This is a genomic window from Priestia sp. TRM10, from assembly GCF_057808375.1.
This window is the reverse complement of sequence record NZ_JBJZOT010000016.1, coordinates 57,672-250,594: the sequence shown is the minus strand read 5'-3', so window position 1 is coordinate 250,594 and position 192,923 is coordinate 57,672. Positions and strand designations below refer to the sequence as shown.

Annotated in this window: 179 protein-coding genes, 2 pseudogenes and 1 riboswitch; of the genes and pseudogenes, 56 read left to right on the top strand and 125 right to left on the bottom strand. The window is 35.6% G+C overall.

The window, feature by feature from the left end:
- Positions 1 to 331: 331 nt before the first annotated feature.
- Positions 332 to 1,198, bottom strand: coding sequence for a nucleotidyltransferase-like protein (locus ACK3CR_RS25410; protein ID WP_243514899.1), 867 nt, complete (start codon positions 1,196 to 1,198; stop codon positions 332 to 334).
- A 161-nt stretch (positions 1,199 to 1,359) separates the two neighbouring features.
- Between ACK3CR_RS25410 and ACK3CR_RS25405 the strand changes: the two genes are divergently transcribed.
- Positions 1,360 to 1,716: a YgzB family protein gene (locus ACK3CR_RS25405; protein WP_243514901.1), complete on the top strand. Its 357-nt coding sequence runs from the start codon at positions 1,360 to 1,362 to the stop codon at positions 1,714 to 1,716.
- Positions 1,717 to 1,729: 13 nt separating this feature from the next.
- Here ACK3CR_RS25405 and perR read toward each other — a convergent pair whose 3' ends face one another.
- From perR to ACK3CR_RS25365, 8 genes are all read right to left on the bottom strand, one after another.
- Positions 1,730 to 2,185: a peroxide-responsive transcriptional repressor PerR gene (perR, locus tag ACK3CR_RS25400; RefSeq protein WP_019390631.1), complete on the bottom strand. Its 456-nt coding sequence runs from the start codon at positions 2,183 to 2,185 to the stop codon at positions 1,730 to 1,732.
- Between the two features lie 262 nt (positions 2,186 to 2,447).
- Positions 2,448 to 3,557 (bottom strand): aminopeptidase, encoded by a 1,110-nt coding sequence (locus ACK3CR_RS25395; protein WP_488976289.1) that lies wholly within the window; start codon positions 3,555 to 3,557, stop codon positions 2,448 to 2,450.
- A gap of 91 nt (positions 3,558 to 3,648) precedes the next feature.
- Positions 3,649 to 5,418: a solute:sodium symporter family transporter gene (locus ACK3CR_RS25390; RefSeq protein ID WP_243514907.1), complete on the bottom strand. Its 1,770-nt coding sequence runs from the start codon at positions 5,416 to 5,418 to the stop codon at positions 3,649 to 3,651.
- A gap of 21 nt (positions 5,419 to 5,439) precedes the next feature.
- The gene (gene ssuD / locus ACK3CR_RS25385) at positions 5,440 to 6,570 is read right to left on the bottom strand and encodes an FMNH2-dependent alkanesulfonate monooxygenase (protein ID WP_488976288.1); all 1,131 of its coding nucleotides are present in this window, start codon (positions 6,568 to 6,570) and stop codon (positions 5,440 to 5,442) included.
- Positions 6,571 to 6,772: 202 nt separating this feature from the next.
- A complete protein-coding gene (bcp, locus tag ACK3CR_RS25380; RefSeq protein WP_488976287.1) occupies positions 6,773 to 7,237 on the bottom strand; it encodes a thioredoxin-dependent thiol peroxidase in 465 nt (154 codons plus the stop codon).
- 48 nt (positions 7,238 to 7,285) lie between these two features.
- Positions 7,286 to 8,071 (bottom strand): ABC transporter permease, encoded by a 786-nt coding sequence (locus ACK3CR_RS25375; protein WP_243514919.1) that lies wholly within the window; start codon positions 8,069 to 8,071, stop codon positions 7,286 to 7,288.
- A gap of 6 nt (positions 8,072 to 8,077) precedes the next feature.
- The gene (locus ACK3CR_RS25370; RefSeq protein WP_243514921.1) at positions 8,078 to 8,869 is read right to left on the bottom strand and encodes an ABC transporter permease; all 792 of its coding nucleotides are present in this window, start codon (positions 8,867 to 8,869) and stop codon (positions 8,078 to 8,080) included.
- On the bottom strand, positions 8,862 to 9,875 hold the full coding sequence (locus ACK3CR_RS25365; RefSeq protein ID WP_061802478.1) for an ABC transporter ATP-binding protein: 1,014 nt from the start codon (positions 9,873 to 9,875) through the stop codon (positions 8,862 to 8,864). Before ACK3CR_RS25365 ends, ACK3CR_RS25370 begins: the two co-directional genes overlap by 8 nt.
- A 154-nt stretch (positions 9,876 to 10,029) precedes the next feature.
- On the opposite strand from ACK3CR_RS25365, the gene ACK3CR_RS25360 reads away from it, so the two are divergent.
- Both ACK3CR_RS25360 and ACK3CR_RS25355 read left to right on the top strand, forming a co-directional pair.
- Positions 10,030 to 11,316 carry a glutamate-1-semialdehyde 2,1-aminomutase gene (locus ACK3CR_RS25360; RefSeq protein ID WP_488976286.1) on the top strand — a complete coding sequence of 429 codons (1,287 nt, stop codon included), beginning with the start codon at positions 10,030 to 10,032 and terminating at the stop codon, positions 11,314 to 11,316.
- 316 nt (positions 11,317 to 11,632) lie between these two features.
- Positions 11,633 to 12,718 carry an FUSC family protein gene (locus ACK3CR_RS25355; RefSeq protein WP_019390622.1) on the top strand — a complete coding sequence of 362 codons (1,086 nt, stop codon included), beginning with the start codon at positions 11,633 to 11,635 and terminating at the stop codon, positions 12,716 to 12,718.
- Between the two features lie 29 nt (positions 12,719 to 12,747).
- Here ACK3CR_RS25355 and nikC read toward each other — a convergent pair whose 3' ends face one another.
- From nikC to fabL, 10 genes are all read right to left on the bottom strand, one after another.
- Positions 12,748 to 13,647, bottom strand: a complete 900-nt coding sequence (gene nikC, locus ACK3CR_RS25350; protein WP_243514937.1) for a nickel transporter permease — start codon at positions 13,645 to 13,647, stop codon at positions 12,748 to 12,750.
- A gap of 14 nt (positions 13,648 to 13,661) precedes the next feature.
- Positions 13,662 to 14,669, bottom strand: coding sequence for an ABC transporter permease (locus ACK3CR_RS25345; RefSeq protein ID WP_243514939.1), 1,008 nt, complete (start codon positions 14,667 to 14,669; stop codon positions 13,662 to 13,664).
- A 68-nt stretch (positions 14,670 to 14,737) separates the two neighbouring features.
- Complete coding sequence (locus ACK3CR_RS25340) at positions 14,738 to 16,315, bottom strand: ABC transporter substrate-binding protein (protein ID WP_488976284.1); 1,578 nt, start codon at positions 16,313 to 16,315, stop codon at positions 14,738 to 14,740.
- Positions 16,316 to 16,355: 40 nt separating this feature from the next.
- On the bottom strand, positions 16,356 to 17,324 hold the full coding sequence (locus ACK3CR_RS25335; protein WP_243514945.1) for an ABC transporter ATP-binding protein: 969 nt from the start codon (positions 17,322 to 17,324) through the stop codon (positions 16,356 to 16,358).
- Complete coding sequence (locus ACK3CR_RS25330) at positions 17,299 to 18,309, bottom strand: ABC transporter ATP-binding protein (RefSeq protein ID WP_019390617.1); 1,011 nt, start codon at positions 18,307 to 18,309, stop codon at positions 17,299 to 17,301. Before ACK3CR_RS25330 ends, ACK3CR_RS25335 begins: the two co-directional genes overlap by 26 nt.
- 148 nt (positions 18,310 to 18,457) lie before the next feature.
- A complete protein-coding gene (locus ACK3CR_RS25325; RefSeq protein ID WP_328123879.1) occupies positions 18,458 to 20,200 on the bottom strand; it encodes an ABC transporter ATP-binding protein in 1,743 nt (580 codons plus the stop codon).
- 48 nt (positions 20,201 to 20,248) lie between these two features.
- Positions 20,249 to 20,788, bottom strand: coding sequence for a nucleoside tri-diphosphate phosphatase (ntdP, locus tag ACK3CR_RS25320; protein WP_243514955.1), 540 nt, complete (start codon positions 20,786 to 20,788; stop codon positions 20,249 to 20,251).
- 225 nt (positions 20,789 to 21,013) lie between these two features.
- On the bottom strand, positions 21,014 to 21,277 hold the full coding sequence (locus ACK3CR_RS25315) for a YgaB family protein (protein WP_040060651.1): 264 nt from the start codon (positions 21,275 to 21,277) through the stop codon (positions 21,014 to 21,016).
- Positions 21,278 to 21,460: 183 nt separating this feature from the next.
- Complete coding sequence (locus tag ACK3CR_RS25310; protein WP_488976283.1) at positions 21,461 to 21,637, bottom strand: gamma-type small acid-soluble spore protein; 177 nt, start codon at positions 21,635 to 21,637, stop codon at positions 21,461 to 21,463.
- Between the two features lie 69 nt (positions 21,638 to 21,706).
- A complete protein-coding gene (gene fabL, locus ACK3CR_RS25305; protein WP_019390612.1) occupies positions 21,707 to 22,456 on the bottom strand; it encodes an enoyl-[acyl-carrier-protein] reductase FabL in 750 nt (249 codons plus the stop codon).
- A gap of 152 nt (positions 22,457 to 22,608) precedes the next feature.
- Here fabL and ACK3CR_RS25300 point away from each other — a divergent pair, with 152 nt between their 5' ends.
- The gene (locus ACK3CR_RS25300; RefSeq protein ID WP_124051563.1) at positions 22,609 to 22,833 is read left to right on the top strand and encodes a hypothetical protein; all 225 of its coding nucleotides are present in this window, start codon (positions 22,609 to 22,611) and stop codon (positions 22,831 to 22,833) included.
- Between the two features lie 32 nt (positions 22,834 to 22,865).
- Here the strand turns inward: ACK3CR_RS25300 and mutY are convergent, their stop codons facing one another.
- The gene (mutY, locus tag ACK3CR_RS25295) at positions 22,866 to 23,963 is read right to left on the bottom strand and encodes an A/G-specific adenine glycosylase (RefSeq protein WP_488976282.1); all 1,098 of its coding nucleotides are present in this window, start codon (positions 23,961 to 23,963) and stop codon (positions 22,866 to 22,868) included.
- Between the two features lie 352 nt (positions 23,964 to 24,315).
- On the opposite strand from mutY, the gene ACK3CR_RS25290 reads away from it, so the two are divergent.
- Positions 24,316 to 25,296: a metal-dependent hydrolase gene (locus tag ACK3CR_RS25290; RefSeq protein ID WP_243514966.1), complete on the top strand. Its 981-nt coding sequence runs from the start codon at positions 24,316 to 24,318 to the stop codon at positions 25,294 to 25,296.
- 24 nt (positions 25,297 to 25,320) lie between these two features.
- Here the strand turns inward: ACK3CR_RS25290 and ACK3CR_RS25285 are convergent, their stop codons facing one another.
- The gene (locus ACK3CR_RS25285) at positions 25,321 to 25,590 is read right to left on the bottom strand and encodes a YfhJ family protein (protein WP_061802465.1); all 270 of its coding nucleotides are present in this window, start codon (positions 25,588 to 25,590) and stop codon (positions 25,321 to 25,323) included.
- 126 nt (positions 25,591 to 25,716) lie between these two features.
- On the opposite strand from ACK3CR_RS25285, the gene ACK3CR_RS25280 reads away from it, so the two are divergent.
- Positions 25,717 to 25,875, top strand: coding sequence for a small, acid-soluble spore protein K (locus ACK3CR_RS25280; RefSeq protein ID WP_019390607.1), 159 nt, complete (start codon positions 25,717 to 25,719; stop codon positions 25,873 to 25,875).
- A gap of 33 nt (positions 25,876 to 25,908) precedes the next feature.
- Positions 25,909 to 26,073, top strand: coding sequence for a YpzG family protein (locus ACK3CR_RS25275; protein WP_243514969.1), 165 nt, complete (start codon positions 25,909 to 25,911; stop codon positions 26,071 to 26,073).
- Positions 26,074 to 26,119: 46 nt separating this feature from the next.
- Here the strand turns inward: ACK3CR_RS25275 and ACK3CR_RS25270 are convergent, their stop codons facing one another.
- Positions 26,120 to 26,443 carry a YfhH family protein gene (locus tag ACK3CR_RS25270; RefSeq protein ID WP_019390605.1) on the bottom strand — a complete coding sequence of 108 codons (324 nt, stop codon included), beginning with the start codon at positions 26,441 to 26,443 and terminating at the stop codon, positions 26,120 to 26,122.
- Between the two features lie 152 nt (positions 26,444 to 26,595).
- Positions 26,596 to 27,411 (bottom strand): recombination regulator RecX, encoded by an 816-nt coding sequence (recX, locus tag ACK3CR_RS25265; RefSeq protein WP_488976281.1) that lies wholly within the window; start codon positions 27,409 to 27,411, stop codon positions 26,596 to 26,598.
- 54 nt (positions 27,412 to 27,465) lie between these two features.
- Here recX and ACK3CR_RS25260 point away from each other — a divergent pair, with 54 nt between their 5' ends.
- The 5 genes from ACK3CR_RS25260 (at position 27,466) to ACK3CR_RS25240 (ending at position 30,982) form a co-directional block, all read left to right on the top strand.
- Complete coding sequence (locus tag ACK3CR_RS25260; RefSeq protein ID WP_243514975.1) at positions 27,466 to 28,368, top strand: TIGR01777 family oxidoreductase; 903 nt, start codon at positions 27,466 to 27,468, stop codon at positions 28,366 to 28,368.
- A 72-nt stretch (positions 28,369 to 28,440) separates the two neighbouring features.
- Positions 28,441 to 29,568, top strand: a complete 1,128-nt coding sequence (locus tag ACK3CR_RS25255) for an amidohydrolase (RefSeq protein WP_243514977.1) — start codon at positions 28,441 to 28,443, stop codon at positions 29,566 to 29,568.
- Between the two features lie 308 nt (positions 29,569 to 29,876).
- The gene (locus ACK3CR_RS25250; protein ID WP_243514979.1) at positions 29,877 to 30,428 is read left to right on the top strand and encodes a GNAT family N-acetyltransferase; all 552 of its coding nucleotides are present in this window, start codon (positions 29,877 to 29,879) and stop codon (positions 30,426 to 30,428) included.
- Positions 30,429 to 30,596: 168 nt separating this feature from the next.
- On the top strand, positions 30,597 to 30,725 hold the full coding sequence (locus ACK3CR_RS25245; protein WP_019390600.1) for a YfhE family protein: 129 nt from the start codon (positions 30,597 to 30,599) through the stop codon (positions 30,723 to 30,725).
- 89 nt (positions 30,726 to 30,814) lie between these two features.
- Positions 30,815 to 30,982, top strand: a complete 168-nt coding sequence (locus ACK3CR_RS25240) for a YfhD family protein (protein ID WP_019390599.1) — start codon at positions 30,815 to 30,817, stop codon at positions 30,980 to 30,982.
- A gap of 232 nt (positions 30,983 to 31,214) precedes the next feature.
- On the opposite strand, the gene ACK3CR_RS25235 is transcribed toward ACK3CR_RS25240, so the two are convergent.
- The 6 genes from ACK3CR_RS25235 to ACK3CR_RS25210 all read right to left on the bottom strand — a co-directional run bounded on the left by ACK3CR_RS25235 (position 31,215) and on the right by ACK3CR_RS25210 (position 36,841).
- The gene (locus tag ACK3CR_RS25235) at positions 31,215 to 32,354 is read right to left on the bottom strand and encodes a DEAD/DEAH box helicase (RefSeq protein WP_243514982.1); all 1,140 of its coding nucleotides are present in this window, start codon (positions 32,352 to 32,354) and stop codon (positions 31,215 to 31,217) included.
- Between the two features lie 284 nt (positions 32,355 to 32,638).
- Positions 32,639 to 33,343, bottom strand: coding sequence for a VCBS repeat-containing protein (locus ACK3CR_RS25230; protein WP_243514985.1), 705 nt, complete (start codon positions 33,341 to 33,343; stop codon positions 32,639 to 32,641).
- 95 nt (positions 33,344 to 33,438) lie between these two features.
- The gene (gene rlmD, locus ACK3CR_RS25225; RefSeq protein WP_328123887.1) at positions 33,439 to 34,800 is read right to left on the bottom strand and encodes a 23S rRNA (uracil(1939)-C(5))-methyltransferase RlmD; all 1,362 of its coding nucleotides are present in this window, start codon (positions 34,798 to 34,800) and stop codon (positions 33,439 to 33,441) included.
- A gap of 54 nt (positions 34,801 to 34,854) precedes the next feature.
- Positions 34,855 to 35,718: a DNA-3-methyladenine glycosylase family protein gene (locus tag ACK3CR_RS25220; RefSeq protein ID WP_243514988.1), complete on the bottom strand. Its 864-nt coding sequence runs from the start codon at positions 35,716 to 35,718 to the stop codon at positions 34,855 to 34,857.
- Between the two features lie 77 nt (positions 35,719 to 35,795).
- Complete coding sequence (pdaA, locus tag ACK3CR_RS25215) at positions 35,796 to 36,575, bottom strand: delta-lactam-biosynthetic de-N-acetylase (protein ID WP_243515001.1); 780 nt, start codon at positions 36,573 to 36,575, stop codon at positions 35,796 to 35,798.
- 80 nt (positions 36,576 to 36,655) lie between these two features.
- Positions 36,656 to 36,841: an SE1561 family protein gene (locus ACK3CR_RS25210; protein ID WP_019390593.1), complete on the bottom strand. Its 186-nt coding sequence runs from the start codon at positions 36,839 to 36,841 to the stop codon at positions 36,656 to 36,658.
- Between the two features lie 149 nt (positions 36,842 to 36,990).
- Between ACK3CR_RS25210 and yfkAB the strand changes: the two genes are divergently transcribed.
- A complete protein-coding gene (yfkAB, locus tag ACK3CR_RS25205; RefSeq protein WP_243515005.1) occupies positions 36,991 to 38,112 on the top strand; it encodes a radical SAM/CxCxxxxC motif protein YfkAB in 1,122 nt (373 codons plus the stop codon).
- Between the two features lie 26 nt (positions 38,113 to 38,138).
- Here yfkAB and ACK3CR_RS25200 read toward each other — a convergent pair whose 3' ends face one another.
- Positions 38,139 to 38,933, bottom strand: coding sequence for a YfkD family protein (locus tag ACK3CR_RS25200; protein ID WP_328123876.1), 795 nt, complete (start codon positions 38,931 to 38,933; stop codon positions 38,139 to 38,141).
- An 82-nt stretch (positions 38,934 to 39,015) separates the two neighbouring features.
- Positions 39,016 to 40,074, bottom strand: coding sequence for a calcium/proton exchanger (gene cax, locus ACK3CR_RS25195; RefSeq protein WP_243515011.1), 1,059 nt, complete (start codon positions 40,072 to 40,074; stop codon positions 39,016 to 39,018).
- Positions 40,075 to 40,221: 147 nt separating this feature from the next.
- On the opposite strand from cax, the gene ACK3CR_RS25190 reads away from it, so the two are divergent.
- Positions 40,222 to 40,632, top strand: a complete 411-nt coding sequence (locus ACK3CR_RS25190) for a pyridoxamine 5'-phosphate oxidase family protein (protein ID WP_243515015.1) — start codon at positions 40,222 to 40,224, stop codon at positions 40,630 to 40,632.
- Between the two features lie 29 nt (positions 40,633 to 40,661).
- Here ACK3CR_RS25190 and ACK3CR_RS25185 read toward each other — a convergent pair whose 3' ends face one another.
- Positions 40,662 to 41,045 carry an OsmC family protein gene (locus ACK3CR_RS25185; protein WP_243515018.1) on the bottom strand — a complete coding sequence of 128 codons (384 nt, stop codon included), beginning with the start codon at positions 41,043 to 41,045 and terminating at the stop codon, positions 40,662 to 40,664.
- A 160-nt stretch (positions 41,046 to 41,205) separates the two neighbouring features.
- On the opposite strand from ACK3CR_RS25185, the gene ACK3CR_RS25180 reads away from it, so the two are divergent.
- Both ACK3CR_RS25180 and ACK3CR_RS25175 read left to right on the top strand, forming a co-directional pair.
- Positions 41,206 to 41,352 (top strand): BH0509 family protein, encoded by a 147-nt coding sequence (locus tag ACK3CR_RS25180; protein ID WP_019390587.1) that lies wholly within the window; start codon positions 41,206 to 41,208, stop codon positions 41,350 to 41,352.
- Positions 41,353 to 41,594: 242 nt separating this feature from the next.
- Positions 41,595 to 43,469, top strand: coding sequence for a heavy metal translocating P-type ATPase (locus ACK3CR_RS25175; protein ID WP_276517270.1), 1,875 nt, complete (start codon positions 41,595 to 41,597; stop codon positions 43,467 to 43,469).
- A 214-nt stretch (positions 43,470 to 43,683) separates the two neighbouring features.
- On the opposite strand, the gene ACK3CR_RS25170 is transcribed toward ACK3CR_RS25175, so the two are convergent.
- The 3 genes from ACK3CR_RS25170 to ACK3CR_RS25160 are packed head-to-tail and all read right to left on the bottom strand — an operon-like array spanning position 43,684 to position 45,364.
- Complete coding sequence (locus ACK3CR_RS25170) at positions 43,684 to 44,517, bottom strand: YihY/virulence factor BrkB family protein (RefSeq protein WP_243515023.1); 834 nt, start codon at positions 44,515 to 44,517, stop codon at positions 43,684 to 43,686.
- A gap of 23 nt (positions 44,518 to 44,540) precedes the next feature.
- The gene (locus tag ACK3CR_RS25165) at positions 44,541 to 44,882 is read right to left on the bottom strand and encodes a hypothetical protein (RefSeq protein WP_243515025.1); all 342 of its coding nucleotides are present in this window, start codon (positions 44,880 to 44,882) and stop codon (positions 44,541 to 44,543) included.
- The gene (locus tag ACK3CR_RS25160; protein WP_243515035.1) at positions 44,879 to 45,364 is read right to left on the bottom strand and encodes a low molecular weight protein-tyrosine-phosphatase; all 486 of its coding nucleotides are present in this window, start codon (positions 45,362 to 45,364) and stop codon (positions 44,879 to 44,881) included. Before ACK3CR_RS25160 ends, ACK3CR_RS25165 begins: the two co-directional genes overlap by 4 nt.
- A gap of 167 nt (positions 45,365 to 45,531) precedes the next feature.
- Here ACK3CR_RS25160 and ACK3CR_RS25155 point away from each other — a divergent pair, with 167 nt between their 5' ends.
- Positions 45,532 to 45,753 carry a DUF1128 domain-containing protein gene (locus ACK3CR_RS25155; RefSeq protein ID WP_019390581.1) on the top strand — a complete coding sequence of 74 codons (222 nt, stop codon included), beginning with the start codon at positions 45,532 to 45,534 and terminating at the stop codon, positions 45,751 to 45,753.
- A gap of 56 nt (positions 45,754 to 45,809) precedes the next feature.
- Here the strand turns inward: ACK3CR_RS25155 and ACK3CR_RS25150 are convergent, their stop codons facing one another.
- The 3 genes from ACK3CR_RS25150 to hmpA all read right to left on the bottom strand — a co-directional run bounded on the left by ACK3CR_RS25150 (position 45,810) and on the right by hmpA (position 48,554).
- Positions 45,810 to 46,457 carry a CAP domain-containing protein gene (locus ACK3CR_RS25150; RefSeq protein WP_410914172.1) on the bottom strand — a complete coding sequence of 216 codons (648 nt, stop codon included), beginning with the start codon at positions 46,455 to 46,457 and terminating at the stop codon, positions 45,810 to 45,812.
- A gap of 239 nt (positions 46,458 to 46,696) precedes the next feature.
- Positions 46,697 to 47,212 carry a type 1 glutamine amidotransferase domain-containing protein gene (locus ACK3CR_RS25145; RefSeq protein ID WP_243515041.1) on the bottom strand — a complete coding sequence of 172 codons (516 nt, stop codon included), beginning with the start codon at positions 47,210 to 47,212 and terminating at the stop codon, positions 46,697 to 46,699.
- 139 nt (positions 47,213 to 47,351) lie between these two features.
- On the bottom strand, positions 47,352 to 48,554 hold the full coding sequence (gene hmpA / locus ACK3CR_RS25140; RefSeq protein ID WP_430240059.1) for an NO-inducible flavohemoprotein: 1,203 nt from the start codon (positions 48,552 to 48,554) through the stop codon (positions 47,352 to 47,354).
- A gap of 166 nt (positions 48,555 to 48,720) precedes the next feature.
- Here hmpA and ACK3CR_RS25135 point away from each other — a divergent pair, with 166 nt between their 5' ends.
- The 5 genes from ACK3CR_RS25135 (at position 48,721) to ACK3CR_RS25115 (ending at position 53,018) form a co-directional block, all read left to right on the top strand.
- The gene (locus ACK3CR_RS25135; protein ID WP_124051587.1) at positions 48,721 to 49,170 is read left to right on the top strand and encodes an Rrf2 family transcriptional regulator; all 450 of its coding nucleotides are present in this window, start codon (positions 48,721 to 48,723) and stop codon (positions 49,168 to 49,170) included.
- A 152-nt stretch (positions 49,171 to 49,322) separates the two neighbouring features.
- Complete coding sequence (locus tag ACK3CR_RS25130) at positions 49,323 to 49,634, top strand: DUF3870 domain-containing protein (RefSeq protein WP_243515050.1); 312 nt, start codon at positions 49,323 to 49,325, stop codon at positions 49,632 to 49,634.
- A gap of 102 nt (positions 49,635 to 49,736) precedes the next feature.
- Positions 49,737 to 50,903 carry a DUF819 family protein gene (locus ACK3CR_RS25125; protein WP_243515052.1) on the top strand — a complete coding sequence of 389 codons (1,167 nt, stop codon included), beginning with the start codon at positions 49,737 to 49,739 and terminating at the stop codon, positions 50,901 to 50,903.
- A 15-nt stretch (positions 50,904 to 50,918) separates the two neighbouring features.
- Positions 50,919 to 52,001 carry a dipeptide epimerase gene (locus ACK3CR_RS25120; RefSeq protein ID WP_243515062.1) on the top strand — a complete coding sequence of 361 codons (1,083 nt, stop codon included), beginning with the start codon at positions 50,919 to 50,921 and terminating at the stop codon, positions 51,999 to 52,001.
- Between the two features lie 18 nt (positions 52,002 to 52,019).
- Positions 52,020 to 53,018 carry a C40 family peptidase gene (locus ACK3CR_RS25115; protein ID WP_243515067.1) on the top strand — a complete coding sequence of 333 codons (999 nt, stop codon included), beginning with the start codon at positions 52,020 to 52,022 and terminating at the stop codon, positions 53,016 to 53,018.
- A gap of 148 nt (positions 53,019 to 53,166) precedes the next feature.
- Here ACK3CR_RS25115 and ACK3CR_RS25110 read toward each other — a convergent pair whose 3' ends face one another.
- The 4 genes from ACK3CR_RS25110 to ACK3CR_RS25095 all read right to left on the bottom strand — a co-directional run bounded on the left by ACK3CR_RS25110 (position 53,167) and on the right by ACK3CR_RS25095 (position 56,937).
- Positions 53,167 to 53,913 carry a PepSY domain-containing protein gene (locus tag ACK3CR_RS25110; protein ID WP_243515081.1) on the bottom strand — a complete coding sequence of 249 codons (747 nt, stop codon included), beginning with the start codon at positions 53,911 to 53,913 and terminating at the stop codon, positions 53,167 to 53,169.
- A gap of 143 nt (positions 53,914 to 54,056) precedes the next feature.
- A complete protein-coding gene (locus ACK3CR_RS25105; protein ID WP_243515091.1) occupies positions 54,057 to 54,773 on the bottom strand; it encodes a PepSY domain-containing protein in 717 nt (238 codons plus the stop codon).
- A gap of 92 nt (positions 54,774 to 54,865) precedes the next feature.
- Positions 54,866 to 56,245: a HAMP domain-containing sensor histidine kinase gene (locus ACK3CR_RS25100; protein WP_430240064.1), complete on the bottom strand. Its 1,380-nt coding sequence runs from the start codon at positions 56,243 to 56,245 to the stop codon at positions 54,866 to 54,868.
- Positions 56,245 to 56,937, bottom strand: a complete 693-nt coding sequence (locus tag ACK3CR_RS25095; protein WP_040060679.1) for a response regulator transcription factor — start codon at positions 56,935 to 56,937, stop codon at positions 56,245 to 56,247. Before ACK3CR_RS25095 ends, ACK3CR_RS25100 begins: the two co-directional genes overlap by 1 nt.
- A 165-nt stretch (positions 56,938 to 57,102) precedes the next feature.
- Here ACK3CR_RS25095 and ACK3CR_RS25090 point away from each other — a divergent pair, with 165 nt between their 5' ends.
- Positions 57,103 to 57,375 carry an acylphosphatase gene (locus ACK3CR_RS25090; protein ID WP_488976280.1) on the top strand — a complete coding sequence of 91 codons (273 nt, stop codon included), beginning with the start codon at positions 57,103 to 57,105 and terminating at the stop codon, positions 57,373 to 57,375.
- 6 nt (positions 57,376 to 57,381) lie between these two features.
- Here the strand turns inward: ACK3CR_RS25090 and ACK3CR_RS25085 are convergent, their stop codons facing one another.
- Positions 57,382 to 58,470 carry a nitric oxide synthase oxygenase gene (locus ACK3CR_RS25085; protein WP_243515097.1) on the bottom strand — a complete coding sequence of 363 codons (1,089 nt, stop codon included), beginning with the start codon at positions 58,468 to 58,470 and terminating at the stop codon, positions 57,382 to 57,384.
- A gap of 215 nt (positions 58,471 to 58,685) precedes the next feature.
- On the opposite strand from ACK3CR_RS25085, the gene ACK3CR_RS25080 reads away from it, so the two are divergent.
- Complete coding sequence (locus ACK3CR_RS25080; protein WP_243515099.1) at positions 58,686 to 58,841, top strand: hypothetical protein; 156 nt, start codon at positions 58,686 to 58,688, stop codon at positions 58,839 to 58,841.
- A 40-nt stretch (positions 58,842 to 58,881) separates the two neighbouring features.
- Here ACK3CR_RS25080 and ACK3CR_RS25075 read toward each other — a convergent pair whose 3' ends face one another.
- From ACK3CR_RS25075 to ACK3CR_RS25040, 8 genes are all read right to left on the bottom strand, one after another.
- A complete protein-coding gene (locus ACK3CR_RS25075) occupies positions 58,882 to 59,967 on the bottom strand; it encodes a toxic anion resistance protein (protein ID WP_243515101.1) in 1,086 nt (361 codons plus the stop codon).
- Positions 59,968 to 59,981: 14 nt separating this feature from the next.
- Complete coding sequence (locus ACK3CR_RS25070) at positions 59,982 to 61,586, bottom strand: YceG family protein (RefSeq protein ID WP_488976279.1); 1,605 nt, start codon at positions 61,584 to 61,586, stop codon at positions 59,982 to 59,984.
- 21 nt (positions 61,587 to 61,607) lie between these two features.
- Positions 61,608 to 61,820, bottom strand: a complete 213-nt coding sequence (locus ACK3CR_RS25065) for a helix-turn-helix domain-containing protein (RefSeq protein WP_243515107.1) — start codon at positions 61,818 to 61,820, stop codon at positions 61,608 to 61,610.
- 185 nt (positions 61,821 to 62,005) lie between these two features.
- Positions 62,006 to 62,776 carry a TerC family protein gene (locus ACK3CR_RS25060; RefSeq protein ID WP_243515110.1) on the bottom strand — a complete coding sequence of 257 codons (771 nt, stop codon included), beginning with the start codon at positions 62,774 to 62,776 and terminating at the stop codon, positions 62,006 to 62,008.
- 32 nt (positions 62,777 to 62,808) lie between these two features.
- Positions 62,809 to 63,387 (bottom strand): TerD family protein, encoded by a 579-nt coding sequence (locus tag ACK3CR_RS25055; RefSeq protein ID WP_019390561.1) that lies wholly within the window; start codon positions 63,385 to 63,387, stop codon positions 62,809 to 62,811.
- Positions 63,388 to 63,451: 64 nt separating this feature from the next.
- The gene (locus ACK3CR_RS25050) at positions 63,452 to 64,030 is read right to left on the bottom strand and encodes a TerD family protein (protein ID WP_243515112.1); all 579 of its coding nucleotides are present in this window, start codon (positions 64,028 to 64,030) and stop codon (positions 63,452 to 63,454) included.
- 55 nt (positions 64,031 to 64,085) lie between these two features.
- On the bottom strand, positions 64,086 to 64,697 hold the full coding sequence (locus ACK3CR_RS25045) for a TerD family protein (protein ID WP_243515120.1): 612 nt from the start codon (positions 64,695 to 64,697) through the stop codon (positions 64,086 to 64,088).
- A gap of 265 nt (positions 64,698 to 64,962) precedes the next feature.
- Positions 64,963 to 66,147, bottom strand: a complete 1,185-nt coding sequence (locus ACK3CR_RS25040) for an aminotransferase class I/II-fold pyridoxal phosphate-dependent enzyme (protein ID WP_243515130.1) — start codon at positions 66,145 to 66,147, stop codon at positions 64,963 to 64,965.
- A 409-nt stretch (positions 66,148 to 66,556) separates the two neighbouring features.
- On the opposite strand from ACK3CR_RS25040, the gene ACK3CR_RS25035 reads away from it, so the two are divergent.
- From ACK3CR_RS25035 to ACK3CR_RS25010, 6 genes are all read left to right on the top strand, one after another.
- Positions 66,557 to 67,942, top strand: coding sequence for a 2-hydroxycarboxylate transporter family protein (locus ACK3CR_RS25035; RefSeq protein ID WP_243520982.1), 1,386 nt, complete (start codon positions 66,557 to 66,559; stop codon positions 67,940 to 67,942).
- 156 nt (positions 67,943 to 68,098) lie between these two features.
- The gene (gene motA / locus ACK3CR_RS25030) at positions 68,099 to 68,902 is read left to right on the top strand and encodes a flagellar motor stator protein MotA (protein ID WP_243515132.1); all 804 of its coding nucleotides are present in this window, start codon (positions 68,099 to 68,101) and stop codon (positions 68,900 to 68,902) included.
- Positions 68,895 to 69,641 carry a flagellar motor protein MotB gene (gene motB / locus ACK3CR_RS25025; protein WP_243515146.1) on the top strand — a complete coding sequence of 249 codons (747 nt, stop codon included), beginning with the start codon at positions 68,895 to 68,897 and terminating at the stop codon, positions 69,639 to 69,641. Before motA ends, motB begins: the two co-directional genes overlap by 8 nt.
- Positions 69,642 to 69,735: 94 nt before the next feature.
- Positions 69,736 to 70,554: an alpha/beta fold hydrolase gene (locus ACK3CR_RS25020; protein ID WP_243515149.1), complete on the top strand. Its 819-nt coding sequence runs from the start codon at positions 69,736 to 69,738 to the stop codon at positions 70,552 to 70,554.
- Between the two features lie 161 nt (positions 70,555 to 70,715).
- Entirely contained in the window at positions 70,716 to 72,272 is a 1,557-nt protein-coding gene (locus tag ACK3CR_RS25015) for an ABC-F family ATP-binding cassette domain-containing protein (protein WP_061802420.1), read from the top strand.
- A gap of 140 nt (positions 72,273 to 72,412) precedes the next feature.
- Entirely contained in the window at positions 72,413 to 73,201 is a 789-nt protein-coding gene (locus ACK3CR_RS25010; RefSeq protein ID WP_243515150.1) for a zinc-dependent metalloprotease, read from the top strand.
- Between the two features lie 41 nt (positions 73,202 to 73,242).
- Here ACK3CR_RS25010 and ACK3CR_RS25005 read toward each other — a convergent pair whose 3' ends face one another.
- The 3 genes from ACK3CR_RS25005 to nirB all read right to left on the bottom strand — a co-directional run bounded on the left by ACK3CR_RS25005 (position 73,243) and on the right by nirB (position 78,656).
- Positions 73,243 to 73,980 (bottom strand): polysaccharide deacetylase family protein, encoded by a 738-nt coding sequence (locus ACK3CR_RS25005; protein WP_243515152.1) that lies wholly within the window; start codon positions 73,978 to 73,980, stop codon positions 73,243 to 73,245.
- A 184-nt stretch (positions 73,981 to 74,164) separates the two neighbouring features.
- A complete protein-coding gene (nasC, locus tag ACK3CR_RS25000; RefSeq protein WP_243515154.1) occupies positions 74,165 to 76,312 on the bottom strand; it encodes an assimilatory nitrate reductase catalytic subunit NasC in 2,148 nt (715 codons plus the stop codon).
- A gap of 25 nt (positions 76,313 to 76,337) precedes the next feature.
- Complete coding sequence (gene nirB / locus ACK3CR_RS24995; RefSeq protein WP_243515156.1) at positions 76,338 to 78,656, bottom strand: nitrite reductase large subunit NirB; 2,319 nt, start codon at positions 78,654 to 78,656, stop codon at positions 76,338 to 76,340.
- A 208-nt stretch (positions 78,657 to 78,864) separates the two neighbouring features.
- Here nirB and ACK3CR_RS24990 point away from each other — a divergent pair, with 208 nt between their 5' ends.
- Positions 78,865 to 82,233, top strand: a complete 3,369-nt coding sequence (locus ACK3CR_RS24990; protein ID WP_488976278.1) for a hypothetical protein — start codon at positions 78,865 to 78,867, stop codon at positions 82,231 to 82,233.
- Between the two features lie 163 nt (positions 82,234 to 82,396).
- On the opposite strand, the gene ACK3CR_RS24985 is transcribed toward ACK3CR_RS24990, so the two are convergent.
- The 6 genes from ACK3CR_RS24985 to ACK3CR_RS24960 form a co-directional block, all read right to left on the bottom strand.
- Positions 82,397 to 82,684, bottom strand: a complete 288-nt coding sequence (locus tag ACK3CR_RS24985; protein WP_019390547.1) for an AbrB/MazE/SpoVT family DNA-binding domain-containing protein — start codon at positions 82,682 to 82,684, stop codon at positions 82,397 to 82,399.
- Between the two features lie 91 nt (positions 82,685 to 82,775).
- Positions 82,776 to 84,224 carry a glycosyltransferase gene (locus ACK3CR_RS24980; protein ID WP_488976277.1) on the bottom strand — a complete coding sequence of 483 codons (1,449 nt, stop codon included), beginning with the start codon at positions 84,222 to 84,224 and terminating at the stop codon, positions 82,776 to 82,778.
- 51 nt (positions 84,225 to 84,275) lie between these two features.
- Positions 84,276 to 85,799: a glycosyltransferase family 2 protein gene (locus tag ACK3CR_RS24975; protein WP_488976276.1), complete on the bottom strand. Its 1,524-nt coding sequence runs from the start codon at positions 85,797 to 85,799 to the stop codon at positions 84,276 to 84,278.
- Entirely contained in the window at positions 85,796 to 86,014 is a 219-nt protein-coding gene (locus tag ACK3CR_RS24970; protein WP_243515174.1) for a hypothetical protein, read from the bottom strand. The genes ACK3CR_RS24975 and ACK3CR_RS24970 overlap by 4 nt, the downstream gene beginning before the upstream one ends.
- 19 nt (positions 86,015 to 86,033) lie before the next feature.
- On the bottom strand, positions 86,034 to 86,381 hold the full coding sequence (locus tag ACK3CR_RS24965; RefSeq protein ID WP_019390543.1) for a DUF2642 domain-containing protein: 348 nt from the start codon (positions 86,379 to 86,381) through the stop codon (positions 86,034 to 86,036).
- Between the two features lie 192 nt (positions 86,382 to 86,573).
- The gene (locus ACK3CR_RS24960; protein WP_243515176.1) at positions 86,574 to 87,155 is read right to left on the bottom strand and encodes a DNA-3-methyladenine glycosylase; all 582 of its coding nucleotides are present in this window, start codon (positions 87,153 to 87,155) and stop codon (positions 86,574 to 86,576) included.
- A gap of 275 nt (positions 87,156 to 87,430) precedes the next feature.
- Here ACK3CR_RS24960 and ACK3CR_RS24955 point away from each other — a divergent pair, with 275 nt between their 5' ends.
- Positions 87,431 to 88,258, top strand: coding sequence for an undecaprenyl-diphosphate phosphatase (locus ACK3CR_RS24955; RefSeq protein ID WP_410914170.1), 828 nt, complete (start codon positions 87,431 to 87,433; stop codon positions 88,256 to 88,258).
- Positions 88,259 to 88,314: 56 nt separating this feature from the next.
- Here the strand turns inward: ACK3CR_RS24955 and gltT are convergent, their stop codons facing one another.
- Positions 88,315 to 89,598 (bottom strand): glutamate/proton symporter GltT, encoded by a 1,284-nt coding sequence (gene gltT, locus ACK3CR_RS24950; RefSeq protein WP_019390540.1) that lies wholly within the window; start codon positions 89,596 to 89,598, stop codon positions 88,315 to 88,317.
- 222 nt (positions 89,599 to 89,820) lie between these two features.
- Here gltT and ACK3CR_RS24945 point away from each other — a divergent pair, with 222 nt between their 5' ends.
- From ACK3CR_RS24945 to ACK3CR_RS24935, 3 genes are read left to right on the top strand one after another with little or no spacing between them, the layout of a single operon-like run.
- Positions 89,821 to 90,396 carry a tyrosine-type recombinase/integrase gene (locus ACK3CR_RS24945; RefSeq protein ID WP_328123867.1) on the top strand — a complete coding sequence of 192 codons (576 nt, stop codon included), beginning with the start codon at positions 89,821 to 89,823 and terminating at the stop codon, positions 90,394 to 90,396.
- A gap of 59 nt (positions 90,397 to 90,455) precedes the next feature.
- Positions 90,456 to 90,953 carry a cation:proton antiporter regulatory subunit gene (locus ACK3CR_RS24940; RefSeq protein ID WP_111922301.1) on the top strand — a complete coding sequence of 166 codons (498 nt, stop codon included), beginning with the start codon at positions 90,456 to 90,458 and terminating at the stop codon, positions 90,951 to 90,953.
- A gap of 3 nt (positions 90,954 to 90,956) precedes the next feature.
- On the top strand, positions 90,957 to 92,183 hold the full coding sequence (locus tag ACK3CR_RS24935) for a cation:proton antiporter (RefSeq protein ID WP_243515181.1): 1,227 nt from the start codon (positions 90,957 to 90,959) through the stop codon (positions 92,181 to 92,183).
- A gap of 65 nt (positions 92,184 to 92,248) precedes the next feature.
- On the opposite strand, the gene ACK3CR_RS24930 is transcribed toward ACK3CR_RS24935, so the two are convergent.
- The 10 genes and pseudogenes from ACK3CR_RS24930 to ACK3CR_RS24885 form a co-directional block, all read right to left on the bottom strand.
- On the bottom strand, positions 92,249 to 93,262 hold the full coding sequence (locus ACK3CR_RS24930) for a zinc-binding alcohol dehydrogenase family protein (protein ID WP_243515183.1): 1,014 nt from the start codon (positions 93,260 to 93,262) through the stop codon (positions 92,249 to 92,251).
- Between the two features lie 58 nt (positions 93,263 to 93,320).
- Complete coding sequence (locus tag ACK3CR_RS24925) at positions 93,321 to 94,583, bottom strand: MFS transporter (protein ID WP_243515184.1); 1,263 nt, start codon at positions 94,581 to 94,583, stop codon at positions 93,321 to 93,323.
- 116 nt (positions 94,584 to 94,699) lie between these two features.
- Complete coding sequence (locus ACK3CR_RS24920) at positions 94,700 to 95,698, bottom strand: LacI family DNA-binding transcriptional regulator (RefSeq protein WP_488976275.1); 999 nt, start codon at positions 95,696 to 95,698, stop codon at positions 94,700 to 94,702.
- 57 nt (positions 95,699 to 95,755) lie between these two features.
- Positions 95,756 to 95,887 (bottom strand): annotated as a pseudogene (locus ACK3CR_RS24915) (D-mannonate oxidoreductase); the annotation flags it as partial.
- A 92-nt stretch (positions 95,888 to 95,979) separates the two neighbouring features.
- Positions 95,980 to 97,050 carry a mannonate dehydratase gene (gene uxuA / locus ACK3CR_RS24910; protein WP_488976274.1) on the bottom strand — a complete coding sequence of 357 codons (1,071 nt, stop codon included), beginning with the start codon at positions 97,048 to 97,050 and terminating at the stop codon, positions 95,980 to 95,982.
- 101 nt (positions 97,051 to 97,151) lie between these two features.
- Positions 97,152 to 98,174 carry a zinc-binding alcohol dehydrogenase family protein gene (locus ACK3CR_RS24905; protein ID WP_488976273.1) on the bottom strand — a complete coding sequence of 341 codons (1,023 nt, stop codon included), beginning with the start codon at positions 98,172 to 98,174 and terminating at the stop codon, positions 97,152 to 97,154.
- Between the two features lie 382 nt (positions 98,175 to 98,556).
- Positions 98,557 to 100,026, bottom strand: coding sequence for an alanine/glycine:cation symporter family protein (locus ACK3CR_RS24900; RefSeq protein WP_488976272.1), 1,470 nt, complete (start codon positions 100,024 to 100,026; stop codon positions 98,557 to 98,559).
- 260 nt (positions 100,027 to 100,286) lie between these two features.
- Positions 100,287 to 101,540, bottom strand: a complete 1,254-nt coding sequence (locus ACK3CR_RS24895; RefSeq protein WP_328123863.1) for a 3D domain-containing protein — start codon at positions 101,538 to 101,540, stop codon at positions 100,287 to 100,289.
- Positions 101,541 to 102,069: 529 nt separating this feature from the next.
- On the bottom strand, positions 102,070 to 103,560 hold the full coding sequence (locus tag ACK3CR_RS24890) for an aldehyde dehydrogenase family protein (RefSeq protein ID WP_276517210.1): 1,491 nt from the start codon (positions 103,558 to 103,560) through the stop codon (positions 102,070 to 102,072).
- 314 nt (positions 103,561 to 103,874) lie between these two features.
- Entirely contained in the window at positions 103,875 to 105,317 is a 1,443-nt protein-coding gene (locus ACK3CR_RS24885; RefSeq protein WP_488976271.1) for a xylulokinase, read from the bottom strand.
- 487 nt (positions 105,318 to 105,804) lie between these two features.
- Between ACK3CR_RS24885 and ACK3CR_RS24880 the strand changes: the two genes are divergently transcribed.
- On the top strand, positions 105,805 to 107,595 hold the full coding sequence (locus tag ACK3CR_RS24880; protein ID WP_488976270.1) for an ABC transporter ATP-binding protein: 1,791 nt from the start codon (positions 105,805 to 105,807) through the stop codon (positions 107,593 to 107,595).
- A 13-nt stretch (positions 107,596 to 107,608) separates the two neighbouring features.
- Here the strand turns inward: ACK3CR_RS24880 and ACK3CR_RS24875 are convergent, their stop codons facing one another.
- The 4 genes from ACK3CR_RS24875 to ACK3CR_RS24860 all read right to left on the bottom strand — a co-directional run bounded on the left by ACK3CR_RS24875 (position 107,609) and on the right by ACK3CR_RS24860 (position 110,441).
- Positions 107,609 to 108,778: an MFS transporter gene (locus ACK3CR_RS24875; RefSeq protein WP_243515214.1), complete on the bottom strand. Its 1,170-nt coding sequence runs from the start codon at positions 108,776 to 108,778 to the stop codon at positions 107,609 to 107,611.
- A gap of 121 nt (positions 108,779 to 108,899) precedes the next feature.
- Positions 108,900 to 108,998, bottom strand: a riboswitch (purine riboswitch).
- 128 nt (positions 108,999 to 109,126) lie between these two features.
- Positions 109,127 to 109,579 carry a DUF5381 family protein gene (locus tag ACK3CR_RS24870; RefSeq protein ID WP_488976269.1) on the bottom strand — a complete coding sequence of 151 codons (453 nt, stop codon included), beginning with the start codon at positions 109,577 to 109,579 and terminating at the stop codon, positions 109,127 to 109,129.
- Between the two features lie 80 nt (positions 109,580 to 109,659).
- Positions 109,660 to 109,956, bottom strand: coding sequence for a hypothetical protein (locus tag ACK3CR_RS24865; RefSeq protein WP_243515220.1), 297 nt, complete (start codon positions 109,954 to 109,956; stop codon positions 109,660 to 109,662).
- Between the two features lie 32 nt (positions 109,957 to 109,988).
- Positions 109,989 to 110,441, bottom strand: a complete 453-nt coding sequence (locus tag ACK3CR_RS24860; protein ID WP_243515223.1) for a hypothetical protein — start codon at positions 110,439 to 110,441, stop codon at positions 109,989 to 109,991.
- Between the two features lie 161 nt (positions 110,442 to 110,602).
- On the opposite strand from ACK3CR_RS24860, the gene ACK3CR_RS24855 reads away from it, so the two are divergent.
- The 5 genes from ACK3CR_RS24855 to ACK3CR_RS24835 all read left to right on the top strand — a co-directional run bounded on the left by ACK3CR_RS24855 (position 110,603) and on the right by ACK3CR_RS24835 (position 114,639).
- Positions 110,603 to 110,893, top strand: a complete 291-nt coding sequence (locus ACK3CR_RS24855) for a hypothetical protein (RefSeq protein ID WP_488976268.1) — start codon at positions 110,603 to 110,605, stop codon at positions 110,891 to 110,893.
- 25 nt (positions 110,894 to 110,918) lie between these two features.
- On the top strand, positions 110,919 to 111,980 hold the full coding sequence (locus tag ACK3CR_RS24850; RefSeq protein WP_243515229.1) for a YtxH domain-containing protein: 1,062 nt from the start codon (positions 110,919 to 110,921) through the stop codon (positions 111,978 to 111,980).
- A 24-nt stretch (positions 111,981 to 112,004) separates the two neighbouring features.
- On the top strand, positions 112,005 to 112,832 hold the full coding sequence (locus tag ACK3CR_RS24845; RefSeq protein WP_328123861.1) for a hypothetical protein: 828 nt from the start codon (positions 112,005 to 112,007) through the stop codon (positions 112,830 to 112,832).
- A gap of 114 nt (positions 112,833 to 112,946) precedes the next feature.
- On the top strand, positions 112,947 to 113,144 hold the full coding sequence (locus tag ACK3CR_RS24840; protein WP_243515235.1) for a YwbE family protein: 198 nt from the start codon (positions 112,947 to 112,949) through the stop codon (positions 113,142 to 113,144).
- Positions 113,145 to 113,349: 205 nt separating this feature from the next.
- Positions 113,350 to 114,639 (top strand): MFS transporter, encoded by a 1,290-nt coding sequence (locus tag ACK3CR_RS24835; protein ID WP_243515238.1) that lies wholly within the window; start codon positions 113,350 to 113,352, stop codon positions 114,637 to 114,639.
- 25 nt (positions 114,640 to 114,664) lie between these two features.
- Here ACK3CR_RS24835 and ACK3CR_RS24830 read toward each other — a convergent pair whose 3' ends face one another.
- The 4 genes from ACK3CR_RS24830 to ACK3CR_RS24815 all read right to left on the bottom strand — a co-directional run bounded on the left by ACK3CR_RS24830 (position 114,665) and on the right by ACK3CR_RS24815 (position 120,795).
- On the bottom strand, positions 114,665 to 116,047 hold the full coding sequence (locus ACK3CR_RS24830; RefSeq protein WP_488976267.1) for a PTS sugar transporter subunit IIBC family protein: 1,383 nt from the start codon (positions 116,045 to 116,047) through the stop codon (positions 114,665 to 114,667).
- Between the two features lie 11 nt (positions 116,048 to 116,058).
- Positions 116,059 to 118,158 carry a BglG family transcription antiterminator gene (locus ACK3CR_RS24825; RefSeq protein WP_488976266.1) on the bottom strand — a complete coding sequence of 700 codons (2,100 nt, stop codon included), beginning with the start codon at positions 118,156 to 118,158 and terminating at the stop codon, positions 116,059 to 116,061.
- Positions 118,159 to 118,179: 21 nt separating this feature from the next.
- Positions 118,180 to 119,661: a xylulokinase gene (gene xylB, locus ACK3CR_RS24820; RefSeq protein WP_488976265.1), complete on the bottom strand. Its 1,482-nt coding sequence runs from the start codon at positions 119,659 to 119,661 to the stop codon at positions 118,180 to 118,182.
- Positions 119,662 to 119,787: 126 nt separating this feature from the next.
- Positions 119,788 to 120,795 carry a zinc-dependent alcohol dehydrogenase family protein gene (locus ACK3CR_RS24815; RefSeq protein WP_488976264.1) on the bottom strand — a complete coding sequence of 336 codons (1,008 nt, stop codon included), beginning with the start codon at positions 120,793 to 120,795 and terminating at the stop codon, positions 119,788 to 119,790.
- 388 nt (positions 120,796 to 121,183) lie between these two features.
- Between ACK3CR_RS24815 and ACK3CR_RS24810 the strand changes: the two genes are divergently transcribed.
- The gene (locus tag ACK3CR_RS24810; RefSeq protein ID WP_019390520.1) at positions 121,184 to 122,038 is read left to right on the top strand and encodes a GRP family sugar transporter; all 855 of its coding nucleotides are present in this window, start codon (positions 121,184 to 121,186) and stop codon (positions 122,036 to 122,038) included.
- Positions 122,039 to 122,114: 76 nt separating this feature from the next.
- Here the strand turns inward: ACK3CR_RS24810 and ACK3CR_RS24805 are convergent, their stop codons facing one another.
- Positions 122,115 to 123,089: a ring-cleaving dioxygenase gene (locus tag ACK3CR_RS24805; protein WP_430240112.1), complete on the bottom strand. Its 975-nt coding sequence runs from the start codon at positions 123,087 to 123,089 to the stop codon at positions 122,115 to 122,117.
- Between the two features lie 238 nt (positions 123,090 to 123,327).
- Positions 123,328 to 125,223: an N-acetylglucosamine-specific PTS transporter subunit IIBC gene (gene nagE / locus ACK3CR_RS24800; RefSeq protein WP_243515283.1), complete on the bottom strand. Its 1,896-nt coding sequence runs from the start codon at positions 125,221 to 125,223 to the stop codon at positions 123,328 to 123,330.
- Between the two features lie 259 nt (positions 125,224 to 125,482).
- Here nagE and nagA point away from each other — a divergent pair, with 259 nt between their 5' ends.
- The 4 genes from nagA to ACK3CR_RS24780 all read left to right on the top strand — a co-directional run bounded on the left by nagA (position 125,483) and on the right by ACK3CR_RS24780 (position 128,948).
- Positions 125,483 to 126,676, top strand: coding sequence for an N-acetylglucosamine-6-phosphate deacetylase (gene nagA, locus ACK3CR_RS24795; protein WP_243515286.1), 1,194 nt, complete (start codon positions 125,483 to 125,485; stop codon positions 126,674 to 126,676).
- Positions 126,673 to 127,416, top strand: a complete 744-nt coding sequence (gene nagB / locus ACK3CR_RS24790; protein ID WP_328123853.1) for a glucosamine-6-phosphate deaminase — start codon at positions 126,673 to 126,675, stop codon at positions 127,414 to 127,416. The genes nagA and nagB overlap by 4 nt, the downstream gene beginning before the upstream one ends.
- A 64-nt stretch (positions 127,417 to 127,480) precedes the next feature.
- Positions 127,481 to 128,203, top strand: coding sequence for a GntR family transcriptional regulator (locus tag ACK3CR_RS24785; protein ID WP_019390515.1), 723 nt, complete (start codon positions 127,481 to 127,483; stop codon positions 128,201 to 128,203).
- Positions 128,204 to 128,222: 19 nt separating this feature from the next.
- Positions 128,223 to 128,948: an SIS domain-containing protein gene (locus ACK3CR_RS24780; RefSeq protein ID WP_328123852.1), complete on the top strand. Its 726-nt coding sequence runs from the start codon at positions 128,223 to 128,225 to the stop codon at positions 128,946 to 128,948.
- A gap of 131 nt (positions 128,949 to 129,079) precedes the next feature.
- Here the strand turns inward: ACK3CR_RS24780 and ACK3CR_RS24775 are convergent, their stop codons facing one another.
- The 8 genes and pseudogenes from ACK3CR_RS24775 to gltC form a co-directional block, all read right to left on the bottom strand.
- Positions 129,080 to 131,599 carry a tetratricopeptide repeat protein gene (locus tag ACK3CR_RS24775; protein WP_488976263.1) on the bottom strand — a complete coding sequence of 840 codons (2,520 nt, stop codon included), beginning with the start codon at positions 131,597 to 131,599 and terminating at the stop codon, positions 129,080 to 129,082.
- Positions 131,600 to 131,860: 261 nt separating this feature from the next.
- Entirely contained in the window at positions 131,861 to 132,091 is a 231-nt protein-coding gene (locus tag ACK3CR_RS24770; protein ID WP_488976262.1) for an excisionase family DNA-binding protein, read from the bottom strand.
- An 83-nt stretch (positions 132,092 to 132,174) separates the two neighbouring features.
- Positions 132,175 to 133,279: pseudogene (locus tag ACK3CR_RS24765) on the bottom strand (5-methyltetrahydropteroyltriglutamate--homocysteine S-methyltransferase).
- Between the two features lie 161 nt (positions 133,280 to 133,440).
- Complete coding sequence (locus ACK3CR_RS24760; RefSeq protein ID WP_040060743.1) at positions 133,441 to 134,076, bottom strand: FMN-dependent NADH-azoreductase; 636 nt, start codon at positions 134,074 to 134,076, stop codon at positions 133,441 to 133,443.
- A gap of 484 nt (positions 134,077 to 134,560) precedes the next feature.
- Positions 134,561 to 135,856 carry a hemolysin family protein gene (locus tag ACK3CR_RS24755; RefSeq protein ID WP_430240122.1) on the bottom strand — a complete coding sequence of 432 codons (1,296 nt, stop codon included), beginning with the start codon at positions 135,854 to 135,856 and terminating at the stop codon, positions 134,561 to 134,563.
- Positions 135,857 to 135,900: 44 nt separating this feature from the next.
- On the bottom strand, positions 135,901 to 136,587 hold the full coding sequence (locus ACK3CR_RS24750) for a zinc metallopeptidase (RefSeq protein WP_243515302.1): 687 nt from the start codon (positions 136,585 to 136,587) through the stop codon (positions 135,901 to 135,903).
- A 22-nt stretch (positions 136,588 to 136,609) separates the two neighbouring features.
- Positions 136,610 to 137,074: a MerR family transcriptional regulator gene (locus ACK3CR_RS24745; protein WP_488976261.1), complete on the bottom strand. Its 465-nt coding sequence runs from the start codon at positions 137,072 to 137,074 to the stop codon at positions 136,610 to 136,612.
- A gap of 186 nt (positions 137,075 to 137,260) precedes the next feature.
- A complete protein-coding gene (gene gltC, locus ACK3CR_RS24740) occupies positions 137,261 to 138,172 on the bottom strand; it encodes a glutamate biosynthesis transcriptional regulator GltC (protein ID WP_040060746.1) in 912 nt (303 codons plus the stop codon).
- Between the two features lie 145 nt (positions 138,173 to 138,317).
- Between gltC and gdhA the strand changes: the two genes are divergently transcribed.
- Both gdhA and ACK3CR_RS24730 read left to right on the top strand, forming a co-directional pair.
- The gene (gdhA, locus tag ACK3CR_RS24735; RefSeq protein WP_488976260.1) at positions 138,318 to 139,700 is read left to right on the top strand and encodes an NADP-specific glutamate dehydrogenase; all 1,383 of its coding nucleotides are present in this window, start codon (positions 138,318 to 138,320) and stop codon (positions 139,698 to 139,700) included.
- Positions 139,701 to 140,162: 462 nt separating this feature from the next.
- Complete coding sequence (locus ACK3CR_RS24730) at positions 140,163 to 140,960, top strand: DUF2935 domain-containing protein (RefSeq protein ID WP_243515310.1); 798 nt, start codon at positions 140,163 to 140,165, stop codon at positions 140,958 to 140,960.
- 223 nt (positions 140,961 to 141,183) lie between these two features.
- Here ACK3CR_RS24730 and ACK3CR_RS24725 read toward each other — a convergent pair whose 3' ends face one another.
- From ACK3CR_RS24725 to ACK3CR_RS24710, 4 genes are all read right to left on the bottom strand, one after another.
- Positions 141,184 to 142,047 carry a sugar phosphate isomerase/epimerase family protein gene (locus ACK3CR_RS24725; protein WP_430240134.1) on the bottom strand — a complete coding sequence of 288 codons (864 nt, stop codon included), beginning with the start codon at positions 142,045 to 142,047 and terminating at the stop codon, positions 141,184 to 141,186.
- Positions 142,048 to 142,184: 137 nt separating this feature from the next.
- Positions 142,185 to 143,222 carry a bifunctional inositol 2-dehydrogenase/D-chiro-inositol 1-dehydrogenase gene (gene iolG / locus ACK3CR_RS24720; RefSeq protein WP_243515313.1) on the bottom strand — a complete coding sequence of 346 codons (1,038 nt, stop codon included), beginning with the start codon at positions 143,220 to 143,222 and terminating at the stop codon, positions 142,185 to 142,187.
- A 127-nt stretch (positions 143,223 to 143,349) separates the two neighbouring features.
- Positions 143,350 to 144,210, bottom strand: coding sequence for a 2-keto-myo-inositol isomerase (gene iolI, locus ACK3CR_RS24715; RefSeq protein WP_243515316.1), 861 nt, complete (start codon positions 144,208 to 144,210; stop codon positions 143,350 to 143,352).
- Positions 144,211 to 144,228: 18 nt separating this feature from the next.
- Positions 144,229 to 145,650 (bottom strand): sugar porter family MFS transporter, encoded by a 1,422-nt coding sequence (locus tag ACK3CR_RS24710; RefSeq protein WP_243515318.1) that lies wholly within the window; start codon positions 145,648 to 145,650, stop codon positions 144,229 to 144,231.
- 432 nt (positions 145,651 to 146,082) lie between these two features.
- On the opposite strand from ACK3CR_RS24710, the gene ACK3CR_RS24705 reads away from it, so the two are divergent.
- On the top strand, positions 146,083 to 146,913 hold the full coding sequence (locus ACK3CR_RS24705) for an AraC family transcriptional regulator (protein ID WP_048896684.1): 831 nt from the start codon (positions 146,083 to 146,085) through the stop codon (positions 146,911 to 146,913).
- 572 nt (positions 146,914 to 147,485) lie between these two features.
- Here the strand turns inward: ACK3CR_RS24705 and ACK3CR_RS24700 are convergent.
- The 3 genes from ACK3CR_RS24700 to ACK3CR_RS24690 form a co-directional block, all read right to left on the bottom strand.
- Positions 147,486 to 147,710: a non-oxidative hydroxyarylic acid decarboxylases subunit D gene (locus ACK3CR_RS24700; protein ID WP_243515322.1), complete on the bottom strand. Its 225-nt coding sequence runs from the start codon at positions 147,708 to 147,710 to the stop codon at positions 147,486 to 147,488.
- Entirely contained in the window at positions 147,710 to 149,137 is a 1,428-nt protein-coding gene (locus ACK3CR_RS24695) for a non-oxidative hydroxyarylic acid decarboxylases subunit C (protein ID WP_328123847.1), read from the bottom strand. The genes ACK3CR_RS24700 and ACK3CR_RS24695 overlap by 1 nt, the downstream gene beginning before the upstream one ends.
- Before the next feature lie 455 nt (positions 149,138 to 149,592).
- Positions 149,593 to 150,171 carry a non-oxidative hydroxyarylic acid decarboxylases subunit B gene (locus ACK3CR_RS24690; RefSeq protein WP_243515328.1) on the bottom strand — a complete coding sequence of 193 codons (579 nt, stop codon included), beginning with the start codon at positions 150,169 to 150,171 and terminating at the stop codon, positions 149,593 to 149,595.
- A gap of 140 nt (positions 150,172 to 150,311) precedes the next feature.
- On the opposite strand from ACK3CR_RS24690, the gene ACK3CR_RS24685 reads away from it, so the two are divergent.
- Positions 150,312 to 151,181 carry a LysR family transcriptional regulator gene (locus tag ACK3CR_RS24685; protein ID WP_243515331.1) on the top strand — a complete coding sequence of 290 codons (870 nt, stop codon included), beginning with the start codon at positions 150,312 to 150,314 and terminating at the stop codon, positions 151,179 to 151,181.
- A gap of 443 nt (positions 151,182 to 151,624) precedes the next feature.
- Positions 151,625 to 152,545, top strand: a complete 921-nt coding sequence (locus tag ACK3CR_RS24680) for an arginase family protein (protein WP_488976259.1) — start codon at positions 151,625 to 151,627, stop codon at positions 152,543 to 152,545.
- 220 nt (positions 152,546 to 152,765) lie between these two features.
- Here ACK3CR_RS24680 and ACK3CR_RS24675 read toward each other — a convergent pair whose 3' ends face one another.
- Positions 152,766 to 153,629 carry a MurR/RpiR family transcriptional regulator gene (locus ACK3CR_RS24675; RefSeq protein WP_243515339.1) on the bottom strand — a complete coding sequence of 288 codons (864 nt, stop codon included), beginning with the start codon at positions 153,627 to 153,629 and terminating at the stop codon, positions 152,766 to 152,768.
- 180 nt (positions 153,630 to 153,809) lie between these two features.
- Here ACK3CR_RS24675 and ACK3CR_RS24670 point away from each other — a divergent pair, with 180 nt between their 5' ends.
- On the top strand, positions 153,810 to 154,829 hold the full coding sequence (locus tag ACK3CR_RS24670; RefSeq protein WP_243515342.1) for a Gfo/Idh/MocA family oxidoreductase: 1,020 nt from the start codon (positions 153,810 to 153,812) through the stop codon (positions 154,827 to 154,829).
- Between the two features lies 1 nt (position 154,830).
- Entirely contained in the window at positions 154,831 to 155,820 is a 990-nt protein-coding gene (locus ACK3CR_RS24665; protein ID WP_328123843.1) for a Gfo/Idh/MocA family protein, read from the top strand.
- Positions 155,821 to 156,060: 240 nt separating this feature from the next.
- On the opposite strand, the gene ACK3CR_RS24660 is transcribed toward ACK3CR_RS24665, so the two are convergent.
- Positions 156,061 to 157,065, bottom strand: a complete 1,005-nt coding sequence (locus ACK3CR_RS24660; RefSeq protein WP_430240148.1) for a DUF3231 family protein — start codon at positions 157,063 to 157,065, stop codon at positions 156,061 to 156,063.
- Between the two features lie 625 nt (positions 157,066 to 157,690).
- On the bottom strand, positions 157,691 to 158,575 hold the full coding sequence (locus ACK3CR_RS24655; RefSeq protein WP_243515355.1) for a LysR family transcriptional regulator: 885 nt from the start codon (positions 158,573 to 158,575) through the stop codon (positions 157,691 to 157,693).
- 91 nt (positions 158,576 to 158,666) lie between these two features.
- On the opposite strand from ACK3CR_RS24655, the gene ACK3CR_RS24650 reads away from it, so the two are divergent.
- The gene (locus tag ACK3CR_RS24650) at positions 158,667 to 159,578 is read left to right on the top strand and encodes a DMT family transporter (RefSeq protein ID WP_328123841.1); all 912 of its coding nucleotides are present in this window, start codon (positions 158,667 to 158,669) and stop codon (positions 159,576 to 159,578) included.
- A gap of 489 nt (positions 159,579 to 160,067) precedes the next feature.
- On the opposite strand, the gene ACK3CR_RS24645 is transcribed toward ACK3CR_RS24650, so the two are convergent.
- From ACK3CR_RS24645 to ACK3CR_RS24635, 3 genes are all read right to left on the bottom strand, one after another.
- Positions 160,068 to 160,808 carry a gamma-glutamyl-gamma-aminobutyrate hydrolase family protein gene (locus ACK3CR_RS24645; protein WP_430240152.1) on the bottom strand — a complete coding sequence of 247 codons (741 nt, stop codon included), beginning with the start codon at positions 160,806 to 160,808 and terminating at the stop codon, positions 160,068 to 160,070.
- Between the two features lie 670 nt (positions 160,809 to 161,478).
- The gene (locus tag ACK3CR_RS24640) at positions 161,479 to 162,549 is read right to left on the bottom strand and encodes a sensor histidine kinase (protein WP_243515361.1); all 1,071 of its coding nucleotides are present in this window, start codon (positions 162,547 to 162,549) and stop codon (positions 161,479 to 161,481) included.
- Positions 162,536 to 163,222: a response regulator transcription factor gene (locus ACK3CR_RS24635; RefSeq protein WP_243515362.1), complete on the bottom strand. Its 687-nt coding sequence runs from the start codon at positions 163,220 to 163,222 to the stop codon at positions 162,536 to 162,538. The genes ACK3CR_RS24640 and ACK3CR_RS24635 overlap by 14 nt, the downstream gene beginning before the upstream one ends.
- Before the next feature lie 352 nt (positions 163,223 to 163,574).
- On the opposite strand from ACK3CR_RS24635, the gene ACK3CR_RS24630 reads away from it, so the two are divergent.
- Positions 163,575 to 164,429, top strand: coding sequence for a C40 family peptidase (locus ACK3CR_RS24630; RefSeq protein WP_488976258.1), 855 nt, complete (start codon positions 163,575 to 163,577; stop codon positions 164,427 to 164,429).
- 185 nt (positions 164,430 to 164,614) lie between these two features.
- Here the strand turns inward: ACK3CR_RS24630 and ACK3CR_RS24625 are convergent, their stop codons facing one another.
- The 6 genes from ACK3CR_RS24625 to ACK3CR_RS24600 all read right to left on the bottom strand — a co-directional run bounded on the left by ACK3CR_RS24625 (position 164,615) and on the right by ACK3CR_RS24600 (position 170,618).
- Positions 164,615 to 165,484: a YitT family protein gene (locus ACK3CR_RS24625; RefSeq protein WP_328123838.1), complete on the bottom strand. Its 870-nt coding sequence runs from the start codon at positions 165,482 to 165,484 to the stop codon at positions 164,615 to 164,617.
- A 732-nt stretch (positions 165,485 to 166,216) separates the two neighbouring features.
- On the bottom strand, positions 166,217 to 167,233 hold the full coding sequence (galE, locus tag ACK3CR_RS24620) for a UDP-glucose 4-epimerase GalE (protein WP_410914862.1): 1,017 nt from the start codon (positions 167,231 to 167,233) through the stop codon (positions 166,217 to 166,219).
- 596 nt (positions 167,234 to 167,829) lie between these two features.
- The gene (nei, locus tag ACK3CR_RS24615; protein WP_243515374.1) at positions 167,830 to 168,654 is read right to left on the bottom strand and encodes an endonuclease VIII; all 825 of its coding nucleotides are present in this window, start codon (positions 168,652 to 168,654) and stop codon (positions 167,830 to 167,832) included.
- A 101-nt stretch (positions 168,655 to 168,755) separates the two neighbouring features.
- Complete coding sequence (locus ACK3CR_RS24610; protein ID WP_410914864.1) at positions 168,756 to 169,247, bottom strand: hypothetical protein; 492 nt, start codon at positions 169,245 to 169,247, stop codon at positions 168,756 to 168,758.
- Positions 169,244 to 169,723: a hypothetical protein gene (locus tag ACK3CR_RS24605; protein ID WP_410914865.1), complete on the bottom strand. Its 480-nt coding sequence runs from the start codon at positions 169,721 to 169,723 to the stop codon at positions 169,244 to 169,246. The genes ACK3CR_RS24610 and ACK3CR_RS24605 overlap by 4 nt, the downstream gene beginning before the upstream one ends.
- Positions 169,724 to 169,814: 91 nt before the next feature.
- A complete protein-coding gene (locus tag ACK3CR_RS24600) occupies positions 169,815 to 170,618 on the bottom strand; it encodes a YwqG family protein (protein WP_410914866.1) in 804 nt (267 codons plus the stop codon).
- A gap of 329 nt (positions 170,619 to 170,947) precedes the next feature.
- On the opposite strand from ACK3CR_RS24600, the gene ACK3CR_RS24595 reads away from it, so the two are divergent.
- The gene (locus ACK3CR_RS24595; protein ID WP_488976257.1) at positions 170,948 to 173,044 is read left to right on the top strand and encodes a sensor domain-containing protein; all 2,097 of its coding nucleotides are present in this window, start codon (positions 170,948 to 170,950) and stop codon (positions 173,042 to 173,044) included.
- A gap of 26 nt (positions 173,045 to 173,070) precedes the next feature.
- On the opposite strand, the gene ACK3CR_RS24590 is transcribed toward ACK3CR_RS24595, so the two are convergent.
- The 17 genes from ACK3CR_RS24590 to ACK3CR_RS24510 form a co-directional block, all read right to left on the bottom strand.
- Positions 173,071 to 173,427 carry a hypothetical protein gene (locus ACK3CR_RS24590; RefSeq protein ID WP_243515391.1) on the bottom strand — a complete coding sequence of 119 codons (357 nt, stop codon included), beginning with the start codon at positions 173,425 to 173,427 and terminating at the stop codon, positions 173,071 to 173,073.
- 145 nt (positions 173,428 to 173,572) lie between these two features.
- Entirely contained in the window at positions 173,573 to 174,454 is an 882-nt protein-coding gene (locus ACK3CR_RS24585) for a helix-turn-helix transcriptional regulator (RefSeq protein WP_488976256.1), read from the bottom strand.
- Positions 174,455 to 174,649: 195 nt separating this feature from the next.
- On the bottom strand, positions 174,650 to 175,390 hold the full coding sequence (locus tag ACK3CR_RS24580) for a LytR/AlgR family response regulator transcription factor (RefSeq protein WP_488976255.1): 741 nt from the start codon (positions 175,388 to 175,390) through the stop codon (positions 174,650 to 174,652).
- On the bottom strand, positions 175,371 to 176,129 hold the full coding sequence (locus tag ACK3CR_RS24575; RefSeq protein ID WP_488976254.1) for a sensor histidine kinase: 759 nt from the start codon (positions 176,127 to 176,129) through the stop codon (positions 175,371 to 175,373). The genes ACK3CR_RS24580 and ACK3CR_RS24575 overlap by 20 nt, the downstream gene beginning before the upstream one ends.
- A gap of 637 nt (positions 176,130 to 176,766) precedes the next feature.
- A complete protein-coding gene (locus ACK3CR_RS24570; RefSeq protein ID WP_488976253.1) occupies positions 176,767 to 176,913 on the bottom strand; it encodes a cyclic lactone autoinducer peptide in 147 nt (48 codons plus the stop codon).
- The gene (locus ACK3CR_RS24565) at positions 176,910 to 177,482 is read right to left on the bottom strand and encodes an accessory gene regulator ArgB-like protein (protein WP_488976252.1); all 573 of its coding nucleotides are present in this window, start codon (positions 177,480 to 177,482) and stop codon (positions 176,910 to 176,912) included. Before ACK3CR_RS24565 ends, ACK3CR_RS24570 begins: the two co-directional genes overlap by 4 nt.
- Before the next feature lie 223 nt (positions 177,483 to 177,705).
- A complete protein-coding gene (locus ACK3CR_RS24560; protein WP_488976251.1) occupies positions 177,706 to 178,311 on the bottom strand; it encodes a helix-turn-helix domain-containing protein in 606 nt (201 codons plus the stop codon).
- 38 nt (positions 178,312 to 178,349) lie between these two features.
- Entirely contained in the window at positions 178,350 to 179,384 is a 1,035-nt protein-coding gene (locus tag ACK3CR_RS24555) for a site-2 protease family protein (RefSeq protein WP_488976250.1), read from the bottom strand.
- A 10-nt stretch (positions 179,385 to 179,394) separates the two neighbouring features.
- The gene (locus ACK3CR_RS24550) at positions 179,395 to 180,714 is read right to left on the bottom strand and encodes a S8 family peptidase (protein ID WP_488976249.1); all 1,320 of its coding nucleotides are present in this window, start codon (positions 180,712 to 180,714) and stop codon (positions 179,395 to 179,397) included.
- Complete coding sequence (locus ACK3CR_RS24545) at positions 180,711 to 182,864, bottom strand: peptidase domain-containing ABC transporter (protein ID WP_488976248.1); 2,154 nt, start codon at positions 182,862 to 182,864, stop codon at positions 180,711 to 180,713. Before ACK3CR_RS24545 ends, ACK3CR_RS24550 begins: the two co-directional genes overlap by 4 nt.
- Positions 182,861 to 185,926, bottom strand: coding sequence for a type 2 lanthipeptide synthetase LanM family protein (locus tag ACK3CR_RS24540; protein ID WP_488976247.1), 3,066 nt, complete (start codon positions 185,924 to 185,926; stop codon positions 182,861 to 182,863). Before ACK3CR_RS24540 ends, ACK3CR_RS24545 begins: the two co-directional genes overlap by 4 nt.
- Before the next feature lie 85 nt (positions 185,927 to 186,011).
- Entirely contained in the window at positions 186,012 to 186,212 is a 201-nt protein-coding gene (locus tag ACK3CR_RS24535) for a lichenicidin A2 family type 2 lantibiotic (protein ID WP_094041300.1), read from the bottom strand.
- 42 nt (positions 186,213 to 186,254) lie between these two features.
- On the bottom strand, positions 186,255 to 186,455 hold the full coding sequence (locus ACK3CR_RS24530; protein WP_094041302.1) for a lichenicidin A2 family type 2 lantibiotic: 201 nt from the start codon (positions 186,453 to 186,455) through the stop codon (positions 186,255 to 186,257).
- A 63-nt stretch (positions 186,456 to 186,518) separates the two neighbouring features.
- Complete coding sequence (locus ACK3CR_RS24525; RefSeq protein WP_040060799.1) at positions 186,519 to 186,680, bottom strand: mersacidin family lantibiotic; 162 nt, start codon at positions 186,678 to 186,680, stop codon at positions 186,519 to 186,521.
- A gap of 291 nt (positions 186,681 to 186,971) precedes the next feature.
- Positions 186,972 to 188,258 (bottom strand): aspartate aminotransferase type Ic, encoded by a 1,287-nt coding sequence (locus tag ACK3CR_RS24520; RefSeq protein ID WP_488976246.1) that lies wholly within the window; start codon positions 188,256 to 188,258, stop codon positions 186,972 to 186,974.
- 170 nt (positions 188,259 to 188,428) lie between these two features.
- Positions 188,429 to 191,119, bottom strand: a complete 2,691-nt coding sequence (locus tag ACK3CR_RS24515; RefSeq protein ID WP_488976245.1) for a right-handed parallel beta-helix repeat-containing protein — start codon at positions 191,117 to 191,119, stop codon at positions 188,429 to 188,431.
- 420 nt (positions 191,120 to 191,539) lie between these two features.
- Positions 191,540 to 192,910 carry an allantoinase gene (locus ACK3CR_RS24510; RefSeq protein ID WP_243515416.1) on the bottom strand — a complete coding sequence of 457 codons (1,371 nt, stop codon included), beginning with the start codon at positions 192,908 to 192,910 and terminating at the stop codon, positions 191,540 to 191,542.
- Positions 192,911 to 192,923 lie beyond the last annotated feature (13 nt).

The window sequence follows — 192,923 nt, the reverse complement described above, 5'->3', positions numbered from 1 at the left end:
TCGATGTCCATAGCTTTTTGTTTCTTATAAGAAACGTTGTTTTAAAAATAAAATAGAATTAACGTTGACGTATTTTGTTCAGTTTTCAAAGGTCAATCATTTCGTTTGTCGTTAACAGCGACTTTTACATCTTATCACTTCTTCCGAAGTGTGTCAACAACTTTTTTTAAAATAATTTTTAACTCAATTTCCGTTTTGTGCTACCGTAGCAGCGACAAGTAATACTATACCAAGATAAAAAAGAATCGTCAACAGTTATTTTCATTTTTTTTATATCTTTTTAGAAATAAGGGAGGGTCTTCTTGCTGAATGCTAGAAGACCCTATCTATATTATCTTGTTGTATAGTATCTGTGATATATATTTTTCCCTTTTGTTTCTTCTTCATAAATAAAGACAAGCTCTTTCTCAACAAGAAAATCTAACACAATTCCTAAGTCAATACTATAAGGAGCTATCTCTGCCTCTGTCATAAGCTGCTGAAATGTCCATGGTTCCTGTTTTTGCTTCATTACGGATAAAAGATGTTTTGAACCTAAATCAATACGCTGATTTAATAAAAACTCACTCGCTAAGAAAAGCAGTTCAAGACGTTTTTCAATTCCCTCTTTGCTTTCTACAAGCTCCTCGTACAATTTATAAACCTCAGGCTCAAGTTTCTTCACTTGACTCCATACCGTTACTTCTGGGTGAAATCCATGCTCTAGAACAGAAAGGCGAGCTAAATGATGCAAAGCGTGAACCATATGATTAAAGGAATCTAAATGATTACCGCTTGTAAAAAACGCTTTTCCTTCTATAAACCGACGAAGAAGCTTCGCGAACTCAATTCCTATTTTTTTATAACGGTCATGGTAAGGAAATTCATCAAGCTGCTTTTTTAAAGTTTCTAAGTACTCATTTCGATCAAAAAGGATTTGCCCATTAAAAATCCAGTCTACAACTCGACGATTGCTACCGTTTGTTAACCAATCATAAAGCTGTTCCTCTGTTACAGTATAAAGGGCAGCAGTTGTATTGTGACGATGATAGTGTTTAATAAAAAGCGGAACTTCAGCTTTTTTAACAATTACAACGAGCAATGCGTCTTGATTATCTGTCACAGGTAGACTTGACTTACTCTTTTCAATAAGCAAAACCCCTAATGTATCACGATTACTTGCTCTTTCCTGATAAATTGGGCGCAGTATATCTTCCATATCATAATTCCTCCAACATTTAAATTCCGTTTCACTTTGAAGGGAACTTCGGTATTCTTCTTCTTTCGACAGCCATTGTCGAAATCCTCTTCTATTAGGCGATAATTCATGAGAAAAATGTGCCGTTTCCTATGGTATGATAAGGAAAAGGGAGGGCTTTCATGGCTACTAAATATTCGAGTAAAATTAATAAAATTCGCACTTTCGCTTTAAGTCTTGTGTTTATTGGTTTTATCGTTATGTATGTGGGGATTTTCTTTAGAGAATCAATGCTACTAATGACCCTTTTTATGCTTCTTGGTCTTTTATGTATTGTTGGCAGCACTGTTGTTTATTTTTGGATTGGGATGCTTTCTACTAAAGCCGTCCAAGTTGTATGCCCTGAATGCAAAAGGTATACAAAAGTATTAGGACGTGTAGACATGTGTATGTATTGTAGAGAGCCGCTTACACTTGATCCTGCCCTAGAAGGAAAAGAATTCAATGAGAAATATAATAGAAAGAAAAAAGAAAGCTGATCATTTCGTACGATCAGCTTTCGACTGTTTTTTTATCTTTTGCACATTCTGGACATGTTCCATATATCTCTAAACGATGATGACTAACTTCAAAATTTGTAATATGCGCAGCAAGCGCTTCTACTTCATTCAAAGCTGGGTAATGAAAATCAACAATTTTCCCACAATCATTACAAATAACATGATAATGCTGAGTTGTTACGTAATCAAATCGACTTGAAGAGTCGCCGTATGTTAATTCTTTAACGATTCCTGCTTCACGAAAAACGCGGAGATTGTTATAAACCGTTGCAACACTCATATTAGGAAACTTACCTTCTAATGCTTTGTAAATTTCATCTGCAGTAGGGTGAGACATAGAATTAATTAGGTACTCTAAAATCGCATGACGTTGCGGTGTAATCCGAACCCCAGTACCCTTAAGTACATCCAAAGCCTCTTTTAAATCGTCTGTTGTTGCCACCGCCATGCACCTCTCTTCTAAAAAAGTTCTTACTTTATAATGTTTATAATTAGTGTACATCCGCTAAGCTTGTTTTGTCAACTTCTGGCCTTTTGAAATCCATTGTTTCTCTTTCTATTTTATCCTACTTTTTCTTATTATACGACAAAAAAAGAGGCACAGAGCATTTCATGCTTTGTGCCTTCTACTATTATTTACCTGAGGAGGTATTCTTCATGTTTTTATTATATGAAGGAATCTCTCATTTGTTCATAGACAAATGCCGATTTTATAGAAGGTTTTCTCTATTTAAGCCTTTTAATTCTTCTAATACAAATTCGCCATCTTTACGAATTAAAACATCATCAAAGTAAATCTCGCCTCCACCGTACTCAGGTCGCTGGATAAGAACCATATCCCAGTGAATTGCTGAACGGTTTCCGTTGTCCGCTTCTTCATAGGCTTCTCCTGGAGTAAAATGAAGACTTCCACCAATTTTCTCATCGAATAAAATATCTCCCATTGGCTCTTGAATAAGAGGGTGAACTCCAATGGCAAATTCTCCAACATAGCGAGATCCTTCGTCTGTATCTAAAATGTCATTCAGTTTCTCTGTTTTATCCGCTTCTGCTTTTACAATTTTTCCGTTTTCAAATGTAAGTGAGACATCTGTAAACGTTGTTCCACGGTATGGACAAGGTGTATTGAATGTAATCGTTCCATTAACAGAGTCTCTGATAGGAGCTGTAAAGACTTCCCCATCTGGCACATTTGCTTCTCCAGCACACATAATTGCTTCTATTCCTTTAATTGAAAAAGATAAATCAGTCCCTTTACCAACTAATCGTACTCTATCCGTTCTTTCCATTAACTCTTTTAAAGGTTTCATTGCTTCATACATTTTACTGTAGTCAATTGTACAAACATCAAGTAGATAATCTTCAAAGCATGATGTGCTCATACCTGCTTTTTGAGCGAGCGCTTTTGTTGGATAATTTAAAAGCGTCCATCTTCTATTGTTTATGTAAAATTGTTGAACAGGCTTCATTACCTCTCCACGAATTCGATGTTTCTCAGAAGGTACTTCCGCTAATTCTGCATCGTTCTCTTCTCCAATAACAGCAATGACACAGTCTACATCTTTATATTTTTGCATTTCCCAAGCAGCACTTGTTTCAAGCTGCGTTTTTTCATATCCCATTGCAATATGCTTTGAAATCTCATCATCTAAAATATCCACATAAGGGTAAGCACCAGCTTTATAAATCTCATCAATTAATTCCAGGACAAGTGGGCGTGCAATAAGATGTGCTTTAATTAATACCCTCTCTCCTTCTTTCACCTTAATAGAATGATGTGTGAGCAAATTTGCTAATGTGCTAATGCGTGAATCTCTCATCTTAAATTCCCCCTTTACGTTTCCATATTAATGTAACATACTTAGAATCGCTTGAAAAAGAAAAGCCCCCTAATGAGCAAGAGGGCGTTACTCATGAAGATATTGTTTTAGCAGAACTCGTCGTCTTCTCTATATAGGAACCATATTTCTTATTCCACTTTTTCACTGACAAAATCGCAATACTTATCGTTACAATTGATAACAAACCTAGACTCGGCCAAAAGTAAGGAGAAACATACCCCTGTTTATATGCTAGTCCAATTGGTGAGAACACAAGATAAAAAGCAAATACAAATCCGATTAAAACAACAGAAGTAAATAAGGAGTATTTCCATGGTTTCATATCCACTTTAGGTTTTGGTGTGAACTTCCATGCTTCTTTCCTCGGTGATATGCGGCTTATAGCAAGCATTATCACCATCTCTGTAAAGAACAAGATTCCATAAACATGAATGTAATTAATATTAATAGGAATACCAAACAATTGATTCATTCCCCAAATCAACATGTAGTATGTGATAACATGAAAAATAATAACCACTTTCGCAGCTACCGCAGGAACTTTTCGCGCAAAAATTCCCACGAGAACAATAGCAATGATAGGAATATTAAAGAAACCTGTAAAACGACGGATTAACTCCCAAAGACCATCTGGAGCATACATTAACAAGGGAGCAATACAAAAGCTTACAATTGCTAAAACACCGCTAAACCATTTACTTAAATCTAAAAGTTTTCGATCAGACAAAGTTGGCTTTAATGGCTGAATAACATCTAGCGCAAACATTGTTGCTGCTGAGTTAATTAAGGCATTAAAGGTACTAAATACGGCACCTAGAAGCACAACAAGAAAGAATCCTTGTAAATACCAAGGTAGCGTATTAGCTACAAGCGTTGGAAAAGCAAGGTCAACGGATTGCAATCCACCTCCATACATATGAAAGGCAATAACTCCTGGGACCATCATGAATATAGGAACAAGCAGTTTAAAAAAACCTGTATATAATACGCCTTTTTGTCCTTCTGCTAAATTGGCTGCACCAAGCGTACGCTGAATGGCATATTGATTTGTTCCCCAATAAAAAAGATTTGCCCAGATCATCCCGGTGAAAATCGTTAGAAACGGAACAGAGTCTGTACTTGATCCAACTGCATTAAGTTTTTCTGTATGATTTGTTGAAACTATATGAGCTCCCTCACCTATACTTCCATCTCCAAGCTGATAGAGACCAATAATCGGTATGAGTGTACATACAATAATAAGACCCATTCCAATAAATGTATCTGATACCGCAATAGCTTTCATTCCGCCAAATATCGCAAAAACAGCGCCAAGCAGGCCAATAATCCATACCATAACCCAGATAGATTGCGAATATGAGATATCAAGTAGAGCGGGAACATCAAACATTTTCAATACAGCAAGAGCCCCGGAGTATAGAGTAGAAGGAATTGTGACAAGCACATACCCAAGCATAAATAAAAGAACAACAAGGCGCCTTACTCCTTCATCATAGCGATCTCTTAGAAATTGAGGTAGCGTTGTAAAAGCTCCTCCAAGATAACGAGGAAGAAGAAGCAAAGCCATAATAACAATCGGAAAAACGGCTGTGACTTCCCACGCCATGTTCGTCATGTTTGTTCCATATGATTGACCGTTTAATCCAACCATTTGCTCTGCTGACAAGTTCGTTAGAATAAGAGCTCCAGCAATAAATCCTCCTGACATTCCTCTGCCAGCTAGAAAGTAACCTTCTGTAGTTGAATTTGATCCTTTTGTTTTCTTATACGTCCATATTCCTAAAAGGAGGACAAAAAATAGGCAAGACAATAAAGTAAATAACATATTTTGATTCTCCATATCTCCCCTGCTCCCTGTCGCTTAATTTTTAGTAGGTTTTACATCGTCAGCAATCATAACTCCAGGAGAAGCTATAGCTTTTGTAGCTTGCTCTTCATGTTTTTCTAATTGTAGGTGCGGGAAAAGAAGTTCAGCTACACGGTACGATTCCTCTAAGTGCGGATATCCCGACAAAATAAATGTATCAATCCCTGCTTCTTCGTATTCCTTCATACTCTCTGCCACTGTTTTAGCATCTCCAACAAGCGCTGTACCAGCACCAGCCCGGACAAGACCTATTCCACTCCAAAGGTTAGGGCGAATTTCAAGGCCATTTCGATCTCCACTATAAAGAGCAAGCATACGACGTTGCCCCTCTGAATCATGACGCCCCATTTCTTGGCGGGCTTTTTCAATAAGCTCCTCATCAACATATTGAATAAGTTCATTTGCTGATTTCCATGCTTCATCCGCTGTCTCACGCACAATCATATGAAGTCGAATCCCAAACTTAACGGTTCTTCCTTGTTCCGCTGCTAGAGCTTTCACTTTTTCTACTTTTTCTCTCACATGTTCAACAGGCTCTCCCCAAGTTAAATAAACATCTGCAAACTTTGCAGCAATAGGAAGTGCTTGGCTTGATGATCCTCCAAAGTAAATCGGAGGATAAGGAGATTGAATAGGTGGATAAACAAGTCTACCTCCGTTAATTGTAATATGCTCTCCTGAAAAGTCTGATTTCCCATCTCTCATTAAAGATGTCCAAATATGTAGAAACTCTCGTGTTAGTTCATATCGCTCTTCATGCTTCACTTGAAGCGCATCTCCAATTTGTTCAGAAGGATTTCCGCCTGACACAATGTTAATTAAAAGACGACCGTTCGAAAATCGATCAAATGTCGCAGCCATCCGGGCTGCAACAGCTGGCGACATAAGGCCTGGTCTCAAAGCAACTAAAAATTTCATCCTCGATGTTTCACTGAGCAAAGAAGAGGCTGTTACCCATGCATCTTCACAAGACCTCCCCGTTGGCAGCAATGCTCCATGATAGCCAAGTGTATCAATAGCTCGTGCAAGCTGTTTTAAATAATCAAAGCTCGTCTCGCGGCCACCTTTTGATGTCCCTAAATAGCGACCGTCTCCTGATGTTGGAATGAACCAAAACACTTTCATCTCCCTATTTCCTCCCTACCTCTTTGTTTATAGAAAACAAGAAAGCTCATTCTTAATATGCAAAATGGATGCAGATGAAGAAGTGAGCTTTAGCATTGATGAAGATATATTAACGAAATATTATCACTATTCAAACTATATTTCAATTTCAAACGTGTTTAAAGAAAAATAAAAACCGCTGATTCACAGCGGTTTTTATTTTTTATTGCTCTTTAATAAATTGAAGGGCTTCTTCAACATGACCTGCAACACGAACTTTGCGCCATTCTTTCAAAAGTTCACCCTCTTTATTAATAACAAACGTAGATCGTTCAATTCCCATATATTCTTTACCAAAGTTTTTCTTTAACTTCCATACGTTATAAAGTTCAGCAACTTTATGTTCCTCATCTGCTAGAAGTAAAAATGGAAGATCATACTTATCAATAAATTTCTGATGACGTGCAACTGGATCAGGACTAATACCTAAAATTACAGCATCAAGCTCTTTAAAACTTTCATGCTGATCGCGGAAATCACAAGCTTCTGTTGTACATCCTGGAGTCATATCTTTTGGATAAAAATAAAGCACAACGAATTTCCCTTCAAAATCAGAAAGCTTAACTTCTTCTCCAGTATTTGAAGGTAGTGAAAACTCAGGTGCTTTTTCTCCTAAATTTAATGTCATAAAAAAAGACCTCCTAAACTTATTTTTTTATACTATAGCATACTTCAGTTAGTTTCCTGCTCCTCTATATCTTTTTACGCCTGTATTCCATAAAGCAATAGACAAAATAAAGAAAGCTAAGCCAACAACAGGCGTTAAAAACGAATACCAATACCATTCTTCTCGTTTTAAGAAGTATGCAGCAGGATAAACACCAACAAATGCAAACGGCAAAATCCATGTAAGTATGTAACGGATAACGTTGTTATAAATATCTACAGGATAACGTCCATAGTTTCCGATATTATACATTGTTGGCATAATCGAGGTTCTAGCATCAGACCAGAAGCCAATTGTAGCTAGTGAAATAAAGATACCTCCATAAACAAGAGCTCCCCCAATGACAAATAGCAGAAATATAAATGGATCATACCAATGAAACGGAAGATCAAGAAGCGATCCTGCATAAATCATAACCGCTAAACCTGTTACGGCTCCAAAGAGAGATTCAAGTTCAATGCGTTCTAATATAACTTGAAAAAGGCTATGGATAGGTCTCGTTAAAATCCGATCCATTTCTCCTTTTACAATGTATCGTTCATTAAAGTCCCAAATGTTAAAAAAGGTAGAGAAAATAGCAAATGGGACAAGGAAAAATCCGTATATAAAAATAATTTCATCTCGTGACCAGCCATGTAAAAGCTGTGTATGACCAAACACAACGAGAATAAATACTAAGTTAACGGCTTGAAACAACAAATCAGATAAAATTCCAACGAACAAATCCGAGCGATATTGAAGCTTTGTTTTCATATATTGACCGATATATTGAAAAAATATTGAGAAGTAAAACATTTTTCTCTACCCTCCTTGAATGACGAGACGCTTACGAGCGGCCCACCATATTAAAGAAATTGGAATTAATAAAACAACAGACCAAAGCGCCTGAAATAGCAATCCTTGATAAACGTCTGCTCCTTTGAATCCATTTGTGAAAATCATGCTCGGAATATAGCTAATCCCTTGAAAAGGCAAGTACCCCATAATATTTTGTGCCCAAATAGGATAAAAGCTGATTGGTAAAAGCAATCCTGAAAATAAGTCGATAACAACTCGTTTTGCTCGAATTAATCCATCGTTGTTAAATAAAAAGAACGTGGTAATTCCAGTAAGCAAGTTAATTTGCATATTAATAAAGAAGCTAAATACGAGTGAAAGCAAGAAAAGTCCCCATGTTAGTGGACTCGCTGAAAATTCAATCGGAAAGATAAAATAAACGATAATAAGACCTGGAATCGAAAAGAAGAAAAAGCGAAAAAGACCTTCACCAAGCCCTTGCATTGTTTTCATACCAAGATAACTATATGGACGAATGAGTTCTACTGCTACTTTTCCTTCCTTAATCTCTGTTGCCATCTCACGATCAATATTATTAAAATAGAAAGCTCTTGCCATCCATGAAACAGCTACATATGTTACCATCTGCGTAATCGATAACCCTTCAATATTTCCTTTTCCACCATAAATCGCAGACCAAAGAAAATAATAGGCACCAATATTGATTCCATAAATTAAAATTCCGCTATAGTAGTTTGTTCTGTAAGCAAGCATCATCAAAAAACGGATGCGAATCATTTCAATATACTTATCCACTCACAACACCTTCTTCATAAATGTTGCGAATAATTTCTTCTGTAGAGATTTTTTCAATGCTCATATCTTGAATTCGGTATGCCCCAACTGTTCTACCAATGAGCTCGGACATAATATCTTGATCTGTACCAACATGAGCAACATATACGTCTGGGTGATCACCACTAAACCAAGATACATCAAGGTCTTTCGTTAGTTTGATTAAGTCAGCGTGAAGCGGTGGGATTGTAAATTGGAACGAAATTTGCTTTTGCTCGCCCCAGTTTGTACGCAGCTTGTCTAGAAGACCATCATAAATGACTTTTCCTTCATCAAGCATAATAACGCGCTCACAAAGGGCTTCAATGTCAGCTAAATCATGGGTGGTAAGCAAAATCGTTGTTTTATGTTTTTCGTTAATTTCTTTAAGAAACTTACGAATCTTTAGTTTTACAAGTACGTCCAATCCAATTGTTGGTTCATCCAAAAAGAGCAATGGTGGATTGTGAATAAGTGCAGCTGCAAGCTCACATCGCATACGTTGACCAAGGGAAAGCTTTCGGACTGGCTTGTCTAAAAGTGGTCCAATATCAAGTGTTTCAATAACATGGTTCATATGCTCGTTATAATCTTCGTCAGATACTTTGTATACTTTTTTCAAGAGACGAAAAGATTCCTGAACCGCAATGTCCCACCAAAGCTGCGAACGCTGCCCAAATACAACTCCAATCGTTTGAGCAAATTTCTCTCTTTCTTTATGTGGATTCATTCCATTTACACGCACATGGCCGCTTGTTGGGGTTAAGATGCCTGTTAGCATCTTTATTGTTGTTGACTTCCCTGCGCCGTTTTCTCCAATATAACCAACCATCTCTCCTTGCTTGATTGACATTGATACATTATCAACAGCAGGAACAATCTTATATTGACGAGTAAAAAGATCGCGAAAAGCTCCTTTTAAGCCTGAACGATTTGCATACGCTTTAAATTCTTTACGTAAGCCTTTTACTTCAATAATTTCCTTCATCTTCACTCCTCCATCTCTTTTTACTATTTACCATACGTTAGTGTAACCAATAAGACGCATCTACACAAATGGTAAGATTGCTCCCTCTAGTACATAAAGGCAAAAGTTTGCTAGAATAGAAGAAGAAACTTTAATGCTCTAGGAGGCATCATTTATGAGATTTACAAATTCTGAAAAATTACATAGCGAAGCACTTGAACATATTGTTGGGGGCGTAAATAGTCCTTCTCGCTCGTATAAAGGAGTTGGCGGCGGTATCCCCGTTGCTATGAAGCTCGGACAAGGCGCTTACTTTTGGGATGTTGATGACAACCAATACATTGACTACCTTGCAGCGTACGGACCGATTATAACAGGTCATGCACATCCGCATATTACGAAAGCCATTACAGAAGCTGCTGAAAATGGGGTTTTATATGGAACACCAACAGCACATGAAGTCAAATTTGCGAAAATGTTAAAAGATGCGATGCCGAATTTAGATAAAGTACGCTTCGTGAACTCTGGAACAGAAGCCGTAATGACGACGATTCGCGTTGCTCGTGCTTATACTGGACGTGACAAAATCATTAAATTTGCTGGCTGCTATCACGGTCACTCTGACCTTGTTCTTGTTGCAGCGGGTTCTGGTCCTTCAACACTTGGAACACCTGATTCTGCCGGAGTTCCAAAAAGTATTGCAAAAGAAGTTATTACCGTTCCATTTAACGATATTGAACCGTTTAAAGAAGCTCTTGCAAAATGGGGAGACGAAATTGCGGGTGTTCTGGTAGAACCGATTGTTGGGAACTTCGGAATTGTAGAACCAAAAGAAGGCTTCCTACAAGCTGTAAATGACCTTGCTCATGAAGCTGGAGCGCTTGTTATTTATGATGAAGTTATCACAGCATTCCGCTTTATGTATGGAGGAGCTCAAGATTTACTTGGAGTCAAACCAGACTTAACTGCTCTAGGAAAAATTATTGGAGGCGGACTTCCAATCGGAGCTTATGGCGGTCGTCAAGATATTATGGAAAAAGTAGCACCGCTTGGACCTGCTTATCAAGCAGGCACAATGGCAGGTAATCCAGCTTCTATTCTTTCTGGAATTGCTTGTCTAGAAGTACTGCAAGAAGAAGGCGTCTACGAACGTCTTGATCAATTGGGTGAAATGCTTGAAGAAGGAATTGCCGCCCATGCCAAAACATACAATGTTCCTATTACGATCAACCGTTTAAAAGGTGCTCTTACAGTGTACTTCACAAATGAAACTGTAGTGAACTATGAACAAGCTGAAAATACAGACGGAGAGATGTTTGCAAAATTCTTTAAGCTTATGCTAAACGAAGGCATTAATCTTGCTCCTTCTAAATATGAAGCTTGGTTTTTAACAATAGCTCATACAGAAGAAGATATTACAAAAACGTTAATAGCGGTTGAAAAAGCTTTCAGTCAACTGTAAGTAACTAACCAAAAACACCTCTAGAAACCTTTCTAGAGGTGTTTTTTTATCATCGTCTAAAAATGGTGTTTTTTGTTGAAGATTTTCTCTTGATATCCTCTCCTAAACCTTGTATAGTAGGTTATTGTTTAGCAATTACTAAAAGAAAAAATTATTTTCTAAAAGCTATAGAGCGCTCCTTCTTCTCTATTTAGCAGAGAAACGCTGGCTGTTTTTTAAAGATAATAAAAGTCAGACTTTCTTTTTTTACCAAATGATTTATAATGTGGTTTCAGAGAAAAACTTTATTACGAAGGGAATGTCATTAACTCTCACCATGAAACTTGGTGCTCGTATTTTCAAAACAGGAATTGCAATTACACTTGCCTTATTTTTAGCAGAGCTGCTTGGACTATCAGCGCCTGCATTTGCAGGGATTGCAGCTATATTTGCGATTCAGCCATCTATTTATCGCTCTTATTTAACGGTTTTAGATCAGCTTCAAGGAAACATTATTGGAGCTTTAGTAGCGGTTATCTTTTCTCTTACACTAGGGAATCATCCCGTTGTAATTGGATTGACGGCTATTCTAGTTATTACAATCAACTTGCGTCTAAAATCCCAAAATATTATTCCGCTTTCTCTAGTAACAGTTATTGCGATTATGGAAAGCACAACGATTGAATCAACAGATTATGCTTTGCTTAGATTTAGTACTGTTATGCTTGGAGTATTATCAGCCTTTATCGTAAATTTTATTTTTCTACCACCTAAATATGAGACAAAACTTTATTATAAGTTGACACACATAACAGAAGACATTATTAAATGGATTCGAATGACCTTAAGAGAAGCTTCCGCATATACACTGTTGAAAGAAGATATTGAAAAAATTGATGATCGCCTTAAACAAACTGAACAAACGTTTGATTTTTATAAAGAAGAACGAAAATACTCTAAGAAAAATGCTCATGTAAAATCTCGTAAACTTGTTTTATTTCGCCAAATGTTGCTTACAACAAAAAGAGCATTAACAACACTACGTTTGCTGCATAGACTTGGCAATGATATTCATCACATGCCAGAGAAGTTTCAAACAGTGTTAAAAGAGCAAATAGAGTACATTTTAAGCTACCATGAACAAACTCTGCTAAAATTTATTGGAAAAGTTCGTGCTCAGCAACCGCATAAAGCGATTGACCCTTCTTGTACAGGGAAACGTGGGCTTATTGATACATTTATGAAATATAAGCTTCTTGAAGATGAAGATGAAAATAAAATGCTGTATAATCTTTTTCCGCTCATTGCTTCTATCATCGAATATGGAGAAGAACTTGAACATCTTGATTTGCTTATCGATAGCTTTCAAAGCTATCATACAACGGAAAACTCTTTTGAGATTAGTGGTGAAGAAGAAAATTAAAAAGCACGTGTCAGCTGACACGTGCTTTTTTAGTTTTTCATTCTTGGGTCAAGTGCATCTCGTAATCCATCTCCAAGTAAATTGAACCCTAAAACAACCAGCATGATAGCTACCCCTGGAAAAATCATTGTCCAAGGAGCTTGAATTAAGTATTGCTTAGAATCCGCTAGCATCCTTCCCCATTCCGCATTCGGTGGCTGTGCCCCAAGCCCTAAAAAGCCAAGCGCAGCTGCCTCAATAATAGCTGTTGCAACTGCAAGTGTTCCTTGTACAATAATAGGCGTAATGCTATTTGGCAGCACATGATGAAATAAAATGCGGTGATCTGACATACCAATTGCTTTCGCTGCTAAAATATATTCTTCTTCTTTAACACTTAACACTCTTGAACGAATTAACCTACCAAAGTTCGGTATATTAATGACAGCAATGGCAATTAACGCATTTTGTAAAGATGGACCAAGGACTGCTACAATTCCAATGGCTAATAAAATACTTGGAAAAGCAAGTAAAATATCAAATATCCGTGAGATGATAGCGTCTGCAATTCTTCCATAATAACCTGCTATAATCCCAAGAAAACTCCCGATAATAATAGAGCCCATTACAGAAAAAAAGCCAACCCAAAGTGATGTTTTTGCTCCGTGCAGTACGCGTGAAAATACATCTCGCCCAAAATCATCTGTTCCAAACCAATGCTCACTTGAAGGGGCCTGGAGTCGTTCTTGCAATTTTTGCTCATTTACCCCTTCAGGAGCAATAACAGGAGCAAATATCGCTAAGAGAATAAAAAACAGAACAATTGTACCTCCTACTAAAGCAAGTTTATTTTTCTTGAAACTGCGCCACCCTTCTCGAAAAGAAGAAGATGTTTCTTTTACAATAGGAGGTTCAGGTGGTAAAAGGTTATTTTTCATTAATTCTGCCATTTGTTGATCCTCCTTTATTTGTTATATTTAATCCTTGGATCAATAACTGTATACAGCAAATCAACGATTAAATTTATACATACAAAGAGGAGAGCAATAATAAGAATTCCAGATTGAATCACAGGATAATCACGATATCCAATTGCTTCATAAATATAACGTCCAATCCCAGGCCAGCTAAAAATTGTTTCTGTTAAAATAGCTCCTCCAAGCAACACTCCAAACTGTAAACCAATTACCGTAAGAATCGGAATCACGGCATTTTTTAAAGAGTGTCGATAAACAACCCAAAACATGCGGAGTCCCTTTGCTCTTGCAGTTCGAATAAAATCAGAGCGCATAACTTCAAGCATACTTGAACGTGTAATACGAGCAATAATAGCCATCGGAATTGTTGCAAGCGCAACGCTTGGTAACGCTAAGTGTTTTATAACAACAGCAAATTGATCCCATTTTCCTTGAACAAGAGTATCAATTATGTATAACCCTGTTATGGAGTCAATTGGGTTTCGAATATCTTCACGGCCTGCAGTAGGCAATAGATCCCACTGAATTGCAAACAACCATTGTTCCATTAAACCAAGCCAAAAGATTGGCATTGATACGCCGATAAGAGCAAGAAGCATTGCACTATAATCAAACCAAGAATTTTGAAACCAAGCACTAATAATTCCTGCATTTACCCCAACAACAATAGCAATAATAATGGCCACAAGAGATAGCTCTAGTGTTGCTGTTAGATATGGCCAAAGCTCTTCACTAATCGGGTTTTTAGTCCGTAATGACTCTCCTAAATCACCTGTTAAAAGATTTCCGATATAGTGAAAGTACTGAGTATACCATGGCTCATTTAAACCAAGCTCCTTCGTTAAGGAATCGATAGCTTCTTTTGTAGCAAGCTGTCCTAAAATAACTTGAGCAGGATTTCCTGGAATAGCTCGGATCATAAAAAAGACAATAAGAGATAGTCCAACTAGGACTGGAACAAGCATTAATAAACGTCGAATAATATACGTAATCACTTTACTTCTTCTCCTCCCTCTTAAATTTCAAAAAGGGAGTAAATAAATTTACTCCCTTTTTAAATTGTCTATTCTTTAATTTCAACTGTATCTAAACGATCTGACCCTGTTGGATGTGGAGCAAATCCTTCAATCGTCTTGTTTCCTGCAAGAGCTGGTTTAGAATGTACAAGTGGAATCCACGGAGCATCATCTTTGATAATTTCTTGCGCTTTATTGTAGAGTTCATTGCGCTTTTCTTTATCAATTGTTGATTGTGCTTCAATGAGCAGTTCGTGGACCTCTGGATTCTTATAATACGTGTAATTGTTGCTTCCGATTGCATCTTCATCAAGTAAAACGTAGAGGAAGTTATCTGCATCACCATTATCTCCTGTCCAGCCTAGTAGAAAACTATCTGCTTCACCTAAGCGGGCTTTTTCTAAATACGTAGCCCATTCATACGTTTTAATATTGGCTTTTACCCCGATATCTGCAAAGTTAGATTGAACAGCTTCTGCAATTTTTTGACCATCTGGCATATATGGGCGTGGAACAGGCATTGCCCATAGTTCAATCTCAAATCCATCTTCATATCCTGCTTCTTTTAATATTTCTTTTGCTTTTTTAGGATCATATGGATATGGCTCTAAATCTTTATTGTATCCTTCAACAACTGGAGGCATTGGGTTAGCCGCTACCTGTCCTTCTCCTGCATAAAATGTTTTCAGCAATGCTTCTTTATCAACTGCGTAGTTCAAAGCTTGACGAACTTTTTTATCTTTTAACGGGCCACGATTTGTAGTTAATCCAACATACGCTACGTTTAGAGACGGACGGAAAAATGTTTTTAAGTTAGGGTCATTTTCGATAGATTCTACTTCACTGAAGTTTACTCCATCAATTAAATCTGCTTCCCCCGTTTTTAGCGCATTAAGACGAGCTGAGTTTTCTGGAATAACCGTAAAAATGACCTCGTTTAATTTCGGACGTCCTTCGTTCCAGTAATCTTCGTTTTTTGTAACTGTAATGCGGTCATTACGTTTCCACTCACTGAACTTAAATGCTCCTGTTCCAACAGGATGATCTCCAAACTTATCTCCTTGCTCTTTTAAAGCTTTTGGAGAGGCGATTGCAAATGGAGACATTGCTAAGTTTTTAAAGAATGGGGCAAGAGGACGCTTTAATTTAAATTCCACCGTGTACTCATCAGGTGTATTAATTTGCTCAATCACATCTCCAAATTGCGAATTATAGTAATAAAATTTTTCTTCATTTCCACTTTTCCATCGCTCAAAATTCACCTTTACAGCTTCTGAATTAAAGTCTGTACCATCATGGAACTTAACACCTTCACGTAATTTAAGCGTATACGTTAATCCATCCTCAGAGGTACTCCACTCTGTTGCAAGACCTGGTTCAAGCTCTGTATTCTGTTTTCCAAATAGTATTAACGTATCAAATATATTTTGAGTCACTTTAAATGACTCACCATCTGTCGTAATTGCTGGGTCAAGAGAAACAGAATCGCCGCCGCGAGCAAATACAAGTGTGCTACCTTTCTCCCCATTTCCATCTGCTTTCTCCGAATTACTACAACCGGCAAGAGTCATCACAATTGCCAACGATAAGACCAGTAACCCAAACGACCATTTCTTTTTCCTCATTTCCTTCACCTCGTATAATATTTTAAAAATTCCGTCATTTTTATTCATACAAATGACAGGCTACATAATGTTTTTCTTCTACTTCCCTAAAAATTGGACGCTTTTCTTTACAAATATCCATACATTTAGGACAGCGCGTATGAAAAGCACAGCCAACTGGGGCATCAGATGCGCTTGGTAAATCTCCATTTAAAACAACTTGCTCTTTTTTGGCTTCTGGATCTGGAACAGGAACAGCAGATAGCAACGCTTCTGTGTAAGGGTGAAAAGCTTTCTCATAAAGACGTTCACTGTCTGTAAGCTCTACAAGTTGACCTAAATACATCACTCCAACTCTGTCACTAATATGACGAACAACGCCAAGGTCGTGAGAAATAAAGATGTATGTAAGTCCAAATTCTTTTTGTAAATGCTCCATCAGATTTAACACTTGCGATTGAATAGAAACGTCGAGCGCTGAAACAGGTTCATCTGCAACAATAAGACGAGGGTTCGTCATTAAAGCTCTGGCAATTCCTATTCTTTGTCTTTGGCCGCCGCTAAATTGGTGCGGATAGCGCTTGCTATGATACCCGCTGAGACCTACTATTTCAAGCATCTCTTGTACTTTTTTCTTCCGTTCTTTTTTTGAACCAATTCCATGAACAATAAGCGGTTCTTCTAAAATTTTCTCAACGTTATGGCGGGGATTTAACGAAGCAAATGGATCTTGAAAAACCATCTGCATATCTCTTCTCAGTGAGCGAACAGCTTTTTTAGAGAGATTTGTAACCTCTTTTCCTTGAAAGGTAACACTACCTTCTGTTGGCTCAATTAAGCGCAGCAATAATCTGCCCATCGTTGATTTCCCACATCCACTTTCTCCTACAATCCCAAGGGTTTCACCTTCATATACCTCAAACCTTAAATCATCAACTGCTTTTACATTGCCAACCTTTCTTCCTAATATTCCTTCTCTATTTAGAAAGTACTTTTTGAGACCATTAACTTGTAGCAATGCTTTGCTCATCTCTAACCCCCTCCTCTTCATGTAAGAAACAGCGTACTTTATGATAGTTTTTAAGATGATAAATAGGTGGGGTTTCGATAAGACATCGCTCTGTTACAAATTCACACCGACTAGCAAAATGGCAACCTTGTTTAATAGATCCTGGCTTAGGAACATTACCAGGAATAGAATACAACCGATCTTTCTTTATTCTTTTGTCAGGAACAGATTTAATGAGGCCCCTTGTGTACGGATGTTTTGGGTTTTTAAAAAGGGTAAGAACGTCTGTTTCTTCAATAATTTTTCCCGCATACATAACCATGACCCGATCACACACTTCAGCAACAACTCCAAGGTCGTGAGTGATAAGCATAATTGCTGTATTTAATTCTTCATTTAATTCTTTCATTAACTGAAGAATTTGAGCTTGAATGGTTACATCAAGAGCTGTTGTTGGCTCATCTGCAATAAGTAACTTCGGATCACATAAAAGAGCCATCGCAATCATTACACGCTGTCTCATTCCTCCAGAAAGCTGATGTGGATAGTTTTTTATAAGCTCTTCAACTCGAGGAAGACCAACAAGTTTCAGCATGTCCAAAACCCGCTCTTTCGCTTGCTTCTTACTCCATTTTCTATGTATGCGTATTGCTTCAGTGAGCTGTGAGCCAATTGTAAAAAGAGGGTTAAGGGACGTCATAGGCTCTTGAAAGATCATTGAAATGTCGTCTCCTCGTATTTCTCGCATTTGCTTTTCTGAAAGGTTCATAAGGTTGATCTCATTGAACAGCATAGAATCTGCTTCAACAATACCTGGGGGCTCAGGGACAAGTTTCATAAGCGATAGAGATGTAATACTTTTACCACAACCTGATTCGCCTACTACTCCTAAAATCTCGCCTTTTTTAATATGAAACGTAATGCCATCAACTGCTGGCACCCTGCCATCTTCTGTTTTAAAAGAGATGCGCAAGTTCTGTACATCAATCACTTTTTCTGATTCCACAGCCTCACTCCTTATATAATAATTTAGAAACCATCCTCAACTGTAATTTTCTGACTTATCAGAAAATTACAGTTGAGAAAATTATAATACAAAAGTTTTTAAGTAGGTGTAAAAAAATGTCGAAAACTTAAATAAGTTTTCGACATTTTTATCCATCTAGTTGTTGCACGCTAAAGAGACTATAGTAACTTTCTTTTTTCTTCATTAGCTCCTCATGTGATCCTCTTTCTTTAATTTTTCCATTTTCTACAAGAACAATTTCGTCTACATGTGTAATCGTAGATAATCTGTGAGCAACAATGAATGTCGTACGGTTTTTTGCTAACTTTTCAACGGCTTCTTGAATAATGTGTTCACTTTCCAAATCAAGTGCAGAAGTTGCTTCGTCAAAAATAAGAATTGGTGGGTTTTTCAAAAATACGCGAGCAATCGCAATACGTTGTTTCTGACCTCCTGAAAGCTTGACACCTCGTTCTCCCACTTTTGTATCGTATCCTTCAGGAAGTTCTAAAATGAAGTCATGAGCATTTGCTGCTTTAGCGGATTCGATAATTTCCGCTTCACTTGCTTCTGGGTTTCCAAAAGCAATGTTGGCACGAATAGAATCACTAAATAAAACATTATCCTGCATAACAATTCCTATTTGGTCGCGCAAGCTTCTTACTTTGAAAGAACGAATATCCTCTCCATCAATGCGCAAAACCCCTTTACTTACATCGTAAAAGCGAGGAATTAAACTAATAATTGTGGATTTTCCTCCTCCGCTCATTCCAACAAATGCGGTTGATTTTCCACTTGGCACATCCAGAGAAATGTTATGAAGCACTTCTTCATCTTCATAAGAAAAAGAGACATTTTCAAAAGTTACTCTTCCTTTAATATTCTTACATTCTTTTGCGTCCGGCTTATCTTCAATATCGTACTTTTCATCCATAAATTCAAAAACACGATCCATTGAAGCAATTGCTTGAGTTAAAGTTGTTGAAGCGTTAACAAGCCGGCGTAACGGGCTATAGAGACGATCAATATATGTAACAAAGGCAACCATCGTTCCCACACTTAAGCCGCCTTTTATAGCATAATAACCTGCATAACCAATTACTAATAAAGGGGCAAGATCTGTTACTGTGTTAATAACTGCAAATGTTTTGGCATTCCAACTTGTATGATCAACAGCTCGTTTTAAAAAATTACTGTTATGCTTATCGAATTCTTTTTCCTCATGTTCTTCAGCTGAAAAACTCCTGATAAGCGAGATTCCTTGCACTCTTTCGTGGAGATGACCTTGCACTTCTGCAAGAGCTTGAGATCTGACGCGAGTTAAATGACGCAGCCTGCCGTAAAAGTATTTAACAGTGAAAGCATAGACTGGAAATAAGACAATCGATACAATAGTTAATTTCACATTCATTGTAAACATGATAGCAATCGCAATAAAAATAGTTGCTGTATCAAGCCAAACGTTCATAAGTCCTGTAATAACAAAGGTTTTCGTTTGCTCCACATCATTGATTACTCTTGAAATCACTTCTCCAACTCTCGTATTTGCGTAAAAACGCATGCTTAGACGTTGAATATGATCAAAAAGCTTTCTTCGAATATCGTATAAAATTTTGTTAGCCACCCACTGTGCGTAATATTGACGATAATATTCAACAGGAGGACGAAGAAGGCCAAATATAACAAACATAAATCCCATTAAGTAAAAGAGTCTTGTTAATTTTTCACTGTCTGAAAGAGTATTCCCTCCTAAAATATTATCAACAACGTATTTTAAAATAAGCGGGATGATAAGAGGAAAAGAGAATTTAACAAGACCAATAATAATTGTTGCAACAATTTTCCATTTATATGGTTTTACAAATACAAAGTATCTTTTTATGCTACTCAAACAAGGCCCCCCTCATATATAGAAAAAACCTGCCAGAAAGGGAACAGGTTAAATGCGCGGTCTTCGATATGTTAAATACCTTTCATACCACATATCAATAAAGTCTGGTGCAAACGGTCCTTTTCTTTGTCGAATCCAGTTTTGTAAATTTTCTAGGTTATATTTTAAAATTCGATCAATGACAAGTGGATAATTCATCTTCTTCCGATGCTCTTCATATTCATCTTCATCAAGAATTGTATAGGTCATATCAGGAAACACCTTAATATCTAAATCATAATCAATGTACTTTAATGCACCTTCTTCTAAAATGAATGGCGAGCTAATGTTGCAATAGTAGTAGATACCGTCTTCTCTAATCATGCCAATCACATTGAACCAATGCTGAGAATGAAAATAGCAAATTGCGGGTTCTCGTGTCACCCATTTCCGACCATCCGATTCTGTTACAACCGTTCTATCATTGCCACCAATCATAAGCGTTTGGGTACCTTTTAAAATCATCGTTTCATCCCAAATGCGATGGATATGGCCATCATGCTTATAGCTTTGGATTTCAATTGGCTCTCCTTCCGCTGGTTGAATCATTTTTTCCCCTTCTTTCTATTTTAGAACTCTTCTCGTTTGTTTATGAATCTTTTATGTACTGCTTTGGAGTTCTCCCTTGTCCACTTTTCGTCTACCTTGTTTAATAACTACAATTATTCGTTCGTAACTACATAGGCTCTTTACCATTATAACTTTTTGGAGAACAAATTAAAACAAATGGGGGTGCCTAGAGCAAACAATTCACTCCAGACGCCCCCTTTTTACCTATTTAAAAAGCGGTTCTTCTACCGCTTCTTTTTCATACGTTTCGATAATTGATGCAGTTTGATTTTGAAACGTTGTCTGAATATCCTTCAGCTGCTGTTTCATGATTGAAATCTCTTCTTGCAAAGAATTTAATTTTGTTTCTTCTTGAAGCACTAAAAGCTCTCTTTCAATCTCTTGGCAACGTTCTATTTCTGATTGAATAAACAACAGCTCATCCATTGTCTTCATTTGCTTCACAACTAACTGATCAAATTTTTGCACGCGTTTCCCTCCACTTTATCATTAGTATGGGTAGATGCTTCACGTCCTGCGACTTACTTCACTAGTTTAATTCTTGATTAACATGCTTTTCCCTTTGCCGAGATATGTAAAGTTTAGACAAGTTTTGTCACAGAAAAAGACACTTCCTATCCGAATGAAGGAAGTGTCTTTTGAAATTACAAATTAGCTGTTTTGGTTTTTATTTTTGTTAGCTTGAGCGTTTTGTTGCTTCACGTGTTGTACATCAGTTTCAGCAGCATACTCAGTGCCATATTGGCCTTGGTTAGCTTGAGCATTTTGTTGTTTTACATGTTGAACGTCAGTACCCGCTGTTGTTTGGTTTTGATTTTTCTTTGCCATTGTCTTTCACCTCCACGAAAATTAATATGTCCAGAAGGTGAAAGAACTATCCAAAATTATTTATTTTTTTTACACAAGCAGTGAACGACCACCATCAACAATGATTGTTTGTCCACAAATCATGCTTGCTCCTTCAGATAAAAGGAACATAACTGTATTTACGATGTCATCCATTTCAACCATACGTCCTGCAGGTGTATTTTCTCTTGCATCGTTTAAAAGCTCTTCACGGTTTGGAAAATGCTTTAATGCTTCCGTGTCTACAGCACCACCTGAAACTGTGTTAACTTGAATATTCTTCGGTGCAAGCTCAACAGCTAAGTAACGTGTTAAAGCTTCAACAGCTGCTTTTGAAACTCCCACTGTCGTGTAGTTCTCTAAGTAGCGCATAGAACCAAGCGAGCTAATTGTAACAATTTTACCTCCGCCCGTTTTTTCCATTCTTTTTGCCGCTTCTTGAGCACAGAATAAATAACCTTTGCTATTAATATCCATTGTCCAGTTCCAATGCGTTTCCTCAACTTCCATAATTGGACGAAGAACACCTGATGCTGCATTGCTTACAAAAACGTCAAGACGGCCAAAAGTGTGATCAATTTCAGCAAACATTTCCTTAATTTTCTCCACTTTTCCAACGTTTGCTTTCACAACTAATGCACGCTGTCCAATGCTTTCAATTTCAGCGGCTAGTTCAAGGGCTGCGCTTTTGCTACGTGCATAGTTAACAACAATGTCATACCCTTCCTTTGCTAAACGTAATGCTGTAGCTCTGCCAATTCCACGACTACTTCCTGTTATTAAAGCTACTTTATTTTCCATCATGACACCTCATTTTAAATTCATTAATCATCTTAATTTGCTATTTTATTGTAATGCTTACCGTGTATAAGACACAAGCATTGTTGTAAAAATAAAACGAGCACGCACAAGGCTCATAAATTTCACAACACGTGTATGGAGGGACGCCCATTATGTATGTTGGACGCGATATGACTGCTCTTTCAATGATAGGGAAAGAGGAGTGGAAAGACAGCGAACTTGCTTACTTTCATCACTCTCTTCAACAAATCATGCCCTATCTTAATAGTGAAGGACAAACGATTCATCGTCAAATTATGAATGAAATCCAAAATCGCGGTGGCCTTCATCGCAGAGAAGGCGACTATACGCATGGAACTGAAATAGTGTATGACTAATACTTCCCTATCCGAGAAAGCTCGGGTAGGGTTTAATCTTGTTGACGTTCCTTAAATGCCTTCTTCATTTTCTGATGTGAAACAGGAAAAGCGTATTGCTCTGCTTCTTCCCATGTAAGAAGTTTGAGGGTTTCGCTCTCTTCTACTTTCCCTCTAATCTTTCCTTCGTAGACTGTAATATGCCATGTAAGATGTGAAAAAACGTGACTAATTGTTGTAAAAGGCTGTCCTATTTCAGCTTCCACCCCATATTTTTCTGTTAAGAATGCTGTTAATTCCTCTTCCTTAGAAAGAGCTTTCTGAATTTCAACATTTGGAAATTCCCATAAATTTGCAAGCAGTCCTTTACTTGACCTTTTATGAATAAGAACTTTCCCACTTTCATCTGTTAACACTGCTGCTGCAAGTTCCACAGCTTTTACAGATTTCTTACTTGTCTTAACTGGCAATTCTTTTTGTGTGCCTTCTTCAAATGCCCTGCAATGTTCCTGAACAGGACAAAGTAAACAGGCTGGAGACTTTGGTGTGCAAATAAGAGCGCCAAGTTCCATCAATCCTTGATTAAAAAAAGAGGGATTCTCATGCGAAATTATGGCATAAACAAGTTCATCAAAAAGCTTGCGTGTTTTTGGCTTCGCAATGTCTTCCCATACAAACAAAATACGGGAGAGAACACGCATTACATTTCCATCAACAGCAGGTTCTGGGACGCCGTAGGCAATGCTTAAAATAGCTCCTGTTGTATATGGTCCAACTCCTTTTAGCTTAGACACTTCGTCTTTTGTTTCAGGCACAATGCCACCATACTCGTCGCGCACTTCCCTAACCGCATGCTGAAGATTGCGCGCTCTGGAATAATAGCCAAGCCCCTCCCATGCTTTTAATACGTCTTCTTCATCAGCATCAGCCAAATGTTCAAGTGTTGGAAATTTACTTATAAAATTATTAAAATAAGGAATAACAGTATCAACCCTTGTTTGTTGAAGCATAATTTCAGATACCCACACTTTGTACGGATCTTTATCTTGGCGCCACGGTAAATCACGCTGCTCTGCTGTAAACCAACCAATCAAATCTTCTTGAAATTTTGCTATATTAAAATCCTTTACAATTTCTTTACTTTGTTTCATGTGCTATCCTCCGAGGTATTATGATAAATATGAATATAGGGATTCTTCATTTCTTCCCATTCCATTCTATTGTCTGTTTAATATAGATAATAAAAGCGTGTAATAATTACAATATTTTCTTCTATATAATGCTTCTTCTTGTTAAACACTATAGGTAACAAGCTTCCATAAGTTGTCACCTATACACCAAAGCTACAATGAAACTTGATGAACAGAGTTCAAAAGCGTTATAATCCACATAATCCAATTTGCAATACAGCAAATTGTTTAAATAATAACATGAATCACGAGAATTTAGCCTAACATATATTTGTTACGACCTGTTAGAACCGAACGATTAGGAGGTCTTTTTTTGGATACTGGAACACATATTGTTATGGGAATTGCTTTAGGAGGATTAGCAACGCTAGATCCGACTGTTTCTTCTCATTTAGATACGAAAGAAGCTGTTATGATAGGAGCTATTGCAGGATCACTTATTCCTGATATTGATACGATATTGAAATTAAGAAACAACGCTAAATACATTCGGAACCATCGCGGGATTACTCACTCGATTCCTGCCGTTCTTCTATGGCCGCTTCTTATTACATTTATTTTGCATCTACTTTTTCGAGATGCCCACCTTTTTGATTTATGGATGTGGACATTTATAGGAGTCATTATTCACGTTTTTGTCGACATTTTCAATGCCTATGGAACACAGGCATTTCGACCCTTTTCTCAAAAGTGGGTAGCGCTTGGGATTATCAATACGTTTGATCCGTACTTTTTCACTATCCATATCATTGGCATAATCATTTGGGCTATTGGTGGAAGTCCTGGTCCAACCTTTATTACGGTTTTTGGCGTTATTATCGTCTACTATTTTATCCGAATTGCAATGAATCTTACCTTGCGTCATAAAATTAAAAAACAACTTCCAAATGTAGAAAAGATTATTATTTCACCAACAATGCGTTTCAATCGTTGGCATCTCGCTATCATTGCTAAAAATCACTTTTATGTGGGAAATGCCACAAACGGAGAAATCAAAGTCCATGATGTTTTTGACCGGATGGAAGAACCTTCATCAGCGCTTATGGAAGCAGCAAAACAAGATGAAAACTTATCAGCATTCCTTTCATTCTCACCTATATACAGGTTCGAGACTGCAGAGTATAGCGATCATATTGAAGTACGCTTTATTGATCTTCGTTATCGAAGCAAAGGATATTATCCGTTCGTAGCCGTTGTTCAGCTTGATTTTGATTTAAATATCATCTGTTCCTATACAGGATGGATCTTTAGTGAAAAGAAACTCCGTAAAAAACTAGATTATTTACCAAATTAAAAAGAAGTGGGTTTCCACTTCTTTTTAATGTTTTAAATCATCTTTACTATCCATTAGCGCTTTAAATTTTGGATTGCTTGTTTTGAACTCGTGCAGTCTCGGTCCATAATGATTAATCCAGTTTGTTACAATCTGCTCTGTTAACTCCTGTCCTTTATACTCCCGACCTGCTTTAGCATATGTTGCTTCAAAGTCTTCCCATAAAAGCTCAATCCATGTTCGTGCTTTGGCATATGATAGGCTATCGTTCTTCTCTAACAACATTGTTGTTAAACGCTCAAAAATATCTTCCATTTTCTCATTTCCTTTCTGTTCTAGGGCAATATCTGGTTACATATCACGCTAAGCTTATAGCATATACTAAACGTGCATAAGGATGTTCTTTATGCACGTTACTTCTAACAAGGGGGCGAACGCACGATGCGAAATAAAGCAAAAGGATTCCCAAATCAAAATAATAACAAATTTGAAGGTGAACCGCGAGCAAAAGCTGAATATGCGTCAAAACGAGCAGATGGAACAACTAATACGCATCCGGCTGAACGCATGCGTGCTTCTAATGAACGCGCGGATTATTAACTCTAACGAAACATAATTCTGGAGGTGCTCACAGTGGGAAAAAATAGACGAAATCGATTTTCAAATCAAGGCTATCAAAACCCATTTCAACAAGCATGGTCGAGTCCAAAACATGCGTCTTCACAAGTGAATGGCGAAACTCAACAAACTCAAGGATTAATTGTGTTAGAAAAACAAATGCGCAAATATCAGTCGTAACTCCCTCAGATAAAATGAACAAGCAAAAAGCATGTAAGACAAGCTCTTACATGCTTTCGCTTTGTTTCAAAAGAGAAATAGGCAGCGCTTCTTCTTTGTGAGGTTCATCTGTACGAACTCCCCATGCAAAAACGCCATTTAAATAATCAATTTTGAAGTAACGGCCAGGATCCCCTTCGATTTCATAAACTTCCCCAGGTTTGAAATGATCAGGATTTAACAAATAGGCTTTGGCAAGAACCATCTTTCTCTCTAATACAGCGTACTCATTCACAATCCCAAGTTGTTCCGCTTTCCGAGCTTTCTCACCAAGCTGACTAATTTCTTGCCTTAACTCATATTCTGTGTACTCACTATATCTTTTCTCCATCTTCGACCCCTTCTTCCCCTCTTGTTTATATGATTGTTTTAATAACATCATTACGTGGTAAAGGTTACAAAACCTTTTTTCCTATATAAAGAAGCTTTGAAGGCTTCTTTATTGTTTAAATTGTAGCAAAAGATCGCATAAATAACATATAGTTAGTCATTTTGCTGGGCTAAATAATCAAGAAGCTTGTTTATTTGTTCAAGTGGGAAGCCTTTTTGATAAAGATGAGTTTTCATTTTCTGTGTGTATTGAAAATCCTCATATTTACGATAGCGTCGATGAGCTTTTTCGCCTTGTTTTTTTAAGGCTTCCCACTGCTCATCTTCATCTTTCTCAAGAGAGACTTCATGAAGTGCTTTTGTGATAAGAGAAAGATCGAATCCTTTTGTAAGCAGGGTGGTTTTAGCTTTTTGCTTCATCATCTTTTCAGACTGCTTCTGGCTTTTCTTTCTCGTTTTTTCAATCAGCTTAAGGGCATTTTCCAACTGAAGCTCTTCATCATATTCAAGAAGAGACTCTTCAATATCAGAACCTGTAATTCCTTTTTCAATCAGCTCTTGCTTTAAAAGTCCAGGACCCTTTGAGTTTGTTCGCATGTTTGTGCGAACGTAAGCTTTCGCAAATTCTAAATCGTTAAGATACCGATATTCAAGCAGTTTCTCAATTGCACGACGGATTGCGTCGTCACCCATTTCTTTTGTTTGTAAATACTGCTGAACTTCTTTTACGGAGCGCATGCGGTATGATAAATAGGTAAGAGCTAAATTATGCGCCTTTTTAACATGATCTTCATATTGAATTTCGGCAATTTCGTCGTCTGTTAAGTTTTGTCCTTTTCTAATTGCAAAAGTTGTTAGTACATATTCATCAACGCTGAACGCATATTCTTCACCTTTTCCGTAATCAAAAAAAACATTATAGCGCTCAGTATTCTTCTTTTGTGTTGTGATTTTAGTAACAACAGGCATTTCGGTTCACCGCCTTTATTAATGTATTTTATCCCTTATAAAGGAGAGGATTTTATGAAAATTGCTATTGCCGGAGGAACAGGATTTGTCGGTTCTAAGCTTGCTGATAAACTCATATCCGAACATCATGCTGTTTACATTTTAACACGAAATAAAGAAAAAGCTTCGACAACGCCTCACTTGCATTATGTTCCATGGCTCACAAAAGGAACAAATCCTGAGGTTGAGCTAGATGGTGTTGATGCTATTATAAATCTTGCTGGAGCGTCCATTCAAAATAGATGGACAACAAAAAATAAACGCTCCATTTTTGATAGTCGGGTTGCAGCGACGAAGTCAATTGTTCATATGATTCAAAAAATGAAAATGCCACCGAAAGTTCTCATAAATGGAAGTGCTGTTGGATACTATGGAACTTCTGAAACAGCTGTATTTACGGAAGATTCTCCTTCACAAGGAGAGGATTTTCTCGCAAAAACAGTAAAACAGTGGGAACATGAAGCTAAAAAGGCAGAGAAATATGGAGTAAGAACAGTTTTCACCCGTTTTGGCATTGTGCTAGGAAGTGACGGAGGTGCGTTTCCAATGATGAAAATGCCATATAAAATAGGAGTTGGCGGAACGATTGGTACTGGAGAACAGTGGGTATCATGGGTGCATATTGAAGATGTTGTTAATATTCTTCAGTTTTGTATAAATGAAAACATTAGCGGCCCTGTTAATGTCACCTCCCCGCAGCCAGTTCGAATGAAAACATTCGGAATGGAGCTTGGTGCATCTCTAAATAGGCCTCACTGGTTAAAAGTACCGAGTCCAGCTATTAAAGGTGTACTCGGTGAAATGAGCATGCTCGTCTTAGAAGGCCAAAAAGCATTGCCAAAGAAACTTGAAGAACACGGCTATAAGTTTTTGCATAAAGAAATAAGAGAAGCATTTAATACTTTAAAGAAAAGATAATCTTCGATATTTTAAAGGTTATTTTTTCTTCTATCATGGTAAAATAGGTAAAAAACTACAGGGGCTAAAACTATGAAGAAAATCTTGTTTAAAAATGCATCTGTTTTTCCAATTACAAGCGAGATGTTACCAAAAGGCGATGTGCTTGTTGTTGGCAATAAAATTGAAGATGTTAGACCAAGCATTGAGTTAACTGAAGAAATGGAAGTTATCGATTGTAAAGGATTGTTTCTATTCCCAGGGTTTATTGATGTTCATACACATCTTGGTCTTTACGATGAAGGAACTGGTTGGGCGGGAAATGATGCGAACGAAACCATTGAACCCCTAACTCCTCATATCCGAGCATTTGACAGCGTTCATCCGCTTGATTCAGGGTTCGCTGATGCAATTGAATATGGCATCACAACCGTTCATGTTATGCCTGGAAGCATGAATGTAATAGGTGGTACAACATCTGTTATTAAAACAGGTGCCAAAAACATTACAGATTTACTTATGAAAGAAACAGCAGGTCTAAAAATTGCGCTTGGTGAAAACCCAAAACGTATTCACAGTCAAGGAAACAAAGACTCAATTACACGAATGGGCATCATGGGAATGTTGCGAGAAGCTTTCTATGAAGCAAAATATACAGATAACCCAGATAGCTTACGCATCCAGCCACTTGTAAAAGCATTGAATCGTGAAATTCCTGTACGTATTCATGCACATAGAGCTGATGATATTTTGTCGGCTCTTCGCTTTGCTGATGAATTTGAACTTGATTTACGAATAGAACACTGTACAGAAGGGCATCTCATTACTTCTGCCTTAGGAGGACGAGATTTAAAAGTTTCCGTAGGCCCAACATTAACACGCCGTTCAAAAGTTGAACTCCGTAATAAGAGCTGGAAAACTTATAGTGCCCTAACAGAACAAAATGTTGAAGTTTCTATTACAACAGACCACCCTTACACACCTGTTCAATATCTAAATGTATGTGCCTCCCTTGCTGTTCGGGAAGGTTTAGATGAGCAAAAAGCACTTGAAGGTATTACTATTTTCCCTGCTCGAAACTTAGGCATCGATAATAAAGTTGGCAGCATTGAAAAAGGAAAAGATGCAGATCTTGTTCTGTGGAATTATCATCCCTTCCATTACTTAGCAAAGCCTTTTTTAACAATGATTGGTGGAGAAATTTTCTTTAAAAAAAATTAACATTTTGCCTATTCCTTTTTACAAAAAATTTTAGTATTATATCTAAGAAGTTTTCATTTACGACCTTAAGATTTTGCTGAATATCTTCTTTTACAGTCTAAAAAAAGATATTCATTTCTAATAAAAGTCGTCACTTTTTTTAGTCAATACTGTTTTCTGGAAATGGGAAGGCAAATGGTGCGCCACCAAGTTTTACTTGGTTCTAGTGGGTTCGATTCCCACCCCGAAATTTTTTTGAACTTATAAAAAAATTTCGAGGGTGGTTTTTTAGCATGCTATCATTCTGCCCTCGCATGGAGGGGAACCCTATGTTAAAAAAACGTGATTTACATGATTGTCAAAATTTATATGAGCTTATGGTGCATCCAGAAGTCTTCCCTTTTGTGCGTCATAAACCGGCGTCCTATGATGAATTTATTTTCATAACAAAACAGCTTCTTGAAGCAGAAGAACGAGGAGAGCTTATATCACGAACAATTACAGATGAATGGGGTGCTCCAATTGGCACCATTAATCTATTTGATATTGAAGAGGGAGCAGGATTTCTCGGCACTTGGCTTGGTAAACCATATCATGGAAAAGGATATAACCAAGTAGCAAAAGATGCTTTCTTTGATGAACTATTCTATGAGCTTGGAATGGAGCGTATCTTTATGAAAATTCGAAAAAGCAATATTCGTTCCATTAAAGCAGCTGAAAAACTTCCATACGTTATTAATGCAAATGAACTTTATAAAAGCTTATATAATGAAATTAATGAAAAAGAAGATACGTATCACCTTTTTGCTATTCCAAAAGATCTCTACACTCTTTATCGCTTACGTCAACAAGACGAGGAACAGCAAGCAAAAGAGGCATAACAAGCAGTCAAATGACTGCTTGTTTGTTTAGAATAAATTCATAATAATACTAATGACAACGATTATCCCGATAATCATTAAAATGGTCCGAATCATCCTATCCTTCCTTTCGTTTAAAGATATTGAAAATGGATAAACTAAAACTATAACAGTTTGGAGGGATCTTCTATGCCAGAAAAAAAGAAACATGATCGCTTATCAAGAAATACACTTTCAAGTTCACAGCAAGTAACATACTCACATGAATTTAAAATGGCAGATCGAGCAGGCGGCTTTACACCAAAACGCTCAAAATAATCTTATTTCTTCACACATATGTTGTCCTTTCTTAACGCAAACTATTTGTTGAAACGCACTATTTCTACGTTAAGAAAGGAGAATTTTTTATGAAAGATAAAGAACAAGAGAATTATTATAAAGAAAAATTAAAAATGCCAAAGCATGTAAAACCAGATGGTCATGATATTGAGTATTCAGATGAATTAGCTGATACAGAAGATTTAAAAGCAAAGGAACGCTCCATTGCTTCTCATAAGCGCCAGAAAAACCAGTAGTCATTCTACTTATACACAATATAATCCACAATTTTAAGAAAATTGTGGATTATATTGTGTATTACTTGTTTTTGGAGCTTTTTAATGTGGACAAGAATGGGGACAAAAATACCTTTTTCATCCACAAAACTGTGGATAATGTGTATAAAGTTGTTAATATTCAGACTTTATACACTGTTTTTAGTGAAAATTCTTGTGGATAACTAAAAAAGAAGCCTTGAAGGCTTCTTTTTTAGTTTGCATCTACTACTTTACCTCTTGAAAGGACTTTCTTAGTTAAGCTTACGTTCATCTCTTTTGCAAACTGCTTTAATGTTCTTTCTTCACGCTGTGTAACAATAGAAACAACTGTTCCTTCTTTTCCACCACGTCCTGTTCGACCTGAACGATGTGTATATTGAGTCACATCTTGTGGAAAATCAACATGAATCACGTGAGTTAAACCTTCTACATCTAACCCGCGTGCAGCTACATCTGTTGCTAATAAAAGAGGAATGTCTCCTTTACGAAGCATTTTTAGAGCTGTTGCACGTTCTTCTTTTTTCGCTTCACTATGCAAAACACCAAGCGAAATGCCTTTATAATCTAACTTTTCAGCAGCAACAACAAGATTCCCGATATCACGTACAAACCCAAGTGCTTTCACCTTCTCAGCATGAAGAAACTTACGTAGCACATCAAGCTTTTCTCGCCCTTCACAAACAAAATAAATATGTTCTACTTTCGCCGCTGTAAGCTCATCACGCTCAATTTTAAAGATGTGTGGCTCTCCACTCATTAAGTCATCTGCAAGCTGCTCTGATTTTCCTGCTAACGTTGCTGAAAACAATAAGACTTGACGCTCACTTAGCGAAGATTTGATAATATCCTGAACAGTACTAATGTGTTCTGGAATAAGAAGTTGGTCACCTTCATCAATGACAATTGTCTTCACTTCATGCATCTTGAACTTCTTCATTTTAATTAGTTCATTAACACGGCCAGGTGTTCCGAATGCAATATGTGGGCGGTTTTTCTTCAACTTCTCAACTTGACGTTTTACGTTAGCTCCTCCAATAAATGAGCCAACTTTCACATCGCTTCCTTTTGTCCACTTTTGAGCTTCTTCAAAAATTTGCATAACTAACTCTTGTGAGGAAGCAAGGACAACGGCTTGAATATGCGGCTTGCTTGGATCAATCTTCTCAATTAAAGGAAGTAGGTAAGCAAGTGTTTTTCCTGTTCCAGTTGGGGACTTTGCAATAACGTCTCCACCCTCTAGAATTGCAGGGATAGCCTTCTTTTGAATGCCTGTTGGTGCTTCAAATCCTGCTTCTTCCCACTTTTCTTGCAAAAACGGCTGAAATGATGATAAAAATTCTTGGTCTTTCATGAAATTCTCCTTTATTTACAATCTAAGTTTTTCATCTATTGGTAAATTTATTTCTTACTCTTTTCGTTCAATGATAAGTCTATAGTTTATTAACCCTTTTCTATAGTAACAGGAGATATACAAAAGGGAAATAATCAACAGTCGTTTTCTTTCCCTTTTAGGTACGAGAATATGTAATAGGTTGTACAAAAAGAATGCTTTGTGCTCCCTTCTACACCTAGCAAAAAAAGATGATAAAGGAAATAGGCTAAGGTAAAAATAAGCTTATTCCTCTATCTTTTGCTTTACGACCCGAAAATAGCAACTTGTTGATCTTGCAAGAAGAACGTTTGGTTTCTCCACTTTAGCGTATTTAATACATATCCCAAAGCATCTGCATTATAGCGACCCGCAATTCGCTGATAAGCTAAAAGCTCATACACGCCATCTCGATCGAAGTCCACAGGATACAATCCGCTAATTGGATTGACAAACCCACTAATGGGCTCTTTTAACGTTCCATCACTATTATATATCTCGTCTAAATATTGCTTATCTCTTGTCGAAATATCAATGATGTATTTTTTCTGATTCCGCTCGCTTATGACCTCTACTTTTTTATCGTTTTTATACGTGACTTCATACTTATAGTAGTCATTATATACATTTGAATCAAAAATTAGCCGAGGTGTGAGGTTTACAAATGAATAGAGGTTATGATACATCATTCCACCGCTTCCCCCTGAATCAATGCTTACTAAAATATCATCTATTTTATCTCCTGTAACATCTCCCACAAATAATGATGGACCATATCCTGCATCTTCTGTTAATGGCACGCTTACTACCTTTCCTGTTCTACCATCTTTCACAAGGAGACGAAGATGCTGAATAAAGGGACTATCAGCCGTCTTCTCCCCGACTAACGAGATATAATCTGGCACCTTATCTCCTGTGACATCTCCTGTTGTAAAGGCTACAGTGCTTAGATGTTGTCTGAAATAGTACATAGTCTTCTCCTTTTCAAATCTTTTTGTATCAGTATATGGGCGACAAAGAGATATTGCGACTAAAAAAGGGAACAAGAAATATCTTATTCCCTTTGCTATTTCAAGCTCAGTGTTGTCACACTTTCGACGTGTGCTGTTTGAGGAAACATGTCCACAGGCTGAATGCGCTCTACTTTATAGAGTTTTGTTAAGATCTTAACATCTTTAGCAAGAGTTGATGGATTACATGAAACGTATACGACTTTTTTCGGCTTGACGTCTAAAATGGTTTTTAGAAGTTTTTCATCACACCCTGTGCGAGGAGGATCGACAACAACGACATCTGGTTTCCAACCTTCTTTTACCCATTTCGGCATCCAATACTCAGCTTTTCCAACTACATAATAAGCATTGTCATAGCCTTTTGCTTTGGCATTTTTATTAGCGTCGACGATGGAATCTTCAATAACGTCCATGCCACGGATTTCACCTGCTTCATCAGCAAGCCAAAGACCAATCGTTCCGACGCCACAGTAAGCATCTACAATTTTTTCTTTTCCTGTTAAACCAGCTTCTTTTTTTACTTCGTTATAAAGTTTAACAGTTTGCGTTGGATTCAACTGGAAAAAAGCACGAGCTGATAAGTCAAAAGACAAGTCGCCAAGTACTTCCTCAATGGTTTCTTTTCCGTCTAACGTAAATGTCTTATCTCCAAAAATCAGTGACGTTTTTTGACCGTTCACATTTTGCATAATGGATTTCACTTCTGGAAGGCGCTTTTTCACTTCTTGAATAAGAAGATCTTTTTTAGGAAGCTCTTCTTTAGAAGTAATAAGAACAAGCTGTACTTCTCCTGTTGAAACTCCAATACGAGTCACTATTGTACGAACAAGCCCCTTACGTTTACGTTCATCATAAATCGAAATTTTCAAATCTTGAAGAATTTGTTTTACATTGTTAATCACTTTCGTTGTTTCAGGACGCTGTACAATACACTCGTTAATATTAATAAGACGATGCGAATTTGCTCCATAAAGGCCTGCGATTACTTTTCCTTTTAAAAGGCCTACTTGGAACTGAGCTTTGTTACGATACTTCCATGGCTCTTCCATTCCAATTGTTTGTTCAAGCTTTTTTTCTAAATTGCGCACATTACCATGACGTTCAAATGCCTGAACAACAATGTCTCGTTTGGCTTTCAACTGCCCTTCATAGGTTAAATGCTGAAGCTGACAGCCGCCGCACTTTTCATAAATTGGACAGGGAGCTTTGACACGCTCGTCGGACATTTTGCGAATGCGTTTCACACGTCCTTCGGCAAATTTATGTTTCACATTCGTAATTTCCGCGATAACTTCTTCATTTGGAAGCGCTCCTGGAACAAATACAACTTGCTTTTTAAAATACCCAACACCTTCTCCATTAATGCCGAGTCTTTTGATTGTAAGCGGCACATGTTGTCCAACTTTTACTTTCATCTCAACCTTTTCTCTCTTCTGGTTTGTTTTCAAAAGGTTGCACCTCCTTCAATGTTATTCAATGCTTTTCCATAAATACAAGCTTGCATAACTTAAATATGGAGCCCATCCCTCACTAAGTTCATCCATTTGTAAAAGGGTTGGTCGCTTTTCTAAGTTAAAAAGCTTAGCAACAGCGTTCTGTAAGCCAAGGTCTGCTTTCGGAAATAAGTTTTGTCGTCCACATCCTGCCATTAAGAAATTTTGGGCTGTCCACGGACCAATGCCGCGAATTTCAACTAAAGTTTTAACAACTTCTTCATCAGGAAGCTCTTGTAAAGATTCCAGGGACAAAGTTCCTGAAACAATTTCCCTAGAAACACCAAGAATATACTCTGCTTTACGCTCGCTTAATCCAATTTCGCGGAGTTCTTCAATAGAGCGAGCAACCATTTCTTCTGGCTCTGGGTAGACAAAAACTTCGTCTACCATTGTCCCGAATGTTCTCACAAAGCGAGCTGTCAAAAGATCTGCAACTTTCATACTCACTTGCTGATGAATAATATTTTTCACTAAACATCCATAAAGGTTAAATTCACAAACAAGCGGAGAGCCGCGAAACTTTTTAAAAAGTGGCGCTAGACTTGTTTCTTTAAAATGATCTTCTACTTTTTGTAAGTCTCGATCAAACTGAAAAATGCGTGAGAGCTCTTCCATAACTGCTTTTTCATCTAGAGAATCTTCACTATAGATAACACACGAAGGCTCTTTGACAGTTCCAGTACTTTTTATATAAACAACAGTAGGGATATTATGAATCCGTAATGGTACTTTCATCCCTTTGTAGTCATGATCAATGTTGTGTAAAGAATCCAGAGAAAGACGGGTAAAAACGTGGGTAAAATCATATGGGGATTTTAATTTCTTTTCTATTCTCATTTCCCTTCCCCCTCCTTTTTGTCAACCTTATAATAGTAAACGAACTAGGGGCTAAAACGCAAATAGGAAAAGCCTGCTTAGTCAGCAGACTTCTCCTTTTGCTTTTCGTTTACTAAATGATCCAAAGATTTGAATTTATATCCTTGCTTTTTCAAATCAATGATGGCACGCTCAAGTGCTTCAGCATTGTCTTTTGACACTGTATGAAGCAAAATGACAGCCCCTGGATGGATTTGTTCCATAATATTATCGTATGCATAACGCCATCCTTTTTGCTGATCTGTTTTCCAGTCCACAAATGCAACAGACCAAAAAACTGTCGTGTATCCTTCATTACGAGCTACTTCTAAAACACGCTCACTAAAAACCCCTCTTGGTGGTCTCAAGTAGCGCATCTCTTTTTTTCCAGTGATTTTTGTATATTCATCTTTTACACATTTAAGCTCTTTTTTTAATCGTTCATCACTTACTTGTGTAAAATCTGGATGATGCCAAGAATGGTTTCCAACAATATGGCCTTCTTTCGCCATTCGCTTTACAAGTGAAGGCTCACTCTCTAGAAACTGACCTGTCACAAAAAACGTTGCTGTGACATTCTGTTTTTTCAAAACATCTAAAACACCTGGTGTATATCCATTTTCATAACCATTATCAAAAGTTAGATAGACATTTTTGTCTTTACCAACGTAAAAAGACTTTTGCCTTTTCAACATTTCTTCATACTGCTTTCCAACTTCAGGTTTTACATGGTCTTTGTTTTTCGCAAATCCCCAGTTGTAAGGTGTGTTCGAAGAACTTGCTGAGATACTCATTGGCAATGCTAACATCATGCATAGCACGAGAAGAAAATAACGCATCCCCTAGTCCCCTTTCAGTCATTTACTGTTAGTTTGGACTTTGAGTCAGCAAGTTCATGCACACCATTATTTGACTGCTTTTACTTCCAGTCTTTTTTGAACTGTTCACACTTTAGCTGAAGGTCGTCCATCATGCCAATAAGGCGGTCAATATCTTCAATGTCAGCATTTTCTGCCTCTAAAGAGTCCAGTACGTGCATAAACATATCAAGACGGGTTCTTAAATACTGAAGCTGTGCTTCTTTATCGTGAATTGCATTGCCCATTTTCACACTCTCCCTTCACATTCTTAATGGTAGCGAATGATTTCAGCATTGACAACTAAAAGCGGATAATTCCATAATAATCGTTAGTACCCTTTATTTAGTTTGATGAAATAATGTGAGAGACAGGTTCTCTTTTTAAAGGAGTTTTTATGATGAAACAAACGGTTTTAAAACCGATAACCCCACAGTACGACCCGTGGGAAGCTTATTTAGATACCGAGGAGTTTGGTAAACCAACATTAACAAACGTCGAGTTTACAACAACTACTCTTTGTAATATGCGCTGTGAACACTGTGCTGTTGGTTACACATTACAACCAAAAGATGATCCAGCTCTTCCATTAGATTTGTTAATTCAGCGACTAGAGGAAATTCCTCATCTTCGTTCCATTAGCATTACAGGTGGAGAGCCAATGCTTTCTCTTTCATCTGTAAAAAATTACGTTGTGCCGCTATTAAAGTATGCACATGAACGTGGTGTGCGCACGCAAATCAATTCGAACTTAACGTTAGATTTATCTCGTTATGAGCTTATTATTCCATACTTGGACGTTTTACATATTTCTCATAACTGGGGAACGATGGATGAGTTTGTTGAAGGCGGATTTGCGATGATGGAGCGCAAACCAACGTATAAGCAGCGTGCAAAATATTTTGAGAAAATGATCGAGAATAGTCGAGCCCTTGCAAAAGCAGGTGTTATGGTTTCTGCGGAAACTATGTTAAACAAGCGAACGCTACCATACATGAAAGATATTCACCATCAAATTGTTAACGAAATGCAGTGTGGCCGACACGAAGTTCATCCCATGTATCCAAGTGACTTTGCAAGTGCTCTTGAAACCCTTTCTCTAAAAGACATGAGAAAAGCGATTCACGATTTGTTAGACGTTCGAGATGAAAATGTATGGATGCTGTTTGGAACGCTTCCTTTTTATCCTTGTAGCTCAAATGAAGAAGATTTAGCACTTTTAAAACGTCTTCATAGTGCTAAAAATGTTACAGTTCGAAACGATCCTGATGGCCGTTCACGACTGAACGTCAGCATTTTTTCTGGAGATATTATCGTCACAGATTTCGGAGATACGCCAGCACTTGGAAATATTCAGGACACAAAACTTCTAGATGCTTTCCAAACATGGCAAAATTCTAATATCTCAAAAGAAATAAGCTGTCACTGTCCAGCGGTGAAATGTCTTGGACCAAATATTTTAGTACGTGATTCTTATTACAAAGATAAAGATTTTACAAAACTGTCTTCCAACCTATAAAAAAGGTGCTCAACTGAGCACCTTTTTTATGAAACATGATACATAAAAGATAAGTGATCTTGAACAGGGATCCAAGCTCCAATTCCTTGTGATGTAACATTCTTCACGACAATTGTTCGCTTCGTTCCTTTAATAACCAGATACACTTCCCCATATGTGACTTTCCCCTTCTCACTTACAGCGGGAACATATGAGTGAAGCTGAGCAAATTTCTTTGCTGGTACCGTATATTCTCTTTCTTTTTTCGTTCCTGCCCCAACAACCGTCGTAAAAGCAAGAGGGAGCTTTGTTTTTTCTTGTGCTTTTAAAAGCATCATCTTTTTTACTTCGTCCCCGTTTGGGATGTCAGCTGTTAATCCACCTTTAACTTGCTTTTGTTGTTCTTGTCTGTAGTACATCTTAGCAGGACTTTCAACTCCTCGGTTATCGTAACGATTCGTATTAATATTCTGGTACTCCCAGTTCGTATTTGTTTCATCTGACTGATAGTTCAGTGCCCATTCCCCTAAATAGACCGTTGCCTTGAAACCAAGTGAAAGAGGATTAGAAGAAATAGAAGACTCGTTTAACATGCGAATAAGGTCTGGACTTTCAATCTTAACATTTGATGTTTCGATAAGCTCTTTTGTAAGCTCACTAGGCTGTAAAGAAGGAGAATCATGGTTTGAATTAGGATACGTGTTCTCTTTCCCAATGTTTAACGTAGCCCCTGGAATTTCAACGCCACTGCTTCCTTTTTTCTTTCCTTCAGCAGAAATTGAGGAAACTCCTCCAAATACAAGTAGAAAAATAAGAAAGCTTAACACTACTTTACGAAGCATTCTAACACTCCTTTCAACAATAAGAAATTCCTTTGTTCGTAGTTTTTTCTTATCCCTATTTTTTTATCCGTAACATTCTTTCTTAAAATAAATAGAAACCAATTCCAATAATTACATACGCCCCCAATAACATAGCTCCTTCAAACCAATTCGTATCTCCATCGTTTGATACAATTACGGTTAAAAACACTGCGGAAAACATAGCGATGAGCTCTGGATAAGAAAAAACTAACGGCATCGACTCTTGAAACAAGAGAGATAATAATACAAGCACTGGAGCTACAAACATAGCAACTTGAAGTGTTGAACCAATCGCAATTTCAACAGCAACGTCCATTCGATTTTTATACGCCATAAGAACAGCAGAAATATGTTCAGCTGCATTCCCTACAATAGCTACGATAATTACTCCAATAAATAACTCGCTCCATCCAAAACTTTCTCCAACAATTTTAAATGTCTCCACAAGACTTTCTGAAATATAAGCAACAGCAATTGTTGCTAATGCGAGGATTACAAATGCTCGTTTTGCCGTCCATTCTGCTGTTTCCTCTTCATGAGCAACGTTTTGCTCTTCTTGTGTATAAACACCTCTGTGTGTGACAAGACGAAACAAAAGAGCAGCAAGATAAAGAAAAATGAGGATGATAGAAGTCCCAATGCTAAGACTAATAGCATTTTGCTCTGACATGCCTTTTGAAAACACTTCTGGAATAACAAAAGCGACCATAACAGAGAAAACAAGCAATCCTGAATTGTGACGCGCATCATAGACATTAAACGTCTGTCTTTTAAATTTCAGTCCCCCAACAAAAAAAGAAAGACCGCCAACAAGTAAAAGATTTCCTAACACAGATCCCGTCAACGATGCTAGTACTATTGTGACAAGTCCAGCTTTTAAAGAGAAAATCGAAATAATTAATTCAACAGCATTTCCAAATGTCGCATTTAAAAGTCCTCCAATTCGTGGGCCTGTTACAATTGCAAGACTTTCTGTTGCCCTCCCCATATAGCTTGCTAGAGCAATAATTGTCAAACAATATACTCCAAACATAACAAGTGGAGAAAAATGCAGAAGATGACCAATAACTGAGAGCGGAACCCCAATAATTGTAATAATAAGAAAGACTTTATTAATCAAACAAACTGCCTCCCTTCATAGCTTTTCACTTCATATATCTACGTTATTTTGAACTAATCTTTCACTTATTATGAAGAAGATTTTAGGAAGTGTGTTTAAAACAGCGAAAACTAGGAAAATTAAAGACGAAAAGGAGGCTTATTTACGATGAGTGAAGCTTTGAAAGAACATGTATTGTCTATCCTAAACAATTATAAAGTAGGAACGCTAGCAACGATTCGGAACGATCAACCATTCTCTCGCTTTATGATGTTTTTCCATGAAGAGCTTGTACTTTATACAGCAACAAACAAAGAAACTCATAAAGCAGAGGATATTGAGAAAAATCCCCATGTTCATATTCTGCTAAGAAAAGAAGATTCATGGAATAGTCCATATGTTGAAATTGAAGCAGAAGCAACAGTTGAAGAAACAAAAGCATTAAAAGAAAAATTTTGGAACGAACAGCTGAAGGAATGGATTGACAGTCCAGAGGATCCAAACTATCTTCTTCTTCAACTGACACCAAAAAAGATTTATTACTACGAAAAACCTGGAAGTAAAGCTCAAGTGCTATAAATAAAGAGGTGCTCAATATGAGCACCTCTTTATTTATGAATTGAGAAACTTTCAGTAATGCTTATACTTCCTTGCACAGATTGAATCATCGGACATACTTTTTTAGATAATTGGATAACTTTTCCGATTTCTTCTTCTTTTAAGGCAGTACCTCTTAACAAGTAATGAAGATGAACATGTTCAAGGCGTTTGATAAGACCAGTACTTCTCTTTTCCTTTGTTTCTATTTTCATATCTGTTATAGCTATCCCTTTTCTTTCTAACGTAGAGAGTAAAACTTCTCCACTGCACGAAGCAATTGATGCAATCATGAGTTCTGAGGGAGAAAACGTTCTTTTATTACTCCCTGATATATATAATCTGTTATGTTCCTTTTCTGTACTAAAACACCCTTCACTTTTTTGTAATTCCATTTCTTCACCTCTTTTCTCCCTTATATCACGGCTGACAGCTTCATACAATGAGCGGAAAAATATTTTTTTCAAAAAAAAGATACACATTTTTCTTTTGCTGTTATATAATACAAGTAAGTAAAATAAACTGTATTAAAACAGAAAAGAGGAGATGGAGAATATGAGCAGACAAGAACGGAAAAATATGATCGAATTTATTTCAAGAGTAAGACCAGTAGATATGGAGCTTTTCATGTATATGACGGATGCTGACCTTGAGCAAGTTTATAACACAACTTATTTTTATCATGAAGAAATTGCAGAATAAAAACCTAAATTAAAATAATTATTAAGTTATAATATTTCCCTTTTAGTAAATAAGTGATATACTATAAAAAACAAAGTTAGAAACAAGAGATTTCCTATAGGTTTTATAGTTGGTGCTGCTATCACATGATAGCAGCACCACTGTGTTTTTTAAGGGAATGATTTTGATTCTAATTCTCAATTAGCTAAGGGGGAATGAAAATGGAAAGAGAAGCAGTTGTACAATCAGCACCACAACAGCCGATGAATGAGCGTTCATCTTTTCTAGTTTTACATGGAGAAATGACGGCTGCTATTGTAAGTGGAATCTTAATTGTGATCGGTTGGGTCTTGATGAATCAAGACTACAGTGAATTTGGCATTGGAAGTTTTATTTTAGCTTATGTAATTGGTGGATTTGCTAAAGCAAAAGAAGGAATTGAAGAAACAATCAAGGAAAAAGAGCTGAACGTAGAAATGCTCATGCTCCTTGCTGCAATTGGCTCAGCTATTATCGGTTATTGGCTTGAAGGAGCTCTTCTAATTTTCATTTTTGCTTTAAGCGGAGCTCTTGAAACTTACACAATGAACAGAAGTGAACGAGAGCTAACCTCATTAATGGAACTCCAGCCAGAAGAAGCAACAGTTCTTTATGAAGGAAAAGAAAAAACAGTTTCTCTTTCTAACATAAAGAAAGGTGATATTCTGTTAATTAAACCGGGTGAGCGCGTACCACTTGACGGCACTATTTTAAGTGGTCAAACGTCCATTGACCAAGCTGCCATTACAGGTGAAGCCGTTCCTGTTTTTAAGGAGATTGGTAGTGAAGTATATGCAGGAACTGTTAATGTAAACGGAGCTGTTACAGTAGAAGTCACAAAGCCTGCCAAAGATACACTTTTCCAAAAAATTATTACACTTGTTCAGCAAGCCCAAAATGAAAAGTCTCCTTCACAACTTTTCATTGAAAAATTTGAGTCTGTCTATGTGAAAGCAGTATTAATTATTGTAGCTCTTATGATGTTTTTACCTCATTTTCTTTTAGACTGGAGCTGGACAGAGACATTTTATCGCGCCATGATTTTGCTTGTTGTTGCATCTCCTTGTGCACTTGTAGCAGCTATTACACCTGCTTCCCTTTCCGCTATTTCCTACGGAGCTCGGCATGGAATTTTATTTAAAAGTGGTTTGCATCTCGAAAGATTGGCTCATCTTGAAGCAATTGCCTTTGATAAAACAGGCACGCTCACAAAAGGGACGCCAGCTGTCACAGACGTTGTAACAAGAGAAGATGTATCAGAAGAAGAGTTCCTTTACATAATTGCTTCTATTGAGCGCTACTCGCATCACCCTCTTGCACAGTCAATTGTGCAACATGCTCAATCGAAGATAACAAAGGAGCTAAAACAGCCCGATCAACTTGAAGACGTGCCTGGATTTGGTGTCATCGGCTCTCTTAATAACCAAGAAATCAAAATTGGAAAAAGGGAATTTTTCAAAAAAGAGGCTCATGCATTTCGTCCTAATCTTTCAGAAAGTTTTGCGACCGAAGGAAAAACAGTCGTATATGCAAAAGATGCTCAAGGAATTATTGGAATGATTGCTTTAAAAGACATAGTTCGCCCAGAAGCAAAAGAGGCCATTTCTGTTTTAAACGAACTTGGTATTAAAACTGTTATGCTTACAGGTGACAGTGAAAAAACAGCCTCTGCTATTAGTAAAGAATGTTCTGTTGAAAACTATATCGCAGGCTGCTTACCAGAAGAAAAAGTAACACATGTAAAAGCTCTAAAACAAGAGCACGAAACTGTTGCAATGGTTGGAGACGGCATTAACGATGCCCCAGCTCTTGCTCATGCAAACATCGGAATTGCAATGGGAGAAGGAACAGATGTAGCGCTTGAAACAGCTGATATTGTTCTTATGAAAAATAACTTATCTAAAATTGCTCAAGCTGTTAAGTTGTCCAAAAAAATGAATGCTATCGTAAAACAAAATATCATCTTTTCGATCAGCATTATTGTACTGTTAATTTGCTCAAACTTTCTTCAATTTTTAGATCTTCCTCTTGGAGTAATCGGTCATGAAGGCAGTACAATTCTTGTTATTTTAAATGGATTACGCCTTCTTAAAAACTAAAGAAAAAGCGCTCAGATGAGCGCTTTTTTATTTAATGGTAGCCATTTTGTCCATTTTGGCTGCCGCTTGTTTTATGTTTTGGAGATTGTTTTGAATTTTGTTTATTATGGCTTCCGCCTTTTTTTGTATGCTTGCTCATTGCTATCTCTCCTTTATAAGAACTTTCTCCTATAGTATAGGAAAGAGAGCACAAAACATTCATGAAGAACATTGGTTAATCCTCTACTTCTATCCTCTCTTGATAAATTCCGTTAACTTCTCCTCCAAGCACGAGAATAATACCTGATAAGTACAGCCAGATCATCAACACAATGACGCCTCCAAGACTTCCGTACATAGCACTATAATTACTGAAATTGTTCACATAGTACGAAAAAGCAAGCGAAGAAAAGGACCACCCTACTGTCGTGAAAATGGCCCCTGGTACTACTTGTGACAATCTTAGGCGCTTACTTGGAGCAAATAGGTATAAGAATGTAAAAACAATAAATAAAATGGCAATACTCACAATCCATCTAAGCATATTCCAAACGTCTAAAAATTCTTCTGAAGCTCCAAAAGAAGAGAAAAAGTAAACGCCAATCGCTTTTCCGAATACAGGAAGAAGCAATGCAATAACAATTACAAAAATCATTGCTATAGTAAGTAAGATGGCAATTGCTCTCGCTATAAGGAAAGAACGAGTTTCTTTTACATTATAGGCTCTGTTTAATGCTCGAATAATCGCGTTGATACCGTTAGAGGCAGACCAAACTGTCGCAATCGCCCCAAATGATAAGAGCGATGTATTTTGCTTACTCAATACGTTTTGAACGTTATGCTCAATTAAATAGAGTGATTCCTCAGGAGCAAATTGACGCACAAGAGCAAGCAAATCATCCCCTTGAAAAGGTAAAAAGGCAATAAGTGTGAACATGAAAATTAAAAATGGAAAAAGAGAGAGAAGCAGAAAATAAGCAAGTTCAGCAGATAAATTAAGCACTTCATCTCTATGAAACCGAAGAAACATCTCCTTGATAAATGGCTGATGTTTAACACTTTTTTTCATTTTTTCTCTCCTTCATTTTTGGCTCATTGTTTCGGTTCTTCGCCTCTCCATTTCTCAATAACCTCTTTTGTATCATGAATAGCTTCTAACATAGGAGGAGTTGCTTCCTTTAGCTCATCCCACTTATCATTTAAATATGAAACATCATCTGCAAGCTTATTGAAAAGATCTCTTGTATCTTCATACACAATCTTCAGCTCTTCTGAGACTTCACGAGGATTTTTAATTGCCCATGTTGTATAGCTTACGGCTTTTTTTCCTTTTTGAATCACATATTGGCGCGTTTCCCGATCAGCCATAGCTGCTCCTGCACCAATTAAAGCTCCAAGCGCCATTTTCGTTAACATTCTTCCTCCTATACTCATTGCAATTCCTCCTTTTTCAAATCTTTCAAAATAATCTCATCTAGTAGACGTGCACAACCTTCTTTTACAAGATCATATACTTCCTCAAAGTTTCCAGTAAAATACGGATCAGGAACATCATCAACTTTTCCTTGTGGTACAAAGTCCAATAAACGTCCAATATATCCTGTTTTATTGTATCGAGCTAGACGATGTAGATTCCCTATATTCTCTGCATCCATCCCAATAATATAATCAAAGTTCCCTAAGTCCTCTTCTTTCACTTGACGAGCTTTAATCCCTTCACTGCTTATGCTGTTTTGTTTTAAGATATGAAGAGTTCCTTCATGCGGAGATTTCCCAATATGATAATTACCTGTCCCAGCTGAGTCTATTTCTATGATATGTTGCAAATTCTTTTTTTTGACTAAATCTCGAAAAACTGCTTCCGCCATTGGGGAACGGCAAATGTTCCCTAAACAAACGAACAATACACGAATCATCAAACTCCTCCTTTTTTGTTAACTTGACTCTATAATCCCATAGAACGACTATGTTCTACAATATTTAACCCTTCTTCTTCTCTCCTAGAAATTCAATCCTTTCTTCTTTTCTGTTCTCTTTCCATGTTACAATAAACAAAAGCTTTTAATACGAAAGGATGACAGGCGTGAATTTGCAAGAGAAATCAGCAGAGAATATTAAATATATGGTTGAAAAAATCAGCCAGAAGTTAAACATTATGAATATGGGTGTTATGAAACCAGAGCAGTTTGATGAAGAATCTTATGAAGAACTTCGTGAAATTTATGAGATGGTAGAAGCCAAGCGTCAGTTTAGTCCAAGTGAAATGCAAGCCATTGCTACAGAGCTCGGTACATTACGCAAATAAGTAGAACAAAAAAAACTCTTACGCCTAGTATGCGTAAGAGGTTTTTTGTTCTATACTTATTTTCCGATAAACATTTGTGTCCAATATGTTGAATTACCGTCTTCTACATAACCAACACCCATATGAGTAAAGCTAGGATTTAGAATGTTTTTGCGGTGTCCATCACTGTTCATCCAAGAATTCATTACTTCTTCTGGTGTTTGTTGGCCTTTAGCAATGTTTTCTCCAGCTGATTTATATTCGATACCGAATTGCTTCATCATATCAAATGGTGAACCATATGTTGGAGAAGTATGATCAAAATAGCCTTTTGCTTTCATATCTTCTGACTTTTTAGTTGCAACATCGCTTAGTTCTTTATCTAATGTTACAGGTTTAAGACCCTGCTTCTCTCTCTCTTTATTTACAAGCTGAACAACTTGTTCTGCATATTGACTAGAATCAGATGATTCTGCTTGATTTTCTGCAGCATTTGTTTGTTTCTCTGTTGGTGCTGCTGTTTTTGTTTGTTTCTCTGTTGGTGCTGCTGCTGTTTTTGTCACATCACCGCTATTTACTGTACTGCCATCACAAGGTACTGTATAGCTGTACGTATGTTCTTTCATTTGTGAGTTTTGCACAGATGCTGCATCAGCCTGCCCTGTTGCACCGACAATTCCTAATGACATCACACCTGCGACTGTTAATACACGAAGTTTCTTCATAAAATAATACCTCCTATATTTTTTGACCCCCTCACGTTCTTCATTGTGCAGAAAAACTAGTAAACTATCAACCTTTATAAGCTACCAATACTTTCTATAAAAATACAAAAAAGAGCTAAACCCCTTGATATAGAAAGGGTATAACTCTTTCTCTAGTTCATCATGCTAATTTATTCCTTTTATAGGTTTTCTATAATGAAAAGGTTTTTTTCAGCGTAAGAAAACCCTAATAAATTATATTAAGATAACACTTTCAATGATTCCCTTGTAAATGCTGGGATATCATCAGGTGTTCTGCTTGTTACAAGTTGGTTTTGACAAACGACAACTTCTTTGTCTTGGAATGATGCCCCTGCATTTTCAAGGTCTACTTGAATAGATTTGAATCCTGTTACGCCACGGTCTTTTAACGTTTTTGCTGTAATTAATAGCTGTGGACCATGACAGATTGCTAGAACAGGTTTTTCATCGTCCATAAATGATTTTGCAAAAGCTACGAAACGGTCGTCTGCTCTCAACATATCTGGTGAGAAACCGCCAGGGATGAATAAAGCGTCGTATTGAGATGGATCTGCATCCTCAATACTTTGATCAATTGTCACTGTCGTCTCTCCTTGCTTTCCTTTTACATCTTTGCCTTTTTCAGCACCGATTACTGTTAATTCATGTCCTTCTTCTTTAAATGATTTAGCTGGATCTGTGTACTCTACATCCTCGAAATAATCTGTTAGTACTACTGCAATTTTTTTACCCATAATAACTCCACTCCTAAATAAAATTGTTTTATGTCTATAATTAATCTACCCGCTAAAATTTCAATTAAACATGCCGTTTTATTCAACTCTCTCAATTAAAAAAACCAGCTCACATTGTGAGCTGGTTTTCATTTTTCTCTTATAAGACTGCTTGCTCTTGTTCAACATCGAGCATAAGTTTTGGGCCAAAAAATTCATAATGGATACAATCTGCTGGTACGCCGTTTTTATACAAAGCACCTACAACTTGTTCCATAAATCCCTTTGGTCCACAAACATAATAGTGAGCATTTGGTTGTATGAGGTTATGATTGATCCATTCTTCATTAATTCTTCCATTAAAATAATGTTCCCCACACGCTTCAGTTGGTTTGGAATAGAAATTATAGGATTTAAACGAATGTTTATCCATAAGCTCTTGTACATGATCATAGAAAGGGTGTAAGTTTCGATTACATGAGCTTTGAACAAACGTCATATTTCCACTATACTTTTGGTCTACCAACGTTTCAAGCATACTCATTAGCGGTGTTACACCTACGCCACCACCAAGGAAAACAAGCGGCTCCCCATGATGCTCTTTTAAAACAAATTCACCCGCTGGTACGCTAATTTGAAGAAGGTCTCCAACCTGCACATCTTCATGAAGGTAGCATGATACTTTTCCTTCTTTCTTTACAGAAATGCGTAAGTACTGCTTGTTCGGAATGGATGAAACACTATATTGTCTTACATGTGTGTATTCTTCATTTGGAATATGTGCTTCAATACTAATGTACTGACCAGGTAAAAAAGCAGGAAGGGACTTCCCATCTTCTTTTTCTAGATAAAAGGATGTAACAAGCTCACTTTCTTTTTCTTTACGAACAACTTTAAATGGAGCAAATCCTTTCCACCCTTCTCCTTTTTCAGCTTCTTCGTACATTGTGTTTTCAACATCAATAAATGCTTTAGCAATTACACCATATGCTTGTTCCCATGCTTGTAGTACTTCATCTGTTGCAGCGTCTCCAAGTACTTCTTTAATAGCTTTTAACAAGTACTCCCCAACGATTGGATAATGCTCTTTCTGTACACCCACACTGCGATGTTTATGAGCAATCTGGACAACAGCACCTGTAATATTTTCCAATTTGTCAATATTAACGGCAGCAGCATATACAGCTGTTGCTAAAGACCGAGGCTGCTCACCTGTCTTTTGGTTTGTATGATTAAATACGTTCAGCAATTGTGGATAGTCTTCAAAAAGACGCTTGTAAAAACATTTTGTAATCTCTTCTCCTCTTTCAGCAAGAATAGGAGCTGTACTTTTTACAATTTTAATAACAGATTCATTTAACATTATTCATCACACCTTCAGTGGGATTTTTTAACTTCAGATTGATTGTACATCGAAATAGTCTAAAAAGATATATATAAAATACATCTTTAAAATATTTGTCACATTTAGCTTTAAAAATTAAACATGCTATTATAGTAGATAAGAATAAAAGGAAAGAGGCTGTTCCATGAGATTAACACAGTATACGGATTATTCTTTGCGCGTTCTCATTTATTTAGGGTTGCGTGATCAACATAAACTAAGCAACATTAAGGAAATTGCAGAGTCTTATAACATCTCCAAAAATCATCTAATGAAGGTGACTCATCAGCTCGGACAAATGGGTTTGATTAAAACTGTTCGAGGACGAAATGGGGGCATCGCTCTTAACAAAGCTCCGCAAGATATTAATATTGGAGACGTTGTAGCTCAAACAGAAGAAGATTTTCAAATTGTTGAATGCTTCCAGCAAAATAGCTGCTGTGCAATCTCCTCTGCCTGCAAGTTAAAAGGTGTTTTAAGGGAAGCGCTAAAAGCTTTTTTAGCTGTTCTCAAGCAGTATACATTAGAAGATTTAATTCAAAACGAAGCAGAACTTTACTTTTTACTTCAAACAGAAAAGACAACGAAAAAATAAGTTGTCTTTTTTATACATATAAATTATTTAAATATTGAGAATTTTATCTCCATATAATACAATAAGATTAAAGCTTGTCTCTTATTATGAGGTTTGTTTACTCTAAAAGTAAATTTCGCCCGTAATATCCGCAGCGAGCAGGAGGAACTTTCGTGTTCAAAAACGATACTGTTTATATTATTGGAGATGCGAAAACATCTTCAAATAATCCGATTACGCAAAAATATAACGCTTTTTTTATCGCGCTTGTTGTAGAGCGCTCAACAGGGATGATTATAGATGCAGACTGTTCAGCTACTATTCCTCTTACGTCAGCATTTGTTAAGTCCATTCTCATTTATAAAAACATTCAAGATTATGAAGAACTATGTGCTGAAATTCAAAATCGTTATTTTGGATCTTCCCAAAAAGCATTAACAGTAGCGCTTAAAAATGCGCTCATTAAATATAATAGTTTAAAATAATTAGTGCTGCTTGATCTGTTTCACGCAGATGAAATCCAGCCTTTAGAGGACGCTTTCTTCTAAGGGCTGGATTTTTTCATTTTATTTTAAGGAGGAGCTTTTATGATTGAAAATGGGTTCTTATATGTGAGCATTTTAATTGCCTTTACAGCTGTTGTTGCGCTTGCTGAAAGCAAAATTAAAAGCAAGTTTTTTAAATACGTACCAGGCATTGTGCTGATTTATATCGGCTGTACCCTTATGCAAACATTTGGGCTGTTTGGCACGAGTGACTCAATGGATAGCACTTATAATTCCTTAAGAGGCGCTCTTTTACCTGCTATGCTGATGCTTATGCTTTTACACTGTGATTTACGGAAGCTGTTTAAACTTGGGCCTAAGATGTTGCTTACTTTCTTTGCAGCCTCTTTTAGTATCATCGCGGGATTTGCCATTACCTTTGCTCTTTTGCAAAGTTTTTATGCACCTGGTACTGATAAAGCGTTCGCAGCACTAAGCGGAAGCTGGACAGGTGGTTCTGCCAATATGGTGGTCCTTCAAGATATTTTAAACGTTCCAGAAGGCATTTTCGGCTACGCGCTTATTATGGACACGATTAACTATTCCATTTGGGTAATGTTTATGTTCTGGCTTGTGCCTTTTGCAAAAGTTTTTAATAAGTGGACAAAAACAGATACAAAGTACTTAGACCAAGTGACGGCAGAGCTTGCTGCTTCATCTGAAGAAAGCGAATCTAAAAATATTGGCTTTGTTGAAATGCTTGGGATGCTTGCACTCGGACTTTTCGTAGCCGCAATTTCAACAACAATTGGAAATAGGCTTCCTGAGCTTGGGGAAGCTGTAAATGGGACAACATGGACCATCGTTATTGCATCTTTTGTAGGTGTTGTGCTTGCTATGACGAAAGTAGCAAAAATTCCTGGTTCAATGGAGTTATCAAAAGTGATGCTTTATATCGTCATTGCACTTATTGCTTCACATGCAGACTTCTCACAGATTTTACAAGCTCCTATCTACATTTTATCTGGTTTTATGATTCTGTTGTTTCATGCTTTAATCATGATTCTTCTAGCCAAAATTTTCAAACTTGATTTATTCACAATGGGTGTTGCTTCTCTTGCCAACGTGGGAGGAATTGCGTCAGCACCTATCCTAGCAGGAGCTTTTCATCGCTCATTAATTCCAATTGGCATCATTATGGCCATTATGGGCAGCTTTTTTGGTACGTATTTTGGCCTTATTACAAACTTTATTCTTTCCAAACTATAAGAAAGGATGAACAAAATGAAAATCGAGACGATCTCTCTCCATACAAAGGTTATTCCATTGAAAAAAACGTTTAAGACGGCTCTACGCACTGTAACATCAATTGAAAACGTGTTTGTCTTTTTGAAGCTTGAAAACGGCATAGTTGGAATAGGATCAGCAGCTCCAACTGTTGCTATTACAGGAGACAGTACTGAAGGAATCAAAGATATTATTAAAAATGTACTAGCTCCACTTTTAGTAAACAAAGACATTCACGATTTGAACTTTCTTCTAACCGCTATCCAAAATGCGTGTATTGGGAATACAAGTGCTAAAGCAGCCGTTGAAATTGCCCTTTATGATGCCTACAGTAAGCTGTTGGGTCTTCCTTTATATACGCTACTCGGCGGAAAAAAGACTTTATTAACAAACGATATGACTGTTAGCGTAGATTCTGCTGAAAACATGGCAAATGAAGCAAAAAAGCTAATTTCTAAAGGATTCTCGATCTTAAAAATTAAAGTGGGGGAAAACGGTGAAAAAGATATAGAACGAATTTTGGCCGTGCGTAAGGCTGTAGGTCCCTCTGTTTCTCTAAGAATTGATGCAAATCAAGGATGGAGATCAAAAGAAGCGGTCAAAATTATTCAATCACTTGAAAGACAACAGGTAAACCTTACACTTGTAGAGCAACCTGTTGATGCTACTGACATTGAAGGGCTTAAGTTTGTCAAAGAGCAAGTTTTCACTCCTATCATGGCTGATGAAAGTCTTTTTTCAACTAGAGATGCTATTCGTCTCCTTGAGAACAAGGCAGTTGATTTCTTGAATATTAAACTAATGAAAACTGGAGGCATACGAAATGCTCTTACGATTGCCAGTATTGCCCAATCTTATAATGTTGAATGTATGATTGGAAGTATGATGGAAGCTTCCATTAGCGTTGTTGCTGCTGCACATGTAGCAGCATCCCATCCTAACATTACAATGATTGACCTTGATGCCCCGCTTTGGTTGGAAGATTTAACTGTTGATCATCATATTCTGAAGGAGAAAATCATTTTATCAGAAGACAGCGGGATTGGTATTTCTCACAACTCCCTTTCCATTTCTGTCTAATTTAGAGGAGGATTTGCTATGAAAAAAATGTGGGTTTTTATTTTATCTCTGTTATTTTTGTTTTCTTTTTCTTCTGTGACAAAAGCAAAGGAAATGAAAAAAGATGAAGCTTTTGTGAATGTTTCAGTAGCGACACTTTGGACAGAGCCAAACATTGCAAGAAAACTTGATGTCCCTTCTACTTCAAATCCAGTTGATATGAAAAAATGGACTTCGACTATGAGCTATGACGAGAAGTTATGGCTTGTTGGGAATTTAGAAACACAAGCCCTCTATGGCTCAAAAGTGACTATCCTTGAAGAACAAAATGGTTGGGTCAAAGTAGCGGTACATGATCAGCCAACACCTAGAAATGAAAAAGGTTATCCTGGCTGGATGCCTAAAGCTCAACTTTCTAAAAGCCCTTCCTTTTCCGTTTTAAAAGAAAAACGTCCATTTGCTTTAGTAACAGCAAACACTGCATCTCTTTTTAAAGATTTTGCCGAAAAGAAGAAAGGAATAGAAATCAGTTTTAATACAAGACTTCCCGTGCTCAAAGAGAAGAAAAACAAATTACTTGTATACACTCCAAACAGCGGAGCACAGTGGCTACGCAAATCTGATGCTTCTATTTATCAAACAGAGCAAGACATTCCAAAGCCAACTGCTGATGATTTAATTCGCTCTGGGAAACAGTTTTTAGGATTGCCATATCTTTGGGCAGGAATGTCTGGATATGGATTTGATTGTTCAGGCTTTACGTACACTCTTTATAAATCCCATGGTATCACTATCCCTCGTGATTCCTCTGTCCAAGCAACACACGGAAAGCCTGTTGAACGAGAAGATCTTCAAAAAGGCGATCTTATTTTCTTTGCATATGAAGAAGGCAAAGGGCGTGTGCATCATGTTGGGATGTATATTGGAAATGGTGAAATGATTCATTCTCCTAATACGAGCACAACGGTGAAAATTGATAAAATTGAAACATCTGGATATGGAGAAGAATATGCAGGAGCAAGACGTTACTTACGTTAAAAAAAGGGAATCGAGTCTTGGACTCGATTCCCTTTTTTTCGATGTATTTCCCATAAAATAATACTAATTTATTTTATTATTCCACTTTATTCGACCTCTATTTAACTTATATACAACATTTCAGGCGATCTTATAGCTTTCTTATAGATTAATCATCCCATTCTACTTCTATTACATCACCAGTTGTGGCAGAAACAGTTACTTCTGCTTCTCCTTTATTCGATTGAACCTCAATCTCGTAAAGTGCTACACCATCATCTTCATCAAGTTCGGTGCTCACAACTTCTCCATCAACTTCTTTTAAAGCAATACTTTCTGCTTTTTGTGCTGTAACTTTCACTTGAGATGAATTAATACTGTCGTCATCGCGGTCGTCATCACGATCATCCTCATCTTTTTGAACATGCAGCACATCACCTGTAACAGCATCAATTTTCACTTCCTGCTCTAATCCGTTGTGAGTTACTTCAACTTCATAAACTACTTTTGCTGTTCGGTCATCATAATCTAAGTCAAGATCCGTCATTTCTCCAGATACTTTGCCTAAAGCAATTGTCTCAGCTTCTTGTGCTGTAATTTTAGCTTGCTCTTTTAGCAGATCATCCTCATCTTTTAACACTTTACCTGTTTGCCCATTAATTTCAATGTCTTTTTCTCCATTTTGAGTTTGAACTTCTACTTCATAAATAACATATGGACCTTCTCGATCTTGATCAACGTCTGTAACTTTTCCATCAACTTCTTTTAAAGCAATACTTTTTGCTTCATCTATGCTAATTTTAGCAGATTGCGTATTTTTATTTGCTTCTTCACTATTTGTTCCCATTGCATGTACTCCATAAGCTGCACTGCCAAATGCTATTGCACCTGCTAATACTGTTGCTTTGAATTTCATAACTTTCATCCTCCTATCGTTTTCTTACTTTTATATTACCTACAGAAAATGATAAGAAAAGGAAAAGAAAATGATAAACGTATGAGAAAACTATTTAATTTCCATGATGAAAGAAAAACCTTGCACAATGTGTACAAGGTTTTTTAGTCATCTTTATCGAGTTCAAAACGAATAATTGTGCCAGTATAAGCATTAATGTAAACTTCAGCTTCTTGCCCGCTACTGTCTTCAATCTCAATCTCATACTGCAAAAGACCATCTTCTTCTCCTAGATCTGTTTCTTTCACTTTCCCCTTAAACTTGGTAAGAGCAATTTCCTCTGCTTTCTTTTTATTAATAATTGAAGACTTTTCACTATCTTTTCCTTCTTGTTCTGTTTCGTTAGTTTCAAGCTTATACTCTTCCTTAGATAAAAGTTCTCCGTCCATTTTAGCAATTTTCATTTGCACTTTTTTTTCTTTCCCTGTTACCTCAATATCATAATAAGGATTCTTTTTATCCTCGTGAAGCTTAATATTTGAAATATCGCCTGTCGCTTGTTTCAAAGCAATATCTTTAATCTCTGTTTCAGTTAACGACGTCTTTCCACTACTTTTAATTTGAACAAGATCTGTTACTTCTCCATCTTCACTATTAATAATAGCTTTATAAATTCCTGATTCGTTTTGAAATTGAGCAATATAGCTTTCACCAATATGTTCGACACTTTGGATTTTACCTCTATATTTTTCAGTAATAAGACCTTTTACATCATGCTGACTATAATGTTTTTCATCTTTTGATGCAATCGTACGATAAGTACCAAATCCTAAAATGACAATAAGGAGTAAACTAAGAAGAACAATCAGACTTTTTCTCATATCTGTTCCTCCCTTCTTATCAAAAACTATAGCAAAACAAAATGAGAAAACAGTAAGAAAGAACTATAAATGATTGAAATTCCGCAAGGATTTTATTTCCTTTTCATTCTTTTCTTGGGATAATCTTGTTTTATATGAAATGGAAGGGCTATCGTAAATGTTGACCCTTCTCCAAGCACACTCGTAAAGGTAAGCGTTCCTTTATGAGCTTCTACAATGTTTTTGGCAATAGCAAGACCCAGACCTGTTCCACCGCTTTTTCGGTTTCTTGCTTTATCCACTCTATAGAACCGATCAAAAATAGATGCTTGATCTTCCTGTGGAATACCAATTCCGTAATCTTGAACAGAAACTGTAATGCCATTTGGCTTCTTGTGAAGAGACACATCCAAATGTTTCTCACTATACTTTAGGCCATTATCAAGTAAAATAATCAGAAGCTGTTTGAGCTTATTGCAGTCGCCTACAATAGTCATATTTTCTTCCCCTTTATGAACCTTAATTGTTCTATTATAGGCATGCTCTAAGCGCTGTGAAAGTTCTGTAACAAGGTGCACAACATCCACTTCTTCTTCCTGAAGATCTCCTTGTTCATTGCTTTGAGCAAGCATAAGCATCTGTTCTGTCATCTCTTTCATTCTAACAGCTTCAGAATGAATAGCTTCAATCGATTCTTCAAGGACTTCAGGCTTTTTTGTACCCCATCTCTTTAGGAGGCTTGCATAGCTTTCAATAACAGTTAGTGGTGTCTTTAACTCATGTGAAGCATCTGACACAAACTGCTGCTGTTTCTCAAAATTCCGCCTTAAAATGTCCATCATATTATTGAATGTTTTCCCCATAATGTATAACTCATCACGCGAAGATTTTGGTAATGAAAGTTTTTTAAATCGTCCATTCTTTTGAATTTCCTCCATCGTTTGCACAAGAGATTGGATAGGTGAAAGCACAATATTTCCTAAGGTTCGGCTCGCAAGAATAATTGGAATTAAAATTAAGAGTGACGTTCCAATCAAAACAAAACGAAGAGCACTTAAATTTTCACTCATTTGTTTTAAGCTTGTTGTAATCTCTAAACTCACAATTGAACCATCTGTCCAAATCAAGGGATGATATACAACAGCAAACTTTTCTCCATTATATTCCCGTACAAATGCTTTTTCCCCATGCTGATACGTAACAGGCAGCTTTTGAAAATGAATTTCTTTTGTTAGAGTATTTGATACAAGCTTATTGTCTTCGTCAATCACGCGTATCATTCCATTTGGGGGCAGGTATGCTGTTAATAGCTGTTGAAGATTATCTTGAGGTTGAATTGTACCAACCATGTCTTTTGCTTGGGTTTGAAGACGTTCTAGTTCACTGTCTGTTGTCATTTTATTAAACAACAAATAAACAGCACTATTTGCAAGCAACAGTAACGAGAGCAACGTTACTGTTGTAAAAATATAAATTTTATACTTAATAGGCATTAAGCTTGCTCCTTTAGCGTATAGCCTACTCCTCTAACCGTATGGATAAGTGGTGTATCAAAAGGGTAGTCTACTTTTCTTCTTAAATAACGCACATATACATCAACAACATTTGTATCGCCATAGTAGTCAAACCCCCACACATTTGTGAGAATTTGCTCTCTGTTTAAAACTTGCTGCTTGTTTCGAAGCAGATAGACAAGCAAATCAAATTCTCTTGGTGTTAATTCAATCGCTTCTCCGCGTCTAATCACATCTCTTGTCTTCTCATTAACCGTTAAATCCCCTGCTTGAAGCTGTTCCTCTTCTTCTTCTTTTTGATATATTGCATTTGTTCTGAGACATGCACGAATTCTCGCTAACAGTTCTTCAATTTGGAAAGGCTTTGTAATATAATCATTGGCTCCTTGATCAAGTCCGTTAACTTTATCTACAACAGAGTCACGAGCTGTAATTAATATAACAGGAGTATACGTATCCGTAGAACGAATCCTCCTCAGCACTTCCATTCCATTTAGCTCTGGTAGCATAACATCAAGCAAAATAAGGTCCCAGTTGCCTTTTTGAAAGAGCTCTAGCCCCTCTTTACCGCTCGTAGCAATATCTGATTGATATCCTTCGTACTCTAATTCTAAGGAAATTACACGAGCAATTTTTTCTTCATCTTCAATGATTAAAATATTTTGAGTCATTTGTTCCTCCTTATTTCCCTAAAACTTCTATACCTATTTTAACTTTTGTGACTGTTTCTATAATTTGAAGTATAGCATAGGTCATTCTCTAAAAAACGCCTCTTGCCTTTTCAAATGTTTAATAAATTCAGATTTGTTAATATCAAATAAAAGGAGGTTAATAAAATGAAACATTATCATATTATTGTCCAAGGAAAAGTACAAGGGGTTGGATTCCGCTACTTCACAGCTCTTCAAGCAGGTGAATTTGATTTAGTTGGTTTTGTTAGAAATTCAGATGATGGATGTGTTGAGCTTGAAGTAGAAGGTGCTGAAGAGCGGATAAAACACTTTATAAAGAAAGTAAAAGGTGGTTCTCCTTTCTCACGAGTGGACAAACTTTCTTACTCAGAGCAAAACCACCTTGCAAACTTTTCTTCTTTTAAAATTCATTATTAACATTTTCTATCCTTCATATGGTCTTGTTTGATAGAAGTAGTTGGGCGTTAGCACTTTATTTTGATAAGGTTTATGAAAAATATGCGTTGTAGCAGGCGATAAAGGGGGAATAAGCCATGTCCAGTTCCCTGTTACACCTCGTCCTGCTTTTCGCTCTTTTTCTTCAAAAAGGCGGAACTGCTCTGCTGCTGTATGATGATCAACAATGCTGACTCCCTGCTTTTTAAAAGAAAACAATACAGCCTCGTTAAGTTCGATTAAAGCTCTATCTTTCCAAAGTGTTGCATTCCGACTTGTATCTAGTCCTAGTATAGAAGCTACTTTTGGCAAAAGATTATATCTATCAGTATCAGCTAAATTTCTTGCTCCAATTTCTGTTCCCATATACCATCCATTAAAAGGGGCTGCTGTGTAGGAAAGCCCCCCAATTTCTAATCGCATATCAGATACAATTGGCACTCCATACCATTTTACTTTGAGATCCTTAAACTGTTGAATTCGAGGATGTTCAATCATCACTTCCACAATAGCTGTTTTCGGAATTTCTCTCCAAACTGGTTTTCGTTTCCCAATGCTCACAACAAGAGGAAGAAGATCAAAATTTGTTCTTTCTCCTTTCCAACCTAGTCTCTCACAAACTTTTGTAAACGAAAGAGAAGCGGAGTCACCAATCAGCCCAAACTCTGTTTGATAGCCTGCATAGCGAATAAGCTGATGATTCCAGATCTGAACCTTTTCTTCCCCTTGCTCTTCTCTAAATATACTAATTGTAGGCCGAACTTTCCCTCCGTTTGTTGCATATTCAATATGCTCAATAAGGGCATCTAATACTTCTTCTTCTTTTCTTATATGCCGCTTATCACGAACTGTCAGCGAGGCCCAAAACAAACGCCCAATACAGCGATTGCTATTCCGCCAAGCCATCCGTGCACCATGTTCAAGCTCTTCAAATGTATGTTGATAACTGCCGTTTCTCTCTATCTGTTCAACAACTGCCGTTATTCTCTCTTCTTTTTCTTCCTCTGTTTTATGAAGCTCTGTATAACAAATTTTAATAAACTCTTTTGCCTGTTGGATAAGTTCTTCTGATGTCATGTAACCCCTCCTCTTTTCTCCTCCTTACACTCTAACATCTCTTTCTTATTAAATTATTCTCTAAAATTGAAAGAATCATGAACGTAAATAAAGAAACAATATTCGCGCTTCTTATTGACGATTAATTGTTTTTAAAAGATAAACGCTTTGTAGCTTACTTTTTAAGGAAAAGAAAACATACTACGTGCATACATCTATAAAAAGGAGGAATGCTTATGCTAAATATGCTGCTTGCTACACTTGGGATTCTTGTCCTATTCTTTGCCGTGACAGCTATTTTTATCGTTCTATTCCGCTCTTTAGTTGACTCTAGTCAATCTAAAAAAGTAGATAATTTGCCATCCTCACACAACAAAGAAGAAAGCATATAAAAAAGCCAGATCTTCCGAGAAGGAAGGTCTGGCTTTTTATTTACTTTCCATAGTTTTTCATCTTATCCTGAAGTTGCATAACGCGTTTTGTACCATCTTCACGAAGACGTTTGTTTTCCTCTTCAATTGCCTGCGTCTCTTCCATCCCTTTCATAATGATATTCCAAGATTCTTCAAGCGTCTCAATTTTCACGCTAGGCTGACCAGACATACGAGCAATTTCCGTACTTTGTGTTGAAATATTTTGAGCATTTTTTAAGATCATTTCATTTGTACGACGATCAAGCTCACTTAATGAATCTGCCACAAGCTTTTGGCGTTTTGCTGCAACGGCTTGAATGATACCATTTTTGAAGATTGGAATAGTTGTAATAAAGGCCGAGTTCACTTTACCAATCAGCTTTGTATTCCCACGCTGAAGCATCCGAATTTGTGGCGCTGTTTGAACAGCAACAATACGCGCCATTTCTAAATCATAGATTCGTTCTTCCAGTGCTTGAATGCTGTTATTTAATGTATCAAGCTGCATTGATGCCATTTGGTTTCCGCCTGCTGCTTTTTTCTCTAACTCCGGGACCTCTGACTTAAGCTCATCCACTTTAAGTCCACCAGCAACAATATATTTTTCTAAATCTAAGTAGTATGCAATATTATGTTGGTACATATCTTCTAGCGTATTTGTTGTTTGTACCATCTTATCTTTGTAGCCTGAAATTTCTCCATGAATTTTATCAATTTCTTTTCCAAGTGTTTGATATTTAGCGAAAATCTTATCAATCATCTTTTCGCCACGTTTAAAAATTTTGCCTAAAAACCCTTTCTTTTCTTCAAAATCATTCTTATCAAATTTGTCCATTAATTTACCAAGCTGTTTTAGCATTGTACTTGAGTCATTCATCTCAGACGCTCGCATCATTGATAAGATTTGATCTGAAAACTGAGAAAGCTGCACAGCAGGCTCTTTCCCGAATTCTAATAAAGCCGTTTGATTTCTGTAATCAATACTTTGTGCAAGCTGCTGCACCTCTGGTTCTTTACGAAGCTCAAGCCTCGTTTCATCTGCTGTGACTTCTGTTAACTGATCATCAGGCTCTGTTGTTACTAATCCTGTATTTGAATTTGTCATGATAATCTTCCTTTCTATTTTTTCATAGATTTTAATACTTTACGAAAGATGGAAGGTTGCTTAAAATCTTGCCCAAACACCATTTCATCTAGCCAGTGTGTATCAAAGCATTCGCTGTTAAGATAAAGCTCTAAATCATTATGACCTTGTGGATTATAAAGGAAAAGATCAAAGCCAAATTCATTTAAAAGAAGCAAAAGAGCTGCATCGGAACGAGAAAGAACGCCATTTTTTTCATTGCAATATAAGACAAGCTTTGGTACTTCTTGCGCATAATCAAACTTCTGCATCAATTCTAGTACAAACGTTGGAATAGATGTAATTTGAGTAAAAAGATAAAGCTTAGCCTCTTCTTCTGTTTCTCCTTGTTTTGTCAGCCAATTTGTTGTTTTGCATGTATTAGCAATAGCAGTTGCTATCCCTTTTTGTAATCCTTCTGGCAAATGCTCATATTTCCACCAGTTGCTTCTTCTCATCTTCTCTTCGTCAAGCTCACCATTTCGGTTTAGGCAATGTTGATAGTGATATTGATAGTTTGCTTGAATTTCTGTCGTGAACGGAAACGATTGGACAAGTGATGCTTCTTCATATTCTGTTAAGGTTTGAACACGATCCCAATATTCACGTTCACTATGTGATACTCCCATAATTTTAGCAAATAAATTTGGAATGCGAACTTGTTCGTTCTGAACGGAAAAGTTCGGTCGAATAAATGCTCTCTCTTTTGCTAGAATAAATGTCTCATCATACGTTGTTTTAAGGGTGACAGCCGTTGGCACGTAATCACGAAATTGCCAAGGTTTATAAAGGGAAGATCCTTCATGATGAATTGTATGATGCATTTCTTGTGAAGCTTTGTAAGCAACTGTACCTTTTCGCTCAGGTTCTTCTGTTGGAAAAGGTTTGATTTCCCCTTTAAGCGGATGTTTCACAACATCTGTAAATGTCTCTTTCTCATCTATTAATGAGAAATCATCTTCTCCGCCTGGTTGGAAAATGATAATATCAAAGCCAAGTAAAGCTAAATAATAGAAAAAATACACCTGACTTTTATTCATATCTCCATACCATACAATACAAGGTGGTTTCTCAAGAATAGAATATGTTTTTAACCATGAGTCAAGATGATTCCAAGACCACTTCATTAAATCTAAAAAGATGCGCCTGAAGTCCTCATGTGCAAAACCATAGTGTTGATCAAAGTGTTTTAATACTTCCATAAAGGATAAACGAATATGACGATGAAAGAGCGGATTTTCATGTTTGGGGATAAGTTGTTCACCTTCTAAAAAAGCAACAAAGCGGTTAATGGATAATCCGTTCTCTCTCTGGTTAACCATATGGATTTTCTGGATTGCTTGGAACCGTTCTTGTGAAATAGTTTTATCTAGCTCCTCACTTAATATATGAACATTCTGTTTTTGAGCCAACTCATAGAGCTTAATATAATACTCTGTTTCATCATGGGTGATGCCAATAATGCGAGCGCCAATCGTGGAAAATGCAAGACCTTCTTCTTCACTATAACCCGGTCTCTCTTTTAGCGGCTTCTCTATTTGCTCCCCCCAGCTATCGATTTGGAGCGGATAGTGGGAAATAGTAATTTTTTGTCCAACCATTCTTTCTCCTCCTTTCTGCTATCATTTGTTTTTAGGACTTTTAGGGTGACCAAAAACTGCAACCATGCCAGAGCGAGTCACTGCATAGCAGTTACCAAATTTCCGAATACTTCCTACTGGAAAATCTTGAACCCTTTTCCTTAGTGTTGATGAGTTAATTCCCCATTCTTCACAAGCTTGGGCTGAACTTAAAATATGATTGCTGCTTAAATTGATTTTATTTAGTGTTATCATCTATCACAACATTCTTTCTATTACTAAAATAAAATTGGCTTTTATTCATATGGATGTACCTCCCAAATCATAAGAAACCTATTGTATAGTGTAGCTCCATTAAATAGATACAGTGAAAGACACCGCTTTCTTCAATCATGAGTTACAAAAAGAAGGAGACATAAAGACTCCTTCTTTTTTATTAATTACTCGTCCTCTTTTGAAGCAGCAACTTCGTCCATGTGATGCTTTTTCTGATTTCGCTTATGAATAATAAATGTAATAACAAATGCTAAGATAACAATAATAAAGAATGCAGTATGCGGCAATTCATAATGAAATACACTTGCGAACATTTTTAAAGCAATAATTGCAATTAATATAAAAGCAGTATGTTCTAATTCTGGAATACGATCCATTAGACGTAAGAAGAATCCAGCAACAGTACGCATCATAATAATTCCAAGCACTCCGCCTAATAAAAGAACCCAAACTTTCTCAGAAATTGCAAGGGCAGCTAAAATACTATCTACTGAAAAGGCAAGGTCCATCAATTCAACAGCAATAACTGTTCCCCAGAAAATGCCAAATACACGCACTAAAAATCCCGGTTTCTTTGCTCCACCTTCATCATTTCCATTGAGGAAGAAATGTGAGATAACAAGCCAAGCAAGATATGCGGCACCTAACACTTTAATCCACCAGAACTTAATAAGGAACATGCCTAGTCCAATGAATAAGAATCTAAAAAATACGGCTCCAAAAAGTCCGTAAGTTAACGCCTTTTTTTGCTTGTCTGCTGGCAACGGCTTGACCATTGTTGCTAATACAAGAGCATTATCTGCAGATAACAAACCTTCTAAAATAACAAGTGTACCAATTAATCCCCACGAAACGGGGTCTGTTAATACTTCCGCCCATGCATGCAAGTCAAAAGCTTGTGCATAGGTATGAAGCATTTTGTGTAAAATTTCCATATCAGTTCCTCCTACTAGATGAAAAGCAGCTGTTATACTTCTAAGCCATAGTTACGGCAAAGAGCAGCTAAACCACCAGAAAATCCACTGCCAATTGCGTTGAATTTCCAATCTCCATTATGACGATAAAGCTCACATACTACAACGGCTGTTTCGATGGAAAAATCTTCCCCTAAATCATAACGAATCAGTTCTTTCCCTGTTACTTCATCAACGAATCTAACAAAAGCATTTGAGACTTGTCCAAAGTTTTGGTTACGGCTTTCCGCATCGTGAATAGTAACAGTAATACCTACTCTATGAATATTTTCAGGAATTTTTGAAAAGTCAACGACCAGTTGCTCATCATCTCCTGATCCTTCTCCTGTTCGGTTGTCTCCAGTATGCTCAACGCCACCACTTGGATGTTTTAAATTGTTATAAAAAATAAAATCATGATCATTTTGACAGTTTCCTTTTTCATCAGCTAAAAAAGCAGATGCATCAAGGTCAAATCCAGCACCGCCATCGTATTGATTCAAATCCCAACCAAGTCCAATGATTCCTTTTACTAACCCAGGATTTGTTTTTGTTAAATCAATGCGCTGACCTTTTGATAATGAAATTGACATTGTTATTCCTCCTTTTTTATTCTGAGAAAAGCCGGTGCTTTTTAGCACCGACTAATTGTTTTATTTACACATCTAAACCGTAGTCTTTAACAAGTGCAGCAAGTCCACCTTGGTAACCAGAACCAACAGCAGCGAATTTCCACTCTCCACCATGGCGGTAAAGTTCACCAACTACAACAGCTGTCTCAATCGAGAAGTCTTCTCCTAAATCGTAGCGAATAAGTTCTTTATTAGACTGCTGATCTAGAATACGAACAAAGCTGTTTGAAACTTGTCCAAAGTTTTGGCTACGCGCTTCGCCATCGTGAATCGTAATTACAAAAGCAATCTTTTCAACATTTGAAGGAACAGCCTGTAAATCAACAGCAACTTGTTCGTCGTCTCCAGCTCCTTCTCCTGTACGGTTATCTCCTGTATGTTCAACAGCACCGCTTGAATGCTTTGGCTGATTATAGAAGATAAACTCTCCTTCAGATGGACATTTTCCAGCTGCATCTAATAGGAAACAAGAACTATCTAAATCGAAGTCCTTCCCTCCATCATATTTATTTGTATCCCAACCTAAACCAACTGTAACTTTTGTTAATCCAGGATTTGTTTTTGTTAAATCAATTTTTTGTCCTTTTGATAATGAAATAGCCATAATTTCTCTCTCCTTTTTATATGAAAGTAAACAAATAGCCTTTCTTCAATACATCTTAAGAATAATTACGAACAAGCTCTTGAAGGTTTGTATCTTTTGTTCCATCACCAATAGCACCAAACTTCCAGTCACTACCATGACGATAGATTTCTGCTACAACAAGACTTGTCTTTCCGCTGTAATCATCACTTAGATTAAAGCGAAGAAGTTGTTCGCCGTTATCTTGGTTTTGAACGCGAATATAAGCATTTTTAAGCATTCCAAAATCTTGTTTACGACGAACACAATCATAAATATTAACAACAAAAACAAGTTTGTTTATGTAAGATGGAATATCCTGCAAATTCACTAAAACTTGCTCGTCATCCCCAGCTCCCTCACCTGTTAAGTTGTCTCCACTGTGTGTTACACTTCCGCATGAGCTTTTTAAGTTACCAAAATAGATAAGCTGCTCTTTTTTCGTAATTTTGTCATCTTGTAACATAAGAACTGAAGCATCACAATCAACGTTCGGAGCTTTATTTCCGCCTCCAAACAAAGAGCTTAAAAGCCCTCCGCCACTGCTTGATTGAACAGGATCCCATCCTAATCCAATTAAGATATTGGAAAGTGTTGGATTTCCCTTTGTCAAATCAATACGCTGACCTTTTTGAAGCGTAATCGCCATTGGATTCCCTCCTTGTCATTTCAAAAATCACGTTAACGTGATTTCCCCACCTATTTATCGTATTATAGTTTAGTAGTTTTATCAAATTGCTGTACTCCAAATTTCTTAGATAAATAAGTCTTAATATGTAATACGAACAACATAAAAGAAGGTTTCGTTTTTTGTAGAAATTTGTTCTCTAATCATAAAAGTGACCAAGCTATCGCGAGGATGTCGCCTGGTCACCTCTTTTTTCAAAAAAACATTAGAGCATTTTTAGTTTCTTCTATTGAATACGATCCAGTGCGCTTTTTAAATCCTTCCATATATCTTGCCATTCTTCAATTCCAACTGATAATCGAATAAGTCCATTTGTAATTCCCATTCGTTCGCGCTCTTTTAGTGGAATACCTGCATGGGTCATTGTAGCTGGATGCTGAATTAGTGTTTCAACATCTCCCAGGCTTACTGCGATTTTAATCCATGACAATGCGTTAAGAAACGCTTGTGCTTCTTCTTTCCCTCCTTTAATTTCAAACGAAATAATCCCTCCGCCAAGACTCATTTGCTTCTTAGCGATTTTATAATGAGTATGATTAGGATCAAAAGGATAATAAACATTTTCAATTGCTCTATGTTTACTTAACCGGTTCATAAGTTTTTCAGCATTTAAACATTGCCTATCAAGACGTACACCAAGCGTTTTAATTCCTCGTAACAAAAGCCAAGCATCAAAAGGAGAAAGAATTCCACCCATATCTTTATGAACAGACTTTTTCATCTCTTTCATACACTCTTCTCCACCTACAACAAGTCCTGCAATTACATCTCCATGTCCTCCTAAATATTTAGTAGCGCTATGAATGACAATATTACACCCCCATTCTAAAGGTCTTTGAATATATGGAGAACTAAATGTATTGTCGACAACAACAGGAATGTGGTTTGCTTTTGCAATACAAGATACAAGCTCCAAGTCAATAATTTCCATTGTAGGATTTATAGGAGTTTCAATAAAAATACAGGCTGTTTCAGGACGAATAAGTCCTTCTATGCTTCGTTTCGTGTCCATTTGGCAGAAGTCATAAGTAATATTGTATTTCTTTTTCATAAATTCCAGAAGCGTATACGTACATCCATATATGCCACTTGAACATATAACATGATCACCTGCCTTCGTAAGAGAAGATAATACAGCAGAAACCGCTGCCATGCCGGAACCAAAAGAAAGACAAGAAAAACCACCTTCAAGCTCAGCTATCTTTCTTTCAAGAGCTGAAACGGTTGGGTTCCCTAGTCGGGAATACATATATCCTGCTTCTTCTCCAAGAAATCTTTTTTCACCTTGCTGGGCTGTTTCAAAAGAAAATGTAGAGGTTTGAAAAATGGGAAAAGATAAACTTTTCGTCTCTTCTTGCAATTGTTCAACATCGTGCACAAGCTTTGTGTTCATACGTTGTTTTCCTTTCACGAACCACCGCCTCCTCACAATGCTTTCTCTCTATATGTATATGCTCCTATTTTCAAAAATCTGTTTATCCTACTTTTTACACCATTACTATATTTATCATATCGATTGTTACTTTATTTTCTTTAATTAAAAAATGTAAATTCACTTCCAAAATGTAAGCAATTTCATTTTTTTGATAATTTAAACTAAATTTTACCTCTTTTTATGTTCATTCACCTTTATTCTATTTTCTAGAAGTGAAAAACTTATATTATCAAGGATTTTATTCCATTAGAATCAACAAAGTATTCCTCTACAACTTTTCTGAATTTGTAGCTTTTCAAATGATAAAAATCTATTTTTTTAGTTTCAAAACTTTTATAAATAGTTTAATAAAATGTTCAAAGTATCGTCACAATATTAAAATGAAATTAACATTAAGCAAGGGGGTATTACGATGCAAAACGCTAGAGAAATGGAAACGGTTACTTTTTCACCAGATAACAATAATAAAAATTTCTTTCAAAAGCTTATGGATATTAAGGTAGGTCCACTTCCTTTACCGCTTTATGTTCTTTTTTCAGCTATCGTTATTGCGGCTGCAATTTACAATCAACTTCCGCCTGATATGATTGGTGGATTCGCAATTATTATGGTTGCAGGATTTCTTTTAGGGGATATTGGTATGAAAGTACCGATTTTGAAAAACATTGGTGGCCCTGCTATCATGTCATTGTTTATTCCATCACTATTCGTTTTCCTAGGTTGGATGAATGATTCTTCCATGGAAGCGGTTACAACGTTAATGAAGACATCTAACTTCTTATATTTCTATATTTCCTGCCTTGTTGCTGGTAGTATTTTAGGAATGCACCGTCTTGTTCTTGTACAAGGATTCATGCGAATGGCTGTTCCACTTATTGTTGGAACGATTAGTGCAGTTGTTGTTGGTGTTTTAGTTGGTATGCTTTTTGGATATGATCCAAAACATACACTTTTCTTCATTGTCGTACCAATTATCTCTGGAGGAATTGGTGAAGGAATTTTACCTCTTTCATTAGGTTACTCACAAATTCTTGATCAACCTTCTACTGAACTTGTATCACAGCTTATTCCAGCTGCGATTATTGGTAACGTATGTGCCATTATCTGTGCTGGTTATATGAAAAACTTAGGTGAAAAAAAACCACATTTAAATGGACAAGGAATGCTTGTTAAAACAGGTAATGATGAAGAATTATTAAAAGCAATGAATGAAAAACGCAAAATTGACTTTTCTCTTATGGGTGCTGGACTTCTAATTGCCTGTACGTTCTTTATTACAGGGAGCCTTGTACACGGTTTATTAGATAAAGCTTTTGGCCTTAATATCCCTGGTCCAATCGTTATGATTTTTGCAGCAGCACTTGTTAAGATTTTTCAACTTCTTCCGAAAAAGATGGAAGATGGAACATACAACTTATACAAATTTATTTCGACAAACCTTACATGGCCACTTATGGTTGGATTGGGATTACTTTATATCCCATTAGAAGACGTTGCTGCTGTATTAACAGTTGGATACGTAGTGATCTGTGCTTCTGTTGTATTAGCAATGGTAACAGCTGGATTCTTCGTTGGTAAACTTATGAAAATGTACCCTGTTGAATCTGCTATTGTAACAGGCTGTCACAGCGGTCTTGGTGGAACTGGAGACGTTGCTATCCTTTCTGCTTCAAACCGTATGGGCTTAATGCCTTTCGCACAGGTTTCTACTCGTATCGGTGGAGCAGTTACTGTTATTCTTGCAACACTTTTACTTGGCATATTTATGTAAACTTAAACTCAAAAACCCAGAAAGAGATATCCTCTTTCTGGGTTTTTATTTTTTCCTTTTTAAAGTATTAACATCTTCTAAAAACTGTCGATGAAAAGAATAGAAGAGCACATCAACTGTAATCTTTAATAAATGTAATTAGGTGGCTAGCATACTATGGATAAAACTTCTCTCATTGGTTTAATTGTTGGAATCATTGCTGTTTTTGTTGGGATGATTTTAAAAGGTGTGAATGTAACAGTATTATTCAACATTCCTGCCTTGCTAATCATTGTGCTTGGAACCGTTGGAGCAGTAACAATCGCTTTTCCAACACAGGATATTAAAAAAGTACCAAAGCTCTTTGGAATCTTATTTAAAGAAAATAATAGCTTAAATGTAGAAACACTTATTCCTCTTTTCGTAGAACTTTCTTCTCTTGCACGAAGAGAAGGACTACTAGCTCTTGAAAGCAAAGTGGAAGAAATTGATGATCCATTTTTAAAGAACGGTTTAAATCTAGCTGTTGACGGCCAGCCGCATGACTTTATCCGCGACGTAATGACAGAAGAAATTGAAGCAATGGAAGATCGCCATCATACAGGTGCATCCATATTTACACAAGCTGGCACATATGCACCTACACTTGGTGTTTTAGGGGCTGTTGTTGGCCTTATTGCAGCTCTTGCTGATATGAGCGATATTGATAAACTTGGTCATGCTATAAGTGCTGCTTTCGTTGCTACACTATTTGGTATTTTTACAGGCTACGTACTATGGCACCCTTTTGCAAACAAATTAAAACGAAAATCTAAATATGAAGTAAATATCCGTTACTTAATGATTGAAGGAGTTATGTCTATTGTAGAAGGACAAGCTCCAGCTGTAATTGAACGTAAACTTGTTTCATTCTTGTCGATTAGTGAACGTGAGAAAGTATTAGAAAGAAGAGATAGTCAGCAAGGTGAAGCAGATGGCTAGGAAAAGAAAATCTAAAAACCATGATGATCATGTTGATGAATCGTGGCTCATTCCTTATGCAGATTTGCTGACTCTTCTTTTAGCTCTTTTTGTTGTTTTATTTGCAAGTAGTAGCATAGATGCAGAGAAAATGAAGCAGTTCGCAAGCTCCTTTAATGAAGCATTTGATGGCGGAACAGGCGTATTAGACGAAAAATCCTCTGTCCCCCCTACTGTTTCTAATAATTCGCTGCCACAAGGTGCAAATACTGAAGAAGAAAACAGTCCAAATGAAGAATTATCGGGGTTGCAGCAGAAAGTAGATGAATATATAAGCAATTCTGGACTTCATGGTAAGCTTCAAACAACTCTTTCAGACGACGGATTAAAAATCACAATTTTAAATGATGTATTTTTCACTTCTGGAAGTGCCGAAGTGCAACAAGTAAACTATAAAGTCGCACAAGATATTGCAAAGTTACTTGTCATCAATCCGCCAAGGCAAATTGTAATTGCAGGCTATACTGATAATGTTCCTATTTCAAATGCTAACTTTTCTTCTAACTGGGAGTTAAGCTCAATGCGCGCTCTTAACTTTATGAAAGTGCTTCTTGAGAACAAAGAATTGAATCCCCAGTGGTTTAGTGTAAGGGGTTATGGACAATATCATCCAATTGCATCAAATGATACACCTGAAGGTCGAGAAAAAAATCGTCGTGTAGAAATTTTAATTACCCCATCTTCAAAGCCAAGTGAATAATCATTTTTAAAACCTATTGTTAGCCATTGTTTTCCCTTCTGCCTTATAATAAAAGAAAATCCTATTTTTGGATTCTCTTTAAGGAGGAATAACAGTGGCTTTTTTTCATACAAAAGATGGTACTCGCCTTTATTATCGTACAAAAGGAACTGGCAAACCAATTGTATTCATTCATGGATGGTCAAATAGTCACGAAGCTTTCTTACTTCAAGAACAACATCTCTGTGATGATTATCATGTTGTTACATATGATTTGCGAGGACATGGAAAGTCAGACAAACCTCAGCAAGGCTTATCTCTTCGTACTTTTGCCAAAGATTTAAAAGAATTACTGGAGCATCTAGAATTAGAAGATGCCCTTCTTGTTGGATGGTCCATGGGGACTTCTGTTATCTTTGAGTACCTTCGTCACTTTAATCAAGAACATATCTCAAAGGTTTGTTTTGTTGATATGACACCTAAATTGTTAAATGATAAAACATGGAAACTTGGTCTTTATCATGGCTCATTTACAGAAAAAGATAACCTCACTGCCCTCACAACTATTTTTGAAGATTGGCCTTCATATGCTAAAACATTTATAAAAGCTACAATTCCTTATTTAACAGAAGAACAAATTGAACAACTTTTCCATCTAAAAGAAGATAATCTTCCACATGTTATGGCAGCAATGTGGCTTTCCATGAGTGCAAACGACTATCGTGATGTTCTTCCTGCGATTACGGTTCCATCCCTTATTATATATGGAACAAAAAGCACACTTTACTCAGAAGAAACTGCCCAATATATGGCGCAGCACGTTACACATTCCACTCTCCTACCTTTTGAAGGATGTACACACTTTCTAGTTGGAGAGCAGCCTCATCGTTTCACTGAAGCAATCAGAGATTTCGCAACTGAAGAATCTTCGTAAAAGAAGGTTTTTCTTTTTGCAAGAAGAAAAAAGAAGTTTTTCCTTTAAATATCCCTTTTAATTTCTCTTCTCCTCCAATAAGATGGACTAGAGAGAAAAACATTGTTAAGGTTTTAAAAGGTTAAATTTATTAAGAATAACAAGAAGAAAAGGTGTAAAACATGAGTATTTTAACAGTAAAAGACCTAAGTCACGGGTTTGGTGACAGAGCAATTTTTGATAATGTTTCATTTCGTCTTTTAAAAGGTGAGCACATTGGTTTGGTCGGTGCAAACGGAGAAGGCAAATCAACTTTCATGAATATTATTACAGGTCAACTTGAACCTGATGCAGGAAAAGTAGAGTGGGCTAAAAAAGTGCGCGTCGGCTATTTAGATCAACATACAGTTTTAAAGCGTGGATTAACAATCCGTGATGTATTAAAAAGCGCTTTTCAATATCTGTTCGACCTAGAATCTGAGATGAACGGAATGTACGAGAAGATGGGTGATGTTACACCTGAAGAGCTAGAGAAAATGCTTGAAGAAGTAGGTGTCATTCAAGATACGTTAACAAACAATGATTTTTATGTAATCGATGCAAAGGTAGAAGAAATTGCACGTGGATTAGGTTTAGAAGATATTGGGCTCGATCGAGATGTTCAGGATTTGAGTGGTGGACAACGGACAAAAGTTTTGTTAGCTAAGCTTCTACTTGAAAAACCCGATATTCTACTACTTGATGAGCCAACGAACTATCTTGATGAACAGCATATCGAATGGCTAAAACGCTATTTATTGGATTATGAAAATGCATTTGTTCTCATTTCACACGACATTCCTTTCCTAAACAGCGTTGTTAACTTAATTTATCATATGGAAAATCAAGAACTTAATCGCTATGTTGGCGATTATAATCATTTCCTAGAAGTATATGAAGTAAAGAAACAGCAACTTCAAGCAGCTTACAAGAAACAGCAACAAGAAATCTCTGATTTAAAAGACTTTGTCGCTCGTAATAAAGCACGTGTTTCAACGCGTAATATGGCTATGTCTCGTCAGAAAAAACTTGATAAGATGGATGTTATTGAACTGGCTGCTGAGAAACCAAAACCAGAGTTTCGCTTTAAAGAAGGACGTACAGCAAACAAGGTTATTTTTGAAACAAAAGATCTTGTTATTGGATATGATGAACCCCTCTCAAAACCACTGAATCTTCGGATGGAACGGGGACAAAAAATCGCTTTATTTGGTGCTAATGGAATTGGGAAAACAACGCTTTTAAAAAGCATCTTAGGAGAAAATAAGCCTGTCTCAGGTGAGGTTGAGCGCGGAGATTACCTTGAAATTGGTTATTTTGAACAAGAAGTTAAAAACCCATCAAACCGTACTTGTATTGAAGAAATCTGGCAAGAGTTCCCTTCATTTACTCAATATGAAGTGCGTGCAACGCTTGCGAAATGTGGGTTAACAACTAAACATATTGAAAGTAAAGTTGAAGTACTAAGCGGTGGAGAAAAAGCAAAAGTACGGCTATGTAAACTCATTAATCAAGAGACAAATGTACTTGTTCTAGATGAGCCAACAAATCATTTGGATGTTGAAGCAAAAGCTGAACTTAAACGTGCTATTAAAGACTACAAAGGAAGCGTTCTGCTTATTTGCCACGAACCTGAATTTTATGAAGACATTGTAACAGATAGCTGGAATTGTGAAAGCTGGACAACAAAAGTCTTTTAAGATGGTATGCCAAGAAGGCATATCATCTTTTTTTGTAAAAACAATTTTAATATTATTTAATTATATGTATTTTTTCAAAGGAAAATGTCCCCTTTTGTCGAATAGTAGTATATAAGTTTACTATATTAGGAGGACAACACGTGAAAAAAACACCTTTCATTCTTTCCCTTATTCTTAGTGCAAGCTTTATTCCTTTTGGAGCTGTTAATGCTCATGAGGAAACGAACACAGCACCTCAATACATAGGAGACAAGCTTCCGCAGCATCGCGAATTCGCAAACTTAACAGAACACCCTAAAACTGAAAAAACAGTTAAAGCAAATGTTTTAGATAAAAATGGACAAATAATTGATCAAAAAGTATTTGAGAAAACAGCTGATTCGACAAATTCATCTTCACCAACTGATCAAGGTACACAAAAAGTAACAGTTCTTGCTGTCGCTGATGAAGAATATAAAGCAGCATATCCTGACTGGCAGAGCCGTATTCAATCTATTGTGGAAAAAGCGGATGATGCATTTAATCGAGATCATAATATTGATTTTGAAGTAAAAGGATTAGGAGATTGGGGATCTTCAGGACAAAACAGTGAACAAATTCTTGCAGACCTTTCAAACGACTGGGATGGTCAAGGATACGACTTTGTGGTTGGATTTACTCGTGATGCTAATTTTGATGCAGGTGGAATTGGCTACGTTTATAACTCTGAACCATTTGGAAGTGCGATAAGCGTGAATTTAGACCAAGGAACAGCTAATACAGCAAAAGCTGCTCAACACGAAATTTCGCATAACTTTGGACTTGGTCATGATCCACAAGGAAGTGGGATCAGATGTATTATGAACTATGACTATGCTTATTCTGTAGACTATTGGGACCCTGAACATAACGAAACGATAGAAAAAAATAAAATTTGGTACGGAAACTAAACAAGAAAGCTTCTCTTAAAAAAAGAGAAGCTTTTTTAACGTTAAAAGGATGGAACTTTATCATGACCTGTTTGTTGTAAAAGCTGAGAAACGGTTACAAACTTATATCCCTGCTTTTGAAGATGAGAAAGAATAATAGGCAACGCTTTTATTGTTTGAGTTCGATTTCCTCCTGCATCATGGAAAAGGACTACATCACCTGGCCTTACACCTGAAAGTACATTTTGAACAATTTTATCAACGCCAGGCTGCTGCCAATCTTTAGAGTCTTGATGCCACGACCACAAAACGACTCGATATCCTTCGTCAACTGCTGCATCAACAACGGCGTCATTATATAATCCACCAACAGGTCTAAAAAAAGTAGGACGTTGGTTTGTGATACTTGTAATTGTGTGATGAGCCTTTTGTATTTCTTCCTGCACTTCTTTACTGCTCATTCCGCTTAAACTATGATGTGTAAAAGTATGATTCTCGACCTCATGACCTGCTCCAACTTCTCTTCGGACAATACTTTTATAATTTTTCACTCTTGAACCGACTACAAAAAAAGTTGCTTTTGCATTATATTCTTCAAGAATAGAAAGGATTTCAGGGGTGTACACAGCATGAGGACCATCATCAAACGTAATAGCTACAATTTTTTTACGTGTTGGGATGTCCCAAATTACGTTACCTGTTTGTTCAAACTCTTTCCTTCCCTTCGCTGCATTGCTTTCGATTGGTTGTAATATTGATAAAAGGAAAATGCAGACTATACACGTCAGTAATGTTCTCATACGATACACCCCTACATTCGTCATAATGATGTAGTATTTGCTGTTCTCTTCTTTTCTATACGAAGCCCATTACTGTACAGCGACATCATCTCCAAAAAACAACAAAAAGATATTTCCCCGAAAATATTGTCTTCTATTGTAGAAAATGGGCAAAGAGCAGGAAAAGGTTCCCGCTCTTTGCTTTTTAATTTAATATAGGAGAATGAATTGGTGTAATCGTTACGGTTCCTAATTTGAAACCTGGAATCCGGCATATAGGATCAAGCTCTTCGGGGATGAGCATATTCACATTTTGGTCTTCCCCCCAATGAAAAGGTACAAACACCGTATCTTGGCGGATAGCTGTCGAAAATTTACTTCTTACAACAATTTCCCCACGTTCAGACCTCACTTTAACAAGAGTTTGATCTTCAATTCCATATTGGGCTGCTGTTGAAGGGTGAATTTCAATAAAAGACTCGAAGTTCCGCGCTTCTAAAGCTGAGGTTTTTCTTGTTTGCACACCTGTAAGATAGTGAGACATAATTCGCCCTGTTGTTAAATAAAGAGGAAACTGTTCTGTTACTACTTCTTTTCTACTTTCCTTAAGTCCGATAACTTTCATAACAGCTTTCTCGTCGCTATTCATAAATTTCTTCTCAAATAATCGAGCTGTCCCTTCATGCTCCTCTGATGGACAGGGCCAAAGAATCCCTTTTTTACTCTTTATTCGTTCATATGTGATGCCATAGTAATCAGCACTCCCCCCTTTGCTTGCAAGACGGAGTTCATCAAAAATCTCCTCAACATTAGAAAATGCAAAGTACTGTTCTTTTCCAAGCTCCCTCGCTATTCCACGTAGGATGGCCCAATCATTCTTAGCTTCTCCTGGGGCTGGACGAGCACCTTCACGAAGCATAACACGCCCTTCAAGATTTGTGAGCGTTCCTTTGTTTTCAAGATATGAGGTACAGGGTAAAATCACATCTGCAAGCTGAGCAGTTTCAGATACAAACATATCAACAGCAACTAAAAATTCTAAACTTTCAATGGCTTTTTTCACATAGTTGGCATTTGGATTCGAAACAATAGGATTTGACCCCATAAGAAGCATGCCTTTTATTTTACCCTCATGAATTTTCCCCATCATCTCGTAAGCAGAGACCCCTTTATGAGGAAGCTCGCTTTCCTCTACTCCCCAAATGTTAGCAATGTATTTTCGATGTTCTATATTTTCAATTGACCGATACCCAGGAAGCTGATCTGCCTTTTGTCCATGCTCCCTCCCACCTTGACCATTTCCTTGTCCTGTAATTGCTCCGTACCCTGCTCCCTTCTTTCCGAAATTCCCTGTTGCTAATAATAGATTCAAAAATCCTCTTACAGCATCATGACCATCAATTTGCTGCTCAACACCACGAGCTGTGAAAAGCATGCTTGCATTTGCTTCTCCAAATTTTCTTCCAGCTTTTCTAATGAGGGAAAGATCAATTCCCGTTTCTTCTGCAATGTGATCTAAACTTAAACTTTCCACATACTCTTTGACTTCCTGCCACCCTTTTACACGATCGTTAATGAACGCTTCATCAATGAAATCCTCTTCAATAAGAACTTTTAAGAGTCCGTTTGCTAATAGAGCATCTTTTCCTGGTTTTATCTTCAAATGAAGATGAGCTGTCTCTGTTGTAGCTGTACTGCGGGGATCAATTGCAATAATGTACGCTCCATTTTCTTTTGCTTCCTCGAAATATGGCATAATTGTTGGCTGACATTCTGCAATATTTGTGCCAACTAATATAATACATTCTGCTTCTTTGATTTCAGATATTTCATTCGTAAACCCACGATCAATACCTAAAGCTTCCTTAGCAGCAGAAGCAGCAGCTGCCATACAAAAGCGACCATTATAATCAATATATTTTGTTTGAAGGGCAACACGAGCAAACTTGCCTAGCAAATAAGCAGTTTCGTTTGTTAGAGAACCTCCTCCATACGCAGAAAATGAGTCTTTTCCATACTTTTCTTTTAAGTTGCGAATTTTTTCACCAATATACGTAAATGCTTGGTTCCATGAAATCTTAACAAACTCTCCTCCAACTTTTAAAAGAGGTGATGTTATACGCTCGCTATGAAGAGCATGCTGATGGGCATTCATACCTTTAATACATATTCTCCCATGTGAAGTTGGGTTATCTTGAGCAATTGTCATATGCTTTGTTCTTGTTACGATAGATTGCTCAACAAGCTGCATCTTACACTGCATGCTACAATATGGACACTGTGCATCATATACTCTTTCTGACTGTACTTTTTCTTGCTTCTCTCGAAAGTACTTCAGCAACATTTCCGTCATATTTTAACCTCACTCTTTCCTTTGTTTATTGCTGTAAACTACTAGCTTTTCTGCTTTGGTCTTGGTGAAGTCTCTCACATAATAAATCTCTAAAGTTCTGTTCGAACAATACTTCTCGTATATGGACATCTGTTAATCTCTGCACCCATACTCCAAATTCCTCTAGATAGCTTGCCGTTTCCCGGTAGTATTGAATAAGTGCTTTCATCATTTCAACACTTTCCTCATAATCTTTTGCAATAAAAAGTAAGTGTGATGAAGATTCATTTGGTATTTTAGTATACGTTTCAAAGCCTCTTTCTTCCCCAATAATAAGAATGTCTTGGCCGCTTAGCTGAGGTTCTTCATGAACACATGAAGAAAGTCCAATAGCAAGATGATTTGGCATTGTTAATCGTTCAAATGCTTGATCTAACTTATATGAAAGAGGAAAAATAGATTTTTGTTCGCACTCACACTCGTTCCGATATGAAGCTCTTTTAATTGTAACCATTGTTTGGTCTTGTGCTAAGATTGGTAGATGAAGAGAAGTTAAAACTTCTCGAATATTCTCTCTTTTTATGCCGTGCAATTCAATACGCTGTTCATGAGAGAAAGAAATATCTGAGACATTATACTTTTTAGCTACATCTAAGACATGTTGAAGATCGTCAATGTTTGCTAATCCTCCATAAAATTGAGGAGTAAGTGAATATGTGCCGTCTTTTTGCAACTGTGGATACCCCGATTCGCTCTTTTGTTGTTGCAACTCTGGATACATAATTTTTAAATAGTACTGCAATGCTTTTTGACATTTTAAACATCCTTTTTTATTACTCCATTTCAATTCTTGAACTATGCTTTCAAATGAAGTCAGTCTATGCTCTTGTATTTGTTGAATCACTTCATCTTCCGTTAACGTCGTGCATTGACACATTGATTGCTTTACAACAAATTCTTCAAAATCGTCACTTTTAATATAAGAGAAAAGTTCTGTCAGAAGCGGTTTACAGCCCCCACAAGAGCTTGAAGCTTTTGTACAACTTTTTACCTCTTCTATCGTTTGAAGATCTTTTTCTGTTACAGCTTCGATAATGGCTCCTTTTGTCACATTATTGCAATGACAAATCGTTTCTTCTTGAGCCATTGAACAAACTGCTGAACTTTCTCCGCCACTTTGAAGCAAACTTAGTTTATCAATTTCTGAAACATCTTGCTTTTTAATTATCATTTCTAATAATCCTGGTCCCTCTTTTGTACTCCCAAATAACACAGCTCCAACTAAAATATCGTTTTTAAATACTAATTTCTTATAGGTAGATTTAGTTTCATCTAGCACGCATACAGCTTGCGTTCCGTTAGCATCCTCAAAATCCCCAACAGAAAATAAATCTACTCCAGATATTTTTAATTGGGTAGATAAAATGGTTCCTCGATATCCTTTTTCCCCTTGCTGACAAATATGATCTGCGAGCACTCGTCCTTGTTCATAAAGAGGTTTTACAAGTCCATAAACAATACCATTGTGTTCACAGCACTCTCCTACAGCATAAATATCACAGTCTTCTGTTTGTAGATAATCATTTACAACAATTCCTCGATTCACTGTAAGTCCGCTCTCTCTTGCTACCTCAACATTTGGTTTTACTCCTGCAGCCATAACCACCAAATCTGCTTCAACTTTGCTTCCATCTGTGAAATGTATCTCTTCAACTCGTTGATTACCAACAATTTCAGCTGTGTTTTTCTCTAAAAGAAAGTTCATTCCTTGCCGCTCAAGCTCTTTTTTCAACATCTTAGCAGCAATCATATCAAGCTGTCGGTTCATCAGAGCATCTGCAAGATGAACAACATCAACTTTCATCCCTAAATTCATTAATCCTCTTGCAGCTTCCAATCCAAGTAGCCCGCCTCCAATAACAACAGCTTTCTTATACTGCTCAGAGGCTTTTATCATTTCTTCGCAATCTTTAATTGTACGGAAAGTTTTTACTCCTTCCATATCAGCTCCCGGAATAGGAAGAATAAAAGGTGATGACCCTGTAGCAATAATTAGTTTATCGTAGGCAACAGTCCGGCCTTGGTCTGTAAAAATTGTTTTTTCATTTCTATTAATCTTTGTAACAGTCTCTTCTGTAAAAAGCGTAATTCTATTCTCTTCATACCAAGAGCGCTGATGAAGCATAATGTCTTGGATTGATGTATCCCCTTGAAGAACTGTCGAAAGCAAAATACGATTGTAGTTTGTATACGGTTCAGCTCCAAAAACAGTAATATCAAATGAATCACTTTGCTTTAGAATTTCTTCAATACATCTAATTCCAGCCATTCCGTTCCCAATCAACACCAACTTTTCCCTTTGCATCTTTTCCCCTCCAGCCTAAACGATTTATTTTTTATTATTTCATATGTGCTTGAAAATTGGATAAATGATGTTAAATATTCTCACATGTTCTTATAAAATTCCTTTATATTACTTTTATTTTTATTTATTGGATAAAAAGGAAACTAATTAAATAACGGCTTCGTCTATATACGTAGGAAACTTATTTTATGTTAAAGGAGGGAAACATATGGAAAAATTGTCAACTCAACAAAGAGAGAAAATCTTTGAAGAAGAACTACATACCTTAGAAACTAAAAGCTATATCACACCTGCACAACATGATGCAGTTCTTGCTTCTTATAGGCGCTACCAGGATGATAAAAAAACTAAACAGGTTATGAAAATAGAAACCACTTCACACATAGAAGAAAAAGAACCAGAAAAAGAAAAACCTATTGTGAAGGCCAAAGAACCGAAAACACCTGAACAAATTCGCGAGCGCAATATTACAGCAGTTCTTGTAACAGGTGTTATTCTCTTACTGTTTGGCGGACTTATTCTTGCTACGAGCAGTTGGGGAAGTTTGGGGGATGGCGCAAAGGTCTTCTTTATAAGCTTGATTGCTGTTGTATTTTTTGCTATGAGTATTTTATCTTATAAACTAAAAATCTCACAAACTGCTTTCGCTTTTCTAACTCTTGCTAGTTTGTTTATTCCAATAACCATTCTCTCAGCTGCTTATTATGAGCTATTTGGTTCTTATTTTTCTCTATATGGAGAAGGTCGGTGGTTTTTAGGGTTACTAGCAGGATTAGTACTTTTCTTTTTATATAAAAGAATCGCAGAACGCTTTCAGTCTAAAATATTTACTGTCTTATCTCTTATTATGTTTACAATGTCTATTATTACAGGGCTAGTTTATGTAACTCCAAATGCCGAAAGTTTCTTTGTTGCTCTCGTTTTAGTCAACATTCTACTCACTTTTATGAGTGAAAAAATTAAAGAAAGAAAAGCATTTGCTGTTTTTAAAGAAAATGCGAACTCTTTTCTGAAAATAAAAATTACAGCAGAAGCATTTGTTATTCTTTGTCTCTATCATCATTCTGCTTTATATGCAACTGCTCTTTTACTTCTTTCTATTCTTTTTCTGATAATGTTTTTAAAAGGATGGCATTTTCTATATCAAATTGGATTTAGTTTATCTTTTGTTTGGGGATATGTTTTATTCGTAAACACAACAATTCTCACTGAAATTAATTCTATCGCTATTTCTATGCTGCCATTATTTTTTATTGTTCTTTACATTTTTCTAAAGAGAAACGCCGTTTTAGCTCGTAACTTTCAATACTCGTTCGTTGGATTAACACTTTCCGCTTTGTTTTACATTCATATTAGCGAATTTTCTTTACAGCCGAGTGTTGAATATTTATGTTCACTTGCTCTGCTTACTTTACAGCAGTTTTTTGTCACACTTTATATGAAAAACAATCTGTTTTCGATTTCAACTTTAACACTCTTTGTTTTCTTTATCTTTAGAAGTACAGAAGGCTTAGGTTTATCCCCTCTACTGAAAGATTGGATAACTTTTTGCATTGCTGCTGCTCTTTACATTTGCTGCTTTTTATATAGTAAAAAGAAGTGGGAAATATTTAAGCTTGGTGGGGTAATCGTTCCAATATTAACAGGACTTTTTGTATTATCTGATATGCTTGCAAGACTAGAGTGGGAGAGTCTTGTTGTTGCATTTATGTTGTTAACTTTGATCTTTTTCTCAACCTTCAAGAAAGAAAAGGATCCATCTCTCAGTCTATATGGAGTTCCAATTAGCCTTTTGCTTTCTCTCCTTTGCTTTCTAGGTATTGTGAACACAGACACATATATGGAAAGTGTAGGAGCAAGCGGGCATTTTGTACTTTGTGCACTTGTGATGGTGGGCATAGCTTTTATAATAAAGCAAGGAAATCTTAGTTCTTTTTTCAAACCATTTTTCATTGTTGCTCATAACTCATATGCTGTAGCTCTTTTCACTCTTTTATATGAATGGTTTGTATTACAAGATAGTACACCAACTTTAATTTTCCTTGGTGGCATTCTTCTTTATACGCTCACACTACGAACATTCAAATCTCGCTATTTATGGCTTCCATTAGCAATTTCAAGTTTGTTCACTTATCTATCTCTGTTAAATATTTTTCAGTGGCAAACAGCTCAGTCATATGCAAGTTTTCTTCTAACAGGTGGCGCACTATTTTTAGCTCTTTCCTATACGGTAAAAAAATATAGCACGTACGGTCACTTTGTTCTTTTTTGGATGAGTCATTGTGTAACATCTTTAAGTCTATTTTTCACAATACTTGTTGATGCGCTCACGACAATAGACAGCTATCTATATACGTTACCAGTCATATGTTACGCCGCTAGTGCTTTCTATAATGGAAATCTTCGGCAAAAATATTTATTCACATTTTTTAGCCTTTCAACTATTTGTATAAGCTTGCTATTTGTTGTTGAAGAAATTGATAATCCAAATCTCTACTATGCGCATGGTTTTTCATTAACAGCCCTTCTAGCAGCTTTGCTATGGTTAAAAACAAAAGGGGCTTGGAAAACGATTTTTGAGCATTATTGTTTTGGAATTTTAACATTGTCTATTCTAGTTTATTTAGGAGAAACAGCTGGAATTGTTGATTTTAAAAACTTTCTTGTTGTTGTTTCGCTTATTTGCTTTATGATTTATCTGTTGAACAAAAGACATTTATATATACAAATCATTTTTCCCCTGTTTTGCGGGACCGTATTTTATATGAGATTTATTTTCTCATCAACAGCAATAGTAAGTATGACTGTAAGCCTTTTGCTTATCTTGCTTATGCTATTTTTCAATTACCGTTGGAAAGAAGAAGAGAAGATATCGATACGAGTTCTTCCTTATCAGATATTTGGATTTCTTTATATTATCGTTTTAAATGTAAGGATATTTTCAAGTCCTGAAAGTTTTTGGGCTCAGTTTCTAGCAAGTATCTTTGTTCCTTTGTACATTTTTGCTTTATCGATACAATATAAGTTAACAAAGATTGAAAAAGGATACAGAGCACTCATTATTGCTACAGCTTTCTATCCATACAGCGTTGTTTTAAATCACATTGATATACCAGCGCTTATTGAGCTTGAAGTATATGCTATCCCAATTATTGTTATTTGGACATTTATATTCAGAATACTTTTCCCTACTAGTCACTCGATGGGATTAATTGAAATTGGTTCTGTCTGCATCTTCTTCGTTGTTCTTATTATAGATGCGCTGAACAGCAACACAGTAAATGATGCTATTTTGCTCGGGGCGTTAGCAGTCCTCTCGGCTCTAATAGGATTTATTTTGAAATTTAAATCTTATTTTTTAGGCGGAATTGGAACTATCCTGCTAAATATCTATTTGCAAACCGATAGTTTGTGGGGAAATCTACCTTGGTGGCTTTATCTTATTCTAGGTGGTGGATTCTTAATTGCTGTTGCTAGTTTCTTCGAATGGCGCAAACAAAAAGATCAAACAACATCACAAGAAATTTTAAAACGGAATAAAGATAGACTTAAAGCCTGGTTCAAAAAGTGGTCCTAAGTTGTATAAAAGAACGGAAAAAGGGCAAGATAATAGTGTATTCCCCCTTTGTTAAATGGAAGTACTTCTGTAGTACTTCTATTTTTTTAACCTTCTTAATTACCTAGATAAAAGCCTTCATTTCTATTGATAGAAATGAAGGCTTTTACTGTTTATTTGATCTTTAAATTTGCTTTGTTCCAAACTTCTTTTCAATTTCGTTCATAAGAATATCTGCGCCTTCTTTGCTTAGTACAATTTTACCGTTTAATAGGCTCAAATTTTCGCTGCTAACTTCTCCCGTAATCATGCATTCTTGATGTGCTCGGTATTTCTTTAGAATAATCTGTTCGTGATCCAGGTACATCTCTACTGGCTCTTTTGCTTCTAAATTTAGTACTCTTCTTAACTCTTTTGGAAGAACAATCCTTCCTAATTCATCAACTTTGCGCACCATACCTGTCGTTTTCATTTTTCTTCCCCCTCACCAGATTATAACTATCCGATACATCATTTATTTTACGCTATCCAAAAGCTTCTTTCATCTTTTCCACTAAAAAAAATTATAGCTTTGCAAGATAATGAATGGCTTCAAAAAAGTCACCCACAATAAGCTCTGTTGTAGGTGGATAACCTTGCTGAGCAAAATGTCCTCTTAGTCTTATTGCATTTAGTGTATGAACATCCACAGCGTGAACAGCTTCTACTAAAAATCCTTCTTTCATTGCTTTGCATTGAGCAAGTGGTGGAACAGCTAAAGCACTATAGCCAATGCTTTCCACTACCTTTTTACTCATCGCGTGTGGAACAGCAACAAGAGAGCTTGTTTCTAGCTTTTTATGATCACAAGCTACATTTAGCGCATATTTCCAAAGAGGAACAGGGTGTGTTAGAGGATCAGTTTGCTTATTCAGTGCTACATCAATACCAGACTGAACAGCCTTAGCAAAGGGAAATAAGTCTTGAGCTGGAATTGTAAAATCACTATCTACAAACAATAAAATATCTCCTTGTGCGAGCGAAGCTCCCACTCCTCTTCCAACATCGTGGCCTAGTCGATTTTCAAAAAGAACAACTGTTGCTCCGAGACTTTTTGCATATTCCTCTGTCTCATCTGTTGATCCGTTGATTACAACAATAATTTCAAGGGGTTCGAGCTGCCTTGCCTGAGAGATAACATTTTTAATATACTTTGCTTCATTTTGAGCCGGAACAATAACAGATAACTGCTGGCCGTCATAAAGAGTAGAGCGAACTCCCCACCCCTTTTGAACATTATAGTTTTGTATTGCTAAAATCTCTCGATTTCTACCAACGTCCTTGTATCCCCCTCTTTTGTCTCGCAAGAGCTCTTTACTAATACTTTCTACATGTTCCTTTATTACCCTCTTTTCTGAACACGATATTTTATGAAAAAATCCATTATGATGAGAAGGACGAAATCTATTTAGCGTCTTTGTATCTATTTCATGTCTATGTTCAATTCTGCCCGCAACTTTCAACGTTTCTATAAAAGCTTCAACACTATAAGTACTTTTAATAAAACCACTTTTCACAAGAACTTCTTTTGTTAAAGCAAAAGGTGCTTTACAAAACGAACCTTTCCCACACTCTTTATGTCCTTTCCATTCGGCAATCAGTTTCTTCCAAACCTCTGTTGAGGAATGTTCTTTAGGATTCTTGTTAACTGTCACATCACAGTTTCCAAAAAGAATAGAAGTGAGAAACTGCTGAAGTTCCGAAAAAGGGAGTGCAAAGTCAGCATCAAGAAAAAGCAGTACATCTCCGTTTGCTTTTTTGGCTCCTTCGACTCGAGCTGAATGCTGACCAAGCTTCTCAGTATGTTCAATTACAATGCATCCGTTCTCTTTCGCAATTGTACTAGAATGATCTGTACAACCGTTTGCAACGACAATAATTTCTAGTGGTTGAAAAAGTTTAATTCCTGTAATAACAGCTTTAAGTGTCTTTTCTTCATTAAGGACAGGGATAATAACAGAAAGTGATCTCATGTTTATCCTCCTATATTTTCTATGCTGTTATTACTCTATTCAACTTTTGCTTTATGTGTTATCTAATCTTTCTAGAACCTCTTGCTTTCTTCCGCCATCTATGAAACCTCCACGTTTATCCGTTTTTTGAATTAAATGATGAAGAGCTTCAGCATGGTCTCCTAAAATTCGCTCTGTTGAAGATGGAAGATTATTGTTCACTTTCTTATGATCCTTTCGAATTCTATTTGTTGTAATAACATCTACCTCGTGAACCGCCTTAACGATAAATCCATGTTCAATTGCTAGAACTTGAGCAAGAGGTGGAACAATTAATGTTTCATAACCAATTTTCTCAAAAACTTCGCGCCGAATCGCATGAGGAATAGCTGTCATTGTGTTAATGGAAAGATCCTGTCTTTTGGCTGCAAGCATAAGAGCTTGCTTTGCTGCACTTATACAGTGAATAGGGTGAAAGCGATCTAAAAAGCTGTCCAAATCATTTACCGCTACATGAACACCTTTTGCACCAGCTTCCAAAAACGGGCGCAATTCTTCTGCTTTAATAACAATATCTCCGTCTACAAACAAGCAAACTTCTCCATTACTATGCATAGCTCCGATAGCTCTTGGAACGTTATGACCTAGAGAGTAAGGGAAATCAAGGACAATCGCTCCCATGCTTCTCGCCTTTTTAATTGTCTCGCGATCAGCTCCATTCCCAATAACGATAATCTCTTCTACTCCAGCTTTTCTCACTTCTTCAATAACGCCCATAATTGTTTCTTTTTCTTCCCCAACTGGAATCACGGCACTATATTTTATCTTTTTTCTCCATCTACGAGCAAACTTTCCGTAATGTTCTAAAACGCTACGCTTTCTTGGCCCATCTGTTAAGCCGCCCCGCATTCCTTTCTCATTGAGAAGATAAGAAATCGCCTCAATATGATCGCCAATAATTAGATTTGTAGAAGACGGAAGCCCCTCTATAAGCGTTCGGTGCGTTGTCTTCATTTTATTTGTTGTGACAACGTCAACGGCAGCAGGGGCACTAATTTTCATTCCTGCTAAAACGGCAATTGTTTGGGCAAGAGGTGGAACAGCTAAGTTCTTATAGCCAATTCTCTCTGCTGCTTTCTTACTCATAGCATGAGGAATAGCTACAAGTGAATTTACATGAAGATCTTCTCTCTTCAGCATGAAATTTAGCGCAAGCTTCCAGACTGCTACAAAATGTGGCCGAATTTTACGGTAAAGCGTCCAGGACAAGTTGTTTAATGCAATGTCCTGGCCACTTTGAATTGTTTGAACAAAAGGACGCAGCTTTGTATGATGCATAGGAATGTCTCCATCAAGAAAAAGCAAAATATCACCCTTTGCTTCTTTTGCGCCTACTGCTCTTCCAACATCAATGCCTAACTTTTCTTCAAAAGAAATAACCCTGCAGTTTAAATTTCGCGCAATTTCCTCTGTATTATCTGTTGATCCATTTACAACAACAATGATTTCAAATGGATTTAACCCTTTTGCTTCCTTGATAACGTTTGCTATCGTATCTCCTTCATCACATGCGGGAATAATGATAGACAGCTTCATGCCATTTCACTCTGATTTTCAAATAATCGCACATATGTGATAACATCTAGACGGACTGTGACATCTTCTGATGGAATATAAGGTGAATAGTTACTTGAAGTACGAATAACAGCAACGCTTTCACCTACAGACATTAATGTGCCTGTTAAAATATCTACAGGTGTGATAATCTGCACAAGCGTTCCCACTGCTTCTCTTAATGCCTCATTAAACATATAGATAGCCTCCTCTCTATTAAGCTTGATAGATTGCAATAATGCTATCAAAAGGTAATAAAATCGTAGTCTCTGAACTTTCTTCGAGAACTAGATAGTCTTCTCCAACTAAAACAATCGTTCCGTTTAACATATTCACTGTTGTTGAAATAACCACTTCTTGATTCAAGTATTGTTCCGCAATCTCTTTAAAAGGAGATTCTTCACTTTCTTCTAAAATACTCAAAAGGTACTCTCTGAATTCGTCAGAAAATAGCACTTCTTCTACAGCTTCTTTTGTATGCTTTTCAATAAATTCACCAAAGGCATTTGAAAATAGGATATCTCTTATTCGTTTTACAACGGATTTGAAGCAAATAAACAACACAACATAACCTCCAATCAGTTCTATCCGTATTCTATGCAACAGGCTTATCCATGCTGCTTTAATAATATATACATTTGGATAAATTTCGTGAGGTAGAGAAGCCTATTTTTCAGCCTATTTCTATAAAAATGGGGTCATTAACTAGAAAAAAGAGAAGGCTTAATAGAGCCCTCTCTTTTTTCTAGTTAATGACTATCTTGAGACAAATGGATTTCCCTCAATCCAAAAACGCCAAGGGTAATCTCTTGCTTCTCCGCTATTCTCAATTCCTATCCTTGGCCCGCTGCTAATTTGCTTTGGTAAAATACCTTTTTTAAGATAAAGAGGTGATTTACGAATATCGTGTCCATAATCATCCATTGTAATCCCTAATGCTTTTGTAAGCTTTCCAGGTCCATTTGTAAGCTGCACTTCTTTTTTTACAGCTTGCCCTCTTCGTTCATACATCAGCGGGATACCTGTGGCAGGCTCTACAGCCCTTATAAGAACAGCCTCAGGTTTGCCTTCTTCACCACTTACAATATTCACCAAACAATGTCTATGCATTGTATATGTATAGACATATCCCTGTTTTCCAAACATTACTTCCGTTCGCTTTGTTCGTCTATTATTAAAACTGTGGGCTGCTCGATCTTCTGGTCCTTTATATGCTTCAGTTTCTACAATATAGCCGGAAGCAACACCTTCCTCTGTTTCCTTTACAAGTAAACATCCTAGCAAAGATTGAGCAAGTTTGAGCGTTGGCTGTGCGAAAAATTCCGGTTGAAAATCCATAGAGGGCCTTCCTTTCTATTTTTGTTTGCTCTTCATTTCTTTTCTATGTTATGATACCCAAGATACTGCTAGGAAACACATGAGCTTATCTTTTTAAGAGAAAAGCATATTACATAGTTTACCAATTTAATAGCAGTTCTTTTAGCTAAACAAACGTTTATTTAACTCTTAATCTTTTCCAGTAGAAGAAAATGAGTATTCTTTTTCACCTTTTTGCAGTATATAATAAGAACGTTAAGTTAAGATTTTACTTTGTGTTAAGAGGAGATTTTAAAATGATTGATATGTTTGATTTACTGAAAGCTCTGATTCTTGGAATTGTGGAAGGTCTGACGGAATTTGCTCCTGTTTCTTCAACAGGCCACATGATTATTGTTGATGATTTATTGTTAAAATCAAAAGAGATTTTAACAGAACCTGTTGCAAATACGTTCAAAGTAGTCATTCAGCTCGGCTCTATTTTAGCCGTTGTTATTGTATTTAAGGATCGATTTATTGATTTGCTTGGTTTGAACCGCAAAAAGCACTACGCAAATGAAAATCGTCTAAAGCTAGGGCAAGTTATTGTAGGCCTACTCCCAGCTGCTGTACTCGGTCTTTTATTTGAAGACTTTATCGATGAGCATCTATTTTCTATTAACACCGTAATATATAGTCTTGTAGTAGGAGCTATTCTAATGATTATTGCGGATATTGTAAGCCGTAATAAACCGCAAATCAATACGATTGACAAAATAACGTACAAGCAGGCGCTTGGCGTTGGTCTTTTCCAATGTATTGCTCTTTGGCCAGGGTTCTCTAGATCAGGGGCAACAATTTCAGGCGGGGTTTTACTAGGTATGTCTCACCGTGCTGCTGCTGACTTTACATTTATTATGGCTGTTCCTGTAATGGCTGGAGCAAGCTTTTTATCTCTCCTAAAGAACTGGCAGTACTTCTCGATGGATGTTCTTCCATTCTTTATTATCGGATTTATTAGTGCATTTGTTTTCGCATTAGTATCCATCCGCTTTTTCTTAAAATTAATTAACCGAATCAAATTACTTCCTTTTGCGATTTATCGAATCATCATTGCGATTATCATTTATATCGTATTTCTATAATAAAAAAGGCCCGTACTCTTTTAAAAGAGTATGGGCCTTTTAATTTCAAGAAAATGTTAGTTAGCATCTAATGGTGCTGGTTTTCTCTTCATAATCTCATTTGCTTTCTTACCGTCAAATTGACCTTGCCAATGAGACATAACAACAGCTGCAAGAGCATTTCCAACTAAGTTAACAACTGTTCTTGCCATATCCATAATACGGTCAACCCCTGCGATAAATGCTAAACCTTCAGCAGGGACACCAATTGAACCAAGCGTTGCTAGAAGTACAACGAATGATGTTCCAGGTACAGCAGCCATTCCTTTTGATGTTACCATCAATACAAGAACAAGTGTGATTTGATGCCAAATTGTTAAATCAATACCATACACTTGAGCTAAGAAAAGAGCTGCAATCGATTGATAGAGAACGGAGCCGTCCAAGTTAAACGTATATCCAATTGGAATTACGAAAGAAACGATAGATTTTGGACAACCAATTTCCTCCATCTTCTTCATAATTCTTGGAAGTACTGTTTCTGAACTTGATGTACTATAAGCAAGCAAGAGCTCGTCCTTTAGATAAGCAAGCATTCTGAAAATATTAACATTCGCAATTTTAGCGATAATTCCTAGTACAACGATTAGGAAGAAGATAAGCGCTGCGTAAACAAGAATAATAAGTTTACCAAGCGACATCAACGAATCAAAACCGAATTTAGAAACTGTAACTCCAATAAGTGCAAAAACCCCAAATGGAGCAAACTTCATAATCATATTTACGACATTAAACATTGCCTGTGCTGTTGCATCAAAAAATGCAATAACAGGCTTCCCTCTTTCACCAAGCTTAGAAATTCCTAGTGCAAAGAAAACAGTGAAGAAAATAATCGCAAGCATATCTCCTTCAGCTAGTGATTTGAACAAGTTTGTTGGCACGATATGCAAAAACGTTTCTGCCACAGACTTTTGACTTTCTTCTTCTGATGTTTCTACATATTGACCAATGTCTGTTTTCTGAGCAGACTCTATATCAACACCTTGTCCTGGCTGAAAGATATTTGCTAAAAATAGACCAATGATAATTGCAAATGTTGTTACAATTTCAAAGTAAGCAATCGTTTTTACACCTAAAGATCCAACTTTCTTACTATCACCAGTTCCTGCAATTCCAACGATAAGACTTGCAACTACGATTGGAATTACAATCATTTTAATTAATCTTAAAAAGATATCTCCAATTGGTTGAAGATATGTTTCAACGTTAGGATTCCCGAACCAAATTGCCCCGACTGCAATCCCTAGAATTAAACCAAGGAATATTTGCGAGGCTAGTCCGAACTTAAACTTCTTTTTCATAGGTGTCCTCCCTTATAGTGACAATTCGCTAAATAGTCACAACATTATAATCATACGTTATGCATTATACATGTTTCTGACCAATTAATCTATGTAAAATTCTAACTAAATCAAAAATCGCACACGCTTACATTGTTAAAACCCCCTTCTAAGCCTTATTATTTCATATCATACATAATTCATGTTACAATAAATTATGTATGATATAACGAGGTGATAAAATTGCAGTTTGTTGAACCAATTCGCAGCAAAGAAAAAATCTTAGAAATAAAAGCTATTCTAAAAAAGAAGAATTTCAGAGATTATGTTTTATTCTCTCTTGGCATTAATTCTGGTTTAAAAATTCATGATTTATTAAATTTACGAATAAAAGATGTTTTAACAGAGGATGGATTTGTTAAAGAGTATATTGATGTCCCGTTTCATGGAGAAGATATACAACGTTTTCACATTAGTAGAATATGTAAAGCAGCCATTTCTGATTATCTACAAAATAGATCATATGACAGTCTAGATGAACCGCTTTTTGTTTCTAAGAAACAAAACAAAGGAAAACAGCCCCTTCTAAGACAGCAGGCATACAAAATTATTAATGATGCTGCTCGTCTAGCTGGGTTAACCGAGCGAATTGGAACCCATACGCTAAGGAAAACTTTTGGATATCATGCATATCAATCAGGTGTTCCTGTTGAACGAATTCAAAAAATGTTTCATCACAGTTCACCAAACGCTACACTCCACTATATTGGAGTTGTACCACAGCAAAGGGATCATTCTTCAATTGACTTAAACTTATAGACATATAAGAAACAAAGACAGTCAATACTGAAGTTATCTATACATTTGGAGGGATTAAAATGGGTATTAAAGAATCAGATTTACCTGGGATTGGTCGAAAGTTTGAAATTCTCACAAAGGAGAACGAAAAGTTAACAATCATTGTTCATGATGATGGACGACGTGAAGTGTATCACTTTGATGAAGCCGATCATGATGAGATTCTCTCAAGCATTACGTTAGAGGATAATGAAGCACGACAAATAGCAGCTATCTTAGGTGGAATGGTATACAAACCACAAGCTCTTGAGTCTATTGAAGTCGCTTTTGACGATTTAATTATTGAATGGTTTAAAGTTGAGCCTGGTTCAAAAGCTGTTGGAAGAACACTTGGGGAATTAGACGTAAGACAAAATTATGGTGTTACGGTTATTGCCATCATTAAAAAAGATAAACAAAAGCTCACAAACCCTGGTGCAGACGCTGTTGTTGAAAGTCATGATCGCCTTGTTTTATCTGGAGAACGAAAGGAACTAAAAACACTAGAAACAAGCCTACTCTCAAAGGGGGATGGATAATTAATGGATCATTTGGTATTTGAAGTCGGCACCGCTTTACTGCTTGTTGCAATAGCGGCGCTTATTGCTAACAAAATTAAATTTTCAATCATTCCTTTCCTCATCATCTTAGGAATGCTTGTTGGACCTCATGCTCCACAAATCGGAATCATTGATTTGAGATTTATCGAAAGCTCGGAAATTATTGCTTTCTTCGGACGAATGGGAGTTCTATTCCTCCTCTTCTACCTTGGGCTAGAATTCTCAGTTGGAAAACTGATTAAATCAGGCCGTTCTATTGCGATTGGCGGCTCCATCTATATTGCGATTAACTTCAGTTTAGGTCTTGCATATGGTTTCATTGCAGACTTCCCACTTCTTGAAGTTCTAATCATTGCAGGAGTTATCACTATTTCTTCAAGTGCTATTGTTGCTAAAGTACTTGTCGATTTAAGACGTACCGCAAACTCCGAAACGGAACTTATCCTAGGCATTATCATGTTTGAAGACATTTTCCTTGCCGTATATTTATCCGTTATTTCTGGTCTTGTTTTAGGAGATTCTACTTCTATTACAGGTGCCTTAACCTCTATTCTTATTGCTCTTGGCTATATGCTATTGTTTTTCATCATTGCACGAAAAGCACCACCCCTATTAAACAAACTATTTAATATCCGTTCCAATGAAGTATTCATTATCGTCATTTTTGCCGTTCTCTTTTTTGTAGCAGGATTTTCTGAAACAATTCATGTTGCAGAAGCAATCGGCGCCCTTTTACTTGGTCTTGTATTCTCTGAGACGGAGCATTCTGAACGTATTGAGAAACTCGTTGTTCCATTTCGTGATTTCTTCGGTGCCCTCTTTTTCTTCAGCTTCGGTTTGAGTATTGATCCACTTTCACTAGGCGACGCCCTTTGGTTATCAATTGGTGCTGTACTGCTTACAATCTTGGGTAACTTTATTGCCGGGATGATTGCAGGAAGACGAGCAGGACTTTCTCATAAAGCCTCATCTAATATTGGATTAACCATTGTTTCTCGCGGTGAATTTTCAATTATTGTTGCAAATCTAGGAATCGCAGGCGGATTATCTGCTACACTAAAACCATTTGCGGCATTATATGTGCTTATCCTAGCTATTTTAGGACCTTTATTAACAAAAGAATCTAAGCATATTTTCAACTTCTTAAACAAAATCTTCAAATGGCAAAAACCAAAAGAGAAGAAGAAAAAAGAAAAAAGCCTTTCTTAAAAAACAAGCAACCTTAGTGAGGTTTCACTAAGGTTGTTTACTTTATCACAATTTCCTTATTTAGATTATATTTCAATAACTGCTTTAATTACTCTTTCCTTTGGATTTAACCACTGTTGAAATGCTTTCGGCATCTCTTCAAAGCTCGTGCGATGTGTAATATAAAGCTCTAAGTCTATCTTCTTATTTTTAAGCATTTCTATTACTTTATAAAAATCTTTTTTTGTAGCATTACGACTTCCTAGTAATGTTAGCTCTTTTTTATGAAATTCTGGATTAAAGAAAGTTAGATGTGATTTCACTAGTCCTACATAAACTAACTTGCCACCATGTGCTGGATAATGAAAGGCTTCTTCCATCGACTTTATATTACCTGTTACATCAAATACAATGGTTGGCAAATCTTCATTCGTTAATGTTTTTAATATTTCCAACGAATTATTGGAACCGTTAATCGTATAATCAATATTTGCCCATTTTTTTGCAAAGTCTAACCGTTCATCACTAATATCCATTCCAATAACTGTTGCTCCTGACTCTTTTGCAAAAGCCATTACCCCTAAACCAATTGGTCCTGCCCCAATAACAAGCACCACATCCTCTTTATGAACATGAGCTCGATTCACAGCGTGTGCACCAATGCTCAAAGGCTCTACCATTGCTGCTTCATCTAGAGACAAACCGCTTGTATCTAGGAGATGATCTAAGGGGACAGCGATAACCTCACTCATCCCTCCATCAATATGAACTCCCATTACTCGCATATCTGTGCAACAGTTGGTTTTTCCTTTTCTACATGCAATACAGTCCCCACACTCTATATAAGGTATAATTGACACTTGACTTCCCTTTTGCAAACTAGAATGGCTTTCTGGCACTTCATCAATATAGCCAGAAAGCTCATGCCCGAGAACACGAGGATATGTGAAAAAAGGTTGATTTCCTTGATATGCATGAAGATCTGTTCCACATATGCCAATTCTCTTCACTTTTACCAACGCTTCTTTCTCTGTTCGAACAGGTATTTCTGTTTCAACAACTTTAAACTGATGTGGCTCTGTACATACAATTCTTTTCATTACTGATTTCCTCCTTATAAATTTGTCTCATCGATCATACCCTATTTGAACATTTATCCTACAATGGTTTGACAATTGGACGTACAAAGCGAATAACAGCAAGGGAAGCAAAAACAGCTAACCCTCCAGCAAGAAGAAAGGCTGATGTATATGTTCCAGACGTATCAACAAGATATCCCGTTAAAGTTGGTCCAATAATTCCTGCCGTATTAGCAAGAAAATGCATAAACCCTCCAACAGAGCCAACGTTATCTTTATCAACAACATCATTAACAATTGCCCAATAAATAGCTCCTGTTAAATATAAGAAAAAGACTGATAAAGCAACAAGCGTTACTGCTCCAACTGTTGTTGTGACTAGGCCTGCTACTCCAATGCAAACAGCTGATAAAAACAAACATGTAACAAGAACAGCCTTACGCGAAAATAAAACACCTTTTTTAATAAACTTCTTAAAGAAGAAATCTGAAACAAACCCGCCTAGTGCTAATCCAATGAACCCCAGAACCCAGGGAATAACAGTAATAATGCTCATATTTCCTACACTTAAACCACGCGCATCTACTAGATAAGTTGGAAACCAAGTTAGAAAGAAAAACAAAATATAGTTATAGGAAAAAAATGCAAAAGCAGTAAATAAGATTGTTTTTTGCTTTAAATAAAATGTAAGCTTTAACTTCCCTTTTCCTACATTCTCTTTTTTACCTTCTTCATTTTCAGCAGAGACGGCAACTTGTTTTGAAGAAAGAGAAGCAGCTTGAGGTCTTTCCTTTACAAACTTCCACCAAAAGAAAGACCAAATAAGCCCGATAATCATGATAACAATGAATGATATTCTCCAACCGTACGATAAAGCGATAAAACCGACGATTGGTCCAGAAATGGCTCCTCCTAAAGGTGTACCGCTGTTTGTAAGTCCAATAACTGTTGCTCTATTGCTGGAGGGAAACCAGTTGTTGACCATCTTACTGATTGTTGCAGATAAAGGTCCCTCTCCCATTCCAAAAAGAATTCGAATAACAATCATACTTACAAAACCAACAGCTAATACTAGGGCTCCGCTAAACAATGACCAAACAATCATTGCCACAAACAATGTAAGTTTAGCTCCATATTTATCTGAAGCAACTCCTCCAAGGAAGTTAAAAATAGCATACCCAACAGAAAAGCTACTAAAAATTATTCCCATTTCAGTTGCCGAAAGGGATAAATCTTCTTGAATAAATGGTGCCGCAATAGAAAGCGCTGAACGATCTAAGTAATTAATAACACCTGCCAAAAACAAAAAAACGATTACAATTCCTCTACCTTGTGAAAACATAAATGCCCCCCTTAAAGTTTGACTTTCAAGACCGGAAGCGGTTTCATTTAAAAGAACTGAAAAATTCAACTAAATCGTTTTACTATTTTTGAAGAATACTCATTTGCAGACTATCTTTAACAAGAATTTCTAATTACAAGTTCAGGCATCATCCGGTAGATATTGTTTTTTACTCTTTCTTTTTTTATTTGACAAAGAAGAAGTTCAGACGAAATTCTCCCCATCTCAACAGAAGGTTGTTTGATTGCTGTAATAGTTGGTGTATAAAAGCTTGCAAATGGAACATCATCTATACTAATAAGAGCTATGTCTTCTGGAATACGTAAATTTTGTTTCTTCACAAAACGCAATACTTCATGAAGAACAATATCATTTGCAGCTAATATTGCCTGAGGTGGTGTTTTTAGCTGATACATTTGTGATAAAGAAGCTTGAATTTCCGCTTGTTCTGAGGTTCTAATATAGGATAAATTTAGCGGTATCCCATGAGCTATAAGCGCTTCTTTGTATCCTTGTATCCTTTCTATGCGTGGAGTAATGTTGCGGATAATAGAAGTTGTAATAATGGAAATGTTGGTATATCCCTTTTCAACAAAGTGATCAACAGCTAGTTTTGCAGCTAATTTGTTATCAAGAATGACTGTGGCAATATCAAGTTCTTCAATAGTTCGATCCATAAAAACAATTGGAAATTCATCTTCTTTCATTTTTCTATATAAAGCAAGGTTATCTCCAGTTGGAAATATGATGATTCCATCTACTTGCTTGGCTCTGAGCATCTCAATGTAATTCTTTTCTTTTTCAGGATTGTCGTCTGCATTGCACACAATAATATGAAATCCCTGCTCATAGTAATAATTTTCAATCGCTCGTATCACTTGGGTTGAGAAATTGTGAAGAATATTTGCAACGACAACTCCAATCGTAAAAGTTGCTTTTTGTTTTAGACTGCGTGCAACAATATTAGGCTTGTAATCTAGAATACGGATAGATTCTTCAATGCGTTTACGTGTTTTCTCACTCATATATTCATAGCGTTTGTTTAGAAATTGTGAAATGGTGCTTTTTGATACTTTTGCATGTTTCGCAACATCAGAAATTGTAATATTCTTCATAATCATCCTTCCCGTCTTATAAGATAGGTGAGTGGCAGGGTAAATCCATCAGAAAGTTCATACTCCTGAGTACGCCATAAATCCACCATCAATAGGAACTGTTCCCCCTGTTACAAACCCTGAATAGCTCTCATCAGGGAGCCAAAGCATTAAGCCTAGTAAATCTTCAGGTTTTCCAAAACGTTTTATTACTCATATGCCATCTTAGAAGAAAGTACATCGCTTCCGCCTGTAATAACAGCAAATCGACCATTTAAATTTTCGTGGATTGAAACCACTTCTTATCCCTCTTCTTTTTTAGCTTCATATGCATCCCACAGACCAAGCAAATACATAATGCCTAGTGCTCTGTCATACAATCCGTACCCTGGCCGGCACACCTCTCCCCATATGTGACGCCCATGATCTGGCCGAACATATCCTTGATAATTTTGTTTGTGTAACGCTTCAACAATGCCTTGAATATTAATAGAGCCGTCTCTTGTATAGTGAGAAGTTTCAACAAAGCTTCCATTGTCATATATTTTCACATTTCTTATATGTGAAAATGGACATCGATCTCCATATTTTCCAGCAATCTTAACCATGTTGTTATCCCTATTTGCCCCCATTGATCCTGTGCAAAGTGTAAATGCATTCGCCGGAGATTTTGAAATAGAAAGAAGTTTTTCATAGCTTTTTTCTCCTGTAATAATTCGTGGTAAACCAAAAATAGACCAAGGTGGATCATCAGGGTGAATAGCCATTTTAATATTACATTCCTCAGCAACAGGAAGTATTTCACGAAGAAAAAAGGCTAGATTATTCCATAATTTCTCTTCATCTACATCCTTATACGCTTGAAATAATTCTGATATATGAGCTAATTTCTCAGGCTCCCAACCAGGAAGGGTAAGATTAGAAGACGAGGCAACCGTTCTAATTAACTCCTCAGGATCTAGCCTCTCTATTTTCTCTTTTTCATAAAAAAGCGCTGTTGATCCATCTTCTAATGGGTGAAACATTTCGCTTCGTGTCCAATCAAAGATAGGCATAAAGTTATAGCAAATCACTTTGACTCCTGATTCCGCTAAGTTCCGGATTGTTTCCTTATACTTTTTAATGTAATTCGCTCTCTCGTCATTTCCAAGCTTTATAGCCTCATGGACATTTACGCTTTCTACAACGTCTGTGTGAAAGCCAAATGATTGAATATAATCTACCGTTTCCTTGATCTCTTTCTTCTCCCAGACTTCTCCAACAGGCTTCTGATGAAGTGCCCAAACAATCCCTTTCACCCCTGGAATCTGTCTTATCTGCTCAAGTTTCACTGTATCATTATCTTCTCCATACCACCGAAACGTTATATTCAATACTCTCTGCTCCTTCCTCCTATATAATAGTTAAACGCTATTTATAGAAAGCGAACACAACATTTAAAACGCTTTCATTTTCTTAAAAATGAATATGTGGATTAGTCATTCAATGTGATAACAGCTTTGCGTACTTGTTCTGGATGATTTTCGATAAAATCAAAAGCTTCTTGTACACGAGAAAGTGGAAATTTATGAGTAATCAACCCATTATGTGAAAGCTTTCCTTCATTTAGATACTGAACAATAGTTGAAAACTGATTTGTTTGGAGTCTTGATCCTGTAATAGTAACTTCCTTTTTTGTGATGGGTAACTGAGGAATTGAAGCTGGTCGTTCGTCAAATCCTAATACAACAATATTTCCTGCTTGAGAGACAACATCAACGGAAAGTTCAAATGTCGATGGCAAACAAACAGCGTCAATTACGATATTGACTCCTTCCATATTTGTCCATTCCTTAACTCTTGTTCTAACATCCTCTCTACCCGTATGAACAACAGTATCTGCTCCACTTTCTTTTGCAAATTGAAGTCGTTCTTCATTAAGATCTGTCATCATGACAGACGCACCTTTCATTTTAGCTAACTTTAATATACAAATCCCAATAGGCCCAGCTCCTTGAATAAGAACAGAATCTCCCTTTTCAACATTTCCTCGCCATGTTGCCTGAGCTCCAATTGTGTAGGGCTCCGCTAGTACAATATCATCCCAACTTAAACTTTTGTTAACAAGATGAAGCTGTTTCTCGGAAAGAACAATATATTCCCTTAATCCCCCATCTTCATGAACACCAAAAACAGATAAATTGCTGCACACATTTGGCCTTCCTTTTCGACAAGGATAACAACTTCCACAATAGCTTATAGGTTCAATAACAACATGATCACCTTTTTTAAGTTTATCTACCTCTTTACCAACAGCTACAACTTCACCTGCCACTTCATGACCCACAACTCTTGGCAATGTTGCGAGTGGGTTTGTACCATGATAAATATGCATATCTGTTCCACAAATTCCTACACGCTTCACTTTTACAAGTACATCTGTTGGAGATTTCAGTTCAGCTTTCTCGACTTCTACCTCCACAAGATTATGGGCACCCTTTACTTGAATAGCTTTCATATCCCACCTCAAAGATTTAAGTTTATTCTTGTAATAAAGCTAAAGTTTCACATTTCTCTTCATGTAAATGAAGATTATAGTATGAAAGATACGATGCTCTCTATACTGGGCTATATAGGAAAGTTATAGTTTTTCTAAAACGATTTAGTAAAATAAAAAAATGTAAGCGAAAACATTTTTTTGTTAAACCTTTTTCATACTATGCTTCATTCTAACTCTATGCTGCTCCTCAAATGACAATGTCTCTTTTTATCTCTTAACTTCTTCTTCTACTCTAAGCTTCCTAAATCCTTCAACAAAAAAACTCAAAAGAGGATTCCTGCATTAGAATATCCCTCTTTTGAGCTTTGATTTATCATTTTTGAATATATATCGTATATCCTTAATTTACTTTTGCTTTCTTTGGACTTTCTTCTATATATTCATATTCATCGACCCAATAATCAGCATTTTTAATATCAAGTGCACGCGGATCAAAAACTGGATCAACCCCTTGCTCCCGCTGTCTTTCATAATCTTTGAAAACTTTTAAGGCCGGCTTTGCTAATATTAAGAGTGCAATCATATTTAACCAAACCATAACCCCTAAACCAATATCACCTAATGCCCATGCAAGACTCGCCGTCTTAATGGATCCGTAAAACGTAGCAGCAAGAAGAACTAACTTCAAAAGGAAAGAGAGCCATTTATTATCCTTTCCTTTCAGAAGGTAAACAAGGTTTGTTTCAGCTATATAGTAATAAGCCATAATCGTTGTAAAAGCAAAAAATAAAAGTGAAATAGCTACGAACCCTGCTCCAAAACCTGGGAAACTCGTCTCAATTGCCGCTTGCGTATAAGCAGGACCAACTTCAACTCCAGGCATGTTATTGACAATATACTCTCCTGATGGAGTTTGAGTGCTATATGTTCCAGTAAAAAGAATTGCAAAAGCTGTTGCTGAACAGACTAGAAGCGTGTCAACATAAATAGAGAAAGCTTGAACAAGTCCCTGTTTCGCTGGATGAGACACCTCGGCTGCCGCTGCCGCATGCGGTCCAGTTCCTTGTCCAGCTTCATTTGAATAAATCCCTCGCTTAATTCCCCATGTAATTGCCATTCCGACAATGGCTCCAAATGCTGAATCAAGTCCAAATGCGCTTTTAAAAATTAAAGCTATCACATTTGGTAACTCTTGAATATTTAGCGCCACAATGATAAGGGAAACAAAAATATAGCCTAAAGCCATAAAAGGTACTACATACTGCGCCACATTAACAATGCGTTTCACACCGCCAAGAATAATAATAGCAAGCACAACAACAATTCCAATTCCTGAGATAACCGGTTTAATTCCAAAAGCATTTTCTAATCCAGCAGATATTGAATTAGATTGAATGCCAGGCATTAATAAACTCATTGCTAATATTGAAGCAATGGCAAAAATGACTCCATACCAACGCCATCCAATCCCCTTTTCAATATAATAAGCAGGGCCTCCTCGGTATTGCCCCCCTTGTTTCACTTTATACACTTGCCCTAATGCTGATTCCACAAAAGCTGTTGCAGCCCCTATAAAGGCAATGAGCCATATCCAAAAAACAGAGCCAGGTCCACCAAGAGCGATAGCTGTAGCAATTCCCGCTATATTTCCTGTGCCTACACGTCCTGATAGAGCTAGAGAAAGGGCTTGGAAAGATGATACTCCTGCTTCCGAACTTTTTCCTTTGAACATAAGAAGAATCATTTCCTTAATAAGCCTTAACTGTAGGACTCTTGTTGCGAGTGTAAAAAATATCCCAATCCCTAAACAAAGATAGAGCATTGGCATGCTCCACAGCCAACTGCTTAAATTTGTTATAAACTTTTCCATCCCTATTCCCCCCTGTGCTTGATTCATAAAAACAATTATGTAATATATCTATTATCCTATGCTACATAAATATGCGTTTCACTTAAATTGTCATAGTAGCTTACACTTTAATTTCCTATTGCCAATTAAACCTGCCTCTTTCTCTTATTAGACGTTCTATTTTATCTTCGGTAATTCTTCAATTTCAATAGTCATAATGAATGAAAAAACAAAAATAAAAGCAGCCTCACTTCTGTGAGACTGCTTGATATTATTACCTATTAATTTAAAATCTTCACTTTAATATTTTTACGGCCCCAAGCTAGAGCTGCCGACTTTGATGGCTGTAAAACGTCAATAATATGACCTTTAATCGCGCCACCTGTATCTCCTGCAACTGCTACGCCGTATCCTTCTACCCATACTTTAGAACCTAATGGGATAACATTTGGATCAACTGCGATTAGCTTCATATTTGGGTTTGTTTTAATATTAAGTCCTGTTGCAGTAAGTCCACCATTTGCATTTGTTTCCTCATAGCTATAAGCCGTTGCTTGTACATAAAGGACTTTCCCTGCTTCAGGCTCGCTTCCTTTATCAGCTGTTTGAGCTGGCTTTTTAGCTTCAGGTGCTTTTTCTGCTTTAACAACTGGTTGTTGTTGAGGCTCTTGCTCTTTTACAACTTCTTGCTGTGTTACTTCTTGTGCCTCTTCCTCTTCAGCAGCTTTTTGTTCAGCTGCTTTCTTAGCTTCTGCCTCTTTCGCAGCAGCTGCTGCTTCTTGCTCTTTCTTTATGCTATCTTCAATCTTCTGCATTTGTGCTTCAAGACTTGATTGCTCTTTTTGTGATAAATCAAGATCTTTCACAATGTCACCGTACTTAGCTTGTAGATCTGTTAAAATTTCCTTACGCTTTGCTGAGTCTTCTTGAAGTGATGCTTGACTCTCTGATAAACTTTCTTGTTTCTCTTTTAATACTTTTTCTTGTTTATCAATTGTCTTTTTATCTTCTTCAATTTGTTTAAGATCATCTTTTTGCGCTTGTAAAATATCTTGATCTGCTTCTGCTAACGTAGTTGCTGCATTGTAGCGACCGAAGAAATCTCCGATGTTCTCAGAGTCTAGCACACTCTTAACAACAACGTTCCCTTGATCACTCTGCTGAAGAGCAACAAGGCGTTTCTCCATAATATCTTTTCTAGCTAGCACTTTATCTTCAAGTTTAATAATTTCTTCTTTCTTTTTCTCGATTAAGGCTTCTGTGCTCTTAATCTCACTTGTAATCTCTTTCAATTCTTTTTCATTTTCGGAAATTGAATTATGTAAAGATTCCAATTCAGTCTTTATACTCTCGATGTCTCCATTTACAGATTGCTTTTCTTGCTCTTTTTCAGCTACTTGCTTTTTACTCTCTTCTAGCTTACTTTTTGCATCTTGTAATGAGTCTTCGTTTGTTTGCGCATGAGTAATGGCTGTGCCCGAAAAGCACATCATTCCTGTAAAGACGATAAGCATCGTACGCTTTATAAATGGCATACGTTTCTCCCCTTTCTTTTGCAAATATAGTTATAACACAAAAGTTGTCCCAATCGTGTTACAAAAAAATTAAAAGAAAATGTCAATAATCGAAGAAATAGGAGGATTTGAGCAGGAAAAAAGAAAGGCTCATTTTCTTCATCCGTTGCTATGAGAGGGGTAAGCCATATTCCGTCAAAAGAAGATTTTTTGTAACAAAACGTAATATTAAATCCATTTTAAACCATTTACTTTGCCTTTTTTCATAAAAAAATCTTTTATTTTATATAAAAAAAGAGAAACAAAACGCTGTTTTTGGAATTTATTAATAGTTTTAAAGTATATTTATTAGTAAATAAATGAGCTTGTTATCGAGTTATAATATAGAGAAATTTCACTTTCATATTTAGAGGGAACTGAGAGGGAAAAGCACTAAGTTTTTCTGCTATATTTTTTAAACAAACGTTTATTTAAATGTCTTATATGCACAAAAAAAAGACTAATTGAGGGATCCGCTCAATTAGCCTTCTCTATTAATTGTTAATCCACATTAATCCATATTAATCCAAACAGCTTTAACTTCTGTATAGTTTTCAAGAGCATATGAGCCCATTTCTCGACCTATACCAGACTGCTTGTAGCCTCCAAACGGCACTGCTGCATCAAAAGCATTATAGCAGTTCACCCACACTGTTCCCGCTTTTAAGCGATTTGCAATGTAGTGGGCACTTTTTAAATCTTGTGTCCATACGCCTGCTGCAAGGCCATATTCAGTATCATTTGCCTTATCAATTAAATCATCAAGTGTATCGTACGGCATGGCAGCTACTACAGGTCCAAATATTTCTTCTTTAGCAATCGTCATACTATCGTCAACATTTGCAAATATTGTTGGTTCCATAAAGTACCCTTTTTCAAATGGCACTTTCCCTCCTGCTACAAGCTCTGCTCCTTGGCTTTTCCCTGATTCAATATACCTTTTTACCGTGTTATGCTGCTCAGATGAAACAAGTGGTCCCATCTCGGTTTCTTGATCAAGGCCTATTCCAACTTTAATATTTTTAGCAGTTGAAGCTAAGTCAGCAACAACATTATCATACTGCTTCTTTTGAATATATAATCTTGAACCTGCTGAGCAGACTTGTCCTTGGTTAAACATGATGCCATTGAGAGCACCAGGCAGCGCTTTTGTAAGATCTGCGTCAGGGAGGATTATATTCGGTGACTTTCCTCCAAGCTCTAGTGTAACTTTCTTAAGCGTTTCAGAAGCTTGTCTCATAATTGCCTTACCAACAGAGGTGGACCCTGTAAAGGCAATTTTATCTATTTTCTTATGGTTCACAAGCGGAGCCCCTGCTGTTTCTCCGTACCCAGGTACAATATTGACGACTCCTTTTGGAAAACCAGCTTCCTCAATTAATTCTGCTAAATAGAGAGCTGATAGCGGCGTTTGCTCAGCAGGTTTTAGCACAACTGTACAACCTGTAGCAAGTGCTGCTCCAAGTTTCCAAGCTGCCATTAACAGCGGAAAATTCCATGGAATAATCTGACCGACTACTCCAAGTGGTTCGTGCCTTGTATAAGTAAAAAAGTTTCCTTGACTTGGTATGGTTTGCCCCATTATTTTGGTCGACCAACCTGCATAATATCGGAAATGCTCGATGGTTAGCGGCAGGTCGGCTGCAATCAATTCACGCATTGGCTTTCCGTTATCGAGCGATTCTAGCTCTGCCAGTTCTTGTTTATTTTCTTCAATGAGATCTGCCAACTTATAAATAAGACGACTTCTCTCAGCAGTCCCCATCCTCGACCACGGACCATTATCAAATGCGTCCCGTGCAGCTTCGACTGCTCGATTAATATCTTCTTCTTCAGCTTCCGCAACCCGTGCAAGCATTTCACCTGTAGCGGGGTTTACGGTTTCAAATGTTTTTCCATTTGCTGATTCTATAAAACTTCCATTAATATATAGTTTTTTTGTACCTTCTAAAAATTTTTCTACTTTCTCGCTTAGTTTTACTCCTGTACCGTTGATCATCATTATTCCCCACTCCCCTGTTCTAATCTTTATTTATGTCAGCAGCATTGTTCCAATTCTGTTGCCACTACTTGCAACATGCTGAGACTCTTGATAAAACAAATTTTCAGATTTTGAATTTTAGGTGAGTTTGTTTTAATCTTGGTGAATGAAAATGTTGAAATGGTGAGAAGACTTCCTATTAAATGCTGGTTGTAAAAAAATTTCTTGAGGTTGTAAACGGAAAAATAACTTCCTCTATCATTCTATCATCTCGTAAAGAATATTCAAATAATTTAATGCTCTAAATGACAATTTTTCATCGACAAAAATAGCCTCTATTTTCTTTCAGCATATTTGATATATCGCTTATATTGTTCTATATGATACTCCTTTTTGGACACATCAGGTTTAAAATGTACATGTTTCTTCTTATTAATATAGCCTCTTACAAAATGATTGTAAGATTGCGACCATCCTAAGGCAATGAAAGCCGGAGCCAAAGCGCCATAAGCTGTCAAAACGTGGCTGTTCTTCGGGACACTAATTTGTCTTCCAAGTACATCTGCTAAGCATTGACAAAGCACAGTGCTTCTAGAAGTTCCTCCAATAATCGTAATATCTCCTTCCTTAGAAGACAGAAGTTCATCACAAATTTGTTTAATAGAATAACAGAGTCCCTCAACAATAGCACGAGTAAAGTCTTCCTTTGTTGTTTTCGCTGTAATAGAAATAAATGCTCCCCCTTCTTCTCGATCTCGTTCTCCATAAAGGTAAGGAAGGAACAATACATCATCCTTTTTACTTAGCGATTCCTTCACCATTCTTTCAAATCCTTCATAGTCTTCATTATCTGTAAAAGTTTGAACTCCCCACTCATAAATATTCCCACCATTTAAAAGCGGAATAACAGCAATTAAAAGGTGTTTTGGCAAATGTGCTAATGTAAACGCTGAAGGACGAGAAACAAATCCTTTAGCAGGAATTGCGACCCAAGCTGTTGTTCCTAAATGCAAATAGCCTTGTCCTTCTACTACAGCTCCTGCTCCAATTGTGCTTGCTCCGGCATCACCAGAGCCGCATAGTACAGGAATCCCCTCTTGTAATCCTATTATTTCAGCGGCATTAGCTGAAAGTCGCCCTGCCTTTTCCTCTGACTGTAAAATCTCCGGCAATTTCTCAATATCAATTCCCACAGAGACAATTATATCTTCTTCCCATATTCTTTTGTTTAGATTCATCATTCCAGTTGTTGCTCCTGTAATAGGATCTGTTACAAAACGACTTGTGAGTTTATAGATAATATAATCTTTTGCACTAAAAACAAATGATTGTGCACTATGATATGCCTCTATATCCTTGTTTTTAAGCCATAATAGTTTTGCAAAAGGAGTAGAGGACCTTACATGATTTCCTATTACTTCTCCTATATCCTTATAGAAATGATTAATATATTCCGCTTCGTCTTTTGCTCGCGTATCTGAATATAAGATAGCACGCTCACACTTGTTGTTATATGAAATGGGAATAACATTTTCCATTTGTCCACTTAATGTTATAGCTTTCACATCATATAAATTAATGCTTTCCTCTCTCTTCCAACATGCAGCAATTTCTATAATGCCTTCCCACCAGCTTTCAGGATTTTGTTCTTTCTCTCCGTTTTTCCCATATATCATTTTTAGAGGCGTTGAACCTTCTAGCAGAATTTCTCCATATTGATTCACCATAATTCCTTTAATTTCTGTTGTCCCAATATCAAACGAAATAATATAATCCATACTTTCCTCCATTGACTAAATATAGATTTCTATTCTTTCTCTCTATCATATACTACTTTCCTAAATGTCTATCATTCAATTTGAATTTAAATGTAAGTCTTTTGGATTAAATTACCATAAACTTTTTTAAGCAAAACAAGGGCTACAGACTCGTTTTTTCCATAATATACAAATTATTATAGAAAAAGGCGTATAGTGAGTGTATAGTGATAGATGTAACAAATATAACCTTATATTGGTTTATATTCAAAATTTATACATCAGGAGGTGTGATGACATGAACCTTGATATTCTAAACAATCTTTTAAGCCAACTTATCAACATCGGTAATGGTAGCGTTAATAATGGCAATGGTAATGTTTAATCTTTTGAGTAATGGAACACTACATAACGTGCTCCGTAAAAGGGCGTTTCTCTTCCTGAGAAGCGCTTTTTCACTAGCTATTCTTTCATTTATATAATGATTACATATATAGGAGATAAAAGAATGTCGAAAAAACAAACTGATGGAGACTTGTCTTCATTTATTTATCTTATTAAGGAAACGAATCCATCTAAATCAAAGCTAAGCTGTGCTATTTTAATGAGTACAATAATGACAATTGTAGGTTTGTTCATTCCTTTGTTTACAAAAAATCTTGTGGATCATTTCTCTATACATTCATTCAATCAAAATACAGTTATGATTTTGGTTATTGCTTTTCTCGCTCAAGCTATAGCAGGCGGTCTCTCTATTTACTTGCTTAATTATGTAGGACAAGAAGTAGTAGCAAACATGAGAGAACGATTATTAGGTAAATTTCTTCGCTTTCCTATCACTTACTTTGACAACCACCAAACAGGAGAAATGACAAGTCGTATTATCAATGATACAGCAATTGTTAAAAACTTGATTTCTAATCATTTGACAAGCTTCTCTACAGGAGTTATCTCTATTACAGGATCAATTGTTATTTTACTTATCATAGACTGGAAGATGACAATGATCATGCTTTGTGCCGTTCCACTTTCACTCTGTATCCTTCTTCCACTGGGAAAAAAGATGGTTAGAGTTTCTAGAGGCACACAAGATGAAACAGCTCAATTTTCTGCAAGAGTTACGCAAGTTCTATCGGAAATTCGTCTTGTTAAATCATCAAATGCTGAACCTTTTGAATACAAAAATGGAACAAAAGGGATTCAAAACCTTTTTCATCTTGGTGTCAAGGAAGGAAAAATACAAGCCTTTACCTCCCCATTAATTTCCTTAATTATGATGGCTCTCCTAGTTGTTATTATTGGATACGGGGGAATGCGCGTTTCTTCTGGAGCTCTATCAGCTGGAGAATTAGTTGCCTTTATTCTATATCTTATCCAAATTATTATGCCAATGGCTCAATTCTCTACCTTTTTCACTCAGCTCCAAAAAGCAAAAGGAGCAACAGAAAGAATCATTAATGCTCTACATTCTAAAGAGGAAGACCATCAATCAGGTACTATTCTAAATAAAGCTACTAAGCCGCTTATTATTAAAGACTTAACATTCTCTTATGAAGAAAATAAACCAGTCTTACAACAGCTAAATTTCACAGCAGATGGGGGGAAAATAACAGCAATTGTAGGCCCAAGCGGCGGCGGAAAAACGACGCTCTTTTCTCTTTTGGAACGTTATTACAGACCATTACATGGAGAAATAAGGCTTGGTGATCTTTCCATTTGTTCATTCTCTTTGTCTTCATGGAGAAGTCAGATCGGCTATGTTTCTCAAGAAAGCCCTCTAGTTTCTGGAACGATACAGGAAAATATTTGCTATGGTCTTCAAGGTAAAGTTTCAGAAGAAGAGTTACATCATGCTGCTAAGTTAGCATATGCTCATCAATTTATTCTCCAGTTTCCAAACGGATATGAAACAGAAGTTGGAGAGCGAGGTATTAAACTATCTGGCGGACAAAGGCAGAGAATTGGAATTGCAAGGGCTTTACTCAGAAACCCTCAAATTCTTATGCTTGATGAAGCAACATCAAGCCTTGATAGTAAATCAGAAATTTATGTACAAAAAGCATTAAAAAACTTAATGAATGGTCGGACTACGCTCGTCATTGCACATCGCCTCTCTACGGTAATAGAAGCTGATAAAATTTTATTTATGGAAAATGGCAGAATTACGGGACAAGGCACACATGATGAATTACTGGCTTCTCATGATTTATACAGAGAATTTGCCGTTGAGCAACTCCAATTATCTAAAAATCATCCACCTGAAAGCTTATATATAGAAAAAACCAGCCCCGTATTGTAAGGGCTGGTTTTTCTTATTTTTGCACTTCTGTTCTATTTATTTGAGCAGGTTTTATTAAAGAAAATACGGCACATAACATGGCTATAACTACAATACATCCACCGATCGTTGCTGTATGAGCTACTGAACCGGTTTTCTCCATCACAGCTCCTCCAACAGCAGAGCCTAGTGAAATGCCAACTTGCAATGCCGAGTTATTAAAGCTTTGCTGAATATCAGATGTAACAGGATCAATTTGGATAAGGTAACTTTGCTGAGGTGGTGAAAGACTCCAACTTAATGCTCCCCATACCATCATCACAATTATAAAGACCGGAAAGGAAAACGTCGTATACGGAAGTACAAACAGCATAAGGGCAAAAGCACCAATGACAATTAAAATACTTTTAGGAGCTCCAATTTTATCAGATAGCGTTCCTCCTAGACCTCCACCAAACACAGCAGCAATACCAAATAGGAAATAACAAAGACTAACCCACTGCTGATTTAAGTTTAAGACTTCTTCTAAAAAAGGAGTAAAGTATGCATAAATTGTATAGTGACCAGCTAACATAAACAGTGTAGCAAGGTGGGCTCCAATAATCTTCCCACTTTTAAGAGATTTGATTTGTTTGCTAATCGGAACCAATTTATCAACAGGAATGCGTTCTAAGAAAATCGAAATTAAAACAAGAGACAAAATCGAAAGAAACGCAATACCTAGAAAAACAGTCCGCCAGCCAAAAGCATTTGTCACAAGAATGCCAATTGGTACACCTAAAACAAGAGAAGAACTAATCCCCATATAAATAACCCCTACAGCTTTTGCTCTATGAGTAGGTGCAACAATTTTAGGTGCAATTGTTAAAGATAGCACAACAATTAATGCCGTACTCCCTGCTGTAATAATCCTTGCGATGATAATAAGCAAAAATGTTGAACTGAAAAACGTCATTAAATTTCCGATAAAAAAGACAAAAAGAGCAATAAGATACAAACGTTTGCGTTCAATACTAGCTGTAATTGATAAAAGTACTGGACCAGCTACAGCATATACAAGCGCAAAAATTGTAATAAGCTGACCTGCTGTACCAACTGATATGTTCAAATCATCTGCCATAATTGGTAAGATCCCACCGACGATAAGTTCTACTAATCCGACTGAAATAGTAGAAGCAGCAAGGATCCAAACTTTTAGATTCATTTGAATTCCTCCTTTTTCTGTCGTCACTTCCAATCTTGTATCAGATCAAGACTTTTACCCGCACCTTTATATGTGCCCTCTTTCACTTCAGGGCCAAGACAAAAAAATCCTGATTACAAAAATGAAAGTGACATTTGTTGTAATCAGGATTTATCGGTTCCTGGTAGAGACCCTCAAACCATATTATTGAGGTTATACATACAGATTAATTATTCTATTCGATTTAATAATATAGCGTATCTTTTAGGATTTTTCAACTACCTGTAAGGTTGTTTGTATTTCCAATTTCTATACATGTAAGTCATCCTGTTGAAGATAAATTATTAACTCTTATGTATTCTACTTGTCTCATTTGTATTGCTTCATCCGTTCTTCAACTATATCTAGTGCATCCGCTTGCTGACCTAATGTGAGAAGACAGTGTGTTGGAATCTCAATGATTTCTCCATCTTTCAGCTTGAATCGAAATCCTGATATTCCTCCTGGAAGTCTCTTTGTATAAATAGTCAGGTCTAAAATTTCTTCTATATCTTTAATCGCGAACTTGCCATTCTTGTAATGGACAAAGTACTCGTCGATGAAACAAAGAACAGGAGAAGATTTAACTAGAAAATAAAAGAAAATAGCAAGATACTGTCCAAAGAATAACAAAGCAACAATAATAACAACAATAGATGTAAGCTGTTCAAAAAAACCAAACCTCGGTATAGAAAGTATCAACCAAATAGCAAATGCTACAAATGGAACACAGCCTAATAACTTCATTAATACTATGGAACGTTTATACTTAATATACTCCATTAAACAATACCTTTTCTTATACCCTTTCTTGCGTTAATAATTTTTCGTCTCTCTTTACGCCGCTTCTCCTACAAAATCCCTCAGAATGAATTTACTAAATCTATCATATATCCACTCAAAGCAATAAACAGCAGAATGGTAACTAGCATTAATAATTTAGCAAAAAGATAAGGAAGTCGATGAACTACTTTAGCTATATAATAAGCAGGACCCATGCAAGTATAAGCTGTAAGACTTCCAACTAAGAAAATATCGTTTTCAAGCATAGATTCATATACTTTCTTCACAAAACTGTAGTTCAATGTTAATAAAGCACTATATAAAGTATTTAATGCAAGGGCAAGTGTAGCAAAGACTGTAATGGCGACTAAAAACATATAGTACTAACCTTTCTTTTGAAGATATAAGACTAGTTATTTTTTAAAACAAGCTTCTCTAACTTTTCATCATACTTAGCAAACTCTTCCACCATAAAAAGGTGATATGTAGGGACTTCAAATAGTTCCCCATTCTTTAATTTAAAACGGAAACCTGGTACACCCCCTGGTAAGGTTTTTCGAGGTATATATCCATTTACTGTTTTTTCAATTTCTTTGAATGAAATTACTTGATCTTTGTAATAAATATTATCACGATCATATTTAAGTATTTCTGTAGAGGGCTTAAATAAGAAATAAATAAAAAGAAATAAATATTGGCCAAAAAATCCAAAAGCTAAAATAATCGCAATAACCGTTAGTACTTGCCGTATAAATCCTGCGGTAGGAATCATATAAATAAGCCATATGCCGGCAATAACAAACAAAAGAGCTGCTAATAACTTTAGAAGAGCAATCTTCCTTCTATATCGTATTGATACCATTTCCTTATCCTTCCTTTACTTATTTTATAGATTAATCATTTTCTTATAGATATTTTTTACTATTTTTCTTCTCTTTTACAAATTACATCTATTTAAATTTTATAATTAATGCTATTTTTTTGTTATAGATAAAAAGACCGATTTTTGGGGTGATATAAACCATGAATTTACTTTCTTTGAATCCTAGTGAATTAGAAAGTGCTGCTAGCATATTAAAAAAAGAAGCTTCTTCATTACAAAATTTAGGGCAAGATCTCAAGACTCTTTTGGATCAAGATCATAGCTGGAAAACATCATCAAGAAGAGAATTTGATGAAACCTCACGCACACTCCTTAAGACGATTGACAATAAAACCGACGAAATAAACGATAAGAGCACCTATTTAGAAAATCTTGCTGAGCAAGCACGTCTTGCACAAGCAAAAGAAAAACTTAAGCAAGAAAAAGCTTGATCTTATAGAGAAAGGACTAAGCAATATGTCTACAATTGAAATTAATCCTGATGTTGTGAAACAGCTAGCTTCAAAAGTCTCTTCTATCGGAAATGAGATTTCTTCAGTGGATCAAAGAGTAAATAACTGTTTACAAGGACTTAAAGGCGTCTCATTATCTGTTTCCTTTAATTCTATCAATAGTAGTGTTAATTCTCTACATAGCATTGCAAGTGAAACCGCAAGCGCTATGGCTGCACAAGATAGTATTCTTGCAGCCCTTCTTAATCTTCCTTCTATCGGAAGTCAATATTTTGATATTAAAGGGAACTTAGATAAAATCCTTATTACAACCCACGGAGCTGTTGCTCTCTCCCTTCTTGCAACAAAATCTATTAATATTACAATGCGAAATGCTCGCACAAATGTTGTTAGTATAAGTACTGCAAAATGGGTTCAAGGAAAAGGGAAATCCTCTGTCTTTCGTAACTTTGCCCGTCGTACTACAGCATTTATGCAAAAGAACCATACAAATCCCGCTATTAAATTCTTAAAAAACAAAGTAGGCATGGATAAATATCGTACATTTAACGGCTGGATGAAGTACAACTTTATGGGTATCGGTGATAACCATACAAGGGTTGGATTGAAAAAAGTAACAGGCTCTATTGCTAAGAAAATCTTTCCTATCAGTGTTATGTCAAACGTAGCTGAAGAAAGCGTTAAAACTATTGATAAAATTAAACAAGGGAAATTTACTGCAACAGATGGAGTAGTCTCTGCATCAAATGTTGCTATTAAATCTGCTGCAGCTTATGGTGGATCTGTTCTTGGTGGAGCGGTCGGTGGACTCTTGGGTCCTCCTGGAGCTGTTGCTGGGGCCTTTATCGGTGGGGTTGTTGGTACATATGTTGGAGACTTTGTTGCTGGTAAAGCAGAAAACTTTATTCGCAAACACTCAGACACCATTAATAAAACATACAGCAATATTAAAGAAGGTGTAAGTTCAGCAATTGATAAAGGTAAAGAACAAGTCTCCAAAACTATCGACAAAGGCAAGGAACTCTTCAGCCAAGGTTCTAATTGGGTCTCAGGATTACTCCATTAAAGGATATAAAGTGAGGTATTAAATATGAATCAACAACCAAAGATTAGTTTAAGTACAGAAGAACTTGCCCTCTCTCTTGTCTTATGTGGATATGATGAAGTTGCAGCAGGTGTTCTAGAATCTGGACTTGGTAAAAAATCTGAAAGCGACTTACAAATTGTGTTTGAAACCGCATCACATAGCCTGCTTTCAAAAGAACTGCTGCTCGGCATTAATGAAGAAAACTTAGCGGAATCTCTTCATCCTGTCTTCAAACAAATGATGGACCTTTTCGTTCAATCAACCAAGATGATTCGTTGTAATAAAGAAGCACATGGAGCTGAGGAAGTTTTAATGCTCCATCGCCTGCCTGGTGACGAAAGTTTGAAGCATGTAGTAAAACATGATGTCGTTCACGAATTTTCTATTTTGAAAGAGAATGAAATTCAGCCTGCAATTACTTCCTTTTTGAAAGTATTAGCATGGGGAGAGATAGAAACTGCTCACATTCCACTAACAGAAGAACTTTTTAATAGACTTGTTGAGAAGACTAAGACAGAGGATGAACTAGCCTCTCTTTGTGAATCTTTTCATATTCATCAACATCAAGAAATGTTGAAAATATTTCTCTCGGATTTTAATGATTATGGTCGTCGTTTTGCTAACATTTCAGAATCGTTAATTTCTCTAAAAGAATATTCACAAATTCAAGAAGCTCACCTTATTCTGCCTATTCATAAACGGCTTTGGGTTGTATACAACGAAAATGAAGATGTAACTGAACAGCCATCTCTTGTTTTAAAAAGGATGAATCAAGATCAATGGATTGACCATGTTGAACATTTTTTACAAAAAGGAAAACTCTCTCTTTAGGGTTTTCCTTTTTATATAAGCTTGCTTTTCCTTTCCTTTGAAAGATATACTGTTGAAATAGTTGTTTATTAATCAAACGTTTGTTTAAAAGTAAAAAGTGGAGGTTTTTCACATATGAATGGGCAATCTCGAGCAAATATCCATGCAGGACTTTTAGTTAAAATTGTACTAAAAAAAGATCAGCGCACTGGAAAATTAACAGAAGGTATTGTAAAAGATATTTTAACTAATTCTAGCTTTCATCCTCATGGAATTAAAGTAAGACTAGAAGACGGACAAGTTGGTCGAGTACAGGAAATTATCAAAGAGTAATTTCCTGTACTCTTCTTTTATCGATAGAAAGCTTCTTTCCTTTGTAGAGCATTCTCCTTAATTTCTGTCACTAGAATACGTGTCAAACTTTATAGAAGTCCCCCCTCTTTCTCCCCTATCCACTTGATACAATATTAATTGTAAGCGTAATCATTTTCTCAATTTACTAAAGATAAAAACATTATAAAATAGGGGGATTAAGAGAATGGCACAATTATCAAATACAGGTGGTATGCATTTTCTTGATAAAATTGGAATTCCCAGGAAGATTGCATGGGGATACCTCGGTATTTTAATATTCATGATGGGTGATGGACTTGAAATTGGTTGGTTAAGTCCTTATCTTCTTGACCATGGCATGTCTGTACAGCAATCGGCTTCACTTTTCACAGCATACGGAGTAACAGTTGCTATTGCTTCATGGCTATCTGGAGTGTTAGTTGAAGCATATGGTCCGAAAAAAACGATGCTTATGGGACTCCTCGTTTATATTATTGGAACCAGTAGCTTCATTTACTTTGGAATTAGTGAATTAGCTTATGGTACGATGCTCATTACTTATGCAATTAGGGGACTTGGTTATCCATTATTCGCTTACTCATTTCTCGTCTGGATTTCTTATCGAAGTCCAAAACAAAAGTTAGGCGTTGCAGTTGGATGGTTTTGGTTTGTATTTACAGGCGGATTAAATGTTCTTGGAGCATATTATTCTGTCTGGGCTATTGAAGCACTTGGTCATATCAATACACTCTGGTCTTCAATTTTCTGGGTATGCCTTGGATCTGTTCTCTCTTTAGTAATCAATCGTGATAAATTGGAGCGTAAAAGTAATAAGGATAATGTCTCAAAACTGAAGGAGCTTGCCAAGGGCTTCACAATTATGAAGAGAGAACCAAAGGTATTATTAGGAGGTATCGTTCGGACAATCAATACAACGTCCCAATTTGCCTTCCCTGTCTTTTTACCAACACACATGGCATCTCATGGAATTCCGACTTCTACTTGGCTTCAAATTTGGGGAGTGATTTTTACAAGTAATATTTTATTCAACGTGTTCTTTGGATTAATTGGCGACAAACTTGGCTGGAGAAATACTGTTATTTGGTTTGGTGGCGTTTCTGCTGGGATTACGACGCTTCTTTTATATTACATGCCACAGCTGACACAAGGAAATTTAACACTTATTTATATAGCAGGCATTTTATGGGGAGCATCACTTGCTGGCTATGTACCACTGTCAGCTCTTGTCCCTTCACTTGTGAAAGAAGATAAGGGAGCAGCTGTTGCTGTCTTAAATCTCGGAGCTGGTTTACCTGTATTTGTTGGACCAGCAATCGTTGGTATTTTCATTGGACCGCTTGGTAATGAAGGAGTTGTTTGGATTCTAGTTGGTCTTTATTTCTTAAGCGCTTTTCTAACAAAATTCATTACATTGCCAGAAGAAGAAAAAGCTTCACCAGCCCTTAAAACAAAAAATAAAACAGCAGTGAATTAAAAAGAGAGAGGATTGATCCTCTCTCTTACCTTCCAGAAACTTCTTCTATATATTCAACAATCTTGTCGTACTCTTGAGCGTTTGATAAAGAATAAAGACCAAAGTAAAGCACTTCGGGATGTTGAACTTTAATGGTAGAACTTAGTCGCTGGTGACTAATAATAATATCTGCATCTGATGGAATTTCATCTACTGCCATATAATCAATGTCAATCTTTAATGGAGAACTACGGAGCTTCTTTTTTAAGATAGCGGATCCCATAGCACTGGATGCCATCCCTCCATCACAGGCAACAATAACTTTCTCTACTTTTTTCTTTTCTTCCCTTTCCTTCATCTTCACTTCCTTATTAGGAAGTGCCTGAATATGTCGGATTTCAGTTAACATTTCCTCGGTTTCTGTCTTATCATAAAAAGTGATTTCTTTCTTTAAAAGTAAGGAAGATAAAAACCAGGAAACAAAAGTAGAACAACTAATGGCTAATACAATAGATAAAAGATCACTTTTAGGCGCTAGAAAGAGAATAAATAGAATGCTTGCCGGCGATGCAGTTGATACAAGCCCTGCATTAAGAAATTGAAAGATAAAAATACCGATAAATCCGCCTGCTATAACAGGAAGAAGTAATATAGGTCTTCTTAAAACATAAGGAAAATATACTTCATGTATACCTCCAATCAGTTGAATTCCTAATGTTGCTTTCAGATTAGGCTTCTCTTCTTCCCTTACTTTAAAATAACAGGCCAATAGCATCCCAAGTCCTGGTCCAGGATTAGATTCAAGTAGAAAAAAGATTGATTTCCCTAATTCCTTTGATTGCTGGATCCCTAAAGGTCCTACTATTCCATGATTAATAATATTGTTAAGAAATAATGTTTTGGCTGGTTCAATAATAAAAGCAAGGATGGGAAGCCAATTCGAATTAATAAAAACAAGCATTCCTTCACTAAAGTAAGCAATGGTTTTATTAAAAATAGGTCCAACTATAAAATACATGCTAAACATAAGGGAAAGGGATAATACCGCATCAATTACATTATTTAATAACAATTCCGTTCCGATTGGAAAATACACTTTTACTGTTTTCTCGAGTTTATGAAATGCCCATCCAATCAGAGGACTAAAAATAATGGCCCCAATAATCATTGGTACATCGCTTGAAAGAATAAGACCTAAGAGTGCAACTGAAGAAATAATCCCGCCTCGCTGCCCTCCATAAATCCTTCCACCAGTAAATGCTAGCAATAGAGGTATAACATAATAATAAAGCGCGTCTAAGAATTGATTAAATTCTTTATGTGGCCACCATCCACTCTTCCCAAATAATATACTCAAGATGCCAGCTGCAATAACTACAGAAATATTACGATACACAATAGAACTACAAACTTTTCCTATTATTCTCATCTTATCCTTTATCATCTTTGCACCGACAAAATTTTTTGTTTATACGCCTTTAGAAGAATGTCTTGTAAATAATTTTTCAATTCTTCACTTGAACCTTCTCTCATCTTTTTAATAAAATCACTCTCTATGAGGGCACTGCTAATTTCTCCAATCATTGTAAAGTATTCTTTAGAAGCTTCTTTTGGTCCTAGCATAATCAATACAGTGTGCACAGTTTGACTTTGTCCATTATCGTCTTTCCAACATTTTTGTTCTGACAATTGTATTACTTTCACAATCATCTCATTCACACCAGATGTTCTTGCATGTAAAATCATGATTCCATCGATAATAAAACTTCCTTGTTCTTCCCTTACTTTTAAATCCTCTATAACTCGGTTTGAATCATACACAGACAACATATCTTGAAAAAAATATTGTAATGGATCTAAAAAGGCTCCATCCTCTATTTTACTTTTATGAACATGTATATTCCGTAAAATCTGCAGTATGGCTTCTCCATATTTAGCTAGAGATAGTAAATGGTTTTGATCAACTTCTTTTGTTGTATGATCTTTTGAAAGCTCATTTTTTTCACTCATCATATGCTTTATTTTTTCATTAAGTCTTCCAATTTCATATTCTGTTAATAAAGGAGAAACTAACGATAGCTTGTCCTCATTTACATTTATTAGTTTTACTGTAGAAATGATGAGGTCTACCTCTCCATATTGACGAAGCCAGTTTTTTAAATCTGAAGAAGCTACAATATCAACAATCTCAACGTTTGGAAGTTCTTTTTTTATACGCGAAGCAATTAGTCGTGACGTACCAAAACCACTTGCACAAACAATAATAGCTTGACATATCCTTTTTTCTTCTCTTTTCTCATAATAAGAGGCTCCAATATGGAGAGCAAGATAACCTATTTCAGATTCTGGAATAACTACACCGATTTTCTCTGATAAAGTCTTTGCACTTTCACTACATGCCTCATAAACGTCTGGATAATCCTTTTTAATTTGGACAAGCAATGGATTATAAATCGTTAACCCATTTTTCAAACGATTTAAAGCTGGATACAGATGTTTTGTTAACCCTTCAACTAAGGCTGAATCTAAAAAACGTTTTTGTAAAAAGCGCTCGGTTTCTGAAATAAAAGAATAAACAAAGTGAGAGATTGTAACTTCATCATATTCACTTTCAGTTTGTAAAGAGCTATGCATTCCATAAATATGAAGAATGATATACTGAATTTCATTTGGTGGAAACCTTACCCCCATTTCTAATTCAAGCTCTTCCACAAGATAGAATACAAGTGGATACTCCTTTTTAATTAAGTAACGCTCTGAGTTCTTTATCATAACGCTATGTTTATTTCGTTCCACCGCTAATACGATGTGAATAACTAAATTAATAAAATCACGTTCCGTAAGATTTATACTATCCTTTTGGTTCAAATGCTTTTGTAAAACTTTCTGCACTTTTGATAAGGTTTGGAAATCAATTAACTCCAAGTAAATCTCAGGAATATATTCTTTTATCCCACCCTCATTTATTTCATCACTCTCTAGAAGCTGAAAAACTTCAATCCAGTTTTCTGGAAGTGTATGATCATGAACAATTGTGGCAATAGCTGTCCGAATTTGTTTCTCTCCGCCGTTTACATATATTCCAAGACCTGGTTTACGAATGAGTTCTAAATCAAATTGTATAAGCCAATGCTCTACTTCATCTAAATCATGGCTAATTGTTGCTTCTGTAACATTATACCTTTTGCTAAATACATAAAGCTTCGTTGGTTCATTTAATCGTAATAAGTCACACGTTAACCCTATCCGTCGTTCTCTTGGAGAAAATTCTTTCATTTGTCCACTGTGCCCTAAATCAGCCAACAATTCATTCTTTTTCTGAAGGTCACCATTAATATAAACCCCAGCTCTAATCTTTTTGACAAGTTTTAAATTATATCTTTTTAAGAGAGACTTTAATTGAGCAAGTTCTCGCTGAACAGTGCGTAAGCTAATTTGTAAGTCATCTGCAATCTCATGTAAAGAAATAGGAGGATGCGCTTTTATTATCTTGTATAAAATAGTTGTTTGCCTACTGCTGATTAGTAATGATTTCTCCACGCTTAAGCTCTCCTCTATTTATTAAAAATGGTCTTCTAATGCCTTATAAATATTTTTATATTTTCGGTACTGCTTGTCATAAATCAGCTCTGTTTTTTCATCATATTGAATCACTTCATCTTGGTTAAAAAGAGAATCTAAATCTGTAACATCATCCCATACACCAATCCCTAATCCTGCCAAAATACTCGCTCCGTATGCAGGACCTTCTCGTTCTTTATGAATATGAAGATTCTGCTGTAAAACATCAGCAAGTATACGTGTCCACCATTTACTTTTAACTGCTCCTCCTGTTGCATAAATCTTTTCTACAGGAATACCGTTTTCCTTAATCATTAACAAGCAATCTTTTAAGCTAAATGAGACACCTTCAATTACAGCCCTAGCGAAATGTTCCTGTTTATGCTTATACTGCATACCGAAGAAAACACCTTTTGCATCTGGATTGTTGATAGGAGTTCTTTCTCCATTTAAATAAGGTAGAAATAATAACCCAGAACAACCTGGATCAACTTGCTCAATATGAGTCAATATATCTTCATATGTTTCGTTATAAAAAGCTTCCTTCAACCATTTTAATGACATTCCTGCTGATAAGGTCGTCCCCATAGCATGCCACATGTCTGGTAGGCAATGACAAAATAAATGCATTGTATTCCCTTCAGTTCTCTTTAAAAGTGGTAGTTTTTTTAACGGTGTAAACACAGTTCCAGACGTACCTATACTAATAGTTGCTACGCTTTCTTTATAAATTCCATTTCCAAGCGCTGCTGCTGCGTTATCCCCAGCTCCAGCAACAACTGGAATATGTAAAGGCAAACCTGTATGGTCAGAAGCTTTCTTATCAATTGAGCCAACAACTTCGCTGCTCTCATGCACTTCTGGAAACCATTCAATATCGAAACCAAGACCCTTAATTAGCTCAGCAGACCAATCTCGTTTTTCCGTGTCAAATAAACTTGTGCCACTTGCATCAGAAACATCTGCAGACATCATCCCAGAAAGTTTATAAACAATATAATCTTTGGGCATAAGAACATGTGCTATCTTATCAAAAACTGCTTGTTCATACTTTTTAACCCATAAAAGCTTTGGAGCAGTAAAACCAGGTAATACAGCATTTTTAGTAATGTCATATATCATATCTGCTCCTATTTTATCTTCTATTTCTTTACATTCCTTCATCGTCCGAACATCATTCCATAAGATAGCTTCTCGTAGCTCTTTACCATCTTCTCCTAACAAGACTAGGCTGTGCATTTGCCCTGTCACTCCAACCGCTTTAATATCATGTGGACTTATCCCTTTCCTCCATAGCTGTCTAATGCTTTCTGTCACAGCTTCCCACCAAACAGATGGATGCTGTTCTGCCCACCCTGCCTTCAGCGACTGAAATTGATAAGAAGACTGACCTTCTGCAACTACTCTCCCTTCTAAACTTATCACAACCGCTTTTGTTCCTTGTGTCCCAACGTCGATTCCTAATAAATATGAATGAGTCATTTCACAATTCCTTTCTATATCTATTTTTTAAGCTCTATCTTATTTACATATTTTCAAAAGAACAATTTTTCTTATTTATCATTAATAAATAACCTTTCCCCTGCCAACGAGCAGAGGAAAGGCTACTTATACTTCTACTTGAACTTTAAATAAACTAGAGTCTCTCTCCCCATTGAGAAAGTCTATTGTTTCCTCTAACGAAATTTTTTTCGAGATAAGATGATTGACTCTAATCCGACCTTCCTTTACCCATTGGTAAGCAGGAAGGAATGTATAATTGATGGCCATTGACCCTAGTAAAGTCCAATCATTGTTGTAAAGTTTAAAAGGATCCAGTGTAACTTGAACGTTTTGAGGTGTGACACCAAACTGAAGATATTTAGCTGTTTTTCCAAGATAGTTCATTGCTGTTTCAATAACAGATGGAATACCTGTTGCATCAATTACAACATCAAATCCATAAGGATATGTAGTTCTGTTGATATGCTCTTCTAATTCTTGACTTAATACTCCTTTGGTAGCTCCCCACTCAAGAGCCATATCTAATTTAGCTTGATCAATATCAACAACAACAAGTTCTGAAGCCCCTGCCATTTTTAAAGATTGAATAAGTTGCTGCCCCATAGCACCTGCTCCAAACAATAAAACTTTATCTCCTACTTTTAAGCTAAGTCGATTCATCCCATGAACAACACACGCCATTGGTTCAATAAAAGCACCTTCTTCAAAACTCATTGAATCTGCAAGTTTAACAACATTTCGACTTGGAACCTTAACATACTCTGCCATACTTCCATCTGTTGTATTTCCAAGGGCTCCCCAATTTTCACACTGATTCCCTCTATGCGTTAAGCAAAATTCGCATTCACCACAGAATAATGAAGGGTCAGCTGTTACACGATCTCCAGCTTTCCATTCTGTTACACCTTCTCCAACTTGGTCGATAACACCCGAAAACTCATGCCCTGGAATAATAGGATATGGGGACAAAAACTCACCTTTAAAAATATGAATATCGGTTCCACAAATTCCTACATTTTTCACTTTAATAGTGACTTCATTTTTTCCGGGTATTGGATATTGAACTTCTTTAATTGCCGCTTTATATGGTTCTTCTATAACTAATGCTTTCATCTTTATCTCTCCCACTTATACTTATTTTCTAACAATCTATCGCTAGAATAAAAAATAGCATTATACCCACTATGTTTTCGCTTACATAATAAATCTTAGCAATCTTTCCTATTATTTTATACAAAGACATCTTAAAAGTTTGGCATGAGAGAAATGACAAAACTTAAGAATAATTTTCTTCCTAAACTTTTATTTTAAAAAAGTTGGTAGCGTTAACATCTAATACCCGTCAGAAATCTAGGCGTGACAAGGCAAAAATGCATGTTTCAGAAAGATGGACAAGCCTATTTACTCGTGTTATTATCATTGTTATGTAAATTTTTTAGGTTACTTTATACAACTATGAAAGCCTAAGCAAAACTAAATAAAGAGAGGAGCTTTCATCAAGATGGACATCCTGTTAGCTCTTATCCCTGCTTTGTGTTGGGGGAGCTTAGTTCTATTTAACGTCAAACTAGGTGGTGGTCCTTATAGTCAAACACTTGGTACTACACTAGGAGCGTTAATTTTTTCTGCGGTTATTTTTCTGTTTGTCCAACCAGAAATCGATACAAAGATTTTTGTAATCGGAGTCATTTCAGGTCTTTTCTGGACACTTGGTCAAAGAAACCAACTTAAAAGTATTGAACATATGGGCGTATCTAAAACAATGCCAATTTCAACAGGAATGCAGTTAGTTTCAACTGCACTATTTGGTATGATTGTTTTTGGAGAATGGTCAACTGCTGTAAGCATCTTATTCGGTTGCCTTGCTCTTGTATGTATTATTGTCGGAATTGTATTAACTTCATTAAAAGACAATACAGTAGAAGAGAAGCCTGGAGAACTAAAAAAAGGAATTGGGATTTTAATAGTTTCAACGATTGGTTATTTAGTATATGTTGTAATTGCTCAGTTAACTGGAGTTGACGGTTGGTCTGCGCTATTCCCTCAAGCTATCGGGATGGTAATTGGTGGCGTGCTGCTTACATATAAACATAAACCATTTAATAAATATGCCTTAAAGAACATCATTCCTGGTGTTGTTTGGGCAGTTGGGAACTTATTTTTATTCCTCTCACAACCAAAAGTTGGCGTTGCGACGAGTTTTTCTCTTTCACAAATGGGAATTATCATTTCTACATTCGGTGGGATCTTAATTCTTGGAGAAAAGAAAACTAAGCGTCAAATGATTGGAATTGTGATTGGGAGTGCGTTAATTATTATTGGCGCCGTATTCCTTGGACTTGCAAAGGCAAACTAAAAAAGAGGCGAATTATCGCCTCTTTTTTCTATTTATTTAATTGAAACCTTCCCTCTGTGAGAAGAGCAAATCTTTATTAATTTCCCTCAAATTCTAATGAACGAAGTCGTGATTCAATCTCCTCTCTTTTCGGTTCTAAAAACGGTGGTAATGAAAGTCGTTCACCTAATGTTTCTACTGATTCATCTTGAGCAAATCCCGGTGTATCTGTAGATAGTTCAAATAATATATTATTTGGTTCTCTAAAATAAAGCGCTCTAAAGTAAAAACGATCTACTTTTCCAGAGTTCACAAAACCAGCTTGATTAATGCGTTTCGCCCACTCATTATATTCTTCTTCATTTGGAACCCGAAATGCTACATGATGAACGCCACCTCTTCCTAAACGCTCCCTTGGTAAATCGGCTCTTGTTGCAACATGGACTTCAGCTCCTACTCCCCCTTCTCCTGTTGCATATACTTCAACATCTGGATAATCTCCATCAAGGGATGGATAAGAACCTACATAATAAAAACCTAATAACTCTTTTAATACTCGCACTGTTGGTTTTGCATCTGCAACAGTTAACGTAACAGCTCCAAGGCCAAGAATACCATGCTCTTTTGGAACATCACTTCCATCCCATGCTTCGCCTGGAGCTACCCCTTTTTCATTGTTATCTGCAACAAGAATAAGCTTTGTTCCTTCAAAATCTTCAAAAGCTAATGTCTCACGCCCAGCTCTTTTTTTAATTTCCTCATAATGAACACCTAATTTTTCAAAACGCTTAGCCCAATAATGGAGTGAGTCAGTACTCGCCACTCTTAGAGACGTTGAAGAAATACTGCTCGCTCCTTTATGTGTTCTACCAAGATGAGGAATATCAAAGAACGTTAATTCAGTTCCAGGATTACCCTTGGCATCTCCGTAAAATAAATGATAAGACTCTGTATTATCTTGATTGACCGTCTTTTTAATAAGACGCATTCCAAGAATCCTCGTATAAAAAAGATAATTTTTTTCTGCTTTCCCTGTTAAAATTGAAACATGATGTAACCCTGTTAAGTTCATCTTCTTTCACTCCTCTTTAGTTAAAGTGATCTATTTCATTTAATGTATAATTATATCTCAAAGTAATATATCTTTAATTCAAGATAATTGTAAATCATTATGGGAAGAAAAGTCAATTATTATAATATCAGCATATACTCTATCTAGTCTGATTATCCTTATAAAAATGAAAAAAGGCATAAACCCTTATTTTCTTGTAAAGGTTTATGCCTCTTTCCTTTAATATTAAGTCGATAGTTTAAAACTTAATAACATCAGGAGTACCTTGCTTCTGATAACCAGACTTATTAAGTTTTACTTCTTTACCTTCCGATAAGTTTGTGAAGATAATTGGTGTTGTAATAGAAGGGGCATGTTTTTTTACATACTCTAAATCAATTTCTAACAACGGTGTTTCTTTCGTTATATGCTGCCCTTCCTGAACAAGTGCTTTAAATCCTTCTCCATTTAATTTTACTGTATCTATGCCAACATGAATAAGTATTTCTAATCCATTGTTTGTTTTTAAACCAATAGCATGCTTCGTTGGGAAGATGCTCATTACCTCTCCTTCAATTGGAGAAACTAGTGTATTGCTAACTGGTTCAATAGCAAATCCATCCCCCATCATTTTAGAAGAGAATACTTCATCTTCCACTTCACTAAGAGGCTTTACAGTTCCTTCAAATGGCAGAACAAACTCAACCTGAGCTGTGTCAGCTGTTTTTATTTCGGAACGTTCCTGTTCATTTTCTTTAGAGATATTGATTGTTGCTGCCCCAGATTTCACTAATTGTTTCATTGCATCAGCAACAAATTCAACATCTGTACCTACGATAACTTGTACATTTGTTTTTCCTAATTTCATTAAACCTCGAGCTCCGTGGCGCTTTAGATTAGACTCATTAATTTTGGATGTGTCTGCAACTTGCAAACGTAAACGTGTTGCACAGTTATCAATAGTCGTTAAGTTTTCTTTTCCACCTAAATCTTTAATAAAATAAGATGCCATATCTACATATTTGTCGCCTGTTGTTGAATCAGAATCTACAGTTTCCTCTATTTCTTCATCTTCTTCACGACCTGGTGTTTGGATATTTAACGCTTTGATTAAGGTATAGAATATAACAAAGTAAATAATGGCATAAATAATGCCGATTCCTGCTAACAATAACGGCTTTTGAGCGATACCAAAGTTCAAGAAGTAATCAATTGCCCCTGCTGAAAAACCAAAGCCGTGATGAATACCTAACATTACAGCAACTGCCATTGAGATTCCTGTCAGGATAGCGTGAATGACATATAAAAGCGGTGCTATGAACATAAATAAAAATTCGATTGGTTCTGTGATACCTGTTAGGAATGAAGTAAGAGCTAATCCAGCTAGCATACCTGTTACAGCTTTTCTTTTTTCTTTCTTTGCAGCTGCAATCATTGCAAGAGCTGCTGCTGGTAATCCGAACATCATGACTGGGAAGAAACCTGTCATAAATGGTCCTGCTGTCGGATCCCCTGCGAAGAAGCGATTAATATCACCAGTTGCTCCGTTATACTCTCCAAATACAAACCAAACTAAACTATTTAATACATGATGCAGTCCAACTGGAATTAATAAACGATTTAGAAGTCCGTATACTCCAGCTCCTACTGCGCCAGCTCCTGTAATCCAATTCCCAACATTATTAATTAACTCTTGAATTGGAGGCCATACTACTCCAAAAATACCTGCAAGCACTAACATCACTACTGACGTAATAATAGGGACAAAGCGCTTTCCTGCAAAAAAACCGAGCCATTCTGGAAGTTTAATATCTGAAAAACGATTATATAACAAACCAGCTGTAATCCCTGAAATAATTCCACCTAAAACTGCCATATCTATATCTTTATCAATAGCAGCTGTTCCCTTTGTTAATACAAAGTAGCCAACAACCCCAGCAAGTGCTGCTGCTCCACTACCATCTTTAGATAACCCAACAGCAATCCCAAGGGCGAACAACAATGCCAAGTTTGCAAAAATAGCATCCCCGGCTTGAGCCATAAAGGGAATATCTAGTAAATCTTCTTGTCCTAAACGAAGTAACAAAGAAGCAGCTGGTAATACTGCAATTGGTAACATGAGTGATTTACCAATACGTTGTAGAAAATTCAACATGTTTTTATCTCCTTTTAAAGCGTTTTCTTTGCCTCATACTACCATAATCAACATATAGTTGTCTATACCAAATAAAATGTTAAATCTTATATTAATGGGGTTATTTGGATATTAAGTAATAGGATTTTTTTGTTAAACTTCATAGTGGTATAGACAACTATATATAGATGGTATATACTAGATACAAATGGTAAAACATAATGAACATGTTACCTACCTCTCTAATTACTACTTTTTACTTCTATAAAGGAGATTATGTATGATAGAAAATCAAAATATCGTTATTTCCAATTTAATTATTTATAGCGACCTTGGGAAAATTCAAAATGGATATATTCGTATTTCAGATGGAAAAATCAAAGATATCGGATCAATCTCAGAGTATAAAACAGAACCAAATGATCAAGTCATTAAGTGTTCTTCATCTTATAAACTAGTACCTGGAGCTATTGATATTCATATTCATGGAGTAGCAAATGCTGATGCGATGGATGCAACCCAAGAATCATTAAAAACAATGGCTGCTACTCTTCCAAAAGAAGGAACAACAAGCTTTTTGGCTACAACAATGACTCAGTCAAATGAAGCTATTGAACAAGCTCTAACAAACGTAGGGAATTTTATTAATAATCAAAGGGTTAATGAACAGGCTGAAATAGTAGGTGTTCATTTAGAAGGTCCTTTTATTTCCCCAAAACGAGCAGGTGCTCAGCCACCTACTCATATTAAAGACCCTGACTTGTCTTTATTCAAACGATGGCAGGAAAATGCGGGGGGCCATATTAAATTAGTTACACTTGCTCCTGAACAACCGGGTGGATTAGAAATGGTCACTTATTTAAAAAGTCAGAACGTCGTTGCTTCTATTGGTCACTCAGATGCAACATACGATGAAATTGATGAAGCTATTCAAACAGGTCTCTCGCATGTAACACATTTATATAACGGGATGCGTGGACTGCATCATCGGGAGCCAGGGGTTCTAGGGGCTGCTTACTTGCGCAAAGAACTGTTTGTTGAATTAATTACAGATGGCATTCATTGTCGACCTGAGATGGTAAAACTTGCTTACGATCAAATTACAAGTGATCGGATGATTTTAATCACCGACTCTCTTCGTGCCAAATGGCTTAAAAATGGAACGTACGACTTAGGTGGGCAACCAGTTAACGTTGATGATACAACTGCGACTCTTGCAGATGGAACGCTTGCTGGAAGTATTTTAAAGATGAATGATGCGATTAAAAATACAATAAACTACACAAATTGTTCACTAGAAGACATCGTGAAAATGACATCAGTCAATCCAGCCAAACAACTTAATATTTTCGATCGAAAAGGAAGTATAGCTGTTGGAAAAGATGCTGATATCGTTATATTAAATGAAAACCTAGACGTAGAAATGACATTTTGCCGAGGAACATTAGCTTATAAAAAGGAGCATACAAAATGAAGATTATTCAAGTAAAAAACTATGATGAAATGAGCAGCAAAGCAGCAGATATTTTAATAAAGAAAGTTCAAGAAAAAAAGAATGTAAAACTGGGTCTTGCAACTGGAGGAACACCAACGGGTTTATATAAAACATTAATTGAAGATCATAAGCAGAATGGAACTTCTTACAAAGATGTAACTTCTTTTAATTTAGATGAATATATCGGGTTAGAAAAAGAAAATCCAAATAGCTATCACTACTACATGGTTGACTCATTGTTTAAACATATTGATATCGAGCATACTTATTTACCTAATGGTCTAGCTCCTAATATTGAGAAAGAATGTAAACGTTATGATCAGTTAATCGCAGATCATGGTGGCATTGATTTGCAAATTCTTGGCATCGGCGAAAATGGACACATCGGATTTAATGAGCCTGGTACCTCGTTTAATGCACCTACTCATGTTGTTACGCTAGAGGAATCCACACGCCAAGCAAATGCTCGTTATTTTAATTCAATTGAGGATGTACCGACGCACGCTATTACAATGGGAATTGAAACAATCATGAAAAGTAAAGAAATCTTATTACTTGTTTCAGGGGAAAAGAAAGCTGAAGCAATGAATAAATTACTTCAAGCAGACATCACTGAAGATTTTCCAGCATCTATTTTGAAAAAGCATAATTGTGTTACAATAATTGCAGATCAACAAGCTTTGTCAGGTGTATTACATCTACAAAATATTTCAAATTAAAATTAAACTTAGGACAAGTAGGTAATTCACTACTTGTTTTAAGAGAATAAAGGAGAGAAATCTAGTGATTGATAAAAACTCACCTCTTCCGATTTATTATCAAATCGAAGAACAAATAAAAAAACAAATAGAAAATGGTGAGTTACAGCAAAATGATGCTCTTCCTTCTGAACGTGAGTTTGCTGAACGTTTCCAAATTAGCCGAATGACTGTACGGCAAGCTATTAATAATTTAGTTAACGAAGGCTACTTATATCGTCAAAAGGGTCGCGGTACCTTTGTGTTAGGAAAAAAATTAGAACAGCAGCTCGTTGGTTTAACTAGCTTTACAGAAGACATGAAAGCGCGAGGAATGACTCCTAGCAGTAAATTATTGACATTCACTATTGTTCCATGTACTGATAAGATTGCGGAACAGCTTAAGATTTCTAAATACTCACCTGTCTATGAAATTAAACGAATTCGCTTAGCTGACGATATTCCAATGGCTTTAGAAACAGTTTATATGTCAGCAAATTTGGTTAAAGGTTTAACTGAAAGTATTGTTAATGAATCTCTTTATCAATATATTGAACAACATATCCATCTTAAAATTGGATATGCGACCCAAACTTTAGAGTCTTCCATATCTTCTGATCTTGAAATTGAACATTTAGGTGTTTCAAAGTTTGCACCTATTTTATTTATTCAACGAAATACGTATCTAGAAGATGGTACTCCTCTTGAAATTGTAAAGTCATCATATCGAGCTGACCGTTATAAATTCACTTTTACAATGACTAGATAATAAATATAAGGAGTTAGCTATGAGCAATCAATATATAGAGGAAATAAAAGCTTTACTTTATAAGGTAGAAACACAAGAAAAAACGATTATAGAGGAAGCAGCAACCCAAATCGTAAATAGTATTAATTCACAAGGTATTATTCATTTATTTGGCTGTGGACATTCACATATGTTAACAGAAGAACTATTTTATCGGTCTGGTGGTTTAGCTCCCATTCATCCTATCTTTATAGAGGAATTAATGCTTCATAAAGGTGCGTCTCGTTCTTCACAGTTAGAAAGACAAAATAAGTATGCTCATACATTTATGAAAGAACAAGATATCCGTCCAGGAGATATATGTATCGTTGTCTCAACCTCTGGTGTTAATCCAGTTCCTATTGATGTAGCACTTTTAGCAAAAGAAAAAGGGGCATATGTTATTGGTCTTACTTCCCCAATTTATGCAAAAAGCCGTCCTTCTCGTCATGAAAGTGGACATTATCTACATGACATTGTGGATGTTGTTTTAGATAATCATATTCCAAAAGGTGATGTACTTCTAAATAAAAACGATATTAAATTTGGTTCAGGCTCTACTGTTATTGGCGCTATTATCCTTAATACTTTATTCTCTGAAGTAATTGAGAAAATGCTTCAAGCTGGACTAAACCCACCTATTTTTCAAAGTGGAAATATGGAAGGAGCAGATAACCATAATAAGCATTTAATCGCCCAATATAAAGAAAGAATTCCGCTTCTCTAATCTACAAATATTCTTTTTTATCCCTAATGACTCCTTTTATACTCTTGATTGTTGCACTATCTCACTCATTAATGGACAGTTCGGATTATCTTTAAGAAAAAAGGCACCGCGAGTGAGCGGTGCCTTTTTTCTTAATTATCTTCTACTAAAATCTCTCTATAATCTACTTCTTCTTTCGCTTCAATCATCACTTCATACTGACGCACACGAATTTCGAACAATTTAATTGGATTATAATATTCTCCTGGGTTTTCTTTCATATCTTTTAGTGTTAAACGGTTATTTTCAAGTGATACCTCTGTTCCATCTTTAAGCATTGTAAGCTCTTCAAATGGCTGTGAAAAGAATGTTTCTACGTCAAGCTTAAGTGAATTCTCAAGAGAATTAAATTGTGCAAAAAGACGATTTGTGACCATTTGAGCTGCTTCTTCATAATCTTGACTATCAACATTTTTCTTATATTGATTGTACATCGTTTTCTGAGAAGCTAAAGCACCAATCAATTTTCCAGCGCGCTGGAACATAAGCTGTGCAAATTTAGATTGAAGGAAAATATTTTGTTCTTCAATTGGCATTCTTACCGTTAATCGTCTAATATCACGACGCCAGTCATCTAAAATCTTAAAGTCTCCTTTAAGCTCTACTTTTTCTCTGGCAAAGCGATTATTAAATTCTACGGCAAGATCGTCAAAGCTTTCTTGACTTTGGACAAGCTCTTCGCGTGAAAGAGAAAGCCATTGTTGAAGAGCATGCTGAAGGTCTGTTAATACTTTTGTCCATTGAACTTCAATTACTTTATTCATTTTATCATTTACTTCTTTATGGATATTGGCAAAGTCACTATCCTCTGTAATAATCTCTGTACATTCTCGAAGTAAATTTGGGAGACTATTTTCAAAGTTGTCTTTGATTTCATCTTTTAACTTGGCATATGTCTCTGTAACATATCGAGATTTTTTCTTCTCTAGCTCACGTAAAAACTCGATATCACTTCCAAGCTTTTCAATTTTTTGTTCTTCTGTATTGATAAGATTTTGTAAATAAAGCTCTTCTTCAACACGTCTTTTTCCAAGGTCATGGAGCGTGATTCGCATGAAAGAGAGCAGCTTATGAATGCGACGCTTCTCAGTTCCATCAATAATTTCAAAGAAATTCGCTTGAATAAATGATGTTAAGTTTTCATCTCCACCTACACTAATTAAAGCATCTTGGAAATCCATACGTAATCGGCTTTCAATATCGCCATGTGCATCCATTCCTTTAATAAGGAAATGAACAGGCATGGATTGCTCAAGCTTTCTTAATTCTTCACGTTCGTCTTCACCAAACGTGTATGTTGGATGAACAATAAAAAGCAATGAATCTCCTAGTGGTGCCCATTTATCAAGAGATTGTCTTAATTTCTTTTCTCGGTAAGCACTAGAGCCATCAACAACCATCCATGTTCTTTCATCTTCTTCTCTTGAGAAAGTATGAAGTGTTTTAACAGTTGTTTCTTCATCATTTTCTGGATCAATCATAAGAAGATGATGAACGTTCTTATTTAAAAGACTCGCAACTGACGGATCTAGTTCAATATTGCGCTGTTCTGCCCACGACATCATTGATTCTACGATGTTGAGGCTATATGATAGCCCATCAATATCGCTGTCTGAGTTAAATAAAGTGCTTTCTGCTTTTTGAACAGATTCCTCCATAATAGTCGATGGGAACTGCTCATTCCATGTCCAAATGGCTGCAGCTGGGAACAATGATTTAGCATCTCTTGTTACTTTCAACCAATTTTCCAATGTTGTTGGAATGAAATCATGAAGAACTTGTAAATCGTATGATCCACTAATTAAATATAAATAAGATTCTTCATATAGAGATGAGATTTCTTGCCAATACTCATAAAGACCAATATCAACATTAAGGAAAATATCATTGATTGTTTTGATCCATTCTAGATAAGTCTCTTCGTTTTTATAGCTTTCCCATAATGCAGACACAAGCTTTTTAAAGTGCATTTGATCTGTTTTATAAAATGTGATAAGCACTTGGTAGAAATAATCAGGTGAGAAGATTGTTGTATATTGATTTTTGGCATATTTAATAACCGTTGCAAACCAAAAAAGATCTTCAGTTCGAAGAGATTCACTAACTGCAAGCTCTGTTGCGCTTTCCCAATCTTCTTGACGTTCATAAAACTTACGCGCTAGTTCTGTTATTCCTGGATAAGCTGGGTTTACTTTAACAGCTTCTTTAATCACTTCATATGCTCTTTCAATATTATCCTGATCAATATAAAGAGAAAAAAGCTGCAAGGAAACTTCAGCTGTTAAAATAGGATCATCTACTTTCAAAGAAAGATAAATTTCCTCAGCATCTGATAGTCTGCGTGTCTTGTAGTAGGTGTCTCCAATATTCTTTTTCGCCCATGGTTCGAGTTCGCTATTAATGTTCTCCCATTTAAAAATAGCCGTTTCGAAATCTTGACTATGATAATAAACTTCTCCTTGAGCAAAGCGAATATCCGATAAATCGTAGGATTCCTTCTCCTGTTCTGCAACTGTTGCTTCGCCAAGGACTTCTATGGGATGGCGATTTTCATTGTCATTTATAAAATGTTTGTAATATGTCTTTTGGATCAAGCGATCTTCTAGTGTCATATTCGTCTATCCTCCAAAATATATAAAAAGATGAGATTTATAGCTTTCTAATACCCTGTGTTACGGTATCTTTTCTTTCATTGTAACAGAGTTTTATGAAAAGCAGGTTTCATTTCTTTGTCATTTTAACGATAAGAAAAGATACAAAAGAAGCTATTTTATGTTGAATCCTATTTTAGGGTTAAGGATTCAAATTGTCTACCCTTTATCGTTCGCTAGCAGAAAACCCTTCCGCATTATTATACGAAAGGGTTTTTTAAATTAGTCTTCGTCTTTCACATCAATGTCTTCAGGTAATGGCTCATTCATAAGATTTTCAACAAGCCTCTTATATTTTTCAAGCTGCTCTAAATGTGTGTTAAACTGCTCTTTATTAATGAGAAACTGCTCGCCATCATGAATCGCCCGAATCTGCTTATGATGGATGAGATTTTTAACTTGTGAAGCGGGAATTTCTAAAAATTCAGCTGCTTCTTCTACTGTTAGGTACATTTTTTATCACCCTCCTCTTTCGTTTATCTATTTTATGGGAAGACCACCTTCTACAAAATAAAAGGTGGTGCAAAAGATGTTTCTTATCCCAAAACGTCATTCGCAATGTTAATTACGTGACGAATTTTATCCCATTGCTGCTCTTCTGTCAAAATATTTCCCCCTTCTGTTGAAGCAAATCCACACTGAGGACTTAAGCAAATTTGATTAAGAGCCACGTACTGTACTGCTTCTTGCAAACGTCCCTTCACTTTTCCAGGATCCTCAAGCTCACCAAATTTAGATGTGATTAGTCCTAAAACCAGTTGTAAATCATCACGTTTTACGTGTTTTAATGGTTCAAACCCTCCTGAACGTGCATCATCGAATTCAAGAAAAAGTCCATCAACCTTCAATTCTCCGAAGATGTATTCTGAAGCATTATCATATCCGCCGCTTGCTACATATGTTGATCTAAAGTTCCCCCACGGCAAATATGCATTTTAATAACCATGTCTTCCGGTTTATTCTCAATTGACTCATTAATAGCTCTTGTAAACAGTTTAGCAAGAGCTCTTTTGGTTCATAGCCACGCTGTGCGATTTGCTCTTGCCCTTGTTCAGAGAAGAAAACAGCCCATGCTGTATCATCCAGCTGTAAATAGCGGCACCCTGCATCACAAAAAGCTTGAATTGCTTTTTGATATACTTTGATTACATCATCAAAAAAGGCATTTTGATCACTATATACTTCTTCTGAAATATTTCCTCTAAAGAAAAGCATATTTGGACTTGGAATTGTAAACTTCGCAATATGATTACCAGCAAGGTTATGTAGAAACTTATAATCCTCAAGCATTGGATGTCCATCAAAATCTACTTTATCAATAACTTTAATTCCATGAGCTTTTGTTTGAATTCCATTGAATTGAATACCTTGCTCTGTCTCATAAAGTTCAACACCTACAAGCTCAGATAGGAAGTCAAAGTGCCACCATGCACGTCTAAATTCTCCGTCTATTACCGCCTGTAATCCAACTTCTGTTTGTTTTTGAACAAGACGTGTAATTTCTTCATCCTCGATAGCTCTCAGTTGTGCTGCTGTAATTTCACCATTTTGTTTCTGTAAACGAGCTTCTTTCAATCGTTTCGGACATAAGAAACTTCTAACATGATCTGCTTTAAATGGTCCTTTAACTGTTGTTGTCAAATGAGTACATCCCCTTTTTTAAAATATTGTTTCTGTTATAACGAAAAAGAGGCTCAGACTACAGAACGTTTTTAATAATTTATTTTTTCTAATTATTTTTAATGTAAAGTAAATATTTTCACATAAAAAAAAGCAGAGAATCATCTCCGCTTTTTTTGCTATTAGAAGCTTTTTGCTAGTTCTTTTGCACGAGCAATACCGTCTTCTTTAATTTGTTCTGCTTTATTTGGTTCTGCATTATGTCCTTCAATGAATAAACCGTCAAATGATGGAACGCCAAAGAAATTCATCATAATGCCGATGTAACGATGACCCATTTCTAAGTCTGCTGCAGGACCTTCTGAATAGTAGCCGCCTCGCGCTTGGATATGAAGGGCTTTTTTATCTGTTAGCAATCCAACAGGACCTTGCTCTGTATATTTGAATGATTTCCCTGCAACAGCTACAGAATCTAAGTATGCTTTCATTACTGGTGGGAACGAGAAGTTCCATAGTGGTGTAACAAATACATATTTATCAGCTGAAATGAACTGTTCGTTTAGCTCTGCTAGACGAGCTACTTTACTTTGCTCTTCTTTAGAAAGTTGATCAAATTCACTTCCTGATTGAAGTTTACCCCATCCGCTGAAAATGTCAGCATCAATGTGTGGAATGTTTTCTTTATACAAATCAATATGCACAATTTCATCACTTGGGTTTTGCTCTTTATAAGCCGTCACAAATGCTTGACCTGCCGCCATGCTGTAAGACGTTTTTTCATCATGTGGATGTGCTGTAATATACAATACTTTTGCCATAATTTTTCGCTCCTTTTTTATTCAATCCTTTTATATAATGACCGTGATAATGGCTACTTATGCACAGTATAAGCTGTTATTATAGATATCTATTTTAGTGAGCCATGTGATTTATTAGCATCATTATGTGTTCATTATATGCTCGTAATATCTTTAAGTCAATTATTTTTAATTCAAGATATTTTATTTAAATATATATTCATAAGAAACTTACTCTTTATTGCAGGTTATACAAGAAAATATGCCTTTTAAAATAAGCTTTGCAATTGGCTCCTCCATTACCTTTCTTTATTCATTAAGCAAACTGTTCCGCTATACAAGCAAAGTTGATTACTACGTTTTTTAACATCCATTGCAAAAAGAACATGGTAATTGCTTTTTTACAGCTCTTGGGAGAAAAATGAATCATTTCATTGAAGAAAATATAAATGAGACAGCTTAAAAAAAGAGAACTATCTTTTCATAGTTCTCTTTTTCTTTCTATTTAGCTTTTAAATACATCTACAAAAGAGATGTGGTGACCTTCAACTTCTCGAATTTTAAACGTATATCCTTCAAATTGAATTTCGGCACCCTTTTCAGCGTCAAAGTTTTGTGTAAGGAACCATCCTCCAATTGTATCAACTTCGTCGTATTCTAAGTTTAGATTCAGTAAATTGTTTACATCACTAATTAGAACCTTAGAATTCAAGATATAGTGATCATCCGCTATTTTTCGTATTTCAGGTATTTCTTCTTCATCAAATTCATCTCTAATTTCCCCAACGATTTCTTCGACAATATCTTCAATTGTTACTAACCCCGAAGTACCCCCATATTCATCAATAAGGATAGCCATATGCATACGTTCTTTCTGCATCTTAATCATTAATTCATGAATAGGAATTGTCTCAATAACTTGAATAACAGGATTAATAAAATCGCTAAGATTTGCTTTTTCATTATCTTCCCATAGTGTAGACGTTAATACTTCTTTAATGTTAATAATCCCTACAATATTGTCTTTATCTCCATCTATAATCGGATAACGAGTGAATTTTTCTACTTTTAAAGTCTCAATTGTCTCATTGAAAGAATCATCAATCGATAATGTAACCATCTCTGTTCTAGGCACCATGATTTCTTTAGCAATTCTCTCATCAAATTCAAAAATATTATTTACATATTTCAATTCGTTTTTATTAATTTCGCCACTTTTATAGCTTTCTGAAAGCAGTAAGCGCAGTTCTTCTTCAGAGTGAGCCATTTCATGTTCAGAAGCTGGTTTTAAACCAAACAATCCAACAATCACTCGTGCCGAGCCATTTAGTAGCCAAATAAACGGGAACATGATGCGGTAGAACAAGATAATTGGTTTTGCAAGAGTTAACGTAATCAACTCTGCTTTTTGAATTGCGACTGTCTTAGGAGCTAGTTCTCCAATAACAACGTGGAGATAGGTCATAAGAGCAAAAGCAATACCAAAAGATAAAATTGTGGTTGTAGCTTCATTAAGATTTAATGCTTCAAATAAAGGATGTAATACACGTTCAATGGTTGGTTCTCCTAACCAACCTAGCCCCATTGCTGTAACAGTAATTCCTAGCTGACAGGCTGAAAGGTATTCATCAAGATGAGTCGTAACTCTCTTAGCTGCAATCGCTCCCCTTTTCCCTTCAGCAACAAGCTGATCAATTCTCGACATCCTGACTTTAACAATTGCAAATTCTGTTGCTACGAAGAATGCTGTAAGTCCAATTAAAATAGCAACGAGTATAAAATTAACAGTAATGTTATCCAAATTAAAACCTTACGAATGTAAGGTTTACACCTCCTAAATAATTGTTATTCTTCTTCTTGACCTTGGAAAAAAATCATTACAAATTTCACCAATTCAAAAACAGCCACTAGTGTTGCAGCAACGTATGTAAGAGCTGCCGCGTTCAATACTTTCTTTACTCCACGTTCTTCATCACTATAAAGAATCCCTTGACTTAACATTAAGTTTCGCGCTCTTTTGCTCGCATCAAATTCGACGGGCAACGTAATCAATTGAAATGCTACTGCAGCAGAGAAGAATAAAATCCCTACTCCAATTAACGAAAGCTGCTGTAAAAGCATTCCTCCTAAAAACATAAATGGAGCGATACCTGAAGCTAAATTTGCTAACGGAAAAATCTTGTGTCTTACTACAAGAGCTTTGTATGATTGTTGATGTTGAATAGCGTGCCCTACTTCGTGAGAAGCTACAGAAACAGACGCAATAGAACATCCGTAATATACTTCTTCTGATAATCTGATTACTCGATTCATTGGATCATAATGATCAGATAGCCTTCCAGCCACAACTTCTATCGAAACAGCCTGTAATCCATTATCATCTAAAATTTTACGTGCTACTTCTGCACCTGACATTCTTGTTTTAGTCGATACTTCAGCCCATTTATTAAAATTACCTTTTACTCTAAATTGAGCCCAAATCGAGATGCCCAATGCAATAAAAATAAAAATATCCATAGGATGGAAAAGCATTTAAATGTATCCCCTCTATCTTTTAATGTAGCAATAACAAGAGTGATTGAATTAAAGAAAAACTTTCTTTAGATAACCCTTTTTTTAACAAGTCTCGAGCATCTTTATCACCTTTTTGATTTAACACTTGATTTAGTTCTTTTTCTAAACCTTTCATTTTCAATCTCAGTTCTAATATATCGATTTCCTCTGCTTCTTTCTCTTGAAGAGATTTTTTTATCTCCTCTAAAGATTGATTTCTCTTTTTACATTTTTCAATGTATTCGATTTTCTCAATACATGAGCGATCATAGAAACGATAATTAGAAGTAGAACGTTCCGCTTCTAACAAACCGATATTTGTATAATAATCAATGGTTCTCTTTGTGAGCCCTGTTAGCTTAGCAAGTTCACCGATTTTTAGTTTCTCAGCCCCAATTGAGACACCCCCTAAACTGTCACGTGATGGTTTGATATCCATCATATGATTTAATTTTTTCTTTAACAACCGTTTTCATCATACGTTCACAAATGTTTCATAAAGAAGAAGCCTATCCAAGAAAAAAAGTCCGGATTGTTTGTAAGCCAAGCAATCTGAACCTTTTTTTCTTAGATTTTTATATTATGGACATGAAAAGGGAACGGTGTGTATATTAAAAAATAAACAACTAGATCTAGGAATGATTCTCTTTTTTTACTCTCTAAATTCATTTAACCTTTCGTAAGTTTCAAGCAGAAAATCATAAAATAAAGATTCAGTTGGCAGTAGTTTGCGTTGTGTTGGGTAGATCACTCCGACTGTTCTCGTAAGATTTGCATCTGATATGGGAATCATAACGGTAGACCGAGGTGTATTATCTATCAGTGTCATCTCTGGCATTAATGCTACACCTAGCCCTGCAGAGACTAATCCTTTTAATGCATCAATATCTTTCCCTTCAAATGCAATTTGTGGTGAAAATCCTGCATCATTACATCCTTCAACAACTTGTTTACGAAATATAAACTCTTCAGGAAGGACACAGAACGGATCATCTTTTAACTCTCTTAATCTAATTGATTTTCGATCAGATAACGGATGACGAATAGGAATGAGTGCAACTATATTTTCTGTGAATAAAGTAGCTCCTTTAATTTTCTTCTCTTTTTCCTGGTCAGGCATTGGTGCAATCATGGCCAAATTAAATTCACCAGTTATAACACCATCTATTAGATCATAATAAAGGGCATTGCTCATTTGAAATTTAGCCTCCGGGTACCGAGTGCGAAAAGAAGAAATGATGGATGGTAATGTATGAGCAGCCATACTAATCGGAAACGCAATCCGAACGATTCCTCTTTCAGGATTTAAATGTTCTTCTACTTCTCTCTTTGCATCCTCCATCATATTCCACACTTGTTTCATCCGTTCAAAAAAGATTCTACCTAAAGGAGTTAACTTCACCCTTCTTCCCTCACGTATAAAAAGTTTGACACCTAATTCATTTTCTAAATTAAAAATTTGTCTGCTAACAGAGGATTGAGCAACATGTAAGACATCTGCTGCTTCTGTTACATGTTCCCTCTTTGCAACCTCTAGGAAATATTGAATTTGCCTTGTCTCCATTTTTAGTCACTCCATCTTAATGCGTTTAGCGCATTGATTTCATCGGAAATTAGTATTGAAACTATTAATTATAAAATTATAGAATGAAAACACATTTAAGAAAAGGAATTTTCCCAATTTTAAAATATTTAGGGGTTGAACATTTATGAAAGTAATGGAAACAGGAGAAGCGAATCAAACAAGGATTGTAAAAGATTTTGTGAATCGTTTATTCAAAAATGTACAAATACAAAATCCAAACGAATGGGAGTTTCAACAGGCTGTTAAAGAAGTACTTGATTCTTTAATACCTGTTTTAGAGAAAAATCCACTATATATTAACCAAGCCGTACTAGAAAGAATGATTGAACCTGATCGAATGATTACTTTTAGAGTTCCATGGGTGGATGATAAAGGGAACGTAAAAGTAAATCGTGGATACCGTGTTCAATTCAGTAGTGCTATTGGGCCTTATAAAGGCGGGCTAAGATTTCACCCTTCTGTTAATGCAAGCATTATAAAATTCCTCGGCTTTGAACAAATCTTCAAAAACTCATTAACAGGCCAGCCAATTGGCGGTGGAAAAGGCGGTTCTGACTTTGATCCAAAAGGTAAATCTGATCTAGAGATTATGCGCTTTTGCCAGAGCTTCATGACAGAGCTTAGTAGACATATTGGGCCAAATATTGATGTTCCTGCTGGAGATATAGGAGTAGGAGCTAAAGAGATTGGTTATATGTTTGGGCAGTATAAAAAAATAAAAGGAGCTTATGAAGCAGGTGTCCTAACTGGAAAAGGTATTGGTTATGGAGGAAGCTTAGGCCGAAAAGAAGCAACAGGATATGGGACGGTATATTTTGTAGAGGAAATGCTTAAGGATCAGGGATTAGGTTTTAAAGATAGTACAGTTGTTGTATCTGGTTCAGGAAATGTTTCAATTTACGCAATGGAAAAGGCAATACAGTTTGGCGCAAAAGTAGTAGCATGCAGTGATTCAAGCGGATATATTTACGATCGAAATGGAATTAATTTAGACACTGTTAAACAATTAAAAGAAGTAAAAAATGCAAGAATCTCTGAATATATTAAAGAACATCATGATGCTATATATCAGGAAGGATGTTCAGGTATTTGGGCAATTCCATGTGATATTGCATTACCATGTGCAACACAAAATGAGTTAAGTCAAGACGCAGCAAAAATATTAATTTCAAATGGTGTTAAAGCCGTTGGCGAAGGCGCAAACATGCCTTCTACCGAAGAAGCCGTCAATACTTTTATCGCTCATAATGTTTTATTTGCTCCTGCTAAAGCAGCAAATGCAGGCGGAGTTGCAGTCTCTGCGCTAGAAATGGCACAAAATAGTTCGAGACTAGCTTGGACCCACGAAGAAGTAGATGTGAAATTGCAAGGCATCATGAAAGATATTTACAGCAAGAGTATGAAAGCCTCAAAAGATTATGATGCACCAGGAAACCTTGTTGTTGGTGCTAATATTGCAGGGTTTTTAAAAGTTGCTGATGCAATGCTTGATCAAGGTGTTATATAAAAGATAAGACCCACATATGATTATAAGTAGAAAAAAATAAAGTACTATACAATAACGGTCACTAATTGGTGAGCGTTATTGTAAGTAAAAAGATTGTTGAAGTATATGTTGAATGCAAAAGAAAGATTTATTTTTTAAATGAAGTGCTAGATGGATAATTCAATGGAAAGTTAATATGTTTTTTGTATAAGAGAGACTTTCCTTTAGAAATTGATAGATATAAGAGAAGAAGATTATAAAGACATCGTATTTTCAGACATTGCTCAAATCAAGATTCCTATATTAATGACCTACTATATCCTCTACACCAAAGCAATAGAATAAGCTACTGAAGAAGGTCTTTACATATGAGATAAGGTTCATAAAAATATCTTTTAACACCCTCAGAAAGGCACGTATATCTCCCCTCAAACCTGAATAGTATGAAAATGAATTTGATTTTCCATATTAGGGGGAGTAAGAATGACTAATGGATTTGTAGAGAAATCTTTAGATGAAATTCGTTTTTGGTCAAGAATTATGAAAGAACATTCTTTATTTCTTAGATTAGGTTTTAGAGCAGAAGATACTCAATTAATTCAAGAAGCAAACCAATTTTATCATCTATTTGAACAAATAGAACAAAGAGCACATTCATTTACGAATCAAATAGATCCTACACACATGAAAAGGTTCAATTCAGAAGTTCAACAAGCAGCAACAGGAATATTTGCTTTTAAAAGAAAAGTCTTAGGTTTAATTTTAAACTGTCAAATGCCAGGCGCAAACAACTTTCCTCTTTTAGTTGATCATATTAGCAGAGAAGCTAACTATTTTAGAAAACGATTAATTGAGCTAAATGAGGGAAAATTAAAGCCTCTTGCTGATGCTATTATTAAAGAAAACGTATTTTTTCTAAGAATTATGGCTGATCATGCCAAATTTATAGGCCATCTCCTTGATCCCTCAGAAAGAAAGTTGGTAGATATGGCCAGAAATTTCAGCAATGACTTTGATCAATTAGTTTTTCAAGCCAGAGATTTAGAATCTATGAAGCCACAGTCCCAAACTGTTCCTCTTCTTGATCAATTTCTTGATGAAAACCGAGTTTCCGTAACCTCTCTTCGGGATTTCAAAAAGACTGCGAGAGAGCTCATTGAAGAATGTAGAATTAAAAGTATTATTCATCCACTTCTAGCAGATCATACTTTTCGCGAAGCTGAAAGGTTTCTACATATTATTGATATGTTTGAAGCAAAATTAAAAAATCAAAGTAGTTGAAGTTCTCTATTAGAGTAGTCAAAGTCCAATATAGAACTTTATTCGTGTTTCGAATAACAAAATACTGTTCCTTCTTAATATCCTTCATGTTCTTACCAATATGTTTTAAGTTATACTTATCATTCTTAAATAAAAAGGCACTTTCTCCTTAATAAGGAGAAAGTGCCTTTTTATTTTCGTTACTATTACATATCTAACTCTTAAAAACTAACTATAAAAGAAATTAAATATGTAATCCTTCTCTAATCGATTTCAACGTAACTTCATTTGACCATTCAGGACGGTCAGGGTAAGCAAATACAGCATTTGTTACAATTCCATCGAATTTCATTTCTCTTAGTTTTCGATATAATGCCTCAAAATTAATTTCTCCTTCACCAGGATTTAAGTGCTGGTGAATGGTTACCTTTGCATCTGGTGGATTGACGATGTAGCGTAATCCAAATGCTGCTTTATGATTCAGCGTATCAGCAATCAGAACATGTGCAAGCAAGTCACCTGCTTCCTCAAGATGTTGCTCAACATCACCAATACCATCATCATAAAAGAAAGCATGAGGAACAGAATAAACAAGCTTAATCCAGTCTTTATCTAAAGCTCGAATCATACGAATAGCTTCTGTATTTAACTCAATAAAGTCATTCGGATGAGACTGAAGATTTAAGTTAATTCCTTCTCTTTCAAAAATAGGCATAAGTTCTTCCATTGACTTTACAAAAGCAGCTTCACTTTCAACAGGACGACTTATATCCCCACTAAATTCACTATTCATTAGATTTACACCTAATTCAGATGTGATTTCGATGCATCTCTTCCAGTTTCGAACTGCGGCTTGTCGTTCTTCCTCATTTGGAGAAGACCACTGTTGAACAGGTAGAACAGATGAGATTTTAACCCCTGCATCACTGCAATAACGTTTTAAGTCTTTGATTAAAGCCTTGTCTACTTTTGGATACTCATAAAACCAAATAAAATCTTTACGTGGAGATAATTCTACATATTCATATCCTAATCTTGCAACCGTATCAATTGTATCTTTTAAGTTTGTATTGTCACGATAATGTGATGGATCATAAGCTAAACGCAATGTAAATTTCCCCTTTCTCTTATAAGCTCAAAGCATACTCATATACACTATGGCTTTATTCATGTTTTTTATTATCAAACTATTTTGCTATAAACGCTTATTTATTCTAAATATAGTAGCCGTTGTGCTTCCTACTATTAGATTTTTTCTACAACAACTAAATTTTTATTATAAAATTCAGGGCGTTCTTCTAAAGAAATCGGCACAATATTTCCTGACTCTTTCGCTTCTAAACAAGCATCTGAAGTAACAGCAGCAACGTAACCGTCCCAAGCTGTTGGTCCATTTACTTCTCCTTTAAGCGTTGAATTAATCCAATCTTGAAGTTCTGTATCGTAAGAATCAATGAAACGGTCTTTCCAATCTACTAAAATTTCTGTAGATAATTTTGCTTCACTGCGTAAAACGACACTTGAAGGTTCAGGTAAATTTGCGATGCCTGTTTCCCCTACAACTTGACATTGAATATCATATCCGTACTGGCAGTTCACAAAAATCTCAGCATTAATTCGGATACCTTGTTTTGTTTCTAATAAAACGATGAGTGGATCTTGCAGGTGTTCTAATGCATTACTTGTTTTTCGAGGTGCAACAATTTGAACAGATACATAATCATCATTTAGTAACCAACGCAATACATCAATTTCATGAATAAATGTATCAACGATTGCCATATCTCCTGTATATGTGTCAGGAACTGTAGGGTTTCTATGTGCGCAGTGAACAATTAATGGTTCACCAATTTTTCCACTTTCAATTACATTTTTCAATGCGCGATATCCTGTATCGTAACGACGCATATAGCCAACTTGTACTAATGATTTACCTGTAGCAATCTCTGCTTCCACAATTTTTTTACAACCTTCAGCAGTAATAGCAAGAGGTTTTTCACAAAATACTGGTTTTCCAACTTCAATAGCTGCTAATACGAACTCTTCATGAGTAGGTCCCCAAGAAGTAACAACAACTGCATCAACTTCTTCTGCCTTAATTAATTCATGACCATCATCATAAATTTTTGCATCCAGGCTTTGAGTTTCTACAATTGCTTTTGCTTGTTCTTTGTTAACGTCAGTAACAGCAACGATTTTCCCGCCAGATAATTTGTTTGTAATTCTTCGAATATGATCCTGCCCAATTGCTCCTGTGCCGATAACCCCTATTTTTAAAACCATCCTATATGGCCTCCTTTAGTTTCATAATTATTTGATAAACTTTTCAAAAAATCCCCTCTTGGTTCTCAAAAGCTCCAAAAACAGGAGCTTTCAAGCCTAGAGTTGTTACGAAATTGAATTCTCTATCCTATAAAGAAAATGATTCTTTTCCTTCATAACTGTAATGTTTTGAGACAGCTTTAATCGTTGTATCTTTTGCTGTCTTAATTGCTTGTTCAGCATCTAATTTATAATATTCTGGGCGGAATAATTCCACAGATACTGCATCATCATAGCCCTTCTCTTTTAAGATTGAAAAGATGCCATCTAAATCAATAGCCCCTAGTCCAGGCCAAACTCTATCTTCGTCTGTTAAGAAGCCAATAGGGAAATCTTCTGTATCATCAATGTGGACGATAAAGATTTTATTAATATCTGCTTTTCTAAATTCTTCTAAGTTTGATCCCATTGCATGGAAGTGGAAGCAATCAAACACTAATCCTACGTTGTCACGATCAACTGTTTGCACAATATCATAAGCTTGCTCAAATGTATTTACTGTGCATTGAGGATGCCCTACGAATTCAACTGCTATTTTGACGCCAAATGGCTTAGCCATTTTTGATAGTTCATTTAATACTTTTACACAACTATCTTTAATTTCGTTTTTTAATATTTTTTGTTCTGTTACTAATGGAACAGCTACAATATACTGAGCACCAATCTTTTGAGCTGTTTCGAGCATACCTTTAAATTCCTCAATAATTCCCTTATACTCTTCTTCTGTTCGATTATTGAAAAATACTAAAGCATTAAGAGCTAGTGGTTTAATATGATTTGTCTTAAAAAAAGTTGCTAAATCATCGATTGAATGGTTCTCCAAGTATTCTGGTAATTTATCCATTGTGCGAATTTCAATATAATCGTATCCATGCTTATTGCAGTACTCTAAGTCTTTCATAAGATTAGAATTTTCTAATGTTGTTGCTTCGTTGAAACATAATTTCATATTAATTCTCTCCATTTCTTATCCAATTGTTTTATTGTTATTTAAGACTTTAGAACTTCCACTGCTATAGCTACGGAAGCTTTGTTCTAACTCTTCAAGTGTAAGCCCCTTCGTTTCTGGCAAACATTTTGCAACAAACGTTATAGCTCCTATTCCTAAAACTACAAAAACAAAGAATGTTGAAGATAAACCAATACTGTCTAGTAATACTGGGAATGTTAATCCGACAAGGAAGTTAACTCCCCACAAACAAAATACAGTAACGCCCATCCCTAATCCCCTTAACCTTAAAGGGAATATTTCTGAAAGCATAAGCCATGTTACAGGAGAGATGGCTCCTTGCTGGAACGCAAGAAACGTAATTGTTAATGCTAAAATAATATATGGAAGAATCTCTGAACCCTCAAGTGTAATAGAGAATATCGCAATAAGTAACAATGTTACTGTTGTACCAGCTAGACCGGTTATAAGCATCGGCCGGCGTCCTGCTTTGCCAAGTAACCAAATCCCTACAACTGTAGCTACAACAGATACAATTCCATTTCCGATGTTCCCAATAAGAGCTGCTTCGGTTTGAAAACCCGCATCTTGCAAAATTTTAGTCCCATAATACATAATTGAGTTCACGCCTGTGATTTGCTGTACAACAGCAATCCCAATTCCAAGAAAAACTACTCGGCGCACCCATGGAACTGTTAAATCTTTAAACGTTGCTTTATCCATTTTTGATTCTTGAACGTAAGCGTTCTCAATTTCTTGTAACTCAGAATTTGCTCGTTCCTTTTCCCGTATTTTCTGAAGAACGCGCAAAGCATCTTCTTTCTTTCCTTTTGATACGAGCCAGCGTGGACTCTCAGGTACTCTAAACATACCGAAGAATAGAAGAAGAGCCGGAATTGCAGCAATAGGTAACATATAGCGCCAAACGTGTGGATGCTCTCCTAGCACATTTCCGATAACCGCATTAAAAGTAAAAGCTAAAAGTTGTCCTGTCACAATCATCAATTCATTTTGAGTAACCATTTTCCCGCGACTTTCAGCAGGAGACATCTCAGCTAAATATGTTGGTACTGTTACAGATGCTCCCCCTACAGCAAGTCCTAGCAAGAAACGAAAAATAACTATAATTATAGCGTTTGGAGATAAAGCACACCCAATTGTAGAGACAAAAAATAATACTGCTAAATATAAAATCGTTTTACGACGTCCATTATAGTCCGATAATCTACCACCAAATACAGCTCCAAATGCGGCTCCAAAGAGGAGAGCACTTGTTACAAGACCTTGTGTAAAAGAGTTAAGGTTTAACTGATCAGCTCTCGACATGTATGGTAATGCTCCATTGATAACCCCTGTATCATAACCAAAAAGGAGTCCACCAAATGTAGAGATCAGGATAATTGTGCGCAAAAATGAATGTTGCTTTCCTTGTTTATCCATGATAATTCTCCTTAAGTATTTAAGTTACCTTGATCAACTTAGCTTGTAATAAAACTTCTGCGTTTTATCACCATCCAACAAATGAAATCGATTTCAAATTTCAGTCCTTTTATCCTCACTTTCAATCGTTTTTGACGGTGTGTGAGATTAGTGATAGATAACAAATAATCTAAAAGCGCTTTCAATTTCTATAAAAGTTTAGAATTATGTGCGCCTTTTTCATGCTTATTTCATTATCTAAACCATCTCTCATTTCCACTTTTTTATCCCCTTTGTATAATTATTGCTGTTATAAACTCATTCTATTAAACTGTGAATAAAAGGTCATTAAAAAAAATTGCTCACTTCTTTAGAAAAATTGCTATTCTTTTTAACAATATTGCTTTTTTCTTCTTTATTTAATAATATTGCTAATAATAAGGAGGAATTCATATGGGAGAAAAAGGGGTTTTAGCAAATTCGAAAGCGTTTTTTCATACACCAAGCAAATTTGCTAAGAAAGCGCTTTATCACATTACAAATGCAGGTTCTTATTATTGTTCAGATGCTTATGAAACGAAAAGAAATACATTTGGTGAGCATTTATTCCTGTATGTAAAAAAAGGGAAAATGAAAGTTCACTACAAAAACCAAGAATTCCTAGCAACAGAGAATATGTTTATCTTTCTTGACTGTCAGAAACCTCACTTGTATGCAGCACTAGAAGATACAGAATTTGAATTTCTTCACTTTACGGGAAACTCAAGTGAAGACTATTTTGAACTGCTTTTTAATCGAAACGGATGTGTGTATTCACTTGATAACAACTGGAATATAAAAAGTTGTATGAATCACATTCTCACAATGATGGAAAAAAACAAAGTAGATGAACATGCAGCTTCAATTATTGTGCAAAAGATTCTGTGTGAATTAAACGAAATCTCTAACCAGGCAACACAATCTGTAGAAGAAATTGTCCAAAAAGCTATTCTGTACATTGAAAACCATTATAGTGAAGATATCAATTTAGACGATATAGCAAAACACGTTCAATTAAGCCCTTATCATTTTTCTAGAGTCTTCAAAAAACATATGAATGCTTCACCATATCAATACTTAATTAACTACCGAATTAATAATGCAAAAAACTTGTTATATAATACGAATTTATCCGTTAAGGAAATCGCGTTCACCTGCGGTTTCAATAGTGTCTCTTATTTTGTCACAACATTCAAAAAACATAGCGATTTATCACCAAGAAGATTTAGAGAACTTCAGTTTTAGATAAAAAATGAAATGATTGATTCTGTAGAGAAGGCATACACTCTCTTTTTCTGAATAACCTGTTGCCTTCTCTCTTTTTATTTTTTAAAATTTTTATATAAAGGGAAAAAGCTTGGTTTTTGACACATTTTCTCTATCCTAACTCGTATGTATTCAATCTTTCAAAATTTCCTGTTATACTCCTTTGATTTAGCCCTGTTTTTTATCCTATCAAGAACATTCATTTTTCTTTCTGGTTTGGTCTTTTAGTTTATAAACTAATACGTTTTGAATACTTTAATTACGTCTATTCCCCTTACTTCATACCATTCCTTACCGCTTTATAACTCAGGAACTAATCGAGCTCCCAACATTGTATAAATCACATTTATTCGTTCTTGTCACTTATTCATTTCTTCAATAGCTCGTTGAACCCCATAGTTTTCAAGAATACACAGAGTAGGACTCACCCAGCTCCCACATTGGCAAAAGAGATAGTCCTTTATGCAAGATTAATATTCTCTAGATTCTATTTATAGATCGAAAAGGATCCCTATTTAGAAAATAAATAGGGATCCTTTTTATTTCAACGATTATTTTTTCAACTCAGGAATTGGAGGAATTTGATCCAACTCTTTGAATTCAGCAGGATTCAGTTTGAAACGTTTATCATATTTTTCCGGGTCAGTGATGTTATCACTTTCCGTATTTCTCCATGACAAAGTACAAATGTCACAAATATATACTTCCCAAGCATCATCAACAGGGGCTTTAGTTAATAAACTTACTTTTTCAGAATCACATCTTGGACATTTCATTATTTATTTCCTCCTTCTTTAACTAAGTTTCGAATCGTTTCTAACCATTCATTTGCTTTTTCTGGAACTCCTAATAACTCAGTGTCTCGAGCAAAGTCAGGAGCAACTGGAGTCGTAGCATCAATGATTAGCTTCGTATGCATACCAGCAGGCTCGGAAGATGGATCTAATGGCATACCAGGTGCATATGGAACTTTAAAGACATCTTTGTCTGGACGAACACGAGTTGTTAAAGCCCACATCACTTGTTCTAGATTAAACGGATCAACAAATTCATCGACAATGATGACAATTTTTGTATAAGGCATTCCGTGAGGAGTAGATAATAATCTCATAGCAACTGCCTTACCATATCCACCGAAACGAGATTTTGTAGAAACGATAGTTCCAATACCGTGTGTATACATTGCATTTACAGCTTCAACTTCTGGGAAGTCGCGTTTTAATTGTTTATATAGTGGTAAGCTTGTATTTAATGCCATTAAGTAGTCAATTTCAGTCCATGGCATACCTAAGTACAAATTCTCGAAGATAGGATTTTGGCGATGAGTGATTTTAGTGATTTTAACCACTGGCTGTAAGCGAGCACCTGAATAACTTCCTGGAAACTCACCAAAAGGTCCTTCAATTTCTCTTTCACGAGGCATGATATAACCTTCTAACACAACTTCACTACGTGCTGGGATATCTAAATTCCCATTCTCACTTTTTGTTAATTCAATGGGCTCACCTTTTAAAGCTCCAGCAAAGTCATATTCAGATTGAGCATATTCAATTGGTGTGCTAGCCATAAAGCTTAATACGGGATCGTTCCCTAAGCAAATAGCAATTGGGAGGGGTTCATTTTTTTCTTCAGCATGTTTTAGATGAACAGCAATATCGTGGAATGGGAGAGGTTGAATACCTACTTTATCTTTACCTTTCACTTGGATACGATAAGTACCAGCATTTTGTTCGTCATAACTATCTGGTTTGTTAGGATCTTTACTTACAATTAAAGCTTTTGAAAGATAGAACCCAGCGTCAAATTCATTGATACGGAACAAAGGTAAAACATCAAATAGATTAATATCTTCTTCAATTACAACTTCTTTTACTGGTGCATCTTTCTTATCAACCCAAACTGGCTTAATCGGATATCTATCCCAGATTTTTTCCAATTCAAAGAATTGTTCTTTAACCGGTGTATCCTTCGACATGTTAAGCATTAAAGCATGATTTTGCCACGAACCATGAACATTTAAAACAACAGGCGTTTTGTAACCTTTTATGTTTTCTACAAGAACAGCCGGTGCATTCTCTACGTCTGGAGCAGAACGTCCAATCGCACTTAAATCTGGTTCAGGCATAACTTCTTCTTTAATACGAACTAATTGGTTTTCTGATTCGAGTAAATCTAAGAATTCTCTTAAATCTCTGTAAGCCATTAAGTATTCCTCCTACGTTGCATTATTCATTTACCTTGCTTAATTTATCTTACAAAGATGATTATACTCTTGTATTTATAATATGATAAATATCTATTATGTATTTATTATATATAAAAACGGTATATTATAAGGCTTTTTCTAAGCAAATACTACTTTCTCTTTGTTATATAAAGGGAATGGAAGAATGAAGGTATTGGTAAAACATTAAAATATTTTTGTTCTTTTTATTCTGCTTTACTTAACATTTCAACCAAAAAGGCAGCTTATAAAAGCCGCCTTTTTGATCATTTTATTCTATTATTTGCTAATTTTACCTATTTGCAGATAAAAAAGGCTAGTCTCTTCATTTAACGACTACCCCTCTCTCACCTATTAACTTCATTCATTAGAATTTAATAGTATACCTTTAAAAGAATAAGAAAACTTTCTTTGATATACTAATCCAACCCAGTCTAGTTTTTATTCTCTACTTTTTGTATTCCATCCCATCTTTTTGCATCTGATAGATGAATACCAAACTGATCTAATGCTCTGTATACAATATGATTAATTAAATCATCAATATTATCTGGATGATTATAAAAAGCAGGCATTGGAGGGAAAATCATTGTTCCCATACGTGATAACGCCAACATGTTTTCAAGATGGATATCATTAAGGGGCGTTTCACGTGTTAATAATAACAGCTTTTTCCGTTCTTTTAATATAACATCAGCTGCACGTGTCACAAGATTATCCGCTAACCCCATACGAATAGAGGCTAATGTTTTCATACTACAGGGAGCAACAATCATCCCATCCACTTGAAAAGACCCACTAGAAATTTTGGCTCCTAAATCTTTATAAGAATAAGTATAATCAGCCAATTCTTCAACTTCCTTCGCTGTGTAAGGCGTTTCCACTCGGATAGTTGCAGCTGCCCATGAAGACATCACTAAATGAGTCTCTACCTCTGTGTTTTTAAGAATCTCCAAAAGACGAATTCCAAAAATAGCTCCAGTGGCTCCCGACATCCCGACAATTATTTTCATTTGTATTTCTCCTTCTTCTATCATTGTTAGTCTATTGTTGTTTGTAGAAATAATTATACACTCCTGTTTATTATATTGATAATATCTGTATTGTTTATATATAATACTTAAATGATATATTATATTTTGGGAGGGCAAACATGGATATTCGACAATTACGTTATTTTATAGCTATTGCAGAACAAGGGACGATTTCTAAAGCAGCGGAACATCTCCATATGGCTCAACCGCCCCTTAGTCGGCAATTAAAATTGATGGAAGAAGAATTGGGTGTCATTTTATTTGATCGAAATAAAAAGAAAAAAGTAACTCTTACTCCTCAAGGAGAACTATTCCTACAAAAAGCAAAGCGTTTACTACATGGAATGGAAGAAGCAATTTTAGAAGTTAAGGAATTCAGTGAAGAAATAAGTGGAACCCTTTCAGTAGGATCTACAATTTATTGTGCACCTATTTTACTTTCTACCTTGAATAAGTTTCGTCAGCAATATTCACATATCACCTTTAATATTTGGGAAGGTAACTCTACTCATTTAATGAATTTACTAAAAAACAGACAAATTGATATTGCTATTATAGGTGGACCATTTTCTCAAAAAGATGTTGAAATGAAGACATTGGACACTGATCCATGTGTATTAATTGTACCTAATGATTATAAGTTAGACGAAAAAACGATAACCATACAGGAAATCTCTAAGATTCCTCTCCTACTATTACGTCCTACAGAAGGAACTGGATTATTTGATCAAATTATTCACGCATTTCAACAGTTAGATTTAACTCCAAATATCTTATGTGAGTGTCATGACTCTGCTATGTTGTTAAATTTAGTAGAAATGGGATTTGGAGCAACAATATTACCATTATCTATGGTAAGTAAAAGATTAAATAAGGAATTTAACATTATTTCAATTCAAGATAATCCATGGATATCAGAACCTGCGTTAGTTTGGAGAGCCAATAGTTACTTGTCAGCTTCGGCAAGAGAATTTTTGCAATTATTTTAAAGGTAGTTACTACCTTTAAAAAACATATTATTGAAGTTTGATTTTTCGTTACAAACATCTATAGGTTGAATAATTAATATTGCGGTGAAAAAAGTACATTAAACGAAAAAGAATGTACAACTAAGATGTGAGCCACTTCCATTAAATGTACACTATATGAACAGCAAAATTAGAAATCTGTAAAAATCTTGTTCTTTCGAGAAATTCGTTTAAAGAATTTGAAGTTTTTTCTTTATATTTTTTATAAAGCATTTCTGCTATATGGACTTTAACATTTGTTTGGGAATCCTACTCATCTCGATAAAGAACTCCGCTAATTATTCTTTTTCTACTAAATATCATATTGAAAGCACTAAAAAAATAGTTCACCATTGACCCTATAGTTACTATAGGGTTTATTATTTATTACATAGTTCCTATAAATTTGAAAGGAAGGATGCTAAATGAAAAAACATACAGAAGCAGCAAATAGGAAGACTCTTCGATTATTAATGCCACAATGGCAAGGTGGAAACAACCCTCCGTACGTACTTGGAGCTCATTTGTTAAACTGGCTTGCGCCTAAAACGAATGGACCATTTGAAGAAGTACCTATTGATTTACATTCAAGCCTTGAAATAGAGCAAGGTATTATTGCTAAGAGTGCCTTATTAACTCAAGCACGTTCTGCCAAAAGTTTAATTCAAAAGCACAGTCCTGATAGTATTATCGTTCTTGGTGGGGATTGTGGGGTAGAACTCGCTCCCTTTGCATACTTAAACGAGAAATACGATGGAGATACTGCTTTGTTATGGGTTGATTCACATCCTGACGTTTCAATTCCTAAGGATTTTCCAAATCACCATGCTCATGTACTTGCTAATTTGTTGGGTGTCGGAGATAAGGAATTTGTCGCAGAGGTACCACGTCCATTCAAACCAGAACAGGTATTATTTGTAGGGTTGAACGATATGATAGAGGCACTTAATTCTAAACCGTTACAAGATATGAATATGGATATTGCAACTCCAGATGATATTAAAGAAGACAGTTCAAAGGTCCTTCGCTGGCTGGATTCACGCAAACCTTCTAAGATTATCGTTCACTTTGACTTAGATGTTCTCGATTTAAGAGAATTTCGCTCCCTTTTAGTGGCCAATCCAGCTACTTATGAAAAAATGAAAGAACAAGTTCCAACAGGTTCTAGTATGGAGACGATTATACGGTTACTTCAAGATTTAGCAAAAGCTTATGATGTTGTAGGACTAGGGATTACAGAACATTTTCCATGGGATGCTTATAACTTACAAAACATGTTGCAGCGACTTCCGTTACTAGGGGATATTAATAAAAAGGATAAAGCCCCTTATAACTGGATTTTCTAAACATTAAGATAAAAACTAACTTAGAATGTTGGTTATAGAACCCACCAATTGCACTTTTTTATCCATAAAGGAAATAAACGCTCGAATAAAGAAACTCATGCATAACTAATAAAAAATGCTCCAACCCTTACTTAAGGGTTGGAGCATTTTTTATTAGCATAGAGATAGAAATAGACCTTCTTCTTTATCTATATACTTAAAAGAGAAGATTAAATGTATTTTATATATCATTTAGCACATCATTGGCGTGTAACTGCTCCAAGAAGTCTATTGAATTTCTCCTATTTTTCATATAGTCGATTTTATAGATACAGGAGTAAATAACGTTTAACACATATTCAAAGGCAATCTGGGAAGAAAATGTACCAATCTTAGCGAACTTCTCTTCATCATTAGGAACCTGTATAAAAATCGTACTAAGTTTTGCTAAATCATTTTGACTAGTTGATGAAATCGTTATAAAAGGTATATTTTTGTTTAAGAAATGTTGAGCAGCTTTCATATAGCTAGATGACTTTCCATGATAGGTTAAGAAAATAGCGCAATCACGCTTCGTAAGATTGACAGTATGATGAGCCCATTCAGATAGTTCAGTAGCAATGATTGGATATTTGTTAATTTTGATTAGTTTATTTTGAAAACTTTTCGCTCGGATTTGTGAATCCCCTGAGGCATATATAAAAATTCTTTCTGATTGATATAGCAGTTGAGCAGTCTGTGACAGCAAGTTATCATCCATAAACGAAAAGTTTTTTTCAATCGTTTCTTTCATTAATTCTGCAATATCTTTTGCCACTTGAAGTGAAGATGCCTCTAGACTAAACGGATAGTTTGAATCTACATGGGGAATATCCGCGGTTTGTTGGAATTCTTGGGCTAGTTTTATAATGAACTCTTTAAAGCCACTTAGACCGAGTTTATGTGTTAAGCGATTCACCGCTGAATGCGAGGTATATGTAACTTTAGCAAGCTCTTGAATATTTAAGTGAAGCATACTTTCCCTATGTATCAAAATATAAGAAGCAATACTTTTCTCGTTTGGTGTAAAGTTATGCATTTCTGATAATTGCATCAGTATTTTCAACAGGCTCACCCCAGTTTAATTAAAATAACGTTAAGTAGGACTATAAAATAAACATTTTGTTCAAAAATAAAATGTAGTATGCATCATAAAGTGATCCAATATACCAATGTGGTTGTAAAACCTTTACAGCGAGCTTTCTTCTTCTATAATAAATGAAAAGAAGCTTAAGGAGGAGCTAGAATGCTAACCATAGGATACATTGGAAATGGTAAAAGTACAAACCGTTATCATCTTCCTTTTTCATTGAATAGAGATTATTTGAAAGTGAAAACGATATATGCTCGTAACCTAGACAAAAAAGAGTGGGAGAGAGTCCCTGATGTTCTGTATACAGACGATATCACTACATTAATGAATGATGACGAGATTGGGTTAATTGTTGTGTGCACACATACCGAGTCCCATTATCATTTCGCAAAAATGGCACTTGATCATGGGAAACATGTGCTTGTTGAGAAACCTTTCATGTTAACGAAAGACGAAGCAGTGTCCATTTTTCAATATGCTAATGAGAAAAATCTCGTGATTCAATGCTATCAGAACAGACGATATGATTCAGATTTTCTTACCACAAAAAAAGTTATCCAGTCTGGTAAACTTGGAGATTTGCTAGAAGTGGAAATGAATTATGATTATTACCGACCTCACACACCGAACGCTACTGACCATTTTTCGAAATATAACAGCTTTTTATATGGACATGGCGTCCATACAATTGATCAAGCTCTATCTTATTTTGGAAAGCCAGAAAGCATTTATTACGATGTTCGTCAATTGCTAGGTGCTGGCAGAATGAATGATTACTTTGACTTAGACTTTTATTATTCTTCACTCAAAGTATCCATTAAATCAAGCTTTTTCCGTTTAAAAGGACGTCCAAGTTTTATTGTGTATGGAAAAAAAGGGGTGTTCGTGAAGGAAACAGAAGATCGTCAGGAAGAGCATCTTAAATTATTTTATCATCCAAAAGGCCATGATAATTTTGGTGTTGACTCTCCTAATCATTATGGCATTCTAACGTACTTAGATGATGACGGCAGCTACCATGAGGAGAAAGTAGTCTCTGAAAAAGGTGATTATGCTCGAGTGTATGATGATATTTATCAGGCAATCGTACATGGCAAAGAAAAAGTAGTAAAAGACGAAGAAACAATAGCTGTTATGGAGATACTTGAAAAAGGAATAGAGGGGTGCAGCTAAGATGAATTTAGGGATTGTGGGGGCTGGAAAGATTGTTGAGGATTTATTGAGCTTTATTCATGACATCCCTACGATTACGTTAAAGGCAATCAGTTCAAAACCTAGTCATGGAGAAAAATTGCTGTCTTTCCAAAAGAAATATGGATTCACCCATACTTATTCCGATTATGGCAAAATGCTTGAAAATGATGATGTAGATACAATCTACATTGGGCTTCCCAATCATCTTCATTATTCATATGCCAAAGAAGCTTTATTAAGCGGAAAGCATGTGATTTGTGAAAAACCCTTCACTTCTACTCTACAAGAATTTCTTGAACTTAAAGAGATTTCTCAGCAAAAAGAATTGGTTTTAGTGGAAGCTATTACGAATCAATATATGAAAAACTATTTATCTATGAAAAAGTACTTACCTAAGCTTGGAGATATCAAAATAGTGGAGTGTAATTATTCTCAATATTCATCGAGATATGAGGCTTTCAAAGCAGGAGAAATTCATCCGGCCTTTAACCCGGAAACGTCCGGGGGAGCCTTAATGGATATTAATTTATATAATATTCATCTTGTTGTTGGTTTCTTTGGAAGTCCTAAGAAAGTGAAGTATTGGGCGAATATCGAAAGGGATATTGATACATCAGGCATATTGTTGATGGATTACGGTGATTTCAAGTGTGTCTGTATAGGTTCCAAAGATAGTACAGCTCCCAATGCAATGAATATTCAAGGTAATAAAGGCTACATACACATGGCTAATTCAGCAAATAACATAAAATGCTTTAATTATGCCCTCAATAAGCAAGCACCTATTCAAGTAGACCTCTCAGACCATTGGCATCGAATGTATGACGAATTTGTTGAATTTGAACGTATTATTAAAGAACGCGATTTTGAGAAAGTTACAAATATGCTAGAACATAGCGAGAAAGTCATGAATGTTCTCGAGAAGGCTAAACAATCGGCAAATCTTGTATTTAGCTCTAATAAATATTAATTTTAACTTAGAACTTGACTATTGATATGGATTTAAGTCAATAATTTGAAAACAAAAAGACAGAGTTTCCTTGGCATAGAAACTCTGTCTTACTTTATAATACCTAATTTTTTTGTTCACATAACACGAAGTCTACGTATCAAAACAGAGGGACCCGTTAGTTTTAGGGATCATAAAGTATTTATTTCTTAAAGTATATAAGGAATCATTCACCTTATTAATAATGTGATACATTTCCAACTATCCTTTTGTCAATCGATTTCGATCTTCAATCTGAGGAGGCTCTTCCATCCAGCCGTGCTGAATCATAATTTTGCCGCCCTCTTTTGCAAAGTTGTAAATATCTTTTCCAAGTTGTAACAACTTTACTGGTAAATCACTACGCAAACTAAATGCGCCTCCTAGTGCATTGCTACCGAGACCAAATGTGCTTAACAAACCAGCGGTATACATCATCAATTTATCAGAAAAAGGAGCAACTGTTGAAGTTGTTGCTTTTCCAGCATGTGTTGCAGGCGGTTCAATATAACTATGTCGTAATATATCGCCTAACTCTGTTTCAATTTTCTTGGATAATTCCATTCCTTGAACAAAGTATTTTCGTACCTTTTGCTCATTTGCTACTTGAGCAAATCCGATCATTAATTGCATTCCTACAAGGTTCGTATCAACAGCGTGTTGAATAAGGGAAACTTCTATCGTATTAAGAGATCTTTTTTCCCCTATCCACTTCAGACCATCCATATAATTTATATCTTTCACAAAATGAACCTCCTTTGGCATGGAGACATATGGAGGTCGAGAAATTACACCTGCTTCCATTAACAAGTGGGTTAACTGATCATACAGCTCTTGAGCTTCTTCAGTTAGACGTTTAAAAAACTGTCGTATATCTTTCCGATAGGACATATTCGAATAAAGAGCAAAAAGACCAGTCTCTATTTGAGACATCAATCGAAAATACATAATATCAAACATAAAATCATATAGTTTAGGCGCTTCTCTATTCACATCATTCTCAGTAAACCCAGTAGGAATAGCTGCTCCTTCAGCTTGGAAAACAGTTTTAATAAAATCTAAGCTTTCAACTGCTCGGTCATAATGAAGCTGAAGGAATTGCTGCTCATTTTCATTATATTTAAGAAAGTAATCTAAAAACCTCAGGATCATCGTTTTTTCCTGATAAGTCATCCATAACGTTGCTAGCTCCGCTGATGTAATGGGTGGCCTTTGTGAACTGCTCATTCTGACTCCTCCTAACTGAAAATTAAATTTCTGATTCACTATAAATCATTTACATACTAAGAGATATACACTGGTTTGTATGAGCAAACTAAGGATGTTTATCTATATGTAGATTTCTTTTGTATCTATAAGGAGAAGTATAAAGAACGATCCAAATACGGAAGTGCGCATCCAAGGCTTTATATAACATCTCTAAACTTCTTCTATTCTTAATTTGTTATTACTTTCTACTTACGGACCTTACTTTATACACCCTTACCCTAAACGATTTTTGGCATATTCATGATTATAGGCAGTCCATAATGGTTTCCACATAAAAACACTTTTTCAAAACGAACTAACAACAACATGTAAAATTAATTTTTTAGTGTTGAGGCCTTTATTAGCTTTAATGAAAACTTTACTTCAAACGATGTATTTAAGGATTACTATGGAGGAAAATAAAAATGAAATGTTTGTTGTGAAAACTTTTTGGGGAAGTACTAAAATGATCGGAATTCTTCAAAAACATAACTCAAAAGACTATTTTTTTAGTGTCAAACAGCTTTTATGAATTCGAGATAGAAAAAACACTGATGGAGGTTCAGTATTTTTTCTATCTTTTTATTATATAAAGTATACAGTTTTAGTTAGTATAATTTTCATTATAGGAAGAGGCCATAATGTTAATAAATTCCCTAGTTGCAGGCGTTACTTCATTAAAAGAGTGTGTAATTATACCAATATGGCGCGTTATTCTGGGAATAATCTCTTTTATGATTAAATTATGAGACACAGAAGAAAGTGTAAAGTTTGAAATAACCCCTATACCTAAATTATTTTTAACCATACTGATTAAAGTTTCAGCGCTGTGAACGGTTAGGTTTTCTTTAAATTTAATATTATTTGTTTCGAAAGTTTCTGCAATAGCAACTTCATGTCCTCCTTTACAAAAAATGATATCATCCTGATATTTTTTCAAATTAACACTTTTTTCTTGATTTAAACTATGATTATCAGGAATGATTGCAACCATATGATCTTTGTTTAGTACTTTACTTTCATATGGTTCAAAAGGAGATGCAACTATCCCCATATCAACAGTTCGATCCTCTACCCATTTTTTAATTTGATTGGAAGTCCCTTCTATTAATTCTATATTTACAAGTGGATATTTTGCCCTAAATAATACAATCGTCTTAGTTAAAATATTTGTTGATGCAGCTGGAAAAGAACCCACTTTAATTTTTCCACTAAGAAGTTTATTTTCCTGATTAGCGACTTGATATATTTTGTTCTCAATACCTTTCATCTGTCTAGCTAATATTAGAATTTCTTTTCCTACCTCAGTAAGTAATAATCCATTTTTTTTATCCCTAATGAATAATTTTATATCTAAATGTTTTTCTAAATTTTTTACTGCTTTACTTACTGCCGGCTGTGAAATAAATAATTCTTTAGAAGCTTCTGTAATACTCATTTTTTCTGCGACTTTCATAAATAATTCTAGATTGTTCATGTTCATAACCATTTAGTTATCACCTTATTAAAAATAATGTATTAGAATTATATCTGATTGTACCATATTATGTAACTACATATAGAAGAAAGGAGTTCATATTATGTTTAAAGTTTTTTTGGGAATAATCTCTGTTACTCTTATTTGGGGATATACGTGGGTTACAATGAAAATAGCAATTAGCGATATTCCACCATTTTTATTTTCATCTTTACGTTTATTAATAGGGGCCATTCCTTTATTTATCATTTTGATAATTCAAAGAAAAAAACTCTTTGTAGATAAAGAAAATTTTAAGAGCTATCTCATAATGAGCTTATTAATGTCTTTAGGGTATATGGCAATTCTAACTTATGGTATGCAATTTGTAGATTCCGGAAAAACATCTGTATTAGTATATACAATGCCTATATTCGTTACAATTATTAGTCACTTCAAATTAGATGAGAAGATCAATACTTATAAAATGGTTGGATTGATTTTCGGCTTACTAGGTCTTTTATTTATTTTAGGACTAGAAATCACTAATCCTGATAAAAAAGTGATATTCGGAGAATTATTAATTTTACTTTCAGCCCTTAGTTGGGGAGTAGCTAATGTTTTTAGTAAAATTAGATTTAAAAACATAGATGTTATTCATATGAATGCTTGGCAACTTATTATAGGAGCCTTATTTTTATTCATTCTCTCTTTAATATTAGAACCAAACTATTCAATCAAGTGGTCTAATACAGCACTGTTATCATTACTTTTTAATGGTTTATTTTCAACTGCCTTTACATTTGTAGTTTGGTTTTGGGTACTAAAAAAAATAAATGCTTCGAAAGGCTCAATGGCATTAATGTTTGTTCCTATATTAGGGATTATATTTGGATGGTTACAACTTGGAGAAAATATAACAGTTAGTATTGGTGTTGGATCATTTTTAATATGTGCTGGTATCTTTATGAATACGTACAATTTTAAAAGTACCAGAAAAATAAAGAAAACAGAATCAACAGAAATTGAATCTTAATCAAGTAAAGTCTCCTTCTTGAATAGAGTAAACTACTCAAGATGCCACTCAGTCATCATCTTATATAGCCTAAGTACGTAACAGAAGAAACTACCTTACTGCATGAGACAGTTTTTTCTTTTTTCAAACTCTATACGATTTTTATCTTTCGTTAACAGAGTACATCTTCAGGAAGTTGAAGAGGTGTAGCGCCCTTACATCACAAGGAATCTATGGCCTCTCTTTTTTCTGCTTCATGGAGGTTTTCATACATTATTGATACATAAGCGAGAAATTTCTATAAACGTTATCAAAGACGAATAGAAAAGCAAAATTTTATTCAGTTTATCTAAATGATTAAATCTAAACGTTGTCATATTATCAGTGCGTGAAACGCTATTGTCGATATTCCAAATAATAAAGATTACTATACTTTATACCCAATACAAAAGAGTAGCGCTATCACACCCGCTACTCTTTTTAACTCTATTTCTTATATCCCTAGCTTCCTTAGGCTTCTACTGTATCCTTTTTTCTGCATTCCTTCACAAGCTCTTCAAATAAATTAGCCATAAGCTGATTTTTACTTGCCATCTCTTCTGGATGCCATTGTACCCCTAGGAGAAGTGGGTCTTGTTCTTTCCCTTCGACTCCCTCAATCACACCGTCAGAAGCACGAGCCACAACTTTTAAATTTGAGGCTACCTCACCAATTGCTTGATGATGCATACTATTTACTCGAACTTTAGAATTGTTCTCCATAATTTTATACAGTCTACTTCCTTCTTCAACTTCTATTTCATGAGTAGCTTGCGGTCTTGCGGCTTCTTGATAATGTTTGATCGCATCTTCATCATTCTTTTCAATATCTTGAATAATATCACCGCCTAACGCAGCATTAAGCACCGCTATCCCTCTGCAAATTGCAAGAATTGGTTTCTTTTCTTTGCGTGAATACTCTATTAAACCCATCTCTGTTTTATCTCGATTTTCATTGACTTTTCCAAGCTCCGGATCAGGTTCATGATTGTATGATTGAGGATCAACGTCCTCTCCTCCACTCAGAAGAATACCATCACATAATGAGGCCCATTCTTCCTCCATCTCCTTGTCTCCTATTGGAATAATTATCGGAAGGCCCCCTGCATCAATCACTGCACTCACATATTTCTGATGCAAATGAACACTCGGAAGACCATTATGAATTGTAACCGAACTTGAAATACCAATAACAGGTCTAGATTTCCTCATCTTATTTTATCTCCTTTCATGGTTAGTTAGCTTTGTGTAAATATACCCTCAGGTTTATGAGATAAAACAGAGAAACATTTTACAATCTTTTTTGAAGATAAGCTTCTTAAGATTACGCCGCAAAATATTAGATTTACTCTTAATAATCTTCTTTATGTATGCTGCCATACAAATGACAACGAATATAAATTTTACAGAAGTCTGGCTACTTAATGAGATGATCTACTTTTTAAACAAAATTAAAAACCCATCATTCTTCAGAATGATGGGTTTTATCCAATTTATTCCGTATTCACAAAGCATCGAATTATCCTAACTTTTTTTAGAAAAAGTATAAAGTATAAATAAGAAAAAAAGTGCTATTCCTAAACAAAAAAGTATTTTCCCGAAGCTTAGTGTTTCGATATGAAATAAAGCTTCTATTCCTTTAAATAAAGCTACAAAGATGACAAGGATGTAATAACATCAATTGTAAAAACCCTTCCCCATCTTGGAATTCCTAACCACATTTCTAGAATTTTAGCCTCCAGCTTGTTCAACCTTCTTTATCCACCTCAAGAGATACAAAATTCTATACTGTTCGTTTTGATAGTCTCACTAGGAGAAAACACATATAAAAAAGTTCCTTCTTAACACCAACCAATATTCTTTATTAGTTATAAGAGATAGATTAGTGCCCTTCTTTTTCAATTGGAATAGTGAACCAAAAAGTATGAAAACCACTTCTACTATAAAACCCTATCTCTCCACCTAGCTGATGGACAATTTCCTTTGCAATAGATAGCCCAAGCCCAAATCCGCCTGTTTCTCGATTTCTCGAATTTTCCACTCTAAAAAAATGATCAAATAATTGCTTTTCAGCTTCTTTTGGAATAGGCATTCCTTGATTTGAAATTGAAATAACATAATTGTCTCGATAAGATTTTCCCTTTACAATCACCTTTTTTCCAATATTATATCTTACAACATTATCAAATATATGTGAGACTACAGTATGTAACGCATTTGAGTCACAGTATAAAGTAGCTGATTCCACTTGTATTACACGTTCAATATCCCTTTTATTCATTTCATTTTGAAATGGCTCTATACTTGATTGAAGGACTCTTCCTGATTCAATCCAATAACGATCTAAGCTCTTCCGGCCACTTTCCCACTGATGCAGTTCTTGTATTTTATTCACAAGGTGTGTTAACTGAAAACATTCCTTCTTTAAAATAGAATAAACTTGTTCATTTGGTACAAAAACACCTTCTTCAAGGCCTTCGAGATAGCCTGTTAAGGTTGTGAGCGGCGTTCGTAACTCATGACCAAGATCAACCATCATTTGATTTTTCTGTTTATGCAAATGACTCACTTGATTGGTTATTTCGTTTAGTCTATTTGCTATCTGTCCTATTTCATCTTTTAAATGAGTAGGAAAAGGTGAATCTATCGTTTCATCCAATTCCTTTGTAGTATGTGATAGTTGATTGAGAGGATTAAGAATCTTTTTGGCGAAAAATAAATGAATGAGTACAGCTAAAATTAAAGTTAATAAACCAGCGTTAAAAAGATCCTCTCCTATACTTTTTCGAAATTGTTGAGCATGAAGACTTGAACTAGCATATTCATTAAATTTACGACATGCTAGTTCTTTAACAGAAAAACCAATGATTCCAATAACCAATCCTGTTACTCCTATATTTAAAGCAACCCACTTTCGAATCATTTTTTCTCGAATCTGATTAATAAGCCACAAACCTGTATCCAACTCCTCTCACTGTTTCAATCAAGTTCCCCTTCTCCGCTCCAAGCTTCTCCCGGATTTTGCTAATATGAACATCAACCGTTCGATAGCTCACAAATTTCTCCTGTGTGGAATACAGCTCATTTAAAATTTGTTCACGCGAAAGAATTTGATCCGGATTTCTCATGAGATAATAAAGGAGTTGAAATTCATGATGAGTTAAATCGATAACCTCTGTGTTGACCTTGACTTCAAATTTATTCGGTTTTAACGTGATTCCTTGATAGGTAATCTTATTACATCGATTCTCCGTGCGTCGGAGCACTGTTTCAACTCTTGCGACTAACTCTTTGGCACTAAACGGCTTCACAACGTAGTCATCCGCACCCATCTGTAATCCCCGAATTCTCTCATCTTCTGCTGCTTTTGCTGTCACCATAATTAACGGGACGTTACTTTGCATATCTTTACGAATCCACCTACAAATAGACTCTCCACTTTCCCCTGGCAACATCAAATCTAGAATTACAAAACAGGGATCGATTTCTAAAAACAATTTCCTTGCTTCTTCACCACTTTGGGCTCCCCAAACATCATATCCATGAAAAACTAGATAATGTTTAATAATCTCTAAAATGTTAGGGTCATCTTCAACAATTAAAATTGATTGTCCTCGTATACTCATATAACCCCTCTTACCTTATATTTTTTGTTCTAGTGTTCGAATTCTATTAATCTTACTAGCTTATATCTTATAATATCTTATCATTTATACAAAATTTCAAGAACTTTCCCAGAGATGATTGAAGAGCTTTTATTGCTAATTATCGATTGCATTTTCCAAATAATTCTTTTTTCCTACATAATATCTAATCATTTAGTACCCTTTTTCTTTTTAATTCGACAACTTTATCAAATCTTAACAATTCATACTTACAATAGAAAATTGTGAGATATGATCATATAAAAACCATAGAATCTTCCATTTTTTATATGATTAAAAGAAAAAATTATAATTTAGGATAGGGGTTTTAATCTTGAAATCAAATCGTACGGTGCGCAAATATGTTATTTCATCAGCTTTAGTTACATCACTAGCGCTAACACCAATGTTAAGTGAAAATGCTTTTGCTTTTGCTAAGTCACACCCTGAAGAGCAAACAAATACAACTGTAGCAAAACCACAAACTACTACACCAACTAGCACGTCACTTATTCGTAAAGGGGCTTCTGGACAGCAGGTTAGAGACCTTCAAACAAAATTAAATAGCCAAGGCTATTATAAATACAACATTGATGGTATTTTTGGATCTATTACAGAACAAGCTGTAAGACAATTTCAAGCTGCTCATAATCTTTCAGTTGACGGTATTGTAGGACCTAACACAGCTAAGGCTCTATCATTGGCACCAACTGGTTCTGTAGCAGGTTCTAATACAAATACAACTACAAACACAAACACAAACACATCTAATTCTGCTACAGCGCCAACTGCTCCTGCACAAAATAACCAATCTGTATCAAGTACACGAGCAGCTGTTGTTGCTGCTGCAAAAAGTGTAGTTGGAACACCTTATGTATGGGGTGGCACAACAACGAAAGGCCTTGATAGCAGCGGTTTCATAAACTATGTATTTGATCAAGTTGGTATCGACTTATCAAGAACACATCGTGACATGTGGAAAAATAACGGTGTACATGTTAGTTCACCACAAGTAGGAGACGTTGTCTTTTTCGAGGGTACTTACAATGTACAAGGAGCTTCTCATAGTGCCGTTTACCTTGGTAACAACGTGATGATTCACGCAGGAGATGCTGGTGTTGAATATGCTCGTCTTGACAACCCATACTGGCAAAAACACTACATTGGTGCTAAATCATTTATTAACTAATAGATAGCTAGAATAGGATAAGGATAAAGGCTGACATCCTTATTGTTAGTAGAAAAAGGAGATATTCCCATGTTCCCTTTTTCCTACTTCTTTAAAATTTTAGTTACCTACATAAAAAGCTGGATATCTACTAGTAGATATCCAGCTTTTTATCATTGAAGCAACCAAGCTTCTATGTAAGTTTTTTAGTGAATATTATTTTTCTTAAAGTTACCGCCTTTTACTTCTGCTACATCATAAACTGTAACAAAAGCATTCTCATCAATTTCATTAATAATTTCTTTCATTTTGCTTTCTTCTAAACGGTTAATAATACACGTAATTTCTTTGAAATTTTCATTTGAATAACCGCCTTGAGCTTGCTTATACGTTGCACCACGCCCTAAGCGATCACGAATAGTCTCAACCATTAATTCAGGGTGAACAGTAATAATTTTGAACGTCTTAGAACCGCTTAATCCTTCTTCGACAATGTGAATCACTTTAGAAGCAATAAAGTAAGCAATTGCAGAAAGAATAGCGCCTTGAAGTCCAAACACCGTAGAGACTATGATAAAAACAAACAAGTTTAAGAATAAAATAAGATCACTTGTTCCAAAAGGTAATTTTCTAGAGAGCAGTACTGCTAACATATCAATGCCATCAAGCGCACCACCGTTTCTTAGAGCTAGTCCCATTCCAAAACCAATGATAATACCACCAACAACCGTTACTAATAACGTATCACCATCTATAATAGTTGGTACATGGTGCATAAGGCTTGTTCCTGCTGCTAATGAAGCAATTCCAATAACTGAATAAATCGCAAAGCTCTTTCCAATTTGTTTATATCCTAAAAATACAAACGGAATATTCAAGATAGCAATTAACAGTCCAAGCGGCAGTCCAAATTGTGAACCAACGATACTAATCCCTGTAACACCACCGTCTGATACGTTGTTTGGTATTAAAACTGCTTCTAAACCGTATGCTGTGATAAAAGCACCGATAATTATTAAGAGTATACGTGAAGTTGTTCTAAGTTTCCTAGGCCTTCTCTTTATGATTTTGCTCATGTTAGTGTCCTCGTTTCAAACTATTTTCTTCTATTTTTGTCTATTTTTTTAGTGTTCATGCTAAGATTTTGCTAACTGCTTATCCTCCTTTTATAATACTTTGTTTTATGAGTATCTCATCTTTTCCAAAAAATAGAACCACGTCTGGAACTATACAGTTTACTTGAAAATGATGAAGAACTATCACTTATATAAACTTTGTAGAATCTTCTACATAAGAACTTACACTTTCATAGCTTGCCCAAATATAAGGTTGGTTGCTATGAGGAACCTTACTTAGCGCCCCTCTCCATATCCCTACTGTACGAGAGAAGATTAGAGATGGATTTTTGCCCAAATTCCATTTCTATTTTATCTTCCATAATCATCCTCCACTTTATTCCATATATAATAACCTTAACACTTTTCCCCTTATGAAATAAAGGATTTAGAATTATGTAGAACTTTACAAATAGGATAAGACCACCTATATAAGCTAATTATCACATTTGAAATTGTCAGCAGATGCTTATTGAGAAGGTTAGACTTGCTAAAAGATAGCTACGAGAAACTCAATTAATCAGCTCCAACATCTGATGAAGTAGAAATTGCGTATAATACCTATTTAAGAGAGAATGCAAACTGAATAATAGCGAGGGTGTGTTAGCTAATGAATAGACCCTGTATTTCCTTATCTTACTAGCCAATAAAAAATCCCCTTCTTTATAAAGAAGGGGATTTTTTGAGTTAAGATTATGAAAGACGATAGCCGTCTTTATTTTGTGACTGCCATTTCCAAGAATCGCGACACATATCTTCTAAACCGCGAGTTGCTTTCCAATTTAACTCTTTATATGCTTTTGTTGGATCTGCAAAGCATGTTGCGATATCTCCAGGACGGCGCGGTGAAAATTGATATGGCACTTCTTTACCTGACACCTTCTCAAATGCTTTGACCATTTCAAGGACACTGTAACCTGTTCCTGTACCAACATTATAAGCATGAACACCTTTGTCTTCATTTGCTTTATGAAGAGCTTTTACGTGGGCATCCGCAAGATCTACAACATGAATATAATCACGCACACCTGTACCATCTTTTGTTGGATAGTCATTACCAAATATACTTAGTTTCTCAAGGCGACCAATTGCAACTTGTGTAACATAAGGCATAAGGTTGTTTGGAATTCCTTTTGGATCTTCACCAATTTGTCCGCTTTCATGAGCACCAAATGGGTTAAAATAGCGAAGCAGCACAACACTCCACTCAGGATCTGCATTTGCAATGTCTCCTAAAACTTGCTCAAGCATAAGCTTTGTTTGACCATAAGGATTTGTTGCTGAAAGTGGGAAGTCTTCTGTAATTGGAGACTTTTCGGGCACTCCATATACTGTTGCAGAAGAACTAAATACAATGTTTTTTACATTATGCTTCTGCATTGCTTCGCAAAGAATAAAAGTTCCTGTCAAGTTGTTGTGATAATAGCGAAGTGGAATAGCAACCGATTCTCCAACAGCTTTTAATCCAGCAAAATGAATAACAGCTGTAAAGTTATTTTCTTCAAATACCTTTTCTACCCCCTCTTTATCTAACAAATCAATATTATAAAACGGAAAATCTTTACCTGTAATCTCTTTCACTCTTGTTAAAGCTTCTTCTGAACTATTTGATAAGTTATCTAGTACTGCGATATCATGACCACTATTTAATAATTCAACACAAGTGTGGCTACCGATATACCCTGCTCCGCCTGTTACTAAAATTGTCATTGTAATCCCTCCTGATTAATATGTAAAACGATGCCTCTCTTTAATTTGAATTTTACCTTAACATTTTCTTTTTTACAAAGAAAATTCTACCTCTTCTCTCCCTTAATCTTGCTTACTATCTTGTATATTCTAAAAGACACTTTTGGTTACTTTCGAATCGATTCAAAAATAATATTGGAAGGGATGGAATTTTCTTAGATACCGTTAGCGATATTGATGATTATTTTTATAATAAACCCGCTCTGCAAACAGAGATGAGCACAGCTTATAAAACACTCTTAACAAACATTAAAGAGCAAGACCCAAGCTTATTTTTTGAGGAAAAATTGGGGATTTGAAACAATTAAAACAACATCTCTTCCATATATAAATGCTGTTCTTTAGGAAGGTTTTAATAAAGGTATTGTTCTAACAGATGAATGGTTACCAAACTGGATTACTTATTTCCAATCTCAAAGTACCACTTTACAAACGTTCACTGTAACGAACACAGATCATTCTTTTAGTTATAGCAATCCTCTCGGCTTTTTAGCTACTCATAATGAAGACGATATTTATGACGAATAAACAAAACAGCCGGCAGTGACGGCTGTTTTTTAATTTTCTTTTTGACATGTTGGACAATAGTAAAGCCTTCTTGAGCCCGCGATTATTTTCACAATATCTGTTCCATCTATCCTGCATGCCTTTCCTTCTCTTTCAAACACCCAATGACGATAAGAAGACCTTTTCTCCCCTTGTTTCTTTAACTTTTTCACAAGCTGCAAATCATTCGTAATTCCTCGTGTTTCATAGGACTGTATCATAAGTTTTTTAACTGCACGTGCTGCTTGCCGAAGTTCTTCATCTGTACATTCTATCGGGCGCTTATTCGGATGTATCCCTGCTACAAAAAGGATTTCACTTCTTAAGTAGTTGCCAACGCCTCCAATAAACCCTTGATCAAGTAATAGAGATGACCATCTTCTCCCTTTAAATTCTTTTTGGAGAAAACGCTCTTTCAAATATTGTTCTGTTACATTCTCACTTAATATATCTGGCCCAACTCGTGAAACAAAAGGATGAAGAGGTACTTCTTCATCTCTTAAAACTTCAATATCTGAAGCACTATATAAAAGAGCTGAATACTTTTCATTATGTAGAGCTAAGCGCAGCTGTCGATTTGTTTTAGGATAGCTATAAGCTGCCCTTATATACCATTTCCCATAAAGCTGATTATGAGAATAAACGGTGTAACCATTATCAAATCTAATAAGCATGGCTTTTCCTTTTGTATCTACTCGTTTCACCCTTGCTCCTTGTAGCAACTCTTCATAGTGCTTGAGTTGTGGGAAAGCAAACCAAACTTCTCCTATATTATAAGTTGTGAGTGCTTTTTGAACTTTATCTGCTGCGATTCTTATTTCGGGTCCCTCAGGCATCTCTATACTCCTCCTTCTCTTATATGATCTATTTCCTTATTATCTCTCCATCTAAAACCCCGTAAAGCAAAAAAGCCCCATTATATTCAAAATGCGGCTTCTTATACTTCACTTGAATGTTCTTTTTGTTTCACGTACTGATAATATAATCCTGTTACAGTTTGAATTAATATAAAAATAGCAAATGAATATGAAAGGGTAAAATCATTTTTAAAATGGATGATGTCTAACTTGTTAAACATCCAGTTCGCAAAAACGCCTATAAAACTCCATGCTGTCACATAATAACCAAATGCTTTTTTTGTAATACCAAACACTTCATAGAAATTCATAAATAAATAGCCAAAAGGTGCGAACATAATATAGTAGAAGAAATCAAACAGTTCATATGAGCTAGAATCATTCACAGTATAAAAATCAAAAATTCCTCCTCCTATCGTGAATTCAACTAGAAAGCCAGCTGCTGTCCCCCACATCAAACTTAAAATTGTCATATGTTTTGATAACCGTTTCGGAAGAAAAAAAAGAAGCGTATAAATAGCAATGAGCATGACGCATATACTGATTTCATTTTTACTCCACTGTTCTATCATCGTAAAGCCCCCTCTTTTTCCCTTCGCATTAAGTTACGAAAGCCTTTATGAAGAACAAAAGTAATAAAAAGCACCCCAAGAATATATAAAGCTTCATAAAAGAGGTTCCAATGCTTGTAGTGATAAATATTCAGCATATTAGAAAACTTTCGAAATAGCAGAGTAAAGATAAGAAAAATAAAGCCTGTAAGCGTAATTGCCCGAGGCGTGATCTTTCTATAAAAGTAATTGAATGTTATAACATAAAGTAGCGGAATAATAAGGCTACGTTCCAAGAGAAATCCTATATAAGGTGCTGTCTCTTCTGTAACATCAACAAGCTTGAGTTCTTCATTTATAATCCATGTCGCATTAATGTTAATAACAAGAACAAGCAAATAAACAAAGGTATTTTCTACAACGCTAAGACTCTTTTTCATCGTAACGAATAGCGTTATAACAAGAAAAGATAAAAATACAAAAAATGAAAGCCCCATAAGACAGGACACCTCCTTCTTGTATTTATTTGTTTTTTCAGGAAAAAATATTCATTATACAAAAAGAAAAACACCCTTTTAAAAAGGTGTTTTAATAGCAGTCCCAGTTATACATGACATTTGAGAAATCTCTCTTTTCTAAATCCTCTTTTCTAATAAAGAAGTTACATACACCGCTATCTCCCCACATAATATCGAGCTCTGTATCTGTATCAATTTGAAGAAGCAAAATGTTGTGTTCTCTATACTTTTGCTCATATGCTCTTGGATCTTCTTGTGTAAAGAAAGGATAGCCTCCTATTTTACTTCCTGTTACTTCTGTATTTTCGGCGTATAGTTCCCAAAGCTCTACCCCATCCTCTATTTCTTCATATAAATCAAAAGATAGCTCTTCTACCCGGTAATCACGTTCTGAGACAGGCTCAATATCTGGTGTAAAAGAAAGAATTGCTTCATACGATAAAGGAAAATATGTTGTATCAACATCATCAAGATAGCTAAAATCTGTCACAATATTTTCAAGGTTTTCTGACACATGTTCATGATAAAGAATTCGAAACTGAGCTTGATCTGTTTCATCTTCAAAGTTTGCTCCAAGCAAATCATCAGTACTATCAATATAAAATTGAAGAATCCCTTTTGTCGGGAATCCTGGCATTTGTGGCACCTCTTCAAAATTAATTTGAGCAGCTAATGTAAGATATGTACCATCCTTTCCTTTTGGATGTTCTATCTCTTTTGGCAAGTATGGTTTTCCTCTAAATTTACTTTGCCAAAGAGACGTTATCCCTTTCTTTCCTTCTATTCGAACAACAGGTTTTATTGTATTTTCAATCTCCTTACGATGAGATTCTAACAATTGGGGAAGTTTTATTTTATTATTCATAGAAAACATCCTTTCTTTAGGTATAATGGAAAATGTTTATAAAAAATAGAACTTTCCTCTTTCTAGTTAAAATATTTAGTTATATTAAACAAATATTCCTTTTTTTACTTTTTCATAAATACTTTATACTATTTAAGAGGATGACCTAGATTCTACAATACTTAACATTTCTTAGCTAATAATGTAAATATAATCTTTTTATTGTTTTATTTGTAGAGTTAAATTCTTTTATTCTACATGCTGTCCTCTTCCTTACTCATCAATTTGAAGACTTAATTAATGATATATGATGAGTAAGTATAGAAGCTGAAATATATAAACGTAAGGAGCAATGGAAATTGAAGCAAGCTGAACGTTTCATCGCGAAGACTAGCCAGAATCCTATTAAAATAGAAGAGACTAAAACAAATCTTGATGACTGTATTTTATGTAAGATGGATGGGACAGGCCGAATTACGTATGTAAATGAAGAGTTTTGCTCTATTTCTAAGTTCACAAAAGCAGAACTTATTGGTCAAACATACGACATTATCTATTCTGGTTACTATCCTCGTTCATATTATCAAGATATTCTTGAAACTTTAAAGGAAGGAAGCATTTGGAAGGGTCAAATGAAGAACAAAGCGAAAGACGGATCTTATTACTGGGTTGATACAATTGCCATCCCTTTCTTTAATGAAAATAATCATCTAACTGAAATTGTTTCACTTGAACATAACATAACAGAGCAAAGAACAATGGAAAAATCATTAGATTATACACTAAATGAACTTTCTGCTAAAAATGCAGAATTAAAAAGTATGAAGTATGCCCTTGATCAATCTTCTATCGTTGGCATTACAGATTCTAAAGGAACTATCACATATGTTAATGATACCTTTTGTAAGATATCTAAATACAGTCGCGAAGAGCTTATTGGAAAAAACCACAACATCTTAAATTCCCATCACCATCCTAGAGAGTTTTTTGTAGACATGTGGAGAACCATTACTAAGAAAAAAGTATGGAAAGGTGAAATAAAGAATAAAGCAAAAGATGGCTCTTATTATTGGGTCGATACGACAATTGTGCCTTTTCTAAATGGACAAGGAAAGCCATATGAATATGTTTCTATTCGAACAGATATTACCCCTCAGAAAAAAGCCCAAGAAGAAATCTACCACCTTGCCTACTATGATCTTTTAACAGGGATACTAAATCGAAACGGTCTATATAAATCCCTTGAAAAGCTTTTGAAAAATACAGATGAAGAAGTAGCCTTTTTATTTTTAGACTTGGATCGTTTTAAGTCTGTAAACGATACGTTTGGGCACAAAACAGGAGATGAACTGCTTCGGGCTGTTGCTGAACGAATGAGTGAGCTTGTTGAACGTGATCATATTATTTCTCGCTATGCTGGAGATGAATTTATTATTGTGTTGAGAAAGAGCTCACAAGAAGAAGCTGTTGAAATCGCTCAAAAAATTATTAATAGTTTTTCCATGCCTTTCATACTAAGTGATGAAGAGATTTACACAACTCTTTCAATTGGTATTAGCTTATATCCAAGCGATGGAGCATCTAAAGAAACGGTCATAAAAAATGCAGACAATGCGATGTACCTCGCTAAAAAGAAGGGAAAAAACAACTATCAATTGTTCACAAACAAGCTAAAAGAACAAAACAAACGCAAATCAATTTTGGAAAAGAATTTACGAAAGGCAATCAAATGTGAAGAACTTCATCTTAACTACCAACCACAATTTGATTTAGAAACTAAAAAGATTGTGGGACTAGAAGCTTTGCTGCGATGGAATCATCCAACATACGGACCTATTTCTCCTGGAGAATTTATTCCCTTAGCAGAAGAGACTAATTTAATTCTCCCCCTTGGAAAATGGGTACTTGAGCAAGCATGCCAGCAAAATAAACAATGGCAAGATGAAGGATATGAACCATTTCGTATTGCCGTCAATGTATCTGTCAAGCAACTCCAGCAGTTTGACTTTGTCTCTTCTGTAAATCAAATTCTCCAAAAAACAGGACTTAACCCAAAGTACTTGGAGCTTGAAATTACAGAAAGTATTCTTCAAGACTTAGCATGTCTAAAACACTCTATTAAAAAGCTCCGAGCTCTAGGTGTTTCAATTGCCATTGATGACTTTGGAACAGGATATTCCTCTTTAAGCGTCTTATATCAACTTCCTATTAACAGCTTAAAGATTGACCAATCTTTTGTCAGAAATTTAAATTCTACAGATCGAACTTCAGCCATTATCAAAACAATCATTGATATGGGTCGCAATCTCGATTTTTATGTTGTTGCAGAAGGAATTGAATATGAAGATCAATCTTTATTTCTCTGTGAAAACCACTGTCATATTGGTCAAGGCTACTATTTTAGTCAGCCTTTATCATCTCATGAAGTTCAAAAGATGCTTGTTAAGAGGCATTAAAAAAGAGCTGTCACTACAGCTCTTTTTTACATTGTAAGTAAGAAAAACTTGGTTCCTCCTAGATGCTTTTTATTATGTAGTTGTATCTTATCTGTATAATCAATCCACTTGCAATTCTTTATTTTTTGATCAAGCTTATTATTAATTTCGTCTTCAATTTCCTTCATTATAAGTATAAATTCATCTAAGCTCATTCCAAATAATTTAGCTCCTTGTTCATAAGGTGCTTCTTCAACAAGTGAAAATAAAAATTGTTCTTTTGTCTCACATTTCGCTGCAAGCTGGTCTTCCATGCTTTCAATATATTGATACATCATTCTCTTTTGCTGAGGCAAACGCGCAATAATTCCTTTTGCAAGAAGTTGCAAACCTTTTTCATTCACTATCATCACCTCTTATCTAGAAATAGACACAAATCGTAACCATTACGTTTTATATTATACACATTTCTATTCTTAAAAGAAATATATATGCGCATTTCCTCGCTATATACATAGAAAAGCTGCTTAGGATGCAGCTTTTCTATCTTTACAGTTCAAATGTTAAATTTACTGGCTCTTCAGGAATAGACTCTCCAATACTTGCAGCCGTCACTGGTACGTTTTTATCGACAACTTCAAAAGCAAGGCTGTCTACCCATGCTTTTCCTTCTCCAGCAAGCATTATTCCAAAGGCAATCCCAATACTGCTCTCTGGAATATCAAGCACAACTTCATACTGATTCCAGTTTGTTGTTCCTTTAACAGGACGATTTTCCATATTATCAAAATTTACTGTTTCCCCGTTCTCCCCATCCACTCGCATCCAAAGCATTGCACCATTATTGACATTTTCCGTTTTCAAGAATCCTGAAAAACGCACTCGTTCCCCTCTATATTTGGTTGCTTTAAACGTTTGTCCCATTGTTGCGAACCCAACATTACTTCCTTCCTCTCCTGTAATATAGCCTGATGCTTTTCCCTCATGAACTTGCTTATAATCGACTCCCATATCGTAATATTGAAGATGTGTCCCTGCTGGCATCCATCCTTTTGGTAAATTGTAATCCACTCTCTTTTCCTCCCTTTTCATCATTAGTTTCCGAGCATACTTCCGGTACTTTCCAGGGCTCATTCCATACATTTTTTGAAATGCACGTGTAAAAGCCTCCTGTGAAGAAAAACAATATTTAAGAGCAATATCTAAGATGCGCTCTTCATCCCTCATTAAGTCACTTGCAGCATACGTCATCTTTCGTTTCTTTATATAGGTGCTAACGCTCATTCCTACAATCCGTTGAAAGATACGATGAAAATGAAAAGGGGAGTATTTTAGCTCTTTTACGATATGATCTGAGAGGTGCTCGTTCATAATGTTATCTTCAATATATTGAATAATGTTGTGGACCTCTTTTACATATTCCCTATGCATCTCTCCTCCCCCTTCTATCCATAATTTAACACATACATTTTCAATATTTTTGATATTTTTTGCGATGTTCCATAAAAATATAGTCTTCAAAACCTTAAATACTCTTTAGAGGCTGTCCTTCTAAAAGTGAACATACAAAAAACCTAATCTATAAAGTATAGGTTAGGTTTTAGCTTTACATATTAGATTCTGTATTCATCTATTCTCTTGAAGGTTTTTATTATTTATGCCTTTGATGAGACGATTAGATGCATAACAAATTTCCCCGTTTGTCATTAAGATTTCTCTCTCTTTAGAATTAACCTCTGCTATATGTTGTTTATTTACAATAAAACTTTTATGGCATCGATAAAAGTTACCATCAAGATTCTCATAATCTTTTAGCTTTCCGTAAAACTCAATCTGTTCATTTTCCAAATGTAGAATAATTTTATGAAGGTTTACGGAAGACTCGAAAAAGTAAATGTCTTTATAGTCTATATTGCGTGTTCTCTCCCCTATTTTCAAATGTACTTTATTTGTATCTTCACTCTTTCCAATTTGAGAATATCTTCGAAAAGCTTCCTTTAAAGTCGATAAGATTCTTTCTTTTAACATTTCATTGTCATCTTTTATGATAAAATCCAGTGCAGCTACTTTATACATAAAAGTTAAATATGTCATCTCTGAATGAGTAGTAACAAAAATAATGCTGCAGAGAGGATCATTTTTCCTTATCTCGCTACCTAACTTGATTCCTGTCATATCATTGTTTAGATCAATATCAAGAAAATAACAGTCTACTTTATTTTCTTTAGCATACTCTAAGACCTCTAAAGGATCCGTCGTTGATAAAGCAACATTAATTCCATTGTTTTCCATAAATGAATAATTACTAATGGCAGATGTTATTTCTTCCAATTGCTTGGGATTGTCTTCACATATGATAACTTCCATCTTTTATGTTCCTTTCTTTTATCTCTAATTCTTGGATAAAATATTGATTGTCTATCCTTGTATTTAATGTAATATGTTCATTTCTTGATACAATTTCTTTTAATATAGATAATCCGACCCCTCTGTTCGGTCCCTTTGTAGAATAGCCTTCTCTATAAATCTCATGAACTTTAATTGCCGGATCCGTAATCTTATTAAGTACAACAATGAGAATAGAGGATTCTAGATTAATAAAAGCTACTCTTATCATTGGTCCTAATTGTTTAATAGAAGCTTCTATAGCATTATCTAATAGAATTCCTAAAACTCGATTGAGCTCAATAGTATCCATGTTAATGAACTTCACTTGTTCTGTAATTTCTAAATCAATTTCTACTTGCTTTTCCTGGGCTTGGATAATCTTTGTTGTTAATAGGCCCTTTATTCCTTTAATCTCAAGGTTATTCAGTCTACCTAACGTTAAATTGTGATCTACAATCTTTTGCTGTGTAGCTAATATATGATTATTGAAGTATTCTTTAAGACCTGCATTATCCCCCTCGTCAATATACGCTCTTAATGTAGAGAGAATATTCACATAGTCGTGTCGAAACTTCCTCATATCATTGTTAGCTTGTTCTAAAGATTTTACATAGAGCTCAAAATTCTCATTTTCTTTCTCTTTTTGCTTTATTTTATACTGTTTAATTGATAAACGTAACATCAATGCAAATAGAACAGTTATTAGAATTAAATACAATATAAAAACCCATAAATTTGATGCTATATTGATAAACGAACTCTTATCAGACATCGCAAAAATATTCATATAGAAGACAATCAAGGTGAGTAATACAATAAGTGTAATAAATGGCAGAAGCTTATGACTTATCATATGATGTGAAAGAATATACTTTATCCCTTTTTTATATAAAAGGACAAATATGTATAATATTGAACAAAAGATAAGATTTCTAAATATAATAAAGACAATCTCTGAATGGATATTACCAATCACCTCTAAAGAAATCAAAGAAGCTAAATGATCAGCTATAATGGCTAAAATAAATGAAACAATAACATGTAAAACTGTAACGCGACTTTTTAATCTCCAATAGAAGAAAATTGCTGTCATAAATATAAGATAAAAAGCCGCATCTGTATGGATTATATAAAAAAGTGAAAATGTAGGTATTACAATAAAGAAAGAAATTAAGGTCCAATCTTTTGCTGTTAATTTATAACTTTGTAAAAAACTATTTATAATAATGATAGATAGGAATTGAATAGGTATATTTATAGCTGTTGCTAAGCCTGAATTAATATTAACAGTAATCCCCCCTACATATTACCTATATTGTAATTATATGATATGCAGGAAGATATTGAAAGAATGTTTAAAATTTAATATTTTCTTTTAACTCCTCTGGTACTTCAACTTCATGGAATAAAGCTGCACACATCTGAGTAGTACCAATAGTCCCTAACTTAACTAAAGATAAGCCAAAAATTTTCATAACCATTTTTTCAATACGTTCTTTCATTTTTGATCGACTCCTTTTAAGATGGTGGATACTATAACACTAATACTTTCAATAGCGATTCCAAAAACAAGGTATTTGGTTATTGTGCTTGGAATAAAAAGGATAAGCAAAGTGATTAAAATTAATCTAAATTTAAGTTTCCTTCTAAGATAAGCCTTGTGTTTATCATTGATGATTGAGTTAACTGATGTGCCTATTGGAGCGAAGAATAGCAATGGAAGGATGGAAATGAAATAAATAAAGAAGTTTAGAGTAGCTGAGATTTCTATCCCACTTAATATTAGTGAACAAAGTGGAAACATCATACAACTAACTATCGTACATATCCAGATGTTTTTATTATGAAATCCATATGCGACTTGTCTAATCATATAAAATGATACGTGAGTTAAAAGTGTAGCTAGGAAACAATTTAGTAAGAGAGCTAATGAATAAACAATGAGCAGTTTCTTTAAATCGGCAATAAATAGCTTCCATCCAAAAATCATCCTTACTTGATCTACCTTTTCTAACTGAAGCTGTTTAGAAAAATACGCTACTATTCTTTCTTCACGATGAGTTAATTCCATCTTCCCTCCCCCTTTTCTTACTTTTATTGTAATACTTTTCTTTTATTTACAGAAAAATCCCTACTAAACGTTCTAAAATTAATAATTATCACATAAAAAGAACGATAATCATTACGTAAACGTAGAAAATTCACACGTAAACGTAATAATTATCGTTTCTTTTTTCCTAATTCATTACTATTTGATAACTAAACTTTTGAATTCTATAATCTACCGCAACATTTTAATCAATGTTTATCAGCTGTTGATTGAAAGCTTTTTGTATGGCTTCTTGATAACTATGGACACCAAGCCGTTTCGTAATAGAAGATAAATATCCTTCCAACCGGTGAGAGGAGAGTCCAAGTCTCTCAGTAACATATGTTATTGTATGACCCTTCCCTAATAATTGAAGAATGTTCAACTCAATTTCCTTAAAAGGTCCTGAAGAATCATCATTCATCAAAATTTCTGGCTCTTTCTTATCATCCATTAGAAATGCTAATAATTCCTCCACCTTAAGGTGCTTGCTATGGAATGCTTTAATGCCATTTTCAACACTTCTTTGGGCAAGGTCATTTAATCTTTCACTAGCAATAAAGTGCAGGGTGATGTGTGGATATCTTTTCATTATCAATTTTGCTAAATCCAGATGAAACTCAAAGGAAATGGAAGACACATCAATTAAAATTACCTTGACCTCTTGTTGAATAATAACTTCTAACTCTTTAAAATAATCATGTTGCTTATAGTGAATAGTAGATATCTCTAAATTAGGATTTTTCAACTTCAATGTTGATGTTAGACTCTCTAGAAATAAGCTGTATTCTGATATTATGCACATTTTCATAGAAATCTCCTCCTCAAGATATCTAAATCCAACAATATCTATGCATGCTGGGACAAATACTGTTTGACAAATACTTTTTCCGCATTCCAAAAGGCATACCGATTTGTGTTGTTTCTCTTTATGTAGTCAACGTATGTCTTGGTATTATTGATTTGCTTTCCTTTCACTTGTTCAAGAATACTCATCGTGCGAAGCTTGGAAACTACGTCAATAGTAGGTCCCTCTTTAAAATCGTTTTCATCAAATGTTAACTCTTCTCCTAATATGAATTGGGAAGCAAGATAGAAGTGCATAATATTTATTCTATAAACCTTATTCATTTTCTCTAGTTCATTGGTTTTAATTCTATGAATAAATTTTCTCAAATATCTCTTATCCCCCACTGCTACTGTTCCATAGAATAAAAACATCATGTACAAAGGCAATTTACTCGCTGATAAGGTGTTTGGATCTATACTTGCGCTTTCTTCAAGTAAAGAGCGATCCCATTGTACAGATTGTTCTGGAGTAACCAAAACTTTAGACATCTTATGATACGTAATGAAAGAAGTATCCTTTGTAAGAAATTTAATGATTACAAAACCATCAGAGAATAAACCAGAAAAGTTATAAGGAACTATAGTCACTATAAATATAAAGAAGTTGAATACCCCTAAATAATATAGAAATTCTCCATTAGCAAATATGAACATAGAGAACATGAGACTAGCTAACGGCCCCCCTAGGAAAGTTACAATTGTTTTTTGGGGGAATTTTTCACTCCTACTATCAATCTGTAACATCGTTATGCCACCAATATGACTCCATTGATTATTAAAATTCAGCCTTAATCTCCAACTATGATTACGCTGTACAGTGAAAGGACCCACTGTTAATTGTAATAATGAAGAACCAGTTAATATCCCTCCAACCATATGACCTAATTCATGTATAAGAAGTGTCAAAAATAAGCAGATTGCAAGCCAGAGAATTTTCTCAGAAGCTCCTGCAATATTTAAAGGAGAAACCGAAATCGAAATTAGAATGATACATATAAAGCTAAAAGCCATTATAGGACTTTTTAATATTTTCATGGTGATTACCTCATTTCACATCTGATAATGTTGAATATATATCAAGTTCTCCATAGCCAAAGTAAGGGTCTCTCCCTTTATCACCAAGATCTTTCGCATTGTTATAAATTGTTTTCTCTATTCTATTTGGATTGATCTTCTTCCCACCATCAAGGCTACTTCCTATAAGTAGAGCAGCTGTAGCTGATACTTGAGGAGCTGCTAGACTTGTTCCAAATGAAAGAGTATATCCTTTTGGTAAACCAACCGCTTGATCTATAAAAGTGTTTTCCTTTGAAGTAGGGAATGTCGTTAACATCATTTCTGTTACATTAATTTCTCCCTTAGTCTCATAGTTTTCACCAAAATAACCTGTAGGAGCTGTAACATCAATTTCTTGACCAAAATTGGAATATGGAGCTATAGATTGATTTCTTAGTGTACTTCCTACTGTAATTAGGTTAGGTAAGCCACCCGGTAAATGAAGCTTCCCTTCCTCTTTGGCTAAATTATCAAGGTTATAGCCTTCATTCCCAGAGGAAGCAACTACAGTAACTTTATTTTTCTTGGCAAAGTGGATTGCGCGTTCGTATGCTTCTATAATAAGTTGCTCATCTTCCTTACTACGTGATTTGTAAGTACCTAAACTTAGGTTAATTACATCTACATTATCTTTTACTGCTTCTACAATAGCTTGCAACGCCCACATTGATTCACCGTCTTTTTCCCCAATAACCTTATAAGGAACTATAGAGACATTGGGGGCCAAAGTAGTAATGACCCCCGATACAGAAGTGCCATGTCCAAAATCATCAGCTAATGAAGGATCTCCTTCCACAAAAGTTTTCCCCTTAAGAAGGTGTTTTTTTAAGAGTGGATGATTTTCATCGATTCCGCTATCGATTACGGCAACCTTTACATTTGCCATATTTCTAGGTTGATCCAGTTCCGAAAGACTACCTGTTATGCGTTTGTATCCCCAATTAAACTTTTCGTAATGATCAGACAAGATTAAGTTCTGTTCATCGCTATCTGCATTTATTGTTTCAACATAGATACCTGGTAACTGTCCAACAAGGTTATCTTCATTAGAAGGCTCGTTCAATTTAGAAAATTCCGCTAGGGATAAATTGTTTGTTTCTATCAAATATAGCTCTTTTATTTTGTTAATTTCTGCGTCAGGAGCAATACGCTGTATCTCCCTCAATTTTTCATTAAACTCAGCTTCGTCCTTAAGCATAAAGGTTAAAGATGATGTTTCAGAAGATGAAGCCGAGCTATTAGGTACATGCACGTTGATCACTAAACTTATTGTAATAAGAAAACTTATAATAATCTTCTTATAATTCATGATACTCCCTCCATCTTCTGTTCCTCCGTATAGAGGTTTCTGTAATAAACATTCGTTTTCATTAAGTAATCATGACTACCATCGCCTACTATTTCTCCCTCATTCATCACAATAATTCGATCAATGTTTTTAATCGTTTGTAAACGATGAGCTATTACTACGACAGTTGTATCTTTTTTAAATAAAGTTTTCATTACATGTCTCTCTGAGATATTATCCAAAGCTGAAGTTGGTTCATCAAGTAAATGTAGCTCTGGGTCTCTATATAGGTTTCTCGCTAAGGCAATTTTTTGTCTTTGTCCTCCTGATAAATTAGCTCCTTGTTCCGAAACCATTGTTTCAATTCCTAACGGTAAATGCCGCACAATGGAAAGCACATCAGACTCTTCAAGTACACTCTCCATTTTTTTGCAGTCCTCTTTATTCCCATAATCAAATGGTTTATTTAAGGTGATATTGTCTTTCACAGACATATTAAAAACCATAGGAGATTGACTAATTGTTGCAATCTTTTCATTTTTTGTATTCTCTGATACATCATCAAGCTTTATTTTATTAAAATAGACGGCTCCCTTTGTCGGATGAATAAGTCCTGCTAATAGCTTTAAAACTGTACTTTTTCCGGAACCACTTGGTCCAACAATAGCTACTTTCTCACCTTTTTTAACCTGGAGATCTATTTGAGGAATAACTGGCTTATCATACTTACTATATGAGTATTCTACTCCCCTTAAAGAGATCTCCCTAAAAGAATCTAGTTCAACTTCTTTACAGTTAGATGTATGAACGGGATAATGAATAACCTCTTCAAGTTTAGTAAAATAGGACTTCAAGATCACCATATCATTGTATACTCCTGATAAACTCATGACTGGATTAAGAAAAGACCCAGATAGTGAAATAAAAGCAACAAGTATACCAAGTGTAACTTGATTCTGTCCTACTAGTGATAGACCCGTACAAAGGAGAAACAAAGGCATTAGAAATTGTAATGTTTGAGGGATAGTACCAAACTTTGATTGGAATCTTTCCTTCTCTTGAGTGATAAAAATTTGTTTCTGAAAATTCTCCTTCCAGCTATCAAAAAAGTTCTTCTCTGTTCCTGTAGTTTTAACTGTTTCAATTCCTTCAATAATCTCCGTAATACTTTTTTGCACTTTTGCCTGCTCAATAAGTTCTAAGTCTACAAAGTTCTTAATTCGCTTTGTATTTACAACTGAAACAAAAACAATTACAGCAGCTATCACTAGACTTATAGTAGTAAGTACACTAGAGTAATAGAACATTAGACCAATATAGAATACTAAGAATAGACTATCGACAAATAATAACACTACTTTCTGCGTTAAAATTTGTTTAATATAGACACTAAGGTTTGATCGAAAGATGAGTTCCCCTGTTGAACGATTAATAAAAAAGGAAAGAGGCAATCTAAGCATATTCCCCATAAAATGTGTCATTAGCTCGTAATCAAAGGATTTTTGAAACATAGCCACTATAAGCCCCCTGAAAGTTTGGAGAGCATAGTAACTCAATCCAACAATGACTACTGACAATGTGAATGTGCCAATAGAGAATTCATTTAAGAAAGAAGTGTTATCAATCAACTTTTGAATTGTAATTGGAACAGCTAAGCTAAATAACTGTAGTATCATCGTCAATCCACACAGAAGAAGAAGTGGCTTCTTAAACTTCTTTAGGAGAAAACTTACAAGAAAGTTAGTTTTTCTTTCGCTAACAAATCGGCTTGTTTCTCCAACTTCCTTTACGATTAAGCCAATTTGTGAAAACTTCTCTCTAAATTCTTGTTGTTCAATCCATCTTCTTCCTGTAGCTGGATCACAAATAAGAACCTTTTGTTTTTTTGTTCTTTCTACAACAATGTAATGTTTTTGATTCCAAAATGCTATAAAGGGAGTTTTCAAGTCCCCAACAGCTTCTGCAGAAACTTTTATTGCAGCAGTTGTGACTTGAAACTCCTCCATCATATTTTTTAAGTCTGTAAGCTTATAGCCACCTCTAGGCACTCCATATTTATCGCGCAACTCTTGTATACGAACTTGGGCTCCAGCATGGTTTAAAATCATAGCAACACAGGCTAAACCACATTCACTATGCTCAGCTTGTTCTATGAACTGAACTTTCTTCATGATCTACCTTCCCTTTCGAGGATTGGAGCCTCTAACAAAAGTACGTTTGGAATATCTCGATTGAGATAACGCATAAGTTGATACCCAACACCGGCTAGCCCTGTAAATAAGCCTTTTGCTTTAAAGCCTTTTGTTCCTTGCAGTTTGAAGTGTCCGTTATGATCACGATATGACAATATATCATTTACTTTGCTCTCTAACATTTCATTTAATGAAGGATCATTATAAGAATGACAAAGCTGAATTAATAATTCTACGTCCCCCATATTTCCATGACATAAGCAATCATCTTCTTTACTTTCAAAGAGATAGTCCATTCCTTTGATTTCCTCAACTCTATCTATACTTTCTTTAAGCTTCTGTTCAGTTGCCAACCGGCTTAATAAAATTCCAAGGCTTCCATGGCACCAAGCATTCTTTATCTTGCCCTCCTTATATCTCGGATCAAGCCAGCCTTTTTCGCTTTTAGAGTAATATTTATCTTCAGCCTCTATAATCTGCTTAATTCCCTTAACATCTTTATCATCCATTAAAGATAAAGCATAGTACAAACTACTATCTCCGTGTCCAAACCCCATATATTCCCCCTGTGGTGCCTTGTGGAGCTTTTGTAATAGCTGTTGAGCAAATTGCTTATAACTCTTAACTTCTGTTATTTCATATAAGTTCATGAATACTGCAACTAGGCCTGTTTGACCTTGAATCCAATCTTGATTAACTTCCTCTGGTGAATTCTCCATCAAACTATCGGCAATCTCTTTTGCGACTTGTAAAGATTCAGTATCATTATTTAATGAATAATCAACAAGAAGAGGGTAAATTAAACTTCCGCTTCCTAAAAATGCTGACAGTGTACGCTCTACATAAATTGTATACATAGTATTTTTAAGATATTGTTTTATTGTTTTATAATCATTTCCTTCAGTCATATAATCTAATGCGGCAAAGAATAAGTAAATGCCTGGCAAACCGTCATACAACTGATTATTTAAAGGTTCAACAGTCCAATCTTGGGTCATTCTAATATCTAACCATGTTACTGTTTTAGAAGTATGATCTATAATGGCTTCCTCCAGTAACTCTCTTCCAATCTCCTTAATAACCTTTTCAATCTCGCTATTACTAAAGTTTCTATCTTTATGGTTCTCACTTTCTTTCAAGTGAAGATAACGGTCATACGTCCCCATTGCTGTTGAAATGTAAGCTACCTGTTGATCAACTCTCTTATCATCCAGTTTATTAATCTTTTGGAGAACTTTATTAAGTACATTACCTTCATAAATACCTTTTAGCTTCTCGGATTCATTTGTTACAAGATGCTGCTCTGTTGTGATATTAAAAAATTGAGGAATGTCACCAACGAGCATCTCTTCATATTCAATTCTAGCAATGTCTTTATTTGTATATGGATAGGCCCATAGATTTTGAAGAACTTTCTCTCGCTCAATCATATCTATCATACACGTAGGATGATAAGAAAACTGAAGTAAATCTGTATAACGTTGCGTAGGGCGAACTACGTTTCTCACTAAGGCACCATTAAATAAGTGTTCCACTACTGTACTTAAATTTTCTTTATCCATAACACACATATTCAAAAACGTTTTAAAACCATCAATAATCTCATTTGTATAGTTATTGTAAGCTACTTCTTTTCCGTTTAATAAAGGTAAATTTTTAGAGCCCTTAATATAGTGATCTTGATATTCAAACCGCATCTCATCTGTCATTAGGTTTGTGGACTTTAGTACTTTAAATGGAGCCTTTTGTACGCCTCCACTTAAGGCACTAATATTAATGCCTTTTTCACCATTCTCAGATCTATCCTTTAAAATCTCAAACGGAACTAACCCAGTAACTGCAACAGAGTCCATCTGTTCTAACTTAGCTAGTACATTTGCATTCATACCCATATGTATAGGCGGCGTTTGCTGAAAGAACGTTTCAATATCTATTAAGACCGGATTTACTCCTGATGCAATCAAGTTTTCATAATGAAAATCAGTTCCTTTTAATATATAAGCAACAGCAATAAGTTGACCATAATTCTTATAGAAAGTACGGATTTCATCTTCAGTTCGACAAGAAGATTGATCTACAAACTCTTCAAACGTGTAACTATCCCTTAGAATGCGCTTTAGGGTATAAAGAGAACTGTTATATTTTTCATTAAAGTAAGAGAAGATCGTATTAATCTCTCTAGCATATAAAAGATTCTTTGGCTTATATACTAAATTTTTATCGTCACTGAATTGCACCAATATGACTGTTTTTCCTTTATTATGAGAATCACCAGCTGATAAATGGATTTTTGCTACTTGCGTAGATTTGATTTTAAATGTTTTTTGAATTTCTGTTTTCTCTTTTTCTAAACTTTTGATAAACATGCTCATATTATCGATAAAGAAAATTGTTCGCTCAGTTACTAATCTTAATAAAGCAGGATACTCAATATAGAAGCTCTTTGTATTTTCTACATTGCTAAACCTTTTAGCTAAATAAGATTGAAATCTTTCTTCAGGAGTATCTCCCATAACCTCATTTTCTTGCTTAAATGACTGAATATCAATTGCAAGAGTTTTACTCATAATACCCGTTACTTCATCACAATACCCTTGTAAAAGAGCGATTACAGCTTCTGTTGTAAAAGAATAAGATCTGTGATTATCTAACACTTTGAAGATGCTTTTCTTTACATATTGAATAAAGTAGCGAATGGCATATGTAAAATCATATCCTAACTCTTCAATGTGTTCTTCTTCATAGGAATCAAATATACTATGATAAGTTTTGTACCATTCTGTTTCCTTTAAGTATTTGTATAGAACATCCTTATCCCACTCTGTTATTACTTTAATGCCTCTTTTAAATGTATCTATTCCGTTATATTGCTTGCTCATCAATTCTTCTAGATCACTATTTTTCAAAAGAGATTTTCTATTTAACCAAGCTTCTAGCCGGTCATTTTCATCATTATGAAATTCAATTAAATTCGCACGCTCTTCTATTGTTAATCCTAATACTAGGTTCTTATCATCTACTTTTTCCACAGTTTTTAACATATATAGATACCTCTCATTGATAGATTAGAAGTATACTTTTTATTTGTATACTTCTAATCTGTTTGATTTTGTATTTTAGGGTTAATTAGCAACTTTTTAATGTCACTACCACTGTTACGCCTGTAAAAATTCCTCCGCCAACATAACCGCATGCTGCTGAGCTTGCTGCAGCTGTTGCTGCTATTGCACAAACTGGTGTTGTTTCAGCTTGAACGTCTCCGCTTCCTTGAATCATTTCCATTTCTTCTACTGTTAATTCCTCAAAACTTGGACCTGCTGTATTCATTTTTTTATTCATTTTAATTCTCCTCTTCTCTTTTTATTTTAATTAACAACTTTTTAGTGAGACTACAACTGTTACACCTGTAAAGATTCCTCCACCAACATAACCGCATGCTGCCGAGCTTGCTGCAGCTGTTGCTGCTATTGCACAAACTGGTGTTGTTTCAGCTTGAACATCTCCGCTTCCTTGAATCATTTCCATTTCTTCTACTGTTAATTCCTCAAAACTTGGACCTGCTGTATTCATTTTTTTATTCATTTTAATTCTCCTCTTCCTTTTTATTTTTTAGTTTTTATATTTTAGTTCTTGTTAGCAACCTGCTGCTGAAACTAATGCTCCTACACCTAAACCAATTGTGAAGCATACCGGAGTTGTTTCAGCTTGAACATCTCCACTTCCTTGGATTGTTTCCATTTCCTTTACTGTTAACTCTTCAAAACTTGGACCCGCATATGAATTGTTTTTTTCCATTTCATTCACCTCGTTATTTTTTTAGAACGTGTTGTTCTATATCTAAACTATACAAGCATCTCTTTACTGTTTGTTTATTTAGTCATAAGACGTTAACTCTTGCTCTTAAACGATTGTTCTCGAAATAAAAAAGACGTTTATGAATTCATAAACGTCCTCTTTTATCTATATTTATTTGATTATTTTTTGCAAAAGGGTAGAATGCTTCACAAGATTATTGAACCTCTTAGATAAATAAGAAAAAGCCCTTTCTCTTTATTTAGAAAAAGGGCTTTAGTTTGGAATATATTTTTATTTTTCTGCTAAAAGCTTCTCAACGCTCACCATCTGAACGCAAAGGCAGAAGATTTCAATTGCTTTTGATAGTTCTTCAAGAGATGGGAATGTTGGAGCAAGACGAATATTGCGGTCTTTTGGATCTTTGCCATACGGATATGTTGCACCAGCTCCTGTTAATTTCACACCTGCTTCAGCAGCTAGTTGAACAGTCTTCTTAGCGCATCCTTCTAATGTATTCAAGCTAATAAAATAACCACCATTAGGCTCTTTCCATGAAGCAATGCCTTTATCACCAAGTTCTTCACTTAACAGTTGAAGCACTCTATCAAACTTTGGTTTAATAATGCTTGCATGTTTCTCCATGTGTGCTTTTAGATTTTCTGTATTCTTAAAAAACTTTACATGACGAAGCTGATTAATTTTATCAGGACCAATTGTTTGAACAAACATTTGTTTACGGAAGAAATCCAAGTTATTTTCACTTGCTGCCATCATAGCAACACCAGAACCTGGGAATGTCACCTTTGATGTTGAACTAAATATAATCACACGATCAGGGTTTCCTGCTTCTTCACAAGCTGTGAAAATATTTTTAAGTTCATCAGGAGTATCTGTTAGATGATGAATTGCATATGCATTATCCCAGAAAAGTCTAAAGTCTCTTGCTTTCGTTTTCATGTTTGCAAGTCTTTCTACAACTTCATTTGAATACGTAATACCATCAGGGTTACTATACTTTGGCACGCACCACATGCCTTTAATAGTTTCATCTTCTCCGACAAGCTTTTCAACTTGGTCCATGTCTGGTCCATCTTCTAGCATATCGATTACAATCATTTCGATATTGAATAGTTCACAAATAGCAAAATGACGGTCATATCCTGGACTTGGACATAGGAATTTTACAGTCGGGAATTTAATCCAAGGAACTTCACTTCCATATACGCCGTGAAACATTGCTCTTGAAACTGTATCATGCATCATTGTTAGACTTGAATTTCCACCAATGATCACATTTTTAGGATTTACTTCAAGAATGTTCGCAAAAAATTCTTTTGCCTCAGGAATTCCTTCAAGACCTCCGTAGTTACGCGTATCAACACCATCCGATGTTTTCAAACTGCTATTAGATGTTACAGTATCAAGCATTTCTAAAGAAAGATCAAGCTGTTCAGTACAAGGCTTTCCTCTAGACATATCTAGATTTAGATTTTGGCTTTTGTACTCTTCATATTTTTCTTTCAATTCTGTTTGTAATGCTTCTAATTCAGAAACTGCTAAACTATTAAAGTTACTCAAGCTGATTGCCTCCTGTTTTGTGGTCTTCTATTAAGTTCACCTTTGTACACTAATATACTATCAGATAATTTGCATTTTGTTTTATATAATCCTGTTTTTTTCAAGTTGAACACTTATATTTTTTCTCTATTTAGAATAATTCTCTACATTTAAGTTAATTATCCCCAGAATCATTCTTCTTCCCTACATACTGATTGGAGATCAAGAAAGGTTACAACTTTTTCACTTGGTGGTACATGTTCAGCACGCAATAATTTTGCTAGACGACAATCTACACTTTTCATAGCTTGTTCTCCAATATACCGAGCAAAAGCTGCATTTTCAAAATGGGAATTACGATTCTCATATTTTTGAATGTAATAAGAAAGCAGAAAGTTATAAGCACTTGCATCAATGATATATCCTTTTTCATATAGAAGTCTCTCGCTAATCTCCATAAGCTCAAAAGGAGTATATTCTTGAAAATAAAGATGCCTAGAAAATAGACTATTCCAATGGGGATTTAGGAAGAAAAATTTCTTTACTTCTTCTTCGGATCCCGCAATAATCACAATAAATTTGCCTTCCTTATCTTTTAGTTCTCTTAAAAGAACGTTAAGAGCTTCAAGTCCAAGATTGTTTGGTGTTTTTTTATGTTCAAAGAAAGATACTTCCTCAATGAGAAGAATGCCGCCCATTGCTTCATTCATTTTTTTCTTTATTTTTTCAATTGTTGTATCAATAGATAAGCCAACAAGCTCTTCTCTGTTCACTTTTACGATGTGTCCCTTTTCTAATAAACCTATTGTTTTATAGAGGTTCCCAAGCAGTTCTGCTATCGTATTTTTTCCTGTCCCAGGATTTCCATACAAAACAGTATTCTCAGCCTTTAATTTAGCGTCCGGCCCGAATTTCTGGATATAATGAATCATCCTTTTAATTTGTTCTTTTACATTATTCATACCAATTAAATTGTCCAGCTCATTTAAAAACTTTTCAAATTTAAGAGATATTAACTCACTTTTCTCACCTATAATTTTTGTCTTGCTATCTTCTGAGATAATAATGTTATCCTTTTCGTTTGAATAAAGGTGACAATTCTCAATTGTTCCGTTTCCTTTCTCTGTTGCCCATACCCCCCAGCTTTTAGCATGATGAATATCACAGCTTCGAATAAGAGGATTTCCTTCACTCATAATCTTGACATTCTGATAACCGTTATGATGAATTTGACAGTTTTCAATTAACCCTAAGCCACCTTCTTTTACCCATACACCGTTCTGTTCAGCTTCATAAAGATGACAACCTTCAATAACAGGATTTGCTTTGTCTGCAATAGCAACATTTGAGAAACGGTGACGGTAAATTTCACAATCCATGAAAATTCCGAGTCCACTTTCTGTTACCCATACTCCATGCTGCTTGCCTTCATAAATTCTGCAGTTTTTAAAAATAGGATTTGCACCTTGGGCAGCACCTGCATTTGTATACATATGCCCATAAATATGGCAGCCTTCAATAATTCCGAGCCCTTTTTCTTCAACCCACACTCCACTTTCCTTCCCATTATAAATATGGCAGCTTCTTATAACAGGATCTCCTTCTGTCACAATTTTTACGTTTGCAAAGCTATTATTGTAAATATAACTTTTTTCGATTACACCTCTCCCTTTCTCTTTAATCCATATACCGTTTTGAGCTCCATCATATATGTGAGAAGCTCGTATAATAGGACTTCCTTCATGAGTAATACCAACATTAGAATATGTATTACTATAAATTTTACAGTTTTCTATCGTTCCGTAACCTTTTAATGAAACCCATATACCACTTTGCATACTTCTATAAATAGTGCAGCCTTCAATAGATGGATCTCCTTCATGTGAAATGTCGATGTTAGAAGCTCTGTTATTATAAATCTCACTATTTGAAAAAGATCCTTCTCCTTTTTTAGAGACCCACACGCCACAGCTTTCACCATCATAGATTTTGCAGCTCATTATCATTGGATTTCCGCTATTTGTAACGCCTACGTTTGGGTATTTATTGCGATAAATCTCACAGTCCTGCAACGTTCCTTTTCCACTCTCTGTTACCCAAACCCCATTTTGACTACTTTCGTAAATATGACATTTCCGAACAACTGGATTCCCTTCATGAACTATACAAACGTTTGAATAGTTGTTTCCGTATATGGCACAGTCGTCAATAATTCCTCTTCCTTTTTCTGTAACCCATATACCATTTTCTCCTCCATTATAAATTTTGCAGTTTTTTATTAAAGGATCTCCCTCACTCCCAATCCACACATTTGCAAAATTATTGTGATAAATCTCACAGCCTTCGATAATGCCCGATGCTTTCTTATCTATTAGAAGCCCGTTTTCTTTATTCGCATAGATTTTTCCCCGAATGATAATGGGAGTTGCCTCCTCTGTAACAAAAATACCAATCCCTTGAACATCATGTATCAAACAGTTATTAATAATGGGAGCTGTATGCTTATTATAAATTCGTATACCTCCTCCAACGTCAGAACGCACAATACAATCTTTAATATGAATCGATCCTGTTGGAATTTCGATTGCATAATAGTCATTAAGATTGTCGTATTTTCCTCTTTGATGGATTGTTATTCCCTTAATAGTAGCAAGCTCTGTTTGTACAATAATCGGTGACTCATTCTCACTGTAAATCAACACTTCTTGTGGTGACCCTTTTCCAATAATTTCTACGTTACGATCAATAATCAAACTCTCACGGTACATTCCAGGCTCTACTAAGATTTTCGCTCCATGTTCAGCATTTTTGAGTGCTTCTCCAATTGTCTTATATTTTGAAAATAGCTTCTGTGAAACAGTTAACGTCTTCTTATTAAACATCTCTCACCATCCGTTCTTCTTTTCTGAATTTACTCATATTCTATCATGGTAAACAAATAACAAACACTTTTTAACTTCAAATAAATTCCATTTTTCATTATAAGGAAACCTAAAGAACTAAAAGGATTCTGCTTTCTATAAGGTCACATGTAACTTTTTGAGATAGTAAAAAGGGACTCTTTTTAAGAATCCCTTTTATATGAATATATGCTTTACGTTTTTCTTCTATTACTTTTTAGCAAGATGATAGCCCATATACTCAGGAACAACTTAGATGTATCTATTCAAGATAAACTAGTCTTAATGTTTTTAGGTAACTTACTTTATCTCACTCTGATTCTTAGTTGGAAACTATAAAAAATTCGAATTAAAGAAAAAAACTCCATATGCTACTAAAAGCATAGGAGTTTTAAAAGACTATTAAACATAGAGACTGTTTTGAGGTTTCAGCCACTTTTGATCCGCTTGTTTATCTATTTCCCCATCTTTAAACACAAGCTTTCCTCTATTCATAGTTCCTACTACTTTACATGGGAACGTGTGACCTATATATAAGCTTTCTTTATGCTTAGCATAGTAGTTTTCCGCCGTAACAGTATATGATTCGTCTAATGTAACAAAAGCAAAATCTGCATCTGCTCCTTTGGCAATATGCCCTTTTCGATCGGAGATTCCAAACCGTTCGGCAGGATTTGAGGCAGTCCACTTTGCTACTTTTTCAAATGGAATATTGTGTGCTAAAGAAAGCTCAATAGAAGAGAGAAGAGAAAACTGCCCACCACTAATTCCGCCCCATGCTTCAAAGAGGTTATGAACATTAGGATCTTTTAAATCATATGGACATGGTGAATGATCGGATGAAATCATATCAAATCGATCGCTCTTCAAAAGCTCGATAAGCCTTTGTCTTTCATTATCTTCTCTTAAAGGCGGTGCACATTTTGCAACAGCTCCAAGCTCTCTTAAGTGTCCATGATGAAACAATAAATAGTGGGGACACGTTTCAACAGTAATGTTCATTCCCTTTTCCTTTGCTTCTTGGATCTTTTCCATTGCTTTTGCTGAACTAATGTGAACAAAATGAAGAGGACAATTTGTAAGCTCTGCATAATAGATAGCGCGTTCTACTGCCTCAACTTCCGCTGCAATTGGACGAGTTTCTAAGTAGTCATCAGCACTATATTTTCCTTCGTTCTCTTTTTCTTTTTTCAACCAGTTTGTCATACTTGCACTCTCAGAATGAAGAGCAAGTACTTTTCCGAGGCGAGCAATCTGTTTCATTCCATCTAGCAGTGTAATATCATCAACAGCTTCAAACTCTTTGTTACCTGTTGTAGAAAGAAAGGCTTTAAACCCAATTACACCTGATTCTGCAAGAGGCTTTAAATCTTCCTCATTTCCAGGAACAAGTCCTCCCCACAGACCAAAATCTACAACAGACTTCTCATTTCCTATCCTTGCCTTTTCGTCTAATGCTTCTTTATTTACAGTAGAGGGAATGCCATTTAGAGGCATATCGAAATAAGTTGTGCACCCTCCAGCAGCCATCATCATGGAACCTGTATGAAATCCTTCCCAGTGTTCTCTTCCAGGCTCGCTGAAATGTACATGAACATCAATCATACCTGGAAAAATATATTGATGTTCTGCATTCCATTCTTGTTCTCCTTGATGTTGGAGATTTTTTTCAATCGCAGCAACTTTCCCGTCTTTAACCCCAATATCTGTTTTAACAACACCTGTTGGGAGAACAACGTTTCCATTTCGAATTACAATATCATACAAGCTCATAAACTTCTCTCCT

Coding starts and splice junctions, on each gene's coding strand:
- mutY (WP_488976282.1), bottom strand. CDS start 23,963: ATGAAACAAAGTAAAGAAATTGTAAAGGATTTTAATATAGCAAAATTT.
- ACK3CR_RS24835 (WP_243515238.1), top strand. CDS start 113,350: ATGGCACAATTATCAAATACAGGTGGTATGCATTTTCTTGATAAAATT.
- hmpA (WP_430240059.1), bottom strand. CDS start 48,554: ATGTTAAATGAATCTGTTATTAAAATTGTAAAAAGTACAGCTCCTATT.
- nagB (WP_328123853.1), top strand. CDS start 126,673: ATGAAGATTATTCAAGTAAAAAACTATGATGAAATGAGCAGCAAAGCA.
- iolG (WP_243515313.1), bottom strand. CDS start 143,222: ATGGTTTTAAAAATAGGGGTTATCGGCACAGGAGCAATTGGGCAGGAT.
- rlmD (WP_328123887.1), bottom strand. CDS start 34,800: ATGAAAGTAAAAGTTGGACAACATGTGCCGCTTACAATCAAAAGACTC.
- ACK3CR_RS25120 (WP_243515062.1), top strand. CDS start 50,919: ATGAAAATCGAGACGATCTCTCTCCATACAAAGGTTATTCCATTGAAA.
- ACK3CR_RS24705 (WP_048896684.1), top strand. CDS start 146,083: ATGGGAGAAAAAGGGGTTTTAGCAAATTCGAAAGCGTTTTTTCATACA.
- ACK3CR_RS25185 (WP_243515018.1), bottom strand. CDS start 41,045: ATGGAATTACAAAAAAGTGAAGGGTGTTTTAGTACAGAAAAGGAACAT.
- ACK3CR_RS25085 (WP_243515097.1), bottom strand. CDS start 58,470: ATGACATCAGAAGAACTTATCCAACAGGCAAAAGAGTTTATTAAAATT.
- ACK3CR_RS24600 (WP_410914866.1), bottom strand. CDS start 170,618: ATGTTTTCTATGAATAATAAAATAAAACTTCCCCAATTGTTAGAATCT.
- ACK3CR_RS25105 (WP_243515091.1), bottom strand. CDS start 54,773: ATGAGAAAAAGTCTGATTGTTCTTCTTAGTTTACTCCTTATTGTCATT.
- nasC (WP_243515154.1), bottom strand. CDS start 76,312: ATGACGGAAATGTTGCTGAAGTACTTTCGAGAGAAGCAAGAAAAAGTA.
- nei (WP_243515374.1), bottom strand. CDS start 168,654: ATGCCTGAGGGACCCGAAATAAGAATCGCAGCAGATAAAGTTCAAAAA.
- ACK3CR_RS25310 (WP_488976283.1), bottom strand. CDS start 21,637: ATGGCAAAGAAAAATCAAAACCAAACAACAGCGGGTACTGACGTTCAA.
- ACK3CR_RS24920 (WP_488976275.1), bottom strand. CDS start 95,698: ATGAAGAATATTACAATTTCTGATGTTGCGAAACATGCAAAAGTATCA.
- ACK3CR_RS24900 (WP_488976272.1), bottom strand. CDS start 100,026: ATGGAAAAGTTTATAACAAATTTAAGCAGTTGGCTGTGGAGCATGCCA.
- pdaA (WP_243515001.1), bottom strand. CDS start 36,575: ATGCGTTATTTTCTTCTCGTGCTATGCATGATGTTAGCATTGCCAATG.
- ACK3CR_RS25090 (WP_488976280.1), top strand. CDS start 57,103: ATGAAACATTATCATATTATTGTCCAAGGAAAAGTACAAGGGGTTGGA.
- ACK3CR_RS25405 (WP_243514901.1), top strand. CDS start 1,360: ATGGCTACTAAATATTCGAGTAAAATTAATAAAATTCGCACTTTCGCT.
- ACK3CR_RS25070 (WP_488976279.1), bottom strand. CDS start 61,586: ATGGTTGGACAAAAAATTACTATTTCCCACTATCCGCTCCAAATCGAT.
- ACK3CR_RS25390 (WP_243514907.1), bottom strand. CDS start 5,418: ATGGAGAATCAAAATATGTTATTTACTTTATTGTCTTGCCTATTTTTT.
- ACK3CR_RS25395 (WP_488976289.1), bottom strand. CDS start 3,557: ATGAGAGATTCACGCATTAGCACATTAGCAAATTTGCTCACACATCAT.
- ACK3CR_RS24585 (WP_488976256.1), bottom strand. CDS start 174,454: ATGCATAGGGAATATGTAAAAGAGGTCCACAACATTATTCAATATATT.
- ACK3CR_RS24990 (WP_488976278.1), top strand. CDS start 78,865: ATGGAAAAATTGTCAACTCAACAAAGAGAGAAAATCTTTGAAGAAGAA.
- ACK3CR_RS24960 (WP_243515176.1), bottom strand. CDS start 87,155: ATGGATTTTCAACCGGAATTTTTCGCACAGCCAACGCTCAAACTTGCT.
- ACK3CR_RS24865 (WP_243515220.1), bottom strand. CDS start 109,956: ATGTTTTTAGTCGCCATTACAGTCTTTGCTACACTTGCCCTTGCATTA.
- ACK3CR_RS25300 (WP_124051563.1), top strand. CDS start 22,609: ATGTATGTTGGACGCGATATGACTGCTCTTTCAATGATAGGGAAAGAG.
- gdhA (WP_488976260.1), top strand. CDS start 138,318: ATGAAAGTAATGGAAACAGGAGAAGCGAATCAAACAAGGATTGTAAAA.
- ACK3CR_RS25190 (WP_243515015.1), top strand. CDS start 40,222: ATGAGTGAAGCTTTGAAAGAACATGTATTGTCTATCCTAAACAATTAT.
- ACK3CR_RS24815 (WP_488976264.1), bottom strand. CDS start 120,795: ATGAAAGCATTAGTTATAGAAGAACCATATAAAGCGGCAATTAAAGAA.
- gltC (WP_040060746.1), bottom strand. CDS start 138,172: ATGGAGACAAGGCAAATTCAATATTTCCTAGAGGTTGCAAAGAGGGAA.
- ACK3CR_RS25095 (WP_040060679.1), bottom strand. CDS start 56,937: ATGACTCAAAATATTTTAATCATTGAAGATGAAGAAAAAATTGCTCGT.
- ACK3CR_RS25235 (WP_243514982.1), bottom strand. CDS start 32,354: ATGAAAGACCAAGAATTTTTATCATCATTTCAGCCGTTTTTGCAAGAA.
- ACK3CR_RS25270 (WP_019390605.1), bottom strand. CDS start 26,443: ATGGAGAAAAGATATAGTGAGTACACAGAATATGAGTTAAGGCAAGAA.
- ACK3CR_RS24730 (WP_243515310.1), top strand. CDS start 140,163: ATGACTAATGGATTTGTAGAGAAATCTTTAGATGAAATTCGTTTTTGG.
- fabL (WP_019390612.1), bottom strand. CDS start 22,456: ATGGAAAATAAAGTAGCTTTAATAACAGGAAGTAGTCGTGGAATTGGC.
- ACK3CR_RS24680 (WP_488976259.1), top strand. CDS start 151,625: ATGAAAAAACATACAGAAGCAGCAAATAGGAAGACTCTTCGATTATTA.
- ACK3CR_RS24885 (WP_488976271.1), bottom strand. CDS start 105,317: ATGGATTATATTATTTCGTTTGATATTGGGACAACAGAAATTAAAGGA.
- ACK3CR_RS24625 (WP_328123838.1), bottom strand. CDS start 165,484: ATGAGCAAAATCATAAAGAGAAGGCCTAGGAAACTTAGAACAACTTCA.
- ACK3CR_RS24980 (WP_488976277.1), bottom strand. CDS start 84,224: ATGAGATCACTTTCTGTTATTATCCCTGTCCTTAATGAAGAAAAGACA.
- ACK3CR_RS25355 (WP_019390622.1), top strand. CDS start 11,633: ATGAAACTTGGTGCTCGTATTTTCAAAACAGGAATTGCAATTACACTT.
- ACK3CR_RS24840 (WP_243515235.1), top strand. CDS start 112,947: ATGAATGGGCAATCTCGAGCAAATATCCATGCAGGACTTTTAGTTAAA.
- ACK3CR_RS24760 (WP_040060743.1), bottom strand. CDS start 134,076: ATGGCAAAAGTATTGTATATTACAGCACATCCACATGATGAAAAAACG.
- ACK3CR_RS24830 (WP_488976267.1), bottom strand. CDS start 116,047: ATGAGAATAATAGGAAAAGTTTGTAGTTCTATTGTGTATCGTAATATT.
- ACK3CR_RS24895 (WP_328123863.1), bottom strand. CDS start 101,540: ATGCCATTTATAAAGCGTACGATGCTTATCGTCTTTACAGGAATGATG.
- ACK3CR_RS24540 (WP_488976247.1), bottom strand. CDS start 185,926: ATGTTAAAAACTGTGGAAAAAGTAGATGATAAGAACCTAGTATTAGGA.
- nirB (WP_243515156.1), bottom strand. CDS start 78,656: ATGCAAAGGGAAAAGTTGGTGTTGATTGGGAACGGAATGGCTGGAATT.
- nagE (WP_243515283.1), bottom strand. CDS start 125,223: ATGTTGAATTTTCTACAACGTATTGGTAAATCACTCATGTTACCAATT.
- ACK3CR_RS25220 (WP_243514988.1), bottom strand. CDS start 35,718: ATGAGAATAGAAAAGAAATTAAAATCCCCATATGATTTTACCCACGTT.
- ACK3CR_RS25115 (WP_243515067.1), top strand. CDS start 52,020: ATGAAAAAAATGTGGGTTTTTATTTTATCTCTGTTATTTTTGTTTTCT.
- ACK3CR_RS24975 (WP_488976276.1), bottom strand. CDS start 85,799: ATGAAGCTGTCTATCATTATTCCCGCATGTGATGAAGGAGATACGATA.
- nagA (WP_243515286.1), top strand. CDS start 125,483: ATGATAGAAAATCAAAATATCGTTATTTCCAATTTAATTATTTATAGC.
- ACK3CR_RS25245 (WP_019390600.1), top strand. CDS start 30,597: ATGCCAGAAAAAAAGAAACATGATCGCTTATCAAGAAATACACTTTCA.
- ACK3CR_RS25125 (WP_243515052.1), top strand. CDS start 49,737: ATGATTGAAAATGGGTTCTTATATGTGAGCATTTTAATTGCCTTTACA.
- ACK3CR_RS25135 (WP_124051587.1), top strand. CDS start 48,721: ATGAGATTAACACAGTATACGGATTATTCTTTGCGCGTTCTCATTTAT.
- motB (WP_243515146.1), top strand. CDS start 68,895: ATGGCTAGGAAAAGAAAATCTAAAAACCATGATGATCATGTTGATGAA.
- ACK3CR_RS25410 (WP_243514899.1), bottom strand. CDS start 1,198: ATGGAAGATATACTGCGCCCAATTTATCAGGAAAGAGCAAGTAATCGT.
- ACK3CR_RS24665 (WP_328123843.1), top strand. CDS start 154,831: ATGAATTTAGGGATTGTGGGGGCTGGAAAGATTGTTGAGGATTTATTG.
- ACK3CR_RS25075 (WP_243515101.1), bottom strand. CDS start 59,967: ATGACAAATTCAAATACAGGATTAGTAACAACAGAGCCTGATGATCAG.
- ACK3CR_RS25360 (WP_488976286.1), top strand. CDS start 10,030: ATGAGATTTACAAATTCTGAAAAATTACATAGCGAAGCACTTGAACAT.
- ACK3CR_RS24650 (WP_328123841.1), top strand. CDS start 158,667: ATGTTTAAAGTTTTTTTGGGAATAATCTCTGTTACTCTTATTTGGGGA.
- ACK3CR_RS25005 (WP_243515152.1), bottom strand. CDS start 73,980: ATGAGAACATTACTGACGTGTATAGTCTGCATTTTCCTTTTATCAATA.
- ACK3CR_RS24510 (WP_243515416.1), bottom strand. CDS start 192,910: ATGAGCTTGTATGATATTGTAATTCGAAATGGAAACGTTGTTCTCCCA.
- ACK3CR_RS25065 (WP_243515107.1), bottom strand. CDS start 61,820: ATGATAACACTAAATAAAATCAATTTAAGCAGCAATCATATTTTAAGT.
- ACK3CR_RS24695 (WP_328123847.1), bottom strand. CDS start 149,137: ATGGCTTACAGAGATTTAAGAGAATTCTTAGATTTACTCGAATCAGAA.
- ACK3CR_RS24580 (WP_488976255.1), bottom strand. CDS start 175,390: ATGGAAGTTATCATATGTGAAGACAATCCCAAGCAATTGGAAGAAATA.
- ACK3CR_RS24850 (WP_243515229.1), top strand. CDS start 110,919: ATGTCTACAATTGAAATTAATCCTGATGTTGTGAAACAGCTAGCTTCA.
- ACK3CR_RS25375 (WP_243514919.1), bottom strand. CDS start 8,071: ATGTTTTACTTCTCAATATTTTTTCAATATATCGGTCAATATATGAAA.
- ACK3CR_RS24610 (WP_410914864.1), bottom strand. CDS start 169,247: ATGATAGAACAGTGGAGTAAAAATGAAATCAGTATATGCGTCATGCTC.
- ACK3CR_RS25015 (WP_061802420.1), top strand. CDS start 70,716: ATGAGTATTTTAACAGTAAAAGACCTAAGTCACGGGTTTGGTGACAGA.
- ACK3CR_RS25145 (WP_243515041.1), bottom strand. CDS start 47,212: ATGGGTAAAAAAATTGCAGTAGTACTAACAGATTATTTCGAGGATGTA.
- motA (WP_243515132.1), top strand. CDS start 68,099: ATGGATAAAACTTCTCTCATTGGTTTAATTGTTGGAATCATTGCTGTT.
- ACK3CR_RS24935 (WP_243515181.1), top strand. CDS start 90,957: ATGGATCATTTGGTATTTGAAGTCGGCACCGCTTTACTGCTTGTTGCA.
- ACK3CR_RS25170 (WP_243515023.1), bottom strand. CDS start 44,517: ATGAAAAAAAGTGTTAAACATCAGCCATTTATCAAGGAGATGTTTCTT.
- ACK3CR_RS25280 (WP_019390607.1), top strand. CDS start 25,717: ATGCGAAATAAAGCAAAAGGATTCCCAAATCAAAATAATAACAAATTT.
- ACK3CR_RS24810 (WP_019390520.1), top strand. CDS start 121,184: ATGGACATCCTGTTAGCTCTTATCCCTGCTTTGTGTTGGGGGAGCTTA.
- ACK3CR_RS24605 (WP_410914865.1), bottom strand. CDS start 169,723: ATGGGGCTTTCATTTTTTGTATTTTTATCTTTTCTTGTTATAACGCTA.
- perR (WP_019390631.1), bottom strand. CDS start 2,185: ATGGCGGTGGCAACAACAGACGATTTAAAAGAGGCTTTGGATGTACTT.
- ACK3CR_RS25055 (WP_019390561.1), bottom strand. CDS start 63,387: ATGTCAATTTCATTATCAAAAGGTCAGCGCATTGATTTAACAAAAACA.
- ACK3CR_RS24685 (WP_243515331.1), top strand. CDS start 150,312: ATGGATATTCGACAATTACGTTATTTTATAGCTATTGCAGAACAAGGG.
- ACK3CR_RS24525 (WP_040060799.1), bottom strand. CDS start 186,680: ATGGAAAAAAACAATTCATATGCGGGTCCAAGTTTTGAAGAGTTAACA.
- ACK3CR_RS25250 (WP_243514979.1), top strand. CDS start 29,877: ATGTTAAAAAAACGTGATTTACATGATTGTCAAAATTTATATGAGCTT.
- ssuD (WP_488976288.1), bottom strand. CDS start 6,570: ATGAAAGTGTTTTGGTTCATTCCAACATCAGGAGACGGTCGCTATTTA.
- ACK3CR_RS25180 (WP_019390587.1), top strand. CDS start 41,206: ATGAGCAGACAAGAACGGAAAAATATGATCGAATTTATTTCAAGAGTA.
- ACK3CR_RS25230 (WP_243514985.1), bottom strand. CDS start 33,343: ATGTACTATTTCAGACAACATCTAAGCACTGTAGCCTTTACAACAGGA.
- ACK3CR_RS24555 (WP_488976250.1), bottom strand. CDS start 179,384: ATGAAAATATTAAAAAGTCCTATAATGGCTTTTAGCTTTATATGTATC.
- ACK3CR_RS25340 (WP_488976284.1), bottom strand. CDS start 16,315: ATGAGGAAAAAGAAATGGTCGTTTGGGTTACTGGTCTTATCGTTGGCA.
- ACK3CR_RS25050 (WP_243515112.1), bottom strand. CDS start 64,030: ATGGCTATTTCATTATCAAAAGGACAAAAAATTGATTTAACAAAAACA.
- xylB (WP_488976265.1), bottom strand. CDS start 119,661: ATGACTCATTCATATTTATTAGGAATCGACGTTGGGACACAAGGAACA.
- ACK3CR_RS24905 (WP_488976273.1), bottom strand. CDS start 98,174: ATGAAAGCTATTCAAGTAAAGGGTGCCCATAATCTTGTGGAGGTAGAA.
- ACK3CR_RS25210 (WP_019390593.1), bottom strand. CDS start 36,841: ATGGGCAATGCAATTCACGATAAAGAAGCACAGCTTCAGTATTTAAGA.
- ACK3CR_RS24955 (WP_410914170.1), top strand. CDS start 87,431: ATGATTGATATGTTTGATTTACTGAAAGCTCTGATTCTTGGAATTGTG.
- ACK3CR_RS25160 (WP_243515035.1), bottom strand. CDS start 45,364: ATGATTCGTGTATTGTTCGTTTGTTTAGGGAACATTTGCCGTTCCCCA.
- ACK3CR_RS24550 (WP_488976249.1), bottom strand. CDS start 180,714: ATGAATTATAAGAAGATTATTATAAGTTTTCTTATTACAATAAGTTTA.
- ACK3CR_RS24560 (WP_488976251.1), bottom strand. CDS start 178,311: ATGAAAATGTGCATAATATCAGAATACAGCTTATTTCTAGAGAGTCTA.
- ACK3CR_RS24565 (WP_488976252.1), bottom strand. CDS start 177,482: ATGGAATTAACTCATCGTGAAGAAAGAATAGTAGCGTATTTTTCTAAA.
- ACK3CR_RS24860 (WP_243515223.1), bottom strand. CDS start 110,441: ATGGTATCAATACGATATAGAAGGAAGATTGCTCTTCTAAAGTTATTA.
- ACK3CR_RS24545 (WP_488976248.1), bottom strand. CDS start 182,864: ATGAAGAAAGTTCAGTTCATAGAACAAGCTGAGCATAGTGAATGTGGT.
- ACK3CR_RS24880 (WP_488976270.1), top strand. CDS start 105,805: ATGTCGAAAAAACAAACTGATGGAGACTTGTCTTCATTTATTTATCTT.
- ACK3CR_RS24700 (WP_243515322.1), bottom strand. CDS start 147,710: ATGAAATGTCCAAGATGTGATTCTGAAAAAGTAAGTTTATTAACTAAA.
- ACK3CR_RS25255 (WP_243514977.1), top strand. CDS start 28,441: ATGAAGAAAATCTTGTTTAAAAATGCATCTGTTTTTCCAATTACAAGC.
- ACK3CR_RS25285 (WP_061802465.1), bottom strand. CDS start 25,590: ATGGAAGATATTTTTGAGCGTTTAACAACAATGTTGTTAGAGAAGAAC.
- ACK3CR_RS25060 (WP_243515110.1), bottom strand. CDS start 62,776: ATGGAAATTTTACACAAAATGCTTCATACCTATGCACAAGCTTTTGAC.
- ACK3CR_RS24775 (WP_488976263.1), bottom strand. CDS start 131,599: ATGACACTAGAAGATCGCTTGATCCAAAAGACATATTACAAACATTTT.
- ACK3CR_RS24710 (WP_243515318.1), bottom strand. CDS start 145,650: ATGGATAAACAAGGAAAGCAACATTCATTTTTGCGCACAATTATCCTG.
- bcp (WP_488976287.1), bottom strand. CDS start 7,237: ATGACATTAAATTTAGGAGAAAAAGCACCTGAGTTTTCACTACCTTCA.
- ACK3CR_RS24690 (WP_243515328.1), bottom strand. CDS start 150,171: ATGAAAATAATTGTCGGGATGTCGGGAGCCACTGGAGCTATTTTTGGA.
- ACK3CR_RS24925 (WP_243515184.1), bottom strand. CDS start 94,583: ATGTTTTCACAAGGTAGAGGAATTGTAATCGTTTTTTTGTTTTTGGCA.
- ACK3CR_RS25365 (WP_061802478.1), bottom strand. CDS start 9,875: ATGAAGGAAATTATTGAAGTAAAAGGCTTACGTAAAGAATTTAAAGCG.
- ACK3CR_RS24870 (WP_488976269.1), bottom strand. CDS start 109,579: ATGGAGTATATTAAGTATAAACGTTCCATAGTATTAATGAAGTTATTA.
- ACK3CR_RS25100 (WP_430240064.1), bottom strand. CDS start 56,245: ATGCCTATTAAGTATAAAATTTATATTTTTACAACAGTAACGTTGCTC.
- ACK3CR_RS24845 (WP_328123861.1), top strand. CDS start 112,005: ATGAATCAACAACCAAAGATTAGTTTAAGTACAGAAGAACTTGCCCTC.
- ACK3CR_RS24805 (WP_430240112.1), bottom strand. CDS start 123,089: ATGAACTTAACAGGGTTACATCATGTTTCAATTTTAACAGGGAAAGCA.
- ACK3CR_RS24570 (WP_488976253.1), bottom strand. CDS start 176,913: ATGAAAGAACGTATTGAAAAAATGGTTATGAAAATTTTTGGCTTATCT.
- ACK3CR_RS24890 (WP_276517210.1), bottom strand. CDS start 103,560: ATGATGATCAACGGTACAGGAGTAAAACTAAGCGAGAAAGTAGAAAAA.
- ACK3CR_RS24655 (WP_243515355.1), bottom strand. CDS start 158,575: ATGGTTATGAACATGAACAATCTAGAATTATTTATGAAAGTCGCAGAA.
- ACK3CR_RS24670 (WP_243515342.1), top strand. CDS start 153,810: ATGCTAACCATAGGATACATTGGAAATGGTAAAAGTACAAACCGTTAT.
- ACK3CR_RS24750 (WP_243515302.1), bottom strand. CDS start 136,587: ATGCTTTTCCATCCTATGGATATTTTTATTTTTATTGCATTGGGCATC.
- ACK3CR_RS24635 (WP_243515362.1), bottom strand. CDS start 163,222: ATGAGTATACGAGGACAATCAATTTTAATTGTTGAAGATGACCCTAAC.
- ACK3CR_RS24985 (WP_019390547.1), bottom strand. CDS start 82,684: ATGAAAACGACAGGTATGGTGCGCAAAGTTGATGAATTAGGAAGGATT.
- ACK3CR_RS24970 (WP_243515174.1), bottom strand. CDS start 86,014: ATGTTTAATGAGGCATTAAGAGAAGCAGTGGGAACGCTTGTGCAGATT.
- ACK3CR_RS24875 (WP_243515214.1), bottom strand. CDS start 108,778: ATGAATCTAAAAGTTTGGATCCTTGCTGCTTCTACTATTTCAGTCGGA.
- ntdP (WP_243514955.1), bottom strand. CDS start 20,788: ATGATTCAACCAGCGGAAGGAGAGCCAATTGAAATCCAAAGCTATAAG.
- iolI (WP_243515316.1), bottom strand. CDS start 144,210: ATGAAATTATGTTTCAACGAAGCAACAACATTAGAAAATTCTAATCTT.
- ACK3CR_RS24535 (WP_094041300.1), bottom strand. CDS start 186,212: ATGAATACAGCAGGTCCAAGTTTTGAGGAATTAACAGTAGAAGAAATG.
- ACK3CR_RS25260 (WP_243514975.1), top strand. CDS start 27,466: ATGAAAATTGCTATTGCCGGAGGAACAGGATTTGTCGGTTCTAAGCTT.
- ACK3CR_RS25240 (WP_019390599.1), top strand. CDS start 30,815: ATGAAAGATAAAGAACAAGAGAATTATTATAAAGAAAAATTAAAAATG.
- ACK3CR_RS25335 (WP_243514945.1), bottom strand. CDS start 17,324: ATGAGCAAAGCATTGCTACAAGTTAATGGTCTCAAAAAGTACTTTCTA.
- ACK3CR_RS24930 (WP_243515183.1), bottom strand. CDS start 93,262: ATGAAAAGAATTGTATGTACAGAGCCACATCAGTTTAAAGTTGTTGAA.
- ACK3CR_RS25150 (WP_410914172.1), bottom strand. CDS start 46,457: ATGAAGAAACTTCGTGTATTAACAGTCGCAGGTGTGATGTCATTAGGA.
- ACK3CR_RS25045 (WP_243515120.1), bottom strand. CDS start 64,697: ATGGCGATTACGCTTCAAAAAGGTCAGCGTATTGATTTGACAAAGGGA.
- nikC (WP_243514937.1), bottom strand. CDS start 13,647: ATGGCAGAATTAATGAAAAATAACCTTTTACCACCTGAACCTCCTATT.
- ACK3CR_RS24530 (WP_094041302.1), bottom strand. CDS start 186,455: ATGAATACAGCAGGTCCAAGTTTTGAGGAATTAACAGTAGAAGAAATG.
- gltT (WP_019390540.1), bottom strand. CDS start 89,598: ATGAAAAAGAAGTTTAAGTTCGGACTAGCCTCGCAAATATTCCTTGGT.
- ACK3CR_RS24770 (WP_488976262.1), bottom strand. CDS start 132,091: ATGTACCTAACAGTAGAAGAAGCAGCTGAATTTTTAGAAATTCCCGCT.
- ACK3CR_RS25200 (WP_328123876.1), bottom strand. CDS start 38,933: ATGCTTCGTAAAGTAGTGTTAAGCTTTCTTATTTTTCTACTTGTATTT.
- ACK3CR_RS25110 (WP_243515081.1), bottom strand. CDS start 53,913: ATGAAATTCAAAGCAACAGTATTAGCAGGTGCAATAGCATTTGGCAGT.
- ACK3CR_RS24855 (WP_488976268.1), top strand. CDS start 110,603: ATGAATTTACTTTCTTTGAATCCTAGTGAATTAGAAAGTGCTGCTAGC.
- ACK3CR_RS24660 (WP_430240148.1), bottom strand. CDS start 157,065: ATGAGCAGTTCACAAAGGCCACCCATTACATCAGCGGAGCTAGCAACG.
- ACK3CR_RS24515 (WP_488976245.1), bottom strand. CDS start 191,119: ATGTTTAATAAGAAGACGTTAACTGTTTCACAGAAGCTATTTTCAAAA.
- ACK3CR_RS25165 (WP_243515025.1), bottom strand. CDS start 44,882: ATGAGTATAGGAGGAAGAATGTTAACGAAAATGGCGCTTGGAGCTTTA.
- galE (WP_410914862.1), bottom strand. CDS start 167,233: ATGACAATTTTAGTAACAGGCGGAGCAGGGTATATCGGTAGCCACACT.
- ACK3CR_RS24780 (WP_328123852.1), top strand. CDS start 128,223: ATGAGCAATCAATATATAGAGGAAATAAAAGCTTTACTTTATAAGGTA.
- ACK3CR_RS24940 (WP_111922301.1), top strand. CDS start 90,456: ATGGGTATTAAAGAATCAGATTTACCTGGGATTGGTCGAAAGTTTGAA.
- ACK3CR_RS25175 (WP_276517270.1), top strand. CDS start 41,595: ATGAATGAGCGTTCATCTTTTCTAGTTTTACATGGAGAAATGACGGCT.
- ACK3CR_RS25080 (WP_243515099.1), top strand. CDS start 58,686: ATGCTAAATATGCTGCTTGCTACACTTGGGATTCTTGTCCTATTCTTT.
- yfkAB (WP_243515005.1), top strand. CDS start 36,991: ATGATGAAACAAACGGTTTTAAAACCGATAACCCCACAGTACGACCCG.
- recX (WP_488976281.1), bottom strand. CDS start 27,411: ATGCCTGTTGTTACTAAAATCACAACACAAAAGAAGAATACTGAGCGC.
- ACK3CR_RS24645 (WP_430240152.1), bottom strand. CDS start 160,808: ATGAGGAAATCTAGACCTGTTATTGGTATTTCAAGTTCGGTTACAATT.